The organism is Caballeronia sp. LZ062, assembly GCF_031450785.1.
Taxonomy (GTDB): Bacteria; Pseudomonadota; Gammaproteobacteria; order Burkholderiales; family Burkholderiaceae; genus Caballeronia.
The window spans coordinates 1-230,686 of record NZ_JARTWB010000002.1; the positions used below are offsets into that span (position 1 = coordinate 1).

A 230,686-nucleotide genomic window follows, 5' to 3' on the forward strand; every position below is an offset into this window, starting at 1 on the left:
ATAATCTCGTTTCTCTGCTGCTGATGCAGCGACGCAAGACGAAGCGGTGCTGAGTGAGATGCTCGGTGCAGCGAGGCAGGAAGTCTTGGCGGATTGCTCTTTAAAAACTAACAGCCGATAAGTGTGGGCGCTTGATGGCGAGTGCGGTTGTGGTTCTTCGGAATCGCAGCATAAGCAAAAGTATCAAGAGTCTCACACGAAGTATCAGAGGAAGGTTTATCTGTCGAAAGACGGATTAATCATCGTCAGTACGTTGAGTGAGCGACCGGTTCTTAACGGAACCGAAAACAGTAACAGGCATTGAACTGAAGAGTTTGATCCTGGCTCAGATTGAACGCTGGCGGCATGCCTTACACATGCAAGTCGGACGGCAGCGCGGGCTTCGGCCTGGCGGCGAGTGGCGAACGGGTGAGTAATACATCGGAACGTGTCCTGTAGTGGGGGATAGCCCGGCGAAAGCCGGATTAATACCGCATACGATCTACGGAGGAAAGCGGGGGATCTTCGGACCTCGCGCTGTAGGGGCGGCCGATGGCAGATTAGCTAGTTGGTGGGGTAAAGGCCTACCAAGGCGACGATCTGTAGCTGGTCTGAGAGGACGACCAGCCACACTGGGACTGAGACACGGCCCAGACTCCTACGGGAGGCAGCAGTGGGGAATTTTGGACAATGGGGGCAACCCTGATCCAGCAATGCCGCGTGTGTGAAGAAGGCCTTCGGGTTGTAAAGCACTTTTGTCCGGAAAGAAAACTTCGTCCCTAATATGGATGGAGGATGACGGTACCGGAAGAATAAGCACCGGCTAACTACGTGCCAGCAGCCGCGGTAATACGTAGGGTGCGAGCGTTAATCGGAATTACTGGGCGTAAAGCGTGCGCAGGCGGTCTGTTAAGACCGATGTGAAATCCCCGGGCTTAACCTGGGAACTGCATTGGTGACTGGCAGGCTTTGAGTGTGGCAGAGGGAGGTAGAATTCCACGTGTAGCAGTGAAATGCGTAGAGATGTGGAGGAATACCGATGGCGAAGGCAGCCTCCTGGGCCAACACTGACGCTCATGCACGAAAGCGTGGGGAGCAAACAGGATTAGATACCCTGGTAGTCCACGCCCTAAACGATGTCAACTAGTTGTTGGGGATTCATTTCCTTAGTAACGTAGCTAACGCGTGAAGTTGACCGCCTGGGGAGTACGGTCGCAAGATTAAAACTCAAAGGAATTGACGGGGACCCGCACAAGCGGTGGATGATGTGGATTAATTCGATGCAACGCGAAAAACCTTACCTACCCTTGACATGGTCGGAAGTCTGCTGAGAGGCGGACGTGCTCGAAAGAGAACCGGCGCACAGGTGCTGCATGGCTGTCGTCAGCTCGTGTCGTGAGATGTTGGGTTAAGTCCCGCAACGAGCGCAACCCTTGTCCTTAGTTGCTACGCAAGAGCACTCTAAGGAGACTGCCGGTGACAAACCGGAGGAAGGTGGGGATGACGTCAAGTCCTCATGGCCCTTATGGGTAGGGCTTCACACGTCATACAATGGTCGGAACAGAGGGTTGCCAAGCCGCGAGGTGGAGCCAATCCCAGAAAACCGATCGTAGTCCGGATCGCAGTCTGCAACTCGACTGCGTGAAGCTGGAATCGCTAGTAATCGCGGATCAGCATGCCGCGGTGAATACGTTCCCGGGTCTTGTACACACCGCCCGTCACACCATGGGAGTGGGTTTCACCAGAAGTAGGTAGCCTAACCGCAAGGAGGGCGCTTACCACGGTGGGATTCATGACTGGGGTGAAGTCGTAACAAGGTAGCCGTATCGGAAGGTGCGGCTGGATCACCTCCTTTCTCGAGCTTCGCACACCAAGTTAAGCGCTCACGCTTATCGGCTGTGGTTTAGAAACAGGCTAAGGGTCTGTAGCTCAGTCGGTTAGAGCACCGTCTTGATAAGGCGGGGGTCGTTGGTTCGAATCCAACCAGACCCACCATACCGGGGGATTAGCTCAGCTGGGAGAGCACCTGCTTTGCAAGCAGGGGGTCGTCGGTTCGATCCCGTCATCCTCCACCAATCTTCAATGCCTAGCGTTCACGAGCAGTGAATGTTAAGCATTGGCGATTGTAGCCAGTTGATGTCGAAGGCAACGAAGTACGCTTATCGGCTAAACGTTCTTTAACAATCAGGAAGAAGTAGTAAAGAGATTATCTGAAAGCACTTAGAGATGGGTGCGAGTAGGGTAGTCAGGGTAGTGATTGTATCAAGTATGAAAAGTGATCTTAATGATGACTTGGAATACGGCACAACGCGAATACTCAGCCTGTAGCGTGTGAGTCTGGAGCAGCAACGAGACACACTCGTTATAGGGTCAAGCGAACAAGTGCATGTGGTGGATGCCTTGGCGATCACAGGCGATGAAGGACGCGGTAGCCTGCGAAAAGCTTCGGGGAGCTGGCAAACGAGCATTGATCCGAAGATGTCCGAATGGGGAAACCCGGCCCGTATGGGTCATCCTAGACTGAATACATAGGTCTAGCGAAGCGAACGCGGTGAACTGAAACATCTAAGTAACCGCAGGAAAAGAAATCAACCGAGATTCCCAAAGTAGTGGCGAGCGAAATGGGAAGAGCCTGTACTCTTTATTTGTATTGTTAGCTGAACGCTCTGGAAAGTGCGGCCATAGCAGGTGATAGCCCTGTAAGCGAAAACAGTATGAAAGAACTAGGGGTACGACAAGTAGGGCGGGACACGTGAAATCCTGTCTGAAGATGGGGGGACCATCCTCCAAGGCTAAATACTCGTGATCGACCGATAGTGAACCAGTACCGTGAGGGAAAGGCGAAAAGAACCCCGGGAGGGGAGTGAAATAGATCCTGAAACCGCATGCATACAAACAGTCGGAGCCTCGCAAGGGGTGACGGCGTACCTTTTGTATAATGGGTCAGCGACTTACGTTCAGTAGCGAGCTTAACTGATTAAGGCAGGCGTAGCGAAAGCGAGTCCGAATAGGGCGATCAGTTGCTGGGCGTAGACCCGAAACCAAGTGATCTATCCATGGCCAGGTTGAAGGTGCGGTAACACGTACTGGAGGACCGAACCCACTAACGTTGAAAAGTTAGGGGATGAGCTGTGGATAGGGGTGAAAGGCTAAACAAACTTGGAAATAGCTGGTTCTCTCCGAAAACTATTTAGGTAGTGCCTCGTGTATCACCTTCGGGGGTAGAGCACTGTCATGGTTGTGGGGTCCATTGCGGATTACTACGCCATAGCAAACTCCGAATACCGAAGAGTGCAATCACGGGAGACAGACATCGGGTGCTAACGTCCGGTGTCAAGAGGGAAACAACCCAGACCGCCAGCTAAGGTCCCAAAGATTGGCTAAGTGGGAAACGAAGTGGGAAGGCTAAAACAGTCAGGAGGTTGGCTTAGAAGCAGCCACCCTTTAAAGAAAGCGTAATAGCTCACTGATCGAGTCGTCCTGCGCGGAAGATGTAACGGGGCTCAAGCCAGTCACCGAAGCTGCGGATGCGTGTTTTACACGCATGGTAGGAGAGCGTTCCGTAAGCCTGCGAAGGTGCGTTGAAAAGCGTGCTGGAGGTATCGGAAGTGCGAATGCTGACATGAGTAGCGATAAAGGGGGTGAAAAGCCCCCTCGCCGTAAGCCCAAGGTTTCCTACGCAACGTTCATCGGCGTAGGGTGAGTCGGCCCCTAAGGCGAGGCAGAAATGCGTAGCTGATGGGAAGCAGGTCAATATTCCTGCACCATTGTTAGATGCGATGGGGGGACGGATCGCGGAAGGTTGTCCGGGTGTTGGACGTCCCGGTCGCTGCATTGGAGAAGGTGCTTAGGCAAATCCGGGCACGCAATTCAAGGGTGTGGCGCGAGTGACTTCGGTCACGAAGCAATTGGAAGTGGTTCCAAGAAAAGCCTCTAAGCTTCAGTCTAACGATGACCGTACCGCAAACCGACACAGGTGGGCGAGATGAGTATTCTAAGGCGCTTGAGAGAACTCGGGAGAAGGAACTCGGCAAATTGGTACCGTAACTTCGGGATAAGGTACGCCTCTGTAGCTTGACTGGCCTGCGCCAGAAGGGTGACGAGGTTGCAATAAACTGGTGGCTGCGACTGTTTAATAAAAACACAGCACTCTGCAAACACGAAAGTGGACGTATAGGGTGTGACGCCTGCCCGGTGCCGGAAGATTAAATGATGGGGTGCAAGCTCTTGATTGAAGTCCCGGTAAACGGCGGCCGTAACTATAACGGTCCTAAGGTAGCGAAATTCCTTGTCGGGTAAGTTCCGACCTGCACGAATGGCGTAACGATGGCCACACTGTCTCCTCCCGAGACTCAGCGAAGTTGAAGTGTTTGTGATGATGCAATCTCCCCGCGGCTAGACGGAAAGACCCCATGAACCTTTACTGTAGCTTTGCATTGGACTTTGAACCGATCTGTGTAGGATAGGTGGGAGGCTATGAAACCGGAACGCCAGTTTCGGTGGAGCCGTCCTTGAAATACCACCCTGGTTTGTTTGAGGTTCTAACCTTGGTCCGTGATCCGGATCGGGGACAGTGCATGGTAGGCAGTTTGACTGGGGCGGTCTCCTCCCAAAGCGTAACGGAGGAGTACGAAGGTACGCTAGGTACGGTCGGAAATCGTGCTGATAGTGCAATGGCATAAGCGTGCTTAACTGCGAGACCGACAAGTCGAGCAGGTGCGAAAGCAGGTCATAGTGATCCGGTGGTTCTGTATGGAAGGGCCATCGCTCAACGGATAAAAGGTACTCTGGGGATAACAGGCTGATACCGCCCAAGAGTTCATATCGACGGCGGTGTTTGGCACCTCGATGTCGGCTCATCTCATCCTGGGGCTGTAGCCGGTCCCAAGGGTATGGCTGTTCGCCATTTAAAGAGGTACGTGAGCTGGGTTTAAAACGTCGTGAGACAGTTTGGTCCCTATCTGCCGTGGGCGTTGGATATTTGAAGGGGGCTGCTCCTAGTACGAGAGGACCGGAGTGGACGAACCTCTGGTGTACCGGTTGTCACGCCAGTGGCATCGCCGGGTAGCTATGTTCGGAAGAGATAACCGCTGAAAGCATCTAAGCGGGAAACTCGCCTTAAGATGAGATATCCCCGGGGCTTCGAGCCCCTTGAAGGGTCGTTCCAGACCAGGACGTTGATAGGTCAGGTGTGTAAGTGCAGTAATGCATTGAGCTAACTGATACTAATTGCCCGTAAGGCTTGATCCTATAACCAGTGTGTTTTGTCGGTCAAAGTTAGCGCTTCAGCGCTTACTTGGACCCCACCCTCGAAGAGGGTGCCACTGGTCGAGTAACAGCGTGTGCGACAATCGCCACCCGAATTCACTACTACTTCTTCCCCGATTGGTCGTCGCGCCCCAAACGCGAGACGACATCCCCTCATGCCTGATGACCATAGCGAGTCGGTCCCACCCCTTCCCATCCCGAACAGGACCGTGAAACGACTCCACGCCGATGATAGTGCGGATTGCCCGTGTGAAAGTAGGTAATCGTCAGGCTCCTCATGCCAAAACAAAAACCCCACCCCGCAAAGGTGGGGTTTTTGCGTTTCGGGGTCCAATGCTGGCGCGTCGACTAACCGGCGGCGCCAGACGATACCGGCGCGCTAAAATCCCTCATCGTCTCTACATCGTCGTTGCCTACGAGTTCTCATGCTACGTCTAAGCGAAATCAAGCTCCCGCTGGATCACCCTGATTCGGCTATCAAGCCTGCGGTCATCGCGCGGCTGGCCGAAATCGGGGTCGCGGCAGACGAACTCGTCGATTTTCACGTTTTTCGTCGCGCACACGATGCACGCAAGCGCGCCGACATCAAGCTCACCTACATCGTCGATGTCGCGCTGAGAGACGAGGCGTCTGCCCTCGATAAGCTCAAAGCTCATCCGCATCCGCACTGCGGCGTCACGCCGGTTATGACGTACCACTTTGTCGCGCGGGCGCCGGAACGGTCTACGATGTTGCGCCCCGTCGTCATCGGTATGGGGCCCTGCGGACTCTTCGCGGGGCTCATTCTCGCGCAAATGGGGTTTCGGCCGATCATCCTCGAACGCGGGAAGGCCGTTCGCGAACGAACGAAGGACACTTGGGGACTCTGGCGACGCAAGGAACTGCAACCGGAATCGAACGTACAGTTCGGCGAAGGCGGTGCCGGCACGTTCTCGGACGGCAAGCTATATAGCCAGATCAAGGACCCGAAGCACTACGGCCGAAAAGTCCTCGACGAGTTCGTTAAGGCCGGCGCGCCGGAGGACATCCTCTTTCTGAGCCGCCCGCATATAGGCACGTTCCGGCTCGTCAGCATGGTCGAGAAGATGCGCGCCACGATCCACCAACTCGGCGGGGAAGTGCGGTTCCAGCAGCGCGTCGAAGATATCGACATCGAAAACGGGAAGGTGCGCGGTCTGCGTTTGTCGACTGGCGAGACGCTGCGGTGCGATCACGTCGTGCTCGCCGTCGGCCACAGTGCTCGCGATACCTTCGAGATGCTCCACAAGCGCGGCGTCTTCATGGAAGCGAAGCCGTTCTCACTCGGCTTTCGCATCGAACATCCGCAAGGCGTAATCGACCGAAGCCGCTTTGGCAAGTTCGCGGGACACGAGCGTCTTGGCGCTGCCGACTACAAAGTGGTGCATCACTGCAGTAACGGGCGGTCCGTCTACAGCTTTTGCATGTGTCCGGGCGGAACCGTCGTCGCGGCGACATCCGAGCCCGGCCGCGTCGTCACGAACGGCATGAGCCAGTATTCGCGTGCAGAGCGCAATGCCAACGCGGGCATCGTCGTCGGAATTACGCCGGAGGATTATCCGGGCGGTCCGCTCGCGGGCATTGCATTTCAGCGTAAATGGGAAGAGCGGGCATTCGAGCTCGGCGGCGGCGACTACTGCGCGCCCGCTCAGCTCGTTGGCGATTTCATCGCGGGCCGTGCGTCGACGTCGCTCGGTTCTGTCATTCCGTCGTACAAGCCGGGCGTCAAACCAACCGATCTGAGCACGGCGCTGCCCGATTACGTGATCGAAGCGATCCGAGAAGCTTTGCCTCAGATCGACAAAAAGCTCCCCGGCTTCGCGATGCACGATGCCGTGCTGACAGGCGTTGAGACGCGCACGTCGTCGCCGCTACGTGTGCGGCGCAAGGAAGACTACCAGAGCGTGAACGTCGAAGGTTTGTATCCCGCCGGCGAAGGCGCGGGGTATGCAGGCGGGATCTACTCGGCGGCCATCGACGGCATCGAGGTCGCCGAAGCAGTCGCCATGCAAATGATGGCCGAGCATTCGGCGACCGTCTGAGACAGCGCCGACATATCGGACTGAGCACGCATCGTTGCAACCGGGCGCTCCCCATCGTGTGCCGTGATTGCATTAGCCGCGGCGGCCTTATATGCGGCCGATGCTCGGCGAATGCATCACTTCCAGAACTACGCGCCCGAAAAGTCGACTACGCGATCAACCGCTATACCAAGGAAGCGCCCCGACTGTACGGCGTGATGGACATGCGCCGGCGTCACGCAATACCTCGCCGGAAGCGGGTACATGATTGCGGACATCGCGACCTTCCCGAGGACGCGTTCGTGGGAGAGCCAGGGCATCGCGCTCGACGAATCCGCCCGTCACGCTCGGCGACGCTAAGAGGAGCGGAACGCATTCCTGGTACCGGTGCTTCCGAGCCATCCGAGAGCTTATAGCCGCGCAAGCTATTCCGAATCGTGCGCCGTTCGACTGCACACCACGGTCTACGAATCAGGTCACCACGCCCACCTGCCACGGCACGAACTCGCTCTGCCCATACCCGTGCTGTTCACTCTTCGACGGCACGCCGGAAGCACAGTCGAGCATCATCTGGAAGATCTGGTCGCCGAGCTGGTCGATGGTCGCTGTGCCGTCGATCACGCCGCCGCAATTGATATCCATGTCGTCTTCCTGCCGCTCCCACAGCGCCGTGTTCGTCGCGAGCTTGAGCGATGGCGACGGCGCGCAGCCGTAAGCCGAGCCGCGCCCGGTCGTGAAGCAGATGAGATTCGCGCCGGATGCTACCTGACCGGTCGCCGACATCGGATCGTAGCCGGGCGAATCCATGAAGACGAAGCCCTTCGCGTCGATGCGTTGCGCGTACTCATACACTTCGACGAGGTTCGTCGTACCGCCCTTGGCAACCGCGCCGAGCGACTTTTCAAGGATCGTCGTCAGCCCGCCCACCTTGTTGCCCGCCGACGGGTTGTTGTCCATCGCCGCGCCGTTGCGCTCGCAGTAGCCTTCCCACCACTTGATGCGCGCAAGCAGCTTTTCGCCGACTTCGCGGCTCACCGCGCGCCGTGTCAGCAAATGCTCCGCCCCGTACACCTCGGGCGTTTCGGAAAGAATCGCGGTGCCGCCGTGCGCGACAAGCTTATCGACCGCCGCGCCGAGCGCCGGATTCGCCGAGATGCCGGAATAGCCGTCCGAACCGCCGCATTGCAACCCGACGATCAGATGCGATGCGGGCAAAGGCTCGCGCCTTACCCGGTTCGCGTCCGCGAGCATCTCTTTCACCATCGCGATGCCGCGCTCGATGGTTTTCCGCGTGCCGCCGCTGTCCTGAATCGTGAAGCTGCGCAGCCGCTCGCCGTCCTTCAGCCCGGCGGATTCCAGCACGCCGCCGATCTGGTTCGTCTCGCAGCCCAGTCCGACGAACAGCACCGAATGAAAGTTCGGATGAACGGCGTACCCGGCCAGCGTCCGGCGCAGAATGCCGAGCCCTTCGCCCTGCATGTCGATGCCGCAGCCGAGGCCATGCGTAAGCGCAATGACGCCATCGACGTTCGGATAATCAGCGAGCACTTCCGGATGCACGTCACGCCGGAAATGATCGGCAATCGCGCGCGCGACCGTCGCCGAGCAGTTCACGCTCGTCAGCACGCCGACAAAATTGCGCGTGGCGACGCGGCCGTCGTCCCGGCGGATGCCCATGAACGTGGCCGGCGTGTCGACGAAAGGCGTCGGATGCTTGTCGACGCCGAACTCGTGCTCCCGTGCGAAATCAGCCATCGACAGATTCTGCGTGTGGACATGCTGACCGCGCGCAATCGCCTCTTTCGCGACACCGATGACCTGGTTGTAGCGTTTGACGGGCTCACCCGCCGCGATCGCGCGGGTGGCGATCTTGTGGCCCGGCGGGATAAGCCCGGTGACGACGAGATCCTCCGACGCGATGCGCGCGCCCGAGAGCAGCTGACGCGTCGCGATTACGACGTCGTCTTTTAAATGCAGCCGGATGACCGCATGGTCGTTGGATAGGGTAGACATGATCTTTCTTAGATTGTGGAGGGTGCGCGCTTGTCGGCGACGGCGCGCTTGTCCGCTTCATCGAGCGGCTCGATCTTGCCGACGATCACAAGATAGCTGAACGCGCCGAGAAAGCAGAAGCCGCCCGCGACGCACAGCGGAATAACGAAGGAGCCCTTGGTGAGAGCGAGCATCACGCCGGTGAACGTGGTGATGACGATGCCCGCCAGGTTTGACGCGAAGTTCTGGATGCCGCCAATCGACGCAACGTGGTCCGGCGTCGGGGCGACGTCGCTCGGAAGCGACCAGATGCTGGCCGCGGCGAACGCGAGGCTTGCGTAAGCAATGCCGAAGAACGCGAGCATCAGATAAATGTTCGACGTGAATGCCGACAAGGTAATAACCGACGAGAGCAGCATTCCGCCGACCATGCAGGTCTTGCGCGCGGCGGTCAGGCTCCAGCCGCGCTTGAACAGCGCGTCCGAGGTAAAGCCGCCGAGCCAGCCACCCGGAATCGACATCAGCGCGGGAATGGTGCCGAGCGTGCCGAGCGACTTGAGCGAGAAGCCGTGCGCCTGAACGAGATAGCTCGGGAACCACGTGATGAAGAAGTAGATGACGAAGTTGAGGCAGAAGAAGCCGAGCATCATGCCCCACAGCGTGCGGTACTTGAACAGCGAGGCCCACGACACTTTTTTCTTCGGTGCGACCGGTTGCGGCGGCAAATCCACTTCGCCGGTGAGGTCGCCCTTCGACTTGTTTCGATAGATTGCGAACCAGCCGAGAATCCACACGAAGCCGATCACGCCGGTGATGACGAACGACGCTTCCCAGCCGAACGAGCTGATGATGAGCGCGACGACCGGAATCGACAGTGCGGAGCCGACGCGCGACCCGCTATCGAAGATGCTGGTCGCGAAGGCGCGCTGTTCTTTCGTGAACCATTGCGACACGAGTTTCGCGCACGACGGATACGCGCCCGCTTCGCCGATGCCGAGCATCAGCCGGCAGCCGAACATGCCGGAGACGCTCGTGGCGACGGCGGTCAGTGCCGTGAATACCGACCACCAGCCGACGGCCAGCGGCAGCGCGATGCGCGCGCCCACGCGGTCGACGAACCAGCCGAAGGGCATCTGCATGAGCGCGTAGCTCCAGAAGAAGCCGCTCAAAATGAAGCCCATCTCCGCCGGCCCGATGCCGAGCGCCTTTTCGATCTGCGGTGCAGCGACCGCCAGATTCGCCCGGTCGATGTAGTTAATGGCGATGGCCAGAAAGGCCAGAAATATCACTACCCAACGCATTTTGCGCATGGTTGTCTCCTCCTGAGAGCGGCACTTCGTTCGTTCGGCCACGTCCGCTTAAGGTGGTGCGGCGAGCCGTGTTTATAAAAATCAGCGACGCTATCCGGTTCTGCGACGGATTCGCGCGCCGGGTTTATTGCGATGTGGTCGCGTTCAATGCGTCGCGCAGGCGCTTCTGCTCGATATCGAGCTTCAGTTCTCCTGCGAGATCGATTACCGGCTGAAACCGCCGGAGTTTCTTCTCTTCGTGATTGCGCGCGATATCCGCCAGCCGGTGCACGAGAAACGGGTTCTGGAAGCGATCGCGCACGCTCGCGAGATATTCCGTCGCGACGTCATGCTGGCCGAGCGCCGCGAAGACCGGCAACACTTCGTCGCGCCAGGTGGCTTCGAGCGGCTCGCGATAAGCGGGATCGCGCATGGCATCGAGCACGATCATGTCCGGCGCGCCGTCGCGCGTGCGCCAAAGTTCCGCCAGCATCGTGTGGCCAAGGTTCAATAGCAGCAGCTTGAGCCGTTCGTAGTGCGCAAGATCGTCGGTCACGACGATATCTTCGTGTTCGCAAGGCAGCACCATGTGCGGCTGTCGCTCGATAGCCCACAGCGCATAGGGCTCGGCGATCGCGCCGACGGGAACGATCGGCTCCGAAACAATGCGATCGACCAGTGAATTGACCCAGACGCAGTCGCTCGTCAGATAGCGGATGAAAGCGTCGTCGGCATTCCAGCCGCGTGCGACGCCGCACACGAGGTCGCGCAGCGTGTCTCCGTTGCGGGAAATGAGTTCGCAGGGCAGCAAGGTGATCGGCTCGGCGCCCGCGCGAAAGCGTGCATGCAAGAGCACCGCGAGCTTGGCTGCGAAGCCGCGCGGCGTGCGGCGTCCTTCGAGCAACTCAGCCGTGTCTTCGTCGAAGAGCTTGTACCCGGCGTCTGCCGTGTTCGAGACGACCACCTTCACGTCGCGCTCGATGCGTTGCAGAAGCAGCGGCCAGTCTTCGTCCGCGTGCAGCGCCTCGCTGATGCAATCGCATTCCACGGTGACATCGACGGTCTCGTCGCCACGACGTCCGCGAATGCGCACCGGGTAGCGTCCGCTCGCCCGCAGCGCTTCCGTGCGGGCGCGGCTGTCCGGGCTCGACGTCGTCTGCACGACCGTAATCTTGCCGAGCGCCTTCGCCGGATCGCGCCGCGCCGCTTCGGTGACGAAAAAGTCCACGTGCGCTTGCAGGAAGCGGCTCGTGCCGAACTGAAGAATCGGATTGCTCATGATTGCGTCGCTCGCGTCGTGGGGTGCATTCGCCATGCCCGCGACGAATGGCGCGTGGGCTCGGTCGTTGCCACTTGGAAACGGTTCCAGCGCGGACTAAAAAAATGTGGCCACGTGGCCTTACCAAATCGCATACTAGTGGTTCGAAATGCAATTGGTCAAGCCACTTGTAAGCCGGGAGTGTTCGCTGAACCGCCTGCACACGGTGCTTCAGCGCGTCGCCTGATTACAATCCACGTTTTCCCCGAGCTTTCAGGAGCCAGCCCGTGAGTGCGAAACCACCGGAGACGCGCCGTCTTTATTTGCAGATCGCCGACAAACTGCGCGGCTTGATCGAGCAGAAGGATTTCGCGCCGAACGGCCGGCTCCCGTCGGAGCGCGAACTGGCGCAGACGCTCGGCGTGTCGCGGCCGTCGGTGCGCGAGGCGCTGGTCGCGCTGGAACTGGAAGGGCGCGTCGAGATCCGCATGGGATCCGGCGTCTATATCTGCGCGACGCCCGCGCTCAAGCCGCCGCGCACCGAGGCGGAGCTCGGCGAAAGTCCCATCGAGATCATGAATGCGCGGAGTGTGATCGAAGGCGCGATTGCCGCGAGCGTCGCGCCATTTGCCCGGCCGAAGGCGCTGAAGGCGTTGCGTACGGTCTACGAAACGATGGCGCGCGAAGTCGAGAACGGTCTGATCCCAATGAGCGCGGACCGCTCGTTTCACGTCGCGATTGCACAGATGTCCGGTAACGACGTGCTTGTGCGCACGGTCGGCGCGCTCTACGACGAGCGGCACAGCCCGCTGTCATCGACGCTTCGGGGGCATTTCGAAGGGGAAGAGACGTGGGCGGCCGCGCTGACGGAACATCTCGACATTCTGGAAGCGCTCGAAGCGCGCGACGCTGTTCAGGCTCAGGCCGCGATGCAGCGGCACATGCGCAACTCGGCGGCACGGCTCATGACGAAACGCAAGGCGTGAAGCCGGCGCGTCATCGATAGACGGGCCGGCGTCGGGCACAACGACGCGTCAGCCCGGATAGGCTTCATCGACCTTCAGGCCGGCTAGCTTGAAGATGACGCGCAACGTCTGCGGCGCAATGTCCCGGCGCGACGCGAGCGTCGTCAGGACGAAATCCATGACCTTCGCGTACTTGAGCATGGTCAGGCACGTTTCGATATCGGTCGAGCCGTCGCGCATCGATTCGGCGAGGCGCAACATCTCCACGGAAATCTCTCGCGCCATCTCCAGTTCAAGCTGCTGCTTCTCGCTCCACGCCGGCATCGCGGTCAGTGCCGCAAGCATCTCCTGAAACTGCTTTTCTGCTTTCTTGTCCGGGATCGCATCCATCGCCGTCCTCTCTTGATCATGGCGCCGGCGAGTCGCATCGCCGCGCTGTGCGTTAGGTGTTACGTAACAGAGCCGACGCGGTGAACGCCGAGCGTTGCGAGACGCGGCCTAGTTACCCAGCTTGCTGCTCCTGCCTTGTTGCGTCGTCGTGCGATCTTCTAGGTCGCATCGTGTGCTGTCTGTATCAATGGCCTCATTGCCGGACAATGCACAATTTGTTCCACGGGCCTCTTCGGACCACGTTTGCCGCTCAACCGTCAGGCGGAACAAAGAACGTCTCTGCGCTTTTGGGTAAACTTCCTCTTTTGAGACGGCAGAACCAGCGGTTAGCGCACATTCAGCGCGAACATGCTCCGCTTTTCACACTCCAGTCACTGATTACGATGGCCAAGAAGCCCACTGCCGCGTCTCCCGGCGCATCCGATCCGCAAGCCAAGCACGAAATCCGCCCCGGCCAGTCGATCGAACTGCTGAAGGAACTGCACATCCTCACGCGTGACGGCAAGATGAATCAGGACAGCCGTCGTAAACTGAAGCAGGTCTATCACTTGTTTCAGTTCATCGAACCGCTTCTGGCCGATGTGCATCAACAACAAGGCTCCGTGTCGCTTGTCGATCACGGAGCAGGGAAGTCTTACCTGGGCTTCATTCTCTACGATCTCTTCTTCAAGAATCTGCGCGATCGGTCACACATCTATGGCATAGAGACGCGCGAGGAACTGGTAAAAAAGTCGGAAGAATTGGCGCAGCGTCTGGGCTTCGATCGCATGTCGTTCCTGAATCTGTCGGTGGCCGAATCGATTCATTCCCAGCAATTGCCGGGCACGGTCGATGTCGTCACCGCGCTGCACGCATGCAATACCGCAACGGACGACGCCATCCATTTCGCTCTCCAGAAGAAGGCGAAGTACATCGTCGTGGTGCCGTGCTGTCAGGCGGAAGTCGCCTCAGTGCTGCGCAAGAACAAGGGGCACGCGCTGTCGAAGAATGTGCTCACGGAGATGTGGCGGCATCCGCTGCACACGCGCGAATTCGGGAGCCAGATCACCAACGTGCTGCGATGCCTGCAACTCGAATCGCACGGCTATCAGGTCAGCGTGACGGAACTGGTGGGCTGGGAGCATTCGATGAAGAACGAACTGATCATCGCTCAGTTCAAGGACTTGCCGCGCGGGCGACCGGCGCAGCGGCTCTCCGATGTGCTCGAAACGCTCGGCCTCGACGAGCTTCGCGAGCGTTTCTTCGCGCACTGACTATGGCTTGTCCATCCACGCCTTGAAGCCGTCGTGCCCGAGGCGTCGCAGCGTTTCTATATTGCGCTCGTAAATGTCCGCCGCGTCCGGGAACGCCGCGACCGCGCGGTCGATGCTCGCCTCGCGCAACAAATGGAAGATGGGAAACGGGGCGCGATTCGTGTAGTTGTCGATATCGTCGGCTTCCGTGCCTTCGAACTGATACTGCGGATGAAAACTCGCGATCTGAAGTTCGCCCGCCAGCCGCAGATCGACAAGCAGACGTTCGGCAAAAAAGAGCGCGTCGTTGTAATCGGTGAAATCCGCGAAGGCGTCGGGTGTGATGAAGAGCGTCGTGTCGATGGCTTGCGGATCGCTTTCGTGTAATAGCCGCAGTTCCTCCGCGAGTTCGACGACCACGTCTTCCACGGTTCGCGCTTCGCTCACCACGTAGCGTATCTGTCCCTTGACGTGCACGCTCTTGGCGAACGGACACAAGTTGAGGCCGATGACCGCTCGCGTGAGCCAGTGCTCGGTGGCCGCGATCACGTCGTCGCGGGTGCTTCGGTGCTTCATGAGTTTTCCTGATTTCCTTGGCAAGCGGTGCTTCCCATGCACGCGGCCTCGACCAGCGTGCGCGCCACGCGCGACGCCGCGCGCAGCGGCCCCGAGCCGGGGCCATAAGTCTGACTGGTCGCGTAGACGCCGTCCAGAAGCAACGCGAGCGATTCCGCCAGTTCCACCGGACGCTGGGCGCCGGCCGCCCGGCATAGTTCGATGAAGCGTGTCATCACATACCGCTTGTTTCGCTCGACCAGTTGCCGCGCCGGATGCGCCGGATCGCCGAACTCACACGACACGTTCACGAACGGACAGCCGCGATAGTCCGGCGCGGATGCGCGCTCGACCAGATCGTCGAAGGCCTGCACCAATTGCTTCTCCGGTTCGCCCGGATGCTTCTCGAAGCTGGCTTCGAGCCGCTGCCGGAAGCGGTCGTCCATGCGCTCCAGATAAGCGACGACGAGTTCGTCCTTCGACGCGAACCGCCGATAGAGACTCATCTTGTTGACGCCCGCGCGTTCCACGACGGCATCGACCCCGACCGCGCGCACGCCTTCGCGATAGAAAAGCGCCTGCGCCGCGTCGAGCAGCTGTTCCTGCGCCGTCGCGCCGTCGGTGCGGACCTGACGGCGGGCGGGGGCTTTGGCCTGAGCGGCCGATGATCGTGTCAAAGTCGGTTCCTCGAAAGTGCGTCGGCCTTGACATGTTACCGATCAGTAACTAAGCTCGCAACTCCAATGTGACTGACCAGTAACGAAGAACAACCAACGAAACCGGAGCGGCGATGAATTGGGTAGCGAGACGGCTAGACGGCCGCATGCATTACGGATGGATCACGGTGGGTGTCGTATTTCTTGTGCTGCTGGCCGCAGCCGGCACGCGCGCCACGCCGAGCGTCATGATGCTGCCGCTCGAAAAGCAGCTCGGCTGGTCGCGCGGGACCATTTCGCTCGCCATTTCGATCAATCTGGCGTTGTACGGCCTGACCGGACCGTTCGCCGCCGCCGCGATGCAGCGTTTCGGCGTGCGTCCGACCTTGCTCGCCGCGCTCGCGACGCTCGCCGCGGGCGTGGGCGTATCGTCGATGATGACCGCGCCGTGGCAAATGGTGCTGGTGTGGGGCGTCGTCGTCGGTGGCGCAACGGGCGTCGCGGCGCTGACGCTTTCGGCGACGGTCGTGAATCGCTGGTTCACCACGCACCGCGGCCTCGCGATGGGCATTCTCACGGCGAGTTCCGCCACCGGTCAGCTCGTGTTTCTGCCGTTCCTCGCGTCCATCTCCGAGCATCACGGCTGGCGGCCGGTCGTGTTCGTGGTCGCGGCGGCGACGGCGGTCGTGCTGCCGCTCGTCGCGTGGCTGCTTCCCGAGCGCCCGGCGGATGTAGCGCTGCGGCCCGTCGGTGAAGCCGCCGGCACGCCGCCCGCCGCCGCTGCCGCGCCGAAAAATCCGATCAAGGTGGCGTTCGGCGCGCTTGCGTCGGCGAGCAAGACCCGCGATTTCTGGCTGCTGTTCTTCAGTTTCTTCGTCTGCGGCGCGAGCACGAACGGCTATGTCGGCACGCATCTGATCGCCATGTGCGCGGACTACGGCATGACGCAAGTGCAGGGCGCAACGCTGCTCGCCGCCATGGGCATCTTCGATCTCTTCGGCACCACGCTCTCGGGCTGGCTCTCCGACCGCTTCAACGCGCGCGTCCTGCTGTTCTGGTACTACGGTTTGCGCGGACTGTCGCTGATCTATCTGCCGTATGCGTTCGGCATCGACTTTTTCGGTTTGCCGATCTTCGCGGTGTTTTATGGCCTCGACTGGATCGCCACCGTCCCGCCGACCGTGCGCCTCGCCACGGACGTCTACGGAAAGGAATCCGCGCCCATCGTCTTCGGCTGGATTGTCGCGGGGCATCAATTGGGCGCGGCGTTCGCGGCGCTCGGCGGCGGCATGCTGCGCTCGAGCCTCGGCAGTTACACCGTGGCCACGATGATTTCGGGCGGCCTCTGTCTCGTCGCGGCGCTCGCGGTGCTGCGCATCAACCGGGCGCGGCGCTCGGCGGGCGTGGCCGCTACCTGAGCGCGGGCCGCGTCTGCATGACGGCACGTCCTTGTTTATGCTTGGCGGTTCACGGCACGCGCCGTTCAATCTCAACGATACGAGGACACACGCCATGAGTGCAAAACCCGCTCCGACCGATGTCGACATTCACGATCTGCTCGCTGGCCGCTGGAGCCCGCGCGCGTATGCGGATCGGCCGGTCGACCGCGCGCAGGTGCATCGGCTGCTTGAAGCGGCTCGCTGGGCGCCGTCGTCCAGTAACTTGCAGCCGTGGCGATTCGTCGTGTTCGACCGTCATCGCGATGAAGCGGCGTTCCAGCGCGCCTTCGACACGCTCGTGCCGTTCAACCAGAAGTGGAACGCCAATGTGCCGCTGCTGATCTGCGTGACGGCGGCCACGCTCTCGCCGAAGGGCGAGCCGAACCAGGCGGCCGTCTACGACACCGGCGCGGCGGCGATGGCGCTCACGCTTCAGGCGCACGCGCTGGACCTCGCCGCGCATCAGATGGGCGGCTTCGACCGCGACGCCTTCCGAGCGGCGTTTTCCGTTCCCGACGACGTGCAGATCATCGCGATGATTTCAGTCGGGCATCACGGCGACGCCAGCCTGCTGGACGAGACCTTGCGCGAACGCGAAACCGCGCCGCGCACGCGCCGGCCGCTGGGGGAAACGGCGTTCGAAGGGGCGTGGGGTAGGGCGTTCGGTTGAGCGCGCGTCGTTAGAGTGGGCGGGCGTCGCTGCGATGCCGGTCTGCTCGGCGGAACCTTGCGCGAGCGCGAAACCGCGCCGCGCAAGCGCGCCAGCCATTCGGCGCGAGAGCGTTTGAGGGCGCCTCGTAAGGCGTGTGGTCGAGGGCGGTTTGTCAGTCATCGTCAGGGATCATGGCGACGCCAGTCGGCATGGACGAGACGTTGCGCGAACGGGAAACCGCCCGCGCAAGCGCCAGCCATTCGGCGGGAAAGCGGTCGAACGCGCTTCGGAAGGCGTGTGGTCGAGGGCTGGTCTTCAGTAATCGGCGGGGATCGCTGAAACGCGAGTTGGCTGGACCAATCCCCGCGAAAGAGGGAAACCGCTCTTTACACACGTCGGCCGCTGGCAAAAAGCCAGGGCGTTCCACAGAAGGCGTGCCGTCAGTAACCGGCGGTTGTCACCGCGAAGCGCGTCAGCTCGGCGAACTCGTGCGCGAACGCGACACCGCGCTGCCCACGCGCCTCCGAAACAGCATTCGACGCCCGCAGCCATGCCTCCGCCCGAGAGCAGATTCAGTGCTCATCTGCGGCGGAAAGCGGCCGGGCCACGTCTTCCAGCGACTTGCGCTCGGCCGCGACGCCCCAGATGCCGGCGACGACCGCCGCCGCGATCATCAGTCCCGAGCCGATCAGATAGCCGATGAACACCGCGCCGCGCTCGTGCGTGTCGATCAAATGGCCGAAAAGCGCCGGTCCGATGATGCCGCCGAGCGCCGTGCCGAATGCGTAGAAGACGGCGATGGCGAGCGCCCGGATCTCGAGCGGAAACGTCTCGCTGACCGTCAGATACGCCGAACTCGCCGCAGCGGACGCGAAGAAGAAGATAACCATCCACGCGATGGTCTGCGTCGTGACGGTGAGCATCCCTTGCGTGAACATCCAACCGCTGATGGTGAGCAACACGCCGGACATCGCGTAAGTGAACGCGATCATCCGGCGGCGGCCGAGCACGTCGAACAGCTTGCCGAGCAGCACGGGACCCAGAAAATTGCCGGCGGCAAACGGCAGCACATACCAGCCGATGTGATCGCCCGGCACGTGATAGAAGTCCGTCAGCACGAGCGCATAGGTGAAGAAGATCGCGTTGTAGAAGAACGCCTGCGCGGTCATCAGCATCAGTCCGACGAGCGAGCGCCGCCGATGCACCTTGAACAACGTATCCGCGACTTCACGCAGTGGCGTGTGTTCGCGGGCGTGCAGCCGCAGCGGCTTGACCGGCGTATCGGGCACGGTCACGCCGTGCTGGCGGAAGTGCGCTTCGATTTCCTCGACCACTTGCCGCGCTTCGTCCTCGCGATTGTGGGTGATCAGCCAGCGCGGGCTTTCCGGCACCCACATCCGCATGAACAGAATGGTGAGGCCGAGCGCCGCGCCGATAAGAAAGCAGCCGCGCCATCCCCAATCGGGCGGCAGCATGCCCGGATCGAGCAGCACGAGCGACCCCGCCGCGCCGATGCCCGCGCCGACCCAGAACGTGCCGTTGATCGCGAGGTCGGTCCAGCCGCGCAGCCGGGCGGGCGTGAACTCCTGAATCGTCGAATTGATGGCCGTGTATTCGCCGCCGATGCCCGCCCCCGTGAGGAAGCGAAACAGCACGAACGACGCGAGATCCCACGAGAACGCGGTCGCGGCCGTCGCGGCGACATAAAGAAAGAGCGTGATAAAGAAGAGCTTGCGCCGTCCTAGCCGGTCCGTGAGCCAGCCGAAGCCGAGCGCGCCGATCACGGCACCGGCAATGTACGCGCTGCCGCCGAACCCGACGTCCGCGTTGGAGAATCGCAGCACGGGGCTGGCTTTGAGTGCGCTCGCGACGGCGCCGGCGAGCGTGACTTCCAGCCCGTCGAGCAGCCACGTGATGCCGAGCGCGAAAACGATCAGCGTATGAAAGCGGCCCCACGGCAGCCGATCCAGCCGCCCGGGCAAATCGGTCTCGATAATGCCGGATTGCTCGCCGGCACTGGCTGTCGAACGGGTGTCTTCGGATGCGGTGGTTTCGTTCATGACGTCCGGCCGTCGGCAAGTGGGCGACGCGAGACCGGGAGCAAACTGTATTCCGCATGGAGCCGTCAACCAAACGGGCGAGATTTATCGTGGCGAACGTTGATGATGCGCGCGTCGCCGTGGTACAAACGCCGTCCACTTTTTTGATACGCGGCGTTGCTTCGTGACGCCGCCGCGAATCCCATGACTTACTGCGCGATCGATTTCGGCACGTCGAATTCCGCCGTCGCCCTGCCCGAGGGAACGCGGATGCGGCTCGCGCCCGTCGAGGGCGACGCGACCACGCTGCCGACCGCCGTCTTCTTCAACACCGACGAAAACGAGCAGTCGTATGGCCGCGCGGCGCTGGAGGCGTACATCGACGGCTTCGACGGCCGTCTGATGCGCTCGATGAAGAGCATTCTCGGTTCGCCGCTCGCCGACAATGTTACCGATCTCGGCGACGGCTCCGCGATCAAGTACACCGACGTCATTACGCTGTTCCTGCAGCATCTCAAGCAGAAGGCGCAGGCGGTGGCGCCCGAGCCACTGACGCGCGCGGTGCTGGGCCGGCCGGTGTTTTTCGTCGACGACGATCCGCGCGCCGACCGCGTGGCGCAGCAACAGCTCGAAGCGTGCGCGCACGCGGTCGGTTTCCGCGAGATTCACTTTCAGTTCGAGCCGATCGCCGCGGCCTTCGACTACGAAGCGCGCCTCACGCAAGAGGGGCTCGTGCTGGTGGCGGACATCGGCGGCGGTACGTCCGACTTTTCGCTCGTGCGCGTGGGACCGGAACGCGCGCGTCAACTGGATCGCAAAGGCGATGTGCTTGCGCATCACGGCGTCCACGTGGCCGGTACGGACTTCGACCGGCGCGTGGAACTCGCGACGATTCTTAGGCAGCTCGGCTATCAGGCGCTCGATCCGCAGGGTCGCGAAGTGCCGAATCGCGTCTACTTCGACCTCGCGACGTGGCACCTCATCAACACCGTCTACACGCCGAAGCGCGTGGGCGAGCTGCAGCTCATGCGTCATTTGTACGTCGATTCGCGCCATCACGACCGGCTGATGCGCGTGGTGGATCGCCGGCTCGGACACGCGCTCACCGCCCATGCGGAAGAAGCGAAGATCGACGTGTCGGCGGGCGGCGCGACCGAGATCGACATGGAGGAAATCGAGGAGGCGCTGCGCGTGCCGTTCGACGAGCAGCAGCTGGTCGAGGCGGGGAAGGACGAAACGCGGCGCATCGTGGAGGCGGCGCTGGAGACGGTGAAACGCGCGGGCGTCAGTGCGGCGGATGTCGGCGCGATCTATTTCACCGGCGGCACGACCGGCTTGCGCTTTCTCTCGGACGCGCTCGCGGCGGCGTTTCCGGGCGCGCAGCCGGTGTTCGGCGACCGGCTCGCTAGCGTGGCGACCGGCCTCGGCATCTACGCGCAGCGCGTGTTCGGCTGACGTTTTGCCTAACGTTTCGCCTACGGTTTCGCCTGATGTTTTGCCGCGCCCAAAGCAAAAACCCCGCGAATGCGGGGTTTTTTGCGATCGAGCGGGTCTTAGACCGGCTTGATGTTTGCAGCTTGCTTGCCCTTCGGGCCCGTCTTGACTTCGTAGCTGACCTTCTGGTTTTCCTGAAGCGTCTTGAAGCCTTCGATGCGGATTTCCGAGAAGTGCGCGAACAGGTCTTCGCCGCCGCCATCCGGGGTGATGAAGCCAAAGCCCTTTGCGTCATTGAACCACTTGACGGTACCGGTTTCCATATTACTTATTCCAAAAAATTTGATGATTAAGGCCGAAGCCAGGGGTGCATGAAAATCAAGGAAGGGGCAATGGGACCAACCGGAGTACCGTGATGGCGAACTACGAAAGAACCACTTCACTCGCCACTTGAAATCCTGCAAGAAGGTTTATACGGCGAAACCATTTCGCGGTCAAATAATATCCGACCAGTCTGAAGGGATTTTTTGAGACGCGTTCCGAAACCCCTGTGTCGGTCGTTTCTTCATTGCCTCCAGGCCGCGACGCGTCGGCAAAAATATGCGTAAATCTGCAGGCCGCGCTGCATTCGAAAGGTGCAACCGTTAAACTACGCGCCTCGTTGAGAGGGGTTGCACCAGCGTCGCCGTTTCGCCGGACGTTTCTGCCGGCACCCCGGAGAATGCGGCCGCTCAGCCGTGTTCGACTCGCGCGCGACGCGAGACATTGGAGAAGAGTGTGAAGAGTTCGATACAAAGAAATATCGGGCCGTTGGCGCTGATGCTGACCGGCCTGGGTTCCATCATCGGTTCGGGCTGGCTGTTCGGCGCGTGGAAAGCGTCGCAGATCGCCGGGCCGGCCGCCATCTGCGCGTGGGTGATCGGCGCGGTCGTCATTCTCGCCATTGCGCTGACGTATGCCGAATTGGGCGCCATGTTCCCGGAGTCCGGCGGCATGGTGCGCTATGCGCGCTACTCGCACGGCGCACTCGTCGGCTTCGTCGCGGCGTGGGCCAATTGGATCGCCATCGTTTCGGTGATCCCCATCGAGGCTGAAGCGTCGATCCAGTACATGAGCACGTGGCCGTACGACTGGGCGCACGCGCTCTTCGTCAACGAAACGCTCACCACGAGCGGGCTCGCGTTGTCGGCGCTGCTCGTGATCATCTATTTCATGCTGAATTACTGGGGCGTGAAAGTGTTCGCGCGGGCCAACACGGCCATTACCATCTTCAAGTTCCTGATTCCCGGCGCGACCATCGCGGGCCTCATTTTCACGGGCTTTCATTTGGAGAACTTCGGTACGGTGTCGAGCTTCGCGCCCTACGGCTGGCCTGCCGTGCTGACGGCCGTCGCAACGAGCGGCATCGTGTTCAGCTTCAACGGCTTTCAGAGCCCGGTGAATTTGGCGGGCGAAGCGCGCAATCCGGCTCGCAGCGTGCCGTTCGCGGTGGTCGGCTCCATCTTGATCGCGCTCGTGATCTATGTACTGCTGCAGATTGCTTACATCGGCGCAGTGAGCCCGAGCGACGTTATGCAGGGCTGGAAGCACTTCCATTTCGCGTCGCCGTTCGCGGAACTGGCAATTGCGCTCAACTTGAATTGGCTCGCCGTGCTGCTCTACATCGACGCGTTCGTGAGCCCGAGCGGAACCGGCACGACGTACATGGCGACGACCACGCGCATGATTTACGCGATGGAGCGCAACAACACGATGCCGAAGATGTTTGGCAACGTGCATCCGTTCTACGGCGTGCCGCGGCCGGCCATGTGGTTCAACCTGATCGTCGCTTTCATCTTCATGTTCTTCTTCCGCGGCTGGGGCACGCTCGCGGCGGTCATTTCGGTGGCGACGGTCATTTCGTATCTGACGGGCCCGATCAGCCTGATGGCGCTGCGCCGGTCCGCGCCGGATCTCGAACGCCCGCTCACGTTGCCGATGATGGGCGTGATCGCGCCGTTCGCGTTCGTGTGCGCGTCGCTCGTGCTGTATTGGGCGAAGTGGCCGCTGACGGGACACATCATTCTGCTGATGGTGGTTGCGTTGCCGGTGTACTTCTACTTTCAGGGCAAGACCGGTTTCGCCGGCTGGGGCCGCGATCTGAAGGCCGCGTGGTGGCTGATCGGCTATCTGCCGTCGATGGCGGTGATGTCGCTCATCGGCAGCAAGCAGTTCGGCGGCAGCGGCCTGCTGCCGTATGGCTGGGATATGGCCGTGGTCGCCGTCATGTCGCTGCTGTACTACTACTGGGGCGTGCACAGCGGCTATCGCTCGGACTATCTGGACGAGCGCGAAAGCCGCGACGACATCCTCGAGGAAATCGGCGCTTAAAGCGTCCTCGCAGCGGTTGCTCAGCGGTTGAGCGAAGCCCGCCTGAACGTCGAGTTCAGGCGGGCTTTGTCGTTCTGGCGCGGCTTACGCGTCCGCGAACACGTAGTTGGCCATCGCGAGCGCACGCTGGAACGTGCCGAGCGACTGGATGCGAAGCGTGTAATCGTCCGCCGCCGCGCCGAGCGCGCCGAACACGGGCAGCAGATGCTCGTCCGTCGGATGCATCAGCGCGGCGTGCGGCGCGCGGGCGCGGTAGTCGAGCAGCGCGTCCGTGTCACGCGCCGCCAGCCGCGCTTCGAACCAGTCGGTGAATTCGGCCACGCGCGGATCGGCATCGTGCGGACGCGCGGCGAAATCGGCCATGCGCAGATTGTGCGTGATCTGCCCGGAACCGACGATCATCACGCCGTCATCGCGCAGATCGCGCAGCGCCCGGCCAACGCGAAAGTGATGCTCGGCGTCCAGGCGCGGCTGAATCGAGAGTTGCGCGACCGGCACGTCGGCATCAGGAAACATCAACAGCAGCGGGACCCATGCGCCGTGGTCGAGTCCGTGGACCGCCGTTGCGCTCGCCACGCCGCGAGCGCGGAGCAGCACGGCGGCGCGCTCGGCGACATCGGGCGCGCCCGGCGCGGGATAACGCAGTTCGTAAAGCGCGGGCGGAAAGCCGTAGAAGTCATGGATCGTGTCCGGCCGCGCAGCGATGCTCGCCACCGGTTGCGCGGTGCCCCAGTGCGCGGACAGCATCAGGATTGCGCGCGGACGCGGCAGCGTCGCGGCGAGCGTGCCGAATTCGGCGGACGGCATCGCGGGGTCGATCGGCAGCGTCGGCGCACCGTGGGAGATAAAGACGGTCGGGAGTCGGCTCATGGCAGCAGCCTCGAAAGATGGGATGCCACGAATGTATAGCCAGCCGCGACGTAGATAAACGGCGGCTGAGGCAACGGATTATGTCCGCCCTGTTGGCAATTAGTCGCTCGCGCCGCCCATGCCCGGCCACGCGGCCGCGATAGGTTGCGCCACGCCGAACAGGTCGATGACGCGCGCAACCGTGTGGTCGACCATGTCGTCGATGGACGCCGGCTTCTGATAGAACGCCGGCAGCGGCGGAAAAATGACGCCGCCCATTTCGGTGACGGCCGTCATATTGCGCAGATGCGCGAGATTGAACGGCGTTTCGCGCACGAGCAGCACGAGCCGTCGGCGCTCTTTGAGCACGACATCGGCGGCGCGGGTGACGAGATTGTCGGAGAGACCGTGCGCGATGCTCGCGAGCGTGCGCATCGAACATGGCGCGACGATCATGCCGTCCGTCGCGAAGGAACCGGACGCGATGCTCGCGCCCACGTCGCGCACGTTATGCACGACGTCCGCGAGTGCGTTGACGGCGGCTTTGTCGAGATCGAGTTCGTGCTGGATGTTGAGCCAGCCCGCGCTCGACACCAGCAGATGCGTCTCCACGCCGCCCAGCCGGCGCAGCGTTTGAAGCAAACGCACGCCGTAGATGGCGCCCGTTGCCCCGGTGATCGCGACGATCAGCCGTCGCTTGGCAGCAGCAGGCGCACTCACTTGCACTACGGCTTTAAGCGGCGGCGAAAAGCTGCTGCAATTCGCCCGACTGATACATCTCCATCATGATGTCCGAGCCGCCGATGAACTCGCCGTTCACGTAAAGCTGCGGAATGGTCGGCCAGTTGGAGAATTCCTTGATGCCCTGGCGGATGGCGTCGTCTTCGAGGACGTTCACCGTCGTGATCTGGTCGACGCCGCACGCCTTCAGCACCTGAATGGCGCGGCCCGAGAAGCCGCACATCGGGAATTGCGCGGTGCCTTTCATGAAAAGGACGACCGGGTTCTGATCGACGATCTGCTTGATGCGTTCTTGCGTTTCCATGGCGTTCCTGCGAAGAAGGTGAGTCTCGAAATGATAGCGGATTTCGCCTGTCCGGGCTGTCGGTCAAGGCGCGGCGAGGCCGCCGCTGATCCGTTCGATGCCCGCGAGATCGCGCATGGAGCGCACGGCAGTGAAGCCGCGCGCGGACAGTAACTGGCGCACGGCGTCGGCCTGATCGTAGCCGTGCTCGATCCACAGCGCGCCCGCGCGCGAGAGCAGCAAAGGCGCCGTTTCGACGATGACGCGGATCGCCGAAAGGCCGTCGGCCTCGTCGGTGAGCGCGCCGCGCGGCTCGAAGCGCAGGTCGCCTTGCGCGAGATGCGGATCGTCGCTCGCGATGTACGGCGGATTGCTGACGATGGCGTCAAAGCGCAGCGATGCATCGACGCTCGCCGTCCAGTCGCTTTCGACGAACGTGAGCGCGCCGCCCGCGCGTGCCCGATCGAGCAGCCGCTCCGCGTTGCGCCGGGCGACATCGAGCGCGGCCGGAGAGCGGTCCACGGCAAAAACGCGCGCATCGGGCCGCGCATGCGCAATCGCGATGGCGATGGCGCCCGTTCCGGTGCCGAGATCGAGCACCCGGGCATTCGGCATCCCGGAGATGGCGTCGAGCGCCGTTTCGACAAGCAATTCGGTCTCCGGACGCGGAATCAGCACGTCGGGCGTCACGTCGAAGCCGAGGCCGAAGAATTCGCGCTTGCCGGTCAGTTGCGCAATCGGTTCGCCCGCGACGCGGCGCGCCGCGAGCGCCTCGAAGCGCGCGACGGCCGCGTCATCGAGCGTTTCGGCGTCGCGCGTGATCAGTTCCGTGCGCCGCCAGCCGAGCACGTGCGTGAGCAGCACGCGTGTTTCGAGCGCGGGCAGCGGCGAGGCGCGCAGCAAATCCGCCGCTGTCGTCACTCCGCTTCCCCGAGCGCCGCGAGCAGTTCCGCCTGATGCTCGGACACGAGCGCGCCGATCAGTTCGTCGAGATCGCCGTCCATGATGTGTTCGAGCTTGTAGAGCGTCAGGTTGATGCGGTGATCCGTCATGCGCCCTTGCGGGAAGTTGTACGTCCGAATGCGTTCCGAGCGGTCGCCGGAACCGATCAGGCTCTTGCGCGTCGCGGCTTCCTTCGCGTGCTGCTCGTGATACTGCTTGTCCTTGATGCGCGCGGCGAGCACCTTCAGCGCGCGATCCTTGTTCTTGTGCTGCGAGCGGTCGTCCTGACATTCGACGACGATGCCCGTCGGCAAGTGCGTGACGCGCACCGCCGAATCCGTCTTGTTGATGTGCTGCCCGCCCGCGCCCGACGCGCGGAACGTGTCGATACGCAAATCGGCCGGATTGATGACGACTTCGCTGATTTCGTCGGCTTCCGGCATGACCGCGACCGTGCAGGCCGACGTGTGAATGCGCCCCTGCGTTTCCGTCGCCGGGACGCGCTGCACGCGATGCCCGCCCGATTCGAACTTGAGCCGCGAATACGCGCCTTGCCCCGCGATCCGCACGATGACTTCCTTGTAGCCGCCGAGGTCCGAAACGCTTTCGGACATCGTCTCCGCCGTCCAGCGGTTGCGTTCCGCGTAACGCAGATACATGCGCAGCAAGTCGCCCGCGAAGAGCGCCGATTCGTCGCCGCCCGTGCCCGCGCGAATTTCGATGAAGATGTTGCGTTCGTCGTTCGGGTCCTTCGGCAGCAGCATCGTTTGCAAGTCGCTTTCGATCTTGACCATGCGCTCGCGCGCCTCGCCGATTTCTTCTTCGGCGAAATCGCGCATGGAAGGGTCGGCGAGCAGTTCCTGCGCGGTGGCTTCGTCGGTCAGCGCCTGACGCCAGAGCGCGTATTGCTCGACGATCGGGCTGATTTCCGCGTGTTCGCGCGTGAGCTTGCGGTACTGGTCCATGTCGGACGTCACGTCTTCGCGGCTCAACAGTTCGTTGAGATCGACCTGCCGTTTTGCAAGCTGGTCGAGCTTGCTTTGCATGCTGGATTTCATCGGGCGGGAATGACGCGCTCGGGCGTCAGGAAAAACTGCAATCGGAGAAGCCGCCGCGCATCAGACGCGGAGCATTTGAGAATAGCAAAGAGACGGCCGCTAACGGTCCGACGAATCGCTGCCCGCGCCGCCGTGGCGGTAGAAGCCGCTCATCAGGCCGATGAGCTGGTCGCGCTCTTCGCGGCTCGCGCGGTTGAGCGCGTGGGTGGGACCGTGAATGAGCTTGTTCGTGAGCGCTTGCGAGAGGGCTTCGAGCACGGCAGCCGGATCGTCGCCGCGCGCGAGCATCTTGCGGGCGCGTTCGACTTCGGCGCGGCGCAGGGCGTCGGCCTGCGTGTGCATATGGCGGATGACCGGAACGATGCTGCGCGCATCCAGCCACTGCATGAAGTTCGCGACGCGCGTTTCGATGATCGCTTCGGCCTGCGCGACCGCCGCTTGCCGCGACGCATTGCCTTCGCGGACGATGGCGCCGAGGTCGTCCACCGTATAGAGGAACACGTCCTGCAGATTGCCGACTTCCGGCTCGATATCGCGCGGCACGGCGAGATCGACCATGAAGATCGGCCGATGCCGGCGCGCGCGCACGGCGCGCTCGACTGCGCCAAGACCGATGATAGGCAGCGTCGACGCCGTGCACGACACGATGATGTCGAACTCGTGCATGCGCGTGGGCAGCTCGGACAGCGGAATGGCGCGGCCGTTGAAGCGCTCCGCGAGCTTTTCGCCGCGTTCGGCGGTGCGGTTCGCGACGACCAGTTCGCGCGGGTTCTGCGCGGCAAAGTGCGTCGCGCAAAGTTCGATCATCTCGCCCGCGCCGATGAACAGCACGCGCTGGCTCGAAATGTCCTCGAAGATTCGCTCCGCGAGGCGCACTGCGGCGGCGGCCATCGACACGGACTGCGCGCCGATTTCAGTCGTCGAGCGCACTTCCTTTGCGACCGCGAACGTCCGCTGAAAAAGCTGGTTCAGATACGTGCCGAGCGCGCCCGCTTCCGATGCGGTGCGCACGGCGTCCTTCATCTGACCGACGATCTGTGTTTCGCCGAGCACCATGGAATCCAGCCCGGACGCGACGCGAAACGCGTGGCGCACGGCTTCCGACTGCGGCAGCGCGTAGACGTGCGGCGCGAGTTCGGAAACCGGCAGATTGTGGTACTTCGAGAGCCACTGGATGGCGGCGTCGCGGGCGGCGCTGTCGTCCGTCGCGCAGTAGAGCTCGGTGCGATTGCAGGTGGACAGAATGGCCGCTTCGGGCGAAGCCTTCGCGAGCGGGCCGAGCCAGACGTCCTTCAGTGCGGAAAGCGCGGGCTTGAGCTGTTCGAGCGGAAACGCCACGCGTTCGCGCAGGGCGACAGGCGCAGTGTGGTGGTTGATTCCGATCGTGAGGAGCTGCATGGGGTTATGCGCGCGGCCTAAGCCGTTGGCCTTTCAGATAGCCCAATATTATAGCGTTTTACGAATTCGTTCATTTATAGGCGGCATTCGGGGACGCACCACGCACGGCAACGCGGCGTTGGCCGGCAAGACGCTGCTATTCGGCGCGACAATCGACCGCAGCGGCTGCTTAATCAAAGTATTTGGCGAGTTCGGCGGCGCGCGCCTCGAGATCGTGTAGCGTCAGTGCGCGCGTTTCGGCGGCGGCTTTGCGGTTGCGCTCGGCGGCGGCAATGGCGTCGTGCCGCGACGTGGCGTCGTGATGCAAATGAAACAGGGCCGCGCGCGATTCGGGAATGGAATGCCAGCGCACGCCGAGGCGCGTGGCACGCGAGAGCAGGTCGTCGTCCTCGCCACCCCAGCCGGTGAAGCGCGGATCGTAGCCGCCCACGCGCATGTATTCGGAACGCTTTATCAGCACGATTGCGCCGGGCGTGTTTTCATAAAGCACTTCCATTCCGTCCGGTAAATCGGATTCGAGATGCGTTTCCAGTGCGGCGTAATCGCCCGACAGGATGAAATCGCTTCGATAATCGCTCGTGATATTAATGACGCGCAAAAACGGGCATAGCGCATCGCTCGCGGTTCCGTCTCGGAGAGAGCCGACACATACCGCCAGATAATCGGGATTGGCAATCATATCGGCGTCGTGGAAACAGATGATATTTCCAGTACATAAACGCGCGCCGAGATTGCAAAGTTTCGCTTTTGGAAAAGGCCCGTCGTCGTGAATGAAGATGTGACGGATTTTCTCGTCGCCGAGACCGGACCAGTGGAATGTCGGCGTGGAGTCGGCTTCGATCAGATACAGCACGTAGTCGCGGTAAGTGCGGTCGAGATGACGCAGCACGCCGCGCAGATTCTCGCGCCGTTCTTGCGTCGCGCCGCGATAGGTCATGATTATTTCCAGACCACCGAGAGAAATCAGCTTGTTGTCGCTCATGATGCTTTGTACACGGTTCGCCGCCAGTTTGCCCGCTCTCAGTGCGACAACACCTGACCGACGGAATTGCGAGGCCGTCGATTGAAGAAAATCAATCTGCCGGCCAAAGAAATATTTCCGATTTTAGCACCCGCGCGCCATTTCATTTTTAGGCATATTCGCAGAACCGATTGTGAGAATCGATTGAATGCCCGTCATTTCGAGGCGCTTGCCTTCGCCAACCCGGCCCCCTAAACTCGTTCGCTCACGTCCGGCGCCGCGCGCCGTTTTTATTGTTATGAGCCAATGGAGCGGCGTTCGCGATGAGCTGGATCGGCTTAATTTTCCTCGGCGCGGTTATCGGCGCGGCCGGTTGGTGGCTGCATCCGCTGCGGCGGGCCGGCCGCGTCGGTCAGGGCGCAGCCGGTCGCTTTTGGGCCGCCGTCGTCGCGGGTGTGATCGCCACCGTGGTCGCGCGCATGTTCGGCAATATCATCGACATCTATCACGACGGCGAGACGCTCGAATGGCTCGCGTGCACGCTGTTCGCGCTCGTCGCCGTGACGGCGACCGTCGGGCTGGCCGCGCGCCGCTGAGTTTTTCGCATCTTTATCCGCCACTTTCAGGCAGGTGATTCATGAACGACCGCATCGCACATTCCGCTGTTCCCGAACCGTCGACCTTCGCCGCGCGCGTCGAAACGCTGCGCAGCCGGATGGCGGCAGACCGCATCGACGCTGTCCTCGTTCCGTCGGCCGATCCACATCTGTCCGAATACTTGCCGGCGCGCTGGCAGGGGCGTCAATGGCTCTCTGGCTTCACGGGCTCGGTCGGCACGCTCGTCGTGACGAAGGACTTCGCGGGCGTCTGGGTCGATAGCCGCTACTGGACGCAGGCCGAAGCGCAACTGGCCGGCACGGGCATCGCGCTCATGAAGATGATGGGCGGGCAGCAGACGGCGCCGCACGTCGAATGGCTCGCGGAGAACATGCCGTCCGGCGGCGCGGTCGCGGTGGACGGCGCGGTGCTCGGCGTGGCGGCGGCGCGCACGCTCGCCGACGCGCTGACCGCGCGCGGCATCACGCTTCGCACGGACCTGGACGTGCTCGATTCCGTTTGGCCCGAGCGTCCCGGCCTGCCCGATGCGCCCGTCTACGAACACGCCGCGCCGCATGCGAGCGTCAGCCGCGCGGAAAAGCTCGCGCATATCCGCGACGCCATGCGCGCGAAGGGCGCGCATTGGCATTTCGTCTCGACGCTCGACGATCTCGCCTGGCTCTTCAATCTGCGCGGCGCCGATGTCAGCTACAACCCGGTGTTCGTCGCGCACGCGCTCGTCGGTCTGGACGATGCGACGCTCTTCGTCGCCGAGGGCAAAGTGCCCGACACGCTCGAGGCGGCGCTTGCCCGCGATAACGTGCGCGTCGCACCCTACGCGAACGCGATGCAGGCGCTGGCTTCACTGCCAGCGGGCTCGACGTTGCTCGTCGATCCGCGCCGCATCACGCACGGCTTGCTGGAGAAGGTGCCGTCGGCGGTGAAGATCGTCGAGGCGGTGAATCCGTCGACGTTCGCGAAATCGCGCAAGACGGCGGCGGAAGCCGAGCAAATTCGCGCGACCATGGAGCAGGACGGCGCGGCGCTGGCCGAGTTCTTCGCGTGGTTCGAGGACGCGCTGGGCCGCGAGCGCATCACGGAACTCACCATCGACGAGAAGCTCACGGCGGCGCGCGCGCGGCGGCCGGGCTTCGTTACGCTGAGTTTCGGCACGATTGCGGGCTTCAATGCGAACGGCGCGATGCCGCATTACCGCGCGACCGAGGCGTCGCATTCGGTGATCGAAGGCAATGGACTGCTGCTGATCGATTCCGGCGGCCAGTATCTGAGCGGCACGACCGACATCACGCGCGTCGTGCCCGTCGGCGACATCACCGCCGAGCACAAGCGCGACTTCACCACGGTGCTCAAAGGCACGATTGCGCTCTCGCGAGCGCGCTTTCCGCGCGGCATCCGTTCGCCGATGCTCGATTCCATCGCCCGCGCGCCGATCTGGGAAGCGGGCGCGGACTATGGTCACGGCACGGGCCACGGCGTCGGCTACTTCCTCAACGTGCACGAAGGCCCGCAAGTCATCTCGCATTACGCGCCCGCCGAACCGTGGACGGCCATGGAAGAAGGCATGATCACATCGATCGAGCCGGGCATCTATCGGCCGGGCAAGTGGGGCATCCGCATCGAAAATCTGGTGCTGAATCGGAGCGCGGGCAAGACCGAATTCGGCGATTTCCTTTCGTTCGAAACGCTGACGCTGTGCCCGATCGACACGCGCTGCATCGACTTGTCGCTGTTGCGCGACGACGAGCGCGCGTGGCTGAACGCGTATCACGAGACGGTGCGGCGGCGCGTGTCGCCGCACGTCGAGGGCGCGGCGAAGGCTTGGCTGGAGAAGCGGACGCAGGCTGTTTGAAACGAGAAGGGAGCAACGGGCGATGACCATCAAAGCAGTCGTGTTCGATTTCGGCGGCGTGCTGATCGACTGGAACCGGGAATATCTCTACAAGCAGCTGATTCCGGATGAAACCGAGCGCCGCTGGTTTCTGGACAACGTCTGCAAGATGGAATGGGTCGTGCAGCAGGACGGCGGGCAAAGCGTCGAAGAGGGCACCGCCGAACTCGTCGCGCTGTATCCGGAGCACGAACCGCTGATCCGCGCGTTCTATGCGCGCTGGCACGAAATGGTGGCGGGCGTGCTGGAAGAAGGCGTCGCGCTCGTCGACCGGCTGGATGCCGCCGGCATGCCGCTTTTCGGGCTGACGAACTGGTCAGCCGAGACGTTCCCGTATGCGTGGGAGCGCTTCGACGTGCTGCGGCGCTTCAAGGAAATCGTGGTGTCGGGGCGCGTCGGGCTGGTCAAGCCGAATCCGCAGATTTTCGCGCTGATGCGCGCGGAAATCGAGAAGCATCTGCCGGACGTCCACCCGCACGAACTCGTTTTCATCGACGACAACGCGGCGAACGCGCAAGCCGCGACCGATCTCGGCTGGCACGGCGTGCATCACACCGGCGCGCCGGAAACGGAAGCGAAGCTGCGCGCGCTCGGCGTTTCGGTCTAAGCCGTTCCGCGCAGTACACACGGCAACGCGCTACTGCCCCAGCAGATTCTTCAGCGCGTTGCCGATTCCCTTCACCGTTTCCCCCGCGCCCTTCGCCACGCCTTCCGCGCTCACGCCGAGCGCTTTCGCGAAGCCGGCCGCCAGCTTCTTCGAGAGACTTTCCGAGAGCGAGAACTTCGGATCGCGCAGGTCGCCGTCCAGCAGGAAGTCGAGCTTGATCTCCTCCTTGCGGTCCTTCAGCGCGGCAATCGCGGCTTTCGTCGGAATGGAGAGGAAGGTGTCGAGCGGGCTGTCGCCGTCGCTGATCTGCAAGTGGTTCAGCGTGAGCGTTCCCGGCGCGTGAATGCGGTAATTGCGGATGGTCGAGTCGACGGTCATGTCGATGGTGCCGCCCGTCACGGCTGTCTTCGCGCCGGCCTTTTTCAGCAGATATGGATCGAGCGTCGAAACATCGACGCTGCGCAGCGTCACCCGCGTCTGGGAATCCTTGTTTGCGATCACCATCCAGCCGCCCCACGATACAGCGCCCGTGTGCGACGGACCTTTGATGGAACCGTTCATCGAAAGTGCGGTGCGGTCGGTGAGCGCGGGCAAATGCAAATGATCGATGGTCGCGCGCGCATCGCTGATCAGCACGCGATACGGCGGCTGGCGCACGGAGGCATCGAAGAACTCCATCGCGCCGCGCTCGAACGACACGCGGTCGATTAGTTTTTCCTCGTCCGCGTGCTGCGCGGGTTTGTCGCCGGGCTTCGCGTCGGCGTCGCGCGCCGTTTCCTTGAGACCGGGCAGCACGCGCACGCGGCCATCGGCGGAACGGGCAATCGAAAGGTAATAGTTGTCGACGCTCACGTCGCGCAGATGCACCCGGTTGGACAGCACCGCGCGCATGTCCACATCCAGCACGATGCGCTCGGCGCGCAGCGCGTCGATCGTCGGCCAGTCGTGCGGGCCGCGCAGCCGCACGCGTGTCAGCGTGATCTGTCCGAAGCCGACATCGATTTCATCGACGGAGCCGTTCGGCCCGAGCGTCTCGCGAATGCGCTCCTTCATCTGATGCGCGACCAACAACCAGCCGCCGACGGCCACGACGACGAGCGCCACCACGATTCCCATTGCCCACCGCGCTCCCCGCTGCGCGCGCCGTCCCGCCATCTGGTGCGTCTCCATGTTCTAGGCAATGCCGTGCCGCCGAAAAGAAAATGGCGACGGTCGCAAGACAGTCGCCATTTTCGGGCGCGGTGTCGGTGCGCGCGACCGCATTGGACGCGCTTTGCCGGTCAGCGCGTGATCGGCTTGTAACGCAGACGCTTCGGCTTCGCGGCTTCTTCGCCCAGACGCTTGCGCTTGTCGGCCTCGTATTCCTGATAGTTGCCGTCGAAGAATTCGACGTGCGACTCGCCTTCGAACGCGAGAATGTGCGTCGCGATGCGGTCCAGGAACCAGCGGTCGTGCGAAATGACCATCACCGAGCCGGCGAATTCGAGCAGCGCGTCTTCGAGCGCGCGCAGCGTTTCGACGTCGAGGTCGTTCGACGGTTCGTCGAGCAGCAGCACGTTGCCGCCCGCAATCAGCGTCTTCGCCAGATGCAACCGGCCACGCTCGCCGCCCGAGAGGTTGCCGACCATCTTCTGCTGATCGCTGCCCTTGAAGTTGAACCGGCCGATATACGCCCGCGACGGCGTTTCGTACTTGCCGACCGTCAGCACATCCGCGCCGCCGGAGATTTCCTCGAAGACGGTTTTGTCGGCGGCGAGGGCGTCGCGGCTCTGATCGACATAGGCGAGCCGCACGGTCGGCCCCATGATGATTTCGCCGGAATCCGGCTGCTCGCGGCCGGTCAACATGCGGAACAGCGTGGATTTACCCGCGCCGTTCGGCCCGATGATGCCGACGATCGCGCCTGCCGGAATCTTCATGCTCAGGTTGTCGATGAGCAGACGATCGCCGTACGCCTTGCTGACGTTCTTGAACTCGATGACTTCGTTACCGAGCCGGTCGCCGACGGGAATGAAGATTTCCTGCGTCTCATTGCGCTTCTGGTATTCCTGGCTGTTGAGTTCCTCGAAACGCGCGATACGCGCCTTCGACTTGGCCTGCCGTCCCTTCGGATTCTGGCGCACCCATTCCAGTTCTTTCTTGATGGCTTTTTGACGCGCGGATTCGCTCGCTTCTTCCTGCTTGAGGCGCTCTTCTTTCTGGTCGAGCCAGCTCGAATAATTGCCCTTCCACGGAATGCCGTGGCCGCGGTCCAGTTCGAGAATCCATTCGGCGGCGTTGTCGAGGAAGTAGCGATCGTGCGTGACCGCGACGACGGTGCCCGGATAGCGCGTCAGGAACTGTTCGAGCCATTCGACGGATTCGGCGTCGAGGTGGTTGGTCGGCTCGTCGAGCAGCAGCATGTCGGGCTTTTGCAGGAGGAGCTTGCACAGCGCGACGCGACGCTTTTCGCCGCCCGACAGATGTTCGATTTTCGCGTCCCACGCGGGCAGGCGCAGCGCGTCGGCGGCGACTTCGAGTTGCTGCTCGGGACTGCCGCCATCGCTCGTCGCGAGAATGGCTTCGTACTTCGCCTGCTCGGCGGCGAGCTTGTCGAAGTCGGCGTCCGGCTCGGCGTAAGCGGCGTAGATTTCGTCGAGCTTCTTTTGCGCCTGAAACACATCGCCGAGACCTTCCTCGACGGCTTGCCGCACGGTTTGCTGCGGATCGAGCTGCGGCTCCTGCGGCAGATAGCCGATGTTGAGATTGGGCATCGGCTGCGCTTCGCCTTCGATGTCCTTATCGACGCCCGCCATGATCCGGATGAGCGTGGACTTGCCCGAACCGTTCAGCCCGAGCAGACCGATCTTCGCGCCGGGAAAGAACGAGAGGGAGATGTCTTTCAGAATCTGACGCTTCGGCGGCACGATCTTGCCGACGCGGTTCATGGTGAAGACGTATTGGGCCATGTTGTGCGTGATGTGAGTGAGGGTATGAACGCGGCGCCTGAATGGGCGCGCGATTCGGTATTCGACGGAAGCCAGCGCGGAATGACGCACGCGCCGGGTTGCGTGTCATTGTACTTCGGGCGTGCGCCGCTATTGCCAGCGCGCGACGCCGCCGTGCCGCGAGCACGTTCCGCTGTGATGCTGGCTAAAGCTGTAGGTTCCGTCGCGGCATTGGGCGCTTGCGCCTTCCGGGACGACGCCGGAGCGCGAGCGGGCGGGAGAATGGATGACGTTGCCGTCGTGATTGCGATAGTGGCGGTGGTTGTCGAGGTCGGATTCGTTCGGTTGCTGCGAGTTGTAGTAAGCATGGGCGGGCGCGCACGTCAGCGCGATCACGCAACCCGCGACGAACGCGCCGATTCGTGAATGTCTCTTCATCTTCTTGTGGTCTCTTGTTGTGGTTTTCGGCGGTCTTCGCCGCTATATGCGCATAAAAAAAGCGGAGTGCCATTTTTCAGGCACTCCGCTTTTCGAATCAAGCCGCTGTGACGACTTTTGACGCTCAGACGTTGAACAAGAAGTTCATCACATCCCCGTCGTGAACCACATATTCCTTCCCTTCCGCCCGCATCTTCCCGGCTTCCTTCGCACCTTGCTCGCCCTTGAACGCGACATAGTCATCGAACGAAATGGTCTGCGCACGGATGAAGCCGCGCTCGAAGTCCGTGTGGATCGCGCCGGCCGCCTGCGGTGCCGTGTCGCCGATATGAATGGTCCACGCGCGCACTTCCTTCACGCCCGCCGTGAAGTACGTTTGCAAGCCGAGCAGCTTGAAACCCGCGCGAATGACGCGGTTCAGCCCCGGCTCGTCCATGCCCATGTCGGCGAGGAAGTCCTGCTTGTCGGCATCGTCGAGATCGGCGATTTCCGCTTCGATCGCCGCGCACACCGCGACCACCGGCGCGCCCTCCGCTTCGGCGTGTTTGCGCACGGCGTCGAGGTACGGGTTGTTCTCGAAGCCGTCTTCCTTGACGTTCGCGACGTACATCGTCGGCTTCGACGTGATGAGGCAGAACGGCTTGATCAGCGCCTGCTCTTCGTCGGTCAGCGAAAGCGCGCGCACGGGCTTCGCCTGATCTAGTTGCGCGCGCACTTTGTCGAGCACTGCGACGAGCTTCGCCGCTTCCTTGTCGTTGCCCGACTTCGCGGCCTTCGAGTAACGCGTGAGCGCTTTCTCGACCGTGGCGAGGTCGGCGAGCGCGAGTTCGGTGTCGATGACTTCGATATCCGCGAGCGGATCGACCTTGCCCGCGACGTGAATCACGTTTTCGTCTTCGAAGCAGCGCACGACGTGCGTGATGGCATCCGTTTCGCGGATGTTCGCGAGAAACTGGTTGCCGAGGCCTTCGCCCTTGCTCGCGCCCGCAACCAGCCCCGCGATATCGACGAACTCGACGACGGCCGGCAGGATGCGCTCGGGCTTCACGATTTCGGCCAGCGCCTGAAGGCGCGCGTCCGGCACTTCCACGACGCCGACATTCGGCTCGATGGTGCAGAACGGATAATTCTCGGCGGCAATCCCCGCCTTGGTCAGTGCATTGAAAAGCGTGGACTTGCCGACGTTGGGCAAGCCGACGATGCCGCATTGGAGGCTCATGGAATCCTTCGAACTGGTGAGACGGCGCTTCGCCGCGCGGGTTTCGTCAAACGATGCGCGCCGGGCTGCGACAAGCGCGCCCGCCAGCGCGGCGGCCGCTCGGCGGCCGGGCAAACCGGTATTGTACCGCCGGGCCGGGCCGGCGTTTCCGCCGACTTGTCCTTTGAGCAGCGCCAAAACCGGCGCAACCCTCGCAGCTATAATGCCCGCATGACTTCGCATCCCTTGACCTTTCACGCGGTCGTCGTCGGTGGCGGGCTCGTCGGCAAGACCGCCGCGCTCGCACTCGCCCAGTCCGGCCGGCGCGTCGCGCTGCTCGCGCCGCCCGCGGCCGGTTTGCCGCCCGGCGCCGTCTTCGATTCGCGCATCTACGCGTTGTCGTCCAGTTCGGAGACGCTGCTCGAACGGCTGCGCGTCTGGCAGGCGCTCGATCGCTCGCGGCTCGGCCCGGTGTTCGACATGCGCGTGTTCGGCGACACGCACGCGGAACTGCACTTCTCGGCGTTTCAGGCTTCCGTGCCGCAGCTCGCGTGGATCGTCGAATCGACGTTGATCGAGCAGGCGCTCGACGCCGCCTTGCGCTTTCAGCCGAGCCTTTCGTGGTTCGAAGCGCGCGCGCAAGGCATGACCATCGAGGACGCCGCCGCGCACGTCACGCTGTCGAGCGGCGAAACGCTGGAGACGGAGCTGGTCGTGGGCGCGGACGGCGCGCATTCGTGGGTGCGCGCTCAAATGGGCGCGAAGATGCATCGCCGCGATTACCGGCAGACGGGCGTCGTCGCAAACTTCAAGGCCGAGCGGCCGCACGGCGAGACCGCCTACCAATGGTTCCGCGATACCGAAATCATCGCGCTCCTGCCGCTTCCGGGCGACTACGTCTCGCTCGTCTGGTCCGCGCGCACCGAGCACGCGGACGAACTGCTCGCGCTCGATCCGGCGCAATTGGCCGCTCAAGTGGAAGCCGCCACGCAGAACACGCTCGGCGCGCTGGAGTGCGTGACGCCCGCGCAAGGCTTTCCGCTCGGGCTCCAGACGGTGGACCGGCTCGTCGCGCCGCGCGTGGCGCTCGTCGGCGATGCGGCGCATCTCATCCATCCGTTGTGCGGTCAGGGCATGAATCTCGGACTGCGCGATGTCGCCGCGCTCGCCGATGTGATCGCGAACAAGGAAGCGTTCCGCGATCTCGGCGATCCCATCTTGCTGCGCCGCTACGAGCGCGCGCGCCGCGAGGACATTCAAAAGCTCATGGTTGTGACTGACGGCATGCAGCGGCTCTTTTCGGCGCAGGGCACGTTCGCGCGCGCGGTTCGCAATACCGGCATGGCGCTCGTCGGCGCGCAGCCGCTCGCCAAACGCTGGCTCGTGTCGGCGGCGCTCGGGTGAGGCGTCAATTTCGACGAGTCACACTCATTCTCCACGGCGGGCGCGGTCTTCACGCGCCGCCCACATCTCGGGAAACGGCATGAAAACCACTCTTCGCCTTGCCATTGCCGCGGCAGCCACGCTTGCCGTGACGCTCGGCCTCGGCTGTTCGGCGCAAGCCGATCAAACCACCGACAAGCTCAAATCGACGCTCGAAGCGCGCATGGGCGAAGCGACGATCAAGAGCATCGACAAGACGCCGGTTCCGGGGCTCTACGAAGTGAACCTCGGCACGCAGATCGTCTATAGCGACGCCACCGGCAACTACGTGATGATCGGCGATCTCGTCGATACGCGCAGCAACAAGAATCTGACCGAAGCGCGGCTTGCGGAAACCAACAAGATCGACTTCGCGAAGCTGCCGTTCGAGAACGCGGTGAAGGTCGTGAAAGGCAACGGCAGCCGCAAGATCGCGGTGTTCTCCGATCCGAACTGCCCGTACTGCAAGCAGTTGGAGTCGTCGCTCAAGTCCATCGACAACGTGACCGTGTACACGTTCCTGTATCCGGTGCTCTCGCCGGATTCGACCGAGAAGTCGAAGTCGATCTGGTGCTCCAAAGACCGCGCGATGAGCTGGGAAAGCTGGATGCTCGACCGCAAGGCGCCGACCACCGCCGGCACCTGCGACACCGCCGCAATCGACAAGAACCTGAAGCTCGGCCACGCGATGAACGTGTCCGGCACGCCGACCGTGTTCCTCGCGGACGGACGCCGTCTGCCGGGCGCGGTGCCCGCCGACCGGCTGGAAAAGGAAATCTCGGCCGCGCACTGAGCACGGTCCGATTCAGGCAAGAGGAGGCGTGAGAGCGCCTCCTTTCGTTTACGGCTTGCCATTGCGCATCCGGCGCAATAGGGCAGTGCCCAGAACAAGAACAAGGACGAACATGGCAACGACTTCGCTCCCGCAACCGGTGCGCTACAGCATCGTTCCCAAGAACCCGGCGGCGCATCTCTTCGAAGTGACGCTGACTGTCGCCACGCCCGATCCGGCCGGACAGCGCTTCTTGCTGCCGGTGTGGATTCCCGGCAGCTACATGATCCGCGAATTCGCGCGCAACATCGTGACGCTGCAGGCGTTCAACGAAGCGGGGCGGCGCGTCGCGATCGAAAAGACGGACAAGCACGCGTGGCAAGCCGCGCCGGTCGACGGTCCGATCACGCTGCGCTATGAGGTCTATGCGTGGGACATGTCCGTGCGCGCCGCGCATCTGGACGATACGGTCGGTTTCTTCAACGGCACCAGCGTCTTTCTGGCAGTGGAAGGGCAGGCGGGCGCGCCGTGCGTCGTGGATATTCAGCCGCCGCCGGGCGGCGCGCTGCGCAACTGGCGCGTCGCGACGGCGCTTGCCGAATCGCGCGGCACGAAGCGCTACGGCTTCGGCAGCTACGAGGCGGCGAACTACGACGAACTGGTCGATCATCCCGTCACGCTAGGCGAATTCGCGCTCGGCAACTTCACCGCGCACGGCGTGAGGCACGACATCGTGATCGCGGGGCGCGTGCTCGCGCTGGACATGCAGCGGCTCGCAGCGGACCTGAAGCGCGTGTGCGAGGCGCAGATCGCGCTCTTCGAGCCGCGCACGAAAAAAGCGCCGGTGGACCGCTACGTGTTCATGACCGTCGCCGTCAGCGATGGTTACGGCGGGCTGGAGCATCGCGCTTCGACGGCGCTTATCTGCAATCGCACGGACCTTCCGGTGCAAGGCCGCCCGGAGATGACGGACGGGTATCGCACGTATCTGGGCCTGTGCAGCCACGAGTATTTCCATACGTGGAACGTGAAGCGGATCAAGCCGGCGGCGTTCGCGCCGTACGATCTGTCGCAGGAAAATTACACGTCGCTGCTTTGGCTCTTCGAGGGCTTCACGTCGTATTACGACGACCTGATGCTCGTTCGCAGCGGACTCATCAGCGCGGGCGATTATTTCTCGCTGCTCGGCAAGACCATCGGCGGCGTGCTGCGCGGCAGTGGGCGGCTGAAGCAGTCGGTCGCGCAGAGTTCGTTCGACGCGTGGGTGAAGTACTACCGCGCCGACGAGAACGCGCCGAATGCCATCGTCAGCTATTACCAGAAGGGATCGCTGCTCGCGCTGGCCTTCGATCTGTCGATCCGCGCGCAGACCGATAACCGCAAGTCGCTCGACGACGTGATGCGCCTGCTGTGGCAGCGATACGGCCGCGACTTCTACAACGGCAAGCCGCGCGGCATCCGCGAGGACGAAGTCGAGGCGCTGTTCGCGGAGGCGACCGGCGCCGATTTGCGCGCGCTCTTTCGCGATGGCGTGCGCGGCACGCGCGATTTGCCGCTCGATGCGTTGTTCGAGCCGTTCGGCATCGCGCTCGCTCCCGACATGCCGACGAACGGCACGGCCGGCAAGCCGTCGCTCGGGGCGCGCGTGCGCGGCGGCGCGGAGTCGACGCTCGCGGTCGTCCATGATGGCGGCGCGGCGCAGAAAGCAGGGCTCTCGGCGGGCGACGTGCTCGTCGCCATCGACGGATTGCGCGTCACCGGATCGAATCTGGACGCGCTGCTCTCGCGCTATCTGCCGGGCGCGCGAATCGAAGTCCACGCGTTTCGCCGCGACGAACTGCGCCGCACCGAAGTCCGTCTGGACGCGCCCGAAGTGTCGCGTTACGTGCTAACCGCGATGGATGGCCGCGGTCCGTCGAAGCAGTGGCGCGAACGCTGGCTGAAGGGCTGAGCGTCGGCACGAGCGGCAAACGTCGAAGGATTGTTCTACCGGTGCAACGATCCTTCACGGCGGCGCGGCTTTTTCCCGATCGTCGAAAAACGAAAAATGCTTCCTAACGCGGGCACGCTCAGCGCCCGCTCCTCACTCAGCAAGGAAGCCATCATGACGACGATTCTGCAAATCAATTCCGCCGCGCGTTCGCAAGGCGCTCAGTCGACGCTGCTCGCCGACGAACTCACCGCGAAGCTGCAACAAAGCAATCCCGGCGCGAAGGTCGTTGTGCGCAATCTGCTCGCCGACAACCTGCCGCATCTGGACGACGCCACGCTGGGCGCGTTCTTCACGCCCGCCGACAAGCGCACGCCGGAGCAAGCCGCCATCGACGCGAAGAGCATCGCGCTGATCGAAGAACTGCAAGCGGCGGATATCGTCGTGATCGCCGCGCCGCTCTATAACTTCGGCATTTCGTCGCAGTTGAAGGCGTATTTCGACCAGATCGCACGGGCCGGGATCACTTTCCGCTACACCGCGAACGGTCCGGAAGGTCTCGTGAAAGGCAAGAAGGTGTTCGTGGTGTCGGCACGCGGCGGCAAGTACGTCGGCACGCCGCACGACTCGCAGACGCCGTATCTGAAGTCGTTCCTCGGTTTCCTCGGCATGACCGATGTCAACTTCATCTACGCCGAAGGTCTGAACATGGGCGCGGACGCCGCCGGCATGGCGCTGGCGCAAGCGCGCGAGGCCATCGCGGCGCTGTAAGCGACTTCTAGAGCCGCCGATAGTCAAAACCCGCTGCGTGGTTCGATGCAGCGGGTTTTTTCATGCAGGCGGCAAGCGCCAGTCGATGGGCGCTCGTCCGTGTTCGACGAGATACGCGTTCGCCCGCGCGAAATGCCCGCAGCCGAGAAAACCGCGATGCGCGGAGAGCGGCGACGGATGCGGCGCTTCCAGCACGCAGTGCGCTTTGCCGGTGCCCTCAATCAACCCGCGCTTCGCCTGCGCGTGCGCGCCCCAGAGCATGAACACGAGGCCGTCGTGCCGCAGCGCCATCTCGTGGATGAGCGTATCCGTGCATTGCTCCCAGCCGCGCTTCGCATGACTGCCCGCCTTGTCGCGCTCGACCGTCAAGGACGTGTTCAGAAGCAGCACGCCTTGCTGCGCCCAGGCATCGAGACAGCCGTGCGACGGCGCAGCGAAGCCGAGACTCGCCTGAATTTCCTTGAAGATGTTGCGCAGCGACGGCGGCGGGCGCACCGGCGCGGGCACCGAAAACGCGAGGCCGTGCGCTTGCGGCGCGCCTTTGTCTTCGCCGTGATACGGGTCTTGACCGAGGATGATGACCTTGACGTCGCCGGGGCGCGTGAGACGCAGCGCACGAAAGACGTCGGCGGGATAGACGGTTTTGCCGGCGGCGCGCTCCGAATCCACGAACGCGCAGAGCGCCGCAAAGCGCGGGCTCTCGATAAACGGCATCAGATGCCGCCGCCAGTCGGCGGGCAGCGCGTCGAACTGGCTTTCGAGTGTCGGAAGCGCGGGCGCATTCGGCGCGCTCTCCGGCTCCGCGAAAAGGGAAGACTGACGATTCATGCTTCGGCGTTCTGGATACCGCTTTGCGGCTGCTCGCGCAGCCGGTAGCCGCGCTGCGCCTTGCTCAGATCTTCGGGGGCGAGTTCCGGAAACGCGCCGCGCGCTTCGGCGGAAAGCATTTCCAGCGCGTGTTCGTCACCAGATTTCAACTCGAATTCCAGCTCGCTGATCTCCGCGCGACGCGTTTCGCCATCCACATCCGCTGTCACTTCGCCGAGATCGAGCGCCACTTCGATCTGCGCGCCCTCATGCTCGACGTCCCACACGATGCGCTTGTAATCCGTGCGAAACAGCGCGATCAGTTCCGGCGCGGCGGCTTTCAGCGCCTCGCGGGCGGCTTCTTCGTCGCAGGCGGCGAGCAGCGCGTCGATTTCGAGCGCCTCGCCTTTCACCGGCATTTCCCATTCGTGGCGGCTATGCATGCCGGCCCGCGATTCGCCGAGCGTCTTATAGGTTTGCAGCCATTCGTCCGGCGTGCGGCGCAGGCGCAGCGCGGCCTTGGCCGCAGCGAGCGCGAGCGAAGGCGTGTCGAAGTACACGTTGCCGAGCTCGAACGGCCGGCCCGCGCCGGCGCGTTCGTCGAAGAAACGCGCCACGTCGTCATGTTGCGACGGCGGCAGCGCCAGCTTGATTTCGCGTTCCATTGCCACGATGCGGTCCCGTTAAAAGAACATGCGGGCGAGTTCCGCGCCCGGGTCGTCGGCACGCATGAACGCCTCGCCGACGAGGAAGGTGTCCACGCGCATGGCGCGCAGCCGCTCGACGTCGAGCCGCGACAAGATGCCCGATTCCGTCACCACGATACGGTCGTCCGGCATGGATTCAAGCATGCCGATGGTCGTGTCGATGGTCGTCTGGAACGTGCGCAGATTGCGATTGTTGATGCCGATGAGCGGCGTCTTGAGCGTGAGCGCGTCGCGCAGTTCGTCGGCGTCGTGCACTTCGACGAGCACCGCGAGACCCAGCGAATGCGCGTATGCCTCGAGGTCCTGCATCTGCGAGAGTTCCAGTGCCGCTGCGATCAGCAAGATGCAGTCCGCGCCCATCGCGCGCGCTTCGATCACCTGGTAAGGATCGACGATGAAGTCTTTGCGCAGCACCGGCAGGCTGCACGCGGCGCGCGCTTCTTCGAGATACGCGACGCTGCCTTTGAAGAACTGCACGTCGGTGAGCACGGAAAGGCACGCGGCGCCGCCTTTCTCGTACGAACGGGCGATGTCGGCGGGCACGAAGTCCTCGCGTATCACGCCTTTCGACGGGCTCGCCTTCTTGATTTCCGCAATCACCGCAGCCTGCCCGGCCGCGTGCTTCGCGCGCAATGCGCCGACGAAATCGCGCAGATCGCGTGCGCTCGCTTCGAGCTTCAGCTCTTCGAGCGGCGCGCTCTGTTCGGCGGCGCGGACTTCCTCGCGCTTGACCGCGATGATGCGGTCCAGAATGTCGCTCATGATGAATTCCGTTATTTGGTGAATTGCTGCGTGAAGCGTACCAATACCTCGACCTTCTCGCGCGCCGCGCCGCTTTCGATCGCTTCGCGCGCGGCGGTCATGCCGTCGGCGATCGAATCGCATATGTCGGCGGCATAGAGCGCCGCGCCCGCGTTCAGTATGACGATCTCACGCGCGACGCCCGCCTTGTTGTTCAGCGCCCCGAGCAGCATGGCTTTCGACTCCTGCGCGTCCTGCACTTTGAGCGAGCGGTTGGAGACCATCTGCAAACCGAAGTCTTCCGGATGAATCTCGTACTCGCGCACTTCGCCGTTTTTCAGTTCGCCGACCTTCGTCGCCGCGCCGAGCGACACTTCGTCCATGCCGTCCTTACCGTGCACGACGAGCACGTGTTTCGCCCCGAGCCGCTGCATTACGCGAACCTGAATGCCGACGAGGTCTTCGTGAAACACGCCCTGAAGCTGGTTCGGCGCGCTCGCCGGATTCGTCAGCGGCCCGAGGATGTTGAAGATGGTGCGCACGCCGAGTTCGCGCCGCACGGCCGCGATGTTCTTCATGGCCGGATGATGATTCGGCGCGAACATGAAGCCCATGCCGGTTTCGGCGATGGAGGCGGCCACTTGTTCCGGCGTCAGGTCGATGTTGACGCCGAGTGCTTCGAGCACGTCCGCGCTGCCCGACTTGCTCGACACGCCGCGGTTGCCGTGCTTCGCGACTTTCGCGCCGGCCGCGGCGCTGACGAACATGGACGCCGTCGAGATGTTGAATGTGTGCGAGCCGTCGCCGCCCGTGCCGACGATATCCACGAAATTGGAGTTGTCCGCGACCACGACATGATTCGCGAACTCGCGCATGACCGTTGCCGCCGCCGCAATCTCGCCGATGGTTTCCTTCTTCACGCGCAAGCCGGTGATGATGGCGGCGGCCATCACGGGCGACATCTCCGCGCGCATGATCTGGCGCATGAGATGCAGCATTTCGTCGTGGAAGATTTCGCGGTGCTCGATGGTGCGTTGCAGGGCTTCTTGTGCAGTGATCGTCATGTTCTCAAGCCCGCTTGCCGGACGGCGTGTTCTTCACGAAGTTTTCGAGCAGCGCATGGCCGTGCTCGGACAGTATGGATTCCGGATGGAACTGCACGCCTTCGACGGCAAGTTCCTTGTGACGCACGCCCATGATTTCGCCGTCCGCCGTCCACGCCGACACTTCCAGACAGTCCGGCAACGACTCGCGCTCGATGGCGAGCGAGTGATAGCGCGTGACGTTGAAGTGCTTCGGCAGATCGGAGAACACCCCTTTGCAGTCCGTCTCGATCTGGCTCACCTTGCCGTGCATGATGGTCTGCGCGCGCACGACGCGCCCGCCGAACGCCTCGCCGATGGCCTGATGGCCGAGACAGACGCCGAGAATGGGCAGCTTGCCGGAAAATTCGCGCAGCACGTCGAGCGTGATGCCTGCGTGCTGCGGGTTGCTCGGGCCGGGCGAGAGACAGATGCGCTCGGGTTGCAGCTCCGCGATCTGGTCGAGCGTGATTTCGTCGTTGCGATACGTGCGCACGTCCTCGCCGAGTTCGCCGAAGTACTGGACCAGGTTATAGGTGAACGAATCGTAGTTGTCGATCATCAGAAGCATTTTTTGCTCCAAGTCGATAATTTGTTTGGGTTTCTCGGTGAGAATTTTCGAGAAATATGGATTTTTCGCCCCAATTTCACCCCATTCGTTTTGGCGAGGTGCTATGAGGGAAGCCCAAGGTGGGCAGGCAAGGGAGGTCGTGTTGGCTTAACGCCAACCGAAGAAGAGCAGGACGGAGGGAAATCGAGTGCTGTGTCGCATGGCGAACATTCTACAGTACAGCAGGCACGCGTTGCGGTAGCCTCGGGCATGGATCGGCCTCGATGGCTACCTGGCGACAGTGCAAGGTGAGTGTACGTTTCGGCTAACGTGTGAGCGAGTGTCGCCCCTTCCGCCGAGCATTCGGTGGTGAAGTCAAGATTGCTAGGGTAACCTCGCGATGGCAATGTTGCCGTTACACCTTTGATCACAGCATGACTCCCAATAACCACGACCAATTACCCGCGTCTGCGACTGCGCCTGCGTTCATCGCCCGTTGGGAACAGATCCTTTACAACATCAAGCAGTCCTACCTCGAGTTGGCAAAGAACAGGGCCGGGGCAAACTTCGAGCGAGACATTTGCCAACCGGTGGCCTCGCTTGACCGCGATGATGTAGAAGACCCGATCGAGATCGTTCGGCAGGTCCTTCCTCCTGCTGATCGGTCGATGTCTCGAGAGGAAATCGAGCGAATCCGACTCGCTCCCGTGTTGGTCGCGTCAGTTTACTGCTACCGGGCGAGGCAAGCCGAATACCGAGGCGATCGCGATCTCGGTTGGACACACCTGATTGATGCCGGGTATTGGTGTGCCATTGCGCGAAGTGGAAACAGCATCGGTCGGGCGATGCAGCTAGCCGTAAATGAAACCCGGGAACACGGTGTCTCGGTGTTCTCGCTTGAGGGCAATAAAGCCAAACGCGAGTCGCTAGACCTCTTTATCGCCGAAGCGTACCGCCTAGTACGGGAAGGAAAGCCGACCGGGTCCAAGTGGCCGAAAATCGTAGATGCGGCTCTGGCGATCCAGTCTCATATGCTTGAGTTCGCCAAGAACAAGGGAATCAGGGCGGTTCCTTCGAATATTCAGCGTCGATTGTGCGAACTGCTCGGCAAGATGCCGGATGCTCTCGAGTTGTTTGAGACGAGGGGTTAAGCGCGAAAGCCAGATGTAGCCAGAGCCCGCGCCCACGTTTCCCGGGCGACGAGGGCGTTTCCCGGAGTACGTCGTAGATTGCGGATCTTGTCCTTCCTAGAATCGATTCTGTTGGATCCAACGAAATTCAACCGAATCGAAAGTGAGGACAAAGATGAACCGCAGCGTCGTGCCGTCTCAAAAAGTGCTGCGCATCCCGGACGTTCAAAAGAAGACCGGGCTGTCGCGTAGCACTATCTATAACAAGCTCAATCCGTCGAGTAAATATTTCGACCCGACCTTCCCGAAGCCGATCCGTCTCGGTAGCGGTCCCACCAGCTCGGTGGGGCTGATCGAGTCCGAGATTGACGCCTGGATCGAAATGCGTGCGGCTGCTCGCTATATGGCGAAGGAGGCGGCATGACCCATTACGAACACGATTTTCTTCTGCCCTATGACATGAAAAATCTTCTGTCGAAGCAGGATTGCGCGGCGCTTCCGCGCAGCCATCGATATGCGGTTCATCTTGCTCAAGCGCTGCTCGATCACGTGTCCGGCACTTGCAAGGAAGTGATCCATATCGAGAGCGTTCTTGACATGACGCCGAATTACGGTTTGACGACCATGGCGGTGCTGCGTGCCGTGCTTGTTCTGCGGTCCAGCCGGATGATCGGCATGAGCATGCACTACGGAAAGCTGAAGTTGATCATTTTGAATCCGGCGCTCTTTTCGGCTGCGACGTGGATCCGTGATATCGCAGCTCAACTTTGCGTAGCGTAAAGGAGAACGGAGAACATGGCAAAACTCATTTCCTCCGAAAGCGCGAAGCCGGACGTCGCCGGCGCGATGCAGGCCGTCCGCGCAAAGAAGTCGCGCGCACAGATCAAGGCGGAACGCTTCCAGCCCTTCGTCGAAGTGATCGACATGGCTCTTGCGGAAAACTGGTCGTGGTCGGCGATCGTGACACTGATCCGCAAGCACGACGGGCCGTCCGTGACGAAAAAGGAAGCAGAGGAACTGTACACACAGCTCAAGAGCCAACGCATGCCTCCCACGGCGGCCGAACTGATCATGAAAGACGTGCTCGCCGGCAAGGCCACGAACGCGCCGCACGCTGATGCGAAGGATACGGTGAGCGCGTGATGAACCACCCCGCCTATCCAACGGGCGGGGGCTTTATGCCCTCGCCAAATTTCGGCCCGAAGTCGCAGCTGAAGAATCACGTGCCGCCTGGCTATGTCGCACCGTCGTTGCAACTAGCGATCAGTGCACTGACGCCCCGCATGTACCGTGCTGCGCACGAGTGTTGCACCATTTACGGGGCTGGTTACGGCGCCGTTCTAGCGAACATGCTCGGCAACGTGTCGTTCGCGGTTGCGGGTAACTTTCGCATCCGTGGCCACAATGGCCGCTCGATGCCGCTCAGCCTGCACATTCGGTTTGCAGGTGCGCCCCTGAGTGGCAAGACAGAAGCACACGATCGGTTCATCGCGCCTATCGAGGAAGCGATGAAAGGCTGGAAGAAACCGTGGCTTTTCAGCGACGTGCGGCCTCCGACTTTGGTGCGCAAGACTCGTGCGGGCTCGGTTCTGACCATGCTCAGCATGCAGGAAGGCCGCGGCCATCTGGACGGTCCGCTCAGTCGTTCTTTCCAGGATCTGAGCGACCTGTACGACGCCAAGATACCGCCATTCGCTCGCGCCGATGACGATGACGACCACCTCATTGAGCATGCGCCGAACAGCGCGATTTTCGTCACATGCGTCAACGTGCAGGACGACAAAAATCGCGAGTGGCTCGACAAGTACGGAAAGAGTGCCATCGAATCGGGTTACCTGTTTCGTCTGCTGATGATGGAAAGCGACGAGCTTGCCACCGAGGGGACTGCCGAGCATCAACCGGAATTCGCGCTCCGCGATTATGACGATCGCATTGTTGAGTTGATCACGAACGGCATGATCAAGCTGAGGGATACGCCAGTGAACCGACTTCCGGAAATCATGGTTGAGCCTGCCACTGAGCACGTCCTGCGGCAAGCTCAGGAGCGTTTCAGATTCATGGCGAGCGCAACGCTGCCGGAGCGTGACGTGATCGTGTTTGGCGTGCGCCTGGCGGCCAACGCGCGCCGGATTGCCGGATGCATGCACGTATTCGAGCACTACGAAGGCCCTGTATCGGCTGATACGATGAGTCGGGCCGCGATGATCGCAGAGTACTTCGGAGCGTGCTGGCTCGCAACCGTGTTTCGCCCGAAGCCGTTGCCCGAAGCCGATCAACGTGGGGGGCATCTGCTCGAGTATCTGTGCAGTTGCGCGCGTCAGGTCGGGCAGCAGATGTTGAGCTGCCGGAAAGCCGATATCGAAGCGCTGGCACCGAACTTCGGATGGTCGAAAGCCAACATTGGTGAGGCCATCACGTGGATGTGCGGGCACGGTTTCGCCCACGTCGTACCGCGCATCGAAAACGGACGTCGCATTATCAAGCTTGAGCTAATCGTGAACCACGGGGAGTTTCTCCCGGGGCATCAGGGCTACGCGCCGCGCCTCACCTGATCAAATTTAACGCATCCCTGTCCGCCGTAAGGTGGGCAGGGCGTTTTGCTGACTCGCTGGCGTGCAATAGATCGCCGACGCACCCTGTATACCCGTCATGAATACCATTAAACCGTCTGGCGATAGCCCACCCTTGGATCCGTCACGCACCACGCTGGCCCGGCATATTGGGCTGATGGTGACGCGCATCGTTCGCTACAGGAGTGTGCCGGACCAGAAGTATTGGCGCCATCTCGCCCGCCTGGATCAATTCATGCGTTTGGTACTTGCATCGCACATACCGCCGTACCAAACGTTTTTCGATGGTGGTTCCGGCTTGACCACGCGACGGGCAAGACCGACGTTCATCGATGAACAGCGCACAATTTCGCTCGCCGATCATTTCCCCGAGCTGCACGACTACAGCTATCTGGAAAACCCTCATCTTACTTATGCGCCGCATTTCGAGCTCTTCTTCGAGCTATTCCGGGGGCATCGAATGGCTTTCTGCCGTGGGACGCCAGATTCCAGAATTGGTGGCGGGTTGATCGTCGCCGACGTCTGCAACGATTTCGCTGATTTGCTACGAAAGGTCGCCGTGGATCGAGGGCTGAGCCGTGCGATGCACAACTGGGAAATGAATAGCGAAAGCAATCTGATCCGCCTTCGCGGCTATCTCGACGGGCTATTTGCCCGCGCGGTTAGCCTGACCACGGTGCACCTGAACGTAGTGCATACGACTGCGTATTTCAACTTGGAATACTCGACGTGGGCGGAGCAGGAAAAATTCCTGCGGGACCTTGGTGCTGCGCGACAGATCTTCATGAATCGGCGCAGTAATCATCCTGCGCTGTTCGAGCACATGAAAGGATTTGTCTGGTCGATCGAAACGTCGCTGATGGAGGGGTTCAGCCTTCACCTGACGCTGATCTTCGATACCGCAGGGCTGATGCATACCGGCAACCTAAATGGCGGGCTTGATACCCCGCTTGCGCTTTCACATAACCATGCCGACCAGCGACGCAATGTGACGTTTCCGCAGCTTCTCGGTGAGTACATCGTCCGGGTCGCGACGAAGGGAAATGGCCGCTATCTCGTGTGTCATCAGAGCCCAAGTCTTTACCCGGATTGGCCGTATGGTGTCATCGAGGCAAGCGATTCCGCGCGTCGCTGGCAACTCGAGGAGGCACTCGGCAATCTCGCCATGAAGCAGGATCTGGCGCGCCTGAAAAATTTGCAAAAAGGGGGGGGGGCCAGCCCCGAAACCCCCCATTCTTCGGAATGGGGCGTCTCGACGCCCGGCGTTCCAACAAGCTAGCTAGGCAGGCAAGGGCGATGCGCAACAATGGATAGCCGGGTCAAAATCAGTGACGATGTTACATAACCCGTTGATTGGATTGGGGCGCCGATTTCGGAGCTTACGGGGGCTTACGGGGGCTTGCGGGGCGGGCGTCCCCGGCTGACCGGGCAGCGACGTGACGGAGATGCAGAGGGTTGTGCGAGTGCAAGACGGAATTATCCGCAAAATATTTGCAGCAAAAATCCATTGCGTGAAAGCGTGCGTCGCAGCATGTTCTCATCAAATTCTGCTGAACAACTCTTGCGAATTCGCGGAGGAAATTTCGAGGAGATCGTTGCGGCTTTTTCGCGATACGCACTGCGGCTCACAGTCTGCTCGTGATCTTCGGTGCGGGAGAGCAACCATTTCTTTTTCGGTGACCGGCAGACGTAACTGCTTTTTGTTCGCGATGCCCAGCGTTTTCATGCGTCTGGTCGCATCGTATCTCGGCGTCATCGGGCAGATCTTACTGCGTGCATAAGTATGCTATGAGGAACGGCATAAAGATGCGTATTTCACAATAGGTTTTCGATCGAATCGATGATTTTTCTCATGTATCACGTCTTCACGTACTTTTGCCGCGTAAGTATGTAATACGAAGTGCTTAAGATATGGGCGGTGTTAATTCGTGAATAAATCAATAAGCTGGTGCAGGCTTAGGCGATGTCCATCATTGTCATCAAGGCGTGTTCTCACGTTCGATTGAGAAACGAAAAAAGAAGGCCTCAGCAACACGTGAGATTACCTCAATGTCAGATCACTCAATGTTACCGAGACAGAACACGACGACTCACTGTCGCTCCGGCAGCGACGGACCACATCATTTACATCATGAACGAAATACTGGAAGACCAGGAAGCGCTGGAGGCACTGTCACGCCTTGACGAGCGTTTGAATCACGAACGCGTCGTGCATGACGGCGAACTCCGTACATTGGTTCATGCGAGCAGCCGATATCTGTTCTATATCGATCAGTTCGTCAGGGAGATCGAGCAGGGAGCGAGATTGGGATTCGTCGAAGAACTGACCCCGTATGCAAAGAAAAAACGGATACGAACGTTTCCGCTGGCAAAGAAGTACTACAGGAAACTGAATGACTGGCTAGGCCGTTACTCGGAGCGAGCATCATATTCAACGCATATCGAAGCGTTCTACGATGCATGCAAGGAACTTGGACTCATCGGCAAGAATCGGTTCGGATTTGGTGAGCCAGGCGACACCGATATTGACAATGACATCCCGTATACGAGCTGGTTCAACGAACTGGTTATGAAGATTCATGAGCGTTGCAGTAGACGCGAGTTCAAGGAACGCGAGCGATTGCGCAGGGTCCGCGAAAAGGAACAAATCAGGCGTCTTGAAGAGTTTGAAGCGGAACTCTTCTCCCTAAGAGGTAGGTCGCGGTGGCTGGTGCTCAGTTTGACGATGGAGTATCGGGCCGAGTATCGTCGATGGATCACGATTGACGATGTGCAGAAGCATCGCGACAAGTTCTTTGAGAAACGCCGCTCCAAAAGGCACCTCATGTCGTGCGTCAAGGCCTACGTCTGGGCCATGGAAGAAGGCGAGAAAACTGGGTTTCACCTGCATGTGCTTCTATTTTGCGAATGCGTGACAAGAGACGACGAGGGATTGGCGCATCAGATAGGAAACTATTGGAATGAAGAAGTAACGGAAGGCAAGGGGAAGTTCTGGAACAGCAACCAAGAGTGGTTGAAGTCAAGATATGCCAAGCATGGGCACGGTGTCGGAGTCGGCCAGATCGACCGCACTAACGATGGCATGCGAGAGGCACTACGTGTGAATCTGCGGTACGTTGTGAAAGCCGAACAATTCTTTCAGATAAGGTGCGATGGCAATGTCCGTTCGTTCGGCATGAGCGGGGTGCCAAAGAGGCTCAAGGACGGTCGTCCTCGTAAGGGTGGCGCCGTTGGTGTCGAGAAAGATTGTGATGGCCAGTTCGAAGGCATGCAGCAGGAAGATGACGTTGTGCGGCAACAGGCTGCAGACGCTACATGCCACTGGCGCAAGTCGGGGGTGCCGTTGCCCTTTCCAATTGAGGCGACCGTATCGGTAGACTGAAATCGAGCGTAACGGCAAGAAGGAAGAGCCAAGCAGCGGCTCTTCTTTCTCGCTGGTGTCGGCGAAGATGTTCGGCACGTTCGGCCGTGCGACCGCCGGTGATCATGAACACCGATTTAGTAGTCAAACGTAAGACCGTTGTCGGGCCAACAGCGGTCGTTCCCGACCTTCGCGGAAATCGTGGACAATTGCAGCGTCCAACAAGCGAGCGCGATGGCTATGAGTAGCAAACTGCTGATCTTTAGCGAGAGAAACGATAAATTCGATATCGATGACACCATTGCACTCATCGAAGCGTTGAAGGGCATCTCAGACCCCAGAAGGGGAGAATTCATCGGCGCGATCTTCGAGGCGGATTTCGAATCCAACGGGAATACGACCATCGTAAGAATCTCCACCGACGCGGAAACGATAACGGCCGAAGGGCTCGGGGATGAATCGCTGATGTTCGCTCTGTCGCTTCAACGGCACACCGCCATCAGGTTACGAGCGGTTGACATGGATGACAGCTCCGATTTGATGCTGGTTGACATTGCGTCGATTGACGCTTTTCGTGACGCCATAGAAAAGCGGTAGAAATGTCCAGCTGTCCTTAATGTGTCGGAGGCGTCCTGCCCTGTGAGTCCGCACCCGGCCATCAGTAGACCTTACACTGTCATTGTCCCATATCGAGCCTGCATCGCTTGACTATGTTAGCTTCATAGAAGGGGTAAAGCCAGAAGCCAGCCATGATCGCTCTGTTTTACCCATAGTTAGGTATTGCACCAGAGTCGCCCCTGAGCGGAGATCGAGACTTATCCTGGTGACGGCCGCGCTCGGTTATTTTAAAATTCACGTTTATGAAAAGAAGAAATATGCTTACGTTTGCCGAACACGAGTTTATGCCGGTAGGCCAGGGACTCTTCGCTGTGGGGGCTATAGGCCAATCCGATGACGATGCTCCGCGGTTTCGCTGGGTATTTGATTGCGGGACGCTATCGGGGCCGGCGCTGGTTGAGGGCGCGCTTGACCGACTCGAGGCCGATGTCAAACGAGGCAGTGCAGGCAAGCCTTCGTTGGATTTGGTCGCGATCTCTCATTTCGATACTGACCATTTGAGTGGGCTGGCGGATCTGCTGAAGCGATTTCGCGTCGAGATCCTTATGCTTCCGTTCACACATCTGGCCCAACGACTGGGGTACATGTATTCGCGGCGACAGTACACTGCGAAGGTAGATCGCGCGTACTACATCGACCCGATCGGGACGATCTTGGGGATAGAAGGCGTGGACATCGGCCAGATCCTTCTAGTGCCTCCATCCAATGCCAAACCGGTCTCGGACCAGCGAGATCCGCCAACCGCGCCGACGCTCCCCCCTGGATTGAATGACGAAAGGCGTAGAGAACCCGAGAGACTCGTGTTTGATGAAGACGACGTTGAAGACGCGTTCGATCGCGTGGAGCTCGAGGTAATGCGAGCGTCTGCAGCACCGCGACATGTCCCCGTTCGCGTAATGAAAGCTGGTTCCGCGGCCACGTGTTTGGGTGTCTGGGAGTTTGTTCCCTATAACGAGCCGAGGAGCACGAGCAAAGCCACCGCCGATTTCCTTCATCGAGTCGAGGCTAAACGCGCAGCCCTTCTCTTGTCTTCCTCGCCAGAGGCGCGGACGGTCGCCATTTCCGAGCTCCGGAAAACGTATGACTTGCACTTCGGCGACTCCGCGAAAGCAAGAAATGTCATTTCGCTATATCTGTATTCAGGTCCAATCGCGCGGCATTTGCAGACTCTGTCGGTCGGCCAGAATCCTCTCATGACCGTGAATCGGAACTGTATGTGGGGCTGCCCTATTTGTTGGGAAAATTGGTTTGACGCAACGCAATTACCTTGCGTAGGTGATGCTAGCGGCGTGCTCTACACTGGCGACGGCTACGTCAACAAGCAAAGTCGGTGGGACGAAATGCAATACTATTTCGGCAAGCAGCGAACCGCACGCCTGGTTGCCCTCCAAGTCATGCATCATGGTGCTCGTGCCAACTGGTTTAAAGGCATCGCCAAACTGATTGGTCCGACGATCAGCGTCTTTAGCTCAGACCCAGAGCGCGGAACAAGACCGAAGAAGGGTAAACTCAACGGTTCCGCAAACGCCGCACGGAAACCTCATGAGCCCCATCCTCACGCCGACGTGCTGCAAGACTTTGGACCATACTACCCGGTGCAAGCCGACAAGTTCCAAGGCGTCCAGATCCTGACCACATATGGCTGACGCTTGGAAGCAGTGTCGAATCAATGCTTCAGCCGCCTTTGGATTCACATTGATTTGCGGGTTGAGTAGTCCATAAAACCTAGCGTGCCCGGTGCGGGAACGAGGGCCGACGAGGTCAAAGACGAACGTCCGGTACTGGTCGGGTGCCGCCCGTGACGACGGGCGGGACGCGGCCATTTCCTGCCGTTCGCCTTATGCGAGGAGCGGTTGTACAAGCGGCAGCTTCATTTCTTTTTCTGCCATTAGCCGCTTTGGCGATGTTGCTCTCTTCGGATATCGAGGCTCACTACGCTCTGCGTCTGCACGCTATCGCATTGCAGGCCATGCGCCTTCCGCAGTCGCTCACCTTACAAGCTTATGCAAACGCCTCCAACCTTCCAATTAAGATCACCCGCCGAGGTCATCGACCAGTCGGGGTCATTCTAAACGCAGCGTTTCCGCTGACAGGCGATAGCCGTCCGGCATTGCGTTGAGCAAACAGCGAATTCGCTTCCCATCGAGCAACACTACTTCTCAGCGGACAACGCCGAATGAATCGCGAAACGCATTCATAACGAGCATATACTGCCTGCGTATCTCCTGCTTACGCGCGACGTTCCCGCTCATGAATTTCAGCGACCATCCTGGATCCCATTCATAGTTGCAGTGAATGGTGCGATCGCCGTCCGGTCCCTTGATGTATGAACGGATCTTGGCATCCTGACCCGAACCAACGTACGGCTCGAATAGAATCTCCATGTACAACTGGTACGCCTTATATACATCTTCGCTGAACAGATGCCGATATATGTTGATAGTCCTATCTAATTCTCGCTTTGTACTTATGACGTCATTAGGAGAAATCTCTTTCCAATGGCCCACCCAAGCGTAGAAGCAGAAAAGCGTATTCAATTGAGGAGCTATTGTGTCGTAAACTGCCAACCTCTTCTCTATGAGCTTTTGATTTGACCACTGAGCGTGCTCGAGCCGCTTCAGGCGGCGGCTAATAAACCAACCAAATGCGGCAACCGACAACGGAGTCAGCACTCCCACAAAAAGCTTCACCACCTCGAGTGAATTCCACGGACCGCTGAACTGTTGCATAAAAATTCCTTTCCAGGTAGCTGACGCTTCGATGCTGTTGGTTCCAACGAGGCGATGAGCGCGAAATTGTGTCGTTCTCGCATGCCCCGTATTCTCTTCGTCCTTATCGAGCGCGCCCTGGTGTGTCGTCTCGCCCAGCACGCAACGTCGTGCGGCGAGTGACCGTTGTACTTCTAGGGCGGACGCTGAGATCTTACCTCCCCAAAGGCTGCTCCGGGTCGGCATGCGTCCTTTGCCGCCGTCCGGAGCCGACGGTCAGTCGCACCGCGTGCTCCTGCCGACGTCTGGGCGCCGGGTTGAGACGCCCCGCGGCTTCGCCATGGCGTGAAAGGGTTCCTAGAAAGAAAGTGAGACTGATCACTCTGTCAGTCACGTTTGTCATTTCGGCAAAAACCTGCAAGAAAAGCAGCATTTGAGCCGCTATCGACTGACGCGCGACTTTGGGAAACTCTTCTCATCATTTAGCCCGTCAGGAGATAACCCATGCATTCCAACCTTCCCCGTTGTGTCTATCTAAGCGCCGATGATGTCGTTCGCCTTGTGCAGCGCGCGGGGCTGTCACACTGTATCGCAGGTATGGCCGAACGCATTGAACGCGACTTTTTGCGGTGGCCCGATTTCGACAAGAGCGCGCGGGTCGCATGCCATTCAGAGGATGGCGTGATCGAACTGATGCCGATTGCAGACTCAAAGGAATTTGCCTTCAAATACGTGAACGGACACCCGAAGAACGCGCGTCAAGGCTTGCCTACTGTTATGGCTTTCGGCGTACTGGCCGACGTCGATACAGGCGCGCCGCGCTTGTTATCCGAATTGACGCTGACGACAGCGATCCGCACGGCCGCAACGTCGGCGCTCGCAGCGCGCCAACTCGCGCGTCCTGAATGCCGTGTGATGGCGCTTATCGTCCGGCGCTTCGAGGTTGGCAATCGACTGCGCAGCGAGCAACACCGCGCACGCCAACAACTTGAATTCGTCAATGCCGACCTTGACGTGGGCCGGTCGCTTGCGATACACACACTTGCTTTCGGCCGTCAGCTTGGGGATATAGGCCTTCGTCGCAGCCTTCCCACCAGGTCAGCCTGATCGCCGCGCACGTACTCCATGGCGTCTTTTCCCGAACACTGCTCAATGGAATGACCCTTGCGCTTCACCGACCGCGCGAAGGTTTCGCCGCGACCACTCGCGCAAGGAATCCGGTTCCGGCGATCGAGCGGCTACTTTTTTGAGGGTGCTGCCGTTCGGACGCAACTGCGTCGCGCCCGACGACCGTCTCTTCATGGCCGACCCCGGAAGTTCGTCGGACGCCCGCTCGCCGCTGATCGCGTCGATCCGCGAGCTTCCTTTGGCGCCCCTCAACGGCCACCTGGCGTTGCAGATCTCCGTCGTCGCTTACGGGAGGCAGAACAACCCTCCGCTGTCAGGCAGGCGTAGACACACCCGGTCAATTTGTCCGCTGGCCTTGGCTGTTGTTGGTTTCGTCGCCCGCCCGCTCAATCAAGCAGGCCTCGTCATTTTGAACGTCGCGTCGCCGTCAGCTTTTAGGTCGATCTCAATGTTGATATCGTTCATCTCGTTGTTTAATTCGCAAAGCCCACGTAACTCTGCCTCGCTGAGATGGTATCTCTCGAAGTGGTCGACTCCAGGCTTTGAAACGGCTTCTAACAGGATCTCTAGCGGCCAAGTTGGATCAATGCCTCCTTGGACAAATCGATCGCCGAGATCTTTAAGCTTTCGCCCAACGTTGTCTCCCTCCAAGAATTTCGCCAGCTCGGCTTGGAATGAAACGATCCCAACGTCGGCCGCCCTGTCATGGAGCGGCATGAAATCTTGGTCGGACGACACGATGCAAATTGAATCAACCTCTTTGTTATGAAAAGCATCCATCGCTCTCATGACAATGCGCGTGTCGACTTCCTTTTCGTCGAAGCGGCTTACACCTTTCGGTCCGACATAAAGGCTAAAGAATCCCGCTTCCGATTTAGAGTGTTCGATGTTGTCTTTTAGGCAAGCCGCAAAGTCGTCGTAAGCAGCGTAATCCCTCTGGAACTTACCTTTTTCCTCGATAATGCCTTGTTTCAATTGTTCTAATTGCTTTTGCGCCTCTATGCTACCTTTTCTGGCTTCTTTCAACAGGCGCCACTCAATGTCCTCGAATGGCGCGGGCGCGTAAAACAACTCGAAGTTGGGAATGACGTTGAGGTAAACGGCGTTTGACGCGACCCGCAATTCTTCGCCTAGATGAGGCCGTCCGTCGATGTAATCGACCTTCACCGAGTCCACCAGCGCCTTATAGTCAGCTGATGGCATGGGCTGCATGGCGAGGACGCGCCGCGTCATTACCTCAAATGTTCTCTTAATCTGCAAATACGCGAACCGGCTGAGGACCAATCCATCCTCGATTGGGAAACTGTGTCCGGAGAGCCACTTGTGCAGGGCGAGATACATGCCTTGAAGATCGACAAGAACTAGGCTCCTGTGGTCCACCCGCCTCGAACCCGCTAGTTCTATTCCGTGGTTTGCTGCGTTGATCTGCGCGGCAATAAGGCTCTTCCATTTATCGGCTGCCGCAGCCTTTTCAGCTGCAAACCTAAGCCCATTCGGTTGCCGCCCAAGCCCAGTCTTTCGCATTTCCTAGCCCAAAAGTTTTATCGAAGGGTACGTCTGGCGAATCGCGGCAATCCTAACATGCGGAACCGCCGATTCCCTCGGCGCAATGGGCAACGACGAGTCTGAGAAAAAGCCTTCGAACTCGCTGGGATGTACCGACCCCCGGGCGAGCAGCCCATGGGATCGCCGTCGAAGCGGGTTGACCGTGACAGACATCCGTTCATTTCCGGCGCTAAGACCGCCATCTGGATCAATAGGTTATGGCTGCTGAAGCAAGGCGCCGGAGTGTCGTTAGTAATAACATAGAGTCGGCTCGCCACCCTTCTGCAAAACCAATCTGCCGCTCCGGTCCGCACCGGACCATCGAATCAACGCCCTTCGTGGCAGATGTGAGGCAGCGCAGTACGTCGCTTGCAGTTATTCAATTCTTAGCGTGAAATAGCGCCGCTAGCTTCCGCTGCTGTCCGTCAATCACAGCAACGGCCACACGACGCAAGCTTGGAGACTAAAAATGACGTTGCAAGTGTACTCGCAGGACGAATTTCCGCTACCTTATGGTACGAAGGCCATATCCGCACAGGGTGTATGCCTGTACCACGTTTATACGGGGCGTAACGCTTGGCACTCGACGTGGATACAGAGATACAACAGTGAGAGTATGCATGCTTCATTATTCGCGGCCAAACGCTATGCTGAAACGCTACGAAAGGCTGGCACGGTGGTTTATATCCAAGAACTGCCAGCGCTTGTAGTCCGAAGCAAAGCAGGATGCCTCATCGCAACGCAAATCAACACGGAATCTCCTCTGCGAGAATATAAGCCCTATATCAAGATGGAGAGTGGTACTCCGCAATCGAGGGAGTGGGGCCTGCACTGGTTACATAAGGAATCAGATCTACGGAGGATTGCAGATTCCCTGCAAGCAACAAGCAGTTGGTGGCGAGTTCCGCCCCCCCGTCAAGATTCGGTAGTTTTGCTAGCCTCGGACGACCCCTTTGAGGAGTTCGGTCCATTGGATACTAACCCGAGTCTTTTTCGCAGCCTTGCGCTTGGCGGCAACTACACGTTGGCGTGGGAATCAACAGACCGGGTTCTCAATCCTGAGCCTGTCCAATATCTTGAGCGTATGTTTTCAATCGCGAACTCGGCTGTATTTTCGGACGGTCGATGGAATGACTAGCGTGACCCGGCGGAGCCTAGCTAAAGCCGAATCGAAGCGACGATTTCCAGCCGAACAGCGAAACAACTTCGAAAAAAAGATGCATTCCCTCACTAATAGCACACGGAAAGAGATTGAAGCTCGCCTTGCAGGGCTGGGTTACGTTCCTAGTGGTACTGGGTGGCGCGTGGTTTCGCTGACTGGCACGCGTGCGCACGTAACACTTTGCGTGGCGGCAGTTTTGTCATATGTCTGACAAACACGCAGAGCGGTACGGTTGGCGCCACGGTGTCGTGGTTCCGAGACCTAGCTGCACATAGGTTCGATGTCAACAGTTGGGTCGAAGACGATGAGCTATTCCGACGGCTCGCTAGAGCGATCATCAATGATGAGACATTAATGGCGAATTGAATCGACCGCGACTTTTGAGTTCGGTCCGCTTGCGTCAAGCAGAGACCCCGGTAGCAATCAATGCAGCAACGCTCAGTAGCTAGGCTAGACAATGGATGCTCCGTGTTTACGATCCAAGACTCCGGCGCGAACGCCCGCCTTGACCCGACGGATGGCTCTATCTGCAGGCAGTTGAGGCGACTCATTCTTGGATGTTTGCGTCTGGAACTGTGCATGCCATTCCGGCCGAGCAGGCGCACGGCTGCTCAAGCTTAATGACCAGTATCTGGCGGAACGGACGCCTCTAGATGTCCGCGGCGCGCTGCCAGCGAATGACGCTTCATGGCCGATGCGAGCCCTCCGAAGATAGTCGGCGCCGCCGCACAACGGCATGTCAATCATTAGTGTGGACGGCCGCAACAGGCAAAAAAGAGAGCCCATCACACGTCGCAGGCTTCAGCTATTTCACGAGACTGACCCACGACTCGCGGCCTCTTTCGGCCGACGACGAACCGCCGGACAGTCCGCTCGTCTGCGTCGGCGTGAGCGGATTGCCGCTGGCAGTGAGCAGCGCCGATACTGCCGTCGTGACCGGCGTCACACTGGCTACCAACCGGCGCGCCGTCGTCGGGTGCGGCGCTGACGACGGAGTAAAGGTTACCGTAGGCACGGGACGGATCGGCCGCATAGATCACGAACGTGCCGTAGATCGACGATCGAGACGTCGTATCCGTCGTTGCTGCCGGATGTAGTGGTGACGCTGTTTCCGTTCGCATCGAACACGGTGACGATTGCGCCAGCCAGTGCATGGCCGATTGCGACCGTGCCGCTCATGGACGTGGCGGCGGCCGATGTCGTCGTTGTCGAGCCGCCGGCGGAGCCGGGCGTGCTGGACGCGGAGCCGCCGCTGCCCCTCCGCCACATGCGCCGAGAGGTGCGGCCATGGCAGCGCATAGTGCGAGCTTGGAAATGCCCCTGTTGGATTTGTTCTTCATGCATGTTTTCCTCATGAAATTAAGGGTTTCGTTTGCAATCCAGTGGAGCGCACCCGCCCCGGTCACGCGGCAGGCATTCAGATGGAACGCCGGCTGGTCAGCGTGTTTCCTGCCAGCCGGTGTGGGGCTTTGTTGAACGAGACTGTTTCGGCATAGCCCTTTGCCGTCACGAGCGTGGAGCGACGAAGGGAGCAGCGCAACGACCGGTCTCGCTGTTGGGGGCAGGGCCGGAAAGCGGCTACCTGTTTTGGCCGGTGTTATTTCAGGCTTTGGTCTTGCTCACAAGACGATGCTGGGAGAACATTTCCTGCAACGATTTTAGTAATCCGCATAGCCTGTCTGTTGATCTCTACCGTGAGGCAACCGCAATAGGACGACACTGGTCCAACCTTGGGCATGTTTTCGTAGCCTTCGGCGGGGCGTCCTCCGGCGGACGCGATCATCCAGTAACCCTCACGGTCGTGAAGCACTACACCGCCGGCCTTGTCAATCGATCCGCAGCGCTTGGCTGCCGCACTGTCGCTGTCGGTGACAGGGGAAGCGGATGACGCTGCCGTTTGAGAGGACATGACTGCCGTAGTGCTCGCTGCGAGGGCCGATTGGCGACACTGATCACGAAATGAGAGCGTCTTCTCGGCTGGCACATAGGCCGTATTGCCCTGTTCCGTGAGATATGCTCGACTCAGTTGGTCGACGCAGCCGGAAATGGCCGGATCGTTGATTACCTGCTGGGCCTCCTCAGCCTGCTGCTTCGCGATGGCCTCCCGCTTTTCGACTTCGACATCCGTCCCATGGTCATAGGTGATGTGCTTTACCACGTTCTCCTGCAAATCCCATACAGTCATTTCGCCGTTGATCTGGTTGTTGTCCCATTCGGCATGGGCCGTATGTTTGCCCGTGCCGGCATCATAGGCATCCTCAGGCCCCTGCTTGACGCCGTTGACATAGGTGAGTGGATGGACGAGCTGCTTGCCGTCAGGGGCGTACTGACACAGGAACAGGTCGCGGAGCAGCTTGGGATCGGCAACGAGGCCGTGTCCCGCATGGAGCGCGGCCTGGTGATGCCGACTGTCGCGCGCCTGATGGAACTCGCCGACATCTTCGAGTGTGACGCGGCGGACTTCTTGACCGGCGCAAGCAGCCGCACGAGTGACCAGGCGAAGTACCTCGCCCAACTTCTGGCGAAGCTCAACGGCCATGACCGAGCGACGGTGATCGAGATCGTCGAACGTCTGGCCAGCCGTCAGGCCAGACGCTGACGGGTTTTCAGTACTCTTCAGGCAATAGAATCGTAGTCGCTGAACGATCGGCTTCTGTGATGAAACAGACCTTCCCTCTTCCGTCCGGCAGGTTGTAGTTCGATAGCAACCGCTTTCCTGCCAGCAATGCCAACTCGTTTGCGGCAAGTTCTTCTGCGCTCAGATCACCCCAGTCACCGTGAATATGCCGCGCGAGCAGCAGCACACCTTCGGTGCTCGCCGCCGTCCGTAAGGTTCTCGGGCCGCAAGTGGAAAACCTGCGTGTGCCGCCGTTCCAGAAGAGCGAAGTCGTAGATCCGTGGTCAGCGGAGGCGAACATAGGTGTGCCTGTCCGCCCGTTTCCTCGCTGGATGCGCTGCGTGAAGTGCGGCCTGCTGTCACCTTTCGACGCTGGGCTGTTCGAGATCAAGGAAAACCGCTTCCGACCGGAGCGAACCCGCTTCGTCCACAAGGGATGCCGCGGCTCCAAGGGCGATCAGCCCGCGAAGGATGCCGATGCCGTTCCAGCACGTTTTCTCTTGGCTTGTCGTGACGGCCATCTCGACGATTTCCCGTGGCGCTACTTCGTCCACGGAGGCAACAGTTCGTGCAAGGGAACGCTGCGGTTCTTCGAGAGCGGAGCCTCGCTGCAGACTGAGAACCTCTGGGTGAAGTGTGATGCCTGCGGTGCATCGCGCAGCATGGCGAACGCTTTCGGCAAGGCCGGGAAGGAAAACTTGCCGAGCTGCCGAGGTAGGCATCCCCACCTCGATCATTTCGACGAGGAGTGCGATGAGGAGGCGCGGGCAGTCCTGCTGGGTTCGACCAACAGTTGGTTCCCGATCACTCTGTCGGCGCTTGCCATCCCGCAGGCCGAAGACCCGCTCGGCCAGTTGATTCAGGACAGCTGGGCTGTCTTTCAGGGTGTCACGTCTGAGGCCATGGTTCCGATCGTGGTGCAAACGCTGAAGGTTACGGGCAGTCTTCCCGGTATCGAAAAACACTCGGAATCGGACATCTGGTCGGCCATTGAAGCTCATCGCAACGGCGGCGGACAGGAGGTCGTCGGCGAGGCCGACATCAAGGGGCCTGAGTGGGAGGTGCTGATGGCAGCCAATCCGCCGGCGGATTACCCGCACTTCATGAGCAAGAAGGTTGCCACGCCACCCGGCTTTGAGAGGCAGGTCCGCAGAGTGCTGTTGCTGGAAAGGCTCCGCGAGGTCAATGCCTTGTTGGGCTTTACTCGCGTGGAGGCGCCCGAAGAAGCGAGTGATCCGAACGAGCGCCCGCAGATGGCGAGCCTTGCGCGTCGCAAACTGGATTGGGTTCCCGCGAATCAGGTTCACGGCGAGGGCATCTTCATCCAGTTCGACGAAGATGCCCTCCGGAAGTGGGAGGCCCTCAATGGCGTCAAACAAGTCGATCGGATGCTTGAGGGCGGTCATCGCGGATGGCGCAATTCGCGCCACCTCGATCCTAACGAGGGCTACCCCGGCATCCGGTACGCCATGCTCCACACGCTCTCGCACTTGCTCATCCGCGAACTGGCGTTGGAATGTGGTTACAACGCGGCGAGCATCCGCGAGCGAGTCTATGCCGACGTGTCGGGTGCGGATCCCCAAGCAGGTATCCTCATCTACACGGCGGCAGCCGACTCCGATGGGACGCTGGGTGGTCTCGTCGATCTCGGCAAACCGGAAAACCTGGGTGGACTGCTTCGGCAGGCACTGAACCGATCGAAGGTCTGCTCGTCCGATCCGCTCTGCTCAGAGCACGATCCCGGCAAAGACCGTTCGCTGCACGCAGCAGCTTGTCATGCATGCAGCCTGGTCGCTGAGACCTCCTGCGAGCGGGGCAATCGTTATCTCGACAGGTCATTACTGGTATCGACTCTCGAGCGAGAGCTGGTTCCCTCCGCGAGGCTCTACGCTTGGCGCGAACGAGCCGCCCGGTTCGCGGACGGGCGGGTTCACGCCAAGGTCGCGGTCGCCGACGGCTACACGTGCTTCATCACCAGCGCCAACCTGACGGGCCATGCGATGGAACAAAACATGGAGGCCGGCGTGCTCCTCACGGGCGAGCAAATCCCGAGGTTGCTGCAAGATCATTTACAGGCGTTGGTCGATACCAAGACGGTTTCGCCCGTTTGACTCGTCGCTTGGCAAGCAAGACGGGCACTGCGCGGCTGCTCAGTCCCAGACGACTTCACAACCGAGATATTCACGAAGCACGATCTTCACAACTAATCCACTGGCTTGGCTGACACGAAAGCGATAGTTTCCTTCTTGCACTTCCAGCCATCCTTCGTTGAAAACATCGGCGCCTGCCACAAGCAATCTCTGCATCGCCCGACTTCCGACTTCCGGCCAGATATCAAACACATCGTCGCCACCCTCGAAGGCGGCGCGCTCATCTGCGGACATGAGTGACAACGGTTTTAATGCGCAATGCGATGGTTCTTGGATTTGTGGCTCGTTGAGTTCGAACGCTGCATGACAGCGTGCTAGTTTGAGAGCGACTCGATTCACTCGATCGTTTTCGACTACCCAGATCGGACCGTCTACGCCTTCCGTCCGTGCCCGTTGCAATCGGGCCAACAGCGAAGAGTTCTCCCGCAAGATTCGAGCGATTTTGGTTCTGCGCATTGTTTCGGACGCAGTGTTCCCTGCGATGACACATTCGAGCAAACAGGCCAGATATTCTTCGTCGAGTGAAAGGCCATTGTTGCATTTGCGGCACGCCGGGGCCGCCATGAGATTTTCCGGGTACGGCTCGTCCAAAAGAACTTTCGACGGGACATGATCGACAGTTTCGCTTGGCCCACCGCAATGCACGCAGAACCCTTTGTTTCGATCGTCACCGTAACATCGCAGCTGCTGCATCTGGCGCCTCCTTCCCTTGATCCGAAACGTGCGAATGGCACAGTGTGCATTGGATGGCCTACTGATTTCGGATGATAGACGAAGAAAAGCCGCATTCTTTCTTCTAGGCTGCACGGGCACGGGGCTAAATCGTGAGCCCCTGCTCTGAAATGTAGTCCGCATACTCCTGCATCATCACTCGCCTTTGCTTCAGGTACTGAGCTTTGTTGTACGTCCCGACAACTTTTTTCTTCTCCACGTGCGCAAGCTGTCGGTCAACATGCTTGGGATTGAAGTCTTCCTCATGCAGATAGGTTGAGGCTGTGCCACGTGCTCCGTGGGCCGTGAAACCAATGCTGTCGCGGCCGGCAAATCCCATATATTCCAGCGCACGATTAATGGTCGTTGCGCTCATGTAGCGTGCATCGTCGCGCCGATTCGGGAACAGCCATGCCTTGGTACCTGTCAGCTGCTTCAATTCCGTAAGAAGTGTGACGGCTTGGGCCGATAGTGGGACGACATGAGGCAGTCGTCGCTTCATCCGGTCGGCCGGGATGGTCCACAGCGCATTTTCCAGATCGAATTCTGGCCAAGTCGCGGCGCGCAATTCGATGGTGCGTACAAACGTTAGCAGTAGAAGTTTGATTGCAATAATCGTCGTACGCTGCCCGCGGTACTCCTTAAGCTTGCTGAGCAGTCGCTTGAGTTCGTCGGCGTCGAGCGGCCGGTTGTTTTTTGTCGGGGGTTTGGCAACGACATCGGACAATTTGAATCCCGCGGCAGGATTGTTGTCGCAGCGACCGCTTGCAATACCCAGCCGAAAGACACCGGAGCACCACATCTTGATTAGTGTCGCGATGGATGGGGCACCGCCCGCCTTTCGTTCCGTCCCGGTCGTTTTGCCGCGTGCGCCAATGCTTCTGGTCAGTCCATAGATGTCGGCGCTCGTCAACGAGCGGAGCGGACGCTTTCCGATTTCTGCGTCACGGATATAGCGTCCGGCAAATCGTTCGACTTGATCCAGGTAGGACGAGGACCACTTGGGCCGATTGATGTCGATCCATTCCGCCATCACTCCCCAAAACGTCGTTGCCTGCTCGGCCATCGTTTGCGCGACCTGCTGGCCGTCGTGGGCTTTGGGGTGGATGCCAGCTTTGACGAGTTTTTCTGCTTCAGCTCTACGCGCGCGCGCTTCTGCGAGCCCGATCTTGGGCCAGCGACCAATCTGGTAGGTGCGGTCTTGTCCGTCAAGGCGGTATGCCCAGGACCAGCTCTTGGTTCCAACCTTGCTGACGGTCAGCGACAGGCGGTTCAGATCTGACAGCTTGTACGGCTTGTCCTTGGGCTTGGCCGCGTTGATCGTCGAAGCCGTCAGCGCCTTGGCGTTTTTCATGGGGTGAACACTCCGAAATTTCACCCCATTTTACTGGACAAGACTGGTGTGTGACAGACGGCGTTGGACGGAACTTGTTTAGTGATAAGGGTTTATGGGCAGGATTGGATGTGCTTGGATCCGAATGCTAGTTATCGATCATCAGCAGCATGGTCTTGTCTCCTCAGAAGTCGCTGTCGAGGCCGTCTTGCACTTGCTCGGCCGCGCGCAGCACGGCGCGCGCCTTGTTCTCCGTCTCTTGCCATTCGGATTCGGGCACGCTGTCCGCGACGACGCCCGCGGCAGCCTGCACGTACAGATTGCCTTCGTGGATGAGGCCGGTGCGAATGGCGATGGCAAGGTCCATCTCGCCGCTGAACGACAGATAGCCGACGGCGCCGCCGTACAGCCCGCGCTTGACGGGTTCCAGTTCGTCGATCAGTTCCATCGCGCGGACTTTCGGTGCGCCCGAAAGCGTGCCGGCGGGGAAGGTCGCGCGAAGCACGTCGAAATTGTTCATGCCGGGCTTCAGCCGGCCCTCGACCGAACTCACGATGTGCTGAACGTGCGAGTATTTCTCGATGACCATCTTGTCCGTCACCGCGACCGAGCCCGTCTCCGCAATACGACCTACGTCATTGCGCGCGAGATCGATCAACATGACGTGCTCGGCAATTTCCTTCGGATCGTTCAGCAGTTCGGTGGCGAGTTCCGCGTCGCGCTCGGGCGTGTTGCCGCGCGGCCGCGTGCCGGCGAGAGGGCGAATGGTGACGATACGGTCTTCGGCGCGCGTTTCCTGCCGTACGAGAATCTCGGGCGATGCGCCGACCACGTGCACGTCGCCGCCGAAGTTGTAGTAGTACATGTACGGCGACGGATTCAGCGACCGCAACGCGCGATACAGTGAAAGCGGGTTGTCGCGGAACGGCTTGATGAGACGCTGGCCGACTTGCACCTGCATGAGTTCGCCCGCCGCGATGTACTCCTTCGCGCGCCGAACGGCGTTCAGATAATCTTCTTTTGCGAACTCGCGATACGTCTCCGTGCGCACGCTCGCCGATGTCACCGGCGGCTGGACCGTCGCGCGCAGACGGCCGCGCAACTCGCGCAGACGATGCTTGGCTTTCGCATACGCTTCGGGCTTCGTCGGGTCCGCGTACACGATCAGGTAGAGCTTGCCCGCGAGATTGTCGATGACCGCGACTTCTTCGGTGAGCAGCAGCTGGATGTCGGGCAGATTGAGGTCGTCGCGCGGCGCGGTGTCAGCGAGCTTCTTCTCGATATAGCGGACCGCGTCGTAACCGAAGTAACCGGCAAGACCGCCGCAAAAGCGCGGCAGGCCGGGGCGCATCGCCACTTTGAAGCGTTTCTGGAACCGCTCGATGAACGCGAGCGGATCGCCTTCGTCGGACTCCGTCACGTTGCCGTCCGTGACGACTTGCGACACGCCGTTCTGCACGCGCACCGTCGTGCGGGCCGGCAAGCCGATGAACGAATAACGTCCGAACCGCTCGCCGCCGACGACCGATTCCAGCAGAAAGGAGTTCGCGCCATTGCGCTCGGTCTGGGCGAGCTTGAGATAAAGCGAGAGCGGCGTTTCGAGGTCGGCGAGTGCTTCGGCAATCAGCGGAATGCGGTTGTAGCCTTCGTTCGCCAGCGATTGGAATTCGAGTTCGGTCATCTTGCGTTCCTAGAGCGACGCGCGTTCCTCATGTCGGAGCGGCATCGGGAGATGCTTGAGGCGCTGCGAGCGGGTCGTTCGGCGGATTGTCGGTCGATGCGGCTTGGCCGCGCGGCATCGAATTGATTCGATGCCACTTGCGCGGCCTGGGCGGCAGTCTGGCATCAGGCGATGTGCGGCATATGCCGCGCCCGACGCAAGACAGCACATGCCTAAGCAAGGCTCGATGTACGACCAATCAACGGAAACGGCGCGGGAATGCGCAGCGAAACAAAAAACGGATGCTGAAGCGAAAGAAGCAGAACGCAACGTCACTTCAGCGTACCTCGGGCGAGGTTAGCGCGACCAGCGACGCCAGGGCCAGGCTCCCCGGTCGATGCTGCTCAGACTCCGTTTTCTGTTGAGAAACATGAGAGATGGACTATTCAGTCAGTGTGGTATCCGGCGGCGCGAGTGTCGCGGCGATCGCCGAAGCTGCTGCGCGCAGCGTGGAAACTATACCATCGGATTTCACCGATTGCACGGCTTTCCCATGGTTGTAACCGTAGGGTACCGTGAGCGTCGCCATGCCGGCGGCGCGCCCCGCGAGCGCGTCGTTTTCGGAATCGCCGACGGCCACCGTCTCGCGCGGCAGGACGTCCAGCCGCTCGCAGGCCGTGAGCATCGGCAACGGGTCGGGCTTCTTCAGCGGCACTGAATCGCCGCCGAGAATCACCTTGAAGTACTGCGCGATGCCGAAGTGCGACAGCAATTCCACTGCGAAGCGATGCGGCTTGTTGGTCACGCACGCAAGCGCGATGCCGAGTTCGCGCATGGCTTCGAGCCCTGCCTCGACTTCGGGGAACAGCGTCGAATGTTTGCCGTTGATCTTCGCGTATTCGCTCTGATACGTGGCGAGGGCGTCGTCGAACTGAGCGGTGGCCTGCGGGTGCGGCAGGCGCGCGCCAAGCACGCTGCGGATCAGATTTTCCGATCCCTTGCCGATGTAGCCCATGACTTCTTCCCGCGTGACGGGCTTGTCGATGCCGATGCGCGCGAGCATGCCGTTGAGCGCCGCGACGAAGTCGTCGGCGGTGTCGACCATGGTGCCGTCGAGGTCGATGATCGCAGCGCGAATCGGCCGGTTCGTGAAGGCAGTCGGCGGCGCGGTGACGTCACTCATTGCTGCGCTCCCGATTTCGCCAGTTCGGCGCGCATGGCGTCGATGACCTGCTTGTAGTCGTGCTTGCCGAAAATGGCCGAGCCCGCGACGAACGTGTCCGCGCCGGCCGCCGCGATTTCCGCGATGTTGTCCACTTTCACGCCGCCGTCGATTTCCAGATGAATCGCGCGGCCTGTGCGCTCGCGGTACGCGTCGATGCGGGCGCGCGCCTCGCGCAGCTTGTTCAGTGCCTCGGGAATGAAAGACTGCCCGCCGAAGCCCGGATTCACCGACATGATGAGCACGAGATCGAGCCGGTCCATTACGTGATCGAGATAATTGAGCGGCGTCGCGGGATTGAACACGAGACCGGCTTTACAACCGTGATCGCGAATCAGCGAAAGCGTGCGGTCGATGTGGTCCGAGCCTTCCGGGTGAAAGCTGATCACATTCGCGCCGGCTTTCGCAAAATCGGGCACGATGCGATCCACCGGCCGCACCATCAGATGCACGTCGATGGGCACTTCCGTGTGCGGGCGAATGGCTTCGCAGACCATCGGGCCGATCGTGAGATTTGGCACGTAATGGTTGTCCATCACGTCGAAGTGAATCCAGTCGGCTCCGGCGGCGACGACGTTGCGAACTTCCTCGCCGAGCCGGGAAAAGTCGGCGGAAAGGATGCTGGGAGCGATGTGAAATTGCGCCATGGACGTATCCGGTTGAAGTCCGCAGGGACCAGGAAGCTCGATTCGCGCGGCCAAGCGTGCGGCCGACGGTCTGAAGCGTGATTCTAACGCGCGTTTTCGACGGAGTAAGTCGGCCGAACGGCCAGCTTGACCGCGCCGACTGGGCTCGCGGAGCCCGATCCGTGTTGCGGGCGCGGGCTGCATCAAGCAGAATGCCTGACCAGTAGCGGCGCGAGCGCGCGCTGTTTCTTCGCAGCGCAGCGATGAATTGAATTGGAACAACGATGAGCCAGTACGAATTCGCCGTGTCCGTCGAGACGCGGTATCTGCCCGAACAGTCCGACCCGGACAACCGCCAATACGCTTTCGCCTACACGCTGACGATCCGCAACACGGGTCAGGTGGCGGCTCAATTGATCTCGCGCCACTGGATCATCACGGACAGCGACAGTCACGTGCAGGAAGTGAAGGGGCTCGGCGTGGTCGGGCAGCAGCCGTTACTGGCGCCGGGCGAGCAGTTCGAATATACGAGCTGGGCCGTCATTGCCACGCCGGTCGGTACCATGCGCGGCGAGTACTTTTGCGTGGCGGAGGACGGCGAACGCTTCGAAGCACCCATCGCGGAATTTGCGCTGCACGTGCCGCGCACGCTGCACTGATTCCGCTGGCAGCGGCAGACGCGTTTTAGCGGCGTTTGGCTGAATCGTTCGCGCGGTTCTGGTGCTTCTTTTTACCCGAAGCCGTCCACGCGACGATGAAAATCAGTAGTCCAAGCGCCACGAGCGCCTCGAGCGCGAAAATCAGCATTGGATATTCGTCGAACAGATCAGACATGGCGGTTCCCATCAAGAACGAGCATTGTATGCGGTTAGCGCCACGCGCCGCACGAGGAGCGGCCTGGGCCGCGTCGATTGCAACGGCCGTGCTGCTCGCCTCGTGCGGCGGCGGCAGTTATGTTAAGCCGGGCCCCACCACGGCAGGCGGCACGCCCATCACGACCGGACAGCGTGCGTCCTCGCGGCTGACGGCGGTGAGTTGGCAGCAGGTTCCCGGCTGGCAGGACGACACGTTGATCGGAGCGACCGCCGCGCTGCGGCAGAATTGCAGCCGGTTGGCGCGTCAGCCGGGCTGGCAGAAGGCGTGCGCGGCAGCGCAAAGTCTCGACGATCTCGATATGTCGGCGGCGCGCAGCTTCTTCGAGACCTACTTCACGCCGTTTCAGCTAGCCAATACGGATGGCACGGTTGACGGTCTCGTGACCGGCTACTACGAGCCGCTGCTGCGCGGTTCACGAACGCGTCATGGTCCGTATCAGTACGCGCTGTATCGCTGGCCGTATCGGTACAAGCCTGGCTCCGCGCTCCCGGCGCGCGCGCAACTCGAACGCTCCGGCGCGCTCAACGGCAACGAACTCGTCTGGGTGGACGACCCGATTGAAGCGTTCTTCTTGCAAGTCCAGGGTTCGGGGCGCATCGTGATGGAAGACGGCAGCGTCATGCGCGTCGGCTTCGGCGGGACGAACAATCAGCCGTACCGGTCCATCGGCAAGGAGCTGCTCGACCGCGGGGAACTGACGCCCGCACAGGCGACGATGCAAGGTATCAAGGCCTGGGCGAAGGCAAACCCGGCGCGCGTCGATGCGTTGCTCGATGTGAACCCGCGCTTCGTGTTTTTCCGCGAAATGCCCGCGAACGACGTGATGACCGCGAGCTTGGGCGATGGCCCTGTCGGCGCGCTCGGCGTGCCGCTCACGCCCGAACGTTCGATCGCAGTCGATCCTTCAGCGATTCCGCTCGGAACGCCGGTGTTCCTGCAGACCACGCGACCGCTCAGCAACCAGCCGATGAACCGCCTCGTGTTCGCGCAGGACACCGGCACGGCAATCAAGGGCGGCGTGCGCGCGGACTACTTCTGGGGCCTCGGCGACGGCGCGGGCGATCTCGCCGGCCGCATGAAGCAGGGCGGCCGGATGTGGCTGCTCATGCCGAATTCCTGATTCAAAGGACGCTCACGGTCTGGCATTGCGCTTGTCGACCACACGCCGCGCCTTCCCGACCGACCGTTCGATGCCATTGACCGCAAGCACGTTCACGACCGCGCTCACGCCGATGAGCGCCTTGATGTCGTAGGCGAGCGCGGTCTTCGCGCTTTCCAGTGCGACGGTATCCGGCGCCGATTCGGGACACGGCTCGCAATTGAGCGTCAGAACGTCGAGCGGGCCGTCCTTCGTCAGCACGATCTGATAGTGCGGCGCCAGCACCGGGCGCTTCAGGAGCAATTCCTCGATTTGCGTCGGGAAGACGTTGACGCCGCGCACGATCATCATGTCGTCCGAGCGGCCGGTGATCTTTTCCATGCGGCGCATCGTGCGGGCGGTGCCCCGCAACAGGCGCGTCAGATCGCGTGTGCGATAGCGGATGATCGGCAACGCTTCCTTCGTGAGCGACGTGAACACGAGTTCGCCGAATTCGCCATCGGGCAGCACTTCGCCCGTTTCTGGATCAATGATTTCCGGGTAGAAGTGATCTTCCCAGATCGTCGGACCGTCCTTCGTTTCCGCGCATTCCGACGCCACGCCCGGCCCCATGACTTCCGAAAGCCCGTAAATGTCGACGGCATCAATACTCATGCGTTGCTCGATCGCGCGACGCATGTCGTTCGTCCACGGCTCCGCGCCGAAAATGCCGACGCGCAGCGAACAACTCGCCGGATCAACGCCTTGCCGTTCCAGTTCATCCGCGATCGAAAGCATGTAGCTCGGCGTGACCATGATGATGTCGGGCCGGAAGTCCTGAATCAGCTGCACCTGCTTCTCGGTCTGCCCGCCGCCGAACGGAATCACCGTCAGTCCGGCACGCTCGGCACCGTAATGCGCGCCGAGACCGCCGGTAAACAAACCGTAGCCGTAACTGACATGCACTTTGTCGCCGCGACGCGCGCCCGCCGCGCGAATGGAGCGAGCGACGACATTCGCCCAGGTGTCGATATCCTTCGCCGTGTAGCCGACCACGGTCGGCTTACCCGTGGTTCCCGATGATGCGTGAATGCGTGCGACGCGCTCCTGCGGCACCGAGAACATGCCGAACGGATAGTTGTCGCGGAGGTCTTTCTTCGTCGTGAATGGAAAGCGCGCGAGATCGGCAAGCGACTTGACCTCATCCGGATGCACGCCCGCCTCGTCGAACTTGCGACGGTAGACCGGCGAGTTCTCGTAAGCGTGCTTCAGCGTCCACTTGAGGCGTTCCAGTTGCAGCGCGACGAGTTCGTCGCGGCTCGCCTTTTCGATAGGGTCGAGCGGCAATGTCGTGGTCATCAGTGTCTCCTTCATGCTCGCTGTCTGGCGCAGTGCGGTTGGGTGCCCGTCAGACCGGAATTACGGTTCCCTTGATTTGTGCCGACTTGCCGCGAAACATCGCCACCGTTTCGTTCGCGCGGTTGGTCACGCGAATATCGTAGATGCCGGTACGTCCGCTCATCGTCTGCTCCACCGCCTCCGCCGTCAGCCGGTCGTCGACCTGCACGGGCCGCAGGAACTCGATCGTGCATCCCGCCGCCACGGTGCTGACGTTGTACGAGTTGCACGCGAAAGCGAACGCGGAATCTGCAAGCGTGAAGATCAGTCCGCCGTGACAGATCGCGTGACCGTTGAGGAAATCGGGGCGGATGTTCATTTGCAAGCGTGCATAGCCGGGGCGCACTTCCACCAGTTCGATGCCGAGCGCGCGCGAACAGGCGTCCGCTTCGTACATGGCCTTGGCGGTGGCTTCGGCGAGTTGCTGAGGCGTCACACGGTTCTCCGGTACTGAGTTATCACAGGCCTTCGACGCGCGGTGCGCGCTTCTCTTTGAATGCCGCGACGCCTTCCACATAGTCGGGCGATGCGCCGAGTTGGCGCTGGACGTCGCGTTCGAGGTCGAGCTGGGCGTCGAACGTGTTGTTAGCGCTTGCGCGCATCAGTTGCTTGATCGCGGCGACTGCACGCGCCGGCTGTTGCGCGAGTTGTGCCGCCAGTTGCGCGGCTGCCTGCTGCAATTCGCCGTCTTCAACCACGCGCCATACGATGCCCCATGCTTCGGCTTTCTCCGCGCTCAGCTTCCCGCCAGTGAGCGCAAGCCCGAGCGCACGCGCTTCCCCGACGCGGCGCGGCAAGAGCCACGTCCCGCCTGAATCGGGGACGAGGCCGATCTTCACGAACGCCTGTATGAAGTTCGCCGAGCGCGCGGCGATGACGAGATCGCACGCCATTGCGAGATTCGCGCCCGCGCCTGCTGCGGTACCGTTGACGGCGGCGATGACGGGCAGTGACATCGCCTGAAGACGGCGCACGAGCGGATTGAAGTGCGCGTCGATCAACTCGCCAAGGTCGGACATCGACCCGGGCGTGAAGTCCAGGTCGGCGAGGTCCTGTCCCGCACAAAAGCCGCGCCCCGCACCCGTGATCACGACGGCGCGCGCGTTGCTCGCCTCTATCTCCGTCAGTGCGTGGCTGAGATGACCATGCATCTCGCGCGTGAAGCTGTTCAGCTTGTCCGGACGATTCAGCGTGATGGTCGCAACACGCGTGTCGCCGTCGATGTGGAACAGGACCGACTTCTCTGACATGGCATCTCCTTGAAACGGCGGACCCCGTTGATTACTCACCGACGATACTAGACGGGCGACGCGCCGCTTTCCATTAGGCCGAATGGCATAAGCCGATTGCACGATTTCGCGTGCCGTCGCTTTTGCCTATGCCGTTTGGCCAGCTTCCGCCGATGCCGTTTTCGGAGCAACATGAACCCGACTCTGAACCACGCGAAAGCGGTTGGCGACGAACGCGGCATCCGCCAGCGCCGCGTTGGCGGCCGGGTTTGCGCCTGTGCCGTGGAAGTCCGAAAAGGCCGCCGACTGATTGATGAACACGCCACCCGTGAGATTGATCGAGAGCGGGACGCCGCCGCGAATTGCGGCTTCGTGCGCCGCGTCGATCACGGCGTTTTCGGTGCTGTAGACGGACAACGTAAGGGCGCCGTGCTGCTGGGCAATCGAACCGGCCAGATGGAGCGAGTGGGCGGTCGAATCGGTAGCGATGACGAAAGAGATAGGGCCGAACCATTCCTTCGTGAACTTCGCTTCGTCGGAGCGCGCGTCCAGCTTGAGCATCAACGGCGTGTGGACGCGCGCGTCCGGGAAAAGCGGATGGGCGAGGGTACGGCTATCGAGCAGTACTTCGCCAAGATCGCGCGCCTCGGCGATGCGTGCGACGACGCCTTCGTTCTGGATCGCGCCGGTCAACTCGACGGCGCGCGCAGCATCGGACGTCAGCTTCTCGACCGCGCCGACGAGTGACCTGGCGACGTCGTCAAAGCTCATGCGGCCGTCCGCCGTGCGGATGCCGTCGCGCGGCACGTAGATGTTCTGCGGCGCGGTGCACATCTGCCCGGAGTAGAGCGCGAGCGAGAACGCGATGTTGCGCGCGGCGGCTTTGATGTCGTCGACGGAATCGATGACGATCTGATTGACGCCCGCCTTCTCGGTGAAGACTTGAGCCTGATGCGCATGGCGTTCGAGCCACGTGCCATTGTGCGTGCTACCGGTGAAATCGATGAGCTTGATCTCGGGGCGCACAGCCAGTTCTTGCACGAGCGCGCCGTCGTCCGGATCGGTAGGGAACAGCGTGACCACATTCGGATCGAAGCCGGCTTCGCTGAGTACCTCGCGGGCAATGCGGACGGTGATGGCCAGCGGCAGTATCGCGCCGGGATGCGGTTTGACGATGACGGCGTTACCGGTGGCGAGATCGGCGAAAAGGCCGGGGTAGCCGTTCCACGTCGGGAACGTGCAGCAGCCAAGCACCAGCCCCGTACCGCGAGGTACCACGGTGTAACGCTTCAGCATGGCGAGCGGCGGATTCTTGCCCTGCGGCTTTTCCCAGTGCGCTTCGGCAGGAATCCGGCGAAGTTGATCCCACGCGTAGACCACGGCCTCGAGCGCGCGGTCTTGAGCGTGCGGACCGCCCGCTTGGAACGCCATCATGAAGGCTTGTCCGGTGGTGTGCATCACGCTGTAGCCAATCTCGAAGCTCGCGCGGTTCAGACGTGACAGGATCTCGAGGCTCACGCCGACCCACGCCTCCTGCCCGGCGGCGCGCCATCCGGTCTGCGCTTCGGCAGAGGCCTGAATGAGCACGTCGGGATCCGCCTTCGGATAGCGCACGTCGAGCGCGATGCCGAAGGGCGACTGCTCTTTGCCTACGGTCTCGCCGGTCGACGGTTGGTCCAGTTCGAAAGTCTTGCCGAGGTGCGCCTTGAAAGCCGCTTCTCCGTCCCCGGCGGCCGTTTCCCCGTACACTTTGGGACTCGGCATTTCAGCGAATGGGCTCCAGTAACCGCGCGTTTCGATGGCAGAGAGGCCGTGGTCGAGCATCGCCTGGTGCTTAGTGAATAACGGATGTGTCATGGTCGCGAGAACGGATGTGAAGGGCAATTCAATCGGATTAATTAACCGACCGGTTGGTTGGTGATGTTAGCATCATCGAGATGGCGGAGACGAGGTCTTTTCATTAGGGCTTACCTGAAGATCGCTAGGAGGAGTACATGACTTACGAGAATCTGCTTGTCGAGACACGCGGGCGGGTCGGACTGATCACGCTCAATCGTCCCAAGGCGCTGAACGCGCTGAACGATGCCCTGATGGACGAACTCGGCGCGGCCTTGAAGTCGTTCGACGCCGAGGACGACATCGGTGCGATTGTGCTGACCGGCAGTGAGAAGGCGTTTGCGGCGGGCGCGGACATCGGCATGATGGCCGGCTATTCGTATATGGACGTTTATAAGGGCGACTACATCACACGCAATTGGGAAACCATCCGGTCGATCCGCAAACCGATCATCGCGGCGGTGGCCGGGTTTGCGTTGGGCGGCGGCTGCGAGCTGGCCATGATGTGCGACATCATCATTGCCGCGGACTCCGCGAAGTTCGGCCAACCCGAGATCAAGCTCGGCGTGATTCCGGGAGCGGGCGGCACGCAGCGGCTGCCGCGCGCTGTATCGAAGGCAAAGGCGATGGATATGTGTCTGACGGCCCGGATGATGGACGCCGCGGAAGCTGAGCGGGCAGGACTCGTGTCGCGCGTGGTGGGTGCGGATCGGTTGCTGGAAGAAGCTGTCGAGGCGGCGACGATTATCGCAGGCTTTTCTTTGCCGGCTGTCATGATGGCCAAAGAATCGGTCAACCGCGCCTATGAGACCACGCTCGCTGAAGGCGTCAACTTCGAACGGCGTTTATTCCATTCGCTCTTTGCTACAGAGGATCAGAAGGAGGGAATGTCGGCCTTCGTCGAGAAGCGCAAGCCGGTGTTCAAGCATCGATAGCTTTTTTTCGCGCAGGCCTTGCGTATTGCCGGGCCACTCACTAGAATTCCGTTCCTTCGCGATTCATTGAACGCGAAGGAAGCGGGAGTGGCGGTTTGGCAGTGAGCTTGGAAAGGACCCCAGGCGCGGTTGACGAGTGAAATGCTTCAAAAACTTGTTGACACTGACCGAAACGACGTGCATAATCTCGTTTCTCTGCTGCTGATGCAGCGACGCAAGACGAAGCGGTGCTGAGAGAAGTTCTTGGTGCGGCGAAGCAGGAAGTCTTGGCGGATTGCTCTTTAAAAACTAACAGCCGATAAGTGTGGGCGCTTGATGGCGAGTGCGGTTGTGGTTCTTCGGAATCGCAGCATAAGCAAAAGTATCAAGAGTCTCACACGAAGTATCAGAGGAAGGTTTATCTGTCGAAAGACGGATTAATCATCGTCAGTACGTTGAGTGAGCGACCGGTTCTTAACGGAACCGAAAACAGTAACAGGCATTGAACTGAAGAGTTTGATCCTGGCTCAGATTGAACGCTGGCGGCATGCCTTACACATGCAAGTCGGACGGCAGCGCGGGCTTCGGCCTGGCGGCGAGTGGCGAACGGGTGAGTAATACATCGGAACGTGTCCTGTAGTGGGGGATAGCCCGGCGAAAGCCGGATTAATACCGCATACGATCTACGGAGGAAAGCGGGGGATCTTCGGACCTCGCGCTGTAGGGGCGGCCGATGGCAGATTAGCTAGTTGGTGGGGTAAAGGCCTACCAAGGCGACGATCTGTAGCTGGTCTGAGAGGACGACCAGCCACACTGGGACTGAGACACGGCCCAGACTCCTACGGGAGGCAGCAGTGGGGAATTTTGGACAATGGGGGCAACCCTGATCCAGCAATGCCGCGTGTGTGAAGAAGGCCTTCGGGTTGTAAAGCACTTTTGTCCGGAAAGAAAACTTCGTCCCTAATATGGATGGAGGATGACGGTACCGGAAGAATAAGCACCGGCTAACTACGTGCCAGCAGCCGCGGTAATACGTAGGGTGCGAGCGTTAATCGGAATTACTGGGCGTAAAGCGTGCGCAGGCGGTCTGTTAAGACCGATGTGAAATCCCCGGGCTTAACCTGGGAACTGCATTGGTGACTGGCAGGCTTTGAGTGTGGCAGAGGGAGGTAGAATTCCACGTGTAGCAGTGAAATGCGTAGAGATGTGGAGGAATACCGATGGCGAAGGCAGCCTCCTGGGCCAACACTGACGCTCATGCACGAAAGCGTGGGGAGCAAACAGGATTAGATACCCTGGTAGTCCACGCCCTAAACGATGTCAACTAGTTGTTGGGGATTCATTTCCTTAGTAACGTAGCTAACGCGTGAAGTTGACCGCCTGGGGAGTACGGTCGCAAGATTAAAACTCAAAGGAATTGACGGGGACCCGCACAAGCGGTGGATGATGTGGATTAATTCGATGCAACGCGAAAAACCTTACCTACCCTTGACATGGTCGGAAGTCTGCTGAGAGGTGGACGTGCTCGAAAGAGAACCGGCGCACAGGTGCTGCATGGCTGTCGTCAGCTCGTGTCGTGAGATGTTGGGTTAAGTCCCGCAACGAGCGCAACCCTTGTCCTTAGTTGCTACGCAAGAGCACTCTAAGGAGACTGCCGGTGACAAACCGGAGGAAGGTGGGGATGACGTCAAGTCCTCATGGCCCTTATGGGTAGGGCTTCACACGTCATACAATGGTCGGAACAGAGGGTTGCCAAGCCGCGAGGTGGAGCCAATCCCAGAAAACCGATCGTAGTCCGGATCGCAGTCTGCAACTCGACTGCGTGAAGCTGGAATCGCTAGTAATCGCGGATCAGCATGCCGCGGTGAATACGTTCCCGGGTCTTGTACACACCGCCCGTCACACCATGGGAGTGGGTTTCACCAGAAGTAGGTAGCCTAACCGCAAGGAGGGCGCTTACCACGGTGGGATTCATGACTGGGGTGAAGTCGTAACAAGGTAGCCGTATCGGAAGGTGCGGCTGGATCACCTCCTTTCTCGAGCTTCGCACGCCAAGTTAAGCGCTCACGCTTATCGGCTGTGGTTTAGAAACAGGCTAAGGGTCTGTAGCTCAGTCGGTTAGAGCACCGTCTTGATAAGGCGGGGGTCGTTGGTTCGAATCCAACCAGACCCACCATACCGGGGGATTAGCTCAGCTGGGAGAGCACCTGCTTTGCAAGCAGGGGGTCGTCGGTTCGATCCCGTCATCCTCCACCAATCTTCAATGCAAAATGCTTCGGCGCGAAGTCTTTTGCATTGGCGATTGATAGCCAGTTGATGCTGTAGGTATTGCAAGACACCTATCGGCTAAACGTTCTTTAACAATCAGGAAGAAGTAGTAAAGAGATTATCTGAAAGCACTTAGAGATGGGTGTGAGTAGGGTAGTCAGGGTAGTGATTGTATCAAGTATGAAAAGTGATCTTAATGATGACTTGGAATGCGGCACAACGCGAATACTCAGCCTATGACAGAGGTGTCGCGAGACACACTCGTTATAGGGTCAAGCGAACAAGTGCATGTGGTGGATGCCTTGGCGATCACAGGCGATGAAGGACGCGGTAGCCTGCGAAAAGCTTCGGGGAGCTGGCAAACGAGCATTGATCCGAAGATGTCCGAATGGGGAAACCCGGCCCGTATGGGTCATCCTAGACTGAATACATAGGTCTAGCGAAGCGAACGCGGTGAACTGAAACATCTAAGTAACCGCAGGAAAAGAAATCAACCGAGATTCCCAAAGTAGTGGCGAGCGAAATGGGAAGAGCCTGTACTCTTTATTTGTATTGTTAGCTGAACGCTCTGGAAAGTGCGGCCATAGCAGGTGATAGCCCTGTAAGCGAAAACAGTATGAAAGAACTAGGGGTACGACAAGTAGGGCGCGACACGTGAAATCCTGTCTGAAGATGGGGGGACCATCCTCCAAGGCTAAATACTCGTGATCGACCGATAGTGAACCAGTACCGTGAGGGAAAGGCGAAAAGAACCCCGGGAGGGGAGTGAAATAGATCCTGAAACCGCATGCATACAAACAGTCGGAGCCTCGCAAGGGGTGACGGCGTACCTTTTGTATAATGGGTCAGCGACTTACGTTCAGTAGCGAGCTTAACTGATTAAGGCAGGCGTAGCGAAAGCGAGTCCGAATAGGGCGATCAGTTGCTGGGCGTAGACCCGAAACCAAGTGATCTATCCATGGCCAGGTTGAAGGTGCGGTAACACGTACTGGAGGACCGAACCCACTAACGTTGAAAAGTTAGGGGATGAGCTGTGGATAGGGGTGAAAGGCTAAACAAACTTGGAAATAGCTGGTTCTCTCCGAAAACTATTTAGGTAGTGCCTCGTGTATCACCTTCGGGGGTAGAGCACTGTCATGGTTGTGGGGTCCATTGCGGATTACTACGCCATAGCAAACTCCGAATACCGAAGAGTGCAATCACGGGAGACAGACATCGGGTGCTAACGTCCGGTGTCAAGAGGGAAACAACCCAGACCGCCAGCTAAGGTCCCAAAGATTGGCTAAGTGGGAAACGAAGTGGGAAGGCTAAAACAGTCAGGAGGTTGGCTTAGAAGCAGCCACCCTTTAAAGAAAGCGTAATAGCTCACTGATCGAGTCGTCCTGCGCGGAAGATGTAACGGGGCTCAAGCCAGTCACCGAAGCTGCGGATGCGTGTTTTACACGCATGGTAGGAGAGCGTTCCGTAAGCCTGCGAAGGTGCGTTGAAAAGCGTGCTGGAGGTATCGGAAGTGCGAATGCTGACATGAGTAGCGATAAAGGGGGTGAAAAGCCCCCTCGCCGTAAGCCCAAGGTTTCCTACGCAACGTTCATCGGCGTAGGGTGAGTCGGCCCCTAAGGCGAGGCAGAAATGCGTAGCTGATGGGAAGCAGGTCAATATTCCTGCACCATTGTTAGATGCGATGGGGGGACGGATCGCGGAAGGTTGTCCGGGTGTTGGACGTCCCGGTCGCTGCATTGGAGAAGGTGCTTAGGCAAATCCGGGCACGCAATTCAAGGGTGTGGCGCGAGTGACTTCGGTCACGAAGCAATTGGAAGTGGTTCCAAGAAAAGCCTCTAAGCTTCAGTCTAACGATGACCGTACCGCAAACCGACACAGGTGGGCGAGATGAGTATTCTAAGGCGCTTGAGAGAACTCGGGAGAAGGAACTCGGCAAATTGGTACCGTAACTTCGGGATAAGGTACGCCTCTGTAGCTTGACTGGCCTGCGCCAGAAGGGTGACGAGGTTGCAATAAACTGGTGGCTGCGACTGTTTAATAAAAACACAGCACTCTGCAAACACGAAAGTGGACGTATAGGGTGTGACGCCTGCCCGGTGCCGGAAGATTAAATGATGGGGTGCAAGCTCTTGATTGAAGTCCCGGTAAACGGCGGCCGTAACTATAACGGTCCTAAGGTAGCGAAATTCCTTGTCGGGTAAGTTCCGACCTGCACGAATGGCGTAACGATGGCCACACTGTCTCCTCCCGAGACTCAGCGAAGTTGAAGTGTTTGTGATGATGCAATCTCCCCGCGGCTAGACGGAAAGACCCCATGAACCTTTACTGTAGCTTTGCATTGGACTTTGAACCGATCTGTGTAGGATAGGTGGGAGGCTATGAAACCGGAACGCCAGTTTCGGTGGAGCCGTCCTTGAAATACCACCCTGGTTTGTTTGAGGTTCTAACCTTGGTCCGTGATCCGGATCGGGGACAGTGCATGGTAGGCAGTTTGACTGGGGCGGTCTCCTCCCAAAGCGTAACGGAGGAGTACGAAGGTACGCTAGGTACGGTCGGAAATCGTGCTGATAGTGCAATGGCATAAGCGTGCTTAACTGCGAGACCGACAAGTCGAGCAGGTGCGAAAGCAGGTCATAGTGATCCGGTGGTTCTGTATGGAAGGGCCATCGCTCAACGGATAAAAGGTACTCTGGGGATAACAGGCTGATACCGCCCAAGAGTTCATATCGACGGCGGTGTTTGGCACCTCGATGTCGGCTCATCTCATCCTGGGGCTGTAGCCGGTCCCAAGGGTATGGCTGTTCGCCATTTAAAGAGGTACGTGAGCTGGGTTTAAAACGTCGTGAGACAGTTTGGTCCCTATCTGCCGTGGGCGTTGGATATTTGAAGGGGGCTGCTCCTAGTACGAGAGGACCGGAGTGGACGAACCTCTGGTGTACCGGTTGTCACGCCAGTGGCATCGCCGGGTAGCTATGTTCGGAAGAGATAACCGCTGAAAGCATCTAAGCGGGAAACTCGCCTTAAGATGAGATATCCCCGGGGCTTCGAGCCCCTTGAAGGGTCGTTCCAGACCAGGACGTTGATAGGTCAGGTGTGTAAGTGCAGTAATGCATTGAGCTAACTGATACTAATTGCCCGTAAGGCTTGATCCTATAACCAGTGTGTTTTACATCACCCCATTAGCAGGTGCCACTGGTCGAGTAACAGCGTGTGCGACAATCGCCACCCGAATTCACTACTACTTCTTCCCCGATTGGTCGTCGCGCCCCAAACGCGAGACGACATCCCCTCATGCCTGATGACCATAGCGAGTCGGTCCCACCCCTTCCCATCCCGAACAGGACCGTGAAACGACTCCACGCCGATGATAGTGCGGATTGCCCGTGTGAAAGTAGGTAATCGTCAGGCTCCTCATGCCAAAACAAAAACCCCACCCCAAAAAGGTGGGGTTTTTGCGTTGGGCTTTCGAAAATCAACGCGCCAAGAACCTCTCGGCGAGCCGTACCCAATACGAAGAACCGACGGATAGCAGCGCGTCGTTGAAGTCGTAGCTCGCGTTGTGCAGCATGCACGGGCCTTCGCCGTGTCCGTGCTCACGATGCGCACCATCGCCGTTACCGAGAAACGCATAGCAGCCGGGCTTCTCCAGCAGCATGAACGAGAAATCCTCTGCGCCCATCGTCGGCTCGACAGAGCGATCGACATTCTTTTCGCCCACCACCTCCGCCATCACCTCTGCGGAAAACTTCGTCTGTACCGGATCATTGATGGTCGGCGGATAATTCCGGCGGAAATGCACGTCGGCTACGCAGTCGTAAGCCGAAGCCGTCGCTTCAGCGATTTTCCGCATCCGCGTCTCGATCAAATCCAGCGTGTCCACGGTGAAAGTACGCACCGTTCCGCCAAGCCACGCATGGTCGGGAACCACATTGACCGCATCGCCCGCGTGAATCTGCGTGATGGAAAGCACCGCAGTATCGAGCGGCTTCTTGTTGCGCGTAATGATTCCTTGCAACGCATTCGCAATTTGGACCGCGCTAAACACCGGGTCCCGCCCGTTATGCGGCAACGCGGCGTGAGAACCGACACCGCGAATAGTGATGCGAAATTCGTTGCTCGACGCCATGATCGGTCCTTCCGTCACGCCAAAGTGGCCTGCTGGCATGCCCGGCCAGTTGTGGATGCCGAAAACGGCGTCCACTGGAAAGCGCGTGAATAGTCCATCGTCGATCATGGCCTTCGCGCCAGCTCCGCCTTCCTCAGCCGGCTGAAAGATGAACACCACCGTACCGTCAAATTGGCCGCGTTCCGCCAGATACTTGGCCGCGCCCAAAAGCATCGCCGTGTGTCCGTCGTGACCGCACGCGTGCATTCGTCCGGCATTCGTCGATTTATGGCTGAAGCTGTTGATTTCCTGAATTGGCAGCGCGTCCATGTCTGCGCGAAGCCCGATGGAGGCTCCGCCCGACCCGCGCTTCAACACGCCGACAACGCCCGTCTTTCCCACCCCTCGATGAACGGTGATACCCCAAGTTTCGAGGTTTTCCGCCACCAGCTTCGCAGTCCCTACCTCTTCGTAGCGCAGTTCGGGATGAGCATGGATTGTTCGTCGGAGGGCTTGAATTTCATCGTGAGATGCTTCGATTTCTGGGATCAGATTCATTTGAACCGCTCGCTCGTTTGAACTCGGAATGCCAGTGTTGTCTACCGCTCGTTGATTCTACGCCGCCACTATTTGACGGATCGGGCGGTCGGTCGCATAGCGGGCGTAATAGAATTCTGGCATCTGCCGCCTTTGCCCGATTGACCGGACCATCCGATGAACGCACCCGCCGAGTTCGCCCGAGCCGTTTGCCCGCACGATTGCCCCGATACCTGCGCGATGCGCGTGACCGTAAAGGACGGCCGCGCAGTCAAGGTCAGCGGCGACCCGGATCATCCGCCGACACAAGGTGTTCTCTGCACGAAGGTCACGCGATACGCCGAGCGAACGCACCATAAAGAGCGCCTGCTGACACCGCTGATTCGCGTCGGACCGAAGGGTTCGAATCGTTTCGAGCCGATTAGTTGGGAAGCGGGGCTGCGCATCGCCGCCGAGCGCCTGAAGCCGATTGCGCAGCGCGCGCCCGAAGCGATTCTTCCGTACAGCTACGCCGGCACGATGGGCCTCGTCCAAGGCGAAAGCATCGCCGCGCGATTCTTCAATGTGCTCGGCGCGTCGCGTCTGGACCGGACAATCTGCGCGGCAGCCGGCGCGGCCGGGCTGCGCTATACGTACGGCGCGGGCATCGGCATGCACGTCGAATTCTTCGAGGAAAGCGAGCTGACCCTGATCTGGGGGGCGAACCCGATCGCGTCGAGCCTGCATTTCTGGACGCGCGCCCAGGAGGCGAAGCGACGCGGCGCGAAGCTGATCGCAATCGATCCGTACCGGTCGCTGACCGCTGAAAAGTGTCATCAACACATCGCGCTGCGGCCCGGTACCGATGCCGCGCTCGCGCTCGGCATGATTCACGTGCTGATCCGCGAGGACCTGCTGGATCACGAATACATCGCCAAGCACACGCTCGGTTTCGAGGAACTCGCAACGCGTGCCGCGCAATACTCGCCGTCGCGGGTGGCATCCATTTGCGGCATCGAGGAGCAGACAGTCGTCGATTTAGCGCGGGCGTTCGGCTCGACCCGCAAAGCCGCGATTCGCCTGAACTACGGCATGCAGCGCGTGCGCGGCGGTGGCAACGCCGTGCGCGCCGTCGCGTGTCTGCCTTCGTTGACGGGCGCATGGCGCGAACGCTCGGGCGGTCTGTTGCTGTCGTCGTCCGGATGGGCGCCGGTCGACAACGCCGCGCTCGAACGCCCCAATCTGTTGCCGGGTTGGCCGAACAAGCTGCCGCGCAGCATCAACATGAACGCAATTGGCGATGCCTTGCTTCATCCGGGCGACGCAGCATTCGGACCCAAGATCGAAGCTGTCATCGTCTACAACTCGAACCCGGTCGCCGTTGCGCCGGATTCGGCGAAAGTCGCGGCCGGTTTCGCTCGCGAGGACTTGTTCACCATCGTTCTCGAACATTTCCAGACGGACACAGCCGATTACGCCGACCTGATTTTCCCGGCGACCACCCAGCTCGAGCACCTCGACGTGCACAAGTCGTACGGCCACACGCACGTCATGGCGAATCTGCCCGCTATTGCACCGGTGGGCGAATCGCGTACGAACACCGATTTCTTCCGCGGCCTCGCGCGCGCGATGAACCTCACCGAGCCGGCGCTCTTCGAAACAGACGAACAGATCGCGTCGAAAGCCTTCCGCTGGGACGATCCCACGCTGAAAGGCCGCGGTTGGGAAGCACTCAAGGCGTCGCGCTGGCTCGAACTCGACCTGCCCGACGCGCCGCTCGCGCAAGGCGGGTTTCGCACGCCGTCGGGGAAGTGCGAGTTCTATAGCGAGCGTCTTGCTCGCGAGGGCCTTGATCCGCTGCCGGATTACCTGCCGCCCTACGAGTCGGCGGAAGCGGCGCCGGAGCTTGCAGCCCGCTATCCGCTCGCGATGATCTCGCCGCCCGCGCGCAACTTTTTGAACAGCAGCTTCGTGAACATCGAAAGCCTGCGCGCGACGGAGCAGGAGCCGCATCTGGATATCCATCCGGCGGACGCCGACGCGCGCGGCATCACTGACGGCGCACTGGTGCGCATTTTCAACGATCGCGGGTCGATGCAGGCGCGTGCGCGTGTGACGGACCGGGCGCGCGAAGGCGTCGTCGTCGGCTTGTCGATCTGGTGGAAGAAGTTGTCCCCCGATGGCTGCAACGCCAATCAGGTAACAAGCCAGGCTTTGACCGATCTCGGGGGATCGGCGACGTTCTACGATTGCCTGGTCGAAGTGGAGTCATTGCATTGAGAAGTTTGGAAAGAACAGATCGGAAACGGTCTGAAATGCGGCGTCTAACCGGATTGTCGGAACCGAAGCAAGCGGCTAGCATCCTGTTTCCGCACGACCATTCGAAAATCAAATAAAGGAGACGCCGTATGGAGAAACTCTGGCTGAAATCGTATCCGGCCGGCGTACCCGCGGAAATCGACGCGTCGGCGTACCGGTCGGTTTCGCAGCTGCTCGAAGACAGTTTTCGCAATAACCGGGACCGTCGCGCGTTCCTGTGCATGGGACAAGCCATCACGTACGGCGAACTCGACGACATGTCGAAAAAGCTCGCCGCATGGTTCCAGAGCAAGGGATTGAAACGCGGTGCGCGCGTCGCGCTGATGATGCCGAACGTGCTGCAATATCCGGTCGCCATCGCGGCCGTGCTGCGCGCGGGGTATATCGTCGTGAACGTGAACCCGCTCTATACGCCGCGCGAACTGGAACACCAGCTTCGCGACAGCGGCGCGGAAGCCATCGTCATTCTGGAAAACTTCGCGAACACGCTGGAAGCGGTCGTCAAGAACACGGCGATCAAACATGTCGTCGTTGCAGCGATGGGCGACCTCATGGGCGTGAAAGGCCTGCTGGTCAATTTCGTCGTTCGCAAAGTCAAGAAGCTGGTGCCCGAATGGAGTCTGCCGGGCAGCGTGCGCTTCAACGATGCCATCGCCGAAGGCGGCGGCCGTGCGCTCCAGCCGGTTGCGCAAACGCCCGACGACGTCGCCTTCCTTCAATATACCGGCGGCACCACCGGCGTCGCTAAGGGCGCGACGCTGACGCACCGCAATCTGATTGCGAACGTATTGCAATCGGAAGTGTGGCTCGAGCCCGCGCGCCAACGACGGCCCGATATCGACCAGTTCGTCTGCGTCGTGGCCTTGCCGCTGTATCACATCTTCGCGCTGACGGTGTGCGGCATGCTCACCATCCGCACGGGCGGGCTCGGCGTCCTGATTCCTAACCCGCGCGATATAGCGGGAACCATCAAGGAATTGAAGGGCATTCCGATCAACACGTTCCCGGCGGTCAACACGCTGTACAACGCGTTGCTCAACCATCCCGATTTCTCGAAGCTCGATTTCTCCAAGCTGATCGCGGCGAATGGCGGCGGCATGGCGGTACAGGAATCGGTCGCAAAACGCTGGTTTGCGGTCACGGGCGTGCCTATCGTCGAAGGGTACGGCTTGTCGGAGACTTCGCCGTGCGTGACGTGCAACCCCGTGACGGCGACCGAGTACACCGGCACGATCGGCTTGCCGTTGCCGTCCACCGAAGTGTCGATCCGCGATGACGACAACAACGAAGTGCCGCTCGGCCAGGCGGGCGAGATTTGCATCAAGGGGCCGCAGGTCATGGCCGGATACTGGAATCGTCCTGACGAAACGGCCAAGGTCATGACGCCCGATGGCTTCTTCCGCTCCGGCGATGTCGGCGTTTTCGACGAGCGTGGCTACGTGAAGATCGTCGATCGCAAGAAGGACATGATCCTTGTTTCGGGCTTCAACGTGTATCCGAATGAAATCGAGGATGTCGTGGCGATGCTGCCGGGCGTATTCGAAGTGGCGGCAGTCGGCGTGAAAGACAAGAATTCGGGCGAGGCGGTGAAACTCTTCATCGTGCGCAAGGACGATAACCTGACCGAGGCCGACGTGATTGCGTACTGCAAGGAACGGCTGACGGGCTACAAGCGGCCGCGCATCATCGAGTTTCGCAAGGACTTGCCGAAGAGCAACGTCGGCAAAATCCTGCGTCGGGAACTGCGCGACGGCACGGTTTAAGCGCACCTCTCGAACTGATACGAGCCTTCGCGTCCGCAAAGACGCGGAGGCTTTTTTCTTATGGCACTTCGCGGCATTGCCGCATGAAAAAAAGGCGCCCGAAGGCGCCTTTCAACCGATACCGCTTCGTTACGAGCTTCTTAGAACTTGTGGCGGATACCGACCAGCGCTGCAACCTGGTTCGACGTCGACGACGGCGACAGGCCGTTGATGCTCGCGACTGCGGCGGCCTTCGTCGAGTCCGTACCCGAAGCGTGCTGATAGACACCGTCCACATACACGTCCGTGCGCTTCGACAGGAAGTAGTCCGCGCCGAGCATGCCCTGGTGGTACTTGGCATTGCTCAGGCCGTACCCCTTCGTGTAGTCGTAAGCCGCGCCCAGCAAAAGCGCCGGCGTCAGCTGGTACTTGAAGTTGACTTCGGCGTTGTGGAACTTGCCCGATCCGCCCGTGTAACCGAACGGGTTCAGACCTGCGCCGGCGTCTCGGCCGACATCCTTGAACTGCGTGTTGCTATACGTCGCGCCGACCGTAGCTGCGCCGAACGTGTAGGCGGCGCCCGCGGAGATCACTTGCTGCGTGTGAGCCGAAGCGAAGCCCGAGTACACGCGGCTGTTTGGGAAGTTCGATGTCGTAGGCGTCGCCGTGGCCGTGCGCGAGTTTGCGTTGTTGCCGAAGAACGAGTAGTTCGGGTCCTTGACGTTCAAGTAACCTGCGCCCAACTGCAGAGGACCCTGCGAGTAGCCGAGACCAACCGACCAGATCTGGTTGCGGTTGAACTGGCCTGCCTGGCCGCCGAGGCTATACAGACCGCCGAACGTGAAGCCTGCGTAATTGGCGCTCGTGAACTTGATCGCGTTGTTCACGCGGTTCGAGTTGTTCATGTTGTCGAGGTCGCCCGGGTGTGCGCCGAAGTACGTCGCCCACTGGCTGCCGACTTCGAATGCGCCCGTGAAATCGACCACGGAGTCGTACTGGCGACCCAGCGTGACCGTGCCGAACTGCGCCGTCGACAGGCCGACGTACGCTTGACGGCCGAACATGTCGCCGCCCTGGGCCAGTTGGCCGTTGAACACGTTGAAGCCGTTCTCCAACACGAAGAGCGCCTTCAGACCGCCGCCCAGATCTTCCGTGCCGCGCAGGCCCCAACGGCTACCCTGCACGTTGCCGCTGCTCATTGCATACTGCTTGTGACCGCCGCTGTTGTTCGAATACAGGAAGCCAGCGTCGATGATGCCGTACAGCGTCACGCTGCTCTGCGCATGTGCGGCGCCAGCGAAGACGCCCAATGCTGCCAAAGCGAGAAGCGACTTTTTCATTGATTAGATCTCCAAGGAGTGTTTTTGCGACTTGTTTGGCAAGGTCACTGTTCTAGCGCCAGTGTGTTGACGGTCCCTGCCGGGGTCTTCTTTTCGAAGGTGACACGTAATGTAACAAACACGACTTTTCACACAAAGGAAAAGGGAGCGCGCCTTTGACGACGTGTGACGTTTACGCAACATGCGCTAAAATCCTGGTTTTGCAGCAGTTTTGCGACTCGTGTTTGCCCTAATTACAAAAAATGGCGCGCGCGAACGGCTGTTTTCGCATGTCTGACCGGGAGAATAGGGATTGCTAACGATCGGGACGACGTTGCGCGAAAACGATGACACCAACAACGAGGTGAGAACATGACGCTCGATGAAATCATTGGCGAGTTCGATCGGGGCTTGCGTTCCATGACCGGAGTGAGCCGCATGTCTCGGCCCATCCCCGAGTCGAGAGCGCCGGTCCTCGTCGAGGGCGGCGTGATTGCCGAAGCGCCGGAACTCACGGAGCAAGAGAAGGCTCACTCGGCCGGCCTGATGCGCGTGAACCATGTCGGCGAAGTCTGCGCGCAGGCGCTTTATCAGGCCCAGAAGCTCGCGACTGAATCGCCGGGGCTGAAGGCGAGCTTCGAGCAAGCCGCCCGGGAAGAGGAAGACCACCTTGCGTGGACCGCCCAGCGTCTGAAGGATCTCGACTCGCGTCCGAGTCTGCTTAATCCGCTGTGGTATGCCGGTGCGCTCGCCATCGGTTTCGTGGCGGGGCGTTTCGGCGATCGCGCGAGCCTTGGCTTCATGGCGGAGACCGAGCGCCAGGTCGAGCAACATCTCGATGGCCACATGAAGACGCTACCGGCAACGGACTATGCGTCCCGCGCGATCGTCGAACAAATGCGCCAGGACGAAAGCGCGCATGCGGCGGCCGCCATCGGCGCGGGGGGCGCAGAGATCCCTTTTCCCGTGCGTGCCATGATGCGTGCGGCTGCAAAAGTGATGACGCGCACGGCGTACTACGTCTAGCCGCTGACGTCCGTCACGCCAATGTATGAAGAATAAGACAGGTCGCGCTCCCGAGCGCGCCCGCAGAAACCGTTACATTTCACGCCTCTTCGTGGACGATGTTCATACATTACGTTCATTTGTATCACTAGCTCTCTAATTTCAAACGCTTTTCCCGTTCCGACACACCTCAAGTACGTTCGCTAAGTCCTTGTTCTAGCGAGTAAAAGCTCCCCGAAAAAAAGCCACGCGTCTTGACCGAGGAAATACGTTCCTCTAAAGTGGGAGACAGTGTGAGAAAGTGGTTGTTTGTGTGATCGGCGACCACTTTTTCGGCAGTTTCAAGGCATGCGCGGCGTCTCGGTGGGCATCGACAGTCAGGCAGCGACAAACGGGGAGAAGGGCGAGTGTTCCAAGGGGCGTCGGCGCTGACGCTCGATGCGAAAGGGCGGATGTCGGTTCCGTCCCGCTATCGGGAAGCGCTGCAAGGGCAGGCAGAAGGCCGGGTGACGCTCACGAAGAGCCCGGATGGATGCCTGTTGCTGTTTCCGCGCCCGGAGTGGGAAGTCTTTCGCGCCAAGGTCGCCGCGCTTCCCATGGAAGCCATGTGGTGGCGTCGCATTTTTCTCGGTAATGCAATGGATGTCGAACTCGATAGCGCCGGGCGCGTATTGGTCTCGCCCGAGCTTCGTGCTGCCGCTTCGCTGGAAAAGGAAGTGACGCTGCTCGGCATGGGCGCTCACTTCGAATTATGGGACTCGCAGACGTACGCGGCGAAGGAAGCCGCAGCCATGGCGCAGGGCATGCCCGAAGCGCTGAAGAACTTCACTTTCTGACGCGGCGCTGAAAAACATGGCACCTGCGATGGGAAATGATCTGCAGCATCGCACGGTGCTGCTGAATGAAGCAGTAGACGGACTGATCACGCGCGCCGACGGCATCTATATAGATGGCACCTTCGGGCGCGGCGGTCATAGCCGGGCAGTGTTGCAGCGGCTGAGCGAAGGAGGGCGGCTGATCGCGTTCGACAAGGACCCGCTCGCCATCGCCACGGCGCAACAGATTCAGGACCCGCGTTTTTCGATCGTGCATGACAGCTTCGCGGCCCTGCGAAGCGCCGTGAACGAGCGCGGGATAGAGCGGGTGTCGGGCGTGTTGCTGGACCTTGGCGTGTCGTCGCCGCAAGTGGACGACCCCGAGCGCGGTTTCAGTTTCCGCGCGGAGGGTCCGCTCGACATGAGAATGGACCCGACTCGCGGCGAGTCGGCGGCCGAGTGGCTCGCGCGGGCCACGGTGCAGGAAATGACGGAGGTGATCAGAGATTATGGGGAAGAACGGTTTGCTTTTCAGATTGCAAAGGCGCTTGTTGCTCGCCGGGCAGAGTCCGACCGTCTTGGGCCTCTCGTCAGCACGCGCGAGCTTGCCGAAATCGTGGGTCACGTCGTCAAGACCCGTGAAAAGGGCAAGGACCCGGCAACTCGCACCTTTCAGGCTATACGGATTCACATCAATCAAGAGCTTGCGGAACTGCAAGTAGTTCTTGAATCGGCACTTTCGCTGTTGGAGCAAGGGGGGCGGCTGGTCGTGATCAGCTTTCATTCGCTCGAAGACCGGATCGTCAAGCGGTTCATGCAGGCGCAGTCGAGCGCGCCGGCGGTGGACCGTCGTTTGCCGATCCGCGCGGTCGATCTGCCGAGTCCGCCTCTGCGGATCGTCGGCCGCGTGTTTCCGAGCGACGCTGAAGTCGCCGACAACCCGCGCGCCCGGTCCGCGGTCATGCGTATCGCGGAGCGCATCGCGCCATGAACCGCCTCAACATTTTTCTCCTGATCGTCGTGCTCGGGTGCGCGCTGTCGGTCGTCAGCGCCACGAACAAGCAGCGGCAGGTGTTCATCGAATTGCAGCGGGCGCAGTCGCAGGAGCGCCAGCTTCAACAGGATTACGCGCAGTTCCAGTATCAGCAGAGCGCATTGTCGAAGACTTCGCGCATCGAGCAGTTGGCCACTAACTCACTGAAGATGCAGCCCGTGACAACCGGCCGCACGCAATACCTGACCTACGACCCGGCGACCGCGAAGGCCGCCGATGCGCCCATGCCGCCGCCGCTTCCTGCGTCGGCGCCGTCCGCACGCGGAGTGAAACGATGAAGAAATCCGCGAAGCAGAAGGACGTCGCCTACACGCCCAACCCGATTCTCGCCGTGCGCCTTCCCATGTGGCGCTCGAAGTTCGTCGTGTTCCTGCTGTTCATGGCGTTCGTGGCGCTCGCGGCGCGCGCCTTCTGGATTCAGGGCCCCGGCAACGCTTTCTTCAAGAAGCAGGGTGAAAGCCGCTATCAGCGCACGCTGGAAATGCCGGCCACGCGCGGCCAGATCCGCGACCGCAACGGTCTGGTGCTCGCCACGAGCCTGCCGGTGAAGGCCATCTGGGCGATTCCCGAAGCCGTCCCGAACGATCTCGGCGCGGACAAGCTCGCCGAACTCGCGAAGCTGCTCGACATGACGCAAAAGGACCTGCGCGCGAAACTGTCGATGGACAAGACGTTCGTCTACGTTAAGCGCCAGGTTCCGCTCGAAGTCGCGCAGAAGGTCGCGGCGCTCGACATTCCGGGCATCTATTCGCGCGGTGAATACAAGCGCTTCTATCCGGAAGGCGAAATCACCGCACACCTGATCGGCTTTACTAATATTGAAGACAAGGGTCAGGAAGGCGTCGAACTCGGCGACCAGAGCGTGCTGGCCGGCACGCCGGGCATGCGTCGCGTCATCAAGGACCGGATGGGGCATATCGTCGAGGACGTCGACGAACAGGTCGTGCCGCATAACGGCCAGGACGTCGAGCTTTCGATCGACAGCAAGATTCAGTACATCGCGTACACGGACCTCAAAGCGGCCGTCGAAAAGACGAAGGCGAAGGCCGGCGCTGCGATCGTAATCGACGTGAAGACGGGCGAAGTGCTCGCGCTCGTCAACTATCCCACCTACAACCCGAACGACCGCTCGCGCATGACCGGCGAGCAGTTGCGCAACCGCATTCTGACGGACACTTTCGAGCCGGGCTCGATCATGAAGCCGTTCACCGTTTCGCTCGCGCTCGACTTGCACCGCGTGACGCCGAATACGCTCGTGGAAACGGGCGGCGGCGTCTTCGTGCTCGACGGCGCGCGCATCACGGACGACTCCGGTTTCGGCACGCTCACCGTCGGCGGCGTGATTCAGAAGTCGAGCAATATCGGCGCGACCAAAATTGCGATGCAATTGCGGCCCGAGGAAATGTGGAACATGTACACGAGCCTCGGTCTCGGGCAGGCGCCGAAGGTCGGCTTTCCGGGCGCCGTGACCGGACGTTTGCGGCCGTGGAAGAGCTGGCGCCGCATCGAGCAGGCGACGATGTCTTACGGCTACGGTTTGTCGGCGTCGCTGTTCCAGCTGGCTCGCGCGTACACCGCCATTGCGCATGACGGCACGATTCTGCCTGTCTCGATTTTCCGCACGCCGGGCGATCAGCCGCCGGTCGGCCAGCAGATCTTCTCGCCGACCACCGCACGCGAGGTTCGCGCAATGCTGGAGACCGTCGTGTCGAAGAACGGCACGTCGCCGGATGCCGCGGTGCCGGGCTATCGCGTCGGCGGCAAGAGCGGCACGGCGTACAAGCACGCGGGCCGCGGCTACGATCACTCGAAGTACCGCGCGTCGTTCGTCGGCATGGCGCCGATGCCGAATCCGCGCATCGTGGTGGCCGTATCGGTCGACGAACCGACGGCGGGCAGCCACTTCGGCGGACAGGTATCGGGGCCGGTGTTCTCGGGCATCGTGGGCGATACGCTGCGTGCGCTCAACGTGCCGCCGGACATGCCGGTCAAGCAAATGGTCGTGACGGACGATTCGAATACCGGCACGCAAGCGTCCGCGCAACCCACGAGCGCGAACCGTTCGAACAACGCGAACACGGCGAAGAAGATTGCCGTGTCGAGCAACACGAAGACACATCCGGGAGTCGTGCGATGAGCGCGAAAGCCCGTCAAAGCAAGATGCAGAAGGACGTATCACATGCCGTTCAATGGCTGCGCGCACATGCGCGGCCCGAGGCCGATTTGCACGCCGACACGCGCTCGCTCAAAAGCGGCGACGTGTTCCTCGCGTATGCCGTGGACGGCGCGGACAACCGGCCGTATCTCGACGCCGCGCTCGGCGCAGGCGCGGCCGCCGCGCTGTATCAGCCGGAGGGCTTCGCGGGCAAGCCGGACGCTTCGAAGGCGCTCCCCGTGCCCGCGCTCAACGAGCTCGCCGGTTCGATTGCGTCCGCGTGGTACGGCGAGCCGAGCGCGTCGATGCTCACCGTCGGCGTGACGGGCACCAACGGCAAGACCTCGTGCAGCCAGTGGATCGCCGCGGCGCTGACCGCGCTCGGTCGGCCGTGCGCAATCATCGGCACGCTCGGCATCGGCATGCCAGGCAAGCTCGCGTCCACGGGCTTCACCACGCCGGATGCGCCGCAGCTTCAGCGCAGCCTCGCGCAACTGAAGGCGCAAGGCGCGGAAGCTGTCGCGATGGAAGTCTCGTCGCATGCGCTGCATCAGGGGCGCGTGAACGGCACGGATTTCGACATCGGCATCTTCACGAATCTCACGCAGGATCATCTCGACTACCACGGCACCTTCGAGGCGTATGAAGCCGCGAAGGCGCGTCTTTTCGCGTGGCCGTCGCTGAAAACGGCTATCGTCAATCGCGACGATGCCGCCGGTCAACGCCTGATCGAATCGCTGCGCGGCAAGGTCCGCACCATTGCTTACGCCGTCGACATGCCGGCCGATGCCCCGCCGAGCGCAGACGCCGTGCTGCTCGCGAGCCGCGTGCGCGCAATCGCCACGGGCACCGCGTTTCATCTTTCGTCGGACTGGGGCGAGGCCGAAGTCGAAGTGAACACACTCGGCGCGTTCAACGTGAGCAATCTGCTCGCGGTACTCGGCGTGTTGCTCGAAGTCGGCGTTCCGTTCGATGCCGCGCTCGCGCGAATCTCGAAGCTCGAATCGGTCAACGGTCGCATGGAGCGTCTCGGCGGCCGGCTGCAAAACGATGAACCGCTCGTCGTGATCGACTACGCACACACGCCCGACGCGCTCGAGAAAACGCTGGCCGCGCTGCGCCCGATCGCTGCCGCGCGCGGCGGCGAGCTCGTCTGCATGTTCGGCTGCGGCGGCGACCGCGACGCCACCAAGCGTCCGCTGATGGGCGAAATCGCCGAGCGTCTCGCGGATCAGGTCGTCATCACGAGCGACAACCCGCGCAGTGAAGATCCGCTCGCCATCATCGACCAGATTGCCGCCGGCATGAAGACCGCCGCGAAGGCGCGGCGCATCGAGGATCGCGCGAGCGCCATTTTGCAGGCGCTGCGCTCGGCGGCGCGCGAAGATGTCGTACTGCTCGCCGGAAAAGGACACGAGGCCACGCAGGAAATCATGGGCAAAAAGCGCGCGTTCTCGGATCAGGATCACGCGCGCCTCGCGCTTGCCGCACGTGCCACGCAACAACGCGGAGGCGGCGAATGACGATGTTCACCTTGCGCGAAGCCGCCGCGCTCATTCCCGGCGCGGTCGTCCAGGGCGACGAAGCTATCGCCATCGAACGCGTCGTGACCGACAGCCGCGCCGTGCAGGCGGGCGATCTGTTCGTCGCGGTGAAGGGCGATCGGTTCGATGCGCATGACTTCCTCGATCAGGTGGCGAAGAGCGGCGCGGCTGCCGCGATCGTCTCGCGCGATGTGCGCAATTCGGATGCCTGGCCGCTGCCAGTCATCAAGGTAAAGGACACGCGTGCGGCGCTCGGTGCGCTGGCGCACGGCTGGCGCAAGCGCTTCAGCATGCCGCTCGTCGCCGTCACCGGCAGCAACGGCAAGACGACGGTGAAAGAGATGATCGCGTCCATCTTCGCGGCGGCAGTCGGCGAAGACGCGCGGCTCGCGACTGCGGGCAATTTCAACAACGACATCGGCCTGCCGCTCACGCTGTTTCGCTTGAACGCGGCGCATCGGCTGGCGGTGGTCGAGCTCGGCATGAATCATCCCGGCGAGACGGACGCGCTCGGCAAGATCGCTGCGCCGACGGTCGCCGTCGTGAACAACGCGCAGCGCGAGCATCAGGAGTTCATGGCCACGGTCGAGGCAGTCGCGCTCGAACATGCGTCCGTCATTCATGCGCTCGGCGAAACGGGCACGGCCGTGTTTCCCGCTGACGACCCCTACGCCAGCATCTGGCGCGTCGCGGCCACGGGCAATCCGATCATGGACTTCGCGCTGAGCGACGACGAAACGAAGGCGGCAGTCACCGGCACGCTCGACGGCGCGACGGTTCACGTGCGCACGCCGGAAGGCCGCATCGACATCGCGCTTGCCGTGCTCGGCGAACACAACGCGCGCAATTCGCTCGCGGCCACGGCGGCCGCGCTGGCCGCGGGCGTGTCGCTGGACGACATCAAGCGCGGCCTCGAAGCGTTCCAGCCAGTGAAGGGCCGCTTGCAAGTGAAGCGCGCGGTGCTGGGCGCGCTCGCGGGCGCGACCATCATCGACGACACCTACAACTCCAATCCCGATTCCATGCGCGCCGCCATCGACGTGCTCGCGGCGCAGGCATCGCCGCGCGTGCTCGTGATGGGCGACATGGGCGAAGTCGGCGAAGAAGGACCGGCGTTTCATCGCGAAGTCGGCGCGTATGCGGCCGAGCGCGGCATCGACGCTTTGTACGCGCTCGGCGACGCGAGCCGTGATTCAGTGAACGCATTCCGTGCAGCAGCGTCGAAGCAGACCGCCGTTCATTTCGACGACGTGACCGCGCTCATCCAAGCACTTCAGCAAGCCGGGTTCGGACCCGGCGCAACGTATCTCGCGAAAGGCTCGCGCTTCATGAAGATGGAACGCGTGGTGGACGCCCTGACGAGCCCACAACAACCCGCAGCGGGCAACGCGCCCGCCGCACACTGACTCACAGAAAGAGAAGGACCAGCATGCTACTCGCACTCGCGCAATGGCTTCAGAATGACGCCAGCTTCATGCGCGTGTTCACCTACATCACGTTCCGCGCGGTGGGCGCCACCGCGACGGCGCTTTTGATCGGTCTCGTCTGCGGCCCGTGGGTTATCCGCAAGCTGACCGCGATGAAAGTCGGTCAGGCGGTGCGCAAGGACGGCCCGCAAACGCACCTCGTCAAGTCGGGCACGCCGACGATGGGCGGCGTGCTGATTCTCATGGGCATCGCGGTTTCCACGCTTCTCTGGGCGGATCTCACGAACCGCTTCGTGTGGATCGTCATGCTCGTCACGTTCGGCTATGGCGTGATCGGCTGGGTGGACGACTATCGCAAGGTGGTGCATAAGGACCCGCGCGGCATGTCGTCGCGCGAGAAGTATTTCTGGCAGTCGGTCATCGGCCTGTTCGCGGCCGTGTATCTCGCGTTCAGCGTGTCGGAGGCCAGCAACACGCGCGTGTTCGATCTCTTCATGGCGTGGGTGCGCAGCGGCCTATCGATGGGGCTGCCCGCGCGCGCGGACCTCATGCTGCCGTTCCTCAAGTCGATCACGTATCCGCTCGGCGTGTGGGGCTTCATCGCGATGACGTACTTCGTGATCGTCGGGTCGAGCAATGCGGTGAATCTCACCGATGGCCTCGACGGTCTCGTCATCATGCCGGTCGTGCTGGTGGGCGCATCGCTCGGCGCGTTCGCGTATGTGATGGGCAGCTCCGTGTATTCGAAGTATCTGCTCTTTCCGCACATTCCCGGCGCGGGGGAACTGCTGATCTTCTGCTCCGCGATGGGCGGCGCGGGCCTCGCGTTCCTCTGGTACAACACGCACCCCGCGCAAGTCTTCATGGGCGATGTCGGCGCGCTCGCGCTCGGCGGCGCGCTCGGCACCATCGCGGTGATCGTGCGGCAGGAAATCGTGCTGTTCATCATGGGCGGCATTTTCGTGGCGGAAACGCTCTCCGTCATGCTGCAAGTCTTCTGGTTCAAGTTCACGAAGCGCCGTTACGGCGAAGGCCGGCGCTTCTTCAAGATGGCGCCGCTCCATCACCACTACGAACTGTCCGGCTGGACGGAAACGCAAGTGGTGGTGCGCTTCTGGATCATCACGTTGATGTTGTGTCTCTTCGGCTTGTCGACGCTCAAGTTGCGTTGATCGTGCACGTCCGCGGTTTCTAAGGTTTCAGGAAAGGGTAAAGCGATGTTTGGCGAGAAGTTTTCCGGTCGGCAAAGTCCGATGGTGCTCGTGCTGGGGCTCGGTGAATCCGGCCTCGCTATGGCGCGCTGGTGCGCCAGGCACGGGTGCCGGCTGCGGATCGCCGATACGCGCGAGAACCCGCCGAATCTCTCCGAGCTCGTGATTCACAACATCGACGCCGAGTTCGTCGGCGGCGCGTTCACGACCGACCTGCTGGACGGCGGCATCGAACTGCTGGCTATCAGCCCCGGACTTTCGCCGCTCGCGCCGGACCTCGCGCCGCTGATCGCGGCGGCGAAGGAGCGCGGCATTCCGGTGTGGGGCGAACTCGAACTGTTCGCGCAGGCGCTCGCCGGGCTCGCCGTCAACGGTTATGAGCCGAAGGTGCTCGCGATCACCGGCACCAACGGCAAGACGACGACCACCGCGCTCACCGGTCTTTTGTGCGAACGCGCGGGCAAGCGCGTGGCGGTCGCGGGCAACATTAGCCCCGCGATGCTCGACAAGCTGGCTGAAGCCATCGATCAAACCGCGCTGCCGGACGTCTGGGTGCTCGAGCTCTCCAGCTTCCAACTGGAGACTTCGCACAGCTTCACGCCCGATGCTGCCGCCGTGCTCAACATCACGCAGGATCATCTCGACTGGCACGGCGGCCTGGACGCCTACGCCGCCGCGAAGGGCCGCATCTTCGGTCCGCGCACGGTGCGCGTGTTGAATCGCGACGACGCCCGCACGATGGCGCTCGCCGCGAATATCGCGCAGGACCGCGTGGTGACGTTCGGGCTGGATGAGCCGTCGAAGGTCGGCGACTACGGCCTGTTGCGCGACAACGGCATCGCGTGGCTCGCGCAAGGCATCGACCGCGACGCCGCCGACGAACCCGCGCCGTCGCGCCGCCGCAAGCAGGACGTCGCCGCGCCGAACGTCGTTGCAAAGCGGCTGATGCCCGCCGACGCACTGCGCATTCGCGGCCTGCACAACGCGGCCAATGCGCTCGCCGCGCTCGCGCTCGCCCGCGCGATCGACTTGCCGCTCGCCGCGCTGTTGCACGGCTTGCGCGAGTATCGAGGCGAACCGCATCGCGTGGAAGTGATCGCGCAGATCGACGGCGTCGATTATGTGGACGACAGCAAGGGCACGAACGTCGGCGCGACGGTCGCCGCGCTCGATGGCCTCGCGCAACGCGTCGTGCTGATTGCAGGCGGCGACGGCAAAGGTCAGGACTTCTCGCCGCTTGAAGCGCCGGTCGCGCGCTGGGCGCGTGCCGTGATGCTGATCGGCCGCGACGCGCCGCGCATTCGCGAGACGCTCGCATCCACCGGCGTCGCGCTCGAAGATCACGCCACGCTCGAAGCCGCGACCGACGCTGCATCGCGCATCGCCGAACCGGGCGACGCCGTGTTGCTTTCGCCCGCGTGCGCGAGCCTCGACATGTTCAAGAACTACGCACACCGCGCTGACGTGTTTCGCAGCGCGGTCGAAGATATCGCCGCCGCGCGGGGAGTGATGCTATGAGCTGGTCGGACCGCTTTGGATCAAAAATCACCGGACAGCGCAACGCGGTTCCGAACGATTCGCTCGCCGGGCGTTCGGGCGGCATTTCGAGCGCCGTCAACGGCGTGCGTCCCGCGCGCTCGCGCATGCTCGACTACGATCATTCGCTCTTGTGGGTGACGATCGCGCTGCTCGGTCTCGGCATCGTGATGGTGTATTCGGCGTCCATCGCCATGCCGGATTCGCCGAAGTACGCGCAGTACCGCGACTATCACTTCCTCGTGCGGCACCTCGTTTCCGTCGCGACGGCGCTGGTCGGCGCGGTAATAGCGTTCAAGATTCCGGTGAAGGCCTGGGACAAGCTCGCGCCGAAGCTCTTTCTCGTCGCGCTCGTGATGCTCGTCATCGTGCTGATTCCGCATATCGGCAAGGGCGTGAACGGCGCGCGCCGCTGGATTCCGCTCGGCATCACGAACATGCAGCCGTCCGAAATCATGAAGCTCGCGGTCACGATCTACGCCGCGAACTACACGGTGCGCAAGCAAGAGTTCATGCACAGTTTCGGCAAGGGCTTCTTGCCGATGGCCGTGGCGGTCGGCGCGGTCGGCGCGCTCTTGCTGCTCGAACCGGACATGGGCGCGTTCATGGTGATCGCCGCCATTGCAATGGGCGTGCTGTTCCTCGGCGGCGTGAACGGCAAGCTCTTCGGCGGTCTGGTGCTCACGGCGGTCGGCACGTTCACGATGCTCGTGTGGCTCTCGCCGTGGCGTCGGGAGCGGATCTTCGCTTATCTCGATCCGTGGGACGACCGCTACGCGCAGGGCAAGGCGTATCAGCTGACGCACTCGCTGATCGCGTTCGGGCGCGGCGAGTGGTTCGGCGTCGGTCTCGGGGGCAGCGTCGAAAAGCTCAACTATCTGCCGGAAGCGCACACCGACTTCATTCTCGCGGTGATCGGCGAGGAACTGGGTTTCGTCGGCGTGATCTGCGTGATTCTGCTGTTCTACTGGATCGTGCGCCGCGCGTTCGAAATCGGCCGTCAGGCACTAGCGCTGGATCGCACGTTCGCAGGTCTGATGGCCAAGGGCGTCGGCATCTGGTTCGGCGCGCAGACGTTCATCAACATGGGCGTGAATCTCGGCCTTTTGCCGACCAAGGGCTTGACGCTGCCGCTCGTCAGTTACGGCGGCTCGGGCATTTTGCTGAACTGCGTCGCGCTCGCGGTGCTGCTGCGCGTCGATTACGAAAATCGCGTGCTCATGCGCGGAGGCAAGGTATGACCGCGCAACAGCCCACGCTGATGGTCATGGCGGGCGGCACCGGCGGCCACGTGTTTCCGGGGCTCGCGGTCGCGCACTGGATGCAGGCGCGCGGCTGGCGCGTCGTCTGGCTCGGCAATGCGAGCGGCATGGAAGCGACGCTCGTCCCCAAGCACGGCATCCCGATGGAATGCGTGCGCTTCGGCGGCGTGCGCGGCAAGGGCATCAAGACGAAGCTGATGCTGCCGGTGAACCTCATGCGCGCGTGCTCGCAAAGCCTGCGCGTGCTGCGTCAGGTAAAGCCTGACGTGGTGCTCGGCATGGGCGGCTACATCACGTTTCCGGCGGGCATCATGACGAAGCTAGCGGGCTGCCCGCTCGTGCTGCACGAACAGAACTCCATCGCGGGTCTCGCGAACAAGGTGCTCGCGCATGTCGCGAAGCGCGTGCTCGTCGCGTTTCCCAATGCTCTGCCGAATGCGGAATGGACCGGCAATCCGATTCGCGCGGAACTTACGTCGACATTGCCGCCCAAAGAACGCTACGCATCGCGCACAGGCAAGCTGAACGTGCTCGTCGTCGGCGGAAGTCTGGGCGCGGCTGCGCTCAACGAAACGGTGCCGAAAGCGCTTGCGCTGCTGTCGCCGGAAGAGCGCCCGCGCATCGTGCATCAGGCGGGCGCGAAGCATATCGAAGCATTGCAGGCGAATTACGCGGCGGCCGGTCTCTCGCGCGGCGAAGACTTGCAACTCGTGCCGTTCATCGAGGACATGGCGAGCGCTTACGCATCCGCCGATCTCGTGATTTGCCGCTCGGGCGCGATGACGGTTTCCGAGATCGCAGCGGTCGGCGTGGCCGCGCTCTTCGTGCCGTTCCCGTTCGCCGTCGACGATCACCAGACGACCAACGGCGCGTTCCTCGCGAAGAACGGCGCAGCGGAATTGATACAACAACGCGATTTGTCGGCGGAAAAGCTCGCCGGCTGGTTGCGTGCGCAGACGCGCGACACGCTGGCGGAGATGGCCGCGCGCTCACGCGCTCTGGCGAAACCGGACGCGACCGAACGGGTCGCGGCCGTGTGCGCCGACGTCGCCGGCGCGCGTCTTACCCGCCAAGCTCGGGAGGCACATTAAGTCATGAAACACATCGTCAAGCACATTCACTTCGTCGGCATCGGCGGAGCAGGGATGAGCGGCATCGCGGAAGTGCTGCTGAACCTCGGCTATCAGGTCAGCGGCTCGGACCTCTCGAAGAACGCCGTCACCGAGCGGCTGAAGGCGCTGGGCGCGCGCGTCGAGATCGGCCATCACGAGCAGAACATCGAAGGCGCGAATGCGGTCGTCGTGTCGACGGCCGTGCGTCCCGACAATCCCGAAGTGCTGGCGGCGCGTCATCGGCGCGTGCCGATCGTGCCGCGCGCCGTCATGCTCGCGGAACTCATGCGGCTGAAGCAGGGCATCGCCATTGCCGGCACGCACGGCAAGACCACGACAACGTCGCTCGTCGCGAGCGTGCTGGCCGCGGGCGGGCTCGATCCAACGTTCGTGATCGGCGGGCGTCTTATCAGCGCGGGCGCGAACGCGCGGCTCGGCACGGGCGATTTCATCGTCGCCGAAGCCGATGAATCGGATGCGTCGTTCCTCAATCTGTTCCCGGTGATCGAAGTCATCACGAACATCGACGCCGATCACATGGACACCTACGGCCACGACTTCGCGCGGCTCAAGCAGGCGTTCATCGAATTCACGCATCGGCTGCCGTTCTACGGCATCGCGGTGCTGTGCGTCGACGATCCGAACGTGCGCGAGATCCTGCCGTTCGTGTCGAAGCCGATCATCCGTTATGGCATCGGCGCCGAAGCGCAGGTGCGCGCGGTCAACGTAGAGGCGCGCGACGGCCGCATGCACTTCACGACGCTGCGCGAAGATGCGCCGCCGCTCGACATCGTGCTGAACCTGCCGGGCCTGCATAACGTGCAGAACGCGCTCGCGGCCATCGCGATTGCGACTGAACTCGAAGTGGCCGATGCCGATATCCAGAGGGCGCTCGCCGAATTCAACGGTGTCGGCCGGCGCTTCCAACGTTACGGCGACGTGAAGACGAACGACAACGAAGGCGCGTACACGCTGATCGACGACTACGGGCATCACCCGGTGGAAATGGCCGCGACCATCGCGGCGGCGCGCGGCGCGTTTCCGGACCGGCGTCTCGTGCTCGCGTTCCAACCGCATCGCTACACGCGCACGCGCGACTGTTTCGAAGATTTCGTGAAGGTGCTCTCCACCGTGGACGCACTTGTTCTGACCGATGTGTATGCCGCAGGCGAAGCGCCGATCGTCGCCGCCGACGGCCGCGCGCTCGCACGCGCGATCCGCGTGGCGGGCAAGGTGGAACCGGTATTCGTCGAAACGGTGGATGAAGTGCCGGACGCCGTGACGACGCTCGCGCGCAACGGCGACGTGGTGATCACGATGGGCGCGGGCTCTATCGGCGGTGTATGCGGGCGGCTCGCGCAGTGCCAGCCGCAGTGAAGACAGCAACAAACGACGTCATGAGCAACACAGTGAACAACATCGATCCGAAGGTCTTCGGCAAAGTGGCGGTGCTTCTCGGCGGGAATTCCGCCGAGCGCGAAGTCTCGCTCAATTCGGGCCGCCTCGTGCTGGAAGGGCTGCGCGACGCGGGCGTCGACGCGCATCCGTTCGATCCCGCCGAGCGCCCGCTGTCGGATCTGAAGGCGGAAGGCTTCGAGCGCGCGTTCATCGCGCTGCACGGCGGCTATGGCGAGAACGGCCAGTTGCAAGGCGCGCTGGACTTCTACGGCATTCGCTATACGGGCAGCGGCGTGCTCGGCTCGGCGCTCGGCATGGACAAGCTGCGCACCAAGCTCGTGTGGCAGCAGACCGGCATTCCGACGCCGCCGTTCGAAACCGTCTATCGCGGCGACGACTATGCCGAGCGCGCGCAGGAGATCATCGCGAAGCTGGGGCTGCCGCTTTTCGTTAAGCCGGCGAGCGAAGGGTCGAGCGTCGCGGTCATCAAAGTGAAGAGCGCAGAACGGCTTGCGCCGGCGCTGGAAGAAGCCGCCAAGTTCGACAAGATCGTAATCGTGGAGAAGAGCATCGAGGGCGGCGGTGAGTACACGTGCTGCATCGCGGGCGATCTCGATCTGCCGGTCATCAAGATCATTCCGGCGGGCGAGTTCTACGACTATCACGCGAAGTACGTCGCCGACGACACGAAGTATCTGATTCCGTGCGGCCTGACGGACGCTGAAGAAGCGCGCATGAAGCAACTGACGCAGCGCGCGTTCGACATGCTCGGCTGCACGGACTGGGGCCGCGCCGATTTCATGCTGGACGCCGACGGCAACCCGTACTTCCTCGAAGTGAACACGGCGCCGGGCATGACGGATCACTCGCTGCCGCCCAAAGCGGCGCGTGCGGTCGGCATCAGCTACAAGGACCTCGTTGTGAAGGTGCTGTCCCTCACCCTCAAGAACTGACGAAGCGCAAACATGTGGAACAACGTTCGCCAGATGAATCTTGCCGCCAGCGCGCTGCACGCCATGCTCGTGCTGATGCTGCTGTGCGCGGCGGGCGTCTATGCGATCCAGCGTCCCGAGTTCCGGCTGCGCGAGATTCAGATCGACGGCGACACCTCGCACATCAATTCGCCGACGGTGCGGGCGAGCGTCGTAGGACACCTGAAGGGCAACTTCTTCACCGTCGATCTCGACACCGCGCGGACCGCGTTCGAACAAATGCCGTGGGTGCGCCGAGCGAGCGTGCGCCGCGTGTGGCCGAACGCGATCGCGGTGACGCTGGAAGAGTACAAGCCGCTCGGCACGTGGGGCAGCGACCAGCTGGTGAGCGTGGACGGCGAGCTATTCACCGCGAATCAGGGTGAGCTCGACGACGATCTGCCCGCGTTCGACGGTCCCGACGGCACGGCGAAGGAAGTGGTCGCGCGGTATCGCGACTTCCAGAAATGGTTTGCGCCGCTCGACGCGCAGCCGGAGGAAGTCACGCTCTCGCCGCGTTTCGCGTGGACCGTGAAGCTCTCGAACGGCACGCAGATCGAACTGGGCCGCGAGCGCAATCAGGACACGCTGTATGACCGCTGCAAGCGTTTCGTCGCGTCGTGGGCATCGGTGACGGGGCGGTGGGGCAAGGAGATCGAATATGCGGATTTGAGGTACCCCAACGGCTTCGCGATACGCGCCGCCGGCATGCGCTTCATCAACGACACCGACAAGGCCAAGAAGTAAGCAGACATCACAGGCATGAGCACGCTATGAGCAAAGACTACAAAGACCTGCTGGTTTCCCTCGACATCGGAACGTCGAAGGTGGTCGCGATCGTCGCCGAACTGAAGGGCGAAGGCCACTACGAGGTGATCGGACTCGGTCAGAGCGACTCGAAGGGGTTGAAGAAAGGCGTCGTGGTCAACATCGAGGCAACGGTGCAATCCATTCAGCGCGCGCTTGAAGAAGCCGAGCTGATGGCGGACTGCAAGATCACGAACGTCTTCACCGGCATCGCGGGCAGCCACATTCGCAGCTTCAATTCGAGCGGCATGGTCGCGATCAAGGACAAGGAAGTCACGCAGACGGACGTCGCTCGCGTGATCGAAACGGCCAAGGCGATCAACATTCCGACCGATCAGCAGGTGCTGCACATCCTGACGCAGGAATTCATCATCGACGGTCAGGAAGACGTGCGCGAGCCGATCGGCATGAGCGGCATTCGCCTCGAAGTGAAGGTGCATATCGTCACGGGCGCGGTGAGCGCGGCGCAAAACATCGTGAAGTGCGTGCGCCGCTGCGGGCTCGAAGTGAATGACCTCATCCTGCAGCCGCTTGCGTCGTCGCTCGCGGTGCTGACCGAGGACGAAAAGGAACTGGGCGTCGTGCTCGTCGATATCGGCGGCGGCACCACCGACATCGCCATTTTCAGCGAAGGCGCGATTCGTCATACGGCGGTGATTCCGATCGCGGGCGATCAGATCACGAGCGACGTCGCGATGGCGCTGCGCACGCCGACGCCCGACGCGGAAGACATCAAGGTGACGTACGGCATCGCCAAGCAGGCGCTCGCGGACCCCGACGAGATGATCGAAGTGCCGGGTCTCGGCGAACGCGGTCCGCGCACGCTGTCGCGTCAGGCGCTGGCCGCGGTGGTCGAGCCGCGCGTCGAAGAGCTGTTCTCGCTCGTGCAGCAGGTCGTGCGCGAATCCGGCTACGAAGAGCTGCTGTCGAGCGGCGTGGTGCTGACCGGCGGCGCGGCGATGATGCCCGGCATGGTCGAACTCGGCGAAGACATCTTTCTGAAACCGGTGCGCATCGGCGTGCCGGAGTACGCAGGCGGTCTCGCGGACGTCGTGCGCAACCCGCGCTATTCGACCGCCATGGGCCTGCTCGCCGAAGGACGCTCGCAGCGTATGCGCGGACGCAAGGTCGCAGTGCAGAACGGATCGATGGGGCAAGTGCTCACACGAATGAAAGACTGGTTCCTCGGAAACTTCTGAAGCTTGCGCGGAACAGAGCAGTACGAAACAAACGTATTTAAGTAATGAATATAATTCGCGCCGGTACCGGCGGCTAGCGCGCGGCGAGAGGTTGCCCGATCTCTCTCCGGATAACGCCGATCTTCATTCTTGACGGAGGCAACATGGATTTCGAAATGCTGGAAACGGAAACCAACGGAACGATCATCAAGGTGGTCGGAGTTGGTGGTGCGGGCGGCAATGCCGTTCAGCACATGATCAACCGGGGTGTGCAGGGCGTCGATTTCATCGTGATGAACACCGACGCACAGGCGCTCGCACGTTCGCGCGCGCCGCACGTGTTGCAGCTGGGCATGACCGGCCTGGGCGCAGGCGCCAAGCCGGAGAAGGGCAAGGAAGCGGCTGAAGATGCGCGCGAGCGTATCGCCGATGCACTGCGCGGCGCGCACATGGTGTTCATCACCGCGGGCATGGGCGGCGGCACGGGCACGGGCGCTGCGCCCGTGGTCGCGCAGATCGCGAAGGAAATGGGCATTCTGACGGTCGGCGTCGTGAGCAAGCCGTTCGAATTCGAAGGCGGCCGCCGTATGCGCGTGGCGGAAGCCGGCTCGCAGCAACTGGAGGATCACGTCGATTCGCTGATCGTCGTGTTGAACGACAAGCTCTTCGAGGTGATGGGCGACGACGCCGAGATGGACAAGTGCTTCCAGTGCGCAGATGACGTGCTGAACAACGCTGTCGCGGGCATTGCGGAAATCATCAACGTCGATGGTCTCGTGAACGTCGACTTCGAAGACGTGAAGACCGTGATGGGCGAGCAGGGCAAGGCGATGATGGGCACGGCGACCGTCGCCGGCGTCGATCGCGCGCGTCTCGCGGCTGAACAGGCGGTGGCGAGCCCGCTGCTCGAAGGCGTCGATCTGTCGGGTGCGCGTGGCGTGCTGGTCAACATCACGTCGAGCCGTTCGCTGCGTCTCTCCGAAACGCGCGAAGTGATGAACACCATCAAGAGCTACGCCGCTGACGACGCAACCGTGATCTTTGGCGCGGTGTACGACGACGCAATGGGCGACGCCCTGCGCGTGACGGTGGTCGCAACGGGCCTCGGCCGCGCGGCGAAGAAGCAGCAGCAAGCGCCGATGACGCTCCTGCGCACGGGCACAGACAATCAGCCGGTCGCGCACGCGTCGCACAACACGTATGCGCCGCAGCACGGTCAGGCAACGGATTACGGTTCGCTGGACACGCCGGCTGTGTGGCGTTCGTCGCGCGAAACGGCGGCATCGCACGTGCAGGCATTGCAGGAAAAGGGCGTCGATACGTACGACATCCCGGCGTTCCTGCGCAAGCAAGCGGACTGAAGTCGCGCTGTGCTCGTTGCTCGCTAGTTAGCAAGAGCAATGCAGCCACCGCAGGCACGCGCCCGGCGTGAGCCGGCGACGCAGGTTTCGCGTGGGGCGACTGTCCAAGGCCGCGTCAGCATCAGACGCCAGGCCGTGGCCAGCCGACCTCCACGAATTTGCCGACGAGCAAATGAAGCCTGAATCGTCGAGGAATGCGAGGCAAGAACTGCGGGACGATGTAATCGCAAGGATGTTCGAGCACTGACGAGGGAAGGATCGAGCATGATCGAAGTGGGTGAAACGTTGCCTGATGTGCGTCTCTTCGAGTTCATCGAAGTGGCGAGCGAGGGCTGTGCCGTGGGACCGAACGGGTTCGCGGTGCGCGAGCGGACGGCCGGCAAGCGCGTGGTGATCTTCGGATTGCCGGGCGCATTCACGCCGACGTGTTCCGCCAGACACGTGCCGGGTTATGTCGAGGCGGCGGATGAATTCCGGGCCGCCGGCATCGACGAAATCTGGTGCGTTTCCGTCAACGACGCGTTCGTCATGAACGCGTGGGGACGCGATCTCCAAGCCGCGGGCAAGGTGAGGATGATGGCGGACGGCAGTGCGCGTTTCACTCAGGCACTCGGACTGGATCAGGATTTATCCGAGCGTGGCATGGGAATCCGTTCTCAGCGTTACGCGATGGTGGTCGACAATGGCGTGGTCAAGACGCTCGCTGTCGAAGCGCCCGGAAAGTTCGAAGTCAGCGACGCTCGCAGCATCCTGGCGACGTTGAGCTGAGTGCACCGGCGTCGCGTTGTCTTTGCGCAACGCTTGAAGACGCCCTCGCATTCGGCGGCAACTTGGGGCCGATGACCGGAAATGCCTCCATTCCGGCCATCGGCCCGTTCTACTTGACTGTCCCTGCGTCGCGGCGTAACACGGGGAAACAGTTGATACCACTTCGTTTGGGACGGCTCACTCCGAATGGAGTATACTTCGATCTATTAGAATTCAATGAACGATTAATTCTCTTTATTGGGAATTGCTATCGGAAAAAAAAAATTATGTTGAAGCAGCGAACAATCAAGACCGTCGTCAAAACCGTGGGAATCGGGCTTCATTCCGGCCGCAAGGTCGATCTGACGCTGCGCCCGGCACCGGTTGGAACGGGCATCGTGTTTTCTCGTATCGACCTGCCGCAGCCGGTCGACATTCCCGCGTCCGCCATGGCAATCGGCGATACGCGGCTCGCGTCCGTGCTGCAGAAGGACGGCGCGCGCGTGTCGACTATCGAGCACCTTATGTCGGCGTGCGCGGGCCTGGGCATCGACAATCTGTACGTCGATGTGACCGCCGAGGAAATTCCGATCATGGACGGCAGCGCGTCTTCGTTCGTGTTTCTCATTCAGTCGGCGGGTATCGAAGAGCAGAACGCGCCGAAGAAATTCATCAAGGTGAAGAAGCCTGTCGAAGTGCGCGATGGCGATAAATTCGCGCGTCTCGAACCGTATTTCGGCTTCAAACTGAGCTTTACCATCGATTTCCGCCATCCCGCCGTCGATAAAACCGGGCAGGCGCTGGAAGTCGATTTCGCGACCACGTCGTATGTGCGCGAGATTGCGCGCGCTCGCACGTTCGGTTTCGCGCATGAAGTGGAAATGATGCGCGAGCTGGGTCTCGCGCGCGGTGGCAGCATGGACAACGCCATCGTGCTCGACGAGTACCGCATCCTGAACAACGACGGGCTGCGCTACGACGACGAGTTCGTGAAGCACAAGATGCTAGACGCGATCGGCGATCTGTACGTCGTGGGTCATCCGCTGCTCGCGTCGTACACCGCGTACAAGGGTGGTCACGCGATGAACAACATGCTGCTGCGCGAACTGCTCGCGAACGAAGAGGCGTTTGAAATCGTCACGTTCGAGGACACGCAGAAAGCGCCGCGCGGTTTCGCGTTCGATACGCAGACGGCGTTTGCCTGATCATCGGCAAACAGCAGGACGGAAAGGTGAGCGGCAGCGAAAGCGCCGCTCATTTTTTTTGCCCGCGCCCCTGGTGACGCGCCGCCATGCGCGCGAGCGCTTCCCGTAGCGGCGAAGGCGCGAGCGTCTCGGCGAGGTCGTGCAGCGCGGACGCGCCCGCCGCGGACATGCGCGCTTGCTTCGGCGGCGGCGCTTCCTTCATCGCTTGCGGACGCACGCGGATTTTCAGCGAATTCACCGCCCAGCCGCGCTGCTGGAGATCGGACAAGAGACGCGGCTCGATGTGCCGCAAGCGCGCGGCCAGCGCGTTGTGCGCGGCAAACAGCGCGAGCACGCCATCCTTGATGAAACCGGGCTCCACGTTCGCCGCCAGATAGTCGGGCAAGAGCGCGGTGAGATCGCGCTGCAACGCCGCGACTTGCTCGACGCCCCCGCGCAGCGCGCGAAACGCGTCCGTGCGATCGAGCACGTCGGCCAGCGCTTGCGGCCGGCGCGGATCGAACCGTCCCGGGCCGGACCTTGAATTTGTAGAAAAGCGGCTCATTTTTACTCAGCGGACGCCTGATGCGACCGCTCGATTGTACCGCGCGCCTGCCGTCCGCTTCTGTCTGACGCCCGCCGCGAAAGCCCGCGCGGCCAAGCTTTCAACGCGTTGACTGTCGCGTCTCGCCGACGCCCGCAGGCCCACGCCGACGCAAGATGTACTTGACTCGCGTGCTAAAATTCCCGATTCGAATCTCACCCAATGGACTTAAGTCGCCGAGGTTTTCCGAGCCCGGACGCAGTGGCTGCAGCTGGCACACGCGCCCGTCCGAAGCCGCGACGCAGACACTGATCCAATGACGACCGGTTTCCTTCAGAAGATTTTTGGCAGTCGCAATCAGCGGCTGGTCAAGCAGTACCAAAAGACCGTTGTGGCGATCAATGCCCTCGAGCCGACCGTCGAGAAATATACGGACGATCAGTTGCGCGCGAAGACGGACGAGTTCCGCAAGCGCGTCGCGGGCGGCGAGTCGCTGGACGTGATCCTTCCGGAGGCGTTCGCCGTCTGCCGCGAAGCGAGCCGGCGCGTGCTGAAAATGCGCCACTTCGACGTCCAGTTGATCGGCGGCATGGTTCTGCACTACGGCAAGATCGCGGAAATGCGCACGGGCGAGGGCAAGACGCTCGTCGCCACGCTCGCCGCATATCTGAACGCGCTGTCGGGCCGCGGCGTGCATGTGGTGACGGTGAACGACTACCTCGCGCAGCGTGACGCCGAGTGGATGGCGCGCCTGTACAACTTCCTCGGGCTGTCGTGCGGCGTGAATCTGTCGCAGATGGAACACGGGCAGAAGCAGCAGGCCTACGCGGCGGACATCACGTACGGCACGAACAACGAGTTCGGCTTCGACTATCTGCGCGACAACATGGTCTACGAGACCGACGCGCGCGTGCAGCGGCCGCTCAACTTCGCCATCGTCGACGAGGTGGACTCCATCCTGATCGACGAAGCGCGTACGCCGCTCATCATTTCCGGTCAGGCGGAAGACCACACCGATCTTTACGTGCGCATGAACGCCCTGCCGCCGCTGCTCGAACAGCAGATCGGCGAGGAAAAGGCGGACGGCACGGGCGTCGAAAAGCCGGGCGACTACACGCTCGACGAGAAAGCGCGTCAGGTGTTCCTCACGGAATCCGGCCACGAGAAGGCAGAGCGCCTGCTGGCCGAGTGGGGCTTGATCGGCGAGGGCGAGAGCCTCTACGCGCCGCAGAACATCACGCTGATGCACCATATCTATGCCGCCCTGCGCGCGCATACGCTTTTCCATCGCGATCAGCATTACGTGGTGCAGAACGGCGAAGTCGTGATCGTCGACGAATTCACCGGCCGCATGATGACGGGCCGCCGCTGGTCTGACGGTCTGCATCAGGCGGTCGAGGCGAAAGAGCACGTGCAGATTCAGGCCGAGAACCAGACGCTCGCCTCCATCACGCTGCAAAACTACTTCCGCATGTACGCCAAGCTGTCCGGCATGACCGGCACGGCGGACACGGAAGCGTACGAGTTCCAGGAAATCTACGGCCTGGAAACGGTCGTGATTCCGACGAACCGTCCGCCGAAGCGCGTCGACAAGCAGGACCAGATTTACAAGACATCGAAGGAACGGTACGACGCCGTCATCCGCGATATTCGCGATTGCGTCGAACGCGGACAGCCGACGCTCGTCGGCACGACGTCGATCGAAGCGTCCGAACTGCTGTCCGGCATGCTGATGCAAGCAGGCATCAAGCACGAAGTGCTCAACGCGAAGCAGCACGCACGCGAAGCGGCAATCGTCGCGGAAGCGGGCCGGCCGGGCGTCGTCACCATCGCGACGAACATGGCGGGTCGCGGCACGGACATCGTGCTCGGCGGCAACGTTGAAAAGCAGGCGTCGTTCATCGAAGCGGATCTCTCGATTCCCGAGAACGAGAAAGCCGCGCGCATCCAGAAGCTGCACGACGAATGGCAGGCGCTGCACGACCATGTGAAGGCGGCGGGCGGGCTGCATATCATCGGCACCGAGCGTCACGAGTCGCGCCGTATCGACAACCAGTTGCGCGGCCGCGCAGGCCGTCAGGGCGATCCGGGCTCGTCGCGCTTCTATCTGTCGCTGGATGATCCGCTGTTGCGCATCTTCGCGGGCGACCGCGTGCGCGCCATCATGGATCGCCTGAAGATGCCGGAAGGCGAGCCGATCGAAGCGGGCATGGTCACGCGTTCCATCGAAGGCGCGCAGCGCAAGGTGGAAGCGCGCAACTTTGACATTCGCAAGCAACTGCTCGAATACGACGACGTCGCGAACGATCAGCGCAAGGTCATCTATCAGCAGCGCAACGAACTGCTGGAAGCGAACGACGTGCAGGAAACGATCGCGGCCATGCGTCATAGCGTGATCACCGACCTCGTGCGCACGTTCGTTCCGGCGGGCAGCATCGAAGAGCAGTGGGACGCGCCCGAGCTGGAAGAAGTGCTGCGCAACGAATGGTCGCTCGATCTCGCCATTCAGGAGATGATCAACGAGTCGAATTCCATCGACGCCGAGGAAATCTGCGAAGCCGTGCTCGCCGCCGCCGACGAAGCGTATGAGGCGAAGGTCGCGCTCGTGGGCCGCGAGTCGTTCAGCGCGTTCGAGCGTTCGATCATGCTGCAGACGCTCGACAGCCGCTGGCGCGAACATCTGGCGGCGCTCGATCATCTGCGTCAGGGTATTCATCTGCGCGGCTATGCGCAGAAAAACCCGAAGCAGGAATACAAGCGCGAGGCATTCGAACTGTTCGCCGCCATGCTGGACGCGGTGAAGCAGGAAGTCACGCGCGTCGTGATGAACGTGCAGATTCAGTCGCCTGAACAGCTCGAAGAAGCCGCGGAGCAGTACGAAGAGAAGGGCAGTCACGTCGAGAACGTGTCGTTCACGCACGCAGACTACAACGCTCCGGCCGCTCCGGCCGCGCCTGCGGCAGCAGCCGCCACGGCAGCCGCGCAGATGATCAGCCAGGCTATGGCCGGCGGTGACGACATCACCGTCGCCACGCGCCCCGCCGACGACGTGCCGAAGGTCGGCCGCAACGATCCGTGTCCGTGCGGCAGCGGCAAGAAGTACAAGAACTGTCACGGCAAGCTCGTATAACGAACTGTCCGTCCGACAAATGAGGCAAGCGACGCAGCAATGCGTCGTTTGTCTTTGCAAAGCCGAGTACGGGCTGCGCTGCCCGCCCGGCGTATCACGGCGTTCCCGGTCTCCCGGCTGCGTCAGTCTTTCACAGCGTGCCGGCGAATGCGAGCCGGCACTCGCCACCTTCAGCGAGTCGCGAACATGGCTGTCAACTTCCCCTCGATCGATCCCGCCGCGCTTCATCCGGTCTCAGGCGTCACGTTAGGCTGGGCCGAAGCGAATATCCGCAAGCCGGATCGCAAGGACGTGCTCGTGATTCGCGTCGATGAAGGCGCGACGGTCGCGGGCGTGTTCACGCAAAACCGCTTCTGCGCGGCGCCGGTGACGGTCTGCCGCGAGCATCTGGACGGGGTGCGCGCGGGCGGCAAGGGCATTCGCGCGCTGGTCGTGAACACGGGCAACGCGAACGCCGGCACGGGCGAGCCGGGTATGGCGCACGCGCGCGAGACCTGCGCGGAACTGGCGCGTCTCGCGGGCGTCGAGCCGCAGCAGATCCTGCCGTTCTCGACAGGCGTGATTCTGGAGCCGCTGCCCATCGACCGATTGAAAGCGGGGCTGCCCGCGGCGCTTGCCAATCAACAGGCCGCGCACTGGTTCGACGCCGCGCAAGCCATCATGACCACCGATACGCTGCCGAAAGCCGCGTCGCGTCAGGTGCAGATCGACGGCCACACGGTCACGCTGTCCGGCATCAGCAAGGGCGCGGGCATGATCAAGCCGAACATGGCGACGATGCTCGGCTTCCTCGCGTTCGACGCCGCCGTCGCGCAGCCGGTCCTCGACGAGCTGGTGAAGCACGTGGCGGATCGCTCGTTCAACTGCATCACCATCGATGGCGATACGTCCACCAATGATTCGTTCATCCTGATCGCGTCGGGCAAGTCGAGCCTGCCCGCCATCGCGTCGACGGATTCGCCCGCTTTCGCCGCGTTGCGCGACGCGGTCACATCCGTGGCGCAGGAACTCGCGCAGTTGATCGTGCGCGACGGCGAAGGCGCCACCAAGTTTATGACCATCACGGTCGAAGGCGGCAAGGACGTCGCGGAGTGCCGCCAGATTGCCTACGCCATCGGTCATTCGCCGCTCGTGAAGACGGCGTTCTACGCGTCGGACCCGAATCTCGGCCGCATTCTCGCCGCCATCGGCTATGCAGGCGTGACGGATCTGGACGTCGGCAACATCGACCTGTATCTCGACGACGTGCTCGTCGCGAAGGCGGGCGGACGCAATCCCGACTACCGCGAGGAAGACGGTCAGCGCGTGATGAAAAAGAGCGAGATCGCCATTCGCGTGTTGCTCGGCCGCGGCCAGCAGCAGGCGACCATCTGGACCTGCGACCTCTCGCACGACTACGTGAGCATCAACGCGGATTACCGCTCATAAAGCGCTTGATCGGCGCGTAAAGAAAGAGACATGGACAAACTTGAACAATTTCTCACGCGCGCCGAAGCGGTCCTGGCGCGCATCGAAGGGATGCTTCCGCCGGCCGCGCCGGAAATAGACTGGGAATCGGCTGTGGCGTTTCGCTGGCGCAAGCGGCAAGGGCGCGGCTTCTTGCAGCCGGTGCCGGCCATCTCGCAGATTGCGCTCGACGACCTGCAAAACATCGACCGCCAGAAGGCGCTCATCGAGCAGAACACGCGGCAGTTCGTCAACAAGCTGCCGGCCAACAACGTGCTGCTCACGGGCGCGCGCGGCACGGGCAAGTCGTCGCTCATCAAGGCGTGCCTCAATGCGTACGCGAAGGACGGCCTGCGCCTGATCGAAGTCGACAAGGACGATCTGCACGACCTCGGCGATATCGTCGATCTGATCTCGACGCGGCCCGAGCGTTTCATCGTGTTCTGCGACGATCTTTCGTTCGAAGAAGGCGAATCGGGCTATAAGGCGCTGAAAGTGGCGCTGGACGGCTCGGTCGCGGCGCAGTCGGACAACGTGCTGATCTATGCGACCTCGAACCGCCGACATCTGCTGCCCGAGTACATGAGCGACAACGAGACCTACAAGCACACGCCCGATGGCGAGATTCATCCCGGCGAAGTGGTCGAGGAGAAGATTTCGCTGTCCGAACGCTTCGGGCTCTGGGTCAGCTTCTATCCGTTCAAGCAGGACGACTATCTGTCGATCGTCGGACACTGGCTGACGCATTTCGGCTGCGATGCGAGCGAAGTCGAAGCCGCTCGCGGCGATGCGCTCGTCTGGGCGCTGGAGCGTGGATCGCGCTCGGGCCGCGTGGCGTGGCAATTCGCACGCGACTGGTCGGGCCGCAAGCAATGAGCGGCGCGCCGGACGCTTCGGACTTTTCGAGTGCTTCGGGCGATCTCGCTCCCGATGGCCGCAAGGTGACCGAAGTTGCCGTCGGCGTGATGGTGCAGCCCGGCGGCCGCTATCTGCTCGCGCAGCGCCCCGAAGGTAAGCCCTACGAGGGCTACTGGGAATTTCCGGGCGGCAAGCTCGAACCGGGCGAAAGCGTCGAAGCGGCGCTCGGGCGTGAGTTGCACGAAGAACTCGGCATCGACGTGACCTCCTGCAAGCTCTGGCGCACGCTCGAGCACGACTATCCGCACGCCTACGTGCGGCTTTTCTTCTGCAAGGTGACGGAGTGGAGTGGCACGCCGCTCGGCCGCGAAGGGCAGGCTATCGCGTGGCAGACGCTGCCCGTGGAAGTCGGGCCGCTGTTGCCCGCCGCGATTCCCGTGCTGGAGTGGCTCGCGGCGGAAGAGCAGCGATAGTGCGCGTTAGTTGAGGCCGCCGTGCGAGTCGTCGTCCGGCGGCGTTTCCTGAGAATTACCGGAAATACGATACTTCTCGGTCGCCCAAGCGCCGAGATCGATTTGCTTGCATCGCTCGGAGCAGAACGGACGGAAGCGGTTTTCCGGGACCCAGCGCACTTCTTTCTCGCAGGTCGGGCATTTGACGACAGTGGTCATGACGGTGAGACGTTTTGGATTGAGCCAGCGTTGATCGACATTCGATCATATAAGGGCGAAGCGCGTGGTTCAAAGACTGCAAAGCGTCAGATGAAAGGGCACGTCGACATCGACGGCGCGCGGTTTCAGATCGCCGTCCTGCACGGTGAAGCGCACCCACAGCATGTATTTGTTCGCGCTCGCTTCGGGAATGACGCGCACTTCGGGCGACACGCGCACCTGCATCAATTGATACGTACGGCCGGACAGCATCTGCTGATAGCTGCCCTGCATGGCCATGACTTTCGACGCCTGACCGGATTCCCGCGCGAGCCGCAGCACGATGGCGGCGGCGTCGCGTAGCGCGAGCATCGGCATGACCCATTTGGCGATATCCTGACGCCGCTCCTCGACGGGCAACTGCTGCCACGCGTAGTACGACGGCAGGTCGAACTTGCAGGTTCCACCGGGAATGATGGTGCGGCTGCGAATGCTCGCGAGCCATTCGTTGTCGGCCAAATGCTGGCCGGTCTTGCCGTGCATGTCGGTGAGCCCGGCAAGCGTTTGCTCGATTTCGCCGAGCACGGCTTCCAGCGCTTCCTGTTCGATGCCCGGATTGCCGCGAAACGGCGCGAGCGTCTGACGCTGCCGTTCCAGTTCCTTCATCAGATCGGCTTTGAGGTCGGTGCGCCCCGCGACTTCCGCGATCTCGAACAGCGTGGTGAGCGCAACGTGATGTTCCCGGGGATCTTCCTGCGTCAGGAAGAACGTGAAGCGCTCGAACAAGTCTTCAAGACGCAGCAGCGTCCGAATCCGCTCGTTGAAGGGATACTCGTAAAGAATCAAGCGCTCGCCTCGGCGTAGGTCGGTTGCTTCCATGAGCGGAAGTCAGGACATTCTAATGCCGCATTCCTACCCTAGCAAATCTGCTCACATTTCCGGCGCTTTTGCCGCGTTTCGCGGCAATAAATGGAACTTTTCCTGATGTTTCAGGCAAACAATGCGCCGCTCAGACTTGCTCGTCCGACGCCAGTTTCAAATAACGCGCGTGCAACGCCGCAACGTCGAGCGCCAGTGAATTGAGCGTAGCGGCGGCGTCGTTGAGCACGGCGTCGTCCGCTGCAGCGAGACGTGCTTCGCGCGACGCCTGCTTCGCGATGATCGCCAGCACCTGTTCGCGCGTAAAGCCATTGCGTCGCATGACGCGCGCGATCTGCGTCTCGACAGGGCAATCGACGACGAGCACACGCGACACGCGCGACGCCCAGTTCCCCGATTCCACGAGCAGCGGCACCACGACGATGTGATACGCGCCACCCGCCGCCGCCCGCTGACGCTCGGTCTCCGCGCGGATCAGCGGGTGAAGAATGGCTTCGAGGCGCGCGCGGGCAGTGTCGTCCGCGAACACGAGTTCACGCATCTTCGCGCGGTCGAGCGAGCCGTCCCGCGCGACGAACGCGCTACCGAACCCGCTCGCGACCAGCGGCATCGCGAGGCCGCCCGGCGCGGTCATCTGATGCGCGATCAGATCAGTATCGACAAGCGGTACGCCGTGCGCAGCGAAGAGATCGGCGACCGTGCTCTTGCCGCTTCCGATGCCGCCCGTCAATCCGATGCTGAACATCTGTTGCTCCTCTCATCATCCGAACAGCGCATAAAGCGGCGTGCCGACAAAAAGCGTGATGGCCCCGCCCGCTGCGAGAAACGGGCCGAAGGGCAACGGCTCCTCGAAGCGCATGCGCCCGCGCGATGTCGCGAGGATACCGAATAACGCGCCCGCCACCGCCGAGATCAGCAGGACCTGCGCGAGCGCGGCCCAGCCGAGCCATGCGCCGATGGCCGCGAGCAGCTTGAAATCGCCGTAGCCCATGCCTTCCACGCCGCGCGCCAGCTTGAAGAGCCAATACACGGACCACAAGAACAGATAGCCGGCGATGGCGCCGACCACCGCGTCGTGCAGCGTCGCGAAGCCGCCGTCGCCGAAGTTGACGATCAGTCCCGCCCACAGCAGCGGCAAGGTGAGCACGTCCGGCAAATAGCGCGTGTCGTAGTCGATCAGGCCGGCGGCCAGCAGCGTCGCGCATAGCCCGAAGGCGGCGAGCGCGGGCCAGTCCGGACCGAACGCATACAGCGAGAGGGCGGCGAACGCGCCGGTCGTCAGCTCTATCAACGGGTAGCGCAAACTCACGCGCGCGCCGCACGCGGAACAGCGCCCGCGAAGCGCGAGATAACTGATGACCGGAATGTTCTCCCACGCGCGCAGTACATGGCCGCAATGCGGACAGGCGCTACGCGGAACGGCGATGTTGAACCGCGCCGGATAGCCGTCCGGCGGCGGCTTGGGCGCTTCGGGCGCATCGGGTAGCGCCGCGTCCAGTTCCGCGCGCCACGCGCGTTCGAGCATCACGGGCAAGCGATGCACGACCACACTCAGAAAGCTCCCGATGACCAAGCCGAAGACGATTGCGAACGCGTATTGCACGGCCATGGGCAACGCGGCGAACGTCGCCAGATAAGGGCTCGCGTCATGCGTGGCGGACGGATTCATCGGAGGCTGCATGGTCGTGTTGCGATGTCTTTGGCCCGCGATGCTACACCACGTTGCCAAGCTGAATGATAGGAAGATACATGGCGATGACGAGACCGCCGACGAGCGCGCCCAATACCGCGATGACGAGCGGCTCGCACAGGCTTGCGAACGCGCCGATGCGCTCGTCCACTTGACGATCGGCGAGGGCGGCGAGATCGAGCAGCATCGAATCGAGCGCGCCCGACTCTTCGGCGACGGCGATCGGCTGGACCACGTCCTGCGGAAAGCAGCCGAGCGCGCGCATGGCGGCGGCGAGTCGCTCGCCGTTGCGCAGCCGCGCGGCGATTTCGACGGTTGCGCGGTCGAACACCTCGTTGCCCGTGGCGCGAGAAAGCGAATCGAATGCGTCCGAGAGTGGCGTGCCGGCAGCGAGCAAGGTGCCGAGCGCGCGGCTCCAGCGCGCGACGGCAAGCGAGCGGAGCAACGGGCCGGCGAGCGGCAGGTTGAGCGCGACACGGTCCGCCGTCTCTCGCGCGTGCGCCGAGCGTTTCATCCAGCGAGCCGCGACGAGCGTCATGCACGCGCTTACCGCGATGAACGGCACGCCATGACGCCCGACGGCATCGGACAACGCGAGGACGAACCGCGTCGGTGCGGGCAGCGCCGCGCCGAAGCCGTCGAAGATCGTTTTGAACGTGGGCACGACGCCGATCAGTAGTCCTGCGGTGATCGCCAGCGACAGCAGCAACACCATCACCGGGTAAGCGAGCGCCGCGCGCAGCTTCGCCCGCTGCGCGCTGGCCCGCTCGCGATCGTCGGCGAGGCGCGCGAGCACGGCGGGCAACGCGCCGGCCACTTCGCCGACCGCGACGAGCTGACAGTACAACGCGCCGAACGCCGGATGACGGGCGAGCGCGGCCGAAAACGGCACGCCGCGCGTGATGTCGCGCGCCAGCGAACGCACGATGCGGGGCAAACCGCCGCGCCCGCCTGCGTTGCCGAGCAGGTCCAGCGCAGCCGCGAGCGGCAACCCGGCGCGCAGCAACCCGGCGAGTTGGCGCGTGAACACGCCGACTTCTGCCGACGATGCCTTCGGCGGCGGCGCGGCGCCCAGCGCATCGAGTTCAAATACGGTCACGCCTTCCCGCCGCAACGAGGCGCGCGCCGAAGCCAAATCCGCCGCGATCAGCTTGCCGCTTCGTCGCGTGCCGTGTGCGTCGATGCCGCGCCAGGCGTAGCGCACGTCGAATGCGTCCGCCGCCATCACGCGGTTTCCGTCGCGTCGGCCGCTTCCGCGACGCTCGTCACGCCTTCGCGTACACGCGCGAAAGCGGCGTCTCGCAGCGTGGGCATGCCTTCGGACTGCGCCAGCCGCGCAATGGCGTGCGTCGCTGAACGTCCGACAATCAACTCGCGTATGCCGTCCGATACCGGCATCAACTGATGCACGCCGACGCGCCCGCGATACCCGATGCCGTGGCACGCCGGGCAGCCGCGCGGTTCGAACGGACGAAAACCGTCGGGGAGCGTGAGCGTGGACGGCGCGCGGCACATGTCGCAGAGCTTGCGCACGAGCCGTTGCGCCGTCACGAGCCGCAACGCCGACGCGAGGTTGTAGGGCGCGACGCCGATGTCGATCAGGCGCGCGATGGCCGCGGGCGCGTCGTTGGTGTGGAGCGTCGAGAGGACGAGGTGGCCGGTTTGCGCGGCTTTCACTGCGACGTCGGCGGTTTCGGCGTCGCGAATCTCGCCGACCATGATGACGTCCGGATCCTGTCGCATGAACGCGCGCAGCGCCACCGCGAAGGTGAGACCGGCCTTTTCGCGCACGCTGACCTGATTGATGCCCGCAAGCTGGATTTCGGCGGGATCTTCCACTGCGCACACATTGCGCGCTTCGGCGTTGAGCATCTGCAAAAAGCAGTACAGCGACAAAGTCTTGCCGCTGCCCGTCGGCCCGGTCACGAGCACCAGGCCGTGCGGCGCGCGAATGGCCGACTCGACTACGCGGCTTTGCTCGCCATCCAGCCCGAGCGCACTGAGCGACAAATCGCGCGGCAATGCATCGAGCCGGCGCAAAACCAGCTTTTCGCCGAAGAGCGTCGGCAGCGAACTCACGCGATAGTCGCCAGTGTGACCACCGGGCAGCGCGAGCCGTAGACGCCCGTCCTGTGGCACACGCCGCTCGGCGATATCCATTCGCGCCAGCACTTTGATGCGCGTGACGAAGGCGTCGCGCAAATGAGAGGGCGGACGGCGCAGCACGTGCAACGCGCCATCCACGCGCAGCCGGATGCGCCATTCGTGCTCCGAAGGCTCGACGTGGATATCGGACGCGCCGCGCTCGGCGGCTTCGCGCAAGGTGTCGGCGACAGGGAAACGGCGGGCGATTGCCCGTCGGGCGTTGTTTCGAAAGTCGGGTCGGCCGGGCGCGGGAACGAGACGGGAGAAACGGAATTCATGAGCGGTAACGGATCGGGACGGAATGACCGATCATCCCGCCGCCCCGCACGTGCCGCTACTCGTCCGAATGGCTAACGCAGCGCGCGCTTGGCCGGCGCGGCCGGCCGGAAGATCTTGACCGTGCGAACCGCCTGATCGTCGCTGCGCATCACTTCGAGATAAACGCCGCCGATGCGCATCGCCACGTCGCCGTCCGGAATGTCTTCGAGCGTTTCGAGAATCAGGCCGTTGAGCGTCTTCGGGCCGTCCGTCGGCAGCGTCAGCTTGAGCCAGCGGTTCAGTTCGCGCAGCGGCATGCTGCCCGGCACGATGCACTCGCCGTTTTCATCCCAGCCGCGCGAGCCCGCGCCGCGCGGAAGCGTCGACGTGAATTCGCCGATCAGTTCCTCGATGATGTCCTCCGGCGTGACGAGCCCTTGCAGTTCGCCGTATTCGTCGACGACGATCGCGATGCGGTGACCGCTCTCCTGGAAGTACTGCAACTGCTGGAAGACCGGCGTGCCGGCGGGCACGAAGTAAGGTTCCGTGAGCAGTTCGCGCAGCGTGTCGCGCTCGAGTTCCTGGTTATGCAGCGCGGACAGCGTCTTGCGCACGTGAAGAACGCCGAGCACGCGGTCGATATCGCCCTGATAAACGACGAGCTTGTTGTGATAGCACGTCTCGAGTTGGTGGAGGATGTCGTCGAACGGCGCGTCGAAGTCGAGCGCCTCGATGCGGCGGCGCGGGATCATCACGTCGTCGACGGAGATGTTTTCCAGGTCGAACAGATTGAGCAGAATGCTGCGGTGCTTGGTCGGCATGAAACTGCCCGTTTCCAGCACGATAGTGCGCAGTTCTTCGGGCGAAAGACGCTGATCGCGGTTGCCCTTCAGGTTGATATGCAGCGCGGCGAGAATCGCGTTGGCAAAAAGGTTGACGAACCACACGAGCGGCCGCGCGATGCGCATGAGCGGCGCGAGCACGAGACTCGCCGGCAACGCGACCTTTTCCGGATAGGTGGCGCCTACGATCTTCGGCGCGATTTCCGCGAACACAATAATGAGAAACGCGATGACGCCCGTCGTGATCGAGAGCACCACGTTGTTGTGTCCGAAGGTGCGCAGCGCAATGGACGTAGTCAGGACCGGAATGATCGTGTTGATCAGGTTATTGCCGATCAGGATGACGGAAAGCAGTTGATCCGTCTTGGCGAGCAGGCCTTGCGTCGTGCGCGCGCTCAACGAACCCTGGCTGGCCAGATACTTGAGCCGATGACGATTGAGCGCCATCATCGACGTTTCAGAGATGGAGAAAAAACCGGAGAGGAACAGCAGCAGAAAGATGGCGCAGATTTGCGCCCATAAGGGAAGGTTGTCCACGCGGTGATCGAGTAGGGGCGGTGATGAAGGGACTATAGCAGACGGCTTTCCCGGGCCGGCGAGGCCCGTCCGCTGGGCTCGTCCGCCAAGGCATCGGCCGAAAAAGAAAAAACCCGCATGGCAAACCATGCGGGTTTTTGCAATTCTGGTCGGGGTGAGAGGATTCGAACCTCCGGCCTCTACGTCCCGAACGTAGCGCTCTACCAGGCTAAGCTACACCCCGAATTACTTGGACGCTTTTGGCTAGAAAGTCTCTTTCAAGACTGCCTCGACGTCGAGTAAGAACATAATTCTAGCAAGCTCTCTTTATAAATGGAAGCGGGGAATGAAGAAATTGCGTTCGCCGCCGCCTGCGCTTCTTTGCGCGCGCATTCCAGCGTGTGGTCGAGCGCGCCCGACGTGGTGATCGCCCGGAAGATGGTGTCGAAGCGGTCCGTGCCGCCCTGTTCGATCGCCTCGCGCGCAAGTGCCGCCTGTTCCGGCGTGCCGTGCTCCATCAAATAAATGAGCGGCAGGGTGGGTTTGCCTTCGCGCAGGTCGTCGCCGGCGTTCTTGCCCATGGATTCGGGCGTGCCGGTGTAGTCCAGCCAGTCGTCCATGATCTGGAACGCCGTGCCGATGCGCCGGCCGAATTCCGCCGCCGCCGCTTCCGTGCGCGCGTCCGAACCCGAGAGCACCGCGCCCAGTTGCGCGGCCGCCTCGAAGAGCTTCGCCGTCTTGTAGCGAATGACCTGCATGTAACGCGCTTCGTCCACGTCCGGGTCGTGCATGTTGAGCAGCTGCAGCACTTCGCCTTCGGAAATGATGTTGGTCGCAACCGACAGGATCTCCATCACGCGCATCTGGCCGACGCTCACCATCATTTCGAACGAGCGCGAATAGAGAAAATCGCCGACCAACACGCTCGCCGCATTGCCGAACAGCGCATTGGCCGTCTTGCGGCCGCGGCGCAGGTCCGATTCGTCGACCACGTCGTCGTGCAAAAGCGTTGCCGTGTGGATGAACTCGACCACGGCGGCCAGTTCATGGCGATGCCCGGTCGTATCGCCCAGTGCGCCCGCCACGAGCAGCAAGAGCGCCGGGCGCAGCCGCTTGCCGCCCGCGCCGATAATGTACTCGGAAATCTGGTTGATGAGCATCACTTCTGATGCCAGGCGCTGCCGGATGACGCGATTGACCTGCTGCATGTCCTCGGCGATCGGGGCAAGCAGTGCGGCGGCGTCGGGGGAGGAAGTGGCGGTGGACGACATGATCGGCAAATGAGGTAATGCGGCGGATTATAAGGCGAATCGGACCCGCGACGAATCACCGGGCGCGTGGAGGCGTCGATCGCGGGCCGCTTTGCGGCGGGGATGACGCGCGGCGGGCTGTCTGAGCCGCCGCCGCGAAATGTCAATGCCTTTTGACGCGGCGTCTAAGCCTATGTATAATCTCGTGTTTTCCCCGCGCGGTGCGTGGAAAAACGAATTCTGAGTGAGGTTCTCAATGTACGCGGTCATAAAAACCGGCGGCAAGCAGTACAAAGTTGCCGTTGGCGAAAAATTGAAAGTAGAACAGATACCGGCAGACATTGACGCTGAAATCACGCTCGACCAGGTTCTCGCAGTAGGCGAAGGCGAATCGATTCAGTTCGGTACGCCGCTGGTCAGTGGGGCTTCCGTCAAGGCTACCGTCGTGTCGCAAGGTCGTCACAAGAAAGTGACCATCTTCAAGATGCGTCGCCGGAAGCACTACCAAAAGCACGCTGGCCATCGCCAGAACTACACCGAACTGCGCATCGACGCGATCAACGCTTAAGCGTCGCGCAACGGTCAAGGAGCTATAGCAAATGGCACACAAAAAAGCAGGCGGGTCTTCCCGCAACGGCCGCGATTCGGAATCGAAGCGCCTCGGCGTGAAGGTTTACGGCGGCCAGGCAATCAACGCAGGCGGCATCATCGTTCGCCAGCGCGGCACGCGCATGCACCCGGGTGAAAACGTCGGCATCGGCAAGGATCACACCTTGTTCGCGCTGACGGACGGCCACGTCCAGTTCACGACGAAGGGCGCAGCGAAGAAGCACACGGTCGTCGTCGTCCCGGCAGCAGCGTAAGGTTCACTGCACGGGCTTCAGGACCGCAAAAAAGGCCCCGCGAAGTTCGCGGGGCCTTTTTCATTGGCGCGCCGGAAAATCGCGCCCACAGAATCGAAGCATATGAGTGCCCGGCACGCGCCGGTCACGGCAAAATAGCGTGTCGACTGAGCGAGTTGGGTCTCGCGGCAGTCATCGCGCTGAAACACGGGACGGAGCAACGCATGAAGTTCATTGACGAAGCGAGGATCGAAGTCATCGCCGGCGACGGGGGAGATGGCAGCGCGTCGATGCGCCGCGAAAAGTTCGTCCCGTTCGGCGGGCCGGACGGCGGCGACGGCGGGCGCGGCGGCAGCGTCTACGCGGTCGCGGACCGCAACATCAACACGCTGATCGACTACCGGTTCGCGAAGAAGCACCAGGCGCGCAACGGCGAAAACGGTCGCGGTTCGGACTGCTACGGCAAAGGCGGTGACGACATCACGCTGCGCATGCCGGTCGGGACCATTATTTCGGATCAGGAAACGGGCGAGATCATCGCGGACCTGACCGAGCACAATCAACAAGTGCTGATCGCGCAAGGCGGCGCGGGCGGTCTCGGCAATCTGCACTTTAAGTCGAGCACGAACCGCGCGCCGCGTCAGAAGACCGACGGCAAGCCGGGCGAGCGCCGCATGCTCAAGCTCGAACTGAAGGTTCTCGCGGACGTCGGCCTGCTCGGCATGCCGAACGCGGGCAAATCGACGTTCATTGCCTCCGTCTCGAACGCGCGACCGAAGATCGCGGATTATCCGTTCACCACGCTCGCGCCGAATCTCGGCGTCGTGCGCGTCGGGCCGAGCAAGAGCTTCGTGATCGCGGATATTCCCGGGCTGATCGAAGGCGCGGCGGAAGGCGCCGGCCTCGGCCACCGCTTCCTGCGCCATTTGCAGCGCACGGGCGTGCTGCTGCATCTCGTGGACCTTGCTCCGTTCGATGAAAACGTCGATCCCGTGGCGGAAGCGAAAGCCATCGTCAACGAATTGCGCAAGTACGACGAGTCGCTCTACGAAAAACCGCGCTGGCTCGTGCTGAACAAGCTCGACATGGTGCCGGAAGACGAGCGCGCGGCCCGCGTGAAGGACTTCCTCGAACGCTTCGAGTGGGACGGCCCGGTGTACGAGATTTCGGCGCTCACGGGCCAGGGCTGCGAGGCGCTCGTCTACGCCATTTACGACTACATCTCGACGCACTCGGACGCGTCGCGTGCGGCGGAAGCGGAAGATCTCGCGGCCGACGTGCGTTTCCGCGATGACATCGCCGGAAACCAGGCAGACGACGAAGACGAATAACGACGCCGCCCGTCATCGCGGGTCGCGACACCGAGGAGAGAAGCGCACGATGCGTTCGGTCATTGCCGCTGCGAAGCGAATCGTAGTGAAAGTGGGGTCCAGCCTCGTCACCAACGACGGGCGCGGACTGGATCACGCGGCCATCGCCCGGTGGGCGTCGCAGATCGCGGCGCTGCGCGAAGAGGGCAAGGAAGTGGTGCTCGTCAGTTCGGGCGCCATCGCCGAAGGCATTCACCGGCTCGGCTGGACTAAGCGGCCGCGTGAAATCGACGAATTGCAGGCTGCCGCCGCCGTCGGGCAAATGGGCCTCGCGCAAGTCTACGAGAGCAGCTTCGGCGCGCACGGCATCCGCACCGCGCAGATCCTGCTCACCCACGCCGATCTCGCCGACCGCGAGCGTTATCTCAACGCGCGCTCCACGCTGCTCACGCTGCTGCGTCTGGGCGCGGTGCCGGTCATCAACGAGAACGACACCGTCATTACCGACGAAATCAAGTTCGGCGACAACGACACGCTCGGCGCGCTCGTCGCGAATCTGATCGAAGGCGACGCGCTCGTCATTCTCACGGACCAGCGCGGCCTCTTCACCGCCGATCCGCGCAAGGACCCGAACGCGACGCTCGTCGAACAGGCCGATGCCGGCACGCCCGAACTCGAAGCAATGGCCGGCGGCGCGGGATCGAGCCTCGGCCGCGGCGGCATGCTCACCAAGATTCTCGCGGCCAAGCGCGCCGCGCACAGCGGCGCCAACACGGTGATCGCGAGCGGCCGCGAGGCCGACGTCCTCACGCGCCTTGCATCGGGCGAGCTAATCGGCACGCAGTTGATCGCGCGCACCGCACGCATGGCCGCGCGCAAGCAGTGGATGGCGGATCACTTGCAGGTGCGCGGTCACGTCGTGATCGACGATGGCGCCGTGCAGAAGCTCACCGCCGACGGCAAGAGCTTGCTGCCGATCGGCGTGGTGGATGTGAAGGGCGCGTTCGGTCGCGGCGAAGTGATCGCGTGCGTCAATGACAGCGGCCAGGAAGTTGCGCGCGGCATCACGAATTACAGCAGTGCAGAGGCGCGGCTGATTCATCGGCGGCCGAGCGCGGAGATCGAAGCCGTGCTCGGTTACATGCTGGAGCCGGAACTCATCCATCGCGACAATCTGGTGCTGGTCTGAGACACGTTCACCGCCGAATGAACAAAGCCCGCTGAACCGGAAGGTCAGCGGGCTTTTTGCTGTGCGAGCCGGCAATTAACGCAGGTTGATGGACCGTTGCGTGCGCTCGTACTGGATGTTGTTGACGATCTGCTTCGCGTTGCCGACAGGCAGTTTGCTCGTGCAGAAGTAGTCCTGATACAGCGCGGCCTGATACGCGTTCAGTTCGCCGTTTTCGATACGCCGGAAGTCGAACGCGACGCCGCGGTCCCAGCCGGTGCCGTCCTCGTTGATGCTCGCGTAGCGGCGCCATTCATACGTGTCGCAGCGAATGCCTTCGTAGTTGACGTTGCGCGCGCCGCTCGGGCTCGTCGCAACGACGACGTAGCGCACGACGCCGTCATTCCCGACGGAGAGCGAACTCTTGTCGACCGCGAACGTCAGCGGTGTGTTCTCCGAAACATTGAACGGAAGCAGGTTCGCCGCCTGCGGCAACGGCGGCAGCGTATCGACTTTGTTCTCGACCCATTCCGTCTTGCGGTCGAGCAGATAGGTGAACACGCCGTCGTCCTGATTGGACGGGCCTTTGGAACTGGAACAGCCGGCGAGCGCGGCGAGCATGGCGACGAGTACCGCGGATGAGACGATGACTTTCAATTCGATGTTCCCGAATAACGGATGCGCGGACGGCGAAACGCCCGGCGCGTCGAGCAGTGCTCGCTGCGCCGGGCTTACCAACATGCCGAGTGTCAGATTGAACGAAGAACCGCCGCGCTCGATTGCAAAACCGAACGCGATTTCAGTCGCACGATGACCGCCGCGCGATGATCCGCACTTCTTCGCTGACCGTACATTCTGCCTGAACCGCGGCGCCGGCGGCGGTTACGGCAGGTGTCTCGATCGTCATGGTCTGAATGACGCGCGGATAACGCGGCCCATGATGCGCGGCGCGCTCACCGCGTTCGCCACGAGTATTGGTTCGCCGCAAAAAGCGGGAAAGCTCGGTGAGAGCCAGTTGATAAACGTCGCGCTTGAACTCGATGACCGCGTCCAGCGGCACCCAGTATTCGTTCCAGCGCCAGGCATCGAATTCCGGATGGTCCGTCGCGCGCAGGCAAATGTCGCAGTCGCGCCCGACCATGCGCAGCAGAAACCAAATCTGTTTCTGACCGCGATAATGACCGCGCACTTCGCGCTTGATGAACTTATCCGGCACCTCATAACGCAGCCAGTCGCGCGTGCGACCGACAACTTTCACGTGCTCAGGAAGCAGGCCGGTTTCTTCGTGTAACTCCCGATACATTGCTTGCACGGGGGTCTCGCCGTACTTGATGCCCCCTTGCGGAAACTGCCAGGAATGTTCACGCAGCCGCTTGCCCCAAAACACTTCGTTGCGCGCGTTCAAGAGGATGATGCCGACGTTCGGGCGAAAGCCTTCACGATCCAGCATACAACCACCTTCGAATCCTTTAAAATTGCTTTGATTATAAACAGATAACGGCCCCGGCGCATCCGTTCGAACCCGTGTCGGAGCCCCAATTTCGGGGCTCGCGGTGCGCCTTCACGCAAGGAAACTTTGCCAGGCAACGCGGAAGTCGGCAGAATCTTCTTTTCCGGCTTCGTGCAGGGCGGTCGGCCACAAGCGGCGCGCGAGCGTCTCGTTGTGGCCTCGTGCAGAGCCGTCGACCGTTTCGTTGTTCACCCGTTTCGCCAGCCTTCAACCACATGGTTTCGTGGGCGCGCGCCGCTTTTGGAAAATTTCTGAATGAAAGCATCCCGTTTCTTCATCGGCACCCTGAAGGAAGCTCCCGCCGACGCCGAGATCGTCAGCCACAAGCTGATGATGCGCGCCGGTATGATCCGCCGCGTCGCGGGCGGTATCTACGATTACATGCCGATCGGCCTGCGCTCCATCCGCAAGGTCGAAGCCATCGTGCGTGAAGAGATGAACCGGGCGGGCGCGCTCGAACTGCTCATGCCGGCCGTGCAGCCGGCCGAGTTGTGGCAGGAATCGGGACGCTGGGAACAGTACGGCCCGGAACTGCTGCGCATCAAAGACCGTCACGAGCGCGATTTCGTCGTCGGACCGACGCACGAGGAAGTGGTCACGGACATCGCGCGGCGCGAGATCAAGAGCTATCGCCAGCTGCCGGTCAACTTCTATCAGATCCAGACGAAGTTCCGCGACGAGATTCGACCGCGCTTCGGCGTCATGCGCGGCCGCGAGTTCATCATGAAGGACGCCTATTCCTTCGATAAGGACACGGCGGGCCTCGCCGAGTCGTACAAGAAAATGTACGACGCCTACGTGCGCATCTTCACGCGCATCGGGCTGGAGTTCCGCGCGGTGGCGGCGGACAACGGCTCGATCGGCGGCAGCGGATCGCACGAATTTCACGTCATCGCGGAAACGGGCGAAGACGATATCGCGTATTGCCCGACATCCGACTTCGCGGCGAACGTGGAAGCGGCGGACGCATTGCCGCTGATCGCCGAGCGCGCCGCGCCCGCCGAGGAGATGAAGAAGACGCCGACGCCCGGCGCGGCCAAGTGCGAAGCCGTCGCGCACTTGCTGAACATCCCGCTCGAACGCACCATCAAGTCGATCATTCTCGCGACCGACAACGAAGGCGCCGAGCCGACCATTTGGCTCTTGATGCTGCGCGGCGATCATTCGCTGAACGACATCAAGGTGAGCAAGCTGCCGGGCTTGAAAGGCTACCGCTTTGCGACGGAAGCCGAGATCGTCGAATGGTTCGGCACGCCGCCGGGCTATCTCGGTCCTATCGCCACGAAGAAGCCGGTGCGCGTGTTCGCGGATCGCACGGTCGCGAACATGAGCGATTTTGTGGTCGGCTCGAACGAGGTCGACTACCACACCACCGGCGTGAACTGGGGCCGCGATCTGCCGGAGCCGGAAGTCGCAGATATCCGTAATGTCGTCGCGGGCGATCCCTCGCCGGATGGCCGTGGCACGCTGGAAATCTGCCGCGGCATTGAAGTGGGGCACGTGTTCCAGCTTGGCACGAAGTATTCGGATTCGATGGGCGCGACGTTCCTCGACGAAAACGGCAAGCCCGCGCCGATGCAGATGGGCTGCTACGGCATCGGCGTGACGCGGGTGCTGGGCGCGGCTATCGAACAGAATTTCGATGACAAGGGCATCATTTGGCCGGAAGCGATCGCGCCGTTCGAAGTCGTGATCTGCCCGATGGGCTACGACCGCAGCGACGCCGTGCGTGAACAGGCCGACAAGCTGTACGCGACGCTGCAGGACGCGGGCATCGACGTGATTCTCGACGATCGCGGCGAGCGCCCTGGCGTGATGTTCGCGGATTGGGAGCTGATCGGCGTGCCGCATCGCATTGTGATCGGCGATCGCGGGCTGAAGGAAGGCAAGCTCGAATATCAGGCGCGGCGTGATGCCGAAGCCTCGCTGCTGCCGGTGGAAGAGGCGGCGGGCGTCGTGACGGCGAAGATTCGGGCCGCGCTCGGGAAGTAAATGCAGTACAACTTCCTGTCGGCGACGATCCTTCTGCTGCTGATCACCGATCCGCTCGGCAACATTCCGATCTTCATCAACGCGCTGCGCGGTGTCGCCATCGAGCGGCGCCGCGTGGTGATTCTGCGCGAAGTGGCGATTGCGTTCGGCATTCTGCTCGTCTTCATGCTGGCCGGCGACCGCTTCCTGCGGGCGATGAATCTCACAGATGTGTCTCTGCGCATCGGCGGCGGAATCGTGCTGTTTCTGATCGCGCTTCGGATGATCTTCCCGCATCCGGATGGCCCGATGGGCGGCGATACGCGCGGCGGCGAACCGTTGATCGTGCCGCTCGCGATCCCGGCGCTCGCCGGCCCGTCCGCGCTTGCGACGGTGATGCTGCTGACATCGCAGGCGCCGGGCAAGATGTTCGAATGGATCGGCGCGCTGACCGTCACGATGGTCGTCTGCGCGATCGTGCTGATTCTCGCGGAGAAGATTCAGCAATGGCTCGGCGAGCGCGCGGTCACGGCGTTCGAGCGCTTGATGGGACTCGTGCTTGTCGCAATTTCCGTCGAGATGATTCTCACGGGGATACGCGCTTTCGTGCATCAGTTGTGAAAAAAGCGGCCGAGGCCGCTTTTTCTTTTTCGTCGCGCGTGCAATCGCTCACGCCCCTTCCGTCAACGCCCGGATAGTCGGCAGATTCCGCCAGTAACCCTTCGCGTCCATCCCGCAGCCGAACACGTAACGGTCCGGCACTTCGAAGCCGCAGAAATCCGGGCGCAGCGGCTTCGCTTTCGGGATGAGCTTCTCGCACAGCACCGCCGACAGAAACTGCTTCGCGCCCATCGCCATGATGCGGTCGCGGATGGCGGCCATCGTTTCGCCCTCGTCGAGAATGTCGTCGAGCACGAGCACCACGCGATCCTTCACCGATTCGGCCGGCGCCACGCGCCACTGCATTTCGCTGCCGCCCTTGATCGCGTTGCGATAGCGCGTCAGATGGATGTAGTCGAATTCGAGCGGGAAATCGAGGTGCGGCAGCAGCATGCCGGTGAACACGGCCGCGCCGCCCATGACGGAGAGCAGCAACGGGAAGTCGTCCTGCGTCGCGGCCTTGATGTCCGCAGCCATGCGTTTGATCGACGCGTCGACCTGATCGGCGCTGACGATCTCTTCGGAGTGGCTGAAAATGTGGAGAGCTTCTTCGCGATTCATAGAGGCAGGCGGGAAAGACGACGACTCAGTGTGGAAAAAAACGGCGGCGTGCGCCATATGATAAACCCGCGTTCGTTTCGCGTCGGGCGCAGGAAACGCGGGTTCGGAATGCGGCGAATCAGCGCATTCCCGGCATCATGCCCTTCATGCCGCGCATCATCTTTTGCAGGTTGCCGCCTTTGAGCTTCTTCATCATGCCGCGCATCTGCTCGTACTGATTCAGCATGCGGTTGACTTCCTGCACGTGCACGCCCGCGCCCGCGGCGATGCGGCGCTTGCGTGCCGCCTTGATCAGTTCGGGCTTCGCGCGCTCCTGAAGCGTCATCGAATTGATGATGCCCTCCATGCGGCGCATCTGCTTCTCGGCGTTGTTCATGTCCGCGCCTTGCGCCGCCTGTTGGAACTGCGCGGGCAGCTTGTCCATCAGCGACGACAGCCCGCCCATCTTCTTCATCTGCGAGAGTTGCGCCTTGAAGTCGTTCAGGTCGAAGTCGCCGCCTTTCTTGACCTTGTCGGCGAGCTTCTGCGCCGCTTGCGTATCGACGCCGCGTTGCGCTTCCTCGACGAGCGCGAGAATGTCGCCCATGCCGAGAATCCGGTTCGCCATGCGATCCGGGTGGAAGACTTCGAGGCCGTCGAGCTTTTCGGCGACGCCGACGAACTTGATCGGCTTGCCGGTGACGTGCCGCACCGAAAGCGCCGCGCCGCCGCGCGAATCGCCGTCGAGCTTCGTGAGCACGACGCCCGTGAGCGGCAGCGCGTCGTTGAACGCCTTCGCGGTGTTCACGGCGTCCTGGCCGAGCATCGCGTCGACGACGAAGAGCGTTTCAGCGGGCTTGAGCAGCGCGTGCAGCTCGCTGATCTCCTTCATCATCGCTTCGTCGATGCCGAGGCGACCGGCCGTATCGACGATCACGACATCGTGATAATGGCGCTTCGCCCAATCGATCGCCGCGCGCGCGATGTCCGCGGGCTTCTGATCTGGCTGCGACGGGAAGAAGTCCGCGCCGACCTGTTCGGTCACCGTTTGCAACTGGCGAATAGCGGCGGGGCGGTACACGTCGACGGAAACCGTCAGCACCTTTTTCTTCTGCTTCTCGCGCAGGATCTTCGCGAGCTTGCCGGTGGTCGTGGTTTTACCCGCGCCCTGCAAGCCTGCCATGAGAATAACGGCGGGCGGCGTGACCGCGAGGTTCAGCTCGGCGGCCTTGCCCTCGTAGTCGCCGCCGATCACGGCGGTCAATTCGCGCTGCACGACGCCGACGAGCGCCTGACCCGGCGACAGGCTCGAAAGCACTTCCTCGCCGAGCGCCTTTTCCTTCACCTTGGCGATGAACTCGCGCACGACGGGCAGCGCCACGTCGGCTTCGAGCAGCGCGAGGCGCACTTCGCGCAGCATCTCCTGCGTGTTGGCCTCGGTGAGCCGGGCCTCGCCGCGCAGCGTCTTGACGACGCGCGCCATCCGTTGAGTGAGGTTGTCGAGCATGGGAATGTGAGAGTGCGGCCCTGGTTTCCGGCGACGCGCAGGCGGTTTCGCGGCGATGCGCCCTACTTCGGCGCAAGGGGGAAGACGTCGCGGCTTCGGGGCCTAGTGTAAACTTCGAACATGGATATTGTACTGTATGCCCTCACTGCGTTTCTCTACGGCGGACTGGCCGTGGCGGGCTGGCGCGCGCATCGTCATACGGCCGTGGAGCCGGTGCTGGCGGGCGTGCCATCGGGTATCGGGACCGCGCCGGCGAGTCCATCGAAGGCGTCGGGCATGAGCGGCGTAGGGCGCGCTCTATTATTAATAGCGTTGCTCGTGCACGGCGTGCTGCTGCACATGACCATCTTCCCGCAGAACGCGATGATCTTCGGCTTCGCGTTCGCCTTGTCCGCCATGTTCTGGCTCGGCGCGGGCATCTACTGGATCGAGAGCTTCTTCTTTCCGCTCGACGGCCTGCGTCTGCTCGTGCTGCCGCTTGCGTGCGTCGCGTCGCTCTTGCCGCTCGCGTTCGGCGGCGTGCGCGTGCTGTCGTACTCCGCCGCGCCGATGTTCAAGCTGCATTTTCTGATCGCGAACATCGCGTATGGCCTCTTTGCGATTGCCGCGCTGCATGCCGTGCTGATGCTGATGCTCGAACGACGCCTTCAGCGCATGCGCGGCCTCGCGATGCGTCACACCGGCAACAACGGCTGGCTCGCAAGCTGGCTCGACACCTTGCCGCCGCTGCTCACGCTCGAAAAGCTGCTGTTCCGGCTGATCGGCGCCGGTTTCGTGTTGCTGACACTCACGCTGATCTCCGGCATCGCATTCAACGAGCAACTGGTCGATCGCGCCTTGCGTCTCGATCACAAGACCGTCTTCGCTATCCTCTCCTGGCTGATGTTCGGCGCGCTGCTCACCGCGCGCCGCATCTCCGGCTGGCGCGGGCGCGCGGCGCTGCGCTGGGTGCTGGCTTCGTTCGTGGCGCTGCTGCTCGCGTATGTCGGCAGCCGCTTCGTGTTCGAAGTGCTGCTGCATCGCGCGGTCGTCTGAACGCGGTCCTCATTTCTCAAGTCGATGCGAAATTTCCTGCTTCTTATCGTCCTCTTCTTCGTGACGCAATGGCTGCTCAAGAAGCTGCGCCGCGCCAATGAGCGTGGTCACGCGGGAACGCGTTCGACGTCGAACGGCGCTTCCACGGCAGCGGGCGGCGCGGGCGCCCGCAACGGCGCGGCCCGCCGCGATCCGCCGCAACTCGCCGATCCGCTCGTCCGATGCGCGCAGTGCGGCGTGCATACGCCGACCAGCGAATCGATAGTCGCGGCGGGACAGCAGTTCTGCTGCGCGGAGCACGCGCGCCGTCATGCGGCGCGTCCGAGTGGTCGCGACGCTAGGTGATTGCGCTGGCTGCACGCGGTGCGACCATCGACGCGTGCATACGCCCAGGTGTGAACCAATAGTCGTTGCGGGACAGCGTTGCGCTGCGTTGAGCGCCTCGGCGTCAGGCAGGGCGTACCAGCGGTCGCGACGCTAGGTGATTGCGCCGCCTGCGCGTGATGCGATCATCGACGCATACATATGCCCACGTGGGAATCAATAGGCGTTGGGAGACAGCGTTGCGCTGCGTTGAGCGCCCCGGCGTCAGGCGGCGCGTCCCAGCGGTCGCGACACGAGGACGCCGGCGCTCGCCGCGCTCGCGCGAATCATCATGACGCGATACGCGATACGCGATACGCGATACGCGATACCGAATCGACGCCGCCGCCGGCCACTCCGACATCGCGCCCGGCCGCAGGACGCGGCCGGTCGCGTTCTGCGACTGGCCGCGCCGCGCGATCCCGGCATCGTCCATTCCCTTTCCGCAGCATCGGATCACCGCACAAGCTCTTTCTCGCTGCGACGCAACAGCTTCGCGCCGGAGTCCTTGCCGCGCTTCGGCGCCGCAAAAGTCAACCCCGCCCGACCGCTTCCGAAGCAAATAAACCTTTTTGAGACCACGGCAAGTTCCACTATACTTGGTGCCGAAAGACGTACTTTGCACTATATCTTGTGTTGTAGAGGCGGCGCCCGCTCCCAAAAGCCGGCGCCGCCGGCTTTCCGGCGTATCAGAAGTTTCGCTGGCTCGGGGCGGTGCGCAGGCGGTTCTCGGTCACGAAACCGGCGCGCATCGAGCGCCAGCAAAGCAGCACCGTGAAGAAGCATGCAAGTGAACGCGAGTTGCGTCGACCGACACCGCGCGCCAACGCGGGCACCGCACGCGACGCCATAAGAGTGCGGGCCGCCATCGCCGCGACTCGTGTTCAAGGCCTGCTGTCTTCACAGCCCGGCTTGCCGCCAAAACACCGCGACGCGCGTCTCATGAGGCGACGCACGCGGCATAAGTGATAAATCCGCGGATCATCCGCACCATTCGAACACCAGGAGTTTTGCACATGCAAACCACCGACAACGCCACGACTTCCTACGAAGGCGCATCCGCACAGCATGCTGGCGGGTCGCACGTTCAGGGCGCGCAATCGCCCGCGTCGAACACGACGTATGCCGACTATAAGGTCATCCGTCGCAACGGAAGCGTGGTGTCGTTCGAGCCGTCCAAGATCGCGATCGCCGTGACGAAGGCGTTCATCGCCGTGAACGGCGGCCAGGGCGCGGCGTCCGCTCGCGTGCGCGAGCAGGTCGAGCAACTCACGCAGGCGGTCGTGCGCGCGCTGTTGCGCAGCCGTCCGCACGGCGGCACGTTCCATATCGAAGACATTCAGGATCAGGTCGAACTCGCGCTGATGCGCGGTGGCGAGCACAACGTGGCGCGCGCCTACGTGCTGTATCGCGAGAAGCGCACGCAGCAGCGCGAGCAGGACCGCGGCCACGCGCAGAACGCGAAGACGCATGAAGGCGTCATCAACGTGACGGACAACGGCATCACGCGCCCGCTCGATCTCGACGCGCTGAAGGCGCTGATTGTCTCCGCCTGCGCGAATCTGGGCGATGCCGTCTCGGCTGATCCGATCGTCGCGGAAACGGTGAAGAACCTGTACGACGGCGTGCCGATGAATCAGGTCTACGACTCGGCCATTCTCGCCGCGCGCACGATGATCGAGAAAGACCCGGCGTACAGCCAGGTCACCGCGCGCATCCTGTTGCACACGATCCGCCGCGAAATTCTCGAAGGCGAAGTCACGCAAGCCGAAATGGGCGAGCGTTACGCCGAGTACTTCCCGCAGTTCATCAAGCGCGGCGTGGAAGCCGGCCTGCTGGACGACAAGCTGCAGCAGTTCGACCTGAAGCGTCTCGGCGCCGCGCTCGACGCGAACCGCGACCTGCAGTTCGGCTACCTCGGCCTGCAAACGCTGTACGACCGCTACTTCCTGCACGTCGAGGGCACGCGCATCGAGTTGCCGCAGGCGTTCTTCATGCGCGTCGCGATGGGTCTGTCGCTGAACGAAATCGACCGCGAAGCGCGCGCCATCGAGTTCTACAACGTGCTGTCGTCGTTCGACTTCATGTCCTCGACGCCGACGCTCTTCAACTCGGGCACGCATCGCTCGCAGCTTTCGTCGTGCTATCTGACGACGGTGGCCGACGACCTCGACGGCATCTACGAGGCGCTCAAGGAAAACGCGCTGCTCTCGAAGTTCGCGGGCGGCCTCGGCAACGACTGGACGCGCGTGCGCGCGCTCGGTTCGCATATCAAGGGCACGAACGGCAAGTCGCAAGGCGTCGTGCCGTTCCTGAAGGTGGTGAACGACACGGCCGTCGCGGTGAATCAGGGCGGCAAGCGCAAGGGCGCGGTGTGCGCGTACCTCGAGACGTGGCACCTCGACATCGAAGAATTCCTGGAACTGCGCAAGAACACGGGCGACGACCGCCGCCGCACGCACGACATGAACACGGCGAACTGGATTCCCGACCTGTTCATGAAGCGCGTGATGGAAGGCGGCGAGTGGACGCTCTTCTCGCCGTCCACGTGTCCGGACCTGCATGATCTGTTCGGCGCGGACTTCGAGAAGGCGTACGTCGCTTATGAAGAGAAAGCCGCGCGCGGCGAGATCAAGCTTTTCAAGAAGGTTCCGGCGCAGCACTTGTGGCGCAAGATGCTCGGCATGCTGTTCGAAACGGGCCATCCGTGGATCACGTTCAAGGACCCGTGCAACGTGCGTTCGCCGCAGCAGCACGTGGGCGTCGTGCATTCGTCGAACCTGTGCACGGAAATCACGCTGAATACGAGCGACACGGAAATCGCCGTGTGTAATCTCGGCTCGGTGAACCTCGTCGCGCACCTGACGAAGCAGGCCGACGGCACGCTCGCGCTGGATCACGCGAAGTTGAAGCGCACCATCAGCGTTGCAATGCGCATGCTCGACAACGTGATCGACATCAACTACTACGCGGTGCCGAAGGCGCGCAATTCGAATCTGAAGCATCGTCCGGTGGGTATGGGCATCATGGGCTTCCAGGACTGCCTGCACTTGCTGCGCACGCCGTATGCGTCGCAGGAAGCGGTGGAATTCGCGGATCGTTCGATGGAAGCCGTGTGCTACTACGCTTACTACGCGTCGACGGAACTGGCGGAAGAGCGCGGCCGTTATTCGAGCTATCGCGGCTCGTTGTGGGATCGCGGCATCCTCCCGCAAGACACGGTGAAGCTCTTGGCCGAAGCGCGCGGCGGTTACGTGGAAGTGGACACGTCCGAGTCGATGGACTGGTCGACGCTGCGTTCGCGCATCGCGACGCACGGCATGCGCAACTCGAACTGCGTGGCGATTGCGCCGACGGCGACGATCTCGAACATCATCGGCGTCTCGGCGTGTATCGAGCCGACGTTCCAGAACCTGTACGTGAAGTCGAATCTGTCTGGCGAATTCACGGTGGTCAACGACTACCTCGTGCGTGATCTGAAGGCGCGCGGCCTGTGGGACGAAGTGATGGTGTCGGACCTGAAGTACTTCGACGGCACGCTCTCGCGCATCGACCGCGTTCCGGCCGACCTGCGCGCGATCTATGCGACGGCATTTGAAGTCGATCCGAAGTGGCTGGTGGAAGCGGCGTCGCGCCGTCAGAAGTGGATCGACCAGGCGCAGTCGCTGAACATCTACATGGGGGGCGCGTCGGGCAAGAAGCTCGACGAGGTGTACAAGCTCGCGTGGCTGCGCGGCCTCAAGACGACGTATTACCTCCGCACGATGGCGGCGACGCACGTCGAGAAGTCGACCGTGGCGCACGGCGCGTTGAACGCGGTGCCGTCGGGTGACGGCGGCTCCGGTGCTGGCGGTGGCTTCGGTGTGTCGTCGGGCGGTGCTTCGTCTGCTGCCGGCGGCGTGGGTGGTGGTTTCAATGCTGCTGCTGCAGCGCCTGCGGTCGCGGCGGCTGCTGAGCCGGAAGCCGACGGGCCCGTCTGCATGATGCGTCCGGGCGATCCGGGGTTCGACGAGTGTGAGGCATGTCAGTGAGTTCTTTCGCTGGCGCCTGAATAGGGTTTTGCTCTTGGCGAAGGCCGGTGCTGAGGTGGTCCTCGGTGCCGGCTTTTTGCTTTTTTGTTGGCTTGTTTTGTCGTGGAACTTGTATTCGCGTCGGTCTATTAGCGTTGCCCCTCCCCGGGGCGGGGGTCACTTTCTTTGCTGCTGCAAAGAAAGTAACCAAAGAAAGCAGCTTTTTCGCCCGCGGTCTAAATGACGAAGCACTCCGCAAAACGACATTGGCACTCAGTTTGAACCAACCCTGAATCACCTTCCACGCCCGCTGAGCGCCACGTCCTCCGAGCCCCTTGGCTCCTCAACACCCAGGGTTTGCATGCGTGGGCCCTGTGTATGAACCAAACTTTGGGGCGCGACATGGGGGCTAGATGCGCACCGGTGCGTGCAGGAACTTATCAATGCGCTACCGACTACCACTTGCCGGAGGCGAAGCGTAAAGCCGCGCGCATGGTTTTGTCGAGCCGTGGGGCTCGGAGGACGTGGCGCTCAGCGGGCGTGGAGAGTGATTCAAGGCTGCCAATTCAAGTAGCGCCACCGCATGTCTGCGAAGTGACAAGTCTCTTGCTGCTTCGGGCCAAAAAAAGCTGCTTTCTTTGGTTACTTTCTTTGCAGCAGCAAAGAAAGTGACCCTCGCCCCGGGGAGGGGCAACGCCAATCGACCGACACGAAATTAAGTTCCACGACGAGCAGGATCAACGACGCGGAAGGAGCAGCAGGAAGGAAGCGCGAAGCACAAGAAACACCGCCGGTAGGCAAAAACAAAGAGAACCTTACCCCCGCGTCCCGCGAGAAATCTCAACGCCCGCATCCCGCGCCAACCGAGCCGTAACCGGCATGGAGAAAAACGAGAACAACCCAACGACAACAAAAGCAGGCCAGAAGTCCGACCACCGCACGCTGGCGTGACCATTGAGATATTGCGAAACATCAAGCGTAATCCCCGCGACCGTGACACCAAGCCCGAGCGACACCTGCTGCACGAAGCTGGCAAGACTCGTCGCCCGACCGACATCGCGCGTTTCGATCTCCGCGTAAGCGAGCGAATTGAGGCTCGTGAACTGCAGCGCCGGAAAGAAGCCGCCGAGCAGCACGACTGTCCAGATCACCCAAGTCGGCGTGCCGGGAAAGAACGTGCCGCATGCCGCAATCGCCAAGCCAGAGAGCGCCGCGTTGAAGAGAAGCGTCTGCCGGAAGCCGAATCGATGCAGCACGCGCGATGCAAGCGAGCGCATGAACATGCCGCCGAACGCCGATGCACACGTGATCGCGCCGGACTTGAACGCCGTCATGCCGAGACCTTCCTGCAACGCGAGCGGCAAGAGGAACGGCACGGCACCGAGGCCAATGCGAAAGAGCGAGCCGCCCAGGACGCTCGCCTGAAACGTCGGCACGCGAAAGAAGCGCAGGTCGAGCAGCGGCCGCTCGGCACGGCGCGCGTACACGCAGTAGAGCGCGACCATCAGCGCGCCGAGCGCACACATCGCGAAGGCGACGCTCTGCGGCACCAGTTCACCGCCGACGAGCGAAAGCCCGAGCAGCAGCAACACGCCCGCGCCCGCCGAGAGAAAGAAGCCGAGCCAGTCGAGCCGGCCCGGATGTTCTTCGCGGGAGTCGGCGATGTATCGATTGGTCAGGTAGATGCCCGCGATGCCGATCGGAATGTTGATGAAGAAGATCAGCCGCCAGTGCAGATACGTCGTGATGAAGCCGCCGAGCAGCGGGCCGGCGGCCGGGCCGAGCATCGCGGGAACGGAGAGGTAGTTCATCGCGCGAATGAACTCCGAGCGGCGCACCGAACGGAAGATGATGATGCGGCCAACCGGTACCATCATCGCGCCGCCCACGCCCTGAATGAAACGCGCGACGGTGAACGGCCCGAGCGATGTGGATGCCGCGCACAGCAGCGAGCCGGCAACGAACACGCCGATGGCCGCGCGAAAGACGGCGCGTGCGCCGAAGCGATCGGCCACCCAGCCGCAGATGGGAATAAAGACGCCCAAGCCGAGCACGTAACTGGTGACGGCAATCTTGAGTGTGACGGGATCGCGGCCGAAGGCGCGCGCCATTTCGGGAATCGCAGTGACGATGACGTTGGCGTCGACGCTTTCCATGAACATCGCACACGCGACGATGAGAGGGGCAATGAAAGCTTTGACGGCGAGCGGCATCAGAGAATGCGATCAGTCATGGCGGCAAGAGCGGCGATTATGGCACCGATGTGAAGCACGCGCGATTGCGCGCCGGCTGCTATGCGATGCAACGAACATGCTCATGGAGTGAAGAGAGATGGACCCGCAAGACCTGCAGCGTCTCGTGACGCAGACGATGCCATACGGCAAGTACAAGGACCGGCTCATCGCCGACCTCCCCGGTCACTATCTCGCGTGGTTCGCGCGTGAGGGTTTTCCTCAAGGCAAGCTGGGTGCGCTGCTTGCGCTCATGCACGAGATCGATCACAACAATCTGCGCGCGTTGCTCGACCCATTGAGGCGTTGACGGCGCCCGCTATAGGTAGTAGAGCGGGGCCGGCGAGGGCACAATATATTGTGGTAAAGCCGGGCGGCGAATGCTAAACTTCCGCAACGAATTCGAAGCGCGCGAAGGCAGCAACGAGACATCGCTCAGGACCCCAAGCGTGATGGAGCGACGTCAAAAGAGCACGCGCTTTCATCTTCGCTTGCCTTGCATCGCATTCGATCAACGGCGCTCGCGTCGGTCGATCATCGCGGGCAGTCGCAAGCCTTCGCATCACGGCATCGAAGCATCGATGGAAGCATCGATCGAAGCATTGAAGCAACGCAGTCCGATCACGCATTGCAACGCTTGAAGAGAGTCGATGAGGACCGCTTCACACACGTCTCTCTCATGCTCGCATCACACATCGAACACGATGCGCAGAGCCAAGTGTTGTATGCAGGTAGCAACGCTGAATCCAAATCGCTAGAAAACGAGAATTTTCATGAGCAAGCTCTTTTATCGCTCATGAAAAGATGGTACAAACCGATCTAAATTGATGGTGAGAATTTATGCTCAACTGGGATGACGAGACCACTGCCGTAACTCCGTCGAGCGGTTCGCAACACAACACGTTGCGCAACGCTCAAGGCACGGCTTTCGGTACGCAGAGCGCAGCGCATGCTGCTCAATCGTTCGATCATCAAGCCGCCCATCAGACTGCTCAGGCGCAGAACATCTTCTCGGATGGCTTCGTGCCTCCCGCAGCCGCCACGCCTTCCGCTGGCGCCATCGCCGCGCAGAGCGAAGCGCGCGTCAACGTCGCCGACAAGCGCATCATCAACGGCAAGACCGACGTCAACCAGCTCGTGCCGTTCAAGTACAAGTGGGCGTGGGAGAAGTACCTCGCCGGCTGCGCGAATCACTGGATGCCGCAGGAAGTGAACATGTCGCGCGACATCGCCCTGTGGAAAGACCCGAACGGTCTGTCCGACGACGAGCGCCGCATCGTCAAGCGCAACCTCGGCTTCTTCGTCACGGCCGACTCGCTCGCCGCGAACAACATCGTGCTCGGCACGTATCGCCACATCACCGCTCCGGAGTGCCGCCAGTTCCTGCTGCGCCAGGCGTTCGAAGAGGCGATCCACACGCATGCGTATCAGTACATCGTCGAATCGCTCGGCCTCGACGAAAGCGAGATCTTCAACGCGTATCACGAGGTCAAGTCGATCCGTGACAAGGACGAGTTCCTGATCCCGTTCATCCAGACGTTGACCGACCCGGCCTTCACCACCGGCACGCTGGAAGCGGACCAGAAATTGCTCAAGTCGTTGATCGTGTTCGCCTGCATCATGGAAGGACTTTTCTTCTATGTAGGCTTCACGCAGATTCTGGCGCTGGGTCGCCAGAACAAGATGACGGGCGCGGCGGAGCAGTATCAGTACATCCTCCGCGATGAATCGATGCACTGCAACTTCGGCATCGACCTCATCAACCAGATCAAGCTGGAAGAGCCGCAACTGTGGACCGCCGAATTCAAGGCGGAGATTCGCGAACTCTTCAAGCAGGCTGTCGATCTTGAATATCGCTACGCTGAAGACACCATGCCGCGCGGGGTTCTCGGCCTGAACGCGTCGATGTTCAAGAGCTACTTGCGGTTCATCTGCAATCGGCGTTGCCAGCAGATCGGCCTGGACCCGCTCTACCCGAACGAGGAAAACCCGTTCCCGTGGATGAGCGAAATGATCGACTTGAAGAAAGAACGCAACTTCTTCGAGACACGCGTGATTGAGTATCAAACCGGCGGCGCGCTGACCTGGGAATAACAACAAGCCCAGGACGTGTTGCAGACGAAATCGATGGGACGGCTGGGCAGCAGCGTGCATCATTGCGCGCGCGCCGCCGACAAGGTTTAGGAGAACGGTCGCCTGATGCAAAGTGCGCCTACTGACTTGACGGACCGAGTGGTTCGATTGAAAGACAGGCGTTTTGCGTTCCCTTCAATGGGATGGGCAAACTTCCCCCCGGAAAATGCCGGCGACAAGCTCGCTGGCTCGATCAAGCGATGGCCGGCGCCGTGTATGGGCGCTGACTCAATTTGGCGCGCGGTGCCTCGGGGCACGGCGCGCCTTGCCGTATTCATTAGCGTAAGCAGGTGGGATCAGCGTACGCCGATGAATAATCCGCTTCGTAGCGTGTGCCCTGAGAGCCTCCACGCGAAGAAGCGGGTTTTGACGAAGGGTGTTGTTTGAACTGACTCTCATCTGAAAACCTGAAGGAGAAAAACCATGGCAGTTGCCAAGAAGAAACCCGCCGCGAAAAAGGCTGCAGCAAAGAAAGCCCCCGCCAAGAAGGCCGCCGCACCGGCAAAGAAGGTAGCAGCGAAGAAGGTCGCCACGAAGAAGGTCGCGGCCAAGAAAGTCGCAGTGAAGAAGGTTGCGGCGAAGAAGGCTGCACCGGCCAAGAAGGCAGCAGCGAAGAAGGTCGCCACGAAGAAGGTAGCGGCCAAGAAGGCGCCCGCGAAAAAAGCCGCAGCGAAGAAAGTCGCCACCAAGAAGGTAGCCACGAAGAAGGCCGCCGCGAAGAAGGCGCCTGCCAAGAAGGCCGCCGCGAAGAAGGCGCCTGCGAAGAAGGCTGCCGCCAAGAAGGCGCCCGCGAAGAAGGCGGCGGCGAAGAAGGCCGCTGCGAAGAAAGCGCCCGCGAAGAAGGCTGCCGCGAAGAAGGCTCCTGCGAAGAAGGCGTCGGCGAAAACCGCCGCTGCCCCGGCTGCGCCTGCCGCTTCCGCGCCTGCTCCCGCAGCGAAGAAAGCCGAGCCTGCTGCAAAGAAGGCGCCGGCCAAGAAGGCTGCTGCTGCAAAGAAGACGACCGCTGCCGCTCCCGCAACGACGGCTACGACCGTGTCGACGCCCGCTCCGGCGGCTCCGGCCACGGCAGTCAAGACGGCGTTGAACCCGGCAGCAGCATGGCCGTTCCCGACGGGCAGCCGTCCGTAAGTCGCGGCAACAGCAGTTCGAAGCACCGCGGCACACCTCGATGTGCCTTACGACCGGGTAGGCCTACCCGGCCTCGACCCGTCGCCGGTCATGCCCGGCGGCGGGTTTCTCGCTTCGGCGCCCGAAGCAAGTTCGCGCGGTACTCGCAGCGCCCGACGAACGAAAAAAGCGCATGCCTCTTTCGATGCATGCGCTTCTTCGGGCAACCGCAGGCTGGTTGCGATTTCCCAGTCGAATACTTCAGACGAACTTAGTGCGTCACGCGCGTTACGCCGCCGCTCGACAGCAGTCGTACACGCTCGCCCGCCTGGAACACTTCGCCATTCGACGTCTGGGTGATGGCGCGCAGATCGCCGTTGTCCAGACGCACGGTGATCTCCAGCCCGTTCTTCGTCGAGACGCTGTTCTCCACGGCGTTGCCCGCGACTGCGCCGGCCAGCCCGCCGATGATCCCCGCGATGATCGACCCGTTACCGCCGCCGATTGCGCTGCCCGCCGCGACGCCGCCGAGCGCGCCGCCGCCGATGGCGCCGAGGCCGGTCGGCTGGCCGTTGTTGGAGCTGATCTTCACGCCCCGCACGCTTTCGACGGTCGCCATGCGCACCGTTTCCTCGCGCTGCGCCTGCGACGCCGTGTAGACGTCGGGCGAACTGCTGTTGTAGGCGCAGCCCGTCAGCGCGACTGAGCCGATGAGCGATGCTGCCAGCACCATGCGACTTACCGTTTTCATTGCTTTACTCCCTTCGTCCACTCGATCACGACAGGCTGCTTCCGAAAGCCTGCTTGAAACGTTCTTCGATTTCGGCGCGCGTCGGCGCATAAGTTTGCGGGCCCTGATGCTCGATCTTCAACGCACCCATCAGACTCGCGAGACGCCCCGTCTTTTCCCAGCCAAGCTTGTTCTCGATGCCGTACAACAGGCCGCCGCGAAATGCGTCGCCGCAGCCGGTCGGGTCCACGACCTGCCGCGCTTTGACGGCCGGCACGTCCATGACGCCATCATCATGATAGATCTGCGCGCCGTGTTCGCCACGCGTGACGATCAGCGCGTCGACCCGGCTCTTGATGTCTTCGATCGACCATCCGGTCTTGTTGCTCAACAGCTTGGCTTCGTAGTCGTTGACCGTCACGTATGTGGCGAGTTCAATCATGCGACAAAGCTCTACACCTTCGAGGATAGGCAAACCCTGACCCGGATCGAAGATGAACGGCACGCCCGCCGCCGCGAACTGTTTGGCGTGTTCGCGCATGCCATCCGCGCCGTCCGGCGCCACGATGCCGAGCGTGATGCCCTGCGCTTCGTCGGCGCGGTTCAGGTGCGATTCCATCATCGCGCCGGGGTGGAAGGCGGTGATCTGATTGTTCGCCAGATCGGTCGTGATGAAGCATTGCGCCGAGTGCTGCCCGGGCAGCACTCGCACATACTCCTTCGACAGCCCGAGCATATCGAGCCGGTCGATGTAGAGCTGCGCGTCCGCTTCGCCGAGCGTCGCCATGATCTTCGCATCGCCGCCGAGCAGCTTCAGCGCATACGCGATGTTGCCCGCGCAGCCGCCGAAGTTGCGCCGCATCGTCGGCACCAGGAAGCTGATGTTCAGCATGTGCACCTGGTCCGGCAGGATGTGGTCGCCGAAGCGGCCTTGGAAGGTCATGATGTTGTCGTAGGCGAGCGAGCCGCAGATGAGCGTAGCCAAGGCGAACGTCCTTTGTTAATGAGGCGCGAGGAAAAGGTGGCGCATACGGCGCGCGGCGGCGTGGGCACTGGTCGAACGCAAGGACCGCCGCGCCCCGTATGCGCGGACCGCCGAAGCGGTCCGTCCATGCACTTTACTTCAGTGCGGCGAGCGCCGAATCGTAGTTCGGCTCGTTCTTGATTTCCGGCACGAGTTCGGCGTGCAGCACCTTGTCGTTTTCGTCCAGCACGACGACCGCGCGCGCGGTCAGACCCTTGAGCGGGCCGCTCGTCACGTCCACGCCGTAGGACTGCGCGAATTCGTGGCCGCGGAACGTCGATGCCGTCACTACGTTGGCCAGGCCTTCGGTCGTGCAGAACCGCTTGGCCGCGAACGGCAGGTCGCCGGAGACGACGAGCACGACCGTGTTGTCCAGCTTGCCAGCCGATTCGTTGAACTTGCGCGTCGACGTGGCGCACGTCGGCGTGTCGAGGCTCGGGACGATGTTCAGCACCTTGCGTTTGCCCGCGAAGCTCGCGAGCGTGATGTCGCCGAGGTCCGCGCCGACGAGCGTGAACGCGGGGGCTTGCTGTCCTTCGCTCGGGAACGTGCCGCTGACTTCGATCGGGTTGCCGCCGAGGGTAACTTGACTCATGTTGCGCTCCAGAGGATGTGTCAGATGCTGACGGGAACTGCGCGCCCGGCGAGATGCTGCCGGGCCGCGTCGTGAAAGCCGGGTGCTTGCGCGACCATCCGGTCACGGATAGAAGACTTGCACCCTGTAATTCGCGGCGACGGCGTCGCCCGTATCGAGCCGGACGACGACCGGTTGCGCGCTTTGCGGCGGAAGGCCGATGGCGAATATCGTACCCGGTCGCGCGTAATCCTGCGGCCACAGCACGCGGCGGATGGCGACGTCGCTCTTGTCGTCGAGCAGCGTGAGTTCGAGTGCAGGATAGGCGAGCGCGACGTCCGACCGGTTGCGCAGCATGAGCTTCAGTTCGAGCTTGTGCGGGCCGTCCACCTGACGCAAACCGGAGCTCTCGATCTGCAACCCGGAGATGTAACGCGGCGGCGAGATGGTGCAGCCGATTTCGTCGCAGATATTGACGTAGAAAGCGTGCGAGCCGGGGACGTAGACCATGACCGTTTCGCGTTGCCACCACGCGAGCTGGATCAAGAGCAGCAGCACGAGCAACACCGCCGCGACGACGCCGAGCGCACGCAAGCCCTTGCGCGCTGGCTTGGCCGGTTGCGGGATGTCGATGCGCGGCTCGCGCGTGACCGGAAACGCTTCGTTGGCGCTCGGCGCGTGTGCGGCGGTGCCCGAGCGCGCCGTCCTCCCGTCGAAGCCGGGCTCGTCTTCGTCCCATTCTTGCGCGGGGGCGGAAGGGGCAGGGGCAGGCCGCGCGCGCGGCGGTTCGGGCCGCTTCTGTGCGGGGCCGATAAAAGGTTCCGCACGGTCGTCGAGCGGATCGACGAAACGCGAGGGCGGCAATGCGGGTTCAGGGCGCTTCGGTGTCTGCGCTCTGGGCGGCGGCGCTTGCGTGTCGTCGTTCAGCGGCGCATCCGACACTGCGACCGGCTTGGTCCGGCCGAGCGGAACCGGTTTGGCGACAGGCTCGGCGTCCGGTTCGTTCGCGGCGTCCTTGCGCGGAACCTTGCGCTCGGGCGGCGATTGCATGGACGCACCCGCGAACGCCGGCGCGCTCGCTTGCACGGTGGGATCGCTGTCTTCTTTGGCCCTGGGCGGCGGAAACGGCTTGGCGGTGGACTGCTTTCCGAGATCCAGTTGGCGCGGCACCGCCAACGTGGGCGGCACGTGCGGTGCTTCCTTCTTCGACGATGAGAACGTCGAAGGACCGACCGCGACTTCATCGTCGATCAGCGCGGCGTGCTGCGCTTCGTCTGGCTCGGCTGACTCGTCCGGCAGTTCGAACCGATGATGCGCCGCGTCGAACACTTCCTGACAATGGCCGCACCGCACCCGCCCGTCATGCGGCGCGAGCAGATGCGGATCGAGCTTGAATACGGTTTCGCAGTGTGGGCAGCGGGTAGCCAGCGCCATAGGAAGTGCCAGTGGAAAGTGCCAGCGGCCTCGCGGCCGAAACGGTGATGATGGCGCTATTCTAAAGGCTTTCGCGCCGCGTTCCGGCAAGGCACACCCAGCCTTCGTGCTCGCGCCAGACGCCGATATCGATCCACTTCGCATACACCGCCGCGACCTCGTCGGCCTGGCGCGCGAGGATGCCCGACAGCGCAAGCCGCCCGCCCGGCTTCACCTTCGCGGCGAGCATCGAGGCCATGAGCTTGAGCGGATTCGAGAGAATATTGGCGACCACGATGTCGAATTCGCCGGCGGGGCAATCGTCGGGCAGGCCGTATGTGACGTCCGCGCGATTACGCTCGCTGTTCTGGCGCGCGGACTCGACCGCTTGCGGATCGATGTCGATGCCATAGACCGGATTCGCGCCGCACTTTTTCGCAAGAATGGCGAGGATGCCCGAGCCGCAGCCGTAGTCCAGCAACGACTGCCCCGGCTTCACCGATTGCTCCAGCCATTCCATGCACAGGCGCGTGGTCGGATGGCTGCCCGTGCCGAACGCGAGGCCGGGATCGAGCTCAAGCACGAGGGCGTCGGGATCGGGCGCGTCGTGCCAGGACGGCACGACCCAGATGCGCTCGCCGATCTGAATCGGATCGAACTGCGCCTGCGTCAGACGCACCCAGTCCTGCTCTTCGACTTCGCGCACGGAGAACGCGGGCGTCGCTTTCAGGCCGATATCGTTGGACGCCGCGGCGAGCAGCACGGCCGGGTCCGCGTCCTCGGCGAGCAGCGCGACCACGCGCGAACGCTTCCACGCGCTGCGCTCGGGCGTGAGCCCGGGCTCGCCGAAGAGCGGCTGCTCGTCGGGCGTGTCGGCGTCGGCATCCTCGACGGACACCGAGAGCGCGCCCATCTCCAACAGCGCATCCGACAGCGCCTCCGCGTGTTCGCGGTCCAGCTCGGCGATCAGTTCCCGGTAACTCATGCTCGTGTCTCTGCCAAGGCGCTTTACGACTCTTCGGCCACCGCCGCCTGACGCGCGGCGAGCTTGTTTTCGAGGTAGTGGATGCTCGTGCCGCCTTCGACGAACTTCGCGTCGATCATCAGTTCGCGGTGCAGCGGAATGTTGGTCGAGATGCCTTCCACGACCATCTCCGACAACGCGATACGCATGCGGTTGATCGCCTGTTCGCGCGTCGCGCCGTAGGAAATCAGCTTGCCGATCATCGAATCGTAGTTCGGCGGGACGAAATAGCCGTTGTACGCGTGCGAATCGACGCGGATGCCCGGGCCGCCCGCCGCGTGCCACGACGTGATGCGTCCCGGCGACGGCGTGAACTTGAACGGGTCTTCCGCGTTGATGCGGCATTCGATGGCGTGGCCGCGGAACTGGATGTCCTTCTGACGCAGCGTGAGCTTCTCGCCCGCCGCAATGCGGATCTGCTCCTGCACGATATCGACGCCCGTGATCAGCTCCGTCACCGGATGCTCGACCTGCACGCGCGTGTTCATTTCGATGAAGTAGAACTCGTTGTTTTCGTACAGGAATTCGAACGTGCCCGCGCCCAGATAGCCCATCTTCTTGCACGCTTCGGCGCAGCGGTCGCCGATGCGGTCGATCAGACGCCGCGCGATGCCAGGCGCCGGCGCTTCTTCGACCACCTTCTGGTGGCGGCGCTGCATGGAGCAGTCTCGCTCGCCGAGCCACAGCGCGTTGCGGAACGAATCCGACAGCACCTGAATTTCGATATGCCGCGGGTTCTCCAGGAATTTCTCCATGTAGACCTGCGGATTGCCGAATGCGCGTCCCGCTTCTTCGCGCGTCATGTTCACGGCATTAACGAGCGCCGCTTCCGTGTGGACCACGCGCATGCCGCGTCCGCCGCCGCCGCCCGCCGCCTTGATGATGACGGGATAGCCGACCGCGCGCGCAATTTTCACGATCTCCTTCGGATCTTCCGGCAACGCGCCTTCCGAACCCGGCACGCACGGCACGCCGGTCTTGATCATGGTCTGCTTGGCCGTGACCTTGTCGCCCATCAGGCGAATGGTCTCCGGGCGCGGGCCGATGAACGTGAAGCCCGATTGCTCGACGCGCTCGGCGAAATCCGCGTTCTCGGAAAGAAAGCCGTAGCCGGGATGGATGGCTTCGGCGTCGGTGACTTCGGCCGCGCTGATGAGCGCGGGCATGTTCAGATACGACAGGTTCGACGGCGCCGGTCCGATACAGACGGCTTCGTCGGCGAGCTTCACGTACTTCGCTTCCTTGTCGGCTTCTGAATAGACGACGACTGTCTTGACGCCCAGTTCGCGGCACGCGCGCTGGATGCGAAGCGCGATTTCGCCGCGGTTCGCAATGAGGATTTTTTCAAACATGGCAGTGGGTCGGCTCATCAACGGGCACGCGCGAGCGGCCCTCGGGATTCGAATCGGCGGCGCGCGCCTCCGGATGCTTGCGGATGGCGTGCGCCGGCGCGGTTAAGCCGGGCGAACCGGAGCGATGCGTCCGGCGCACGGCCCGACGCGCTTAGTCGCCGATCACGAAGAGCGGCTGGCCGTACTCGACCGCCTGACCGTTCTCGACAAGAATTTCCTTCACGACGCCGGACTTGTCCGATTCGATTTCGTTCAGGAGCTTCATGGCTTCGATGATGCACAGCGTCTGGCCTTCCTTGACCGTATCGCCGACCTGCACGAAAGGATCGGCGCCCGGCGACGGCGCGCGGTAGAACGAACCCACCATCGGCGAGGTGACGACGTGACCTTGCGGCGCGGCGGCCGGCGCGGCGGCGCCTGCGCTCGCACCCGCATCGCCCGATGCGGCGAAGCTCGGCGCGGCTTGCGCCTGCGCTTGCGGCGCGTATTGCTGCGGAGCCTGCATGTAGACGGGCGCCGCGTTCTTGACGATGCGAACCTTGCCTTCGCCCTCCGTCACTTCCAGCTCCGAGATGCCGGATTCCGAGACGAGGTCGATCAGCGTTTTCAGTTTACGAAGGTCCATCGAAAAATCCCCTTTCAATACTTGGAGACCGGGACTGCCCGGTGCTTGACTTGATTTGTGGGTGTTCTGGGCGTCAGCCACGTGCCGGGGCGATGAATCGTCCGGAGCACGCAGAGGCGCGGCGCAACGCGCCTGCGGCGAAATCGGCAGCGCAGCGACCGTTCCCGTCCGGCGCGCCGCTGCAGACGCCGCTTTTGCTGGCGGCTGAATGGGCGGCTACGTGGCCTTGCGGCACCGGCGGAGTGGTCATGGTCGCTTCGGGTTGTGCGGAATTCGGCGCACTTTAGCGCCGTTTAGAGAATTTTGTCTAGTTTTACAGCACGCCGGACCGCGCGCGTCCGGGCTCGCAATGCGTCATTATCGCAGGCAAACCGCGAACTTACAGCAAAGCTGCGCTAAGTTGCTGCTTACTTATGCGAACGGTAAGCGAATCCGCAGCGAATTTTTACAGCGCGTCGAGCGCATGGCGAAGTTCCGCTTCGTTCACTTCGCCTAGCTTCGCCAAATGGACGACGCCTTTTGCGTCGATAACGACGGTGAACGGCAGGCCGCCCGCGTTGTTGCCGAAGCTGCGCGCCAGGTCCGCGCCGCCGAAGCCGGTGACGTAGACGGGATAATCCACCGGCACTTTTTTCAGGAAGTCGTTGACGTTCTTCTCGCTGTCCACGCCCAGCCCGATAAACGTAATGCCCTTCTTCTGATATTCGCGCTGCATCGCCGAAAGCGTGGGCATCTCCTTCACGCACGGTCCGCACCACGACGCCCAGAAATTCACGACGACCGGCTTGCCCTTGTACGCCGCGAGCGGTTGAGACGTGCCCGAGGCAGCGGGCGGCGTGGTCTTCCACAGCTGATCGACGGCGTTGCCGCTCGGCTGCGTCGCCGCCTCGGTATCGTTGCCGGTAAAAAGATGGCCCGCGTAGAAGCCGCCGACCGTCGCGGCGATGGCGACCGCCAGGGCCGCGAAGATACGTGTGCTGTTCATGAGGGAGATTGAAAGCGTCTCGACGACTCACTCGCCAATATAAAGCGGCGGGCGATCCGGGTCGTCGGATTGATCGAGCAGCGCACGCACGGCTGCGGCGTTAGCGCGAGCCAGCCGGCCGCGCCCGTCGGCACGCACCGCGCCGCGCAAATCGACGGTGCTGTACAACGCGATGTGAACGCCGATCGGTTCCTCGCCGCGCAAGCGATGCAGAAAGCTCAACGTCTCCACATAGCCGCGCCCGGCGAAGTGCCGCGTCTCGGAGACGTCGTACTGAATGTTGGCGTTGAGCAGATAAATGGCGACTTCCTTCGGGTTGTCGCAGAAGCATTGCAGATGGATATCCGAATGCTCGCCTGCCGTGCCGTTGAGCACCGCGCCGGTCAGGTACGGGTCGTAAGGCTTCAGGCGCTCCATCCATTCGAGCGCGACCTCGCGCATGCGGCGCAGGACGGCGGGCTGGCTGTCGCTCTGGAAAATCGCCTGATATTCGCGGATTTCCTCTTCGATCTGATCGTTGTCGGGCAAGAACTCGCCGCCGATCTTGCTCTCGCCGACCACGAGCCGCGCCGCCTTGCGCTTGGCGGTGGAGTAGTCGAGACCGTCTTCGGCGATCATTCTCGCGGCCGCGATGGCGATTTCCTCGCGCACGCGCTGCGGATCGATATGTGATTTGCGAACCATGGGGGCATCATACTAGATAACGCCTGAGCGCCCGGCGGGGCAGGCACGGCGTAAGGGCGGCGGGCGCGCTCGGTTACAATATGCGCCTCCGGGCGCACTCCCGCACGGCTTTTCTCCGTGGTGCGCCGTTCCAGTTTTCCGCACTCCATCGCCCGCGCGGCGCGACACGCTTTATGCACATCCACATCATCGGCATCTGCGGCACCTTCATGGGCGGTCTCGCCGTCCTGGCGCGCGAGGCCGGCCACAAGGTCACAGGCTGCGACGCCGGCGTCTATCCGCCGATGAGCACGCAGCTCGAAGCACAAGGCATCGAACTCATCGAGGGCTTCGGGGCCGAGCAGATCGAACTTGCACCGGACCTCTTCGTCGTCGGCAATGTGGTGTCGCGCGGCAATCCGCTGATGGAAGCCATTCTCGATCGCGGCCTGCCGTACACGTCCGGTCCGCAATGGCTCGGCGAGCATGTGCTTGCGGGCAAGTGGGTTCTGGCGGTCGCGGGCACGCACGGCAAGACCACGACGAGTTCCATGCTCGCGTGGCTGCTGGAAGACGCCGGCATGAATCCGGGCTTTCTGATCGGCGGTGTGCCGCTCAATTTCGGCATTTCCGCGCGCCTGACCGATTCGAGCTTCTTCGTGATCGAAGCCGACGAGTACGACACCGCGTTCTTCGACAAGCGTTCGAAGTTCGTTCACTACCGCCCGCGCACGGCGGTGCTCAACAATCTCGAATTCGATCACGCCGATATCTTCCCGGATCTCGCCGCTATCGAGACGCAATTTCATCATCTCGTCCGAACGGTGCCGGGCGTCGGCCGCATCGTCACAAACGGGCGGGAGGCGGCGCTCGAGCGCGTGCTGTCGCGCGGATGCTGGTCCGGCGTCGAGCGTTTCGGGGTGGAGGGCGGCTGGCAGGCGCTGCCCGCCGAAGACGGCGCGACCGTCGACGAACAGTTCGCTGTCTACTGGCAAGGCGAGCGGCAGGGCGTGGTCGACTGGCAAGTGCAGGGCGAGCACAATCGCATGAACGCGCTCGCGGCCATCGCGGCGGCGCGCTCGGTCGGCGTGCCGGCAGCGCAAGCGGCGAAGTCGCTTGCAAGTTTCCGCAACGTCAAGCGGCGCATGGAAGTGAAGGGCAGCGTCGAAGGCGTCACGGTCTACGACGACTTCGCGCACCATCCGACCGCCATCGAAACGACGGTGGCGGGACTGCGCACGCGCATTGGCGATTCGGGTCACGCGCGCATTCTCGCCGTGCTCGAACCGCGCTCGAACACCATGAAGCTCGGCACGATGAAGGCGCAATTGCCCGCGAGCCTCGCCGGTGCGGACCTCGTATTCGGCTACGGCGCGCGTGAAGGCCGCGACAAGCTCGGCTGGAATCTGGCGGAGGCGCTGTCTCCGCTCGGCGACAAGGCGCACGCGTTCGACGAAATCGAACCGCTCGTGAAGGCGGTCACCGCCGTCGCGCGCCCCGGCGACCACGTGCTCGTGATGAGCAACGGCGGTTTCGGCGGCGTGCACCAGAAATTGCTGGATGCGCTTTCCGCGCGTGAGTCCGGCACCACGACACGAGGCCCCGCGTGATCCTCTACCTGCACGGCTTTCGCTCGTCACCCCAATCGTTCAAGGCCCGCGCGATGCGCGCGCGCCTCGCGGAACTCGGCCGGTTGAGCGAATGGCAGTGCCCGGTGTTGCCCGTGTCGCCGCGCGAGGCGATTGCGCTGGCGGAAACCATCGCGAGCACGGCGGCGTCGGACGATGTCACCGTCGTTGGCAGTTCGCTCGGCGGCTACTACGCGACCTATCTCGCCGAAAAGCACGGCTGGCGCGCGGTGCTGCTCAATCCCGCCGTGGTGCCGCAATCGGACTTGAGCGCGTACCTGGGCGAACAGCCGTTGTGGCACGGCGGCGGCAGTATCACCGTGTTGCCGCGCCATCTGGACGAACTGCGCGCGCTCACCGTCGCTTCCATCACGCGGCCCGAGCGCTACTTTCTGATTGCCGCGACGGGCGACGAAGTCATCGACTACCGGACGATGCTCGCGCGCTATCCCGGCGTGCGCACCACGTTGATTCAGGGCAGCAATCACGCGATCAGCGACTTCGCGGACTATCTCGGCGACGTACTCGCCTTCTGCGATCAGTCGCCGCGCACGGCCGTCGCGCCCGCGGCGGCATGACGCCTCATTCATCCACCGGCGCATGCCGCGTCCGGTCCACCGTCTTACGAGAGTATTGAGTGAACGTTTTCTTCGAGGAATCGGGTAGTTTCAAGGCCGGCTCGGTCTTGTCGAAACAAGGCGACGCGTTCCAGGTCGAATTGCCGGGCGGACGCCGCGCAAAAGTGCGCGCAAAAGACGTGCTGATCGAATTCGAAAAGCCCGCCGCCGCCGATCTGATGCAGGAAGCCGACGCCATTGCGCAGGACATCGACCTCGATTTTCTGTGGGAATGCGCGCCCGAGGAAGAGTTTCCGTTCACCGCGCTCGGCGCGGACTACTTCGGCGACAAGTTCGGTCCGAGCGAGCGCGCCGCGCTGGTGCTGCGCATGCACGGCGCGCCAGTGTACTTTCGCCGCAAGGGGCGCGGACAGTATCAGCGCGCGCCGCAGGAGCAGTTGCAAATGGCGCTCGCGTCGCTGGAGCGCAAGCGTCAGCAGGCGCTCGTGCAGGCGGGCTACGAGGAAGAACTGAAGGCCGGCAAGCTGCCCGAGGCGCTGAAGGACAAGGCCATCGGCCTTCTGACGAAGCCCGACAAGAACTCCATCGAATACAAGGCGCTCGAAGCAGCGGCGGCGGCGCGCGGCATTTCGCAGGCGCGGCTCATGCTCGAATGCGGCGGCATTGCGTCCGCGCGTCAATTGCACGAAGCGCGTTTCCTCGCCGAGTACTTCCCGCACGGCGTCGGCTTCCCTTCCGTGCAGCCCGCGCCGCTGCCCGAAGACTTGCCCGAAGCGGACGTCGAAGCGTTCTCCATCGACGACGTGACGACCACCGAAATCGACGATGCCTTCTCCGTGCAGCATCTGGCGGACGGGCGCGTGCGCATCGGCGTGCATATCGCGGCGCCGGCGCTCGGCATCGCGCGTGGCGACACCGTCGATTCGATCGCGCGCAGCCGTCTTTCGACGGTCTACATGCCCGGCGACAAGATCACGATGCTGCCCGACAACGTCGTCGACGTGTTCACGCTCGCCGAAGGCGGGCTGCGGCCGGCGCTGTCGCTCTACATCATCGTGAATCGCGAGACGCAGGAGATCGTCGCCAGCGAAACGCGCGCCGAACGCGTGTTCATCAAGTCGAACCTGCGCCACAACCATCTCGACGAGCACGTGACCGAGGAAAGTCTCGCCGCCGGGACGGGCGATTATTCGCACAAGGAGGACATCGCCGTGTTGTGGCCGCTCGCGCAGGCGCTGTTCGAAAAGCGCCAGCAAGCGCGCGCGACGTACGGCCTCAAGCGCGAAGTGCAGCGCAATAACGACTTCAATTTCTACGTCGAAGGCGAGCACATCACCATCACGCCGCGCCGCCGCGGATCGCCGCTCGACCTGATCGTGGCCGAACTCGCGATTCTCGCGAATTCGTCGTGGGGCGCGTTTCTAAACGATCACGGCGTGCCTGGCATTTACCGCTCGCAGCGCGGCTTCGGCGGTCCCGGCCCCAAGCGCACGCGCATGCAGACGACGCCCGCGCCGCACGAAGGTCTGGGCGTCGCGCAATACGCGTGGAGCACGTCGCCGCTGCGCCGTTACGTCGATCTGGTGAATCAGTGGCAACTGCTCGCGTGCGTGCAGCACGGCGTGACCGCGAAGCTCGCCGCGCCATTCAAGCCGAAGGACGCGGATCTCTTCGCCGTCGTGCAAGGCTTCGACGATACGTACACCGCGTATGCCGATCACCAGCGCCGCATGGAGTACTTCTGGTGCCTGCGCTGGCTGAAGCAGGAGAACAAGCGGCAGGTTCCGGCGTCGGTGGTGAAGGACGACCTCGTTCGCTTCGAAGAAATTCCGCTGATCCTGCACGTGCCCGGTCTGGGCGTTCATGCGCGCGGCACGCGGGTGATGCTCGAAGTCGTGTCGATCGATGAGCTGACGGTGGAAGCGTCGTGCCGTCTGCTGCACGTGATCGACGCGCCGTCCGCCGCCGCGCCGGTCGAAGAGGAAGAAAGCGAAGAAGAAATCATCGAAGCCGACGATCTCAGCGCCGAGAGCGAAGCCGAAGCGCAGGCGGAGGCTTCCGCCGAAGCACCGGCCGATGCGCCAGCGCAGCCTTCACAGGAGCCAAACGCATGAACGCGCCGCAGCCGCGCGACCGCTACGCGGTGATCGGCAATCCGGTCGAGCACAGCAAATCGCCGTGGATTCACGCGCGCTTCGCCGAGCAGACCGGCGAGGCGGTCGAATACGGGCGCATTCTCGGGCCGCTCGGCGGCTTCGAACAGGAAGTGAAGGCGTTCATCGCGTCGGGCGGACGCGGCATGAACGTGACCGTGCCGTTCAAGCTCGACGCCCACGCGTTCGCCGATTCATTGTCGCCGCGCGCGGCGGCGGCGGGCGCGGTCAACACGCTGTCGTTCACCAAAGACGGCGTGGGCGGCGACAACACCGACGGCGTCGGCCTCGTGCGCGATATCGAAGCGAATCTCGGCGTCAGTCTGAAAGGCGCGCGCGTGCTGCTGCTCGGCGCGGGCGGAGCGGCGCGCGGCGTCGTCTTGCCCATCTTCGACCGGCGGCCGGCTTCGCTCGTCATCGTCAATCGCACGGCGGCGAAAGCGCAGCAACTCGTCGGTCAGTTCGCGCAGGCCGCGCAGGAAGCGAACGTGCGGCTCTCGGGCGGCGGCGCGGACAGCATGGAACGAACGCGCTACGACGTGATCGTGAACGCGACGGCCGGCAGCCTCGACGCCGCGCTCCCCGAATGCGACGACGCAGCTTTCGGCGCGGGCACGCTCGCCTACGACATGATGTACGGCCCGAAGCCCACGGTCTTCATGCAGCATGCCGAGCGTCTCGGCGCGCGCGCGGCCGATGGTCTCGGCATGTTGGTCGAACAGGCCGCCGAATCGTTCTTCATCTGGCGCGGCGTGCGCCCGGACGGTGGCGCGGTGCTGCGCGAATTGCGCCAGTCGCTGGCGGCAAAAGCCTGATGACCGCCGCGCCCGGCCGCAGCCGCAACGCGCCGACTGATCGGCCGGCGCGCCGCGCCGCGCGGCTCGGCCCCGCACGCTGGATCGCTTACGGCGTCTCCGTAATCTTCATCGCGTTTCTCGCGACGCAGCTCTACTTCTTCCTTCAAATCGGCGTCTGGACCGCGACGAACCCCGGTTCGACCGCGTTCATGCGCGCCGACGCGTGGACGCTCGCGAAGACGCATCCGGGCATCGTCCTGCAACGCACGTGGGTGCCGTACGACCAGATTTCGCGCAATCTGAAGCGCGCGATCATCGCGTCCGAGGATGCGAACTTCGTCAATAACAATGGCTACGAGACGGACGCCATTCTGCAGGCATGGGAGAAGAACAAGTCGCGCGGAAAGATCGTCGCGGGCGGCTCGACCATCTCGCAGCAACTCGCGCGCAATCTGTTTCTGTCGCGCGAAAAGAGCTATATCCGCAAGGCGCAAGAGCTTGTGATTACGTGGATGCTCGAATTCTGCTGGACGAAGGAACGCATCTTCGAGGTCTATCTGAATTCGGTCGAGTGGGGCAACGGCGTGTACGGCGCGGAAGCGGCGGCGCATTATTACTATAAGACGTCGGCGGCCAAGCTGACGGCGGGACAAAGCGCGCGGCTCGCCGTCATGCTGCCGCGCCCCAAGTATTTCGACGACCATCGCAACTCGCCGTATCTGACGGCGCGAGCGCGTGTCATCGCCCGGCGAATGGGCGCTGCCGAACTGCCCGAATGATATTTAGTCGGCGTCGCTAAACTCATCAAGTCCCTGATCCATCAGGGCTTTTTTGTTTTCATGGAGCTTTCGGCCGTCAGCTTGGGTCCCATTATGTGAACCGTGCGGTCACATATTGAATATTCGAGATAGCCGGAACTACAATCGGTCCACGCTTTCGACGACACCGCCAGAAGGCACTGCGCACGAGCGGCCACGCTTGGCGCCACAAGAACAAAACCGGAGACACGTCATGCACTCGATCGCCTGCCCGCGTTCGCGGGTTGCGCCGCACGATTTATCCGCCTTACGCACGAAGCACGCGCCGGCTAGCTCGCCCGGGATGACGCGCGGCGCGCACGTCGAGGAGCGATCGGCATGACCAAACTCCAGCACGCCGATTCCGAAGCCGGCGCCGACAACGGCCGCGCCGCCAACGACGCGCGCGCGAAGGTCGCCGGCCGCCGCGACGCCGACGCCATCGCGCTGCCGAGCGCGCTCGTCGATATCACGCCGCAGCAGGCCGGCACGCAAACGCTGCTGCGCGGACTCGCGATTCTCGAAGCCGCCGCGAACGGCGCGCGCGATCTGCGCTCGTTCAGCGCGGCGCTCGGCACGACGCGCAGCACCACGCACCGGCTCGTGAGTTCGCTCGTGCAGGCGCGCTATCTGCGGCAAGTGCAGGGCGGCTATCTGCTCGGGCCGAAGCTGATCGAACTCGGCACCATCGCGCTGGAACAAATGCCGCTCACGGCGGTGGCGCGTCCGCACCTTCAGGCGCTCGCGCATCACACGCACGACACGATTCATCTAGGCGTGCGCGACGGCGACGACGTGCTCTACATCGACAAGATTCCCGGCACGCGCGGGCTGGAAATGCGCTCGCGCGTCGGGCACCGCATGCCGCTCGCATCGACCGGCATCGGCAAGGCGATGATGCTCGACCTCGAAGCAAACGCGTGGAAGAAGCTGCTCGACGCGTCGCATCGGGCGCTGGCGCGTACGAGCTTCAAGCCGGAAAACCGCCCGGATATCGATACGTTCTTGCAGCGCATGACGCGCTATTCGCAGGGCGGTTACACGTTCGACCTCGAAGAAAACGAGGCGTCGATCCGCTGCGTCGCCGCGCCCGTGCGGGACGCGTCTGGCGCGATCGTCGCGGCGCTTTCTGTTGCTAGCACCATTCCCTATATGCCGGACGAGCGCATGGAAGAACTGATTCCGGTCGTGCAGCGCGAAGCGCGCGCGATCTCCGAAGAACTCGGCTGGCGCGCGCCGCAGGCCAATCGCCGGATCAAGCGATGAACGCGCCCGCTCTCATTGCGCTCGACTGGGGCACGACGTCCCTGCGCGCCTATCTGCTCGGCGACGACGCCACCGCGCTCGACACCCGCGCGTCGTCGGCGGGCATCATGAAGCTGCCCGCAGGCGGCTTCGACGAGGCGTTCGAGGAAACGTGCGGCGCGTGGCTCGACGCACATCCGCACTTGCCCGTCATCGCGGCGGGCATGATTGGCAGCGCGCAAGGCTGGATCGAAGCGCCGTACGTGGACACGCCCGCCGACGCCGACGCGCTCGTCGCGGGCATCGTCACGGTGACGGCGGCGCGCGGCGTGACCGTGCGCGTGGTGCCGGGCGTGCTCGAACGCGGCGTGCTGCCGAACGTGATGCGCGGCGAGGAAACGCAGATCGTCGGCGCGCTCGCGGCCGACGCGTCGCTGTCCGCGCCGGGCGGCGCGCTCATCGGCCTGCCGGGCACCCATGCGAAATGGGCGTTCGTCGGCGACGGACGCATCGAGCGTTTCTACACGTTCATGACCGGCGAAGTGTTCAGCGCGCTGCGTGACCACACGATTCTTGGCCGCACGATGCAGCACGGCGCGGCTTCCGATGCCGCCGCGTTCATCCGCGGTGTCGATACCGCGCGCGATGCCGGTCATCCCGGCCTGCTCGCGACCATCTTCAGCACGCGCACGCTCGGCCTTACCGGGCAACTCACGCCCGAACAGCAGCCGGATTACTTGTCGGGGCTGCTCATAGGCCATGAACTGCGCGGGCTGAACGAAGTGCTGGCGCGCGACGCGTCGTCGCTTGCGGGCAGGACGCTGCGGCTCATCGGCAACGATGCGCTCTGCGACCGTTATCGCGCCGCACTCGCGCGTTTCGACTGCCACGACGCGCAGACGGTCGCGCACGCCACCGAACACGGTCTGTACCGAATCGCCGCGCAAGCCGGGCTCGTGACCGCGCCCGCGAGCGCGGCCTGACGCAACGCATACGAAGGAGCAAGACGATGCAACCTCACATCAATCTGCCCGGGCCGTTCGAGATGCACGCCGGTCTCGCGAAGGCGTTCGCCCAGTGTCCGCTGATCGCGATTCTGCGCGGCGTCACGCCCGCCGATGCCGCCGAGCACGGCCGCGCGCTCTACGAAGCGGGCTTTCGCATCGTCGAGGTGCCGCTGAATTCGCCGCAGCCGTTCGACAGCATCGCGGCCATCCGCCAGGCGCTGCCGGACGACGCCATCGTCGGGGCGGGCACCGTGCTGCATCCGAGCTACGTGGACAACGTGAAGGATGCGGGCGGCGAACTGATCGTGATGCCGCATAGCGACGGCGACGTCGTGCGCGCCGCGAAAGCGCACGGGCTCGCGTGCGCACCGGGCGTCGCCACGCCGAACGAGGGTTTTCTCGCGCTGAAGAACGGCGCGGACGTGCTCAAAATGTTCCCCGCCGAGCAACTCGGCCCGACGGTCGTGAAGGCGTGGCGCGCGGTCATCGCGAAAGAGGTGCCGCTCGTGCCGGTCGGCGGCATTGCGCCGGACAACATGGGGCCGTTTCTGACGGCGGGCGCGAACGGCTTCGGCTTGGGCTCGGCGCTGTACAAGCCGGGACAGAGCGTGAGTGTGACGGCCGAGCACGCGAAGGCGTACATCGAAGGGCTCGCCACCGCGAAGGGCGGAAAGCGATGAACCGGCTCGCCGGCAAGGTCGCGATGGTCACGGGCGCGGGCCGCGGCATCGGCGCGGCGATCGCGCTGGCGTTCGCGCGCGAAGGCGCGGCGGTGGTGCTCGCGGAACTGGACATCGAGACAGCGCGCGAGACGGCTGCGCGCATTGCCGACGAAACGCAGTCCGAGCGCGTCGTCGCTGTACAGACGGACGTGACGCAAAGCGCGTCGGTGAAAGACGCTGTCGCGCAAACGGAAGCGAGGTTCGGCGCGCTAGACGTGCTCGTGAACAACGCCGGCATCAACGTGTTCTGCGACCCGCTCACCATGACCGACGACGACTGGCGGCGCTGCTTCGCCGTCGATCTCGACGGCGTATGGAACGGCTGCCGCGCGGTGCTGCCGGGCATGGTGGAACGCGGCCGGGGCAGCATCGTGAATATCGCCTCGACGCACAGCTTCAAGATTATTCCCGGCTGCTTCCCGTATCCGGTCGCGAAGCACGGCGTGATCGGGCTGACGCGCGCGCTTGGCATCGAGTACGCGCCGAACAACGTGCGCGTGAATGCCATCGCGCCGGGTTACATCGAAACGCAACTGACGCTCGACTGGTGGAACGCGCAGTCCGACCCGGCCGCCGCGCGTCAGGCGACGCTCGATCTCCAGCCGATGAAGCGCATCGGCAAGCCGCAGGAAGTCGCCATGACGGCGGTGTTTCTGGCATCGGACGAAGCGCCGTTCATCAACGCGAGTTGCATCACCGTGGATGGCGGGCGTAGCGCGCTGTATCACGACTGAAGACGCACGTATCGAAGAAATGACGCACTGGCCGCGGTGCGGCATCCACGCAGAAAGACACGCGGCCACACGCTTTCCACCGCCCGCACGCGGGTATTTTGAGACAACGGAAAAAGTCGGGAGACAAAAGATGAAACGCAGACTGTTCCTCACGCTGATCGCCGCCGCCACGGCAACGAGCGCCACGATGATCGCGGCCCCCGTCGCGCAGGCCGCCGACGATGTCAAGATCGGCTTTCTCGTGAAGCAGCCGGAAGAGCCGTGGTTCCAGGACGAATGGAAATTCGCCGAGACCGCCGCCAAGGAGAAGGGCTTCACGCTCGTGAAGATCGGCGCGCCGTCGGGCGAAAAGGTGATGAGCGCCATCGACAACCTCGCCGCGCAGAAGGCGCAGGGTTTCATCATCTGCACGCCGGACGTGAAGCTCGGGCCGGGCATCGTCGCGAAGGCGAAGGCCGACAAGCTGAAGATGATGACCGTGGATGACCGTCTCGTCGATGGCTCCGGCAAGCCGATCGAGTCGGTGCCGCACATGGGCATTTCGGCCTACAACATCGGCAAGCAAGTGGGCGACGGCATCGCCGCTGAGATCAAGAAGCGCGGCTGGGACATGAAGGATGTCGGCGCAATCGACGTCACTTACGAGCAGTTGCCGACCGCGCATGACCGCACGAGCGGCGCGACCGACGCGCTTCTCGCCGCCGGTTTCCCGAAGGCGAACATCATCGCCGCGCCACAAGCGAAGACCGACACGGAGAACGCGTTTAACGCAGCGAACATCGCGCTCACGAAGAACCCGCAGTTCAAGCACTGGGTCGCCTACGGCCTGAACGACGAAGCCGTGCTCGGCGCGGTGCGTGCGGCGGAAGGCCGCGGCTTCAAGGCGGACAACATGATCGGCATCGGCATTGGCGGATCGGATTCGGCGCTCAACGAGTTCAAGAAGCCGAACCCGACGGGCTTCTACGGCACGGTCATCATCAGCCCGAAGCGCCACGGCGAAGAGACGTCCGAACTGATGTACGCGTGGATCAAGGACGGCAAGGCGCCGCCGCCGCTCACGCTCACGACGGGGATGCTCGCCACGCGTGAGAACGTGTCGTCGGTGCGTCAGCAAATGGGCCTGGCGTCGAACTAAATCCATCGAAGCACGCGGGCCGCATGACAGCGCGGCCCGCGCAGAACAAGGAGGCGATGTGTCAGCGACGCTGCGTTTTGACAATATCGGCAAGGTGTTTCCAGGCGTGCGCGCGCTCGACGGCGTGTCGTTCGACGTCAATGCCGGCGAGGTTCACGGTTTGATGGGCGAGAACGGCGCGGGCAAATCGACCTTGCTCAAGATTCTCGGCGGCGAGTATCAGCCTGATTCGGGGCGCGTGCTCATCGACGAGAAAGAAGTGCATTTCGGAAGCGCCGCGGCTTCCATTGCGTCGGGAATCGCGGTGATCCACCAGGAATTGCAGTACGTGCCGGACTTGACCGTCTCCGAGAACCTGCTGCTCGGCGCGCTGCCGAACCGGCTCGGCTGGGTGGACAAGCGCGCGGCGAAAAAACACGTGCGCGAGCGGCTCGCGGCGATGGGCGTCGATCTCGATCCCAACGCGAAGCTGCGCAAGCTCTCCATCGCGCAGCGGCAGATGGTGGAAATCTGCAAGGCGCTCTTGCGCAACGCGCGCGTGATCGCGCTGGACGAACCGACTTCGTCGCTCTCGCACCGCGAAACGGAAGTGCTGTTCAAGCTCGTGCGCGATCTGAAAGCGGACAAGCGCGCGCTCATCTATATCTCGCACCGCATGGACGAGATTTACGAGCTTTGCGACGCCTGCACCATTTTCCGCGACGGCCGCAAGATCGCGTCGCATACGCGCCTCGCGGAAGTGCCGCGCGACACGCTCGTGCAAGAGATGGTCGGCCGCGAAATCTCGGATATCTATAACTATCGTCCGCGCAAACTGGGCGACGTGCGCTTCGCGGTGCAGAACGTGCAGGGCGAGGCGCTTTCCGCGCCGGTGAGCTTTCAGGTTCGGCGTGGCGAGATTGTCGGCTTCTTCGGGTTGGTCGGCGCGGGGCGCAGTGAACTCATGCACCTCGTCTACGGCGCGGACAAGAAGAAGGAAGGCACGATCCAGCTCGACGGCCAGCCGATCAAGATTCGCAGCACCGGCGAAGCGATTCGCCACGGCATCGTGCTGTGCCCGGAGGATCGCAAGGAAGAGGGCATCGTCGCGATGGCGACGGTCGCGGAGAACATCAATATCTCGTGCCGCCGTCACTATCTGCGCGCGGGGCTCTTTCTCGACCGCAAGAAGGAAGCGGAAACGGCGGACCGCTTCATCCAGCTTCTGAAGATCAAGACGCCGAGCCGCCGGCAGCGCATCCGCTTTCTGTCGGGCGGCAATCAGCAGAAGGCGATTCTCTCGCGCTGGCTCGCGGAGCCGGATCTCAAGGTCGTGATTCTCGACGAACCGACGCGCGGCATCGACGTCGGCGCGAAGCACGAAATCTACAACGTCATCTATCAGCTGGCGGAGCGTGGCTGCGCGATCGTGATGATCTCGTCGGAACTGCCGGAAGTGCTGGGCGTGTCCGACCGCATCGTCGTGATGCGGCAGGGGCGCGTCGCGGGCGAGTTGCCGCGCGGACAGGCGAACGAACAGACGGTGCTGAGTCTCGCGCTGCCGCAATCCGAGACGGTCGCAGAGGCCGCTTGAAAGACCTAAGGGGACTACAGGAAGAAATCATGGAAGCCAGAGAAAACATCGTGGGACAGGCGAGTGAGACGGTCGCGAACGCGCTGATCCCGCAGAGAAGCGACAAGCAGAAGTGGTGGCAGCAGATCACGGAATACAGCCTGATCGTGATCTTCATCGTGATGTTCGTCACGATGTCGCTGACCGTCGATCACTTCTTCTCCATCGAGAACATGCTCGGCCTCGCGCTGTCGATCTCGCAGATCGGCATGGTCGCCTGCACGATGATGTTCTGCCTCGCCTCGCGCGACTTCGACTTGTCGGTGGGTTCGACCATCGCGTTCGCCGGCGTGCTCTGCGCGATGGTGCTGAACGCGACGAACAACACGTTTATCGCGATCATCGCGGCAGTGGCGGCAGGCTCGGTGATCGGCTTCGTGAACGGCGCGGTGATCGCGTATCTGCGCATCAACGCGCTGATCACCACGCTCGCGACCATGGAAATCGTGCGCGGGCTCGGCTTTATCGTGTCGCACGGGCAGGCGGTGGGCGTGTCGTCGGATACGTTCATCGAAATGGGCAGCCTGACCATGCTCGGGATTTCCCTGCCGATCTGGGTCACGCTCGCGTGTTTCATCGTGTTCGGCGTGCTGCTGAATCAGACGGTTTATGGCCGCAATACGCTTGCTATCGGCGGCAATCCTGAGGCGTCGCGGCTAGCGGGCATCAACGTCGAACGCACGCGCGTGTGGATTTTTCTCGTGCAAGGCGCGGTGACGGCCCTTGCAGGCGTTATCCTTGCATCGCGTATCACCTCGGGACAGCCGAATGCGGCGGAAGGCTTCGAACTGAACGTGATTTCGGCGTGCGTGCTCGGCGGCGTCTCGCTGCTCGGCGGCCGCGCGACGATTTCCGGCGTGGTGATCGGCGTGCTCATCATGGGCACGGTCGAGAACGTGATGAACCTGATGAACATCGACGCGTTCTATCAGTACCTCGTGCGCGGCGCGATTCTGCTCGCCGCCGTGTTGCTGGACCAATTGAAGAATCGCGGATCGCGCGACTGAAAGGACGGCGAAATATATGACATCCATCGACAAGACCCTCGCGCGCTACCCGAGCCTCGCGGGAAAGACCGTGCTCATTACGGGCGGCGCAACCGGCATCGGCGCGGCGTTCGTCGAGCATTTCTTCGATCAGGGCGCGAAAGTGGCCTTCTTCGATATCGACACCGAAGCCGGCGAGGCGCTGGCTGACCGGCTCGGCGCGGACCTGGGCGCCGACCGCACGCGGCCGATGTTCCTGCGCGTCGATCTCACGGACATCGACGCATTGCGCCAAGGCATAGCGGATGTGCGCGGCGCGCTCGGCCCGATCGGCGTGCTCGTGAACAACGCGGCCAACGACAAGCGTCATACCATTCAGGAAGTCACGCCCGAATCGTTCGATTGGGGCATCGCGGTGAACATCCGGCACCAGTTCTTCGCGGCGCAGGCGGTCGTCGACGACATGAAGCAGCTTGGCGGCGGCTCGATCATCAATCTCGGCTCCGTCAGCTGGATGCTGAAGAACCCGAATCTGCCGGTGTACGTGACGGCGAAGTCGGCGGTGCAGGGCCTGACGCGCGGTCTCGCACGCGATCTCGGCAAGTTCGGCATTCGCGCGAACTCGCTCGTGCCCGGCTGGGTGATGACCGAGAAGCAGAAGCGCCTATGGCTCGACGAGGCGGGCAAGCTCGCGATCAAGCAGGGACAGTGCATCGACGCCGAAGTGCTGCCCGAGCATCTCGCCCGCGCCGCGCTCTTTCTGGCATCGGACGACAGCAGCATGATGACGGCGCAGGAGATCATCATCGACGGAGGATGGGTCTGATGAACCAAAGCGGCGCAAGCGAAGCAACCGAGGCACGCCTTCTGATCGACAGCCGGTGCGCGCTCGGCGAGGGCGCCACGTGGTGCGCCGCGAGCGGGCGCTTCTACTGGACAGACATCGAAGGCAAGCGTTTCCTGCGCTACGATCCGCGCGACGGCTCGACCGAAGCCTTCGACATGCCGGAGCGCCTGGCGTGCTTCGCGCTCTGCGCCGATCCGGATTTCGTGCTGCTCGGCCTTGCGTCGCGGCTCGCGTTCTTCCAGTTCTCGACGGGCAACATCCAGACGATCACGGAAGTCGAAGCCGGCCTGCCGACGCGCCTGAACGACGGCCGCTGCGACCGCGAAGGGCGCTTCGTGTTCGGCACGAAGCACGACGTGGACGACGCACAGCCGCTCGGCGCTTACTATCGGCTGAACGCGGATTTGTCGCTGGAGCGCCTGCCGCTCGGCAATTGCGCGATCAACAACAGCACTGCGTTCAGTCCGGACGGCGCGACGCTCTACTACTGCGATACGCCGACACGGCATATCCGCGTCTGCGATTACCCGAGCCTCGCGAACGACCGCGTGTTCGTCGAATTGACGGACGATACCGGCGCGCCCGACGGCTCCACGGTCGATGCCGAAGGCGGCCTGTGGAATGCGCAGTGGGGCGGGCGGCGCGTGGTGCGCTATGCGCCCGACGGCCGCGAGACGGCGCGCATCGAAGTGCCGAGCGCGCAGCCGAGTTGCGTCGCGTTCGGCGGGGCGTCGCTCGATACGCTCTTCGTGACGACGGCGCGCATCGGCTTGAGCGATGACGCGCTCAAGACTGACGCCCACGCAGGCGGCATCTTCACCGCGCAGCCCGGCGTGCGCGGCATCGCGGAGCCGGTTTTCGCGGGCAAGCCGCGAGCATAAGAACCGAGGCGGCGCGCGATCCGACGCGCCGCCCGTCCAGCCCCCGGCCGCGCCCGCGCCGGGTTTCTTCGCCTCTCGATGGAGCACAGGTCATGACGGTTGCGCGCAATGAGCACAGGGTGAAGCCGCCATCCGCGTCGACGGCGCAGGCGAACGCGCGCCGCTCGCGGCTCGCCGCCGCCGCAGAACCGCCCATCCGGCCGGGACCGAGCACGGCGGTCGTCGCAATCGGCGGTGCTGCCGTCGAAGGCTGCATCACGCTTGCGAACGCGCATCTGAGGCTGGACGTCGCGCCGGCACTGGGCGGCGGCGTCACGCGTTTCGACTGGCGTCACGAAGGCGCGCTCGTGCCCATCTTCCGGCCGTGCGCCGAACCCGGCCCGGACACCGATCCGAACCAGCTCGCGTGTTATCCGCTCTTGCCGTATTCGAACCGCATCGGCAACGGGCATTTTCGATTCTCCGGACGCGCCATCGACGTGCCGCGCAATCGCCCGGATGAGCCGCTGCCGCTGCACGGCGACGGCTGGCTCGGCGCATGGACCGTGGAAGAAGAGGATGCCACGCACGTGCGTCTGACGTTCGAGCGCAGCGACGGCAAGCCGTACTCGTTTCGTGCGACGCAGACGTATGCGCTCGAAGAAGCGACGCTCGTCGTCACGCTCGATGTGCAGAACACGGGCGACGAGGCGCTGCCTTTCGGCCTCGGCCTGCATCCGTTCCTGATGCGCGAAGCCGACACCGAGCTTTCCGCGGCGGCGGGCGGCCTGTGGCTCTGCGGCGACGACTGGCTTCCCGTGCGACACGTCCCCGCGCCGCCCGCGTGGCAGTTCGGCGTCGCGTATCCGATGCCATCCGAAATGGTGAACAACGCGTTCACCGGTTGGAGCGGACGCACGAGCGTGCTCTGGCCCAAGCGCCGACTTTCTTTGACGATTGCCGCCGACACCGATTACTACGTGCTGTACGCGCCGCCCGGCGAGGACTTCTTCTGCTTCGAGCCGGTCGATCATCCGATCAACGCGGTGAACCTGCCGGGCGGCGGCGAGGCGAACGGCATGACCGTGCTCGCGCCCGGCGAGCGGCTCTCGCGCGAGTTTCGCTTCACCGTCGAGCGCACCGGGGACGCCGCGCGTCGCGCCCGGCCGCGCACGCGTGCGGGATCGAAGGCGCGCGCCCGCGCGGCCCTTTCGCGCTGAACGCGCAAGGAGGCCGATGCCGCGCACGTTAAAATGCGTGGCATCCATTTCCGCCGATTTTTCCCATGTCTTTCATCCAGTCGCTCAACGCCGCGTGGTCGCGCACGCAATCGCTTCTGTGCGTCGGCCTCGATCCCGAGCCGTCGAAGTTTCCGGGCGCGCTCGCGGGCCGCCCCGACGCGATCTTCGAATTCTGCAAGACCATCGTCGATGCCACCGCGCCGTACACGTCGTCGTTCAAGCCGCAGATCGCATACTTTGCCGCGTATCGCGCGGAAGATCAGCTCGAAGCCCTGATCGCGCATATTCACGAAAAGCACGCGGGCGTGCCGGTCATTCTCGATGCGAAGCGCGGCGATATCGGCAGCACGGCCGAGCAGTACGCGAAGGAAGCGTTCGAGCGTTACAAGGCGGACGCGGTGACGGTGAATCCGTACATGGGCTTCGATTCCATCGAGCCGTATCTCGCGCATGAGGGCAAGGGCGTGATCGTGCTGTGCCGCACGTCGAACGCGGGCGGCTCCGATCTGCAATTTCTGACGACGGACGGCAAGCCGCTGTATCAGGTCGTCGCGAAGCTCGCCGCCGAGAAGTGGAACGCGAGCGGGCAACTGGGGCTGGTCGTCGGCGCGACGTTTCCGAAGGAAATCGAAGCGGTGCGCGGCATCGTGGGCGACATGCCGCTGCTGATTCCGGGCATCGGCGCGCAAGGTGGCGACGTCGAAGCGACGGTGCGCGCGGGCCGCACGGCGAACGGCACGGGTATGCTGATCAACTCGTCGCGCGCCATCATCTACGCCGGCAAGGGCGACGACTACGCGAACGCGGCGGCGGAAGCCGCGAAGAAGACGCGCGATACGATCAACGCGTATCGGTGAGGCGCGGACGGGTTCATCGCTCGCGGTCGCTTAGCCCGCCGCGCAGATTTTCGCAGCGTTCGGCGGTGTCGATGATGTGCGCGGCGCGGGATGGCCGCTCGCGCTGATTTAGATGGTCGAGGAGCGTTGAGCGGGCGTGTGCCGCGACCGCTAATGCGCGCGGCGCGGGTCCATCACTCGCGCTGATGCAGGGAGTCGAGTTATTTCGCAGCGCCTGAGTGACCGCGATGCGCTCAGCGCGAGTTCACCGCTCGCGCTATTCCAAAGACTCCAGCAGCTTTCGTAGCGTTTCGGCGGAGACCGCTTATTTGCGGCGCGGGCTTATCGCTCGCGCTGATTCGGAGAGTCCAGCCGCTCTCGCAGCGACTGCGCCGCGACCGCTCAACCGCACGGCGCAAACTCACCGCTCCCGCTGTTCCAAGAACTCCAACAGCTTCCTCAACGCGTGCGCCGCAGCCTGCGTGCGCACCTGTTCGCGGTCGCCCTTGAAGTGCTGCGTCTCAAACGCGGTATGCAGCCGATTGCTCCACGCGAAGCAGACCGTGCCGACCGGCTTCGCTTCGCTGCCGCCCGCAGGACCGGCCACGCCCGTGATCGAGACCGAAACCTGCGCGCGGCTGTTGCGCAGCGCGCCTTCGGCCATGGCTTTCGCGACCGGTTCGCTCACCGCGCCGTGCTGCTCGATCAACGCGGCAGGCACGCCGATCATCTCCGTTTTTGCCAAATTCGAATACGTGACGAAGCCGCGCTCGAACCACGCGCTGCTGCCCGAGATATCCGTGATCGCGGCCGCGACCATGCCGCCCGTGCACGATTCGGCGGTGGCCAGCATCAGCCGTTCGTCGCGCAGCTTGTTGCCGACGCGGATGGCAAGTTGATGGACGACGGTATCGGTTGGCATGGCGGTGTCTCGCAGACGAAGGGATGAAACGTCAGACGGTCATGCGCCACAGCGCAATCACGAGCAGGCTGAAAAATGCGGCGACGAGGTCATCGAACATGATGCCGAAGCCGCCTTTCAGATGGCGGTCGAAATAGCGGATCGGCGGCGGCTTCACCATGTCGAAGAAGCGGAACACGATGAACGCCCACAACTGCCCGGTGAACGTCGCGGGCGTGACGACCAGCAGCACGAGCCAGAACGCGACGATCTCGTCCCACACGACCGGCGACGGATCCGCGACGCCCATCTTTTTCGCGGTGAAGCCGCAAAACCAGCATCCCGCGATGAAGCCGACGGCGAGCAACACGCCCCATTCCGCCACGGTCAGATGCCGGTTGAGCGGCACGAACGACGCCCACGCGAAGAGCGTGCCGACCGTGCCGGGCGCAATGGGCGACAGACCGCTGCCGAAGCCGAGCGACAGAATATGCAGCGGATGCGTCAGCATGAAACGCGCGCTCGCCTTGCGCGGTTTGGCGGGATTGGGAGAACGCGGCGGCGCGGATTCGCTCGCGGCGGTGGGGTCAGTCTGCATGAAAGTGGTCGAAGCCTTGCAACGTCAGGGAAAGCGGCGCGCCCGAGTCGTCGCGCCAGGCGATGGCGGGCGCGCCCGCGGAGTCGATTGTACCGATGCGAGTGAGCGGCACGCCCACGCGCTCGCCGATGCGCGCCACCGTATCGCGCGCCTCTTTCGGCGCCGTGAAGCAAAGCTCGTAGTCGTCGCCGCCCGCGAGCGTGCACTGGCGGCGCGCGGACGCGGGCATCGCGCGCACGGCTGTCGAACAGGGCACGGCGTCGGCATCGACGGTTGCACGGACGCCCGAGCGTGTGAGGATATGCATGAGGTCGCCCGCGAGGCCGTCGGAAATATCGAGCGCCGCGTGCGCGATGCCGGCGAGCGCAAGTCCGAGCGTCACGCGCGGCTCCGGGCGTTCGAGCGCGCGCTTCCATGCCGACGCGCTCACTTCGTCCGGCGCGCGCCATTCGTCGCGCAAAACGCCCAGGCCCGCGCGGGCATCGCCGAGCACGCCGGACACGTAGATGTCGTCGCCGGGTTTCGCTGCATCGCGCCGCAGCGCCGCGCCGTGTGCCACATCACCGAATACGGTGATGCAGATGTTGAGCGGCCCGCTTGTCGTGTCGCCGCCGATGAGCGCGCAGTCGAAGCGTTCGGCCAGCGCGAGCATGCCGTCGCTGAACGCGGCGAGCCACGCTTCGTCGGCGCGCGGCAAGGCGAGCGCGAGCGTGAACGCGTGCGGCTTCGCGCCCATCGCGGCGAGGTCCGACAGATTCACGGCGAGCGCCTTGTGGCCGAGCGCGTGGGGATCGACGTCGGGAAAGAAGTGACGGCCTGCGACGAGCATGTCGGTCGAGATCGCGAGTTGATGGCCGGCGGGCGGCGCGATCAGCGCGCAGTCGTCGCCGATGCCGAGCGGCGCGTCGCCTTGTCTCGGCGAGGGCGCTTTCGCGCGGCGGGCGAAGTATCGATCGATCAGGGAGAACTCGGAAAGCATCGTCGGGGAAGTCGCTTATTTGTGCAGTGCAAGAGAAAGACGGCGCGGCAACGAATGCGCCTTCAAGCGCCGCCGCACGTCTCGAAAAAACGGAATGATGTGCCGAAAGCCTTGCCCAGCCGGACGATCAGGCATTCTCCGGTCACGGCACTTGCAGCCGAATTGCATAGACTGCGCGCGAAAGCGGGGCTTGATTGGCGCTACAATGCGTTCGAAGTTCCATTCTAATTCCCGCACTGCTAGCCCGCCTTATGACGACTCCCGCCAATACGAAGTTGCGCGAAGCCGCGCTCGATTATCACGAGTTTCCGACGCCCGGCAAAATCGCGATCGCCCCGACCAAGCAGATGATCAACCAGCGCGATCTCGCGCTGGCGTACTCGCCGGGTGTGGCGTTCGCGTGCGAAGCGATCGTCGAAGATCCGCTGAACGCCGCGCGATTCACGGCGCGCAGCAATCTCGTCGGTGTGGTGTCGAACGGCACGGCTGTGCTCGGGCTCGGCAACATCGGGCCGCTCGCCTCCAAGCCGGTCATGGAAGGCAAGGCGGTGCTCTTCAAGAAGTTCGCGGGCATCGACGTGTTCGACATCGAGCTGAACGAAAGCGACCCGCATAAGCTCGTCGATGTGATCGCCGCGCTGGAGCCGACTTTCGGCGGCATCAATCTGGAAGACATCAAGGCGCCGGACTGCTTCATCGTCGAGCGCGAGGCGCGCAAGCGCATGAAGATTCCCGTGTTCCACGACGACCAGCACGGCACGGCCATCGTCGTCGCGGCCGCCATCACGAACGGGCTGAAGGTGGTCGGCAAGGATATCGCTGAAGTGAAGCTCGTCGCATCCGGCGCGGGCGCGGCGGCGCTCGCGTGTCTCGATCTGCTCGTCGATCTCGGCATGAAGCTCGAGAACATCTTCGTGACGGATCTGGCGGGAGTGGTCTACAAGGGCCGCGTCGAACTCATGGACCCGGACAAGGAACGCTTCGCCCGCGAAACCAGCGCGCGCACGCTCGCCGAAGTGATCGAAGGCGCGGACGTGTTTCTCGGCCTCTCGGCGGGCGGCGTCCTGAAGCAGGACATGGTGAAGGGCATGGCCGCGAAGCCGCTGATTCTCGCGCTCGCCAATCCGACGCCGGAAATCCTGCCGGAGCTCGCGCTGGAAGTGCGTCCGGACGCGGTGCTCGCCACCGGCCGCACGGACTACCCGAATCAGGTCAACAACGTGCTGTGCTTTCCGTTCATCTTCCGTGGCGCGCTGGATGCCGGCGCGACGACGATCACGAAGGAAATGGAAATTGCCGCGGTGAACGCGATCGCCGAACTCGCGCGTCAGGAGCAGAGCGATATCGTCGCGACGGCGTATGGCATTCAGGACTTGTCGTTCGGGCCGGAGTATCTGATTCCGAAGCCGTTCGATCCGCGTCTCATCGTGAAGATCGCGCCTGCTGTGGCGAAAGCCGCGATGGAGTGCGGCGTGGCGACGCGTCCGATTGAAGACATGGACGCCTACGAGCAGCACTTGCAGCAGTTCGTCTACCACAGCGGCACGACGATGAAGCCCGTGTTCCAGCTCGCGCGCAGCGTGGAGCCGGAGAAAAAGCGCATCGTGTTCGCGGAAGGCGAGGAAGAGCGCGTGCTGCGCGCCGTGCAGATCGCCGTCGACGAGAAGATCGCGAAGCCCATTCTCATCGGCCGTCCGGCGGTCATTCAGCAGCGCATCACGAAGTTCGGCCTGCGCCTCACGCCGGGCGTCGATTTCACCGTGGTCGACACCGACCACGACGAGCGTTATCGCGACTTCTGGCAGACCTATTACGCGATGATGGCGCGCAAGGGCATCAGCCAGCAAATGGCGAAGCTGGAAATGCGCCGCCGCACCACGCTGATCGGCTCCATGCTCGTCAAGAAAGGCGAAGCCGACGGCATGATCTGCGGCACGGTGAGCACGACGCATCGTCACCTGCACTTCATCGATCAGGTGATCGGCAAGAAGGACGGCTGCAACGTCTACGCCGCGATGAACGCGCTCGTGCTGCCGGGCCGCCAGATTTTCATCGTCGATACGCACGTGAATGTCGACCCGACGCCCGAGCAACTCGCCGAGATTACGATTCTCGCGGCGGAAGAAGTGAAGCGCTTCGGCATCATGCCGAAGATCGCGTTGCTGTCGCATTCGAACTTCGGCACGAGCAACGCGCCGACCGCGCAGAAGATGCGCGACGTGCTCGCCATCCTGAAAGAGCGCGCGCCCGATCTCGACGTGGACGGCGAGATGCACGGCGACGTGGCGCTGGATGCACGGTTGCGCCGCGAAGTGCTCCCAGAATCGACGCTGGAAGGCGACGCGAATCTTCTGATCCTGCCGAACATCGACGCGGCGAATATCTCGTACAACTTGCTCAAGACGGCGGCGGGCAACAACATCGCTATCGGGCCGATTCTGCTCGGCGCGGCCAAGCCCGTGCACGTGCTGACGGCATCGGCGACGGTGCGGCGCATCGTCAACATGACGGCGTTGCTGGTGGCGGACGCATCGGCGGCGCGCTGATCGTATCGCTCACGCCTTGGCTCTGACGCGGCGGGTTCATCCCGCCGCGTTTTTTTTCGCGCGAAAAAAAAGCGTGCCGCGAACGCGGCACGCCGGGGCATGAGCAAGGGGGAAGTTGCTGTTCCCAAAAGCGCAGGGCGTCCGACATGGAGCGCATGTCGTGAAACTGACGACAAGTGAGGCGGCTTGTCCAAAGGTTTCAAGTTCCCAGCGCACTCATTATTATCTTGGATGGTTGAAAAATCACTCAGATTCAGGCTAGATATGGTTGCCTTTTCTCCGACAACTGACCGCAGGCCGATCGGAGTTGAGAAAAAATTTCCGAAATCCTGCCGAACGTTGCTTCGCTGTGGCATTAGCGATACCCTTACATCTTTCGGGGTTGTCGCATTTTTCGATTCATCGCGGGGACAATCGTTTCGTGAAGCGCGCAACGGCACTTGCCTGCATCGTCGCACTCGGCGCCTTCTTGGGCGGCTGCGGCAAGGACGATTCCCGAAGCGCGGCTGACACGGCAACGCGCGCCAAGCCGGCGGAACAGGCAATCGCGGTCGAGCCGGCGAAGATTCAGCCGGACGCCAGCCGGTCGTCGGCAGTCCAGACCCGGCAAGCGCGCAACGACGACTTCTCAACCGTGGCCGTTGCGCAATTGCCGAGGCAGGCGGTCGAGACACTGCGGTTGATCCAGGCGGGCGGGCCTTTCCCTTACGAGAAAGACGGCGTCGTGTTCGGCAACCGCGAACGCTTGCTGCCACGGCGCACGCGCGGCTATTACCACGAATACACAGTCCCCACGCCCCGAGCGCGGGATCGCGGCGCGCGCCGGATCGTGTGCGGCGGCCCCAAGCGGCAGATCGAGGATTGTTACTACTCGGACGACCACTACGCCAGTTTTAAACGCATTGCGGGATAACGAGGGATGAACGGCATGAGCGACAACATCTACGCGCACGACAACGGCGTCGCGGGTGATTTTTTCGCAACCGGCGACGGCAACTTGTTCCAGCGAGTACTGCGGCTACGCATGACAGAACACGACAACAGACCCGATGACGAGCCGAATCATTCGAACGAGCATCCGACGGCGCATCCGCAGGACGAGTCGGAGTCTCTGTTCGCCACGGTGCGGCCGAACATCGTGCAGTCGATCCGCGCGTTCCGTGTGCAGGAACTCGCCGACGAGGCCAACCGGCTCGGTCAGCATTTTCTGTATGCGTATCTCGGCCAGGCGCAGAGCAAACAGGAAGTGCTCGAAACGATCGCGACCTCGTTCCTGTTTCCGAAGCACTTCGGCAAGAACTACGACGCGCTCTACGACTGCCTGACCGACCTCGTTCACCGCGCGGGTTCTCAGCCCGGCTTCGTGATCGTGCTGGAGCAGTTGCCGATTGCGCAGAAATTCGACAAGGAAGGGCGCGAGACGCTACTCGACGTGTTCCGCGACGCCGCCGAATTCTGGGCGGAGCGGCGCGTGGCTTTCCGCGTGTTTTATTCTTTCGTCTGAGTTTGTTCGATCGCGTCAGCCGTTAGCAAAACAGCCCGTCATCGGGCTGTTCGCATTTCAGGCGGCTGAAAGCCGATTCACCATCCGCCCCAGCGCGCGGCCAGCGCCGCGAGCACCGCGATTCCCGCCGTTTCCGTGCGCAGCACGCGCGGTCCGAGACCGAGCGCCGAGAAGCCCGCCGCTACAATCTCGCTTTCTTCTTTCGGCGAAAACCCGGCTTCCGGGCCGATCACCAGCGTGACGCGCCCGCGCGGCGCTTCGGCGGGCAACGCCGCGAAGGCGACTTCCGCGCGCGGCGAAAGCAGCAGCCGCAAATCGCCGTCGGCAGCGTCCGGCAACGTTGCGAGCCATGCCGCGAGGTCGCGCGGCGCGGCCACTTCCGGCACGCGGTTCCGTCCGCATTGCTCGCACGCCGCGCGCACGAGCGCCTGCCAGTGCGCCTGACGCCGCAACGCGCGTTCGCCCGCGAGCCGCACGACGCCGCGTTCCGCCGTCAACGGCACGATCTGCGCGACGCCCAGTTCCACCGTCTTCTCGATCAGCCAGTCCATCTTGTCGCCGCCCGCGACGCCCTGCGCGAGCGTCACGCGATACGGCGGCTCGGCTTCGCGCGCGCTATGCGCGTCGATGCGCGCGAGCGCCGCGCGTTTGCCGATCTCGACGAGCGCGCCGTGGTACTCGCCGCCCGTGCCGTTGAACAGCGTGATCGGGTCGCCGCTCTGGAGGCGCAGCACGTGAACGTGGCGCACGACCTCGTCGGGAAGAGCAAGAGTCTGGGCCGCCGCAAGCGGACCTTCAACGAAAAAACGTGGCATGGAGTCGATCACGGACGCACGGTCCGCGGATAGCGCCTTGCGGCGAGTTCAACGAAGATGGCGCGCAATGGCCCAGCGGTAGCCGTCCGGATCTTCGATCTGCGCGAAACGGTCGCCCCAGAACTGGTCCTGCGGCTCGATGAGCGGCTTTGCGCCGACGGCGAGCGCATGCGCGAAGGTGGCGTCGACATCGTCGACATACAAATAGAACGACTGCGGCGCCATCTGCCCCGCGCTCTTCGGCGTGCGCGCCTGCGATCCGTACGCGCCCTCCGGCGCGAACATCAGAATCAATTGCCCGCGATACGTCATCTCGACATGAATGATGGTGCCGTCGTCGTTCACGCTGTCACGTACCGCGAAGCCGAGCGCCTTCTCGTAGAACGCGATGCTCACGCGCGCATCGCGCACGGTGAGGTAGGGCGTCAACCAGGGGACGTCGGCGGGGCGAGGGTCAGTCATCGAAAGCACTCCTAGAAGCCTTTTGCTCGTACCAGTGAGGGGCATTTTGCCATGACGCGCGACCGGCCCGAGGCGGGAGGCCGCGTTAGAGCGCGGTAAACGGCTTCGCGCGGCTGCACGGAACATGCCCGCGAACGCCGGGAGCCGCACGTTCGGCGCCGTGTCGCACGCCTGTCAATCGGACCGGTCTGTTAGAATGACCGCCTCCCGATCCTCGTCGTTTCTCGTCGTTCCGGTACTGAAAACGCGGTGTGCCGCGGGTCCGGCGTCCGGTGCGAAGCACCGGCTACACGCAGCGGCAAGAAGCACCGTGGATCGTTTCAGCATTGCCTCAGAGCACTGCCTTAGAGCACTGACTCGACGCACTGCATCACGCTTCCGTAGCCGCCGACACCCGACATGACGATCCCGACTTCCAGCCCGACCGCCCTCATGGCCAACGCAATCCGCGCGCTCGCCATGGATGCCGTTCAACAAGCCAACTCCGGTCATCCCGGTATGCCCATGGGCATGGCGGAAATTGGCGTCGCGCTGTGGTCGCGCCATCTGAAGCACAATCCGTCGAATCCGCATTGGTTCGACCGCGATCGTTTCGTCTTGTCGAACGGTCACGGCTCCATGCTGCTGTACGCGCTTTTGCACCTCACCGGCTACGACCTGCCGATGAGCGAAATCAAGAACTTCCGCCAGTTGCATTCGAAGACGCCGGGCCATCCCGAAGTGGGCATCACGCCGGGCGTCGAGACGACCACCGGCCCGCTCGGTCAAGGCGTCGGCAACGCAGTGGGCATGGCGCTCGCCGAAGCGCTGCTCGCCGCCGAGTTCAACAAGGCCGATGCGAAGATCGTCGACCATTACACGTATGTGTTCTTGGGCGACGGCTGCCTGATGGAAGGCATCTCGCACGAAGCCTGTTCGCTCGCGGGCACGCTGAAGCTGAACAAGCTGATCGCGCTCTACGACGACAACGGCATTTCCATCGACGGTCACGTCGAGCACTGGTTCCACGACGACACGCCGAAACGCTTCGAAGCGTACGGCTGGAACGTGATCCGCGGCGTGGACGGCCACGACGTGAACGCCGTCGATGCCGCCATCGCGCAGGCGAAGCAATCCGACAAGCCGACGCTCATCTGCTGCCGCACGGTCATCGGCAAGGGCGCGCCGACGAAGGCGGGCGGCCACGACGCGCACGGCGCGCCGCTCGGCGGCGACGAGATCGCGGCCACGCGCGCGGCCATCGGCTGGCAATACGAGCCGTTCGTCATCCCGCAGGAAGTCTATGCAGCGTGGGACGCGAAGGAGCAGGGCGCGCGCGTGGAAGGCGAGTGGAACAAGGCGTTCGACGCCTATCGCGCGAAGTACGCTGAACAGGCCGCCGAATTCGCCCGCCGCATGAAGGGCGAGCTGCCCGCCGACTGGAAAGCCAGCGCCGCGAAGATCATCGAGGACGCGAACCAGCGCGCTGAAACCGTCGCGACGCGCAAGGCATCGCAACAGACCATCGAAGGACTCGCCGCCGCGCTGCCGGAACTGCTCGGCGGTTCCGCCGACCTGACCGGCTCCAATCTCACGAACTGGAAGGCGTCGAAAGCGGTGCGCGCCGCCGGCGACGCGGAGAACGCCAACGCGGGCCACGCGGGCATCCAGTGGGGCAACCACATCAATTACGGCGTGCGCGAATTCGGCATGAGCGCGGCCATCAACGGGATCGCGCTGCATGGCGGCTTCCGTCCGTTCGGCGGCACGTTCCTGACGTTCTCGGACTACAGCCGCAACGCGCTGCGCGTCGCCGCGTTGATGAAGTCGCGCTCCATCTTCGTGTTCACGCACGATTCCATCGGCCTCGGCGAAGACGGACCGACGCACCAGTCGGTCGAGCACGTGTCCAGCCTGCGCCTGATTCCGCAGTTGCAGACGTGGCGCCCGGCGGACACGGTCGAGACGGCCGTCGCGTGGACGCATGCCATCGAGCACGAAGGCCCGTCGACGCTCGTTTTCAGCCGCCAGAACTTGCAGTTCTCGCCGCGCAACGACATCCAGATCGCGAACATCGCGAAGGGCGGCTACGTGCTCGTCGACTGGAACGACGACATTCCCGCGCGCAAGATCATTCTGATCGCGACGGGCTCGGAAGTGCAGCTCGCCATGCAAGCCGTCGAGGCGCTCGCGAAGGAAGGCATCGGCGCACGCGTCGTCTCGATGCCCTGCACGAACCTCTTCGACAAGCAGGACGCCGAGTACCGCGAGCGCGTGTTGCCGAAGGGCGTGGCGCGCGTGGCGATCGAAGCGGGCGTGACGGATTTCTGGCGCAAGTACGTGGGCCTCGAAGGCGGCGTGGTCGGCATCGACACGTTCGGCGAGTCCGCGCCGGCCGGGGCGCTCTTCAAGCACTTCGGCTTCACGGTGGAGCACGTCGTCGAGACGGCGAAGGCCGTTCTGGCCGCGTAAGTGTCCGCGTGCAGCGAAGCAAGGTTTTTTAAGCCAAGGAGATAGACCATGACGATTCGCGTTGCAATCAACGGCTACGGCCGGATCGGCCGCAACACGTTGCGCGCCTTCTACGAGAACGGCAAGAAGCACGACATCGAGATCGTCGCCATTAACGATCTCGGCGACGCCAAGACGAACGCCCACCTCACGCAGTACGACACCGCGCACGGCAAGTTCCCGGGCGACGTGTCGGTGGACGGCGACTACCTCGTCGTCAACGGCGACAAGATTCGCGTGCTGGCGAACCGCAATCCGGCCGAACTGCCGTGGGGCGAGCTGAACGTCGACGTGGTGATGGAGTGCACCGGCTTCTTCACGACGAAGGAAAAGGCGAGCGCGCACATCAAGGGCGGCGCGAAGAAGGTCATCATTTCCGCGCCGGGCGGCAAGGACGTTGACGCGACCATCGTGTACGGCGTGAACCACAATGTGCTGAAGGCATCGGACACGGTCATCTCGAACGCTTCGTGCACGACGAACTGCCTCGCGCCGCTCGTCAAGCCGCTGAACGACAAGATCGGCCTCGTCAACGGCCTGATGACCACGATTCACGCCTACACGAACGACCAGGTTCTGACCGACGTGTATCACGAAGACCTGCGCCGCGCGCGCTCGGCCACGCATAGCCAGATTCCGACGAAGACGGGCGCTGCGTCGGCGGTCGGTCTCGTGCTGCCGGAGCTGAACGGCAAGCTGGACGGCTACGCGATCCGCGTGCCGACCATCAACGTGTCGGTGGTGGATCTGTCGTTCATCGCCGCACGCGACACGACGGTCGAAGAAGTCAACAAGATCATGAAGGAAGCGTCGGAAGGCGAGCTGAAGGGCATTCTCGGCTACAACGACGCGCCGCTCGTTTCGGTCGACTTCAACCACAACCCGGCTTCGTCGACGTTCGACGCGACGCTCACCAAGGTGTCGGGCCGTCTCGTGAAGGTATCGAGCTGGTACGACAACGAATGGGGCTTCTCGAACCGCATGCTTGATACGGCTGTGGCACTCGCGAACGCGAAGTAAGTTCCGGCCCGCTGGAATGACAGAGCCGCTCTTCGGAGCGGCTTTGTTTTTGGTGCGGCGTTATGCGAGCCGTTCGCGCAGGAACGATATGACATACGGCGTGGCGGCCGCCGCAACCGCCGATGCCGTGCCCGGATCGAGGCCCATGCGTGCGCCGATCGATTCGGCGATGCGTCCGGTCAGCACGCCTTCGCCGCCGTCTGCCAGCGATTTGAAGAAGCCATCGCCCCGCACGAGACCAGCGGCGAACGCGGCGAAGAAGCTCTTGCCGGGATGGTCGCCAAGCAAGCCCTGGCTTTGTTCTTCGGCGTGCGTGTGCGCCGTTTCCGCAGCCGTACTAAGCATTTGCTGACTATCTTCCGGGCTAAAGCCCTGATCGGTGAGCGCCTGAGTGGCTTGCACACCGTGCGACGAAGAGAGAAATTCCGATACGAGTTGTTGCACGTCCATTGACGTTACTCCTTTTGACGTTCGCTCATTGCAGGTCCGCGGAAAGCAGATTGAAGCCGCAGAGGGCTAGTGATCGCCGGCGGCCGTTGCCAGGACATCGGCGGTCGCGGGAAGTGCCATCGCGACAATTGCGGACGGTATAGACGAAACGAAACCGCCGTCCATCGAAGCCGATGGACGGCGGTTTTCGCAATCGCGGCGCGCCCGGCCGGGCGCGCGTCGCTCAATGCTTGCGGTGCGGGCAGTTTTCCTTCGTGCACGCGCCGTAGAGCGCCAGCGCGTGCTCGTGCAGCTTGAACCCGCGTTCTTTCGCGATGGACTGCTGGCGGCGTTCGATTTCCGCATCGAAGAATTCTTCGACGCGCCCGCAGTCTATGCAAACGAGGTGATCGTGGTGCGAACCTTCGTTCAGCTCGAACACAGCCTTGCCCGATTCGAAGTTGCTTCGCGACAGCAGGCCCGCCTGCTCGAACTGCGTGAGCACGCGATACACGGTAGCGAGCCCGATATCGAGCTCTTCGTTGAGCAGGTTGCGATACACGTCTTCAGCGGTCAGGTGGCGCACCGGACTATGCTGAAAGATCTCCAGAATTTTGAGGCGGGGCAGGGTCGCCTTGAGCCCGATATTTTTCAGATCGGAGGGATTGGTCATGGCTAGGCATCCCTAGAGTACAATTCAAGGTTCTCATAGTAATGCGTTTTTCCGAATCCTGACATCTCATGCGGAAAGCACGCGGAAAGGACGCAGAAGCGCACGCAGGAAGCGTATCGAGAGCGGAGCGAGAAGCGCGGCGTTATCAGTGTCATCGGCGCTGTGCGCGAAAGGTGAAATGATCTCAAAATTTTTATCGAATTGCAGGGAGAGCCGTCGCATGCGGGGAACCATCATCGCAGCAACCCTCGCCGCGTTGCTCGCGGGTTGCTCGACGTACGACAGCGTCACGCAGAAGATCGCGCAGAGCATCACGCCGTATCGCATTACGGTCGTGCAGGGCAACTTCGTTTCGCAGGAAGCGGCAAGCCAGATGCAGGTCGGCATGTCGCGCGATCAGGTCAGGCAACTGCTCGGCACGCCGCTGCTTACCGACATGTTCCACGCCGATCGCTGGGACTACGTGTTCTACTTCAAGCGCGGTTCGACCGCCGTGGTGCAGCAGCGCGACTTCATCGTGAACTTCGCGAGCGATCGCGTCGTGAGCTGGTCGGGCGGCGAGAATCTGCCGTCCAACCTCGAACTGCTCGCTGAAATCGACGGCGACAAGGGCGTGAAAGTCGCGAAGCCCGTAGCGGCGCCCGCAGCGGTTGCGGCGGCATCGGCAACGGCGGCGTCGGCCGTGACCGCGCCGGCCGGCGAACCGTCCACGCAGCCGAACACGTCGGCTGCGTTCGCCGGCGATGCCAATCAGCAAGCCGCGCAGGCCGCGAATCGGGCGACGGCGCAAGTCGAAATGCCGACTGGCCGTACCCAGTCGTCCGTGCGCCCGAATGTTCCGCAAAGCGCGGGCGCGGCGCCCGGCGCGGCGAGCGTCGGCGGCAACTCGCAGATCCAGTTGCAGCGCAAGCCGCAGACGATCACGATTCCGGACAGCAGCGCCGTCGGTCCCGCCAGCACGTCGCCGACGCCGGCCAACGCGGGCGGACAAGCGCAATTCACCATGCCGCAGTAACGCGGCCAGGCATCATGGCCGGGAGGGCGCGCCGCTCGCGTCTTTCCGGGCAGACCGGCGTCGCGGGCGTTAGCGCGTGACGCCGTATCAATCCGCCGCGCTCGCCGCGGTCCAACACGAGACAGCCATGAAGATCGCCATCGCCGGGGCGTCGGGCCGCATGGGCCGGATGCTGATCGAAACTGTTCTGAACGACCCTGAAGCGCAACTCGTCGGCGCGCTCGACCGTCCGGGCGTGCCGCAGCTCGGGCAGGACGCGGGCGCGTTCCTCGGCAAGACAACGGGCGTCGCGCTCACCGACGACATCGAGCGCGTGTTCGCCGACGCCGACTATCTGATCGACTTCACGCGTCCTGAAGGCACGCTTGCTCATCTGGACGCGGCGCTGCGTCACGACGTGAAGATGGTGATCGGCACGACGGGTTTTTCGGACGAGCAAAAGGCGCAACTGAAGCAGGCGGGCGACAAGATCGGCGTCGTGTTCGCGCCGAACATGAGCGTCGGCGTGAACGTGACGCTCAAGCTGCTCGAATTCGCCGCAAAGCAATTCGCGCAGGGTTACGACATTGAAATTATCGAGGCGCACCATCGGCATAAGGTGGATGCGCCGTCCGGCACCGCGCTGGCGATGGGCGAAGTGGTGGCCCGCGCGCTCGGCCGCGACCTGAAGGACTGCGCCGTTTATGCGCGCGAAGGCGTGACCGGCGAGCGCGATCCGTCGACCATCGGCTTCTCCGCGATACGCGGCGGCGATATCGTCGGCGATCACACGGTGCTGTTCGCGGGCATCGGCGAGCGCATCGAGATCACGCACAAGTCCGCGAGCCGTCTTTCCTACGCGCAAGGCGCGCTGCGTGCGGTGCGCTTCCTCGCCGCGCACGAGAAGGGCTTCTTCGACATGCAAGACGTGCTCGGCCTGCGCTGAGACGCACATGGCGATGGCGGCAACGGGCGTTATCCACTATCTGCAAAGCGGCGATGCCGTCACGCATGCGGTCGCGGGCGTGCTGCTCGCCATGTCGCTCGCGAGCTGGTGTTTCCTGCTCGTGAAGGCGTGGGTGCTCGCGCGCGCGAAGTGGCAGGGGCCGCGCGCGCTGCAACGCTTCTGGCAGGCGTCGACGCTGAAAGACGGCATCGGCGCGCTGCGAAGCGCGGATCGCGAGCGTGTGTATCTGCCGCTTGCCGAAGCAGCGTGGCGCGCCTCCGAAGCGGAAGTGCCGGGTGCGCTGCTCGCGCGCGTCGAGCGTAACGAGCGTGTGCTGCGCGCGCTGCGTCAGGCGCTGCTTCACTCGCAACGCAGGCTCGAATTCGGCCAGGTTTTGCTCGCGTCGGTGGGCAGCACGGCGCCGTTCGTCGGCTTGCTCGGCACCGTCTGGGGCATCTATCACGCGCTCGGCAGCATCGCGGCGAGCGGACAGGCGATGATCGAAAACGTCGCGGCGCCGGTCGGCGAGGCGCTCATCATGACCGCGTTCGGGCTCGTCGTCGCCATTCCGGCCGTGCTTGCGTACAACGTCCTCGGCCGCTATGTGCGGCAAATTTCGGAGGAACTGGACGGCTTCGCGCACGATCTGCACGCGTTCGTGTGCGGCGAGACGCAGTAAGGAGCGCGCGATGGCCTTCGGCGGACTCGACAAAAAGCCCAACGGCTCCCCCATGGCCGACATCAACATGACGCCGCTGATCGACGTCATGCTCGTCTTGCTGGTGATCTTCATCATCACGGCGCCGCTTTTCACGCACGCCATCCGGCTGGATTTGCCTAAGGTTTCGTCGCAGGCCGCGCGCGAGACGCCTCAGACCATCACGCTGTCCATCGACGACGCCGGCAAGCTCTACTGGAACGACGCGCCGATCAGCGCGAACGAAATGCGCGCGCGCTTCGCCGCGGCGGGCAAGGCGGCCGAGAAGCCGGAATTGCATTTGCGGGCGTCGAGCGCCACGCGGTACGAAATCGTCGCTCAAGTCATGGGCGCCGCGCAGCAGGCCGGAATCGAGCGGATCGGGTTCGTCACGCAGCCGGTGCAGGCGCAATAAGACGTTCGGATTCGGCCTATGCCGTTCGGCTGAATTGCCGGACGCCTGTGGGCCGCGCAGACTTCCAGCAAGTGGCCAGAAAACGCTCGGCTAGCGGCTTTACGAATCCAGGACACGCGGGGAGCGGACGGTATAATCGCCCTTTGCCCGTCCAAGGCGTCCCGCGTCAATCAGAGCAGGCCCGATTCCGCCGTTTCATCCCGCGAGTCGCAGGCCGTTCGACCACGCACCGTCTGGATTCGCCACTGCAGCCAGCGCGGTAACGCCCAACGAAGCTCGCGCCCGTCCACAGCATCAAGCGTAAAGCCATCACACCATGCACGATAAATACGTACCCGCCGACGTCGAATCCGCCGCGCAGAGCACCTGGCGCGCGAACGACGTCTACCGGACGACCGAGACGTCGACTAAGCCCAAGTTCTACTGCGTCTCGATGCTGCCGTATCCGTCGGGCAAGCTGCATATGGGCCACGTGCGCAACTACACGATCAACGACGTGATGTACCGTTATCTGCGCATGAACGGCCACAACACGCTCATGCCGATGGGCTGGGACGCGTTCGGCATGCCCGCCGAAAATGCCGCGATGGCCAACGGCGTGCCGCCCGCCAAGTGGACGTACGACAACATCGCGTACATGAAGAAGCAGATGCAGTCGATGGGTCTTGCCATCGACTGGTCGCGCGAAGTCGCCACGTGCTCGCCCGAGTACTACAAGTGGAACCAGTGGCTGTTCCTCAAGATGCTGGAAAAGGGCATCGCCTACAAGAAGACCGGCACGGTGAACTGGGATCCGGTGGACCAGACGGTGCTCGCGAACGAACAGGTGATCGACGGGCGCGGCTGGCGCTCGGGCGCGCTCGTCGAGAAGCGCGAGATCCCGATGTACTACCTGCGTATTACCGATTACGCGGATCAACTGCTCGACGATCTCGAAGGCCTCGGCTGGCCCGAGCGCGTGAAGATCATGCAGCAGAACTGGATCGGCAAGAGCTTCGGCGTGAACTTCGGCTTCCCGTATGAAATTGACGGCGAAGCGAAGCTGCTGCGCGTCTTCACCACGCGCGCCGATACCATCATGGGCGTGACGTTCGCGGCGATCGCGGCGGAGCATCCGCTTGCCACGCGTCTTGCGCGCGACAACGCCGGTTTGCAGGCGTTCATCGAGGAATGCAAGCGCGGCGGCGTCGCGGAAGCCGACGTCGCCACGATGGAAAAGAAGGGCATGGCGACCGGCTTTTTCGTCACGCATCCGCTGACGGGCGAGAAGGTTGAAGTGTGGATCGGCAATTACGTGCTGATGTCCTACGGCGAAGGCGCCGTGATGGGCGTGCCGGCGCACGACGAACGCGACTTCGCATTCGCGAAGAAATACGACTTGCCGATCAAGCCGGTGATTGCCGTCGAAGGCAAGACGTACTCCACGCAAGCCTGGGAAGAGTGGTACGGCGACAAGACGGCCGGCCGCCTCGTGAACAGCGGCAAGTACGACGGTCTCACCACCGACGAAGCGATCAATGCGATCGCCGCCGACCTGAAGGCGAAAGACTTGGGCGACAAGCAGGTCACGTGTCGTCTGCGCGACTGGGGCATCTCGCGTCAGCGTTACTGGGGCACGCCGATCCCGATCATTCACTGCCCGAGCTGCGGCGACGTGCCGGTGCCGGAGAAGGATCTGCCGGTCGTGCTGCCCGAAGACCTCGTGCCGGACGGCACGGGCAATCCGCTCGCCAAGTCCGAAGCGTTTCTCAACTGCTCGTGCCCGAAGTGCGGTGCGGCAGCGAAGCGAGAAACGGACACCATGGACACGTTCGTCGATTCGTCGTGGTACTTCTCGCGCTATAGCGCGCCGGACGCCGCGACGATGGTCGACGAACGCACCGATTACTGGATGCCGATGGACCAATACATCGGCGGTATCGAGCACGCCATTCTTCACCTGCTGTATTCGCGCTTCTGGACCAAGGTCATGCGCGACATGGGCCTCGTGAAGTTCGGTGAGCCTGCCAAGAATCTGCTCACGCAGGGCATGGTGCTCAACGAGACGTTCTACCGCGAAGACGCGAGCGGCAAGAAGACCTGGTACAACCCGCTCGAAGTGACCGTGTCGCACGACGACAAGGGCCGTCCGACCGGCGCGACGCTTATTGCCGACGGGAAGCCGGTCGTGCTCGGCGGCGTCGAAAAGATGTCGAAATCGAAGAACAACGGTGTCGATCCTCAGACGCTCATCGACCAATACGGCGCGGATACCGCGCGTCTTTTCGTGATGTTCGCGGCGCCGCCGGAGCAATCGCTCGAATGGTCGGGCGCGGGTGTCGAAGGTGCGAGCCGCTTCCTGCGCCGCGTGTGGCACTTCGCGCACGACAACGCAGAGGCACTGCGCCAGCATCGCAAGCTCGACGCATCCAAATTGGGCGATACGGATCGCGCGCTGCGCCGCGAAATTTACACCGTGCTGAAGCAAGCCGATTTCGACTACGGCCGCCTGCAATACAACACGGTCGTCTCGGCCGCGATGAAGATGCTCAACGCGCTCGACAGCGCGAAGAACGCGGGCGAAGGCGTGCTGAACGAAACCTTCGGCGTGCTGCTGCGCGTGCTGTATCCGGTCGTTCCGCACATCACGTTCCAGTTGTGGTCGGAACTGGGCTATGCCGACGAATCCGGCCCGTTGCTCGACGCGCCGTGGCCGAAGGTTGACGAAGCCGCCCTCGAGCAGTCGGAAATCGAACTGGTGCTGCAAGTGAACGGCAAGGTGCGGGGGGCGTTGACCGTGGCGAAGGACGCATCGCGCGAAGCGATCGAGCAAGCGGCTCTCGCGCACGAAATGTTCGAAAAATTCTCGGAAGGCCGCGCGCCGAAGAAGATCGTGGTGGTGCCGGGGCGTCTCGTCAACGTGGTGGTCTGATGGCCAAAACCTGTGAATTCGATGTGCGCGTGAAAGCCGTTGAGAAAGGCGCGGCGAGCGTGAGCCGGCGCTCGTTTCTCGCGCTGCTCGGCGGCGCGGTCGCACTGTCCGCGTGCGGCTTCCAGTTGCGCGGCCAGCAGGACTACGCCTTCAAACGCCTCGCAATCAACGGCGGCGCGCCGCAGATGGTCGGGCGGCTCGAACGCATGGTGCAGGGCGGAAGCGATACCGTTATCGTGAAGGCCTCGGAGAAGCCGGACGCGACGCTCTTTCTCAACGAAGGACAGGGTGTCACCACGCTCAGTCTTAATTCTGAAGGCGTGATCCAGGAATACGAACTCGTCTATAACCTGGGCTACACGCTCGTCGGTGCGGATGGTGTCGTGCTAATTCCGCCAAGCACCATTGCGCTGAATCGTGCGATGACCTACAGCAACCAGTACACGCTCGGAAAGTCGCAGGAAGCTACGCTGCTCTTCAACGACATGCGCAACGACGCCGTGGATCAGCTGACGCGCCGTCTGGCGGTCGTGCGTTCGCTGCATCCGACGCCGGCGGAGCAAACGCCGGGCATCGCGCCGCGGGCCCCGCTGCCCACGCCGCCGCTGTAACGCGCCGCGCGACCGGTCATCATGCAGCTGAAGCTCGACGCGCTCGAAGCGCACCTCGCCAAAGGCCTGAAGGCGCTGTACGTCGTGTATGGCGACGAGCATCTGCTCGCGCAGGAAGCGTGCGACCGCATCCGGGCCGCCGCACGTGCGGGCGGCTTCACGGATCGCACGGTGTTCACGGTCGAGCGCGGGTTCGACTGGAGCGCGCTCATCGGCGCGACGCAGTCGATGTCGCTCTTCGGCGACCGTCAACTGATCGAATTGCGCATTCCGACGGGCAAGCCGGGCAAGGAGGGCGGCGAGGCGCTGAAGACGCTCGCCGTTGCCGACAACCCGGACGTCGTCACGCTGGTCACGCTGCCGCGCCTCGATTCCGCGACGCAGAAGTCCGCGTGGTTCACGGCGCTCGCCGGTGCGGGCGTCGCGCTGAAGGTCGATCCGGTCGACCGCGCGCAATTGCCGATGTGGGTCGGCCAGCGGCTCGCGCAGCAGGGGCAGCGAGTCGCGCCGGGCGAAGAGGGGCGGCGCGCGCTCGTCTTCATCGCGGAACGTGTCGAGGGCAATCTGCTTGCCGCGCATCAGGAAATTCAGAAGCTCGGGCTGCTCTATCCGCAAGGCGTGCTCACATTCGAGCAGATTCAAGATGCAGTGCTGAACGTCGCCCGCTATGACGTCTTCAAGCTGAACGAGGCGATGCTGACGGGAGACGTCGGCCGTCTTTCCCGCATGCTGGACGGCCTCAAAGGCGAAGGCGAAGCGGCCGTGCTCGTGCTGTGGGCGCTCGTGGACGAAGTGCGCACGCTGTTGCGCATCAAGCGCGGCGTGACGTCGGGCAAGCCGCTCGCCACGCTGCTGCGCGAGAACCGCGTGTGGGGACCGCGCGAGCGGTTGATCGGCCCGGCGCTTTCCCGTGTGACCGAAGACGTGCTCGAACGCGCGCTCGCGCTCGCGGCGCGGCTGGATCGGCAGGTCAAAGGGCTCTCGGGTCGTTCCGGCAGCGCCGGCGCGCGCGGCAGCGAGCCGCCGCCCGATCCGTGGGCGGGCATGTTCGAGCTGGCGATGGCCGTGGCGCAGGGCGCATCGCCGCCGCCGCGACCGCGTCGCTGACACGCGCCACGGCTTAGAATGACTCTTCGCGCGTCCCGGTATCCACAGAGCCGCGTGCGCCCCTCAGCTTACTGATGCCGCCCTTTCGCAACCGGCATACGGAATGATCCAGATGAACATCGACCAGTACATGACCGACCTCGGCCGCCGCGCGCGCGTGGCGTCACGCGCGATGGCGCGGGCGTCGACGGCGGCGAAAAACGCGGCGCTCGTCGCGGTGGCGAACGCGATCGAACGGGAGCGCGACGCGCTCAAGGCCGCGAACGCGCGCGATCTGGAGAGAGCCCGCGAGAAGGGTCACGACGCGGCGTTTATCGACCGTCTGACGCTTTCGGACAAGGCGCTCGGCACGATGGTCGAAGGTTTGCGGCAAGTCGCTGCGCTGGCCGATCCGATCGGTGAGATCAGCGGGCTCAAGTTTCGTCCGACGGGCATCCAGGTCGGGCAGATGCGCGTGCCGCTCGGCGTGATCGGCATCATCTACGAGTCGCGGCCGAATGTGACCATCGACGCCGCCGCGCTCTGCCTCAAGTCAGGCAACGCGACAATTCTGCGCGGCGGTTCCGAGGCGCTCGAATGCAACACCGCGCTGGCGAAGCTGATCGGCGAGGGATTGCAAGCAGCCGGACTGCCGCAGGACGCGGTGCAGGTCGTGGAGACGGCGGACCGCGCGGCGGTCGGCAAGCTCATCACCATGACCGAGTTCGTCGACGTGATCGTCCCGCGCGGCGGTAAGAGCCTGATCGCGCGGCTGATGGAAGAATCGCGCGTGCCGATGATCAAGCATCTCGACGGTATCTGCCACGTGTACGTGGATGACCGCGCCGATCTCGCGAAAGCGGCGGCGATCTGCGACAACGCGAAGACGCATCGTTACGGCACCTGCAACACGATGGAAACGCTGCTCGTCGCGCGTCAACTCGCTGACGCCGCGCTGCCCATGCTCGCGCGTGCCTTCCAGGCGAAAGACGTCGAACTGCGTGTGGACGCGGCGGCGCGCAAGGTGCTCGAAGCCGCGCAAATCGGCGCGCTCGTGGATGCCACCGACGAAGACTGGAGCACCGAGTACCTCGCGCCGGTTCTCGCTGTGAAGGTCGTCGAAGGACTGGACGAAGCCATCGACCATATCAACACTTACGGCTCGCATCATACGGACGCCATCGTCACCGAAGACCATGATCGCGCCATGCGTTTCCTGCGCGAAGTCGACTCGGCAAGCGTGATGGTCAACGCATCGACGCGCTTTGCCGATGGTTTCGAGTTCGGCTTGGGCGCGGAAATCGGCATTTCGAACGACAAACTCCACGCGCGCGGACCCGTCGGGCTGGAAGGGCTGACCTCGCTCAAGTACGTCGTGCTCGGTCACGGTGAAGTGCGTCAATAAGAACGAATCAAAGACGAATAATGCTCTGGATCAAGTCGCTGCATATCGTGCTGGTCGCCTCGTGGTTCGCGGGGCTGTTCTATCTGCCGCGCATCTACGTGAATCTGGCGATGGAAAAGGACCCTGCAGCCACCGCGCGTCTCTTGCTCATGGCGCGCAAGCTCTTCCGCTTCATGACGTTCATCGCGGTGCCAGCGCTCGCGTGCGGGCTGTGGTTGTGGCTCGATGTCGGCATCGGGCGTGGCCAGGGCTGGCTGCACGCGAAGCTCGGCATCGTCGCGTTGCTGATCGTGTATCACGCGTATTGCGGCGTTTTGCTGCGCACGTTCGAACGCGGTGAGAACACGCGCTCGGACAAGTGGTACCGCATGTATAACGAGCTGCCGGTGCTCGGGCTGCTCGGCGCGACGCTGCTCGTCGTCATCAAGCCCTTCTGAGACCGGCTTCGTGGGCCGGACCTCGGCTCACGTTCCCACTCTGCGCCGCTCCAGCACGTCCTTCGCTTCGGCCAGCTTTTCCGCCAGATCCGGCCCGCGCGCCAGCGCCAATCCCACCGCCAGAATGTCGCCGATCGCGAGATGCGAGACGCGCGATGTCATCGGCGAAAAAATGTCCGTGTCTTCATCGACGTTCGCGAAAAGGCCGACGCTTGCCAGTCTCGCGAGCGGCGAATTGCCGTGCGTGATCGCGATGACCTTCGCCCCGCCATTCAGCGCCGACTTGCAGGCGTCGAGGATATCTTTCGTGCGTCCGGTGTTCGATATCGCGACGACCACGTCGCCCGGTCCGAGCAGCGCCGCGGACGTCGTGTATGTGTGCGGGTCGGCATATGCGACGGACGGCACGCCGAGCCGGAAGAACTTGTGCTGCATGTCGAGCGCGGCGATGCCCGAGCCGCCTGCGCCGTAAAACTCGATGCGCCGCGCATCCGCAAGAATCGCGATGGCCGCCGCGACGCTGTGCGACGACAAACTATTGCGCACCGCGATGAGGGCGCCGATGGTGCGGTCCAGCACCTTCGCCGCGACGCCGGCGGCGGGCTCGTCGCTCCGAACGTCGCGGTAGACCGTGGGCACGTCCGCCGCGACGCTTTGCGCGAGACGTATCTTGAATTCACGGAAGCCGGAAAAGCCGAGCGCCTGACAGAAGCGCGCGATGGTCGGCTGGCTGACGCCAGCCCGGGCGGCAAAGTCGGTCATCGAAAGGTCCAGGACTTCGCGTGGCGCTTCCAGCACATAATCGGCGAGCTTGCGCTCGGACGGGCGCAACTGCTCGCGCATTGCTTCGACTTGGGACAGCAACATCGGAAAACTCGCTTATGCTGGAAATTTGCCTGCGACTATAGCCGATGACCGGCCTTGTACAAATACTACATATTACCGAGGCGATTTATCAGGGATTTCCCTTGGATGTAGACAGCGGAAGGCATGGAGTTACGCGTCCGCTGAATACAAGGCTGCGTCGGCCGCGTTGTCAGCATGTAGTTTTTCTACTAATATGCTGCAAACGGCCATTTACACTACAACGACGCAGCCGCCGTTCTTCGCGATTGTCCAACCCATAACTCGACGGCATGCGCGCCGCAGTGAGACAAGGAGCTTCGATGGTTTCCCCGCATTCACAACTCAAGAAAGTCACCGACCGCGTGATCGAGCGCAGCAAGGCCACGCGTGCCGCGTACCTCGCGCGCATCGACGCGGCGCACGGTAAGTTTCCGGCGCGCGGCGCGTTGTCGTGCGCCAATCTCGCCCACGGTTTCGCCGGACTCGAAGGGCAGGAGAAGATCGCGATCAAGGCGGTGCGCGAGCCGAACATCGGCATCGTGTCGTCTTATAACGAGATGCTTTCCGCCCACGCGCCGTATAAGAGCTTTCCCGACATCATCAAGCAGGCGGCGCGAGAACACGGCGGCATCGCGCAATTCGCGGGCGGCGTGCCGGCCATGTGCGACGGCATCACGCAGGGCAACGCAGGCATGGAACTGTCGCTGTTCTCGCGCGAAGTCATTGCCATGAGCACGGCCGTCGCGCTCACGCACAACATGTTCGACGCGGCGCTGTGCCTCGGCGTCTGCGACAAGATCGTGCCGGGCCTGGCCATCGGCGCGCTGCAATTCGGGCACTTGCCGACCATTTTCGTCCCCGCCGGCCCGATGACGAGCGGCCTCACCAACGACGAAAAAGCGAAGGTTCGCCAGGAGTTCGCGACCGGCAAGTGCAACCGCGATGCGTTGCTGGAAGCCGAAGCCGCCGCGTATCACGGCCACGGCACGTGCACGTTCTATGGCACGGCGAACAGTAATCAGATGCTGATGGAAGTGATGGGGCTGCATCTGCCGAGCGCGGCCTTCGTGCATCCGCACACGCCGCTGCGCGATGCGCTTACCGCCGAAGCCGCGCGCCGCGTGCTCGATCTCACAATTGAACGCGGCAACTACACGCCGATCGGCCATATCGTCGACGAGAAGGCGATCGTCAACGGCATCGTCGCGCTGCTCGCAACGGGCGGTTCCACCAATCACACGCTGCACCTTGTGGCGATCGCGCGGGCGGCGGGCATAGTGATCGACTGGAACGACTTCGACGAGTTGTCGCAGGTCGTGCCGCTGCTCGCGAAAATCTATCCGAACGGCAAGGCCGACGTGAACCACTTCCACGCGGCGGGCGGCGTGGCGTTTCTCGTGCGCAACCTGCTGGAAGGCGGCTTGCTGCACGAAGACGTGCAGACGGTCGCGGGCCGCGGCTTGTCGCATTACACGAAGGAGCCGAAGCTGATCGACGGCAAGCTGCGGTGGGTCGATGGCGCCGCCGAAAGTCACGACACCAAGGTGCTGCGTGGCATTCGCGAGCCATTCCAGCCGGACGGCGGCTTGCGGCTGATGCAAGGAAAGCTCGGGCGTGGCGTCATCAAGATTTCGGCGGTGGCGCCGGAGCATCGCGTGGTGAAGGCGCCGGCGATCGTCTTCAATTCGCAGGAGGAAGTGCAGGAAGCGTTCGACAACGGAGAGCTGAAGCGCGATTTCGTCGCGGTCGTGCGCTTCCAGGGCGCGCGTGCGAACGGTATGCCGGAACTGCACCGGTTGACGCCGCTTCTCGGCGTGCTGCAGGATCAGGGCTTTCACGTGGCGCTCGTCACGGATGGCCGCATGTCGGGTGCATCGGGCAAGGTGCCCGCCGTGATCCACGTTTCGCCCGAGGCGTTGCTGCACGGGCCGCTCGGCAAGGTGCGCACGGGCGACATGCTGGTGATCGACGCGCCGGCGGGCGTGCTCGACATCGAAATCGATGCGCGCGAATGGGCGTCGCGTGAAGTCGAGGCGCCGGCGAATCAGGCGGAAAACGAAGTCGGCTTCGGGCGCGAACTCTTCGGCGTGTTTCGAAGCGCGGCGTTGCCGGCCGAGGAAGGCGCATCGGTGTTCGGTGCGATGATCGGCGCGACCGCGACTGCGAGCCATGCGGATCGTCAAATGGCGCATTGACGGGTCGGAACTCACGCCGCAGCTCGAACCGGATGGAAACCCGCGGTCCGACAGAGAGTCGCCGCACATGAAACAGGAGTCGCATCACATGAAAACGGTAAGCGAAATCGTGCGTCTAGGCCCGGTCATTCCGGTGCTCGCATTCGATTCGGTGGAGCAGGGCGAGCACGTATCGCGGGCGCTGCATGCGGGCGGCGTGAAAGTGCTCGAAATCACGCTGCGCACCGCGGCGGGCATCGGCGCGATCGAGCGCGCAAGTCAGTTGGCGGAAGACATCGTCGTCGGCGTCGGCACGATCACGAAGCCGGAGCACTGCGAGCAGGCCAAGAAAGCGGGCGCACAGTTCGGCGTGTCGCCGGGTTTGACGAAGGACATGCACAAGGCCGCACAGGACGCTGGGCTGCCGCTGCTTCCCGGCGTGATGACGCCGAGCGACATCATCACCGCGATGGAACTCGGCTATGAGATCGTGAAGTTCTTCCCCGCGCAGCAGGCGGGTGGTGTTCCCATGCTGCAGGCGTTTTATGGGCCGTTTCCGAACCTGAAGTTCTGTCCGACGGGCGGCATTACTGCGGAAACGGCGTCGCTGTTTCTGGCGCAGCCGAATGTGGTTTGCGTCGGGGGATCGTGGCTTACGCCGAAGGCTGCGCTCGCTGCGCAGAATTGGGAGGAAGTGACGCGGTTAGCGCGCGCGGCGAGCGAGCTTGCGCCGCAGAAGTAGCGCAACGGGTGAAGGGCGGGTGTCCGGGCCTTCGGTCACCTCGTGTCATCGAGGCAAGGCTCTTGTTGTCGGGAGCGATGAGCCGAGGTTTAGGTGGCGTATTCACAGTTCGCGGTGCATTCGCCGCGGACGCCCTTTACACGATAGCCAAGCGCTCAGTCGATTGCACTGAACGCTTGGTGTCTTGCAGTCGACCGCTGCTAGTGCAGCTGAGATTAGCGGTCCCGAAGCTGCGGCTGCGAAATGTCAATGGTCACGTTTGTCGACGAGGTCGAAGCGGAACTGCTTTTCGTCGAACCGCCTGCCATTTGCGATTGTGCCAATACAGTACGATCAATTTTAATCATAAGCACCTCTGTTTGCTTTACGTCATTGAACTGGCTTCTCCTGCGCGAGAAAATGCCGTCTCTCATCTAGAACTGCGCTCTATCGTCATTGCTGGAGTCCTGATAATGAGCGGAACACGTCTCACTGCAGCGAGCGCGACGAAAACGAACCAATGTCTCAAGTGAATTTGAGTTTCGACTCGAGACAGGTTAATTCACTCACGTCATGCGCGTTGGCATATTAGCAGTTGCTTCGCATGGAATTAACGCTGATTGGTCTTAAATCGAACGGGAACAAAATGATAAAAAGCAGCAGTCGCGTCAACTAATAGCCGATGCGCTTCTAATAAGCGCCGATATCTGCTGATTGGCGGGCACATCGCACGGTCGGCGGCAGCCCGAAGACTAAGTCCACCTCCGCTCGCCGGCAACCGCGCGATCGACCCGATCAGGCCGTGCAGCGTCTCCCCGAAATTGCCGGTAATCTCCTGCCCCTTCCGTTCGTTTGGCTCAGCGTCTCTCGGCTCGTTGCGAATCCTGAAACGTTAGGACGACTCTTATAAATATCCGGATTGCTGGGAAAACTAGAAAATCTTCTATATATTCAAGCGTAGGTTGAGCTCGCTGTCGAGCTCGACCTCGGCGGGCATCAACTCGCTGTCCACGGGCCTGAGCTCGCTGTCCACGTCGACTTCGACCGCGGTCAACTCGCTCTCGACGGGCGTGAGTTCGCTGTCCACCTCGACCTCGACGGCCCTCAGCTCGCTGTCGACCGGTGTGGATTCGCTCTCGACGGGCGTCAACTCGCTGTCGACCTCCACCTCGACTGCGATCAGCTCGCTGTCCACGGGTGTGAGCTCGCTGTCCACGGGCATCAGCTCGCTGTCCACGGGCATCAGTTCGCTGTCGACCGGTGTGAGCTCGCTGTCGACTTCGACGTCGAGCGCGATCAGCTCGCTCTCGACGGGCGTGAGTTCGCTCTCGACGGGCATCAGCTCGCTGTCCACGGGCATCAGTTCGCTGTCCACGGGCGTGAGCTCGCTGTCGACTTCGACCTCGAGCGCGATCAGCTCGCTCTCGACGGGCGTGAGCTCGCTGTCCACGGGCATCAGTTCGCTCTCGACTGGCATCAGCTCGCTGTCGACTTCGACCTCGAGCGCGATCAGCTCGCTCTCGACGGGCGTGAGTTCGCTGTCCACGGGCATCAACTCGCTGTCGACTTCGTCGTCCACGGCTATCAGTTCGCTGTCCACGGGTGTGAACTCGCTGTCGAGCTCGACTTCGACGGCCATCAGCTCGCTGTCGACGGGCGTGAGTTCGCTCTCGACGGGCATCAGCTCGCTGTCCACGTCGTCGTCGACTGCAATCAGCTCGCTGTCGACCGGTGTGGATTCGCTCTCGACGGGCGTCAGTTCGCTGTCCACGTCGTCGTCGACCGCGATCAGTTCGCTGTCCACGGGTGTGAGTTCGCTGTCCACGGGCATCAACTCGCTGTCGACCTCAAGCTCGACGGCGATCAGCTCGCTGTCCACGGGCGTGAGTTCGCTGTCCACGGGGCTGAGCTCGCTGTCCACGTCGACTTCGACCGCGGTCGATTCGCTCTCGACGGGTGTGAGCTCGCTCTCGACGGGCCTGAGCTCGCTGTCGACTTCGTCGTCGACGGCCATCAGCTCGATGTCCACGAGCGTGAGTTCGTTGTCCACGTCGACCTCGACGGCGATCACGTCGCTGTCCACCGGTGTGGATTCGCTCTCGACGGGCGTCAACTCGCTGTCCACGTCGTCGTCGACCGCGATCAGTTCGCTGTCCACGGGTGTGAGCTCGCTGTCGACGGGGATTAGTTCGCTGTCCACGGGTCTGTCCTCGCTGTCGACCGGCTTCAATTCGCTGTCCACATCGATTTCGACCGGCGTCAGCTCGATGTCGACCACGGTCAGCTCCATGTCGACGGGCATCAATTCGATCTCGACGACGGTCAGCACGGCGGTGGACACCATCACGAGCCTGTCGACCGCGGTCAGCACCGCGACGAACGGCGGCGGCATGAAGTACTTCCACGCCAACTCGGTCCTGATCGACTCGTCGGCGACGGGCAAGAACTCCATCGCCATCGGCGGCAATGCTTCCGCAACGGCGGAAAACTCTGTCGCGTTGGCGACGAACGCGGTCGCCGACCAGGCGAACACGGTCTCGTTCGGCAACAGCACGGACAAGCTGCGGATCACCAATATTGCTGACGGTATCGCCAACAGTGACGTTGCCACGGTCGGCCAGTTGAAGCAGTCCGGTCTGTACGACGGTGGCAACAAGGCCACGAAAACTGCGGTCACGTTCGACACCGACGCCAACGGCAACACCGACTACAGCAACATCACGCTCGGTGGCGTCGACGGCACGCAGATTCATGACGTGCAGGCGGGCATCGCGCCGACGGATCTGGCCAACAAGGCCCAGTTGGACGCGCTGTCAAGTTCGATCCAGAACGTGACGGCGAGCGCCAATCCGTTGTTCGCAGCTGACGGCGACCGGACGACGGAAGCGGCAGTCGCGAGCGGCCCGCACGCAACGGCGGCCGGTGCGAACGCCCACGCAACCGGCATGAACACCGCCGCCTATGGCACGGACTCGCTCGCAAGCGGCAACTACGCCACTGCGATCGGCGCGAACAGCCAGGCGACGGCGGACAACTCCGTTGCTCTGGGTGCGAGCTCGGTGGCGGATCGTGCGCAGACGGTATCGGTGGGTTCGGCTGGAAACGAACGTCAGATCACGAACGTGGCTGCGGGCACGCAAGACACGGACATGGTCAACGTCAAGCAGTTGGACGATTCGGTGGCGCAAGCCAACAGCTATACCGACAGTGCTGTCGGTGGCATGCAGAGCCAGGTGAACAGCATCGGTCGTAGCGCCTACTCGGGCATCGCTGCCGCCACGGCGTTGGCGATGGTTCCGAACATCGATCAGGACAAGAAGATGTCCGTCGGTGTGGGCGGTGCGTCGTACCAAGGCTATGCGGCCGCGGCCGTCGCGCTGAACCTGCGTGTCACGCAGAACCTGGTGCTGAAGGCGGGTGCGGGTACGAGCCGTAACGGCACGGTGTACTCCGCCAACGCCTCGTATCGCTGGTAAGCAAGACGCCCGAGGAAACTCGGGCAGACCGGGCGATCGCAGAATGCATCGCGATCGCCCGGTCCCTGCCTGCCGCTACAGCAACTTGTACGAACTGACGAACGAAGATGTCCAAACTTCTTATCACAGCCCTCCTATGCGTCGGCGTCCTTTCGGCGTGTTCGACCGACACGGGCATGACCTACACGGCCCGCAAGGTCAACATCGCCGGGGAGCCGAACGCTTATCGCGTGACCTGCTCGGGTTTGTTCGAGTCGGAGAATGCCTGCACGGCAGCCGCCGCGCAGATCTGTAAGGATCAGCAGGTCGTGCCGGCGCAGTCGGTCGATAGCGTTCCGGGCCGAGGCAATCCTCGCGAACTGACATTCAGGTGCGAAGAGCCGCGCGCTTCGGCGAAGCCGACTGCCTAGTCAACCAAGCAATCAGCCCTACAAACCGACGTTCATTCGAGCGTCGGTTTTTTGCTTTATGGCGCGAACTTTGCGTTTCGTTTGCCGTTTACCGACGCTTTCCCTGCTTACCAGTAGAATTCGGTTCGTCCGCGCCGTGCGCGCGCTTGCCGGACATTGCCCGACGAAGCAGGGCAGCGACGGCAAACGCACGGGCAGCGCAAAAAATCTCAACAAAATCAAGGAGGCGTTATGCCAGCCGTCCACGGGAGCATGCTGCTGCTCTACGCGGTGATTGCGATCGCGGTTCTGATCCTGATGATCGCCCGCTACAAGGTCTACCCGTTCCTCGTGCTCATGATCGTGTCGGTGTTGCTGGCCCTCGCGGTCGGGATGCCGATGGACAAGATCGTGAAGTCGTTCGAAACGGGCAACGGGAACACGCTCGGCCATATTGCGGTCGTCGTCGGTCTGGGCACGATGCTCGGCAAGATGATGGCCGAATCGGGCGGCGCCGAGCGCATCGCGAATACGCTGATCAATCTGTTCGGCGAGAAGAACATTCACTGGGCGATGATGGTCGTCGCGATCATCGTCGGCTTGCCGGTGTTCTTCGAGGTCGGTTTCGTGCTGCTGATTCCGATTGCGTTCAACGTCGCGAGGCGCACCGGCAAGTCGCTGCTGCTGATCGGCCTGCCGATGGTCGCAGGGCTTTCTGTCGTGCATGGTCTCATTCCGCCGCACCCGGCCGCGCTGCTCGCCGTGCAGGCGTATCACGCGGATATCGGCAAGACCATCGCTTACGGTCTGATCGTCGGCGTGCCGACGGCGATCGTCGCGGGTCCGCTCTTCGCGCTGCTGATCCACAAGTACGTCAAGCTGCCGGATGCCAACGCGCTTGCTGATCAGTTCACGCAAAAGCATGGCGACACCGAGAAGAAGCGCGATCTGCCGAGCTTCGGCATCACGCTGTTCACCATCTTGCTGCCGGTTATTCTGATGCTGGTCGGGAGCTGGGCGGATCTGATCTTCGCGCCGAAGACCTTGCCGAACAATTTGCTGCGCTTTATCGGCCAGTCGGATATGGCGCTCTTGATTGCCGTGCTGGTCAGCTTCTGGACCTTCGGCGCGAAGCAGGGCTTCAACCGCGACCAGATTCAGAAGTTTTGCGGCGAGTGTCTTGCGCCGATCGCGGGTATCACGTTGATCGTGGGGGCGGGCGGCGGTTTCGGCCAGGTTCTGCGCGATAGCGGCATTTCGCAGCAGATCGTCTCGACAGCGTCGTCGGCAAACTTGTCGCCGCTGTTGCTCGGCTGGTTCGTCGCTGCGCTCATTCGTCTCGCGACGGGTTCGGCCACGGTCGCCATGACGACCGCGTGCGGCATCGTCGCGCCGGTCGCAGCCGCGGCGGGCGGTCACGTCAGCCCGGAACTGCTGGTGCTGGCGACGGGCTCCGGCTCGCTGATCTTCTCGCATGTGAACGATGGCGGCTTCTGGCTGATCAAAGAGTATTTCGGGATGACGGTCGGACAGACGTTCAAGACCTGGTCGTTGCTCGAAACCATCATTTCCCTGATGGGACTCGGTTTGACCCTCGCACTCGCGACGGTCGTGTAAGGAGTTTTAGATGATTCTCATCGCGATGGGCGTGTCGGGCGCCGGCAAAACCCGAATCGGCGAACTGCTGGCGGAGCGCCTGCACTGTGCGTTCACGGACGGCGACGCGTTCCACAGCGCCGCCAACAAAGAGAAGATGCACCACGGCATCCCTCTGACCGACGAGGACCGCTGGCCCTGGCTCAAGACCATACGCGCGGCGATCGAAGAGAAGCAGCGCGCGGGCGAAACGGCGGTTTTCACGTGCTCGTCGCTCAAGCGCTCGTACCGCGATGTGCTGCGCGACGGCGACAAGGACGTGTGCTTCGTCTATCTGCACGGCACTTTTGAGACGCTGCAGGAGCGTCTGCAAACGCGCACCGGGCATTTCTTCGATCCGTCGCTGCTGACGAGCCAGCTCAATACGCTCGAAGAACCGGGCGAGGACGAGGCGATCATCGAGAGCATTGAGAAGACGCCCGAACAGATCGTCGATGACGTAATCGAGAAGCTGAAGACGCGCTGAACCTGCTGTAAAGAAAAAGCCCCGCGCTCGCAAGAGCGTGGGGCTTCTTTTATTGCGCTGCGGCCGGCGTTACGCGATGCGCTTTGCCAGTTCCGCCGCCTTGCCGATATACGACGCCGGCGTCATGTCGAGCAGCAGTTGCTTCGCGTCGGCGGGAATGGCGAGGCCGCCGATAAACGCTTGCAGCGCCTCGCGCGTGATGCCTTTGCCGCGCGTCAGTTCCTTCAATTGCTCGTACGGATTTTCGATGCCGAAACGGCGCATCACAGTTTGCACCGGCTCCGCGAGCACTTCCCAGCAGTTGTCGAGGTCTTCGTTCAGACGCGCCGCGTTCACTTCCAGTTTGTCGAGGCCGCGGATCAGCGCGTCATACGCAAGCAGCGAATAGCCGAACGCCACGCCGATATTGCGCAGCACCGTCGAATCGGTCAGATCGCGCTGCCAGCGGGAAATCGGAAGTTTGTCCGCGAGGTGGCGCAGCGTCGCGTTCGCGAGACCGAGGTTGCCTTCGGAGTTCTCGAAGTCGATCGGATTGACCTTGTGCGGCATCGTCGACGAACCGATTTCGCCCGCCTTCGTGCGCTGCTTGAAGTAGCCGAGCGAGATGTAGCCCCAGACGTCGCGGTCGAGGTCCAGCAGAATCGTATTCGCACGCGCGACGGCGTCGAACAGTTCGGCCATGTAATCGTGCGGCTCGATCTGGATCGTGTACGGATTGAACGTGAGCTTCAGCCGGTTTTCGACGACATCCTTCGAAAACGCTTCCCAGTCGAACTCCGGATACGCCGAAAGATGCGCGTTGTAGTTGCCAACTGCACCGTTCATCTTGCCGAGCAGCGGCACGTGCGCGATTCGCTCGATTGCACGCGACAAGCGCGCCGCGACGTTGGCGATTTCCTTGCCGAGCGTCGTCGGGCTGGCGGGCTGGCCGTGCGTGCGCGAGAGCATCGGCTGTTCGGCGTGCGTGTGCGCGAGCTTGACGAGGCGCTCATGCACCGAACGCAGCGCGGGCAGGATCACGTGCTCGCGGGCGCCGGCCAGCATCAGCCCGTGCGACGTGTTGTTAATGTCTTCCGACGTGCACGCGAAATGGATGAACTCGCTTGCGCGCTCCAGTTCGGGCTGGCCCTTGACCGACTCCTTGAGCCAGTACTCGACCGCCTTCACGTCATGATTCGTGACGCGCTCGATATCCTTGATGCGCGCCGCGTCGTGCGCGGTGAAGCGGCTGACGAGACCCAGCAGAAACTGCTCGGCGGCGTCGGAAAAGCGCGGCACTTCGGCGAAACCCGCACGCGAGAGCGCGATCAGCCAGTGAATCTCGACCGTCACGCGATGGCGCATGAACGCCGCTTCGGAGAGCCAGTCGCGCAGGGCTTCCGTTTTGGCGGCGTAGCGGCCGTCGAGCGGCGAGAGCGCGGTGAGCGCAAAGAGAGTATCGGGGCGGGTATCGGACATGGTGACGTGTCGGCAGCGGCGTGCGGCTGGAGGGAAAAGACGGAAGAACCGCGCATTTTACCATCGGATGCGTCCCATTCCGGGGGCGCTCAGCGTGCGCGAAGTTCCTTGTCGAGCGACCGCAGCTGTTCCGGCGTGCCGACGTTCTCCCAGCGGCCCTCGTAGAGTTCGCCGCTCGCGCGTCCCTGCGTGATGGTTTCGCGATAGTAGGGCGTCAGCGCGCGACGCGTGCCGGGCGCGAGATCGCGGAACATGCGCGTGTCGTAGAGACCGATGTTGCCGAACGTGTAGCGCGGAGAGCCATCGAGCGCGAGCTTGCCGTCGATCAGCGCAAAGTCGCCGTTCGGATGAAATGGCGGATTGGGCGTCATCACGAGATGCAGGCCGGGCTGTTCGCTGCGCGCGAGTTCGTCGGCGCGTTCCCGCAGCGTCGCGTAGTCGAAATCGCAGAACACGTCGCCGCTCACCGCGATGAACACGCCTTCGCCGATCAGCGGCAACGCCTGCGCAATACCGCCCGCCGTTTCGAGCGCCTCGCGCTCCGGCGAGAAGCGCAACTCGACGCCCCAGCGCGAGCCGTCGCCGAGCGCGCTTTCGATCTGCGCGCCGAGCCACGCGTGATTGATCACAATCGTCTCGACGCCCGCCGCCGCGAGCCGTTCGATCTGCCAGACGATGAGCGGCTTGCCGCCCGCTTCGAGCAGCGGCTTCGGGCACGTGTCGGTGAGCGGGCGCATGCGCTCGCCGCGGCCGGCGGCGAAAATCATCGCCGTCTTCAGGTGTTGGGTCATGCGCGAGTCAAAGAATCAGAACGTGTAACCGACTTCGACGGCGCGGCCTTCGAGCGAATCGAGCAGGCGCGCGAACGGCCACAGCGGCGCATAACGCTCCGCGACCGCGCGCGCATAGCCGATGAAACGCGGCAAATCCGCCAAATACTGTGACTTGCCGTCGCGATAATGAATGCGCACGAAAAGACCGAGCACCTTGATGTGCCGTTGCAGGCCCATCCATTCGAGCTGACGGTAGAACTCGCCGAAGTCGAGATCGACGTCCAGTCCCGCCTTCTTCGCTCGTTCCCAGTAATACGCGATGCAATCGAGCTGAAATTCCTCGTCCCAGCTAATGAACGCGTCGCGCATGAGCGAGGCCATGTCATACGTGATCGGCCCGTACACCGCGTCCTGAAAGTCCAGCACGCCAGGATTCGGCTCACTCACCATCAGGTTGCGCGGCATGAAATCGCGCAGCATGAAGGTTTGCGGCTGCGCGAGCGCGCTTTGTGCGAGCAGCGTAAAGGTGTCGTCGAGCGTCTTGCGTTCGTCCGCGGTCACTTCGCGGCCCAGATGGCGGCCGATGAACCACTCCGGCATCAACTCCATCTCGCGGCGCAGGAATGCCTCGTCGAACGGCGGAAGCACGCCTTCTCGCGCTGTGCGCTGAAAGCGGATCAAGCTGTCGATGGCCGCGCGCATCAAAGGCCGCGCGTTCTTCTCGTCGAGCACGGACATATACGTGGTCGTGCCGAGATCGGTGACGAGCATGAAGCCCGCGTCGAAATCCGCTTGCAGGATTTTGGGCACGTGCACGTTCGCCGCCTCCAGCAGGCTCGCGACCTGCACGAACTCGCGGCATTTTTCCGGCGGCGGAGCGTCGACGGCGATCAGCGTCTTGCCATGCTCCGAATCGCTATCGAGACGGAAATAGCGGCGAAAACTGGCGTCGGCGGAGGCGGGGGCGAGGCTCTCGAGATTCAGCCGATACGTATCGGCGAAGGTCTGAAGCCAGGAACGGAGTTGCTCGAAGCGGGTGTCGGCGGGAATGTGCGTCATAAATTCGAGAGGCAAAACATCTTGCCATATAATACCCCACGACTTTTTTAAGCGATCCTTGAGCTATCTGTTCGCGCCTGGCGCTCAAGCGCCGACGACCGTGCCGCGTCATCGTCCGATCGAGTGTCGTCCTTGCGTAGCGACGGACCGCCGAGTTCGACCACGGCCATGACGCGGGCGAGGCGCGGCGGCTCACTCGCCCGCTTATTCGCCCGCTGACTCGGCGGCATCGAGCGCGGCGGACGCGAACGGGATCGAACCGCCACCCATACATGCCGCCACGACAGTTTCCCGCATCGAAGATTCAAGGCGACGCTCAGCCGCGCCGGCGGCGGCTCGTCGCCGCGCTGCTTTCCGTGCCGGGCCTCATGCCCGCTCTCGCCCATGCGCAGCTCGTCGGTCCGGCCGCGGACGCGCAGCCGGTGGACGGCCCCGGCAGCCTGCGTCTCGCGCCGCAGTTGCTCGAACGTCCGCTGAAAAGCGGTCAGCAGCCGACGACCTTCCTGCTCGGCGACAAGGCCACCGGCACGTCCGACGAGGACATGGCGGCGAAAGGTTCGGCCGAAGTGCGCCGCACGGTCACGGTCATCAAGGCCGACGCGCTGCATTACGACCAGGACACGGACATGGCCGACGCTTTCGGTCATGTCAGGCTTATTAACAACGGCGTGTCGTTCGTCGGCCCGGAAGCGCACCTGAAGTTGGATTCGAACGAAGGGTTCATGACGAACCCGAAGTACCACTTCAATCTGACGGGCGGCTCGGGTAGCGCGGAGCGCATCGACCTGATCGACAACGAGCGCGCGCGTGTCGATCACGGCACGTACACCGCGTGCCAGTGCGACACGAATCCGGCGTGGTACATCAAGGGCTCGTCGTTCGATTTCGATACCGGCTCGGAAGAGGGCATCGCGCATAACGGCGTGCTGTTCTTTCAGGGCGTGCCCGTGTTCGCGAGCCCGTGGCTCTCGTTCCCGCTCACGGGCGACCGCCGCAGCGGCCTGTTGCCGCCGACGTTCTCGCTCAGTTCGACGACGGGCTTCGAAGCGACGATCCCGTACTATTTCAACATCGCGCCTAATCGCGATCTGACCGTCACGCCGCGGATCATGTCGCGGCGCGGCGTGCTCGGCGAAGCGAATTTCCGCTATCTGTCGCCGACGTATTCGGGCTCGCTCACGGTCGATTATTTGCCGAACGACCGCGAAACGCACACGAACCGCTATGCGATCTTTTGGAAGCACCAGCAGAACTTCGGCGGCGGCTTCGGCGGCTACGTCAATTACAACAAGGTTTCGGACGATCAGTATCCGGAAGACTTAGGCAACGCGTCCAATCAGTTCCTGAACGGCACGCAACTGCTGTATCAGCAGGAAGCCGGGCTGACGTACAACAACGGGCCGTGGTCCGTGCTCGCCCGCGAGCAACGCTGGCAGACGCTGCAGCCGTCCATTCCGCCGTACGCACGCGAGCCGCAGCTGAACGTGCAGTACAACAAGTACAACGTCGGCGGATTCGATTACGGCGCGGAAGCGGACTTCACGCGCTTCACGATCACGCAGGAAGGCGCGACCGACGGTCAGCGCATGTACTTCAACCCGTACCTGAGTTACGGGATCAACGCGCCGGGCTATTTCTTCACGCCGAAGATTCAATGGCACTTCGCGTCGTACGACCTGAGCCATATCGCGACCGTTCCGATTCCGGGCCAGCCGGCGACGCCCGCCGGGCAGCCGAAGAATTTCACGGAGTCGATTCCCACGGTCAGTCTCGATACGGGGCTTGTGTTCGACCGTTCAGTAAGGCTCTTCGGGCAGGATTACATTCAGACGCTGGAGCCGCGGCTCTATTACGTCTACACGCCGTATCGCAACCAGAATTTCGCACCGATCTTCGATACCGCCGAAGCGGACTTCGGGCTCGCCGAGATCTACACGCCGAACACGTTCGTCGGCAACGACCGCATTGCGGATGCGAACCGCCTGACCGCCGGCCTGACCACGCGTTTCATCAATCCCGCGACGGGCGATGAACGCGCGCGTTTCGTGATCGCGCAGCAGTACTATTTCACGAGCCAGCGCGTCACGATCAGCGAGGACCAGCCGATCAACGAGGCCAAGCACTCGGACCTGATCGCCGGCGCGGCAATCAAGCTGGGCGCTGGCTTCGCTTCGGAAACGGCGTTCCAATATAATGTCGACAATAACCAGCTCGTGCGTGCGAGCGTCGGCTTCGCGTTCAGTCCGGCGGACCGCAAGGTCATCAACGTCGGCTACCGGTACACGCGCTCGAACCAGACCACGCTCGTCGACGAGCCGATCAACCAATTGCTGGTGTCCGGCGAATGGCCGCTCACGAACCGTCTCTATGCCGTCGCACGTGTCAATTATGATCTCGCGAGCCACCGGCTCGTCGACGGCCTCGTGGGCTTCCAGTACGATGCCGACTGCTGGGCGCTCGGCTTCGGTGCGCAGCGTTACGCCAACGGCGTGAACACGAGCGGCCAGCCTTCGTCGGGTACGCGCGTGCTCGCTCAGATCACGTTCAAGGGCTTGTCGAAGGTCGACAACGGTCTCGTCAGCGCGTTCCGCGCAAGCGTTCAGGGCTATCAGCCGCCGCCGCCGTCCGCGCCGCCGCTCGCTCGCTTCAGCGACTACGAATGACAAGCCGTAATTCAATGCCGAAAAGGCGTGCAGCGCCCGAATGGGTCAAGTCTGGATTTGATGGAGTATCTGTGGCAAACATGAAACTGTTTCGATCGACGGCGATTGCCGCGGGCGCGCTGACAGCGGCGCTGATGGTGAGTTCGCCGGCCGGTGCGCAGGCGTTGTCGAACCCGAATGTGCAGGTGGCGGATTCCGTCGTCGCGGTGGTGAACGACGGCGTCATCACGCAGCGCGAGCTGGAAGAGCGCACGAACCTGATCGTGCAGCGGCTCAAGCAGCAGAACGCGCCCGTGCCGCCCATGGAACAGATGCGCCGGCAGGTGCTCGACCAGATGGTGCTCGAACGCATCCAGTTGCAGAAGGCGAAGGACGACGGCATCGTGATCGACGACGCCGCCGTCAATCGCACGCTGCAACGCCTCGCGCAGCAAAACCAGATGACGCTCGACGTTTACCGCTCGCGCATCGAGGCCCAAGGCGTGCCCTGGGCTACGTTCGTGCGCGACGCGCGCACCGAACTCACGCTCTCGAAGCTGCGCGAAAAGGAAGTCGACAGCAAGATCACCGTGTCCGATGGCGAAGTCGCGAACTACATCGCGAGCCAGCGCGGGCCGGGCGCGCGCAACGCGAGCGACCTGCATCTGCAGCACATCATGTTCAAGCTCGCGTCGAATGCGCCGGATTCCGAAGTCGCCGCCGTGCAGGCCAAGGCCGACGCCGTGCTGAAGCAGGCGCAGGCCGGCGAAGATTTCTCGAAGCTCGCCAAGCAGAACTCGCAGGACACCGACGCCAGCAAGGGCGGCGACCTCGGCTTCCGCACGCAGGGCACGCTGCCGGCGGGCATCGTCTCGGCGGTGTCGGGGCTGCGTCCGGGCCAGGTCGTGCCGACGCTCTTGCGTACCGACGGCGGCTTCGAAATCGTGAAGCTGGTCGATCGTCGCGCGAGCGAAGGCACGGCGGCCGATGCGCCGAAGCTCGTGCAGACGCACGTGCGCCACATTCTGCTGCGCGTGTCGGACGGCATGTCGGAAGCCAGCGCGCGCCAGAAGCTCCTCGATATCAAGCAGCAAGTGGCCGCAGGCGGCGACTTTGCCAACTTCGCGCGCACGTATTCGCAGGACGGCTCGGCCTCGCAAGGCGGCGACCTCGGCTGGATCAGCCCGGGCGAGACCGTGCCCGAATTCGAGCGCGCCATGAACAACTTGCAGGACGGCGCGGTCAGCGACCCGGTGCGCAGCGAATACGGCTATCACCTGATTCAGGTGCTCGGCCGCCGCGACGCGGAAGGGTCCGCCACGCAGCAACTCGATATCGCGCGTCAGGCAATCGGCCAGCGCAAGGCCGAGCAGGCGTACTCCGACTGGCTGCGCGAACTGCGCGACACGGCATACGTGCAGTACAAGGGTATCGCTGCGCAAGAGGCGCAGCAGTAAGCCGCATGAGCACCGCTGCGCATCCGGACCGGCCGCTTTCCGTCGCCATCACGACGGGCGAACCGGCTGGCGTCGGTCCGGAGTTGACCGCTGCGGCGCTCGGTCAGGCACACGCGCGCTGGCCGTCGGTGCGCTTCACCGTGCTCGGCGACCGCGCGTTGCTCGAAGCACGAGCGGGCGCTGCCTGGCCTTCGAACGGCGATCTCATCGAAATCGAGCATCACGCGCTCGCGGCGCCGGCCGAGGCGGGCAAGCTGAACGCGGCGAACGGGCGCTATGTGCTCGGTCTGCTCGATGCCGCCATCGACGGCGCGGTGGCGGGCCGTTTCGACGCCATCGTCACCGCGCCGCTGCAAAAGAGCACGATCAACGATGCCGGCGTTCCCTTCACCGGCCACACCGAATATCTGGCGGAACGCACGCACACGCCGCGCGTCGTGATGATGCTGGCGGGCACGGGCGAGCGCCCGTTGCGCGTCGCGCTCGCGACCACGCATTTGCCGCTCAAGGACGTATCCGCTGCGCTCACCATCGACGGCATCGTCGAGACATTGCGCATCATCCATCACGACCTGTGCGCGCATTTCGGCCTCGCCGTGCCGCGCATTCTCGTGACGGGCCTCAATCCACACGCGGGCGAAAACGGCTATCTGGGCCGCGAGGAAATCGATGTGATAGCGCCCGCGCTCGAACGCGCGCGTGCGCTCGGCATCGACGCGCCGGGGCCGTATCCCGCCGACACGCTGTTCCAGCCGCGCTATCTGAAAGACGCCGATTGCGTGCTCGCCATGTTCCACGACCAGGGCCTGCCCGTGCTGAAGTACGCGACGTTCGGCGAGGGCATCAACGTGACGCTCGGCCTGCCGATCATTCGCACGTCCGTCGATCACGGCACGGCGCTCGATCTCGCGGGCACCGGCCGCGCGGACCCCGGCAGCATGATCGCCGCCATCGACGCCGCCGTGACCATGGCGTGCCACAAACGCAGCGCCTGACTGCATTTAACGACACCGTATGTCCACACGACACCAGGGCCATCTGGCGCGCAAACGCTTCGGCCAGAACTTCCTCGTCGATCAGGGCGTGATCGATTCCATCGTCGACGCCATCTCGCCGCAGCGCGGCGAACGCATGGTCGAGATCGGGCCGGGGCTCGCGGCGCTCACCGAGCCGCTGATCCAGCGCATAGCCACGCCGGAGTCGCCGCTGCACGCGGTCGAACTGGACCGCGATCTGATCGGGCGGCTCGAAAAGCGCTTCGGCGAGCGCCTCGTCGTGCATTCGGCGGACGCGCTCGAATTCGACTTCGGCACGCTCGCGCTCGCGGGCGAGAAGCCGTCGCTGCGCATTGTCGGCAATCTGCCGTACAACATTTCGAGCCCGCTGCTGTTTCATCTGACGACGTTCGCGCCGAAGGTCATCGACCAGCACTTCATGCTTCAGGACGAAGTGGTCGAGCGCATGATCGCCGAGCCTGCGAGCAAGGAATACGGGCGTTTGTCGGTGATGCTGCAATACCGCTACGTGATGGACAAGCTGATCGACGTGCCGCCCGAATCGTTCCAGCCGCCGCCGAAAGTAAATTCCGCCATCGTGCGCATGATTCCCTTCGCGCCGCACGAATTGCCGGCCGTCAATGAAACCGTGCTGAGCGATGTCGTCAAGGCCGCGTTCGCGCAGCGTCGCAAGGTCCTGCGCAACAATCTCGCGGCGTATCGCGACAAGGTGGATTTCGATGCGCTCGGTTTCGATCTCGCGCGACGCGCCGAAGAAGTGCCGGTGGCGGAGTTCGTCGCGCTGGCGCAGGCGATCGAGCGCAGTTAGTTTCTCGTTTCGTCATTGGCACACCGCTTCGCACGCGTCGGAGGCGAGCAGCTTCATCAGGCGGTCGAGGCGGATGCGTTGATCGCGCTCCAAGCCGCGTGTCGCGCTGACCTGCTGCACGCGCTTGCGCCAGTACGTCTGGCCGAATAGCGAATTAGCGCCTTCAGCCGACAAGACGCGCTCCAGATGCACGATCGCGGCGTCGACGTTATGGGCGGTGTAGGGACTTGTCATCGGATTGCCTCGCTGCGTGTTGACGTTCGATGATTCTGCGTGCGCCCCGGGACATTTCGCGTCTCTGATCGCGGACGCAAGCACGGGTCGAACGAGACGCGAAGTGTCCCGAATCTCTGCAACGATCGTCGTTCGAACACGCGAGAAGCGCGACCACTCATTCAAGGAGACAGCGCCATGCGCTTCATTCACGCGGCCGATATTCATCTCGACAGCCCGCTGCACGGGCTATCCGCCTACGCGGACGCGCCCGCCGACATGCTGCGCAACGCCACGCGCGAGGCCTTCTCGAAGCTCGTCACCGTGGCCATCGACGAGCAAGTGGATTTCATGGTCATCGCAGGCGACCTGTACGACGGCACCTGGCGCGACCACAACACCGGCATCTTCTTCTGCAAGGAGATGGGCAAGCTGCGCCGCGCGGGCATTCCCGTGTATTTGCTGTACGGCAATCACGACGCCGAAAGCGAAATGACGAGCCAGCTTCAACTGCCCGACAACGTCCACACGTTTTCGACCAAGAAGCCGCAGACGTTTCGCATCGACGCGCTCAAGGTCGCGCTGCACGGTCACAGCTTCAAGGACAAGGCGGTGACGACCAATCTCGTGACCGCGTATCCGCCGCCCGTCGAGGGCTATTTCAATATCGGCGTGCTGCATACGGCGCTCGAAGGCGCGGCGATGCACGCGAGCTACGCGCCGTGCACCGTCGCGGAACTGCACGCGCGCGAGTATCACTACTGGGCGCTCGGCCACGTGCACGAATTCGCGATCTGGGAGGAAGCCTCGACCATCGTGTTTCCGGGCAACTTGCAGGGGCGCACCATCCGCGAGACGGGCCGGCGCGGCGCGGTGATCGTCAATGTGTCCGAGACGGAAGAGGTGAGCGTCGAGCGGCTTTTCATCGACGTGTTGCGCTGGGAGAACGTCGACGTCGATGCTTCCGGCCTCGACACGCTCGATGAAGTTGCCCGCGCGGCCGGCCGTGCGCTGGAGGCGCTGGTCGAAGCGGCCGAGCGTCCGGTGCCGCATGCGGTGCGCGTGAGCATCACGGGCGCGACGAAGGCGCACGGCGAACTCTTCGCCAATGAAAAGCAGCTACGCGCCGAAGTGCTCGCGCAGATCGCGGCGATCAGCCATGACCGCTTGTGGCTCGAAAAAGTGAAGGTGCGCACGCAGCCGGTCACGCGCGAACGCACGGCATCGAGTCTTGCCGACAGTGGCGACGCGCTCGCCGACCTTCACGGCCTTCTCGTCGAAGCCGAATCCGATCCCGACTTCCTCGCCATGCTCAAAGACCGTCTCATCGCGTTCGCGACGCAAGCGCCCAGCGAACTGCAAAAGTCCGTGCCCGAACTCGAATACGTCCGTGACGGCAATGTCGACAAGCTCGTGAGCGAGGTGCGCGCCGGCCTGATCGCGCAACTCGCGGACGCGGAGTAACGGGATGCGCATCCGTCAGCTCGATCTCATCCGCTTCGGCAAATTCACGGATCACGCCGTCGAGTTTCCGCTGGCGGAGCACGATTTTCATTTCGTCGTCGGCCCGAACGAGGCGGGCAAGTCCACGATCAAGACAGCCATCTCCGAACTGCTTTTCGGCATGCCGCATAGCTCGTCGCTTGCGTTTCTCCATGCGCAAAGCGATCTGCGGCTCGGCGCGAAGCTCGAGAAAGACGGCGCAGCGCTCGCGTTTCATCGCACGAAGAGCCGCAAGGCGCCGCTCACGACGCCGAACGGCGACCCGCTCGCCGCCGATGCGCTCGCGCCGTTCCTCGGCGCCGCCGACAAGAGCTTCTTCGAGCAGATGTATTGCCTGGATCACACGGCGCTGATTCGCGGCGGTCAGAGCATTCTCGATGCATCGAGCGATGTCGGGCAGGTGCTCTTTCAATCGGCGGCAGGCATCGCGAGTCTGGGCGACGTGCGCCAGCGTCTTGCCGATGAAGCCGGCAGCCTGTGGGCGAAGCGCAAGCTGGGTACAGCCTACGCCGTCGCGCATAAGCAATACGAAGAAGCCACTGCCGAGCTGAAGGCGGCAAGCGTGCGTACCGCGCAGTGGCGTCGCGCGCACGGTGCGGTCGAAGAAGCGGAGGAGCGCAGCCGCGAGCAGGAGGCGCGTCGTGCGCAACTGGAGACGGTGCGCGCGAAGCTGGAGCGCATCCGCCGCGCCGCGCCGTATCTCAACGTGTGGCGCGCGAAGTCGGCGGAACTCGACGCGCTCGGCGATACCGCGGATCTGCCCGCCAACGCCGAAGCCACGCTTCAGAACGCGCTGAAGGAACTGACATCGGCGCAGACTGCGCTCGACCTGCACACGCGCGACGTCGCGCAATTGCAGAAGGACTTGAGCGAGATCCGCGTCGATCAGGCGCTGCTCGCGGTCGAATCCGACATTCGCGCGCTCGAAGCAACGCGGCATCGGTGCGCGAATCACGCCAACGAAATTGCGCGGCTCGAACAGGAAGTCGCAGTGCGCGTGCGGCAGATCGCCCAAGATTGCGCGCAGCTCGGCTGGCCGCAGGACGAAGCCAGCGCCCGGCAGGCGTTGCCGGGGCCGCTCGTGTTGCAGACCGTGTCGAGCCTGATGCTGGATCGCGGCGAACTGGAGCTTGCGGCGCGCAACGCCGAGCGCGCGGCGCAAGAGAGCGTCGAGGAGATCGCGGCGTTGGAGACGCGGCTCGCGTCGCTTTCCCATTGTGACGTCGCGCCCGGTCTGCGCGCCGCGCTCCGGGCCGCGCAGAAGTCCCGCGACACCGAAACGACGCAACGCCGTCTGGACGACGCGCGCCGCGACGCCGAACACGCCTTGGAAACCGCGCTCGCGTCGCTTGGCAAGTGGACGCGGCCGGTGCCCGAATTGCGCGCGATGACCTTGCCCGCCGCCGAGCGCATCGCTGCGCTGCGCGACGAGCGGCAGGCGCTGGGCTCGCGCGTCGCGGTGGCCGGCGACCGGCTGAAGGAAGCGCAGGACGCGCTTCACGCGACACAGACGGAACTGGGCGATTTCGTGCAGACGCACGACGTGGTGACGGCCGCCGACGTGCGCGAGGCCCGCGACGCGCGCAACGCCGCGTGGCACGCCATCCGCGCGGGCGACACGCCGCTCGCAGCCGCCGCGCCGCACTTCGAAACCGCGATGCACACCGCCGACGGTCTGGCGGATCGTCAACTGGGCTCGGTTGGTCAGGCGACGCAGCTGATCGCGCTGAAGCGGCGCGTGGCAGCGGAGCAAGAGACCGCCGCGCGCCGCGAACAAGCCGCACGCGATGCCGCAGCCGCGCTCGATCAGTTCGACGCCGCGTGGCGAGCGCTTGCGGAGCAATCGGAAATCGCGGACATGGCGCTCGACGATGTTCCTTCGTGGCTCGCGCGCCGCGATCAGGCGCTCGCCGCATCGCACACGCTGGATCGCCACATTGAGGAACTCGCGCGCGAAACCGCCGATGCGCAGTCGCGTCGCGCCGAACTCGCGCGGCAACTCGCGCAAGCGGGCGTGCCTGCGGACGCGCACGCCGATCTCGACGCGCTATGCGATATCGCCGAAAGCCATATCAGCGCCATCGACGAGGCAGCGGTGACGCGGCGTCATCTGAGCGAGCAGTTGGACGCCGCGCGCGCCGAACGCATCGCGTGCCAACGCGTCGAGAAGGCTGCGCGCGATGCGTTCGAGCACTGGCAGCGCGAATGGTCGGCGGCGGCCGGGCGTGCGGGTCTCGCGATTGCGGCGGACTCGCAGGCGGCGGCGGAAACGGCCATCGGTATCGTGAAGAAAATCGGCGATCAGCTTGCGCAGACGGACGCCATCCGCTCGCAACAGATCGAGCCGATGCGCGCGTCGCTTGCTGCGTTCGAAGCGGATGCGGCGCGTCTTGCCGCGCACATCGACCATGCGCTCGCCGCTCTGGAAGCAAGCGGCATCTCGGCGCAGCTGTCGTCGCGGCTGGAAAGCGCGTGCGCGGCGCGCGGCGAAGCAGAGCGCATCCGCCGTGAACTCGCGACGGCGAACGAGCAGGTGAGCGCGGCCACATCCTCACTCGACGAAGCGCGTGCGAGCCTGCGCCCGCTCTATGAACTTGCCGGCGTCGATACGCCTGAAATGCTCGCCGCACGCATTGCCAGGTCGCAGCGAAAGCGCGAGCTGACCACCGCCGTGAACGAGGCGCGGGACGCGTTCATCAAGGGCGGCGACGGACTCCCGCTCGACGCGCTCATCGCGGAAGTGGATGGCGCGGACATCGCGGGCGTGCAGGCGGAGCTTTCGCTGACGAGCAGCGCGCTCAACGAATCGGTGAACGTCTCGACGGCGCTCGCCGCGCAACTGGACGCCGCCAAACGCGAGTTGGACGCCATCTCGGGCGAAGCGAACGCGGCGCGCGCCGAGGCGAGGCGTCAGGAAGCGCTCGCCGCCATGGCCGACGCCGCTGAGCGTTTCGTCAAGGTCGAGACGGCATCGACGCTCCTTAAGTGGGCCATCGACCGCTATCGCGAACGCCGCCAGGGTCCGATGCTGTCGCGCGCCAGCGCCATCTTCTCCGAGTTGACGCTCGGCGCGTTCTCGCGGCTCGTCGTCGATTACGACCGCCAGCCGATGGCGCTCGCCGCCGTGCGCGCGACGAGCGGCGCGCACGTCGAGATCGAAGGCATGAGCGAGGGCACGCGCGATCAGCTCTTTCTCGCGCTGCGGCTGGCGGCGCTGGAAGAGCACGGCGAGAAGGCATCGGCGCTGCCGTTTGTTGCCGACGACCTGTTCATCAATTTCGACGATGGCCGCGCGCGTGCGGGCCTGCGCGTGCTCGCGCAGATTGCGAAGCGCACGCAAGTGATCTTCCTGAGCCACCACGACCATCTGGTCGGCATGGTGCGCGAGGTGTTCGGGCCGCAGGTCAACGTGCGATACATGGGCTGAAGGTTCATCAGCCGTTTAGCGCGCGATCGAGCCGCAGCAGCGTCTCCTTCGCGCCGCCCGCGATGCCCACGCCCACGCCCGGCGCAATGCCGGGTTCGCGCGGATTAATGCGCACGACGCGCGGCCCGTGCCGTTCGCTGAAGCGCCGCACGGTCGGCAACGCGCGGCCCGCGCCGAGTTCCACGACCACGAGCCGTTCGACACCGGCAAGCCAAGCCGCGAGCCGCCGTTCCTGCTGCACGCATTGCGTGTCGATCCAGTTCCAGTCGCCGAACATGAGGATATTCGGGCGCGCGAGGCGTCCGCAGTGCGGGCAAAGCGGCAACGCGTTGACGAGTTCGCAGCGGCTTTCGTCGACGACCGGCTCGAATCCGTCGGCGGGCCAGATGTCGTGCGTGCAGGCGTCGATGCACTGCATCGCGTGGATTGTGCCGTGGCATTGCGCGACGCGCTCGGCGGCGAAACCGGCGCGCTGAAACTGACCGTCGACGTTGCTCGTGAAGACAAACGCGCCGTGGCGCATGGACGCGGCCCAACGCCGCAGCACGTGAAAGCCTTCGTGCGGCTGCGTCGCCCGATACAGCGCCAGCCGATGCCCGTAGAAGCCCCACGCGAGACGCGGATGCCGCACGAAGCCGTCCGGGTTCGCCATGTCTTCGAACGCGAAGCCGTGATGCCGCAACGCCGGATACGCGCGCCAGAAACCTTCCGGGCCACGAAAATCCGGCAAGCCGGAATCGACGCCCATGCCCGCGCCGGCCGTGACGAGCAGGCCATCAGCGTCGGCGAGCCACTCGGCGGCCTCTTCGATGAGCGCTTCGTCGCTCATGCCGGCTCTCCCGCGTGAGCGCTCGCCGTTGCCTGCCGATACCGGTTGGCGAGCTTCTGATAGTCCTGCGCGAATTCGTCGCGTAACGCTTGCGGCGCAAGAATCTCGACGCCCGCGCCCAGCGCGCGCAGCCACCAGCGCAGCTTGAGACTCGGCGTCACGGTGCCGGTCACTTTCATGCGGCCGTCGGGCAGCGTGCCGATCTGCTGATCTTTCGACATCGGCGATTCGCGCAACTGGTTGCCTGCACTGCCTTCGAACGCAAGCTCCAGCTTCACGGCAGGCTCGGGCAGGAAGTCGAATGCCTGCTGCGTCTCGATGTATTTCCGCAGCCGGAAATCATCCGGATAACTGAACGATTCGCCGGACTCCGTCACCGACCGAATGCGATCCAGCCGGTACAGCGCACGCGCCGATTCCGCTTCGCCTGTACCGGCAAGCGTCGCGCGGCTCGGGTCCTGCGCGACCATGTACATGACGCCCGCCGATTCCACGAGAGCGAGCGGCCAGAGGCGCCGGGTCTTCGGCGCGTCGTGCTTGTTTTCGCTGCGGTATGCGGCGCGATACTGCACGAGCAGTTCGCGCTCGAAGAACGTCGCGGTCGCCACCGTGTTGAAAATCTCCGGGCGCAGCTTCGGTCGAATCAGCGTGAACGCGCCATCCACCGAGTCGATCTTGTCGGCCCACGCGCGGTACATGCGGCTGTCCGCTTTCTCCTGCGACAGCCGCGCTTCGGCGGCCTTGAAGAGCGGATCGATGTCTTGGGTCACCGCTGCCGGCAGCTTGTTGCCCGCGAATCGCTGCAGGATATGAAACGCGACCGCCTCGGATGCGCTCATCAACCCGACGCCTTCCTGAAGGCCATGCAGCCACGGCTTGCGCTGCCAGAGCAACTCGCGGCCGTTGATAGTGGAAATCACGCGCGAGTCGGCTTCCAGCGCGGTGAGATGGCGCTGCACCTTTTTCGTATAGCCGACGCGATGCCCGCGCTCCTCCAGCCGCCGACGCACTTCGGGCGTGGAGAGCCACGAGACGGCGTCGCGCTCGGTCGGCAGTACGCGGAGAATGGCTTCGTCGAGACTGGAGGTCATGGAGCGGTTCCTTGAGGCTTTCTCGCCTCATTATAGGAACGATTGAGACACCAGGTGTCTCGAACGATCGGCGGCGGGCCAAAGCCTACTGGATCAACGCCTGCTTGCGCGCCCAGACCATCGCGTCATATCGGCTCGACACGCCGAGCTTCGCGAAGATGTTCCGCAAGTTCCATTTCACCGTTTCCAGCGTGATGTTCAACGTGAGCGCAATGCGCTTGTTCGACATGGCCTGCGCGACCAGTCCCAGTATCTCGACTTCGCGCTGGGTGAGAACCGCTCCGGTCTTCGACGTGCTCGCGCGTCGCAACATGGAAGCGGCGTCGTCCGTGCTGGCGGCGTCGGCGAGCTTGTCGACGAGTCCCTCCAGATAGCGCAGATTCGATGCGTCGAGCCGCTTCTCGCGCAGCAGGGCACCGAGCTGCTTGCCGACGATATGCGCTTCGTCGACGAACGTCCGCACGAGCCCCAGTTCGCGCCCCGCCTGAACCGCGCGAAGCAGGCACGCGGTCGCGTCGTCCGTCTGCTTCATGTCCCCGAGCACAGCGCCCGACAGCAGATCGACGAGCACGAGCAGACGTCCCCGCTTGAAGCCGACCGCGTGCGTGCGGGCAATCTCGAGCGCGCGCAACGCTTCGGCAGGATCGTCGTTGCGCAGCACGTGCGCCCGTGTGAGCGCAGCGTTCGCCACGATCTCGTCGCGAATTCTGGGGCCGGGCGCTGCCGCGCTTGCGAGTTCGTCCAGCAGTGCGGCCGTCTCGCTCGCGCCCGTGCGGTCCCCCTTCGCGAGCAGCACCTTGACCTGTTCAGCGAGCATGTAGCTGACCGCGCGCGGTTGCCCCACGCTTTGCAGATGCGACATCTGCTGCCGAAGGAACGCGAGGGCGGCATCGGCGCCTTCCTGCAGGAGATCGAGCCTCGCGCGGCACACCGAGGCCCAGATGGTCACGTCGGGGCCGGACGAGTGCAGCAGGCCGCGCCGGTTCGCAATCGTCTCGCGGGCGTCGTCGATGCGGTCCACTTCGTAGTAGACCTCCGCGAGCAGTCCGGCGCACACATTCGCGCTGATTGAATGATGACCCGCCGCGTTCACCGACCGCGCGAGCAACGCAGAGCCGAGGCGTTCCGCGTCGCCCATGCGGCCTTCGAACATGAGATTCGACACGAGCGTCGCTTCGGCGACGAGCGCCATGTCGTTATTGCGGTCGGCAAGCGGGATCGGATGCGTGTCGAAGAGGCGCTTTGCGTCCGCGAAGCGGCCCGCCGAGCGGTACGCCACGCCGAGTTCCGCAATCAGCATATAGCGCAGGAACGGATTCTCGACGGCCGCGTCGCGCACGGGTTCGAGCAGTTCGATCATGCGCGCGGCGTCGTCGTGCTGAAACGCGATGGCCGCCTCCACGAGCGGCAGACTGCGCTCGATTTCCGGCGGCACCGGATGCGCGCCGCTGCGCAGTTGCGCGAGCCACGCCTGCGCCTTCGCGGGCCGCGACGTCAGCGAGACCGTCAGGCACGCGAGAAACAAGAGGCGCGGATGACGGAACAGCACTTCTTCCGGCACGCGATCCAGCAGATGCAGCGTGGGGCTGAGATAGTCGAGATTCCACGTGGCGGGCGCGGCGCGCTCGATCATGCCCGTGGCGAATTCGATGTCGTTGCCGAGGCTCGCATGGCGCATGGCTTCTGCCAGCAGCCCGTTTTGCGCGAACCAGCGCGCGCCGCGCCGATGCAATTCGTTGACGGCGTCGCGGCCGCGCCGCTCGAGACGCGTCGAAAGATACTCACCGAAGAGCCGATGCAGGCGATACCAGATCATTCTGTCATCCGAATCGATCCGAATGGTGAGCAGGTTGTCGTCCTCCATCTTCTTGAGCAGGTCGGCAGCGTTCGCCTGACCCGTGACGCTTTGCGCGAGCGATGCATTGAAGCGCCGGAACACGGACACGCTCTCGGCAAACGCCGTCAGTTCTTCCGGTAGATGCGCGATGATCTCTTCGCTCAGATAGGTCTGCAAATCGTTGGAACGCCACACGAGATGCTGAAGCATGGTCCGCGCTTCGGGCCGATTGCGCAGCATCGTGACGATCAGTTGCAGGCATGACGGCCACCCGCTCGTCAGTTCGTGTATCAGGCTCAACTCGTCCGCGTTGATCTTGCCAGAGCCGAGATTCTCATCGAGAAAATGCCGTGTTTCCGGCAGATCGAAAGGCAGTTCCGCGCTGTCCACCTCGACGATCTGTCCCATCATCCGCAAGCGGCTGAGGCTCAACGGCGGCGTCACGCGCGATGAGATCACGAGGTGCAGATTGCCCGGCCCGTGATCCAGCAGCTTCTGCACGAACTTGTGCGCAGCGGGCGCTTCGACGTGGTGATAGTCGTCAATGATCAGATACACGTCCTTCGGCAACTCGACCGCGCCTTCGACGATGGCCGCGATGGCGGCATCCATCGCGCTGGCGCTCGTGTCGTCGAGCGGCACGTCGGTCTCGACAGAAATGCCCAGGCGCTGCATGGCGGCGAAGAGTTCGGTGCAGAAATCCGCGTAGCCGCCATCGTCGGCGGTGAGCGAAAGCCATGCGACTTCCGCGCCGGACTTCAGGCAGTTCTGCCGCCATTGCGCGAGCAGCACAGTCTTGCCGTAGCCGGCGCTGCCGGACACGAGCGCGAGTTTCGCCTGATGCACGCGATCCAGCTGCGCGAGCAGGTTCGTTCGAGGGACATGCCGTGCGCCGATGCGCGGCGGCGAAAACTTGGTGGAAACCAGGTGTTTGGTGAAAGGCGTGGGCAAGTCGTCACCTAGTCGATGCAGTCATGCGGCGGCCGCAAGAGCCGCGCGAGGGAAGCTGGGCCAGGCGATCGCTCGACCGCCAGCGATGGCCCCCCCTGAACGAGGGGTGCCAATCGGATGACCGGAAACTAACTTACCCGAACGCGAACGTCAACGAAGGCAATTACTAATACTGTGGAGGAGAGATGAGTTACTCACATGCGCTCGTGGGCTCCGTGGGCTGGTTGACGATGGATCGACCCGCCGCGATGAACAGCCTGAATCGCGAGATGGCTACCGGATTGACCGAGCAACTCAAGGCATGGCGCGACGACGACAACGTGCGCGTCGTTGTCCTGACGGGCAACGGCCGCGCGTTTTGCGCAGGCGCGGATCTGATCGAAGCGGCCGCCGCCCCAGCCGAAGGCGTGCGCGATTTCCTCGAACTGATCGTCGAATTCTTCGACACGCTGCGCGGGTTTCCAAAGCCGGTCATTGCCGCGGTGAACGGGCTTGCGCTCGCGGGCGGGCTGGAAATCGTGCTCGCGTGCGACATCGTGCTTGCTGCCGACACGGCCAAGCTGGGCGACGCGCACTCCAACTTCGGCGTATTCCCGGGCGCGGGCGGCGCGGCCATTCTGCCGCGCAAGGTGCCCGCCAACGTCGCGCGCTATCTGCTCTTCACGGGCGATGCGATGACCGCCGCCGAACTCAAGGGGCATGGCCTCGTGAACGAAGTGCTCGCGCCGTCGGAACTCGCCGACCGCGCGCAGGCGCTCGCCGACAAGCTCGCTAAAAAGAGCCCGCTCGTGCTCGCGCGCATGAAGCGCGTGGCGAACGAAGCGCCGGACAAGTCCGCCGCCGACGCGCTGCGTCACGAACTTCTGGAGCTTCGCGATCATCAGCGCTCCTACGATGTCAAGGAAGGGCTGCGGGCCTTCGCGGAGAAACGCGAACCGGTGTTCAAAGGCTGCTGACACTCACTCGATCATCAAGGTATCCACATGGAAAAAGTCTATATCGTCGGTGTCGGCATGACGCCGTTCGGCCGTCACCTCGACAAGTCGGTCAAGCAGCTGACGGCGTGGGCCGTCGAAGATGCGCTCAAGGATTCCGGCTGCGACCGCAAGTGGGTGCAGGCGGCGTACTTCGGCAACACCACACAGGGCCACATGCAAGGCCAGCACATGATTCGCGGTCAGGTCGCGCTGATTCCGGCGGGCTTCGGCGGCATTCCCATTCACAACGTCGAGAGCGCGTGCGCGTCGGCGAGCAGCGCGTTCCATCTCGCGGTGACGCAGTTGCGCGCCGGAATGGCCGATGTCGTGCTCGCCGTGGGCGCCGAGAAAATGTACTCGCCGGACAAGGCGCGCATGTTCTCGGTGTTCGATTCGGCGTGGGACGTCGAGACCGCCGAAGCCAACGCGGCGCAGGTCGTCGATCTCGGCAAGAACATTTCGCCGCCGCCCGGATCGACGTCGGACAAGCCGTACAGCGTATTCATGGACGTGTACGCGGGCATCGGGCGGCAACTCATGTCGCGCCTGGGCATCACGCAGCGTCAGTTCGCGGCGGTGTCGTCGAAGAACCACAACCATTCGGTTCACAACGAGCGTTCGCAGTATCGCAAGCCGATGACCATCGACGAGATTCTCGCCGCGCCGCCCATCACGTATCCGCTGACCTTGCCGATGTGCTCGCCGATTTCCGACGGCGCGGCGGCTGCAATCCTGTGCACCGAGTCGGCGCTGGAACGCTACGGCTTCGATCGCAAGCGCGCGGTGCGTGTGCTCGCGACCGTGGTGCGCTCGGCCTCGCCGCGCGCCGGCGACGATCTCGCCAATCACATCACCGTGCATGCCGCGAAGCTGGCCTACGAGGAAGCGGGCATCGGACCGGAAGACATCGACGTGGCCGAATTGCACGACGCGTCGTCCATCGGTGAGATTGCGCTCTGCGAAAACCTCGGCCTGTGCCGCCCCGGCGACAGCGGCGCCATGGCCGAGCGCGGCGAAACGAGCATCGGCGGGCGCTTGCCGATCAACCCGTCGGGCGGTCTCGAATCGAAGGGGCATCCCATCGGCGCAACGGGCCTCGGGCAGATTTTCGAGCTTGTCGAACAGTTGCGCGGCGAGTGCGGCGCTCGACAAGTCGAAGGCGCGCGCTTCGCGATTCAGGGCAACGGCGGCGGCCTGTGGGGCGTGGAGGAAAGCATCGACCACATCGGCATTTTCGGCCGCGCATGAACTCGCGCCTCAACTCGCGCCTCAACTCGCGCATGACACCGCGCACGAAATCAGTCACCAAGAGATAGAACATGCCTTATCAACTGCCCACTGAAGACCAGAACCTCGCGGTCGAGAGCTTCCGGAAGTTCCTGCAAACCGAAGTCAAACCCGTCGCGCGCGAGTACCGCGACCGCTTCATTCCGAAGGAGAAAATGCGCGAGCTGACGCAGCGCATCGCCGAATTCGGCCTGCCGGGCTGCACGGTTCCGGTGGAGCACGGCGGCATGGGCTGGTCGATGACCATGCAGGGCATGCTGTTCGAGGAACTCGTGGCGTGTTCGTGCGACGTCGCGCTGGCGGTCATGCTCAACATGGGCCTCGCTTCGATGCTGTTGAATGCGCGCCCCGAAGTGCGCGACCGCTACATGCCGGGCGTGCTGGCGGGCAAGATCTTCGGCTCCATCGGCATCAGCGAGCCGGACGTCGGCTCGAATGTGGCCGAGATCAAGACGCGTGCCGTGCGTGACGGCGACCACTACATCGTCAATGGCGAAAAGACCTGGATCACCAACGGCGTCTACTCCGACGTGCTCATTTGCACCGTTCGCACAGAAACGGGCCTCTCGCATATCCTGATCGACCGCGCGGAACACGGCTACGAATCGCGCAACATCGAAAAGATGGCGTTGAGTTCGCAGTCCACTGCGCAGATCTTCATTACCGATGCGCGCGTGCCGGTCACGAATCTGATCGGCGAAGAAGGGCAAGGGCTGCGCAACACGATGAAAGTGTTCGAAACGGCCCGGGCGCATGTCGGCACGCTGTCGGTCGGCATCATGCGCGCGTCGCTGGAAGAGTCCATCGCGTATGCGAAGGAGCGCAAGCAGTTCGGCAAGGTGCTGGCGTCGCATCAGCTGATTGCGGCGAAGATCGCGAACATGGCGATTCTCGTCGATGCATCGCGCCTCATGTGCCAGCGCGTGTTCGGCCTGATCGACGCAGGCGTGCGCTGCGACATGCAGGCGTCGATGGCGAAGGCGTTCGCCACCGAATCGGCCGTCCGCGTATGTCGCGACGCCGTGCAGCTTCACGGCGGCAACGGCATCACGAAGGAATTCAACGTCGAGCGCCTCTTGCGCGAAGCGATCATCATTCCGATTCCCGACGGAACCACGGAAATTCAGCAGCTCGTCATCTCGCGCGCGCTCACGGGCGTGGCCGCGTTCACCTGACGCGCGACCTTCGGCGTACGAAGCGAGCGGTCCATCAGAGACCGCCGACTATCGGAGACTCGCATGAACAGCGACGAATCGACTATCCGCCCGGATGTGAGCGGCGGACTGCATTACCCGTTCGAGGCCATTCCCGCTTTGGGCGACGCAATCGAAGTCGCGCCCGGCGTTCTGTGGATGCGCTTGCCGTTGCCGGCGTCGCTCGACCATGTGAATGTCTGGGCGCTCGAAGACGGCGACGGCTGGGCGATCGTCGACACCGGCCTCTTCATGCCCGACGCGCCATCGCGATGGGAGGCGCTGCTCGCCGGTCCGCTCGGCTCGCGCCGCATCACGCGCGTTTTCGCCACGCACCATCATGCCGACCACGCGGGCATGGCGGGCTGGCTCGCGCGGCGCTTCGACTGCGAATTGTGGATGACGCGCGCGGAGTATCTGACGTGCCGCGCGTTCGTCGCCGAGCAGGGCCGCGACGCGCCGGAAGACGCCATCCAGTTCTACCGCCGTGCAGGATGGAGCCACGAAACGCTCGAGAAGTACCGTTCGCGCTTCGGCGTGGCAGCGGGCATGGTGTTTCCGTTGCCCGACAGCTTTCGTCGGATCGAAGACGGACAGACGCTCGAGATCGGCAAGCGCCGCTGGCGCGTGAAGGTCGGACTCGGGCACTCGCCGGAGCACGCGTGCCTGTACTGCCCCGAACTGAATGTGCTGATTTCGGGCGATCATGTCTTGCCGCGTATCTCGTCGAACGTGTCGGTGCATCCTGTCGAACCGGACGCCGATCCGCTCGGCGAATGGCTGGCATCGCTAACTCGCTTCGCCCGCACGCTTCCGGTCGATGCGCTCGTGCTGCCGTCGCACAATGAGCCGTTTCATGGCCTGCACGAGCGCATCGAACGGCTCGATGCCGGCGTGCGGCGCGGGCTCGGACGACTGCGCGACCGCCTTTGGGAACCACGGCGCGCGGTCGATATTTTCGGCACGCTCTTCGCCGGCACGGTGCAGGAGGAGCGATTCAGCCGCTATACGCTTGCTACGGGCGAGGCGCTGGCGTACCTCAACTATCTGCAGGCCAGCGGCGAATCGACTTCGCACGCGGACGCCGACGGCGTGCGTTGGTATCGCATGCGCGCGTGACCGCGATACTCGGCGCATACGCGCCCCCTTGAAACGGGGGGTGGAGCGCGGGCGGCGCGCTGCCTATGATGATCCGATGCCGGTTCTGTCGAACCGCGAGACCACGATATTCGAAGGAGAACATATGACGCGCAAAGTAGTGGTGGCGGGCGTGGGCATGGTGCCGTTCAAGAAGCCGGGTGCGAGTGAAACCTACGATCTGATGGGCGCCGAGGCCGCGCGCGCGGCCCTCGCAGACGCACGCGTGCCTTACGAGTCCGTCCAGCAGGCCTACGCATGTTTCGTCTATGGCGATTCCACGGCAGGTCAGCGCGCGCTTTATCACGTCGGCATGACGGGTCTGCCCATCTTCAACGTGAACAACAACTGTTCGACCGGTTCGACGGGCCTGTTCCTCGCTCGCCAGGCGATCGAAGCCGGTGCCATCGACGTGGCGCTCGTGCTCGGATTCGAGCAGATGAATCCGGGTGCGCTCGGCAGTTACTTCAACGACCGGCCGCTGCCCTCGGAACTCTTTCTCGCTCAATGCGAGCGGCTCGGCGTGCCGCAAGACATTCCGCCGGCGCTGCGCATTTTCGGCGGCGCGGGCATGGAGCACATGAAGCGTTTCGATACGCCGCTCTCGTCGTTCGCCAAGATCCGCGCGAAGGCGAGCCGCCACGCGGCGAACAACCCGCTCGCGGTGTTCCGCAAGGTGGTGACCGCCGAAGACGTGCTGGCCGATCAGGTCATGTGGCCCGGCGTGATGACGCGTCTGATGGCGTGCCCGCCGACTTGCGGCGCGGCGGCGGCGGTGCTGTGCAGCGACGACTACGCCCGGCGTCATGGGCTCGATACGCGCGTGTGGATCGCCGCGCAGGCGCTGACGACGGATCGCACGGAATCGCTCACGGGCGACGATCTGCGCTACGTCGCGGGCTACGGCATGAGCCGGGAAGCGGCGAATCAGGTGTACGAAGCATCGGGCATCGGTCCGCAAGACGTGCAGGTGATCGAGCTGCACGACTGCTTCGCGCACAATGAACTCATCACCTACGAGGCGCTCGGACTGTGCCCGGAAGGCGGCGCGGCGAAGTTTATCGACGACGGCGACAACACGTATGGCGGCCGTCATGTGGTCAATCCGTCGGGCGGCTTGCTGTCGAAGGGGCATCCGCTCGGCGCGACGGGTCTCGCGCAATGCACCGAACTGGTCCAGCAGTTGCGCGGCACGGCCGGCGACAGGCAGGTGGAGAATGCGCGCGTCGCGCTGCAACACAACGTCGGTATCGGCGGCGCGTGCGTCGTCACGATGTATCGCAATTGAGCGGAGCGTTCGATGGATTTCCAACCTGATCCGGGTCTCGATGCTTTTCGCAAGGAGGTCCGTGCTTTTCTGCGCGAAAGTCTGCCGGCTGATCTCGCAGGCAAGCCCGTCGGCAGCGTGCGCTCCGTGCGCGCAGACCTCGTGCGCTGGCAGCGCATTCTGAACGAACGCGGCTGGGGTGCGCCGTACTGGCCGAAGCAGCATGACGGCACCGGCTGGTCCGTGATGCAGCGCCTCGTGTTCGACGAGGAATGCGTCGCGGCGGGCGCGCCGACGCAGGACGGCTTCGCGCACAAACTCTTCGGCCCCGTGCTCAACGAATTTGGATTGCCGGAGCAAAAGGCCCAGCATCGTCCGCTGATTCTGAGCGGCGAGCGCCTGTGGTGTCAGGGCTTCTCGGAGCCGGGCTCGGGGTCCGACCTTGCGTCGCTTTCGACGCGCGCCGAACGCGACGGCGATCACTACATCGTCAACGGCCAGAAGATCTGGACGAGCTACGCGCACGAATCCGACTGGATCTTCCTGCTCGTGCGAACGAACGCCGACGCGAAGAAGCAGGCAGGCATCAGCTTCCTGCTCGTCGATATGGCGACGCCGGGCATCACCGTGCGCCCGATCCGCAGCATCGACGACTGCCATCACCTGAACGAGACGTTCTTCGACAACGTGCGCGTGCCGGTGGCCAACCGCATCGGCGAAGAGGGCGAGGGCTGGAAGATCACCAAGTTTCTGCTCAACAACGAGCACGCGACAGCAGCGGATCTGCCGATTCTCCGGCGCTTTCTCTCGCAAATCCGTGCGCTCGCGAAAAGCGAGCGTTCGGGCGGCGGCTTGCTGATCGAGGAGCCCGCGTTCGCGCAGAAGCTCGCGCGCTTCGAGGCCGAAGTGAACGCCATCGCGACGATGGTCAAGCGCGTCGCGGCGATGGAAGAGGACCACAGTCCCGCCGCGCACGCGATGGGTTCCATGCTCAAGGTGCGCGGCACCGAGTTGCAGCAACGCCTGTCCGAGTTCATCGTCGAGGCGCTGGGCGATTACGGCGCGGTGGCGTATCCGGAACCTCACGACCCGGCCACGGGCGAACCGCTGCCGCATCAGCAGGTCGGGCGCGGCATGGCGAACGAAATGTTCTTCCGGCGCGCTTCCACCATCTATGGCGGAACGAGCGAAGTGCAGCGCGGCATCATCGCGAAGATGCTGTTCCAACTCTGACGGGGCCGACAGAACATGAATTTCAAACTGGATTCCGAGCAGCAACTGCTGCAGGACAGCGTGCGCCGCTTCGCGGAGAAGGAGTGCGCGTTCGAGGCGCGCGCCGCGCTGTTGAAGAGCGGCGCGAGCGAGCCTGCGCACTGGCAGGCGTTCGCGGACAACGGCTGGCTGGCCGCCGCGCTGCCCGAAGCGTACAGCGGGCTGGGCGGCTCGGTCATCGACACCGTGTTGATCGCGCAGGAGTTGGGGCGCGCGCTGGTCGTCGAACCGTATCTCGGCTGTGCGGTGCTCGCCGCGCAGACGCTCGCCGCGGCGGCCACGCCCGCGCAGCTCGACCACTATGTCCCGCAACTCGCCGATGGTTCGCTGCGGCTCGCGTTGGCATACAGCGAAGCGCAGTCGCGCGGCTTTCCCGAGCCGGTGCAAACGCGGGCCACCCGCACCGCCGAAGGCTATGCGCTGCGCGGCACGAAGACGCTGGTGCTCGGCGCGCCGGGCGCGAATGCTTACATCGTTTCGGCTGCGACCGATGACGACGGCCCGCTGACGCTCTTTCTCGTCGCGGCGTCGCGGCCCGGCGTGGTCTGCCGGCCGCTGCGGCTGCACGACGGAAGCTGGGCGGCCGAGATCGCGCTTGAAGGCGTGATCGTGGGCGAGGACGCCGTCCTCGGCGCACCGGGCAGCGGACTGGCGGCGTTGCGACACGGGCTTTCGCACGGCACGGCGGCGCTGTGCGCGGAGCTGATCGGCGGGATGGAAAAGGCCATCGAGATGTCCGCCGAGTACCTCAAGATGCGCAAGCAGTTCGGCGTGCCGATCGGCAGCTTTCAGGCGTTGCAGCATCGCATGGCGGACATGGCGGCGGAACTCGAAATCGCGCGTTCGATGTTGTTCGCGCTGCTCGCCTCGCTCATGCACGACAACGACGCTGCCGCGCGCCAGCGCACGGTATCTCAAGCGAAGGCGCTGATCGGCCGGGCCGCGAAGTTCGTCTGCGCGCAGGCCATTCAGCTTCACGGAGGCATCGGCATGACCGAGGAGTACGCAGTCGGCCACTACTACAAGCGCGCGGTCGTCGCGGACGTGCTGTTCGGCAGCAGCGACCGTCACGAAGCGGCCTGCGCCGCCCAATTGCAACACGCCTTGCTTCAAGGGGACATACAGGCATGAAGAGCTTCGACAAGATCGCGGATTTGCAGCCGCTCGTGGGCGAATCCATCGGCACGAGCGAGTGGCTTCTGATCGACCAGGCGCGCGTCAATCTGTTCGCGGACGCAACGGGCGATCACCAATGGATTCACGTCGACGAAGAGCGCGCGAAGAGCGGGCCGTTCGGCGGCACCATCGCGCACGGCTTTCTCACGTTGAGCTTGCTGCCCGCGTTGCTTGCCACCGCGTTTCAGATCAAGGAAACGAAAAGCGGCCTGAATTACGGTCTGGACAAGGTTCGCTTCGTCGCGCCCGTGAAAGTGGGCGCCCGCGTGCGTGCCCATTTCAGGCTGCTCGCGTGGGACGCGATCGGACAGAGCGGCGCGCAAGTGAAAGTGGAAATGACCGTCG

Annotated in this window: 193 protein-coding genes, 5 tRNA genes, 6 rRNA genes and 5 pseudogenes (1 of these 209 cut by a window edge); 128 read left to right on the plus strand and 81 right to left on the minus strand. The window is 62.8% G+C overall.

Annotated features, from left to right (window positions below; translation table 11 throughout):
* Window positions 1-302 precede the first annotated feature (302 nt).
* The 7 genes and pseudogenes from P9239_RS06060 to P9239_RS06090 form a co-directional block, all read left to right on the plus strand.
* Window positions 303-1,834: ribosomal RNA gene (locus P9239_RS06060) — 16S ribosomal RNA — on the plus strand.
* 63 nt (window positions 1,835-1,897) lie between these two features.
* Window positions 1,898-1,974 (plus strand) — tRNA-Ile (locus P9239_RS06065).
* Between the two features lie 4 nt (window positions 1,975-1,978).
* Window positions 1,979-2,054 (plus strand) — tRNA-Ala (locus tag P9239_RS06070).
* Between the two features lie 293 nt (window positions 2,055-2,347).
* Window positions 2,348-5,229: ribosomal RNA gene (locus tag P9239_RS06075) — 23S ribosomal RNA — on the plus strand.
* Window positions 5,230-5,405: 176 nt separating this feature from the next.
* A 5S ribosomal RNA gene (gene rrf, locus P9239_RS06080) occupies window positions 5,406-5,519 on the plus strand.
* Together the 16S, 23S and 5S rRNA genes with 2 tRNA genes alongside form the textbook arrangement of a ribosomal RNA operon.
* 153 nt (window positions 5,520-5,672) lie before the next feature.
* Window positions 5,673-7,307 carry an NAD(P)/FAD-dependent oxidoreductase gene (locus P9239_RS06085; protein WP_309749643.1) on the plus strand — a complete coding sequence of 545 codons (1,635 nt, stop codon included), beginning with the start codon at window positions 5,673-5,675 and terminating at the stop codon, window positions 7,305-7,307.
* A 97-nt stretch (window positions 7,308-7,404) separates the two neighbouring features.
* Window positions 7,405-7,616, plus strand: a pseudogene (locus P9239_RS06090) (glutathione S-transferase family protein); the annotation flags it as partial.
* A 141-nt stretch (window positions 7,617-7,757) separates the two neighbouring features.
* On the opposite strand, the gene P9239_RS06095 reads toward P9239_RS06090, so the two are convergent.
* From P9239_RS06095 to P9239_RS06105, 3 genes are all read right to left on the minus strand, one after another.
* Window positions 7,758-9,299: an altronate dehydratase family protein gene (locus P9239_RS06095; RefSeq protein ID WP_309749644.1), complete on the minus strand. Its 1,542-nt coding sequence runs from the start codon at window positions 9,297-9,299 to the stop codon at window positions 7,758-7,760.
* Window positions 9,300-9,307: 8 nt separating this feature from the next.
* Window positions 9,308-10,588: an MFS transporter gene (locus P9239_RS06100; RefSeq protein WP_309749645.1), complete on the minus strand. Its 1,281-nt coding sequence runs from the start codon at window positions 10,586-10,588 to the stop codon at window positions 9,308-9,310.
* 124 nt (window positions 10,589-10,712) lie between these two features.
* Entirely contained in the window at window positions 10,713-11,846 is a 1,134-nt protein-coding gene (locus tag P9239_RS06105) for a mannitol dehydrogenase family protein (RefSeq protein ID WP_309749646.1), read from the minus strand.
* A 266-nt stretch (window positions 11,847-12,112) separates the two neighbouring features.
* Between P9239_RS06105 and P9239_RS06110 the strand changes: the two genes are divergently transcribed.
* On the plus strand, window positions 12,113-12,811 hold the full coding sequence (locus tag P9239_RS06110) for a FadR/GntR family transcriptional regulator (RefSeq protein WP_309749647.1): 699 nt from the start codon (window positions 12,113-12,115) through the stop codon (window positions 12,809-12,811).
* A gap of 48 nt (window positions 12,812-12,859) precedes the next feature.
* Here P9239_RS06110 and P9239_RS06115 read toward each other — a convergent pair whose 3' ends face one another.
* A complete protein-coding gene (locus P9239_RS06115; protein ID WP_061125643.1) occupies window positions 12,860-13,180 on the minus strand; it encodes a hypothetical protein in 321 nt (106 codons plus the stop codon).
* 383 nt (window positions 13,181-13,563) lie between these two features.
* Here P9239_RS06115 and P9239_RS06120 point away from each other — a divergent pair, with 383 nt between their 5' ends.
* Window positions 13,564-14,433, plus strand: a complete 870-nt coding sequence (locus P9239_RS06120; RefSeq protein WP_309749648.1) for an SAM-dependent methyltransferase — start codon at window positions 13,564-13,566, stop codon at window positions 14,431-14,433.
* Here P9239_RS06120 and P9239_RS06125 read toward each other — a convergent pair whose 3' ends face one another.
* Together P9239_RS06125 and P9239_RS06130 are read right to left on the minus strand one after the other, a co-directional pair.
* On the minus strand, window positions 14,434-14,988 hold the full coding sequence (locus P9239_RS06125) for a DUF1415 domain-containing protein (RefSeq protein ID WP_309749649.1): 555 nt from the start codon (window positions 14,986-14,988) through the stop codon (window positions 14,434-14,436).
* On the minus strand, window positions 14,985-15,644 hold the full coding sequence (locus P9239_RS06130) for a TetR/AcrR family transcriptional regulator (RefSeq protein WP_309749650.1): 660 nt from the start codon (window positions 15,642-15,644) through the stop codon (window positions 14,985-14,987). Before P9239_RS06130 ends, P9239_RS06125 begins: the two co-directional genes overlap by 4 nt.
* A 113-nt stretch (window positions 15,645-15,757) precedes the next feature.
* Between P9239_RS06130 and P9239_RS06135 the strand changes: the two genes are divergently transcribed.
* Together P9239_RS06135 and P9239_RS06140 are read left to right on the plus strand one after the other, a co-directional pair.
* Entirely contained in the window at window positions 15,758-17,041 is a 1,284-nt protein-coding gene (locus P9239_RS06135; RefSeq protein WP_309749651.1) for an MFS transporter, read from the plus strand.
* A gap of 94 nt (window positions 17,042-17,135) precedes the next feature.
* Window positions 17,136-17,732 carry a nitroreductase family protein gene (locus tag P9239_RS06140; protein ID WP_309749652.1) on the plus strand — a complete coding sequence of 199 codons (597 nt, stop codon included), beginning with the start codon at window positions 17,136-17,138 and terminating at the stop codon, window positions 17,730-17,732.
* A gap of 554 nt (window positions 17,733-18,286) precedes the next feature.
* Here P9239_RS06140 and P9239_RS06145 read toward each other — a convergent pair.
* Entirely contained in the window at window positions 18,287-19,774 is a 1,488-nt protein-coding gene (locus P9239_RS06145; protein ID WP_309749653.1) for an MFS transporter, read from the minus strand.
* 183 nt (window positions 19,775-19,957) lie between these two features.
* Here P9239_RS06145 and P9239_RS06150 point away from each other — a divergent pair, with 183 nt between their 5' ends.
* Complete coding sequence (locus tag P9239_RS06150; RefSeq protein ID WP_309749654.1) at window positions 19,958-21,208, plus strand: Hsp70 family protein; 1,251 nt, start codon at window positions 19,958-19,960, stop codon at window positions 21,206-21,208.
* Between the two features lie 98 nt (window positions 21,209-21,306).
* Here the strand turns inward: P9239_RS06150 and P9239_RS06155 are convergent, their stop codons facing one another.
* Window positions 21,307-21,510 (minus strand): cold-shock protein, encoded by a 204-nt coding sequence (locus P9239_RS06155; protein ID WP_007000074.1) that lies wholly within the window; start codon window positions 21,508-21,510, stop codon window positions 21,307-21,309.
* Between the two features lie 454 nt (window positions 21,511-21,964).
* Between P9239_RS06155 and P9239_RS06160 the strand changes: the two genes are divergently transcribed.
* Window positions 21,965-23,557 carry an APC family permease gene (locus P9239_RS06160; RefSeq protein WP_309749655.1) on the plus strand — a complete coding sequence of 531 codons (1,593 nt, stop codon included), beginning with the start codon at window positions 21,965-21,967 and terminating at the stop codon, window positions 23,555-23,557.
* 84 nt (window positions 23,558-23,641) lie between these two features.
* Here P9239_RS06160 and P9239_RS06165 read toward each other — a convergent pair whose 3' ends face one another.
* The 7 genes from P9239_RS06165 to P9239_RS06195 form a co-directional block, all read right to left on the minus strand.
* Window positions 23,642-24,427 (minus strand): class III extradiol ring-cleavage dioxygenase, encoded by a 786-nt coding sequence (locus P9239_RS06165; RefSeq protein WP_309749656.1) that lies wholly within the window; start codon window positions 24,425-24,427, stop codon window positions 23,642-23,644.
* A 99-nt stretch (window positions 24,428-24,526) separates the two neighbouring features.
* Window positions 24,527-25,126: a UbiX family flavin prenyltransferase gene (locus P9239_RS06170; RefSeq protein ID WP_309749657.1), complete on the minus strand. Its 600-nt coding sequence runs from the start codon at window positions 25,124-25,126 to the stop codon at window positions 24,527-24,529.
* 13 nt (window positions 25,127-25,139) lie between these two features.
* Window positions 25,140-25,451, minus strand: a complete 312-nt coding sequence (gene grxD / locus P9239_RS06175; RefSeq protein WP_244847321.1) for a Grx4 family monothiol glutaredoxin — start codon at window positions 25,449-25,451, stop codon at window positions 25,140-25,142.
* Window positions 25,452-25,514: 63 nt separating this feature from the next.
* Window positions 25,515-26,351 (minus strand): peptide chain release factor N(5)-glutamine methyltransferase, encoded by an 837-nt coding sequence (gene prmC, locus P9239_RS06180; protein WP_309749658.1) that lies wholly within the window; start codon window positions 26,349-26,351, stop codon window positions 25,515-25,517.
* Window positions 26,348-27,430: a peptide chain release factor 1 gene (prfA, locus tag P9239_RS06185; RefSeq protein WP_309749659.1), complete on the minus strand. Its 1,083-nt coding sequence runs from the start codon at window positions 27,428-27,430 to the stop codon at window positions 26,348-26,350. The genes prmC and prfA overlap by 4 nt, the downstream gene beginning before the upstream one ends.
* A gap of 99 nt (window positions 27,431-27,529) precedes the next feature.
* Window positions 27,530-28,828, minus strand: coding sequence for a glutamyl-tRNA reductase (gene hemA, locus P9239_RS06190; RefSeq protein ID WP_309749660.1), 1,299 nt, complete (start codon window positions 28,826-28,828; stop codon window positions 27,530-27,532).
* A gap of 169 nt (window positions 28,829-28,997) precedes the next feature.
* Window positions 28,998-29,810, minus strand: a complete 813-nt coding sequence (locus P9239_RS06195) for a glycosyltransferase family 2 protein (protein WP_309749661.1) — start codon at window positions 29,808-29,810, stop codon at window positions 28,998-29,000.
* Window positions 29,811-30,112: 302 nt separating this feature from the next.
* Between P9239_RS06195 and P9239_RS06200 the strand changes: the two genes are divergently transcribed.
* Genes P9239_RS06200 through P9239_RS06210 form a run of 3 tightly spaced genes read left to right on the plus strand, consistent with a single transcriptional unit; the run spans window position 30,113 to window position 32,902 of the window.
* The gene (locus tag P9239_RS06200) at window positions 30,113-30,385 is read left to right on the plus strand and encodes a hypothetical protein (RefSeq protein WP_309749662.1); all 273 of its coding nucleotides are present in this window, start codon (window positions 30,113-30,115) and stop codon (window positions 30,383-30,385) included.
* A 41-nt stretch (window positions 30,386-30,426) separates the two neighbouring features.
* Complete coding sequence (locus P9239_RS06205; RefSeq protein WP_309749663.1) at window positions 30,427-32,256, plus strand: aminopeptidase P family protein; 1,830 nt, start codon at window positions 30,427-30,429, stop codon at window positions 32,254-32,256.
* Window positions 32,257-32,278: 22 nt separating this feature from the next.
* Window positions 32,279-32,902 carry an HAD-IA family hydrolase gene (locus tag P9239_RS06210; RefSeq protein WP_309749664.1) on the plus strand — a complete coding sequence of 208 codons (624 nt, stop codon included), beginning with the start codon at window positions 32,279-32,281 and terminating at the stop codon, window positions 32,900-32,902.
* Window positions 32,903-32,932: 30 nt separating this feature from the next.
* Here P9239_RS06210 and P9239_RS06215 read toward each other — a convergent pair whose 3' ends face one another.
* From P9239_RS06215 to ychF, 4 genes are all read right to left on the minus strand, one after another.
* Window positions 32,933-34,057: a DUF748 domain-containing protein gene (locus tag P9239_RS06215; RefSeq protein ID WP_309753914.1), complete on the minus strand. Its 1,125-nt coding sequence runs from the start codon at window positions 34,055-34,057 to the stop codon at window positions 32,933-32,935.
* A gap of 125 nt (window positions 34,058-34,182) precedes the next feature.
* On the minus strand, window positions 34,183-35,850 hold the full coding sequence (gene ettA, locus P9239_RS06220; RefSeq protein WP_309749665.1) for an energy-dependent translational throttle protein EttA: 1,668 nt from the start codon (window positions 35,848-35,850) through the stop codon (window positions 34,183-34,185).
* 129 nt (window positions 35,851-35,979) lie between these two features.
* On the minus strand, window positions 35,980-36,267 hold the full coding sequence (locus P9239_RS06225; protein ID WP_309749666.1) for a DUF3761 domain-containing protein: 288 nt from the start codon (window positions 36,265-36,267) through the stop codon (window positions 35,980-35,982).
* Window positions 36,268-36,391: 124 nt separating this feature from the next.
* Complete coding sequence (ychF, locus tag P9239_RS06230) at window positions 36,392-37,486, minus strand: redox-regulated ATPase YchF (protein ID WP_309749667.1); 1,095 nt, start codon at window positions 37,484-37,486, stop codon at window positions 36,392-36,394.
* A 210-nt stretch (window positions 37,487-37,696) separates the two neighbouring features.
* On the opposite strand from ychF, the gene P9239_RS06235 reads away from it, so the two are divergent.
* The 4 genes from P9239_RS06235 to P9239_RS06250 all read left to right on the plus strand — a co-directional run bounded on the left by P9239_RS06235 (window position 37,697) and on the right by P9239_RS06250 (window position 42,360).
* Complete coding sequence (locus tag P9239_RS06235; protein ID WP_309749668.1) at window positions 37,697-38,869, plus strand: UbiH/UbiF family hydroxylase; 1,173 nt, start codon at window positions 37,697-37,699, stop codon at window positions 38,867-38,869.
* A gap of 79 nt (window positions 38,870-38,948) precedes the next feature.
* On the plus strand, window positions 38,949-39,680 hold the full coding sequence (locus tag P9239_RS06240; RefSeq protein ID WP_309749669.1) for a DsbC family protein: 732 nt from the start codon (window positions 38,949-38,951) through the stop codon (window positions 39,678-39,680).
* A 112-nt stretch (window positions 39,681-39,792) separates the two neighbouring features.
* Window positions 39,793-41,610 (plus strand): PDZ domain-containing protein, encoded by a 1,818-nt coding sequence (locus P9239_RS06245; protein ID WP_309749670.1) that lies wholly within the window; start codon window positions 39,793-39,795, stop codon window positions 41,608-41,610.
* A 153-nt stretch (window positions 41,611-41,763) separates the two neighbouring features.
* Window positions 41,764-42,360, plus strand: a complete 597-nt coding sequence (locus tag P9239_RS06250; RefSeq protein WP_309749671.1) for an NAD(P)H-dependent oxidoreductase — start codon at window positions 41,764-41,766, stop codon at window positions 42,358-42,360.
* 60 nt (window positions 42,361-42,420) lie between these two features.
* Here the strand turns inward: P9239_RS06250 and P9239_RS06255 are convergent, their stop codons facing one another.
* From P9239_RS06255 to P9239_RS06275, 5 genes are read right to left on the minus strand one after another with little or no spacing between them, the layout of a single operon-like run.
* Window positions 42,421-43,188: a uracil-DNA glycosylase gene (locus tag P9239_RS06255; protein WP_309749672.1), complete on the minus strand. Its 768-nt coding sequence runs from the start codon at window positions 43,186-43,188 to the stop codon at window positions 42,421-42,423.
* A complete protein-coding gene (locus P9239_RS06260) occupies window positions 43,185-43,838 on the minus strand; it encodes a CYTH domain-containing protein (protein WP_309749673.1) in 654 nt (217 codons plus the stop codon). Before P9239_RS06260 ends, P9239_RS06255 begins: the two co-directional genes overlap by 4 nt.
* 12 nt (window positions 43,839-43,850) lie before the next feature.
* Complete coding sequence (trpC, locus tag P9239_RS06265; protein WP_309749674.1) at window positions 43,851-44,636, minus strand: indole-3-glycerol phosphate synthase TrpC; 786 nt, start codon at window positions 44,634-44,636, stop codon at window positions 43,851-43,853.
* 11 nt (window positions 44,637-44,647) lie between these two features.
* On the minus strand, window positions 44,648-45,679 hold the full coding sequence (trpD, locus tag P9239_RS06270; RefSeq protein ID WP_309749675.1) for an anthranilate phosphoribosyltransferase: 1,032 nt from the start codon (window positions 45,677-45,679) through the stop codon (window positions 44,648-44,650).
* Between the two features lie 4 nt (window positions 45,680-45,683).
* On the minus strand, window positions 45,684-46,268 hold the full coding sequence (locus P9239_RS06275) for an aminodeoxychorismate/anthranilate synthase component II (RefSeq protein WP_309749676.1): 585 nt from the start codon (window positions 46,266-46,268) through the stop codon (window positions 45,684-45,686).
* Between the two features lie 413 nt (window positions 46,269-46,681).
* Here P9239_RS06275 and P9239_RS06280 point away from each other — a divergent pair, with 413 nt between their 5' ends.
* The 9 genes from P9239_RS06280 (at window position 46,682) to P9239_RS06320 (ending at window position 55,572) form a co-directional block, all read left to right on the plus strand.
* Entirely contained in the window at window positions 46,682-47,398 is a 717-nt protein-coding gene (locus P9239_RS06280) for a hypothetical protein (RefSeq protein WP_309749677.1), read from the plus strand.
* Window positions 47,399-47,552: 154 nt separating this feature from the next.
* Entirely contained in the window at window positions 47,553-47,801 is a 249-nt protein-coding gene (locus P9239_RS06285) for an AlpA family transcriptional regulator (RefSeq protein WP_309749678.1), read from the plus strand.
* A complete protein-coding gene (locus P9239_RS06290) occupies window positions 47,798-48,157 on the plus strand; it encodes a hypothetical protein (protein ID WP_309749679.1) in 360 nt (119 codons plus the stop codon). Before P9239_RS06285 ends, P9239_RS06290 begins: the two co-directional genes overlap by 4 nt.
* Window positions 48,158-48,172: 15 nt before the next feature.
* Window positions 48,173-48,520 (plus strand): hypothetical protein, encoded by a 348-nt coding sequence (locus tag P9239_RS06295; RefSeq protein WP_309749680.1) that lies wholly within the window; start codon window positions 48,173-48,175, stop codon window positions 48,518-48,520.
* On the plus strand, window positions 48,520-49,929 hold the full coding sequence (locus P9239_RS06300; protein WP_309749681.1) for a DUF3987 domain-containing protein: 1,410 nt from the start codon (window positions 48,520-48,522) through the stop codon (window positions 49,927-49,929). Before P9239_RS06295 ends, P9239_RS06300 begins: the two co-directional genes overlap by 1 nt.
* 97 nt (window positions 49,930-50,026) lie before the next feature.
* Complete coding sequence (locus P9239_RS06305; RefSeq protein ID WP_309749682.1) at window positions 50,027-51,226, plus strand: hypothetical protein; 1,200 nt, start codon at window positions 50,027-50,029, stop codon at window positions 51,224-51,226.
* 852 nt (window positions 51,227-52,078) lie between these two features.
* The gene (locus P9239_RS06310; protein WP_309749683.1) at window positions 52,079-53,329 is read left to right on the plus strand and encodes an inovirus-type Gp2 protein; all 1,251 of its coding nucleotides are present in this window, start codon (window positions 52,079-52,081) and stop codon (window positions 53,327-53,329) included.
* Between the two features lie 138 nt (window positions 53,330-53,467).
* Window positions 53,468-53,905 carry a hypothetical protein gene (locus P9239_RS06315; protein WP_309749684.1) on the plus strand — a complete coding sequence of 146 codons (438 nt, stop codon included), beginning with the start codon at window positions 53,468-53,470 and terminating at the stop codon, window positions 53,903-53,905.
* Between the two features lie 278 nt (window positions 53,906-54,183).
* Window positions 54,184-55,572 carry an MBL fold metallo-hydrolase gene (locus tag P9239_RS06320; RefSeq protein WP_309749685.1) on the plus strand — a complete coding sequence of 463 codons (1,389 nt, stop codon included), beginning with the start codon at window positions 54,184-54,186 and terminating at the stop codon, window positions 55,570-55,572.
* Between the two features lie 513 nt (window positions 55,573-56,085).
* Here P9239_RS06320 and P9239_RS06325 read toward each other — a convergent pair.
* A complete protein-coding gene (locus tag P9239_RS06325; protein WP_309753915.1) occupies window positions 56,086-56,655 on the minus strand; it encodes a hypothetical protein in 570 nt (189 codons plus the stop codon).
* Between the two features lie 483 nt (window positions 56,656-57,138).
* Between P9239_RS06325 and P9239_RS06330 the strand changes: the two are divergent.
* Window positions 57,139-57,600 (plus strand): annotated as a pseudogene (locus tag P9239_RS06330) (ornithine cyclodeaminase); the annotation flags it as partial.
* Window positions 57,601-58,152: 552 nt separating this feature from the next.
* On the opposite strand, the gene P9239_RS06335 reads toward P9239_RS06330, so the two are convergent.
* The 3 genes from P9239_RS06335 to P9239_RS06345 all read right to left on the minus strand — a co-directional run bounded on the left by P9239_RS06335 (window position 58,153) and on the right by P9239_RS06345 (window position 62,654).
* Entirely contained in the window at window positions 58,153-59,286 is a 1,134-nt protein-coding gene (locus P9239_RS06335; protein WP_309749686.1) for an NYN domain-containing protein, read from the minus strand.
* Window positions 59,287-61,274: 1,988 nt separating this feature from the next.
* The gene (locus tag P9239_RS06340) at window positions 61,275-61,484 is read right to left on the minus strand and encodes a hypothetical protein (RefSeq protein WP_309749687.1); all 210 of its coding nucleotides are present in this window, start codon (window positions 61,482-61,484) and stop codon (window positions 61,275-61,277) included.
* A gap of 582 nt (window positions 61,485-62,066) precedes the next feature.
* Complete coding sequence (locus P9239_RS06345; protein WP_309749688.1) at window positions 62,067-62,654, minus strand: DUF4087 domain-containing protein; 588 nt, start codon at window positions 62,652-62,654, stop codon at window positions 62,067-62,069.
* A 111-nt stretch (window positions 62,655-62,765) separates the two neighbouring features.
* On the opposite strand from P9239_RS06345, the gene P9239_RS06350 reads away from it, so the two are divergent.
* Window positions 62,766-63,068: a helix-turn-helix transcriptional regulator gene (locus P9239_RS06350; protein ID WP_309749689.1), complete on the plus strand. Its 303-nt coding sequence runs from the start codon at window positions 62,766-62,768 to the stop codon at window positions 63,066-63,068.
* Between the two features lie 7 nt (window positions 63,069-63,075).
* Here P9239_RS06350 and P9239_RS06355 read toward each other — a convergent pair whose 3' ends face one another.
* Window positions 63,076-63,273 carry a hypothetical protein gene (locus tag P9239_RS06355; protein ID WP_404980071.1) on the minus strand — a complete coding sequence of 66 codons (198 nt, stop codon included), beginning with the start codon at window positions 63,271-63,273 and terminating at the stop codon, window positions 63,076-63,078.
* A gap of 7 nt (window positions 63,274-63,280) precedes the next feature.
* On the opposite strand from P9239_RS06355, the gene drmB reads away from it, so the two are divergent.
* Window positions 63,281-65,197, plus strand: a complete 1,917-nt coding sequence (gene drmB / locus P9239_RS06360; RefSeq protein WP_309749690.1) for a DrmB family protein — start codon at window positions 63,281-63,283, stop codon at window positions 65,195-65,197.
* A 39-nt stretch (window positions 65,198-65,236) separates the two neighbouring features.
* On the opposite strand, the gene P9239_RS06365 is transcribed toward drmB, so the two are convergent.
* The 5 genes from P9239_RS06365 to rpe form a co-directional block, all read right to left on the minus strand.
* Complete coding sequence (locus tag P9239_RS06365; protein WP_309749691.1) at window positions 65,237-65,929, minus strand: hypothetical protein; 693 nt, start codon at window positions 65,927-65,929, stop codon at window positions 65,237-65,239.
* 124 nt (window positions 65,930-66,053) lie between these two features.
* On the minus strand, window positions 66,054-67,301 hold the full coding sequence (locus P9239_RS06370; protein ID WP_309749692.1) for a tyrosine-type recombinase/integrase: 1,248 nt from the start codon (window positions 67,299-67,301) through the stop codon (window positions 66,054-66,056).
* A gap of 163 nt (window positions 67,302-67,464) precedes the next feature.
* A complete protein-coding gene (trpE, locus tag P9239_RS06375) occupies window positions 67,465-68,961 on the minus strand; it encodes an anthranilate synthase component I (RefSeq protein ID WP_309749693.1) in 1,497 nt (498 codons plus the stop codon).
* Between the two features lie 421 nt (window positions 68,962-69,382).
* Window positions 69,383-70,123, minus strand: coding sequence for a phosphoglycolate phosphatase (locus P9239_RS06380; RefSeq protein WP_309749694.1), 741 nt, complete (start codon window positions 70,121-70,123; stop codon window positions 69,383-69,385).
* Window positions 70,120-70,809, minus strand: a complete 690-nt coding sequence (gene rpe, locus P9239_RS06385) for a ribulose-phosphate 3-epimerase (RefSeq protein ID WP_309749695.1) — start codon at window positions 70,807-70,809, stop codon at window positions 70,120-70,122. The genes P9239_RS06380 and rpe overlap by 4 nt, the downstream gene beginning before the upstream one ends.
* A 263-nt stretch (window positions 70,810-71,072) precedes the next feature.
* Between rpe and apaG the strand changes: the two genes are divergently transcribed.
* Both apaG and P9239_RS06395 read left to right on the plus strand, forming a co-directional pair.
* Window positions 71,073-71,447: a Co2+/Mg2+ efflux protein ApaG gene (apaG, locus tag P9239_RS06390; RefSeq protein WP_309749696.1), complete on the plus strand. Its 375-nt coding sequence runs from the start codon at window positions 71,073-71,075 to the stop codon at window positions 71,445-71,447.
* A 95-nt stretch (window positions 71,448-71,542) separates the two neighbouring features.
* Window positions 71,543-72,784, plus strand: a complete 1,242-nt coding sequence (locus P9239_RS06395; protein ID WP_309749697.1) for an MltA domain-containing protein — start codon at window positions 71,543-71,545, stop codon at window positions 72,782-72,784.
* A 12-nt stretch (window positions 72,785-72,796) separates the two neighbouring features.
* On the opposite strand, the gene paaK is transcribed toward P9239_RS06395, so the two are convergent.
* The 4 genes from paaK to paaN form a co-directional block, all read right to left on the minus strand.
* Window positions 72,797-74,101: a phenylacetate--CoA ligase PaaK gene (paaK, locus tag P9239_RS06400; protein WP_309749698.1), complete on the minus strand. Its 1,305-nt coding sequence runs from the start codon at window positions 74,099-74,101 to the stop codon at window positions 72,797-72,799.
* 49 nt (window positions 74,102-74,150) lie between these two features.
* The gene (gene paaI / locus P9239_RS06405) at window positions 74,151-74,537 is read right to left on the minus strand and encodes a hydroxyphenylacetyl-CoA thioesterase PaaI (protein ID WP_309753916.1); all 387 of its coding nucleotides are present in this window, start codon (window positions 74,535-74,537) and stop codon (window positions 74,151-74,153) included.
* A gap of 61 nt (window positions 74,538-74,598) precedes the next feature.
* Window positions 74,599-75,390, minus strand: coding sequence for a 2-(1,2-epoxy-1,2-dihydrophenyl)acetyl-CoA isomerase PaaG (gene paaG, locus P9239_RS06410; protein WP_309749699.1), 792 nt, complete (start codon window positions 75,388-75,390; stop codon window positions 74,599-74,601).
* A gap of 126 nt (window positions 75,391-75,516) precedes the next feature.
* A complete protein-coding gene (gene paaN, locus P9239_RS06415; protein WP_309749700.1) occupies window positions 75,517-77,226 on the minus strand; it encodes a phenylacetic acid degradation protein PaaN in 1,710 nt (569 codons plus the stop codon).
* Between the two features lie 137 nt (window positions 77,227-77,363).
* Between paaN and P9239_RS06420 the strand changes: the two genes are divergently transcribed.
* From P9239_RS06420 to rrf (P9239_RS06445), 6 genes are all read left to right on the plus strand, one after another.
* Complete coding sequence (locus P9239_RS06420) at window positions 77,364-78,140, plus strand: enoyl-CoA hydratase (RefSeq protein WP_309749701.1); 777 nt, start codon at window positions 77,364-77,366, stop codon at window positions 78,138-78,140.
* Between the two features lie 483 nt (window positions 78,141-78,623).
* Window positions 78,624-80,155 (plus strand): 16S ribosomal RNA (locus tag P9239_RS06425).
* 63 nt (window positions 80,156-80,218) lie between these two features.
* A tRNA-Ile gene (locus P9239_RS06430) sits at window positions 80,219-80,295 on the plus strand.
* Between the two features lie 4 nt (window positions 80,296-80,299).
* Window positions 80,300-80,375, plus strand: a tRNA-Ala gene (locus tag P9239_RS06435).
* A gap of 282 nt (window positions 80,376-80,657) precedes the next feature.
* A 23S ribosomal RNA gene (locus P9239_RS06440) occupies window positions 80,658-83,539 on the plus strand.
* A gap of 142 nt (window positions 83,540-83,681) precedes the next feature.
* Window positions 83,682-83,795: ribosomal RNA gene (gene rrf / locus P9239_RS06445) — 5S ribosomal RNA — on the plus strand.
* A 64-nt stretch (window positions 83,796-83,859) separates the two neighbouring features.
* On the opposite strand, the gene P9239_RS06450 is transcribed toward rrf (P9239_RS06445), so the two are convergent.
* Window positions 83,860-85,050, minus strand: coding sequence for a M20 aminoacylase family protein (locus P9239_RS06450; protein ID WP_309749702.1), 1,191 nt, complete (start codon window positions 85,048-85,050; stop codon window positions 83,860-83,862).
* A gap of 156 nt (window positions 85,051-85,206) precedes the next feature.
* Here P9239_RS06450 and P9239_RS06455 point away from each other — a divergent pair, with 156 nt between their 5' ends.
* Window positions 85,207-87,288, plus strand: coding sequence for a molybdopterin oxidoreductase family protein (locus P9239_RS06455; RefSeq protein WP_309749703.1), 2,082 nt, complete (start codon window positions 85,207-85,209; stop codon window positions 87,286-87,288).
* Between the two features lie 128 nt (window positions 87,289-87,416).
* Window positions 87,417-89,090: a long-chain fatty acid--CoA ligase gene (locus P9239_RS06460; RefSeq protein ID WP_309749704.1), complete on the plus strand. Its 1,674-nt coding sequence runs from the start codon at window positions 87,417-87,419 to the stop codon at window positions 89,088-89,090.
* A 140-nt stretch (window positions 89,091-89,230) separates the two neighbouring features.
* Here P9239_RS06460 and P9239_RS06465 read toward each other — a convergent pair whose 3' ends face one another.
* The gene (locus P9239_RS06465; protein WP_309749705.1) at window positions 89,231-90,409 is read right to left on the minus strand and encodes a porin; all 1,179 of its coding nucleotides are present in this window, start codon (window positions 90,407-90,409) and stop codon (window positions 89,231-89,233) included.
* A 351-nt stretch (window positions 90,410-90,760) separates the two neighbouring features.
* On the opposite strand from P9239_RS06465, the gene coq7 reads away from it, so the two are divergent.
* The 18 genes from coq7 (at window position 90,761) to lpxC (ending at window position 111,176) form a co-directional block, all read left to right on the plus strand.
* Window positions 90,761-91,414, plus strand: a complete 654-nt coding sequence (coq7, locus tag P9239_RS06470) for a 2-polyprenyl-3-methyl-6-methoxy-1,4-benzoquinone monooxygenase (protein ID WP_309749706.1) — start codon at window positions 90,761-90,763, stop codon at window positions 91,412-91,414.
* Window positions 91,415-91,800: 386 nt separating this feature from the next.
* Complete coding sequence (gene mraZ, locus P9239_RS06475) at window positions 91,801-92,229, plus strand: division/cell wall cluster transcriptional repressor MraZ (protein WP_061121473.1); 429 nt, start codon at window positions 91,801-91,803, stop codon at window positions 92,227-92,229.
* A gap of 16 nt (window positions 92,230-92,245) precedes the next feature.
* On the plus strand, window positions 92,246-93,199 hold the full coding sequence (rsmH, locus tag P9239_RS06480) for a 16S rRNA (cytosine(1402)-N(4))-methyltransferase RsmH (protein ID WP_309749708.1): 954 nt from the start codon (window positions 92,246-92,248) through the stop codon (window positions 93,197-93,199).
* On the plus strand, window positions 93,196-93,540 hold the full coding sequence (gene ftsL, locus P9239_RS06485) for a cell division protein FtsL (RefSeq protein ID WP_250473118.1): 345 nt from the start codon (window positions 93,196-93,198) through the stop codon (window positions 93,538-93,540). Before rsmH ends, ftsL begins: the two co-directional genes overlap by 4 nt.
* Window positions 93,537-95,399 carry a penicillin-binding protein 2 gene (locus tag P9239_RS06490; RefSeq protein WP_309749709.1) on the plus strand — a complete coding sequence of 621 codons (1,863 nt, stop codon included), beginning with the start codon at window positions 93,537-93,539 and terminating at the stop codon, window positions 95,397-95,399. The genes ftsL and P9239_RS06490 overlap by 4 nt, the downstream gene beginning before the upstream one ends.
* Window positions 95,396-96,940 carry a UDP-N-acetylmuramoyl-L-alanyl-D-glutamate--2,6-diaminopimelate ligase gene (locus tag P9239_RS06495; protein ID WP_309749710.1) on the plus strand — a complete coding sequence of 515 codons (1,545 nt, stop codon included), beginning with the start codon at window positions 95,396-95,398 and terminating at the stop codon, window positions 96,938-96,940. Before P9239_RS06490 ends, P9239_RS06495 begins: the two co-directional genes overlap by 4 nt.
* On the plus strand, window positions 96,937-98,367 hold the full coding sequence (murF, locus tag P9239_RS06500) for a UDP-N-acetylmuramoyl-tripeptide--D-alanyl-D-alanine ligase (RefSeq protein ID WP_309749711.1): 1,431 nt from the start codon (window positions 96,937-96,939) through the stop codon (window positions 98,365-98,367). The genes P9239_RS06495 and murF overlap by 4 nt, the downstream gene beginning before the upstream one ends.
* 23 nt (window positions 98,368-98,390) lie before the next feature.
* Window positions 98,391-99,560, plus strand: coding sequence for a phospho-N-acetylmuramoyl-pentapeptide-transferase (gene mraY, locus P9239_RS06505; protein WP_159837037.1), 1,170 nt, complete (start codon window positions 98,391-98,393; stop codon window positions 99,558-99,560).
* A 45-nt stretch (window positions 99,561-99,605) separates the two neighbouring features.
* Window positions 99,606-101,117, plus strand: a complete 1,512-nt coding sequence (murD, locus tag P9239_RS06510; protein ID WP_309749712.1) for a UDP-N-acetylmuramoyl-L-alanine--D-glutamate ligase — start codon at window positions 99,606-99,608, stop codon at window positions 101,115-101,117.
* The gene (ftsW, locus tag P9239_RS06515) at window positions 101,114-102,376 is read left to right on the plus strand and encodes a putative lipid II flippase FtsW (protein WP_309749713.1); all 1,263 of its coding nucleotides are present in this window, start codon (window positions 101,114-101,116) and stop codon (window positions 102,374-102,376) included. Before murD ends, ftsW begins: the two co-directional genes overlap by 4 nt.
* A complete protein-coding gene (gene murG / locus P9239_RS06520) occupies window positions 102,373-103,488 on the plus strand; it encodes an undecaprenyldiphospho-muramoylpentapeptide beta-N-acetylglucosaminyltransferase (protein ID WP_309749714.1) in 1,116 nt (371 codons plus the stop codon). The genes ftsW and murG overlap by 4 nt, the downstream gene beginning before the upstream one ends.
* Before the next feature lie 3 nt (window positions 103,489-103,491).
* Window positions 103,492-104,886, plus strand: coding sequence for a UDP-N-acetylmuramate--L-alanine ligase (murC, locus tag P9239_RS06525; protein ID WP_309749715.1), 1,395 nt, complete (start codon window positions 103,492-103,494; stop codon window positions 104,884-104,886).
* A gap of 32 nt (window positions 104,887-104,918) precedes the next feature.
* Entirely contained in the window at window positions 104,919-105,860 is a 942-nt protein-coding gene (locus tag P9239_RS06530; RefSeq protein WP_309753917.1) for a D-alanine--D-alanine ligase, read from the plus strand.
* A gap of 12 nt (window positions 105,861-105,872) precedes the next feature.
* Window positions 105,873-106,625, plus strand: coding sequence for a cell division protein FtsQ/DivIB (locus tag P9239_RS06535; RefSeq protein ID WP_309749716.1), 753 nt, complete (start codon window positions 105,873-105,875; stop codon window positions 106,623-106,625).
* 26 nt (window positions 106,626-106,651) lie between these two features.
* Window positions 106,652-107,884: a cell division protein FtsA gene (gene ftsA, locus P9239_RS06540; RefSeq protein WP_159837031.1), complete on the plus strand. Its 1,233-nt coding sequence runs from the start codon at window positions 106,652-106,654 to the stop codon at window positions 107,882-107,884.
* Window positions 107,885-108,027: 143 nt separating this feature from the next.
* Entirely contained in the window at window positions 108,028-109,224 is a 1,197-nt protein-coding gene (gene ftsZ / locus P9239_RS06545) for a cell division protein FtsZ (protein ID WP_309749717.1), read from the plus strand.
* 264 nt (window positions 109,225-109,488) lie between these two features.
* The gene (locus tag P9239_RS06550; protein WP_309749718.1) at window positions 109,489-109,992 is read left to right on the plus strand and encodes a peroxiredoxin; all 504 of its coding nucleotides are present in this window, start codon (window positions 109,489-109,491) and stop codon (window positions 109,990-109,992) included.
* A gap of 266 nt (window positions 109,993-110,258) precedes the next feature.
* A complete protein-coding gene (lpxC, locus tag P9239_RS06555) occupies window positions 110,259-111,176 on the plus strand; it encodes a UDP-3-O-acyl-N-acetylglucosamine deacetylase (protein ID WP_175945173.1) in 918 nt (305 codons plus the stop codon).
* 49 nt (window positions 111,177-111,225) lie between these two features.
* Here the strand turns inward: lpxC and P9239_RS06560 are convergent, their stop codons facing one another.
* Window positions 111,226-111,720 (minus strand): DUF721 domain-containing protein, encoded by a 495-nt coding sequence (locus P9239_RS06560; protein WP_309749719.1) that lies wholly within the window; start codon window positions 111,718-111,720, stop codon window positions 111,226-111,228.
* A gap of 295 nt (window positions 111,721-112,015) precedes the next feature.
* Here P9239_RS06560 and secA point away from each other — a divergent pair, with 295 nt between their 5' ends.
* The 4 genes from secA to P9239_RS06580 all read left to right on the plus strand — a co-directional run bounded on the left by secA (window position 112,016) and on the right by P9239_RS06580 (window position 117,606).
* The gene (gene secA, locus P9239_RS06565; protein WP_309749720.1) at window positions 112,016-114,829 is read left to right on the plus strand and encodes a preprotein translocase subunit SecA; all 2,814 of its coding nucleotides are present in this window, start codon (window positions 112,016-112,018) and stop codon (window positions 114,827-114,829) included.
* Window positions 114,830-115,015: 186 nt separating this feature from the next.
* The gene (gene argJ / locus P9239_RS06570; protein WP_309749721.1) at window positions 115,016-116,257 is read left to right on the plus strand and encodes a bifunctional glutamate N-acetyltransferase/amino-acid acetyltransferase ArgJ; all 1,242 of its coding nucleotides are present in this window, start codon (window positions 115,016-115,018) and stop codon (window positions 116,255-116,257) included.
* A gap of 30 nt (window positions 116,258-116,287) precedes the next feature.
* On the plus strand, window positions 116,288-117,151 hold the full coding sequence (locus P9239_RS06575) for an ATP-binding protein (protein ID WP_309749722.1): 864 nt from the start codon (window positions 116,288-116,290) through the stop codon (window positions 117,149-117,151).
* Entirely contained in the window at window positions 117,148-117,606 is a 459-nt protein-coding gene (locus P9239_RS06580) for an NUDIX domain-containing protein (protein WP_309749723.1), read from the plus strand. The genes P9239_RS06575 and P9239_RS06580 overlap by 4 nt, the downstream gene beginning before the upstream one ends.
* A gap of 6 nt (window positions 117,607-117,612) precedes the next feature.
* Here the strand turns inward: P9239_RS06580 and P9239_RS06585 are convergent, their stop codons facing one another.
* From P9239_RS06585 to P9239_RS06625, 9 genes and pseudogenes are all read right to left on the minus strand, one after another.
* A complete protein-coding gene (locus P9239_RS06585) occupies window positions 117,613-117,804 on the minus strand; it encodes a DNA gyrase inhibitor YacG (RefSeq protein ID WP_309749724.1) in 192 nt (63 codons plus the stop codon).
* Window positions 117,805-117,873: 69 nt separating this feature from the next.
* Window positions 117,874-118,629, minus strand: coding sequence for a cell division protein ZapD (gene zapD, locus P9239_RS06590; RefSeq protein ID WP_309749725.1), 756 nt, complete (start codon window positions 118,627-118,629; stop codon window positions 117,874-117,876).
* A gap of 163 nt (window positions 118,630-118,792) precedes the next feature.
* Entirely contained in the window at window positions 118,793-119,407 is a 615-nt protein-coding gene (gene coaE, locus P9239_RS06595; protein ID WP_309749726.1) for a dephospho-CoA kinase, read from the minus strand.
* Between the two features lie 15 nt (window positions 119,408-119,422).
* Window positions 119,423-120,331, minus strand: coding sequence for a prepilin peptidase (locus P9239_RS06600; protein WP_404980070.1), 909 nt, complete (start codon window positions 120,329-120,331; stop codon window positions 119,423-119,425).
* Between the two features lie 43 nt (window positions 120,332-120,374).
* Window positions 120,375-121,577, minus strand: a complete 1,203-nt coding sequence (locus tag P9239_RS06605) for a type II secretion system F family protein (protein ID WP_309749728.1) — start codon at window positions 121,575-121,577, stop codon at window positions 120,375-120,377.
* A pseudogene (locus P9239_RS06610) lies at window positions 121,577-122,775 on the minus strand (GspE/PulE family protein). Before P9239_RS06610 ends, P9239_RS06605 begins: the two are co-directional and overlap by 1 nt.
* A gap of 72 nt (window positions 122,776-122,847) precedes the next feature.
* Window positions 122,848-124,134: an HlyC/CorC family transporter gene (locus tag P9239_RS06615; protein ID WP_309749729.1), complete on the minus strand. Its 1,287-nt coding sequence runs from the start codon at window positions 124,132-124,134 to the stop codon at window positions 122,848-122,850.
* Window positions 124,135-124,280: 146 nt separating this feature from the next.
* Window positions 124,281-124,357: transfer RNA gene (locus P9239_RS06620), tRNA-Pro, on the minus strand.
* 34 nt (window positions 124,358-124,391) lie between these two features.
* Window positions 124,392-125,384 (minus strand): polyprenyl synthetase family protein, encoded by a 993-nt coding sequence (locus P9239_RS06625; protein WP_309749730.1) that lies wholly within the window; start codon window positions 125,382-125,384, stop codon window positions 124,392-124,394.
* Between the two features lie 235 nt (window positions 125,385-125,619).
* On the opposite strand from P9239_RS06625, the gene rplU reads away from it, so the two are divergent.
* The 4 genes from rplU to proB all read left to right on the plus strand — a co-directional run bounded on the left by rplU (window position 125,620) and on the right by proB (window position 128,704).
* On the plus strand, window positions 125,620-125,931 hold the full coding sequence (rplU, locus tag P9239_RS06630) for a 50S ribosomal protein L21 (RefSeq protein WP_008342953.1): 312 nt from the start codon (window positions 125,620-125,622) through the stop codon (window positions 125,929-125,931).
* A gap of 31 nt (window positions 125,932-125,962) precedes the next feature.
* Complete coding sequence (rpmA, locus tag P9239_RS06635) at window positions 125,963-126,226, plus strand: 50S ribosomal protein L27 (protein WP_175945147.1); 264 nt, start codon at window positions 125,963-125,965, stop codon at window positions 126,224-126,226.
* Between the two features lie 203 nt (window positions 126,227-126,429).
* Complete coding sequence (cgtA, locus tag P9239_RS06640) at window positions 126,430-127,536, plus strand: Obg family GTPase CgtA (protein WP_309749731.1); 1,107 nt, start codon at window positions 126,430-126,432, stop codon at window positions 127,534-127,536.
* Between the two features lie 49 nt (window positions 127,537-127,585).
* Window positions 127,586-128,704: a glutamate 5-kinase gene (gene proB / locus P9239_RS06645; protein ID WP_309749732.1), complete on the plus strand. Its 1,119-nt coding sequence runs from the start codon at window positions 127,586-127,588 to the stop codon at window positions 128,702-128,704.
* A gap of 75 nt (window positions 128,705-128,779) precedes the next feature.
* Here proB and P9239_RS06650 read toward each other — a convergent pair whose 3' ends face one another.
* From P9239_RS06650 to P9239_RS06660, 3 genes are all read right to left on the minus strand, one after another.
* Window positions 128,780-129,304, minus strand: coding sequence for a CNP1-like family protein (locus tag P9239_RS06650; RefSeq protein WP_309753919.1), 525 nt, complete (start codon window positions 129,302-129,304; stop codon window positions 128,780-128,782).
* 178 nt (window positions 129,305-129,482) lie between these two features.
* Window positions 129,483-130,133: an RNA pyrophosphohydrolase gene (locus P9239_RS06655; protein WP_309749733.1), complete on the minus strand. Its 651-nt coding sequence runs from the start codon at window positions 130,131-130,133 to the stop codon at window positions 129,483-129,485.
* 111 nt (window positions 130,134-130,244) lie between these two features.
* Entirely contained in the window at window positions 130,245-130,385 is a 141-nt protein-coding gene (locus P9239_RS06660; RefSeq protein ID WP_309749735.1) for a hypothetical protein, read from the minus strand.
* A gap of 63 nt (window positions 130,386-130,448) precedes the next feature.
* Here P9239_RS06660 and P9239_RS06665 point away from each other — a divergent pair, with 63 nt between their 5' ends.
* Window positions 130,449-132,185: a proline--tRNA ligase gene (locus P9239_RS06665; RefSeq protein WP_309749736.1), complete on the plus strand. Its 1,737-nt coding sequence runs from the start codon at window positions 130,449-130,451 to the stop codon at window positions 132,183-132,185.
* Window positions 132,186-132,785, plus strand: a complete 600-nt coding sequence (locus P9239_RS06670; RefSeq protein ID WP_309749737.1) for a MarC family protein — start codon at window positions 132,186-132,188, stop codon at window positions 132,783-132,785.
* Window positions 132,786-132,833: 48 nt separating this feature from the next.
* Here P9239_RS06670 and P9239_RS06675 read toward each other — a convergent pair whose 3' ends face one another.
* Together P9239_RS06675 and ffh are read right to left on the minus strand one after the other, a co-directional pair.
* Window positions 132,834-133,385: a hypoxanthine-guanine phosphoribosyltransferase gene (locus P9239_RS06675; protein ID WP_244847266.1), complete on the minus strand. Its 552-nt coding sequence runs from the start codon at window positions 133,383-133,385 to the stop codon at window positions 132,834-132,836.
* 118 nt (window positions 133,386-133,503) lie between these two features.
* Window positions 133,504-134,871, minus strand: coding sequence for a signal recognition particle protein (gene ffh / locus P9239_RS06680; RefSeq protein ID WP_309749738.1), 1,368 nt, complete (start codon window positions 134,869-134,871; stop codon window positions 133,504-133,506).
* A 120-nt stretch (window positions 134,872-134,991) separates the two neighbouring features.
* On the opposite strand from ffh, the gene P9239_RS06685 reads away from it, so the two are divergent.
* From P9239_RS06685 to P9239_RS06695, 3 genes are all read left to right on the plus strand, one after another.
* Window positions 134,992-135,906: a cytochrome c biogenesis protein CcsA gene (locus P9239_RS06685; RefSeq protein ID WP_309749739.1), complete on the plus strand. Its 915-nt coding sequence runs from the start codon at window positions 134,992-134,994 to the stop codon at window positions 135,904-135,906.
* Between the two features lie 24 nt (window positions 135,907-135,930).
* On the plus strand, window positions 135,931-136,251 hold the full coding sequence (locus P9239_RS06690; protein WP_309749741.1) for a PP0621 family protein: 321 nt from the start codon (window positions 135,931-135,933) through the stop codon (window positions 136,249-136,251).
* A gap of 1,034 nt (window positions 136,252-137,285) precedes the next feature.
* Window positions 137,286-140,300 (plus strand): ribonucleoside-diphosphate reductase subunit alpha, encoded by a 3,015-nt coding sequence (locus tag P9239_RS06695; protein WP_309749742.1) that lies wholly within the window; start codon window positions 137,286-137,288, stop codon window positions 140,298-140,300.
* 794 nt (window positions 140,301-141,094) lie between these two features.
* Here P9239_RS06695 and P9239_RS06700 read toward each other — a convergent pair.
* Entirely contained in the window at window positions 141,095-142,492 is a 1,398-nt protein-coding gene (locus P9239_RS06700; RefSeq protein WP_309749744.1) for an MFS transporter, read from the minus strand.
* Between the two features lie 118 nt (window positions 142,493-142,610).
* Here P9239_RS06700 and P9239_RS06705 point away from each other — a divergent pair, with 118 nt between their 5' ends.
* The 4 genes and pseudogenes from P9239_RS06705 (at window position 142,611) to P9239_RS06720 (ending at window position 145,771) form a co-directional block, all read left to right on the plus strand.
* Window positions 142,611-142,820 (plus strand): DUF3820 family protein, encoded by a 210-nt coding sequence (locus tag P9239_RS06705; RefSeq protein ID WP_309749745.1) that lies wholly within the window; start codon window positions 142,611-142,613, stop codon window positions 142,818-142,820.
* A gap of 530 nt (window positions 142,821-143,350) precedes the next feature.
* Entirely contained in the window at window positions 143,351-144,604 is a 1,254-nt protein-coding gene (locus P9239_RS06710) for a ribonucleotide-diphosphate reductase subunit beta (protein ID WP_244847259.1), read from the plus strand.
* A 105-nt stretch (window positions 144,605-144,709) separates the two neighbouring features.
* A pseudogene (locus tag P9239_RS06715) lies at window positions 144,710-145,035 on the plus strand (hypothetical protein).
* Window positions 145,036-145,066: 31 nt separating this feature from the next.
* A complete protein-coding gene (locus P9239_RS06720; protein ID WP_309749746.1) occupies window positions 145,067-145,771 on the plus strand; it encodes a histone H1-like DNA-binding protein in 705 nt (234 codons plus the stop codon).
* Between the two features lie 250 nt (window positions 145,772-146,021).
* Here the strand turns inward: P9239_RS06720 and P9239_RS06725 are convergent, their stop codons facing one another.
* The 9 genes from P9239_RS06725 to P9239_RS06765 all read right to left on the minus strand — a co-directional run bounded on the left by P9239_RS06725 (window position 146,022) and on the right by P9239_RS06765 (window position 154,161).
* On the minus strand, window positions 146,022-146,501 hold the full coding sequence (locus tag P9239_RS06725) for a hypothetical protein (RefSeq protein WP_309749747.1): 480 nt from the start codon (window positions 146,499-146,501) through the stop codon (window positions 146,022-146,024).
* A gap of 25 nt (window positions 146,502-146,526) precedes the next feature.
* Window positions 146,527-147,465 (minus strand): carbohydrate kinase family protein, encoded by a 939-nt coding sequence (locus P9239_RS06730; RefSeq protein WP_309749748.1) that lies wholly within the window; start codon window positions 147,463-147,465, stop codon window positions 146,527-146,529.
* Between the two features lie 133 nt (window positions 147,466-147,598).
* Window positions 147,599-148,099: a thiol peroxidase gene (tpx, locus tag P9239_RS06735; RefSeq protein ID WP_159836997.1), complete on the minus strand. Its 501-nt coding sequence runs from the start codon at window positions 148,097-148,099 to the stop codon at window positions 147,599-147,601.
* A gap of 102 nt (window positions 148,100-148,201) precedes the next feature.
* Window positions 148,202-149,512: a DUF3426 domain-containing protein gene (locus P9239_RS06740; RefSeq protein WP_309749749.1), complete on the minus strand. Its 1,311-nt coding sequence runs from the start codon at window positions 149,510-149,512 to the stop codon at window positions 148,202-148,204.
* Between the two features lie 61 nt (window positions 149,513-149,573).
* A complete protein-coding gene (gene prmA, locus P9239_RS06745; RefSeq protein WP_309749750.1) occupies window positions 149,574-150,476 on the minus strand; it encodes a 50S ribosomal protein L11 methyltransferase in 903 nt (300 codons plus the stop codon).
* 23 nt (window positions 150,477-150,499) lie between these two features.
* Window positions 150,500-151,867: an acetyl-CoA carboxylase biotin carboxylase subunit gene (gene accC / locus P9239_RS06750; protein WP_250473065.1), complete on the minus strand. Its 1,368-nt coding sequence runs from the start codon at window positions 151,865-151,867 to the stop codon at window positions 150,500-150,502.
* Window positions 151,868-152,018: 151 nt separating this feature from the next.
* Window positions 152,019-152,492 carry an acetyl-CoA carboxylase biotin carboxyl carrier protein gene (gene accB / locus P9239_RS06755; RefSeq protein WP_309749751.1) on the minus strand — a complete coding sequence of 158 codons (474 nt, stop codon included), beginning with the start codon at window positions 152,490-152,492 and terminating at the stop codon, window positions 152,019-152,021.
* A gap of 445 nt (window positions 152,493-152,937) precedes the next feature.
* A complete protein-coding gene (locus tag P9239_RS06760) occupies window positions 152,938-153,477 on the minus strand; it encodes a TlpA disulfide reductase family protein (RefSeq protein WP_309749752.1) in 540 nt (179 codons plus the stop codon).
* 27 nt (window positions 153,478-153,504) lie between these two features.
* Window positions 153,505-154,161 carry a UDP-N-acetylmuramate--alanine ligase gene (locus tag P9239_RS06765; protein ID WP_309749753.1) on the minus strand — a complete coding sequence of 219 codons (657 nt, stop codon included), beginning with the start codon at window positions 154,159-154,161 and terminating at the stop codon, window positions 153,505-153,507.
* 173 nt (window positions 154,162-154,334) lie between these two features.
* Between P9239_RS06765 and mpl the strand changes: the two genes are divergently transcribed.
* The 16 genes from mpl to pyrF all read left to right on the plus strand — a co-directional run bounded on the left by mpl (window position 154,335) and on the right by pyrF (window position 171,342).
* Window positions 154,335-155,750 (plus strand): UDP-N-acetylmuramate:L-alanyl-gamma-D-glutamyl-meso-diaminopimelate ligase, encoded by a 1,416-nt coding sequence (gene mpl, locus P9239_RS06770; RefSeq protein WP_309749754.1) that lies wholly within the window; start codon window positions 154,335-154,337, stop codon window positions 155,748-155,750.
* On the plus strand, window positions 155,747-156,346 hold the full coding sequence (locus P9239_RS06775) for a YqiA/YcfP family alpha/beta fold hydrolase (RefSeq protein WP_309749755.1): 600 nt from the start codon (window positions 155,747-155,749) through the stop codon (window positions 156,344-156,346). The genes mpl and P9239_RS06775 overlap by 4 nt, the downstream gene beginning before the upstream one ends.
* Before the next feature lie 59 nt (window positions 156,347-156,405).
* Window positions 156,406-158,460 (plus strand): RNB domain-containing ribonuclease, encoded by a 2,055-nt coding sequence (locus P9239_RS06780; protein ID WP_309749756.1) that lies wholly within the window; start codon window positions 156,406-156,408, stop codon window positions 158,458-158,460.
* Complete coding sequence (gene aroE / locus P9239_RS06785; protein WP_309749757.1) at window positions 158,457-159,314, plus strand: shikimate dehydrogenase; 858 nt, start codon at window positions 158,457-158,459, stop codon at window positions 159,312-159,314. The genes P9239_RS06780 and aroE overlap by 4 nt, the downstream gene beginning before the upstream one ends.
* Window positions 159,314-160,075 carry a monofunctional biosynthetic peptidoglycan transglycosylase gene (gene mtgA, locus P9239_RS06790; protein ID WP_309749758.1) on the plus strand — a complete coding sequence of 254 codons (762 nt, stop codon included), beginning with the start codon at window positions 159,314-159,316 and terminating at the stop codon, window positions 160,073-160,075. The genes aroE and mtgA overlap by 1 nt, the downstream gene beginning before the upstream one ends.
* Before the next feature lie 357 nt (window positions 160,076-160,432).
* The gene (locus tag P9239_RS06795; RefSeq protein WP_309749759.1) at window positions 160,433-161,359 is read left to right on the plus strand and encodes an IclR family transcriptional regulator; all 927 of its coding nucleotides are present in this window, start codon (window positions 160,433-160,435) and stop codon (window positions 161,357-161,359) included.
* On the plus strand, window positions 161,356-162,321 hold the full coding sequence (locus tag P9239_RS06800) for a 2-dehydro-3-deoxygalactonokinase (RefSeq protein WP_309749760.1): 966 nt from the start codon (window positions 161,356-161,358) through the stop codon (window positions 162,319-162,321). The genes P9239_RS06795 and P9239_RS06800 overlap by 4 nt, the downstream gene beginning before the upstream one ends.
* A 26-nt stretch (window positions 162,322-162,347) precedes the next feature.
* Window positions 162,348-163,025, plus strand: coding sequence for a 2-dehydro-3-deoxy-6-phosphogalactonate aldolase (locus tag P9239_RS06805; RefSeq protein ID WP_309749761.1), 678 nt, complete (start codon window positions 162,348-162,350; stop codon window positions 163,023-163,025).
* On the plus strand, window positions 163,022-163,801 hold the full coding sequence (locus tag P9239_RS06810) for an SDR family oxidoreductase (protein ID WP_309749762.1): 780 nt from the start codon (window positions 163,022-163,024) through the stop codon (window positions 163,799-163,801). The genes P9239_RS06805 and P9239_RS06810 overlap by 4 nt, the downstream gene beginning before the upstream one ends.
* A 130-nt stretch (window positions 163,802-163,931) precedes the next feature.
* A complete protein-coding gene (locus P9239_RS06815) occupies window positions 163,932-164,939 on the plus strand; it encodes an arabinose ABC transporter substrate-binding protein (RefSeq protein WP_175945084.1) in 1,008 nt (335 codons plus the stop codon).
* 58 nt (window positions 164,940-164,997) lie between these two features.
* On the plus strand, window positions 164,998-166,512 hold the full coding sequence (gene araG, locus P9239_RS06820; RefSeq protein WP_309749763.1) for an L-arabinose ABC transporter ATP-binding protein AraG: 1,515 nt from the start codon (window positions 164,998-165,000) through the stop codon (window positions 166,510-166,512).
* A gap of 29 nt (window positions 166,513-166,541) precedes the next feature.
* On the plus strand, window positions 166,542-167,558 hold the full coding sequence (araH, locus tag P9239_RS06825; protein WP_309749764.1) for an L-arabinose ABC transporter permease AraH: 1,017 nt from the start codon (window positions 166,542-166,544) through the stop codon (window positions 167,556-167,558).
* 16 nt (window positions 167,559-167,574) lie between these two features.
* Complete coding sequence (locus P9239_RS06830; RefSeq protein WP_309749765.1) at window positions 167,575-168,363, plus strand: SDR family oxidoreductase; 789 nt, start codon at window positions 167,575-167,577, stop codon at window positions 168,361-168,363.
* Entirely contained in the window at window positions 168,354-169,265 is a 912-nt protein-coding gene (locus P9239_RS06835; protein ID WP_309749766.1) for an SMP-30/gluconolactonase/LRE family protein, read from the plus strand. The genes P9239_RS06830 and P9239_RS06835 overlap by 10 nt, the downstream gene beginning before the upstream one ends.
* A 92-nt stretch (window positions 169,266-169,357) precedes the next feature.
* Window positions 169,358-170,464 (plus strand): aldose 1-epimerase, encoded by a 1,107-nt coding sequence (locus P9239_RS06840; RefSeq protein WP_309749768.1) that lies wholly within the window; start codon window positions 169,358-169,360, stop codon window positions 170,462-170,464.
* 65 nt (window positions 170,465-170,529) lie between these two features.
* Window positions 170,530-171,342 carry an orotidine-5'-phosphate decarboxylase gene (gene pyrF, locus P9239_RS06845; RefSeq protein ID WP_309749769.1) on the plus strand — a complete coding sequence of 271 codons (813 nt, stop codon included), beginning with the start codon at window positions 170,530-170,532 and terminating at the stop codon, window positions 171,340-171,342.
* 400 nt (window positions 171,343-171,742) lie between these two features.
* On the opposite strand, the gene P9239_RS06850 is transcribed toward pyrF, so the two are convergent.
* The 3 genes from P9239_RS06850 to thiL are packed head-to-tail and all read right to left on the minus strand — an operon-like array spanning window position 171,743 to window position 173,799.
* Window positions 171,743-172,243, minus strand: a complete 501-nt coding sequence (locus tag P9239_RS06850; RefSeq protein ID WP_309749770.1) for a CinA family protein — start codon at window positions 172,241-172,243, stop codon at window positions 171,743-171,745.
* Window positions 172,244-172,274: 31 nt separating this feature from the next.
* A complete protein-coding gene (locus P9239_RS06855) occupies window positions 172,275-172,820 on the minus strand; it encodes a phosphatidylglycerophosphatase A (RefSeq protein WP_309749771.1) in 546 nt (181 codons plus the stop codon).
* Window positions 172,810-173,799, minus strand: a complete 990-nt coding sequence (gene thiL, locus P9239_RS06860) for a thiamine-phosphate kinase (RefSeq protein WP_309749772.1) — start codon at window positions 173,797-173,799, stop codon at window positions 172,810-172,812. The genes P9239_RS06855 and thiL overlap by 11 nt, the downstream gene beginning before the upstream one ends.
* Before the next feature lie 251 nt (window positions 173,800-174,050).
* Between thiL and P9239_RS06865 the strand changes: the two genes are divergently transcribed.
* The 3 genes from P9239_RS06865 (at window position 174,051) to P9239_RS06875 (ending at window position 177,849) form a co-directional block, all read left to right on the plus strand.
* A complete protein-coding gene (locus P9239_RS06865; protein WP_309749773.1) occupies window positions 174,051-176,345 on the plus strand; it encodes an NADP-dependent malic enzyme in 2,295 nt (764 codons plus the stop codon).
* Window positions 176,346-176,766: 421 nt separating this feature from the next.
* Window positions 176,767-177,258, plus strand: a complete 492-nt coding sequence (locus P9239_RS06870; protein WP_309749774.1) for a ribonuclease — start codon at window positions 176,767-176,769, stop codon at window positions 177,256-177,258.
* Window positions 177,259-177,273: 15 nt separating this feature from the next.
* Complete coding sequence (locus P9239_RS06875) at window positions 177,274-177,849, plus strand: barstar family protein (RefSeq protein WP_309749775.1); 576 nt, start codon at window positions 177,274-177,276, stop codon at window positions 177,847-177,849.
* 77 nt (window positions 177,850-177,926) lie between these two features.
* Here the strand turns inward: P9239_RS06875 and P9239_RS06880 are convergent, their stop codons facing one another.
* Together P9239_RS06880 and P9239_RS06885 are read right to left on the minus strand one after the other, a co-directional pair.
* The gene (locus P9239_RS06880; RefSeq protein WP_309749776.1) at window positions 177,927-178,664 is read right to left on the minus strand and encodes a 16S rRNA (uracil(1498)-N(3))-methyltransferase; all 738 of its coding nucleotides are present in this window, start codon (window positions 178,662-178,664) and stop codon (window positions 177,927-177,929) included.
* Between the two features lie 48 nt (window positions 178,665-178,712).
* Window positions 178,713-179,126, minus strand: coding sequence for a glyoxalase/bleomycin resistance/extradiol dioxygenase family protein (locus P9239_RS06885; RefSeq protein WP_309749777.1), 414 nt, complete (start codon window positions 179,124-179,126; stop codon window positions 178,713-178,715).
* 399 nt (window positions 179,127-179,525) lie between these two features.
* Here P9239_RS06885 and tkt point away from each other — a divergent pair, with 399 nt between their 5' ends.
* Window positions 179,526-181,577, plus strand: coding sequence for a transketolase (gene tkt / locus P9239_RS06890; protein WP_309749778.1), 2,052 nt, complete (start codon window positions 179,526-179,528; stop codon window positions 181,575-181,577).
* A gap of 48 nt (window positions 181,578-181,625) precedes the next feature.
* Window positions 181,626-182,636 carry a type I glyceraldehyde-3-phosphate dehydrogenase gene (gap, locus tag P9239_RS06895; RefSeq protein WP_175945054.1) on the plus strand — a complete coding sequence of 337 codons (1,011 nt, stop codon included), beginning with the start codon at window positions 181,626-181,628 and terminating at the stop codon, window positions 182,634-182,636.
* 60 nt (window positions 182,637-182,696) lie between these two features.
* On the opposite strand, the gene P9239_RS06900 is transcribed toward gap, so the two are convergent.
* Window positions 182,697-183,086, minus strand: coding sequence for a hypothetical protein (locus P9239_RS06900; RefSeq protein WP_309749779.1), 390 nt, complete (start codon window positions 183,084-183,086; stop codon window positions 182,697-182,699).
* Between the two features lie 223 nt (window positions 183,087-183,309).
* Window positions 183,310-183,738: a ferric iron uptake transcriptional regulator gene (gene fur / locus P9239_RS06905; protein ID WP_159836963.1), complete on the minus strand. Its 429-nt coding sequence runs from the start codon at window positions 183,736-183,738 to the stop codon at window positions 183,310-183,312.
* 220 nt (window positions 183,739-183,958) lie between these two features.
* Between fur and P9239_RS06910 the strand changes: the two genes are divergently transcribed.
* The 9 genes from P9239_RS06910 (at window position 183,959) to P9239_RS06950 (ending at window position 193,240) form a co-directional block, all read left to right on the plus strand.
* A complete protein-coding gene (locus P9239_RS06910) occupies window positions 183,959-184,753 on the plus strand; it encodes an outer membrane protein assembly factor BamE (protein WP_309749780.1) in 795 nt (264 codons plus the stop codon).
* A gap of 127 nt (window positions 184,754-184,880) precedes the next feature.
* Complete coding sequence (gene dapB, locus P9239_RS06915) at window positions 184,881-185,678, plus strand: 4-hydroxy-tetrahydrodipicolinate reductase (RefSeq protein WP_309749781.1); 798 nt, start codon at window positions 184,881-184,883, stop codon at window positions 185,676-185,678.
* Between the two features lie 13 nt (window positions 185,679-185,691).
* Window positions 185,692-186,357, plus strand: a complete 666-nt coding sequence (locus P9239_RS06920) for a MotA/TolQ/ExbB proton channel family protein (protein WP_309753920.1) — start codon at window positions 185,692-185,694, stop codon at window positions 186,355-186,357.
* Window positions 186,358-186,367: 10 nt separating this feature from the next.
* The gene (locus P9239_RS06925) at window positions 186,368-186,790 is read left to right on the plus strand and encodes a biopolymer transporter ExbD (RefSeq protein ID WP_309749782.1); all 423 of its coding nucleotides are present in this window, start codon (window positions 186,368-186,370) and stop codon (window positions 186,788-186,790) included.
* Between the two features lie 316 nt (window positions 186,791-187,106).
* Window positions 187,107-189,701: a leucine--tRNA ligase gene (gene leuS, locus P9239_RS06930; protein ID WP_309749783.1), complete on the plus strand. Its 2,595-nt coding sequence runs from the start codon at window positions 187,107-187,109 to the stop codon at window positions 189,699-189,701.
* A 59-nt stretch (window positions 189,702-189,760) separates the two neighbouring features.
* Complete coding sequence (lptE, locus tag P9239_RS06935) at window positions 189,761-190,312, plus strand: LPS assembly lipoprotein LptE (RefSeq protein WP_309753921.1); 552 nt, start codon at window positions 189,761-189,763, stop codon at window positions 190,310-190,312.
* A 21-nt stretch (window positions 190,313-190,333) separates the two neighbouring features.
* Complete coding sequence (holA, locus tag P9239_RS06940; RefSeq protein WP_309749784.1) at window positions 190,334-191,419, plus strand: DNA polymerase III subunit delta; 1,086 nt, start codon at window positions 190,334-190,336, stop codon at window positions 191,417-191,419.
* A 112-nt stretch (window positions 191,420-191,531) separates the two neighbouring features.
* Window positions 191,532-192,803: a glutamate-5-semialdehyde dehydrogenase gene (locus P9239_RS06945; RefSeq protein ID WP_309753922.1), complete on the plus strand. Its 1,272-nt coding sequence runs from the start codon at window positions 191,532-191,534 to the stop codon at window positions 192,801-192,803.
* 20 nt (window positions 192,804-192,823) lie between these two features.
* Window positions 192,824-193,240, plus strand: a complete 417-nt coding sequence (locus tag P9239_RS06950) for a CopD family protein (protein ID WP_309749785.1) — start codon at window positions 192,824-192,826, stop codon at window positions 193,238-193,240.
* A gap of 27 nt (window positions 193,241-193,267) precedes the next feature.
* Here the strand turns inward: P9239_RS06950 and P9239_RS06955 are convergent, their stop codons facing one another.
* The gene (locus P9239_RS06955) at window positions 193,268-194,107 is read right to left on the minus strand and encodes a MurR/RpiR family transcriptional regulator (RefSeq protein ID WP_309749786.1); all 840 of its coding nucleotides are present in this window, start codon (window positions 194,105-194,107) and stop codon (window positions 193,268-193,270) included.
* A gap of 299 nt (window positions 194,108-194,406) precedes the next feature.
* Here P9239_RS06955 and edd point away from each other — a divergent pair, with 299 nt between their 5' ends.
* Both edd and eda read left to right on the plus strand, forming a co-directional pair.
* Entirely contained in the window at window positions 194,407-196,281 is a 1,875-nt protein-coding gene (gene edd, locus P9239_RS06960; RefSeq protein WP_309749787.1) for a phosphogluconate dehydratase, read from the plus strand.
* An 88-nt stretch (window positions 196,282-196,369) separates the two neighbouring features.
* The gene (eda, locus tag P9239_RS06965; protein ID WP_175945030.1) at window positions 196,370-197,002 is read left to right on the plus strand and encodes a bifunctional 4-hydroxy-2-oxoglutarate aldolase/2-dehydro-3-deoxy-phosphogluconate aldolase; all 633 of its coding nucleotides are present in this window, start codon (window positions 196,370-196,372) and stop codon (window positions 197,000-197,002) included.
* Between the two features lie 922 nt (window positions 197,003-197,924).
* On the opposite strand, the gene P9239_RS23380 is transcribed toward eda, so the two are convergent.
* Window positions 197,925-198,677 carry a hypothetical protein gene (locus tag P9239_RS23380; protein ID WP_404989711.1) on the minus strand — a complete coding sequence of 251 codons (753 nt, stop codon included), beginning with the start codon at window positions 198,675-198,677 and terminating at the stop codon, window positions 197,925-197,927.
* Here P9239_RS23380 and P9239_RS23385 point away from each other — a divergent pair.
* The 5 genes and pseudogenes from P9239_RS23385 to P9239_RS06990 form a co-directional block, all read left to right on the plus strand.
* A pseudogene (locus P9239_RS23385) lies at window positions 198,640-198,975 on the plus strand (hypothetical protein); the annotation flags it as partial. The gene P9239_RS23380 and the pseudogene P9239_RS23385 sit on opposite strands and share 38 nt — an antisense overlap.
* A 339-nt stretch (window positions 198,976-199,314) precedes the next feature.
* A complete protein-coding gene (locus P9239_RS06975) occupies window positions 199,315-200,457 on the plus strand; it encodes a YadA-like family protein (RefSeq protein ID WP_309749789.1) in 1,143 nt (380 codons plus the stop codon).
* Between the two features lie 107 nt (window positions 200,458-200,564).
* Complete coding sequence (locus tag P9239_RS06980; RefSeq protein WP_309749790.1) at window positions 200,565-200,867, plus strand: hypothetical protein; 303 nt, start codon at window positions 200,565-200,567, stop codon at window positions 200,865-200,867.
* 231 nt (window positions 200,868-201,098) lie between these two features.
* The gene (locus P9239_RS06985) at window positions 201,099-202,463 is read left to right on the plus strand and encodes a GntP family permease (protein WP_309749791.1); all 1,365 of its coding nucleotides are present in this window, start codon (window positions 201,099-201,101) and stop codon (window positions 202,461-202,463) included.
* Between the two features lie 10 nt (window positions 202,464-202,473).
* Window positions 202,474-202,968: a gluconokinase gene (locus P9239_RS06990; protein WP_309749792.1), complete on the plus strand. Its 495-nt coding sequence runs from the start codon at window positions 202,474-202,476 to the stop codon at window positions 202,966-202,968.
* A gap of 69 nt (window positions 202,969-203,037) precedes the next feature.
* Here the strand turns inward: P9239_RS06990 and purB are convergent, their stop codons facing one another.
* The 3 genes from purB to P9239_RS07005 all read right to left on the minus strand — a co-directional run bounded on the left by purB (window position 203,038) and on the right by P9239_RS07005 (window position 206,258).
* The gene (gene purB, locus P9239_RS06995) at window positions 203,038-204,426 is read right to left on the minus strand and encodes an adenylosuccinate lyase (RefSeq protein ID WP_309749793.1); all 1,389 of its coding nucleotides are present in this window, start codon (window positions 204,424-204,426) and stop codon (window positions 203,038-203,040) included.
* An 89-nt stretch (window positions 204,427-204,515) separates the two neighbouring features.
* Window positions 204,516-205,217 (minus strand): N-acetylmuramate alpha-1-phosphate uridylyltransferase MurU, encoded by a 702-nt coding sequence (murU, locus tag P9239_RS07000; RefSeq protein ID WP_309749794.1) that lies wholly within the window; start codon window positions 205,215-205,217, stop codon window positions 204,516-204,518.
* A 15-nt stretch (window positions 205,218-205,232) separates the two neighbouring features.
* Window positions 205,233-206,258, minus strand: a complete 1,026-nt coding sequence (locus P9239_RS07005) for a phosphotransferase (protein ID WP_309753923.1) — start codon at window positions 206,256-206,258, stop codon at window positions 205,233-205,235.
* A 272-nt stretch (window positions 206,259-206,530) separates the two neighbouring features.
* On the opposite strand from P9239_RS07005, the gene P9239_RS07010 reads away from it, so the two are divergent.
* From P9239_RS07010 to rsmA, 4 genes are all read left to right on the plus strand, one after another.
* Entirely contained in the window at window positions 206,531-208,921 is a 2,391-nt protein-coding gene (locus tag P9239_RS07010) for an LPS-assembly protein LptD (RefSeq protein ID WP_309749795.1), read from the plus strand.
* A 71-nt stretch (window positions 208,922-208,992) separates the two neighbouring features.
* Entirely contained in the window at window positions 208,993-210,357 is a 1,365-nt protein-coding gene (locus tag P9239_RS07015; RefSeq protein ID WP_404980069.1) for a peptidylprolyl isomerase, read from the plus strand.
* 5 nt (window positions 210,358-210,362) lie between these two features.
* Complete coding sequence (gene pdxA / locus P9239_RS07020; protein ID WP_309749797.1) at window positions 210,363-211,352, plus strand: 4-hydroxythreonine-4-phosphate dehydrogenase PdxA; 990 nt, start codon at window positions 210,363-210,365, stop codon at window positions 211,350-211,352.
* Window positions 211,353-211,371: 19 nt separating this feature from the next.
* Window positions 211,372-212,181, plus strand: coding sequence for a 16S rRNA (adenine(1518)-N(6)/adenine(1519)-N(6))-dimethyltransferase RsmA (gene rsmA / locus P9239_RS07025; RefSeq protein ID WP_309749798.1), 810 nt, complete (start codon window positions 211,372-211,374; stop codon window positions 212,179-212,181).
* Window positions 212,182-212,193: 12 nt separating this feature from the next.
* Here rsmA and P9239_RS07030 read toward each other — a convergent pair whose 3' ends face one another.
* A complete protein-coding gene (locus P9239_RS07030) occupies window positions 212,194-212,415 on the minus strand; it encodes a hypothetical protein (protein ID WP_309749799.1) in 222 nt (73 codons plus the stop codon).
* A 177-nt stretch (window positions 212,416-212,592) separates the two neighbouring features.
* Here P9239_RS07030 and P9239_RS07035 point away from each other — a divergent pair, with 177 nt between their 5' ends.
* A complete protein-coding gene (locus P9239_RS07035; RefSeq protein ID WP_309749800.1) occupies window positions 212,593-213,858 on the plus strand; it encodes a DNA repair exonuclease in 1,266 nt (421 codons plus the stop codon).
* Window positions 213,859-213,862: 4 nt separating this feature from the next.
* A complete protein-coding gene (locus P9239_RS07040; protein WP_309749801.1) occupies window positions 213,863-217,324 on the plus strand; it encodes an AAA family ATPase in 3,462 nt (1,153 codons plus the stop codon).
* A 7-nt stretch (window positions 217,325-217,331) separates the two neighbouring features.
* Here the strand turns inward: P9239_RS07040 and P9239_RS07045 are convergent, their stop codons facing one another.
* From P9239_RS07045 to P9239_RS07055, 3 genes are all read right to left on the minus strand, one after another.
* Window positions 217,332-218,153, minus strand: a complete 822-nt coding sequence (locus P9239_RS07045; RefSeq protein ID WP_309749802.1) for a Sir2 family NAD-dependent protein deacetylase — start codon at window positions 218,151-218,153, stop codon at window positions 217,332-217,334.
* Window positions 218,150-219,244, minus strand: coding sequence for a WYL domain-containing protein (locus P9239_RS07050; protein ID WP_309749803.1), 1,095 nt, complete (start codon window positions 219,242-219,244; stop codon window positions 218,150-218,152). Before P9239_RS07050 ends, P9239_RS07045 begins: the two co-directional genes overlap by 4 nt.
* Before the next feature lie 85 nt (window positions 219,245-219,329).
* Entirely contained in the window at window positions 219,330-222,032 is a 2,703-nt protein-coding gene (locus tag P9239_RS07055; RefSeq protein ID WP_309749804.1) for a LuxR C-terminal-related transcriptional regulator, read from the minus strand.
* 185 nt (window positions 222,033-222,217) lie between these two features.
* Between P9239_RS07055 and P9239_RS07060 the strand changes: the two genes are divergently transcribed.
* From P9239_RS07060 to P9239_RS07095, 8 genes are all read left to right on the plus strand, one after another.
* A complete protein-coding gene (locus P9239_RS07060) occupies window positions 222,218-222,988 on the plus strand; it encodes an enoyl-CoA hydratase/isomerase family protein (protein ID WP_309749805.1) in 771 nt (256 codons plus the stop codon).
* Between the two features lie 27 nt (window positions 222,989-223,015).
* Window positions 223,016-224,257, plus strand: a complete 1,242-nt coding sequence (locus tag P9239_RS07065; protein WP_309749806.1) for a thiolase family protein — start codon at window positions 223,016-223,018, stop codon at window positions 224,255-224,257.
* A 71-nt stretch (window positions 224,258-224,328) separates the two neighbouring features.
* Window positions 224,329-225,471, plus strand: a complete 1,143-nt coding sequence (locus P9239_RS07070) for an acyl-CoA dehydrogenase family protein (protein WP_309749807.1) — start codon at window positions 224,329-224,331, stop codon at window positions 225,469-225,471.
* A 63-nt stretch (window positions 225,472-225,534) separates the two neighbouring features.
* On the plus strand, window positions 225,535-226,608 hold the full coding sequence (locus P9239_RS07075) for an MBL fold metallo-hydrolase (RefSeq protein ID WP_309749808.1): 1,074 nt from the start codon (window positions 225,535-225,537) through the stop codon (window positions 226,606-226,608).
* A 124-nt stretch (window positions 226,609-226,732) separates the two neighbouring features.
* Complete coding sequence (locus P9239_RS07080) at window positions 226,733-227,914, plus strand: lipid-transfer protein (RefSeq protein ID WP_309749809.1); 1,182 nt, start codon at window positions 226,733-226,735, stop codon at window positions 227,912-227,914.
* A 12-nt stretch (window positions 227,915-227,926) separates the two neighbouring features.
* A complete protein-coding gene (locus P9239_RS07085) occupies window positions 227,927-229,126 on the plus strand; it encodes an acyl-CoA dehydrogenase (RefSeq protein WP_309749810.1) in 1,200 nt (399 codons plus the stop codon).
* Window positions 229,127-229,141: 15 nt separating this feature from the next.
* On the plus strand, window positions 229,142-230,296 hold the full coding sequence (locus P9239_RS07090) for an acyl-CoA dehydrogenase family protein (RefSeq protein WP_309749811.1): 1,155 nt from the start codon (window positions 229,142-229,144) through the stop codon (window positions 230,294-230,296).
* Window positions 230,293-230,686: the 5' portion of a MaoC family dehydratase gene (locus tag P9239_RS07095; protein ID WP_309749812.1), read on the plus strand. It continues 62 nt past the right edge of the window; only the first 394 of its 456 coding nucleotides appear in the window; the start codon lies at window positions 230,293-230,295; the stop codon falls past the right edge of the window. The genes P9239_RS07090 and P9239_RS07095 overlap by 4 nt, the downstream gene beginning before the upstream one ends.

Excerpts from the sequence above, each read along its gene's own strand:
- P9239_RS06850 (WP_309749770.1), bottom strand. The coding sequence starts at position 172,243 with ATGCCAACCGATACCGTCGTCCATCAACTTGCCATCCGCGTCGGCAAC.
- P9239_RS06985 (WP_309749791.1), top strand. The coding sequence starts at position 201,099 with ATGCCAGCCGTCCACGGGAGCATGCTGCTGCTCTACGCGGTGATTGCG.
- P9239_RS07065 (WP_309749806.1), top strand. The coding sequence starts at position 223,016 with ATGGAAAAAGTCTATATCGTCGGTGTCGGCATGACGCCGTTCGGCCGT.
- P9239_RS06695 (WP_309749742.1), top strand. The coding sequence starts at position 137,286 with ATGCAAACCACCGACAACGCCACGACTTCCTACGAAGGCGCATCCGCA.
- P9239_RS06765 (WP_309749753.1), bottom strand. The coding sequence starts at position 154,161 with ATGGTTCGCAAATCACATATCGATCCGCAGCGCGTGCGCGAGGAAATC.
- leuS (WP_309749783.1), top strand. The coding sequence starts at position 187,107 with ATGCACGATAAATACGTACCCGCCGACGTCGAATCCGCCGCGCAGAGC.
- holA (WP_309749784.1), top strand. The coding sequence starts at position 190,334 with ATGCAGCTGAAGCTCGACGCGCTCGAAGCGCACCTCGCCAAAGGCCTG.
- P9239_RS06795 (WP_309749759.1), top strand. The coding sequence starts at position 160,433 with ATGACCAAACTCCAGCACGCCGATTCCGAAGCCGGCGCCGACAACGGC.
- P9239_RS06240 (WP_309749669.1), top strand. The coding sequence starts at position 38,949 with ATGAAAACCACTCTTCGCCTTGCCATTGCCGCGGCAGCCACGCTTGCC.
- P9239_RS06800 (WP_309749760.1), top strand. The coding sequence starts at position 161,356 with ATGAACGCGCCCGCTCTCATTGCGCTCGACTGGGGCACGACGTCCCTG.
- P9239_RS06855 (WP_309749771.1), bottom strand. The coding sequence starts at position 172,820 with ATGCAGACTGACCCCACCGCCGCGAGCGAATCCGCGCCGCCGCGTTCT.
- P9239_RS06100 (WP_309749645.1), bottom strand. The coding sequence starts at position 10,588 with ATGCGCAAAATGCGTTGGGTAGTGATATTTCTGGCCTTTCTGGCCATC.
- tkt (WP_309749778.1), top strand. The coding sequence starts at position 179,526 with ATGACGATCCCGACTTCCAGCCCGACCGCCCTCATGGCCAACGCAATC.
- P9239_RS06655 (WP_309749733.1), bottom strand. The coding sequence starts at position 130,133 with ATGCTGGATCGTGAAGGCTTTCGCCCGAACGTCGGCATCATCCTCTTG.
- cgtA (WP_309749731.1), top strand. The coding sequence starts at position 126,430 with ATGAAGTTCATTGACGAAGCGAGGATCGAAGTCATCGCCGGCGACGGG.
- P9239_RS06450 (WP_309749702.1), bottom strand. The coding sequence starts at position 85,050 with ATGAATCTGATCCCAGAAATCGAAGCATCTCACGATGAAATTCAAGCC.
- hemA (WP_309749660.1), bottom strand. The coding sequence starts at position 28,828 with ATGCAGCTCCTCACGATCGGAATCAACCACCACACTGCGCCTGTCGCC.
- murU (WP_309749794.1), bottom strand. The coding sequence starts at position 205,217 with ATGACCCAACACCTGAAGACGGCGATGATTTTCGCCGCCGGCCGCGGC.
- P9239_RS06215 (WP_309753914.1), bottom strand. The coding sequence starts at position 34,057 with ATGGCGGGACGGCGCGCGCAGCGGGGAGCGCGGTGGGCAATGGGAATC.
- trpC (WP_309749674.1), bottom strand. The coding sequence starts at position 44,636 with ATGAGCGACATTCTGGACCGCATCATCGCGGTCAAGCGCGAGGAAGTC.
- P9239_RS07080 (WP_309749809.1), top strand. The coding sequence starts at position 226,733 with ATGACGCGCAAAGTAGTGGTGGCGGGCGTGGGCATGGTGCCGTTCAAG.
- P9239_RS06575 (WP_309749722.1), top strand. The coding sequence starts at position 116,288 with ATGGACAAACTTGAACAATTTCTCACGCGCGCCGAAGCGGTCCTGGCG.
- trpE (WP_309749693.1), bottom strand. The coding sequence starts at position 68,961 with ATGACCGAACTCGAATTCCAATCGCTGGCGAACGAAGGCTACAACCGC.
- P9239_RS06690 (WP_309749741.1), top strand. The coding sequence starts at position 135,931 with ATGCGAAATTTCCTGCTTCTTATCGTCCTCTTCTTCGTGACGCAATGG.
- P9239_RS06605 (WP_309749728.1), bottom strand. The coding sequence starts at position 121,577 with ATGGCGGCGGACGCATTCGACGTGCGCTACGCCTGGCGCGGCATCGAC.
- P9239_RS06145 (WP_309749653.1), bottom strand. The coding sequence starts at position 19,774 with ATGAACGAAACCACCGCATCCGAAGACACCCGTTCGACAGCCAGTGCC.
- secA (WP_309749720.1), top strand. The coding sequence starts at position 112,016 with ATGACGACCGGTTTCCTTCAGAAGATTTTTGGCAGTCGCAATCAGCGG.
- P9239_RS06490 (WP_309749709.1), top strand. The coding sequence starts at position 93,537 with ATGAAGAAATCCGCGAAGCAGAAGGACGTCGCCTACACGCCCAACCCG.
- P9239_RS06760 (WP_309749752.1), bottom strand. The coding sequence starts at position 153,477 with ATGAACAGCACACGTATCTTCGCGGCCCTGGCGGTCGCCATCGCCGCG.
- P9239_RS06140 (WP_309749652.1), top strand. The coding sequence starts at position 17,136 with ATGAGTGCAAAACCCGCTCCGACCGATGTCGACATTCACGATCTGCTC.
- P9239_RS06335 (WP_309749686.1), bottom strand. The coding sequence starts at position 59,286 with ATGCGAAAGACTGGGCTTGGGCGGCAACCGAATGGGCTTAGGTTTGCA.
- P9239_RS06950 (WP_309749785.1), top strand. The coding sequence starts at position 192,824 with ATGCTCTGGATCAAGTCGCTGCATATCGTGCTGGTCGCCTCGTGGTTC.
- coq7 (WP_309749706.1), top strand. The coding sequence starts at position 90,761 with ATGACGCTCGATGAAATCATTGGCGAGTTCGATCGGGGCTTGCGTTCC.
- P9239_RS07085 (WP_309749810.1), top strand. The coding sequence starts at position 227,927 with ATGGATTTCCAACCTGATCCGGGTCTCGATGCTTTTCGCAAGGAGGTC.
- prfA (WP_309749659.1), bottom strand. The coding sequence starts at position 27,430 with ATGAAATCCAGCATGCAAAGCAAGCTCGACCAGCTTGCAAAACGGCAG.
- P9239_RS06465 (WP_309749705.1), bottom strand. The coding sequence starts at position 90,409 with ATGAAAAAGTCGCTTCTCGCTTTGGCAGCATTGGGCGTCTTCGCTGGC.
- ftsA (WP_159837031.1), top strand. The coding sequence starts at position 106,652 with ATGAGCAAAGACTACAAAGACCTGCTGGTTTCCCTCGACATCGGAACG.
- P9239_RS06805 (WP_309749761.1), top strand. The coding sequence starts at position 162,348 with ATGCAACCTCACATCAATCTGCCCGGGCCGTTCGAGATGCACGCCGGT.
- rpmA (WP_175945147.1), top strand. The coding sequence starts at position 125,963 with ATGGCACACAAAAAAGCAGGCGGGTCTTCCCGCAACGGCCGCGATTCG.
- P9239_RS06625 (WP_309749730.1), bottom strand. The coding sequence starts at position 125,384 with ATGTCGTCCACCGCCACTTCCTCCCCCGACGCCGCCGCACTGCTTGCC.
- P9239_RS06955 (WP_309749786.1), bottom strand. The coding sequence starts at position 194,107 with ATGTTGCTGTCCCAAGTCGAAGCAATGCGCGAGCAGTTGCGCCCGTCC.
- P9239_RS06460 (WP_309749704.1), top strand. The coding sequence starts at position 87,417 with ATGGAGAAACTCTGGCTGAAATCGTATCCGGCCGGCGTACCCGCGGAA.
- grxD (WP_244847321.1), bottom strand. The coding sequence starts at position 25,451 with ATGGAAACGCAAGAACGCATCAAGCAGATCGTCGATCAGAACCCGGTC.
- P9239_RS06550 (WP_309749718.1), top strand. The coding sequence starts at position 109,489 with ATGATCGAAGTGGGTGAAACGTTGCCTGATGTGCGTCTCTTCGAGTTC.
- P9239_RS06255 (WP_309749672.1), bottom strand. The coding sequence starts at position 43,188 with ATGAATCGTCAGTCTTCCCTTTTCGCGGAGCCGGAGAGCGCGCCGAAT.
- P9239_RS06665 (WP_309749736.1), top strand. The coding sequence starts at position 130,449 with ATGAAAGCATCCCGTTTCTTCATCGGCACCCTGAAGGAAGCTCCCGCC.
- thiL (WP_309749772.1), bottom strand. The coding sequence starts at position 173,799 with ATGCTTTCCGAGTTCTCCCTGATCGATCGATACTTCGCCCGCCGCGCG.
- P9239_RS06310 (WP_309749683.1), top strand. The coding sequence starts at position 52,079 with ATGAACGAAATACTGGAAGACCAGGAAGCGCTGGAGGCACTGTCACGC.
- P9239_RS06320 (WP_309749685.1), top strand. The coding sequence starts at position 54,184 with ATGCTTACGTTTGCCGAACACGAGTTTATGCCGGTAGGCCAGGGACTC.
- P9239_RS07040 (WP_309749801.1), top strand. The coding sequence starts at position 213,863 with ATGCGCATCCGTCAGCTCGATCTCATCCGCTTCGGCAAATTCACGGAT.
- P9239_RS06910 (WP_309749780.1), top strand. The coding sequence starts at position 183,959 with ATGCGGGGAACCATCATCGCAGCAACCCTCGCCGCGTTGCTCGCGGGT.
- P9239_RS06455 (WP_309749703.1), top strand. The coding sequence starts at position 85,207 with ATGAACGCACCCGCCGAGTTCGCCCGAGCCGTTTGCCCGCACGATTGC.
- P9239_RS07075 (WP_309749808.1), top strand. The coding sequence starts at position 225,535 with ATGAACAGCGACGAATCGACTATCCGCCCGGATGTGAGCGGCGGACTG.
- P9239_RS06395 (WP_309749697.1), top strand. The coding sequence starts at position 71,543 with ATGAAAATCAGTAGTCCAAGCGCCACGAGCGCCTCGAGCGCGAAAATC.
- P9239_RS06685 (WP_309749739.1), top strand. The coding sequence starts at position 134,992 with ATGGATATTGTACTGTATGCCCTCACTGCGTTTCTCTACGGCGGACTG.
- accC (WP_250473065.1), bottom strand. The coding sequence starts at position 151,867 with ATGTTTGAAAAAATCCTCATTGCGAACCGCGGCGAAATCGCGCTTCGC.
- rplU (WP_008342953.1), top strand. The coding sequence starts at position 125,620 with ATGTACGCGGTCATAAAAACCGGCGGCAAGCAGTACAAAGTTGCCGTT.
- P9239_RS06095 (WP_309749644.1), bottom strand. The coding sequence starts at position 9,299 with ATGTCTACCCTATCCAACGACCATGCGGTCATCCGGCTGCATTTAAAA.
- P9239_RS06740 (WP_309749749.1), bottom strand. The coding sequence starts at position 149,512 with ATGGCGCTGGCTACCCGCTGCCCACACTGCGAAACCGTATTCAAGCTC.
- mraY (WP_159837037.1), top strand. The coding sequence starts at position 98,391 with ATGCTACTCGCACTCGCGCAATGGCTTCAGAATGACGCCAGCTTCATG.
- P9239_RS06135 (WP_309749651.1), top strand. The coding sequence starts at position 15,758 with ATGAATTGGGTAGCGAGACGGCTAGACGGCCGCATGCATTACGGATGG.
- P9239_RS06380 (WP_309749694.1), bottom strand. The coding sequence starts at position 70,123 with ATGAGTGACGTCACCGCGCCGCCGACTGCCTTCACGAACCGGCCGATT.
- gap (WP_175945054.1), top strand. The coding sequence starts at position 181,626 with ATGACGATTCGCGTTGCAATCAACGGCTACGGCCGGATCGGCCGCAAC.
- P9239_RS06200 (WP_309749662.1), top strand. The coding sequence starts at position 30,113 with ATGAGCTGGATCGGCTTAATTTTCCTCGGCGCGGTTATCGGCGCGGCC.
- rsmA (WP_309749798.1), top strand. The coding sequence starts at position 211,372 with ATGTCCACACGACACCAGGGCCATCTGGCGCGCAAACGCTTCGGCCAG.
- P9239_RS06245 (WP_309749670.1), top strand. The coding sequence starts at position 39,793 with ATGGCAACGACTTCGCTCCCGCAACCGGTGCGCTACAGCATCGTTCCC.
- P9239_RS06815 (WP_175945084.1), top strand. The coding sequence starts at position 163,932 with ATGAAACGCAGACTGTTCCTCACGCTGATCGCCGCCGCCACGGCAACG.
- ettA (WP_309749665.1), bottom strand. The coding sequence starts at position 35,850 with ATGGCCCAATACGTCTTCACCATGAACCGCGTCGGCAAGATCGTGCCG.
- P9239_RS06115 (WP_061125643.1), bottom strand. The coding sequence starts at position 13,180 with ATGGATGCGATCCCGGACAAGAAAGCAGAAAAGCAGTTTCAGGAGATG.
- P9239_RS06920 (WP_309753920.1), top strand. The coding sequence starts at position 185,692 with ATGGCGGCAACGGGCGTTATCCACTATCTGCAAAGCGGCGATGCCGTC.
- rpe (WP_309749695.1), bottom strand. The coding sequence starts at position 70,809 with ATGGCGCAATTTCACATCGCTCCCAGCATCCTTTCCGCCGACTTTTCC.
- rsmH (WP_309749708.1), top strand. The coding sequence starts at position 92,246 with ATGGCACCTGCGATGGGAAATGATCTGCAGCATCGCACGGTGCTGCTG.
- P9239_RS06290 (WP_309749679.1), top strand. The coding sequence starts at position 47,798 with ATGACCCATTACGAACACGATTTTCTTCTGCCCTATGACATGAAAAAT.
- ftsZ (WP_309749717.1), top strand. The coding sequence starts at position 108,028 with ATGGATTTCGAAATGCTGGAAACGGAAACCAACGGAACGATCATCAAG.
- P9239_RS06305 (WP_309749682.1), top strand. The coding sequence starts at position 50,027 with ATGAATACCATTAAACCGTCTGGCGATAGCCCACCCTTGGATCCGTCA.
- P9239_RS07030 (WP_309749799.1), bottom strand. The coding sequence starts at position 212,415 with ATGACAAGTCCCTACACCGCCCATAACGTCGACGCCGCGATCGTGCAT.
- P9239_RS07070 (WP_309749807.1), top strand. The coding sequence starts at position 224,329 with ATGCCTTATCAACTGCCCACTGAAGACCAGAACCTCGCGGTCGAGAGC.
- P9239_RS06560 (WP_309749719.1), bottom strand. The coding sequence starts at position 111,720 with ATGAGCCGCTTTTCTACAAATTCAAGGTCCGGCCCGGGACGGTTCGAT.
- P9239_RS07090 (WP_309749811.1), top strand. The coding sequence starts at position 229,142 with ATGAATTTCAAACTGGATTCCGAGCAGCAACTGCTGCAGGACAGCGTG.
- P9239_RS06495 (WP_309749710.1), top strand. The coding sequence starts at position 95,396 with ATGAGCGCGAAAGCCCGTCAAAGCAAGATGCAGAAGGACGTATCACAT.
- paaK (WP_309749698.1), bottom strand. The coding sequence starts at position 74,101 with ATGACCACGACATTGCCGCTCGACCCTATCGAAAAGGCGAGCCGCGAC.
- trpD (WP_309749675.1), bottom strand. The coding sequence starts at position 45,679 with ATGACGATCACTGCACAAGAAGCCCTGCAACGCACCATCGAGCACCGC.
- P9239_RS06840 (WP_309749768.1), top strand. The coding sequence starts at position 169,358 with ATGACGGTTGCGCGCAATGAGCACAGGGTGAAGCCGCCATCCGCGTCG.
- paaN (WP_309749700.1), bottom strand. The coding sequence starts at position 77,226 with ATGACACATCCGTTATTCACTAAGCACCAGGCGATGCTCGACCACGGC.
- P9239_RS06885 (WP_309749777.1), bottom strand. The coding sequence starts at position 179,126 with ATGACTGACCCTCGCCCCGCCGACGTCCCCTGGTTGACGCCCTACCTC.
- argJ (WP_309749721.1), top strand. The coding sequence starts at position 115,016 with ATGGCTGTCAACTTCCCCTCGATCGATCCCGCCGCGCTTCATCCGGTC.
- P9239_RS06195 (WP_309749661.1), bottom strand. The coding sequence starts at position 29,810 with ATGAGCGACAACAAGCTGATTTCTCTCGGTGGTCTGGAAATAATCATG.
- P9239_RS06345 (WP_309749688.1), bottom strand. The coding sequence starts at position 62,654 with ATGACTGTATGGGATTTGCAGGAGAACGTGGTAAAGCACATCACCTAT.
- P9239_RS06235 (WP_309749668.1), top strand. The coding sequence starts at position 37,697 with ATGACTTCGCATCCCTTGACCTTTCACGCGGTCGTCGTCGGTGGCGGG.
- P9239_RS06285 (WP_309749678.1), top strand. The coding sequence starts at position 47,553 with ATGAACCGCAGCGTCGTGCCGTCTCAAAAAGTGCTGCGCATCCCGGAC.
- P9239_RS06350 (WP_309749689.1), top strand. The coding sequence starts at position 62,766 with ATGGACGAGCTGCTTGCCGTCAGGGGCGTACTGACACAGGAACAGGTC.
- P9239_RS06600 (WP_404980070.1), bottom strand. The coding sequence starts at position 120,331 with ATGAATCCGTCCGCCACGCATGACGCGAGCCCTTATCTGGCGACGTTC.
- P9239_RS06280 (WP_309749677.1), top strand. The coding sequence starts at position 46,682 with ATGACTCCCAATAACCACGACCAATTACCCGCGTCTGCGACTGCGCCT.
- P9239_RS07045 (WP_309749802.1), bottom strand. The coding sequence starts at position 218,153 with ATGAGCGACGAAGCGCTCATCGAAGAGGCCGCCGAGTGGCTCGCCGAC.
- apaG (WP_309749696.1), top strand. The coding sequence starts at position 71,073 with ATGAGCCAGTACGAATTCGCCGTGTCCGTCGAGACGCGGTATCTGCCC.
- murF (WP_309749711.1), top strand. The coding sequence starts at position 96,937 with ATGACGATGTTCACCTTGCGCGAAGCCGCCGCGCTCATTCCCGGCGCG.
- ffh (WP_309749738.1), bottom strand. The coding sequence starts at position 134,871 with ATGCTCGACAACCTCACTCAACGGATGGCGCGCGTCGTCAAGACGCTG.
- P9239_RS07010 (WP_309749795.1), top strand. The coding sequence starts at position 206,531 with ATGCCGCCACGACAGTTTCCCGCATCGAAGATTCAAGGCGACGCTCAG.
- P9239_RS06880 (WP_309749776.1), bottom strand. The coding sequence starts at position 178,664 with ATGCCACGTTTTTTCGTTGAAGGTCCGCTTGCGGCGGCCCAGACTCTT.
- aroE (WP_309749757.1), top strand. The coding sequence starts at position 158,457 with ATGAACGCGCCGCAGCCGCGCGACCGCTACGCGGTGATCGGCAATCCG.
- P9239_RS06835 (WP_309749766.1), top strand. The coding sequence starts at position 168,354 with ATGGGTCTGATGAACCAAAGCGGCGCAAGCGAAGCAACCGAGGCACGC.
- P9239_RS06225 (WP_309749666.1), bottom strand. The coding sequence starts at position 36,267 with ATGAAGAGACATTCACGAATCGGCGCGTTCGTCGCGGGTTGCGTGATC.
- pyrF (WP_309749769.1), top strand. The coding sequence starts at position 170,530 with ATGTCTTTCATCCAGTCGCTCAACGCCGCGTGGTCGCGCACGCAATCG.
- P9239_RS07005 (WP_309753923.1), bottom strand. The coding sequence starts at position 206,258 with ATGACGCACATTCCCGCCGACACCCGCTTCGAGCAACTCCGTTCCTGG.
- P9239_RS06810 (WP_309749762.1), top strand. The coding sequence starts at position 163,022 with ATGAACCGGCTCGCCGGCAAGGTCGCGATGGTCACGGGCGCGGGCCGC.
- proB (WP_309749732.1), top strand. The coding sequence starts at position 127,586 with ATGCGTTCGGTCATTGCCGCTGCGAAGCGAATCGTAGTGAAAGTGGGG.
- P9239_RS06720 (WP_309749746.1), top strand. The coding sequence starts at position 145,067 with ATGGCAGTTGCCAAGAAGAAACCCGCCGCGAAAAAGGCTGCAGCAAAG.
- mtgA (WP_309749758.1), top strand. The coding sequence starts at position 159,314 with ATGACCGCCGCGCCCGGCCGCAGCCGCAACGCGCCGACTGATCGGCCG.
- P9239_RS06325 (WP_309753915.1), bottom strand. The coding sequence starts at position 56,655 with ATGCAACAGTTCAGCGGTCCGTGGAATTCACTCGAGGTGGTGAAGCTT.
- purB (WP_309749793.1), bottom strand. The coding sequence starts at position 204,426 with ATGTCCGATACCCGCCCCGATACTCTCTTTGCGCTCACCGCGCTCTCG.
- P9239_RS06165 (WP_309749656.1), bottom strand. The coding sequence starts at position 24,427 with ATGAGCCGACTCCCGACCGTCTTTATCTCCCACGGTGCGCCGACGCTG.
- paaG (WP_309749699.1), bottom strand. The coding sequence starts at position 75,390 with ATGTCAGAGAAGTCGGTCCTGTTCCACATCGACGGCGACACGCGTGTT.
- mpl (WP_309749754.1), top strand. The coding sequence starts at position 154,335 with ATGCACATCCACATCATCGGCATCTGCGGCACCTTCATGGGCGGTCTC.
- lpxC (WP_175945173.1), top strand. The coding sequence starts at position 110,259 with ATGTTGAAGCAGCGAACAATCAAGACCGTCGTCAAAACCGTGGGAATC.
- P9239_RS06365 (WP_309749691.1), bottom strand. The coding sequence starts at position 65,929 with ATGCAGCAGCTGCGATGTTACGGTGACGATCGAAACAAAGGGTTCTGC.
- P9239_RS06420 (WP_309749701.1), top strand. The coding sequence starts at position 77,364 with ATGACTTACGAGAATCTGCTTGTCGAGACACGCGGGCGGGTCGGACTG.
- P9239_RS06295 (WP_309749680.1), top strand. The coding sequence starts at position 48,173 with ATGGCAAAACTCATTTCCTCCGAAAGCGCGAAGCCGGACGTCGCCGGC.
- edd (WP_309749787.1), top strand. The coding sequence starts at position 194,407 with ATGGTTTCCCCGCATTCACAACTCAAGAAAGTCACCGACCGCGTGATC.
- P9239_RS06155 (WP_007000074.1), bottom strand. The coding sequence starts at position 21,510 with ATGGAAACCGGTACCGTCAAGTGGTTCAATGACGCAAAGGGCTTTGGC.
- P9239_RS06535 (WP_309749716.1), top strand. The coding sequence starts at position 105,873 with ATGTGGAACAACGTTCGCCAGATGAATCTTGCCGCCAGCGCGCTGCAC.
- P9239_RS06300 (WP_309749681.1), top strand. The coding sequence starts at position 48,520 with ATGAACCACCCCGCCTATCCAACGGGCGGGGGCTTTATGCCCTCGCCA.
- eda (WP_175945030.1), top strand. The coding sequence starts at position 196,370 with ATGAAAACGGTAAGCGAAATCGTGCGTCTAGGCCCGGTCATTCCGGTG.
- P9239_RS06580 (WP_309749723.1), top strand. The coding sequence starts at position 117,148 with ATGAGCGGCGCGCCGGACGCTTCGGACTTTTCGAGTGCTTCGGGCGAT.
- P9239_RS06120 (WP_309749648.1), top strand. The coding sequence starts at position 13,564 with ATGGCCAAGAAGCCCACTGCCGCGTCTCCCGGCGCATCCGATCCGCAA.
- P9239_RS06865 (WP_309749773.1), top strand. The coding sequence starts at position 174,051 with ATGACGACTCCCGCCAATACGAAGTTGCGCGAAGCCGCGCTCGATTAT.
- P9239_RS06205 (WP_309749663.1), top strand. The coding sequence starts at position 30,427 with ATGAACGACCGCATCGCACATTCCGCTGTTCCCGAACCGTCGACCTTC.
- accB (WP_309749751.1), bottom strand. The coding sequence starts at position 152,492 with ATGGACCTTCGTAAACTGAAAACGCTGATCGACCTCGTCTCGGAATCC.
- P9239_RS06945 (WP_309753922.1), top strand. The coding sequence starts at position 191,532 with ATGAACATCGACCAGTACATGACCGACCTCGGCCGCCGCGCGCGCGTG.
- P9239_RS06710 (WP_244847259.1), top strand. The coding sequence starts at position 143,351 with ATGCTCAACTGGGATGACGAGACCACTGCCGTAACTCCGTCGAGCGGT.
- pdxA (WP_309749797.1), top strand. The coding sequence starts at position 210,363 with ATGAGCACCGCTGCGCATCCGGACCGGCCGCTTTCCGTCGCCATCACG.
- P9239_RS06990 (WP_309749792.1), top strand. The coding sequence starts at position 202,474 with ATGATTCTCATCGCGATGGGCGTGTCGGGCGCCGGCAAAACCCGAATC.
- P9239_RS06925 (WP_309749782.1), top strand. The coding sequence starts at position 186,368 with ATGGCCTTCGGCGGACTCGACAAAAAGCCCAACGGCTCCCCCATGGCC.
- P9239_RS06705 (WP_309749745.1), top strand. The coding sequence starts at position 142,611 with ATGGACCCGCAAGACCTGCAGCGTCTCGTGACGCAGACGATGCCATAC.
- fur (WP_159836963.1), bottom strand. The coding sequence starts at position 183,738 with ATGACCAATCCCTCCGATCTGAAAAATATCGGGCTCAAGGCGACCCTG.
- araH (WP_309749764.1), top strand. The coding sequence starts at position 166,542 with ATGGAAGCCAGAGAAAACATCGTGGGACAGGCGAGTGAGACGGTCGCG.
- P9239_RS06275 (WP_309749676.1), bottom strand. The coding sequence starts at position 46,268 with ATGCTTCTGATGATCGACAACTACGATTCGTTCACCTATAACCTGGTC.
- P9239_RS06675 (WP_244847266.1), bottom strand. The coding sequence starts at position 133,385 with ATGAATCGCGAAGAAGCTCTCCACATTTTCAGCCACTCCGAAGAGATC.
- P9239_RS07035 (WP_309749800.1), top strand. The coding sequence starts at position 212,593 with ATGCGCTTCATTCACGCGGCCGATATTCATCTCGACAGCCCGCTGCAC.
- P9239_RS06830 (WP_309749765.1), top strand. The coding sequence starts at position 167,575 with ATGACATCCATCGACAAGACCCTCGCGCGCTACCCGAGCCTCGCGGGA.
- prmA (WP_309749750.1), bottom strand. The coding sequence starts at position 150,476 with ATGAGTTACCGGGAACTGATCGCCGAGCTGGACCGCGAACACGCGGAG.
- murC (WP_309749715.1), top strand. The coding sequence starts at position 103,492 with ATGAAACACATCGTCAAGCACATTCACTTCGTCGGCATCGGCGGAGCA.
- P9239_RS06980 (WP_309749790.1), top strand. The coding sequence starts at position 200,565 with ATGTCCAAACTTCTTATCACAGCCCTCCTATGCGTCGGCGTCCTTTCG.
- P9239_RS06725 (WP_309749747.1), bottom strand. The coding sequence starts at position 146,501 with ATGAAAACGGTAAGTCGCATGGTGCTGGCAGCATCGCTCATCGGCTCA.
- P9239_RS06150 (WP_309749654.1), top strand. The coding sequence starts at position 19,958 with ATGACTTACTGCGCGATCGATTTCGGCACGTCGAATTCCGCCGTCGCC.
- P9239_RS06085 (WP_309749643.1), top strand. The coding sequence starts at position 5,673 with ATGCTACGTCTAAGCGAAATCAAGCTCCCGCTGGATCACCCTGATTCG.
- tpx (WP_159836997.1), bottom strand. The coding sequence starts at position 148,099 with ATGAGTCAAGTTACCCTCGGCGGCAACCCGATCGAAGTCAGCGGCACG.
- P9239_RS06125 (WP_309749649.1), bottom strand. The coding sequence starts at position 14,988 with ATGAAGCACCGAAGCACCCGCGACGACGTGATCGCGGCCACCGAGCAC.
- murG (WP_309749714.1), top strand. The coding sequence starts at position 102,373 with ATGACCGCGCAACAGCCCACGCTGATGGTCATGGCGGGCGGCACCGGC.
- P9239_RS06670 (WP_309749737.1), top strand. The coding sequence starts at position 132,186 with ATGCAGTACAACTTCCTGTCGGCGACGATCCTTCTGCTGCTGATCACC.
- P9239_RS07060 (WP_309749805.1), top strand. The coding sequence starts at position 222,218 with ATGAGTTACTCACATGCGCTCGTGGGCTCCGTGGGCTGGTTGACGATG.
- ychF (WP_309749667.1), bottom strand. The coding sequence starts at position 37,486 with ATGAGCCTCCAATGCGGCATCGTCGGCTTGCCCAACGTCGGCAAGTCC.
- P9239_RS07050 (WP_309749803.1), bottom strand. The coding sequence starts at position 219,244 with ATGACCTCCAGTCTCGACGAAGCCATTCTCCGCGTACTGCCGACCGAG.
- P9239_RS06105 (WP_309749646.1), bottom strand. The coding sequence starts at position 11,846 with ATGAGCAATCCGATTCTTCAGTTCGGCACGAGCCGCTTCCTGCAAGCG.
- P9239_RS06900 (WP_309749779.1), bottom strand. The coding sequence starts at position 183,086 with ATGGACGTGCAACAACTCGTATCGGAATTTCTCTCTTCGTCGCACGGT.
- ftsL (WP_250473118.1), top strand. The coding sequence starts at position 93,196 with ATGAACCGCCTCAACATTTTTCTCCTGATCGTCGTGCTCGGGTGCGCG.
- P9239_RS06585 (WP_309749724.1), bottom strand. The coding sequence starts at position 117,804 with ATGACCACTGTCGTCAAATGCCCGACCTGCGAGAAAGAAGTGCGCTGG.
- P9239_RS06875 (WP_309749775.1), top strand. The coding sequence starts at position 177,274 with ATGAGCGACAACATCTACGCGCACGACAACGGCGTCGCGGGTGATTTT.
- P9239_RS06250 (WP_309749671.1), top strand. The coding sequence starts at position 41,764 with ATGACGACGATTCTGCAAATCAATTCCGCCGCGCGTTCGCAAGGCGCT.
- P9239_RS06210 (WP_309749664.1), top strand. The coding sequence starts at position 32,279 with ATGACCATCAAAGCAGTCGTGTTCGATTTCGGCGGCGTGCTGATCGAC.
- coaE (WP_309749726.1), bottom strand. The coding sequence starts at position 119,407 with ATGTTCAGCATCGGATTGACGGGCGGCATCGGAAGCGGCAAGAGCACG.
- dapB (WP_309749781.1), top strand. The coding sequence starts at position 184,881 with ATGAAGATCGCCATCGCCGGGGCGTCGGGCCGCATGGGCCGGATGCTG.
- P9239_RS06700 (WP_309749744.1), bottom strand. The coding sequence starts at position 142,492 with ATGCCGCTCGCCGTCAAAGCTTTCATTGCCCCTCTCATCGTCGCGTGT.
- ftsW (WP_309749713.1), top strand. The coding sequence starts at position 101,114 with ATGAGCTGGTCGGACCGCTTTGGATCAAAAATCACCGGACAGCGCAAC.
- murD (WP_309749712.1), top strand. The coding sequence starts at position 99,606 with ATGTTTGGCGAGAAGTTTTCCGGTCGGCAAAGTCCGATGGTGCTCGTG.
- paaI (WP_309753916.1), bottom strand. The coding sequence starts at position 74,537 with ATGTACGAAGCGGACGCCTGTTCGCGCGCGCTCGGCATCGAACTGGTG.
- P9239_RS06370 (WP_309749692.1), bottom strand. The coding sequence starts at position 67,301 with ATGAAAAACGCCAAGGCGCTGACGGCTTCGACGATCAACGCGGCCAAG.
- P9239_RS06650 (WP_309753919.1), bottom strand. The coding sequence starts at position 129,304 with ATGCTCGCCGCGCTCGCCGGCTGTTCCAGTTCCAAAGGCCCGTCCAAT.